Raw genomic sequence first — 230,686 nt, 5'->3', positions numbered from 1 at the left:
TCATTTTCGCTGTCATCTACGAAAGTCCGAACAAAATTACGTTTGCCGAAGCACTGGAGCGTGAGTTGGATGAGGTGCGCCGCAATCTACCTGGAGAGTTCTATTGGTCGATGGATCATATGGATCCACAGGGTACATTTCATAAGGATATGAATTCTGAGGATTATGACAAGATTATCACCAAGCTGAAAACAGTTAAAAAAGCTGAAGTCATGTGTGGTCTTCGTATTGAGCGAGATGACCCACTTGCTGCAGATGGGGAACAATTACTCAAAACGATTCGCTCCACGTTCAATACGTTACTACCGTTATACAAAATGTCTTTCTAATAAAAATAACAAAGGGAATGTCACAACCGATCTGGTTGACGACACTCCCTTTTTTTGAATTGAACCCTTTACTCATTAAAATCCGCTATTTTGCAGGTGCTGTACGATATGGATTGCGTGACAATATAAAATGCACGATCGCAAGTCCAGCCATCACAATCGCGCTACCGATAAATGGTGCTGGGTGGCTGATATGATCCCACAACAAGCCTGAGACGATCGGCCCGACCACCATGCCTGACCCCTGTAAAGTAAGGAAAAAGCCCCAGATGGCGCCTCGTTCTCCTTTGGGAATAAGTGTGGCTACAAATGCGTTCCACGCCGGCAAAATCATAGCGTAACTAACTCCAACAAGCATTACAATTCCAAAGACCACCGGTATGGCGGTAATGGAAGCGAACGCGAACAAACTTGCGGATGCCATCAAAAAACCGATGTGCAAAAACACGGATGTTCCGAATCGATCCACCATTTTCCCTACGGGCAGCAATGCAATCACGGTAATGCCTCCACCCGCAATCAGTAACAAGCTGTAGAGATTGGGTGAGATATGCAGATCGGTACGCGTATAAAGTGTAATGACTGGACTGAGTAGCCCAATAACGAACGATTGCATGAACAATGCAGGATATACGAGCGGGTTTACATTCAGTGTACTTCGTACACGCTGTAAGGTGGCTTGGATGCTTCTTTTGAGCTTAATAAATGGTGTAAGCAGGGTAGGCTTAGGTGGATAAGGTACAGGCGTGCTCGTTGCCTCTCCATGTGCATGCTCCCCTTCCACAACGACACGTCCTGGCAAAATTAAGGCAACCAGAATGACGAGAATGGCACAACCCATTAACACTAGAAACACCATACGATAATCATGATGAGTACGCTCCAGCATCCAGTTCATACCCACAGGCCCAAGCCCTGTTCCTCCAAGAGCGGCCATTTCCAGTGCACCCATCGCTGTTCCATTTTTGTTCTGAGGGCCTGACAACGCCGTCACACCTGTCATGGCACAAGGCCAGAGTGGTGAAGTACCTATGCCCAGAACGAGACAAGCCATAGCTAGACCGAAGGCGCTTTTGAGAAATATAATCATAATGACCGCAATCAACGTACAGATTAAAGCAGTCACCATCGTTGCACGAAACCCAATTCGTTCAGCTGCCCAACCCGAGGGCGCTCGGAATAGGTTGTCACCTAAATATTGAAGGGCAAATGCTACACCAATCACACCTGCTGACAATCCCAAAATGTTGTCCATATACACAGGTAAAACAGCGACCAGCAAGGCTCCTTTGATAATTTCAACTAAGAAAAGCGTCAGCCACATTGCGATAAAAAAAGGTGACCGCAAAATTTTGCCAGGTTTCGTGTTGGTTTGCATTCTTTTTTCTCCTTTCGACGCTTCATTGCCTTTCCCCTAACCTTAGTGTAACCGTGGGGAATATGACCAAATCTCGGCAATTCAAAAATTTGTCGCTCATACCGCTTGCATTCGGTTCTTAATTTGCTATACTCATCTTTGTTTACCAATTTTATTAGGAAGGGTTGTGACAGCACTGATGAATCACCACCGTACGCCGCTGTTTACCGCTTTAAAAAATCATGCGGCACTCAATCCGGTACAGTTTCATATTCCGGGACATAAAAAAGGATTGGGAGCGGATACCGAATTCCGTGAATTTATTGGCGATAATGCCTTCTCCATAGATTTAATTAACATCGCACCACTGGATGACCTGCATCAGCCGACAGGTGTGATCCAGGAAGCTCAGATGCTGGCTGCCGATGCCTTCGGAGCAGATTATACCTATTTTAGTGTTCAAGGTACAAGCAGTGCGATTATGACGATGATTCTATCGGTCTGCGGACCTGGCGACAAAATTATTGTGCCCCGCAATGTGCACAAATCGGTACTGTCTGCCATCATTTTCTCAGGTGCGAAACCTGTCTTCGTTTCTCCTGCACAAGATGTGAATCTTGGCATCGATCACGGAGTAACGATTCAATCCATACGTCGCGCTCTTGAGCGCCATCCGGATGCTAAGGCGTTACTCGTCATTAATCCAACCTACTACGGCGTATGTACGGATCTAAAATCAATCGTTGAGCTGGCACACAGCTATCAGGTTCCTGTCCTTGTGGACGAGGCACATGGCGTGCTTATTCATTTCCATGAGGATCTTCCTCTGTCTGCTATGGCAGCAGGAGCCGATATGGCTGCAACAAGTGTTCACAAGCTCGGTGGCTCCATGACACAGAGTTCCGTGCTCAATCTGAATACGAAGAATGGATTCGTGAATCCACAGCGTGTACAGACGATCCTGAGCCTGCTCACATCGACATCAACTTCATACATTTTGCTTGCTTCACTCGATACATCGAGACGCAATCTGGCTCTGCATGGTCATGAGATTGCACAGAAAGCAATTGACTTGGCTGAATTCGCAAGACGAACCATTAATGATATCGATGGATTGTATTGCTTCGGTAAAGAACTGCTTGGGACGGAGGCCACGTTTAATTATGACCCAACCAAAGTCACGATTCATGTTCGCCACTTAGGTATCACAGGTTATGAAACGGAAAACTGGCTACGTGAACATTACAACATTGAGGTCGAGCTTAGTGATATGTATAATATTCTGTGCCTTGTGACGCCAGGTGATACGGATGATTCTGTAGGAATCTTACTGAATGCCTTGCAGGATCTGTCCAGAACCTATTATCAGGTTAACCCGGCTCACGAATTGGTCGTTAAGGTTCCGGATATTCCGCAATTAATGCTCACGCCGCGTGATGCTTTCTACGGAGATACGGAAGTCATTCCTTTCAGAGAATCCGCAGGACGTATTATCTCGGAGTTTATCTATGTATACCCGCCAGGCATTCCAATTCTACTTCCAGGTGAGGTCATTACTCAAGAGAATATTGACTACATTATCGACCATGTTGAAGTTGGATTGCCCGTTAAAGGCCCTGAAGACCGAAGCGTGACGAATGTAAAAGTAATCGTGGAAGCAGATGCGATCTTCTAGAAGATCTTGCTGCAGTCATATATAAATGCATTAGACCAAGAGCCAGGCATTCCCGCCTGGTTCTTTTTTTGTGCAAAAGAACAAACAAAACAAAAGACCCCTTGATATCAAGGGGTCTTGTTGTTATTCCGAAAGAATGACTATTCTTGGCTAGCAACGAGTTCGTTGTACGCCGCTTCAACACGGCCCCACTCGGCTTCGTCTTCAATATTGTAGAGCACCATTTCTTCGTCTTCTTCTTCCATACGCAGAATGATGCCGTCAGCTTCAGGATTATTACGTTCCAGCAGGAGCGCATAAACATGGTTCTCCACGTCAAACGTCTCCACCAAAACCATCTCCACGTCGTTTCCGTTCTCGTCTGTTAGTGTCAGAAGAACTTCTTCATGCTCGTGGTCGTGGTCATGGTCGTGACCGCATCCGCAGCCATCGCCGTGTTCATGTGTGTGATCGCTCATTGAAATACCTCGCTTTGTAAATAGTAATAGTGTAACCCTGCATATCGTAACATGTTCATGAATCCAGGTCAATTTACCCAGTTAGGTTATTTTGGGTTCAATTGTTCAGAGCGGTAATGATTTTCTCCGCTACCAGAACGTAGTTACTGTTTGCATTTTCTTTAATATGAAATCCAACTTGGTATTTACCAGCACGGTTGAAATCATACGTAAAATCATAGGTACGGAACCAGAAGTTATCTTTCTGCGTTGTAAGCTCCTGTGATTGAATATCTTTCACTTGACCATTTGGATTCGTAATGGTTACTTTAACGGCAGCCACATCTGCTGTTAGACTGTCCACTTGAGAGAACACGTTGAATTTCAGTTTGCCTACGTTGACGTTACCAAACACAGTGTCCCCTTTGAACAGAAAAATATGTACATTCGGCTTGATCACCGTGACTCGCTTGTTGTTGCTATCCCATCTGGCGATACCGCCAGCTTCTCTAACAGGTACATATGTCGTTCCATCAATTAAATAACCGCCATCAGCTGCTTCCTTGCCATTTATTAGAACTCGAATTTTCTCGTTCACGGAATCCGCAAATAATAAGGATCCGCCGAGCAAGGAAAAAACCGTGACACACAGCAAAACTCTCTTCCATTTCATCCCGTCATATTCCCTCCCCGCTGCTAGGTGTTGTACATTTATACTCTAGATTCAGCCACAAAGTTGCGCTGTTTTTCATCATTTTTCATTTTTTATCCAGAATTTTTTCCACGCCTTGGAACGTCCAAAAAGAAGCACTTCCTAAAAGGAAATGCTTCTATAATAGGTTTCTTATAAATGCGCTATTATATGCATCTGTTACATATCGCTTGTTATTTCCATCTATTGGGATCAAGATGACGTATGACGGGTCAAAATGCAAGGTACACCTTTACCGATTGCTCCATCCGCCCGCATTCTGGCTGCATAATTCATGCCCCGGCTACAGGGCGTTTTACAGCGCTCACATACATCCGATGTAACCAATTTCATGGATACACGCACTTTGTCACTCTTTAATGCAGCCGTCTTTTTGCCTTTTGCTTTTGCCATCCTGGATTCCCCATTTCCCCAAGTGCTTACTGATGTAGTGCATCATATGGGGGTTCGCCCAGTTTGGTGCCAATTTAAGGTCATTAATCAAAATTTCAGGATTATTCCTCAGAGAAGTAGTGCGCAATTGGATTTTTCACTTTTTTGACAGCCATCTCTTTACCTTTCTCATCCATCACATAGTACTGATAATAGTCGTTAGTAAATCCAATGGTGTTCTGCATTTGTAACAGGTAAGCTTGGGCGGCCTCTTCACTCAGATGATCCTCATTCCAGAAATAATGCAGCATCAACCGATTCTGGTTATACGGATGTTTAATGATATATGCTCCTGAGGCATGAGGCTGTTCCATCGTATTTTTCCAAGCAAAACCAATCTGCTTCGCTCGATCCATAATGCTGGGTTTCAATGCTTGCACGAATCCATTGTTCTTCGCGTTACCAAAGACAATCAAGTTGCTTGTTGATATCTCACTCTTCATCTTTTGCTTCAAATCCCCGCGGTCTTTCACTACATCATATTTCACACCACTTGTATTGAAAAAAGCCGTTAATTGACCCATTATCGCCTCTTGCTGCTTATCCGCTTGTTTACTTAGCTGATCACTGAGGACAATAGTTAATAGCTCATCCTGAAGAACCTTGGCCATCAGACGATTCATCACTTCAACAGGAAGATCGGAAACCAGATCTAAGGATTGTTGATATTGCAATTGAAAAATATCATGAAAATAGGCGGTTCTCTCTTCAAGCGATAACTGGTATTCAGGCTTTAACACAAAATTAGGCTGTAATAAGGCAGTTTCCATCTCCTTGCGCTGTTCATGTCCTAACACATCTTCGATGGTCTGAAGTAGACCAGTAATCGTCGCATTCTGGTGGACATACCGCTTGAAATAGGCTTGCATAAAAGCATCGAATTTCTCTTCGCCAACAGAGCGATATAGCTGGTAGATGGCTTGTCGTCCTTTCTGATAGTACAGCAGTCCTGCCATGTCTCCCGCCTCTTCATTCGTTGAAGCGATCGCTAAGTCTACAGGTTCACTATCGAAACGTAAAGCGTTAAAGCCATTGAGGTTATCTCCCTGCTTCTCTTGAAAATATACCATTGAAAAGTCAGCAAATGCCTCATCTAAGAACGACTCGTTCTCTGAATCATTACCAATTAAGGCATGAAACCACTGATGCGCGATTTCGTGTATGAATGTGGTGTCTTTCTCTGGCAAAGAGTCCGTTGACATCTGTCCCATCTGAATCAGTCTTGAATACTCCACAGCTACATTCTCCACATACGATTCAACAATTCGGAATTCTGGATAAGGATACTGCCCATACTTCTTACCAAAGAAATCCATGGCTTGGAACGCCTGATCAATATATTGTTCAGCAATTTCTTTCTTACCGGGCTCGTTGTCCAAATAATAATATTCAACCGTCAGATCATTGCGGGTAACGCTGGCCACTGTGTAATTCGGGCTGGCAAACAAAACGAATTCCCGCGTATTGTTCGCCTGAGCGGATATGATTTTTCGGCCTTGCTCTGCATCCTCCCTTGTTGTCATGACACCAGGCATTGCTACCTCATAATCCTCTGGCACGCTCAGTTGCACGTCAAAATCGGATGAGGTGTAATAATCGCTTTCGAAAGTGCGGCTATATGGTGCTGTATTCCATACTTGTTTACCTTCATCATAGACTGACATGACAGGGAACCAATGTGCTCCATTGATGATATCCTTGTAATAGGATATTCGTTGCAATCCATACGGTATGTTCAAGTGAAAATCAATTTGTAGGGATACGGATGCCCCTGGTTGGATCGGATCTGGCAATTGCACTGTTAACGCCTGATTTTCATTTTTATAATCCAGAGCTTGACCTCCCGCCAGTGCCACTTGCTTGATGTCGATTCCCCCGAGAAAATCCTGCGGTGTTTTATCCTTACTATTCTGACTGATCTGCTCATTAGACTGTTCAAACGTATCTGCCTGTGTGGATGCTGAGCGATTCGCATCCGCATATGTATGAAGAACTAATTGCCCCAATGTATCCTTACTTGTGTTGAGATACGTAATTCGCTCAGTACCCTCCAAGGTCATGTCCTTCTCATTCAGTTTAGCTTGAATGTGGTATTGAATGGATGCCTGCTGCTTATCATTGTCTTGGATCGTTTGCGTTAACCCTGTGGTTGGATTCGTTGCAGTTACCGATTGTGCAATAGCATAATCCGTGTTCACAAGTGAATAAGCTGCAAACATGAGGGCAAGTGCACCTGTGATCCCGGTTTTGACAAACTTGGACTTGAATGATCTAGAATGTTTCATATGTTCTCTCCTCTACGTTATGTTGAATGTTGATTTAAGTTTAGAAGAAGAACCTTATGTTGCATTTGTGTTTTCTTTAATTTTGGTTTAAAAAAAGACTGTGTTTCGTTTAAAAGAGAAGTATATTGATCAAAGTTAGGAAGCCCCATTTGTTGGTAACAGATTTGACAGCATTTATAGGACTACATAATATGGAATAAATACGCCATTTTACAAGTGATCGATGTTTGGGGGAGAAGTAGGTGAAGCAGGTTTACTTGTTATTTTTTCTGTTGATCGTGCTTAGTGCATGTACGAATGTTAATGAGGATAACGAAGAGTTAATCCGCTCTGTTACAGATGTTCAGCAAGATGTTATACATTCAGAGAATCTAACGACTACGATCCCCGAGAACACCTCGAATACACCATCCGCGTTCATAGCATTGGATCAAAGTATTCTGTCTGTGCGGGATTTCGAATCAGCTTATGCCATGTGTGTATCTGCTCTGACAGCGTATTACAAAGCCGTTTGGAATGGCTCGGATTTTGATGTGAACACTTATTTTGACAATGACAACTTAAAACAATATATGCAAACGAAAATTGCTTCCCAGCATGAATTATTTCTCAAGAATAACCTTATGGATAATACAGTAACAGGTCTTAAAACGAGTGTTGAGAAAACAGAATTTCATGTCGAAGATGACTTTCTATATCTGAAAATAGACGCTGAGGTCATGAAGGATGTGGGCAGTTTTGCTGAGCCTACTGAATTTCTCATCCAGAACTCACGCGGAAATTTAGTTATTGTGGATTGGTATACTAGCGGGAAGGATAGCTATGATTCCGTAGTACGTGGAGAAGACCTGGTTATTGATAATCCTGAGATTTGGAATGAGGGCGAGTGGGTTGAAGACTTGGAGCTGACTAAAAAATAAAATACGAGGTGTCCCCAATTCGTCCCCAAAACTATTTTTCACCTTCGTGTAAGAGGTTAAAAATAAAAAAAGCCCTCTAAGGGGCTGTATTTGAGAAGTCAGGTACTGGTACTATGTTGCTTAAGCTATTAGACAATGATTCGAGAAAACAGCCTATCCCATTTCCTATTGTTTGATGCGATGGAATATTTAGTATTCCATAAATCAGAATACCCAACAAAATTGTTAAACCAATAATCTCTGGAAGTTTCTTTTTATTGAAAGTGAAAGAGCGTATTGTGTTCATCTTCTTATATATGTATAGGGATATTTTAACGTATAATAATGCAAAAAAATCAATGAACAGCCATAGTTGACTGTTCATTGATCTCATGTATATAGGACGAGTGGGGATCGAACCCACGACCCTTACCCTGTCAAGATAATGCTCTCCCGCTGAGCTATCGCCCTTCAATAATTGTATTATATCCACTGATAAAAAATATTTCAATATGGCTATTAACTCATTAGTCCCAGCTGAGCTAACAGATCATGTACATATAAATGTAAATCAAGTAACAGTATCATACCAAGTAACCGCGTACATTGTCAATTTTTTTGTGGTTAGATTACTAGCATATTGGAGAACAATAAAGGAATGATTCCCAATTGAATAATGAGGTGATTCTCTATGAAACACATACAATTGCGCAACGTACAGTATGTTACTGCCAAACTAGTGGCTCTGCTCGGTGCCTCCCTAGTCATGATTGTCGCTTCTGGCTGCAGTTTGGCACGGGATGAGCATACTGTACAATTTCAACAGTTACAGAGCCCCAGTGGGGCTGAAGCCCTCCCTGTCTGGCTTGATGTATACTCTAAATCGATCATTAAAGATGTATATTCTCCACAGGGAAACAGTGAGGTTCTACCATAAGTTCTATCACATAATTGTAGCGCACATCTACTCATCTTCATCCCACTTCTTAGAATACGCCTTCTTGGTGACGTAATATAATAAAGCAAACATGCCGGCAGATAACAAGAGTGTTATGGTCATAACCCCTGCCATACCCATCAGTAACACCCCTTTCCATTATGTTCCACTTTAACTATACAGGAATTGCATTTTTTTGTATAATGCATTCTTACACGTCGCGCAAGAGCAGAAAGAAGGAATGGAATTGGCAGCGGAAATTAGTTATATAACAACAGAGTCACAGCTCCAAGAAGCTCTGGAGATACGCAATCAGGTTTTTGTAATCGAACAACAGGTGCCCGCCGATCTGGAGATTGATCAATATGATGTGATTAGTCCCGATGCACACCATGTATTATTGTATGCGGATGGACAAGCGGTAGCTACAGGACGTCTTCTCTATTACAGTAAGGATACCGCCAAAATGCAGCGTATCGCTGTACTTCAATCCCACCGTTCATTTGGTTATGGACGCGTGCTTTTGTTAGCGATGGAAGAGCGGGCACGTGAACTAGGCTTAACGTATTCTGTACTGGATGCACAATGTCAGGCTCAGAAGTTCTATGAGAAATTAGGATACGAAGTGATTTCGGATGAACCCTTTTACGATGCAGGTATTCTGCATGTTCGCATGAGAAAAGCATTATAATCAATACTTACGGCTTATACTTCTCATCTCCAATGCATACTTTCTACTGTTCCGGACAGGATAAGGTTGAAACCAGAATCCTACTTGTTCAGATAAGGAGAGTGTGACAACATGGATCAGACAACTCGTGAAAGCTTCACCGCCGTACAGAAGAATGGAGATGGGGATCTAACTGCCTTTCGAACTTCAACAGGTCGGGTGTTAGATTATCAACAGGCACTGACAGAAGTACAGGCTGGCGCAATTGCTGGTGTCAATGTATTCAAGGGCAAGGATGGGGAGATGTATATCCGTGGTGATGCCGATGGCGATCCTTCCAATAATCTCGACCAATTGCCAAGCTTCTAAGTTGAGATCATCGATCTGATATATAAAACGCTAATCCGTGTTAACGGGTTGGCGTTTTTGATATTACTCTTATTTGCCGGTTTAATATTCCGTAAAATATTTCAAGGCATCCGCTTTAGGTTTGGGCGTATGAATCGGTGTAGGCACCTGCTCCCATGCCTGCAATATTTGAATACCTTCAAGTGTTGACTTGTTCTCCCAGTAAATATATTGTCTGCGCTCAAGCTCCTGCAAGGACTCTTGGATGAGCGCTTTACTTCTGCCTGTCTTGGTCTCCAGCTCATCCATACGAGGCATACGACGGCGCTGTCCCGCGTAATTTACAATAATTCGTAAGACTTTACGATCAAAATCATTTAGCATAGTCCAGCTTCCCTTCCTTCTGAAGTATTGGCCGCCAAGCTAGGATTCCCTGTTCAAGAAATGTTCGGGGTGCCCCATCTTTTCCTGCGGATGCTTTAATCAATCCACCTCGTACACTGTTAATTCGAATCTGCCGCTGTGTAATGTGCCCTGCACGATCCATGTATACAAGCTCAACCATCTGCCCGATGTATTTACCTAACATTAACGACCCCTCCTATATAAGAACGTATGTTTGTTATTTATTATATGCGAACATAAGTTCTTTATTCAACAACTAAAAAAAGGATTTGGTAAAAATAAAACCAGACATTCCTCTGCTCAGAGGCTGCCTGGTTTCTATGGAGCGCTATCCGCTATAACAAGCTTTGCACTCAGTGTCGATCTGACTCTGTAAATTGTACGTTTTTTAGTTGCTGAGTTGAAGGATTAAAATCAACATTGACATACACTGCAAATTCTTTACCGTCTTTGGCTCGTACCCATAACTTGAATTGCTCCCTAGACTGATTAGCTGTAAGAGAGGTACGACCAATATGTTTATAATCGACAATATCGACATTATACTTGGTCTGGGTTTCCTTAACCGCAATGATTCCCCACTTCGCATAATCTGGCATCGTCGCTCCATTACCTGTTGCAAAAACTCCCGTAAAACTGAGAATCACGGACATGATCGTTACGATGAGCATTTTCATTTTACTCACTCCTTGGGATTGTTTCCCGTTAGCCTGCCCCGCCAGGGCTCCAATTACACCAAGAGCTTACAGTTAGGATGATTGGATGCCTCACCCACATAATCATACTTACGATAATCTCATACCTAGTTGTTGAAGGATCGAAGCTCATCCCCCAATCACCTGACCACAAATTTGCTTGTGGCAACTCTTCCTCCGGCTGTTCAAGACCATACTTTTCAGCTATGGCATCCCTCGTTTGCTGATCGAGCTTAACCTCACTGGTAAAACTTGCGTCAGCGTTTCCTAATCCTACATTTGCGAATAAAAGAATGATCCACCCTACAACTATCCAAAGTTTACGCACACCAGCTTCTCCTTCACACACTAAATTGATAACCAATATAACCAATGACACTAATTCTGATTGTACTTAAATCTCACTTCATTGAAAATAAAAAACTAGAACTGCTGGCTGATGGATACACCCCACAAAAGAACCATTTATGTATAAAACTGTTTGAGCATCTCCAATCCAGTGTAATAGGCAAGTGACAGAACGACTTCACTGATCTAGCACTTATTCTAGAGGAGGTTACATTTGAATGTTCAAACGCATGGATGAAATTGCAATTGAAATTCCTGATGTCGAGAAGCCGGATCCGAATGCAGCTGCAGCAATACAAGAATTGTTGGGTGGCAAATTCGGAGAAATGTCAACATTGAACAACTACCTCTATCAGTCCTTTAATTTCCGCTCCAAAGAGAAGTTAAAGCCGTTCTATGACCTTGTGATGAGTATTACTGCGGAAGAATTAGGCCATGTTGAGCTTGTGTCACACGGCATTAACAAATGTCTTAGAGGCTCAACGGAGTACAAAGAGCCTGACGACACCCCGCTAGGTTCCGTGAAGGATGCTCGCCTCTCGTATCACTACTTGGCAGGCGCACAAGGAGCTATGCCTTTTGATTCAATGGGGAATCCATGGACAGGTGCTAACGTCTTCAATAGCGGTAATCTCGTCGAGGATTTGCTACACAATTTCTTCCTTGAATGTGGCGCACGTACCCATAAAATGAAAGTGTATGAAATGACAGATCATCCTGCAGCACGAGAAGTTGTTGGTTTCCTGCTCGTTCGCGGCGGCGTTCATGTTGTGGCTTATGCCAAAGCATTGGAGATTGCAACCGGCGTCAACGTAACAAAGCTGGTTCCGATTCCTTCCTTGAACAATAAAGCCTTTAATGAAACTCGCAAATATGAAGACAAAGGCGTACACACCAAGCTATATACGTGGAGTGATAACGATTTCAATGCGATCAATCAGATCTGGAAAGGAACTCATCCTGAAGATGGGCTGCCTTTAGAGGTCATTCAAGGTGCACCAGAAGGTGTTCCTATACCTGAAGCTCCTCCGGTCGAGGAAGAGTTTGCTCCAGGCATTTCACAAGAGGACTTCAAAGAAATTGCACGTCGCCTTAAAATGGCTGGCAATATTACAGATTAAACTGACTTCTTGTGTGATAAAGTTTGATCACCAATAACGAATATAGATAAGGTAACGCCCTCAGTTCCTGCTCTTTGCATGGAATTGAGGGCTTTTTCCATTTGTAAATATTAAGAGATTGATTCTATCGGATTACTTACTGTTTGCCTTTTTATACATGTATCTTCCCCAGATCACCAAGGTCACACACAACAAAATAACACAGTATGCCCACACAAATAACATGGCAAGTCCCAATCCGATATTAGCATCCAGACGTTGATCAAACATCTCCGTATACAGTGCAAATCCAAGTGGTACCGCTCCCACGATAAACAGTCCAATCAGTCCAGCACCCCAGCGTTTTGACTCCCAGCTGGTTCCACCACCGGAGAGCTTGCGAATGCCTTGGATTAGAAGCAATAGAATTAAAATAAATCCAATGCAGGTCATCACAATTTTCAGCATTTACATTACCTCCTTCTTCAAGATCAGGACGTAAAATCGCAATCCATCTCTTTATATTTTGGATATATTCATAAACGATGGTAATCACATATTACATAAGGCCGATACTTAAAATTACCCATTCGGCATGGAGATACCACAAACCCTCTTCATCCTATCCATGTGCCCTCTTCCCCTCCACTTCCCACTCCTTTGTATACGTTCATTTCATTTAAAGCGATTCAGAGCAATTCATTAAATTAGCATTACTGCTGGTATCGTATCATCTACAATACGCTAGTCTTTTTACATTCATAACAAAAAAGCCATCACCCGACTCCTTCCAAGTCAAGGCGATGGCACAGATATAGAATTGCCTCTGAACAATTCTTAAAGCTACGTCACAAGTTATGCCCCAAACTGAGCGTAATGCAGACGACTATACACGCCTCCTGCGGCAAGCAATTCATCATGACGTCCCTCTTCAGTAATACCCTGCTCAGCCACGACGATGATGCGATCAGCATTCTTAATCGTAGCCAATCGGTGAGCAATAACAAGTGTTGTCCGACCCTCAGATAATTCAGCAAGTGATTGCTGAATCGCTGCTTCTGTTTCGGTATCGAGTGCAGATGTCGCTTCGTCAAGAATCAGGATTGGCGGGTTTTTCAGAAACATTCGTGCAATAGACAAACGCTGCTTCTGTCCTCCAGACAACTTCACTCCGCGCTCCCCAATTAACGTATCCAGACCTTCTGGCATGGACAAAATCAAGCTCTCCATCTGGGCGCGACGAGCTGCCATCCAGATTTCTTCTTCACTCGCATCCAATTTTCCATACGCGATATTCTCACGAATCGTGCCATCAAACAGAAATACATCCTGTTGAACGATACCGATCTGGCTACGCAATGAATCCAGCGTCATATTCCGGATCTCCTGTCCATCGATCAAGATGCGTCCTTCCAACACATCATAGAATCGAGGAAGCAGACTGCACAGTGTTGTTTTGCCCGCCCCTGAAGGCCCCACAAGTGCAACCGTTTCACCTGCGCGAATACTTAAATTAACGTTTTTCAGCACAGGCTTCTGATCCGGCTCATCCGAATATCCAAAAGTCACCTGCTCATAACGGATATCCCCGCGTAGCTGCGACACGTTCACTGCACCAGGACGATCTTCTACATCAGGCTCCATATCAAGCAGATCTGTATACCGTTTGAAGCCTGCCATTCCTTTTGGATAAGTCTCAATGACAGAATTAATCTTCTGGATTGGCGTTAGGAATACGTTAGATAACATAATAAATGCAATAAATTGACCGTAACTCATGCTTCCCTGAATGACAAACCACGTTCCACATACAAGTACAAAGAGAGAAACAAGCTTCATTAACATATAGCTGATGGATGAATTCCACGCCATGATCTTGTAAGCAATCAACTTGGTTTGACGGAAACGACTGTTGTTAACTGCAAATTGTGCTTTCTCATGCTCTTCATTAGCAAAAGCTTGAACAACACGAATTCCTGTTACATTGTTTTCAACGCGAGCATTGAAATCGGCGATATCTCCGAACATTCGGCTAAACGCTTTGGACATCTTACTGCCGAAGTATAAGGATATATAAATAATTAATGGCACAATGATAAACGTTAATATAGCGAGATTACCATTAATGCTCATCATGATACTGAATGCACCCACCAATGTCATCACGGCGATAAATACATCCTCTGGTCCATGATGAGCAATCTCCCCAATATCCATCAGGTCATTCGTCATACGGGAGACCAGATGACCGGTTTTTGTATTATCGAAGAAACGGAATGATAACTTCTGCACATGATCGAACAATTTTTTGCGCATATCCGTCTCAATGTTAATCCCCAGTTTGTGTCCCCAATAGGTTACCACATAGTTCATGAAGGAACTCAGAAGATACACACCAAGCAGTCCAAGACATGCCCATAAAATCCAGTCCCAGCGCCCTCCTGGTAGCAGTTCATCCACGACTTTATTTACAGCTAGCGGGAATGCAAGCTCTAAAGCTGCTACGAAAATCGCGCAGGTAAAGTCGAGAATAAATAGTTTTTTGTAAGGTCTATAGTAGGCCATAAAACGGCGAAGCATATACAGATTTCCCCCTTATTGCAACCACTCCGTTATGATCACTTTCTATTTCGTCCTGCTCAAGAGATACAGGAAGTATGGTGCACCAATAATTGAAACTAGAATGCCGGCTGCCATCTCAGAAGGCTGTAGAATGACGCGTCCTACTGTGTCTGCCACCAGAACTAGCAACGAACCGATTAAAGCAGATGCAGGTAGCAAAAATTGATGTTTCGGTCCAACCAGACGACGAGCCAGATGTGGGCCAATGAGTCCGACAAACCCAATACCACCACTAACGGACACACATGACCCAGCAAGCCCTACCGCAGCAGCCAGCAAAATCAATCGCTCCCGATCTACCGGAGCACCAAGACCGGTTGCTGTCTGATCCCCGAGATTAAGTACATTAAGTACACGAGCCTTATACAATACCAACGGAACCAAAATGACGATAAACGGCAGCAGTGCCCATACGAACTTCCAGTTGGAACCCCAGATACTACCCGCCATCCAAGTGGCTACGAACTGATATTTCTCTGGGCTTAGTCTAAGGGTCAGTACGATCATTGCGGAACTAATTCCTGCCGCTACCCCAATACCTGTAAGTAGCATACGCGTAGGCATAATACCCTCTCCCTTTTTATAAGAGAGCACATAAATAAGGAATGCAGCAAAGCTCGAACCGATCAAAGCTAGAATAGGCAGCAAAAATATAGGAGCAGATGTGGTTGTGGGAAAAAATGAAACAAACAACATCACGACAAGTCCAGCTCCTGCATTAATCCCCAAGATACCTGGGTCTGCCAATGCATTGCGAGACACCCCCTGCAAAATCGCGCCCGATAGAGCAAGACCCGCTCCAACTAATATGGCAATTACAATCCGTGGTAAACGAAATTCAAAGAGGATTAGCTCTTGCTTAGGCGTGCCGGCTCCAAACAGTGTTTTTAATACCTCAATTGCTGACAGCTTGGTAAACCCCGTGTTCATGCTTATGATAAATGCAGATATAATTAGCGCACCAAGTACAAATAGCACAATCGTGCTTTTCAGTCTCTTCTTACGCTCTGTTCCAACCATACTTGAGGATGCCATCTTTACAGAGCTCTCCTTTCTTTCCGCGCCAAATACAGGAAGAAGGGTACCCCGATCAGGGCAACCAGAGCGCCTATTGGCATCTCGTATGGCGGGTTAATCATGCGTGCAGCCAGATCTGCAAATACAATAAGCAGACTTCCCAACACGGCCGAACAAGGAATAATCCAACGATAATCGACTCCAACCAGCTTACGTGTAAGATGGGGAATGATAAGTCCAACAAAACCAACAGCGCCAACGATGGATACTGCTGTTCCTGCCAGAATAAGTACGACAATAAGACCAACGAGCTTAATGAGACCTGTACGTTGACCTAATCCCATAGCGATTTCTTCCCCGAGACTTAGCAGGGTAATCGATCGAGAGATGATCAAACCTCCAATGAGTGCAATCACAACCCAAGGAAACATAATCTCCAGTTGAGACCACTTGGTTCCTGCAACGCCGCCAGCTGTCCAGAAGGCAATATCTTGTCCAACCCGGTAATACAGTGCAATCCCTTCGCTAAAAGCAGACAACATTGCAGTTACGGCAGCACCAGCCAGAACCAGTCGCAGCGGTGTGAGTCCCGATTTGGACGCCGCACCGAAGCCGTAGACGAGCAGAACCCCAAGCCCTGCACCGAGGAAGCAGTACATAATGATGTACATATACGACAGACCCGGGAAAAATGCAAAACAGATTGCGAGTGCGAACCCTGCACCTGCGTTCAATCCGAGCAATCCCGAATCCGCAAGCGGATTTCGAGTCATTCCTTGCATAATCGCGCCAGCTACGGCGAAGCACGCACCCACCATTGCCCCACCTAGAATCCGAGGCAAGCGAATTTCCCAAATAATCTGATGTTGATTAATATCTGGGTTAAAGTTGAAGATGGCTTGCCATACCACACTCAGCTCAATACTTGCAGCTCCGAAGGATACGGATAATGCCATGCTCAAAAGAAGTAATATCGTTCCGCCGATCAAGATTAGCGTTGCTGCCCAGGGACGAGTATGTATTTTGGCTGTCGGCGATTCTGTGTTCTGACTTGCTGATGAATCTTGAGGAATCATATGCTGCCACCCGCGTTATGAGTGCAAACTGATTCTATGTACATAACTATCACCCCTCTGTAAATGCCGAACTTTAATGATATTGATTCTCATTCCCATACAACATTGTATGTCAATGAACGATTTCTCGCAATGGACAAAATGGACAAGTTTGTTGCACTTATTTTATTGAATAGCCCAATTAGAGCAAAAAAACCTGAAAATCAGTAGTTCTACAGCCGTTTTCTATAATACGAAAAAAAGCCACACTGGCAAAAACCCAGTATGGCCTTGTGTAAGTCATGCGTCTACATGATGAATGATGTGTTGTGTGTTATCCCCTACCTAATCTTAACATACATGTATGAAATATTAGATCATCAACGCGTATGTGCAGCAGTCAATGCTGCCAATACATCAGGTACATCCGTGATGATGCCCTGAACCCCCATCTCGATCATCGCTTTCATCTCTTCAGGATCATTCACGGTAAATGGATGAGTCGCCACCCCTTGCGCGATTGAAGCAGCAACCTCTTCTCGAGTCACAGCGAATTTATAAGGATGCAATGCGGACGCCTCCAACTTAACCGCGTAATCATAAGGACGATACAACTTTTCCATGTATAGAAGCGCTGTTTGAATCTCGGGCGCTAGACGTTTACATCTCACTAAGGAAGCATGATTGAAGCTAGAGAGAATGACCTGTTGTTCGAGGTCCCAATCTCGAATGACCTGTACGATCTTCTCTTCCATTCCTTTGTAACTAACAATCCCATTTTTCAGTTCAAGATTCAGTAGGATGTTTTTCCCTCGAATTAGTCCAAATAATTGTTCTAATGCAGGGATACACTCTGCTGCAAACTCCGTGTTAAACCATGAACCTGCATCAAGTTCTCGTAATTCCTCATAGGTCTTATCTTTGACCCAGCCTTCTGCACCCGTTGTTCGCGTTAATGTCTCATCATGGATAAGCACGAGTCGACCATCGCTGGTCATCTGCACATCCGTCTCGATACCAGTAGCGCCCTGTTCCAAACATCGTTCAAATGCAGCCATTGTATTTTCTGGGCATACTGCAGATGCTCCACGATGAGCTATAATCTCTATTTTTTTCAACAACATTGCCTCCTCACTTCACGATCCTTCAACCTCCTCACTATACATATCGTTTGTCATTCCTGTATTAACTAGAACGTTTAATTATGTACTTACTCATCATCTAAGATCGGTATAGGATAACAACCAGAGGCTGGGGATTCACTCATTTTTGCGAACTCAATCTGTGAATTTGACATAACATAGTATGAACGATAGATGTTTCTCACTGCGCCATAAGGAGGTTGACTATTGAAGCCTTCAACGAAAATTCCATCTAGCCAGCGCCACCGCACATCGCAATCACAGTCGGCTTCCAGGCTTTCCAGACCTACTGCGCACATTAAAAACAAATCCACTCATTCAGCCAATCAGCGCAACTCTACTCCCATCACAAGCAGTACGTTGGATCAGCTTGCTGTTATCGCGGCAATACTTTCCTTGATCGCGGCTGCCATCGGGCTGTATATCGCCTGGAAATCCTTAAGTATCCCAGACCAGACTGCTGTTGTGGTATAAGCTGTGCCCACTCAAATGTTTTACACTTGCGACGATTGGTCCTGCTTCTAAACAATCCATTGGAGGCAGGATTTATCGTTTTCTAATCGACTTGTTTCTCGGTGATAAAGCAAAAAAACCTTTCCCCTGAAACGCCGGAACATCCCCGGCGTTCCTTGGAAGGGCCATTTACCTGCCGGGTTCGGTCACACGTCTGTGCCCCGCCCAATCCTAGAATGGCTGACGAAATTACAGAATGAACGTACGAGAGATAATAACCAGCAAAATGAACAATACCAGAATCGCGCCTGTAGATGTCCATGCTCCGCCGCCGAAACCTCCGCAATAACCATAACCTGCACCTTTAAGTCCGCTCATGAGTGACACTCCCTTCTGTAAGAAAGTACACTATAGACTATGTCTAAGGCTGTAAATTGCTTGGGCAGAACGGAAAGTTTTCCGTAGCGGCTACAGCACCCCGGTTGTCACTTCTTATCTAGCTGGGACCACTTTTGAGATAATTCAACTGGAACATAGGCAGACATGTGTTCTAACAATGTTTCCGGATCGGATTCCAAACTCCATAGACTAAGATGTGAAGTATTCGAAAATCCTTCATGCACGCTATGCTCCACCATCTTCATAAGCGGTTCGTAGTACCCTTTCACATTTAATAGACCCACAGGTTTACGGTGAATACCAATTTGAGCCCAGCATAATACTTCGAACAATTCCTCAAACGTGCCCATACCCCCGGGTAGAGCGATAAAACCATCCGATAGCTCAGCCATCGTAGCTTTCCGCTCATGCATCGTGCCTACCTCGATCAGCTGTGTGAGACCTCCATGTACAATTTCTCCCCGAAACAGCCCTGTAGGCATAACACCAATCACTTCACCACCATGCTGTAGCGCTGCGTCGGCCACCGCACCCATAAGTCCCATACATGATCCACCATAGACGAGAGTATACCCGCCTGTAGCAATTCGTTTGCCTAATTCAATAGCTTGCTGTGTATATTCCGGCTGATGACCTGGATTAGAACCTGCAAAAACACATATACGTTTCATCCGTCTTCACTCCTTGTCTCTTGTTGTTTATCTCACTAGTATATATCACAAATGTCATTGCTATGTTACTCCATTTTACATTCCGACAAGACCAGAAAAGCCCGACCGTTTGCAGCCGGTCGGGCTCCCATGTTATTACACATCATTTAGAAGGGGTTGTTATACTTAATATAACGGCTAAAGATTAAATCCAGATGATCTATACATGAAATGAATATTAAATATATTGATATGTTTAACGAATTCCTCGTCGTGAACGCACGACAAACATATATTTGTCCTTGCGAAGAAATCGTCCATCTGCAATCTCAACCTGATCTTCGTCATGGCGGAGGATCGTAGTGGATAATGCTACAATTTTGGCTCTTCTCCATATCATCACTTCTGATTTAAAGTAAATCGCATTATCAAACTGTATGGCCTTCTTCATGACATATCCAACCTTATGCACCTCAGAACGCGCCTTCTTCAAAGGCAGGCTCTCCTCGGGCAAGGGTCTGATCATTGCGATATTATCGAACGATACTTTGATACGTTTAGGCCCAATCCGTACACAACCCGATTCTTCGTCCCAATCGACCAGCGTTCCTTTTAACGGCTCTCGAATACCAGTCGCTCGGTATACAGCTACTTTTCGTCCCACCCAATGTCGCAATGTCCTCACCCTCATTTGTCTAGTTTTGCGGTATATTCCAGTCGATCGGTTCAATACCTTTGGAGGTCAAGAAATCATTGGCCTTCGAGAAGGGACGACTGCCAAAGAATCCACGATGGGCTGCAAGCGGACTTGGATGTGTGGACTCCAACACCAGATGCTTGTCTCGATGGATAAAGGCACCCTTCTTCTGGGCATGACTGCCCCACAGCATAAATACCATAGGCTCCGAACGCTCGTTCAATTCCCGTATCACGGCATCCGTAAATGTTTGCCAGCCTAGACCTTGATGTGAGTTAGGTTGACCTTCACGTACAGTTAACACATTGTTAAGCAGCAATACCCCCTGTTTGGCCCAATGAACCAAATAACCATGTGCAGGAATAGGAAGACCCAGATCAGCATGCATTTCCTTATAGATGTTTCTCAAGGATGGTGGAATGCGTACACCTGGCATAACTGAAAAACTCAACCCATGAGCTTGGCCCTCACCATGATAAGGGTCTTGTCCAATAATGACTGCTTTGACCTGATGATACGGGGTGAGCTTTAGCGCTGAGAACAAATTCTCCTTAGACGGATATACAGTTTGCGTTTTGTACTCTGCCGCCAGCGCATAACGAATTTTATTGAAGTACTCGGCATTCACTTCTTCATGCAACACCGAATCCCAATCATTTCCAAACATAGATGTAGGCTCCTTCCCCTGGATGAATACGTACCTTTGCAGCCATCTAGCTGGCTGCTAGCTGTGTGAGCCGCTACCGTCGGCTCATAGACTATCCATCATTTTAACATAACCGAAGACCACAGGCTAGAAATCTGCACACCACCTGCAATTTGAGCCTCTCTCTGCTAGTCTACTATGTGCCGCACTTAGTTGTTAAACCTATCTGATATTGAGCCATAGCGTATCAAAATACAAACACATAAGCAAAAACGCCTTCTCCAAGGCGTTATCCACCGGAGAAGGCGCTAATTTATAGCATTTAAATCAAGTGAATCACAAGTTAAGTCAAACGCTTCTGGTTGTTTATGATTAATACTTGATCAAATCAAGTGTTTCGTCGAACAATTCACGTTGTTCCTCAATTTTGCTCTCATTACCAATAACGCACCGATGTTTCTCTTCAAGGATTGCAGAGATCAGCGAAGCAAAGTTAACGATGTGTGCTTCTGTGGTGCTCAGCACTTCATCTCTTTCTTTCTGGAGGTCTGCCTCCGTCACATTAGACAAGTAACACTCCAATGAGAAGCTTCCCTCTGCGTATGGAGTTCTAGGCGCATCAAGGTCTTGAATGGCACCAATGATATAACGGGTCATTTCGCGTGAATCCGCTTTGAAATTTTGCAAATACTGCGGCATCTCTTCGTACACGTTATAGGTTTTCTCTAGGTTAGGATCCCTGTAGGATGCCATATAGCTGTCGCCATTCCGTCTGAAACCTGTCATACAGCCATATGCGCCACCTTTAGCGCGAATATTTGTCCATAAATAGTCCAGTGACAGAATTCCTTGCAATACGCGAAGTGAACCTGTATACTCGAATCCTTTATGGATGAAGTTTCCTGTCTGCACGACGTATTGAACCTCTGATGGAGACTTGAAGCCCTCGTTATGATGGACTGCTTGGAACTCAGTATGTTCTTTAACAACCTCTTGCGTATACAGCTTCGCTTTTAGTTTCGATACGTGCTGCTCTAGACTAGCATATCCCTGATCATCAGCCGTATAACTTACTAGTAGATTCTCAGGTCTAAAGATCATTCCCGTCAGTTCTTTCAGACGGTTCGTTAGTTCTTCTTTGCGATCTTCATAATTTGCCTGAAGCTCCTCAAGCCACTGATAGAATGCCACTCCACTTACCGCTTCCCGGAAAGCGGCTACGGCTGAATGTTTGGCAGAGGATCTGCCCATTGCTGCCGAATGCCCACTATTGATCAAGCTACGCTGCAGTCTGCCCTTCAATTGGGAAATGATCTCGTACAACCGCTTCGTATCGTGGAACTGCGAAGTCAGTACAATTTCCTCAATCATATCAAAAGCAAAATCCAGCTTATCATATAGAATTTTAGCTTCAATCTCAAAATGAGCTTTATACGTATTATATTGACGAGCATCCGCGCTCGCACATACGTTGGCACTGATTCCACCGGAATGGATGTGAATTTCATTGGACAGACCATTGAATTTGAAGTTTGCGGTGTCCACATAACCTAACACACTTTTCAAAAGTCCTAAGTACGGCTGTAAATGCTCAGGAACTTCCTTCACATTAAACAGCAATTTCAGATATCCAATTCCGTTCGTGTACAGATTGTGATGTACAATCGTTGTCCCATCGACGGACTTTAATGTATTCGATAATTTGGACGCTTGCGGATCGATATCTTCAATCGATAAGGTTGGAATGACCTGCTGTTGTTCTTTGGTTGAAGGTGCATTCTGATAATCCGCGAGTTCCTTGGTACGTTGAACCAGTTGCTCAATCTCTTCTGTACTCAGACTGGCTTGGAGTGATTTCAAACGAGATTTCAATGCCTCTTCCTTACGCAAACTGAGCCCTTTATCCGGAGTCACGGCCACAAACGACGTGTGCGTATTTTGCAATAAATATTGCTGAATCAGTTGCTCAAAGTAGCCTTCATTCATCTTCGTTCTGAGCGAAGCAAATACAGCATTGGCCTCCAAATGGGTAAACGGTGCCTTGTCGTCATATAACCAGCTCTGCAGCGTGTAGAAGCCGTAGATCAGCCCTTTAGGCATTCTTCCAAAGTCTGCCTCCCGATGATTAAATTCATATGAATTAATTCCGGCTAACAGTGCCTTCGGATCGATCCCTTCGCGCACAACGCGCTCAAGCACTTCGTGAACCGTATCGAGGAACACCTGTTTACTCTCTAAATTACTCTTCTTCAGCCCAATCGTCATGACCGGCTGGTACAAGCTATCATCATATGAGCCATATACGTCTTTGGCAATTCCTTTGTCGAGCAACGCCTGCTTCAATACCGCACCTGGAGCATTCAGAAGCGCATATTGTAATATTTGAAAGGCAATATTCAGCTCTTGATCCAAGCTTGTTCCAATAACTGCATTATAGGTTAAGAAGCTGTTGTCCACTTCCGATTCTGTCGTTCCGGCCGAATACGTTTGTACCACATCGACACGTTCACCAAATGAAGGCTGCAGCTCAATCTCCGAATCTGTCTCCATCCGATCGTATTGACTCAGGTACGTTTCATCCAACCACTTAAGCTTCTCTTCCATATCCATGTCTCCATACAAATAAATGAAGCTATTAGAAGGATGATAATACTTTGTATGGAAATCCAAGAGTCCTTGATAGGTTAGATCTGTAATCTCGTCTGGGATACCTCCCGATTCCTTGGAGTACGTTGTGTCTGGGAATAGAGAGTTGAGCACAGCTCTGCGAACAATCCGTTCAGGTGAAGAAAAAGCACCCTTCATTTCGTTGTAAACAACGCCGTTATATGTTAATTCATCCTCTGCAGAAGGTAATTTGTAATTCCAACCTTCCTGCAAAAATATTTTTTCGTTCTCATAAATATTCGTATTTAACACCGCATCCAGATAAATGTCCATCAAATTATGAAAATCATGCTCATTACGGCTTGCAATAGGATAGATCGTTTTGTCTGGGTACGTCATTGCATTCAGAAATGTATTGAGTGACCCCTTCAACAATTCAACAAATGAATCCTTCGCCGGAAACTTCTTAGAGCCGCATAATACGGAATGCTCCAGAATATGAGGTACGCCCGTATTATCGCTAGGTGGTGTTCTAAAACCGATACTAAATACTTTATTGTCATCTTCATTGGACATAAGGACAATTTTGGCGCCTGACTTTTTGTGTTCCAGCAAGTAGCCGTCAGATTTCAGTTCCTCCATCCTGCGTTCTTGGATTACTTGATAAGACTGAAGCTGTTTCAACATATGTCGAGTCCTCCATTAAAAATGTATTTGGTTAACTTTGAGCTCCGCAAGATAAAGGTAATATATGCCTATAGCCAGTATACACCAACATCCCTTGTCTTCATAACGACCACCACGGGATTGCATCATTACCCATCCCACAATGCCCCATTAAAAAAGATCGGATACTGATCTGAACGCAAAAAATGCAACACAAATATGAATATTCAGCTATACTGTACCTAAATATTCATAGCCAACATTGCCAGAGGTTTTAAATTTGTCTAAGTACACTAAATTCTATGTATTATCTTTTGTCTGGATGACATGAGAGGTCTTGCATCCAACAGGTTATGCCTGCCCTCAATCCGTCTCCAACAGAAGATAAGGGGGTAACGCCTATGATTCAAGACCCTCATTTGAAAGTATAAAAAAAAGGAAACCCCCTGATATATCAAGGAATTTCCTTTTCTCTTAATGGATGCCGAGGACCGGGATCGAACCGGTACGGTAGTCACCTACCGCAGGATTTTAAGTCGAAAACGCAGTGTTTCCGCATAGCAACCCGCTTTCCTCCGCTAATATATCGTTAAATTTGCGTCCAACACACGAGGACCCACCGTTCATTTATACGTTGTGTTATCGTAGTTCCCCTTCCGCTTCTGTGCGTTCAGGTCTCGTTCATTATACGAAATAATAAACGTAATATCAAGCGGGGATGCTACGTTGTATATTCCGTCCCTCCTGCACTATAATAAGAACAAACGTTCTGTAACGGAGTTGAAACGAAAATGATCGACATTACCGACGAAGATCGCGCGCTAATCAAAGCGCACATCATTCTCCCGCGCGTATTAACCGCATTCGAACGTGACGCCGCGCTGATCAATACAACGCTGAAAACTCCGGCACCATATGCGGATATGATCGCCGAGGCTCAACGTAAACTCACCGCAGACATTTACGAGATCCGCAAGCAGTTTCGGACGCGCGGAATCAAAGTATACGAAGAGTTGACGGATAGCGACGGAGTGGTGGCGCGCTATAAATGTCGCGGCTATCAATCGGAGATGAAACTGCGCTGGATGATACTTGCGCCGCAAGCTACGGATGTGATGCGGAGTTATCTCGGAGTACCTACGAAGGATTTCATTGATCCGTCGATTCCGGAGTGGCTGCAACGCAAATGAAACGTAGGGGCTACCGCGATCGTAATGTACGTTGTATAATTTAGGTAATATTTACTATGCGGAGGTACTTACATATAATGAAGAAACTTGTAGCCGCCATCTTTGCGGTATTGTTGCTGTCAGGATGCGCGGAGTCTACTACGGTCACACAGCAAGCTACGGAACCCACGCCAGCTCCCGTCGAAGTCGCGCAGGAAAAGCCGAAGACCGCTGCGGACATATTTGCGGATGCGCAGGCGGAACTTGACGGAGGATATCCGCAGCTTGCGAAAAAGAAACTCGACGCACTAATCGTTGACTTTCCGGACTCGGCCGAAGTTGCGGAAGCCAAAAAGATAATCGCGTCCATCGATAAGGAAGCGGCGAAAGATTACGTAGATCAGGAGAAACAGGCGCGTGATCTCGAAAAGGCAATCCGCGCAAACTACGGTACCGAAACGGATATCAATGCCGGCAAAATGACCGCTGCTATATTCGCTGACTTAACCGAAGGCATGACGATTAACGAAGTAACGAAGCTGGTCGGAGGATCTGGCGAGTTAATGTCGGAAGGATACGGAACTGCGATATACTCGTATGAAGGCGTAGGTTCAATCGGAGCTAACGCACTCATCACGTATCAAGACGGCAAGCTCGTATCGAAAGCGCAGGCCGGCCTCCAATAAACGCAGAAAAGGCGCAGCCCTCAACGGATATCCCGCGAGAACTGCGCCTCATTTATTACTCGTTACTTTTCGCCTTACTTAACGTTTTTGCCCCGATATCATACAGTTTACACGCGGCCAATCCCGTCATGATCCCCGTCATAATTCCGTCAGCCACCGAATCCGCCGGAATATAAAAGAGACCCGCAATTAAGCCGAGTCCCATCGATAACAGCGGTATAAAGCGCGCCGGCACGTACAACTTCGCGAACTCACCGATCGCAATAATTACCGCAACCACTACGCCGATTTCGTACATATTATACGCCCTCCTTCGTAATCGTCACCGTTTTAGTCTTCGCGTCCCACGACACCTTTGCGCCTAATGCTTCGGCAATTACGCGGACAGGAACGTAAGTAACGCCGCCCTCAACGTAGCCCTCTCCGACTTTCTTTCCGCCGACATTTACGGTTGCTTTTACGTCTTTCTTCACTTCCGCCTCTCCCTTCGTCTCATTCGCGTAATAATTACGCAGGTATTCGGTAGGCTCAACAACTCCGGACTCTGTTGCGGTATATCCGTATTGAGGCGTACACACTTTCCGCACTTCGTAGTGTAGATGAGGCCCCGTTGATACTCCCGTGCTACCCTGCTTACCGACTTCCTGCCCGCGCTTAACACGTTGACCTACCGAAACCGCAGCGGAAGATAGGTGCGCATATACGTGGAGGAAGCCCTTATCGTCTTTAATCGCGACTGTGATACCGTAACCTCCGAATCCCGAACCAGTTGCGCCCATCTTCGCATGCAATACTTCCCCCGCAACGAACGCGTAAATCGGCCCTGTCGATGGACTTACTACGAGGTCTACTCCTCTGTGAAACTTCTTCGTCTTATGAACCGGATGAATACGATATCCGAACGGACTCGTCAAACGGTAACTTTCGAATGGATTCATATTATCGCTCCCCTTTCATTACGCTCTTAATCTCCGTTACATCCAGCGCAAGCCCATCGTATTGCGACGCAAGCTTCTCGAATCGCGCGGTTAGATCCTCCGCCAGTCGCATGAGCCGCTCCTCTCTACGTAATGCGTCCGAATACATCTGATCCTCGCGCTCTTTAGCGGCGGCAAGCATCCGTTCTTCACGCGCGCGGCCGTCGTCTTGTATCCGCGCCATCTGACGCCATAACAAAAAGCCCGCCACGACGAATAGGACTGCGAATAGTCCCTCTTTAATCGCGCTATTAAATATCGCTTGCTCCATCGCCGGCCGCCTCCTTATCGAGCGTAGCCAATGCCGTTCCAATTTCGTAATCTAATGCGCGGAGAATGTCCGCTTGGCTTTCCGGATGGTACGCAAGGACTGCGGTTATTACTGCGGCAAGCTCCGGCGCCGGTTGCGATAGGTCTACGGTGCATTCGAGTAGTGTGCGTGATTTCATGCGCGTTTCCTCCGTTTCTATGCAACGCAAAAAGACCGCCCATATTCGGACGGCCTAGCGGTTGCTTATTCGTTTATTTTAGCGCGGCGAGTGCGGCTTCGGCTTGCGCGATGTCTGCGTTGGCTTGTGCGATGTCCGCATCGTAGGTAGCGAGCTCTTTCGTTCTAGCCGCGTAATCCTCTGGCTTCATTCCTGCTGCCTTATAGCCTTCAATCTCTTTTGCTATCTTGTCGCGTCCTTCTTGAGTAGGGGCTAGGATGCGCGTTTTGAGTACGTTAAGAGATTCCTCGATACTCTCCTTGGTCATTCCTGTGTATTGACTAGGTGCCTCAACCGCAGGTGCTTCCGCAGTCGGCTCCTCTGTAGTAACTGTAATAGTTTTGCCGCTCACTTTGATATCCGCCCCCAGTGCCTCAGATATTCCACGAACAGGTACGTTAGCCTTCCCGTCAATAACCGCGCCTTTATCAGCGAGCTTTTCTCCGTTAACTATAACGGTATACTCGCCGCTAACTTTCTTACCGACGAGTGACTGAACTTTGTCCGCAAATGCGCCGGTAGATGTCGAAAGAACGAATCCGATCAAAATACCGCCGACAATGTATGCTGCTTTTTTCATAGTTATTCAACCTCCGCGATGTGGTATTTGGTTCTTATTTCCTATAATACCATTACGCGGACGAGGTTGTGAAGGTTCCACCGTTAGCCGGCCAGCTTTGGTTCGCACTGTTTCCGTGATTATGCGTTCCGATATTTACGGTATGCGTGTGACCGCTCGGTGATTTCGCGTTGACAGCATTCCACAATGCGTTAATCTGCGCCTGCAGTCCCGTTACTTGACCGATGTCGATTCCGTTGGCAAAGTTAACGGAGCCCTGCAACGTAGTCACGCCGTTCAACGCACCTAAACGCAAGCTCTGCGTTCCCATTACGTGCAACTCGTTAGATACCGCGTACACTAGACCCTGCGATTGGCTCGATCCGTTATAGTACGTATGTCCGCTAATATTCGCGGCGGCATTCGTACCCAGCGTTACGCGCCGTGCGCCTGCCGAATCGTAGAATACGAAGCCGTTCGGATCTAGCTCGATGCGCTCTCCGCTAATCGCCGTACGAATAGTTGAGCCCGTTATCGTCCCGCCGCTAATCGTTGACGCGGAGATATTACCGCGAAACTCTCCGCTCTGCGCGACCATGTGTCCGCTTGAGTTGACGGTGAAGACTCCGTTACCTACGTTAATCGACGAACCGACGATCGCGCCATTCGTAAAGTTTGACGAAAATATATTCGCAGAGTTAGCGGTCAACCTGTTCGCCGTAACGTTACCCTGCATATCTACGCGGAACGGAGCGGAGTTAAAAAGCGCATGGCCTGCCGCAATGCCGTTCGTATTGATCTGCGTTACGTTGTTTCCCGCGCCAATTAGCAACGAAACGAAGGAACCGAGTTGTCCTACGATGGCCGGCGCAGCTATTCCGTTTGCATTAATCGCAGTCATCGCGGTAACCCCGCCGTCCTTGCTGAAAATAATTCCGTTAGACGTCATGATGACTTGATTGCGCGCGTCCGTCTTATCCTGCAGGACGATTCCGCGTGTATCGTATTTGACTTCGGTCTTCGAGTTGTGGACGTCGTTGACCGCAGCCTTTGCGAAAGCCTCGAAAACGTCCGTACGGATTGTCCCGTTGCTTATCAGATTGCTAACGATATTCTTCGATTTCTCAAGATCCGCGATAATATCCGTCATGTCTCGCAGCATTACGTTAGTAATCGTAACTTGCGATTGCTGTTCGTTACTATACGGATACTCGACGAGCTCCGTAATCCTCGCACTAATCCCGTCCATGCCAAGCGCAGGATCGACGCATTTAACCGTATCGCCGAGGCCGGGCGCAGGCTCCGCGCTATCCAACTTGTGGATGTCCGCGGCCGACACGGATATTTCCAACGCCGGAACTTCCTGCTCGCGGAGAGCCTTGCGCTGAGCTTCGAGTAATTCCGTATATGACGTGATGTTCTGCTCGATAATCTCTCCATCATAAAACGCGTTAACGTCGGTCGCCCAATACGCAGCGTACGGCGATATCAAGTAATTGACCGCAAGATTACCGTTAACAATCGCGCCAGGCACGGAATTTAACAGCGATCTTTCCTCCGCAGTCAACATCGACGCAGGCTGGCCGATAAGTGTCCGCCCGTCCTTCATCTGCGCAAACATCCGCGTCACAAGCGTATTCGCATCATCGTTAAACGTGGATGATACGATATTCTTACGTATACGGTACTGTAATCCGCGATCCTGGCCGATCTTCTTGCGCAAATGGATCACGTAATTGTCCGGCTCGATCTCCGCGCCATACATGGATACGACGGAGTTTAGCGCTTCGAGCGCATTTCCACGACCGAAGTCCTTAACGTCGAATAGCGGGAACGTATCGTCGATCGAGAACGTGTACTTGCCGCCAGTCGCCGCGCTGATTGCCGATGTGAGCTGCGAAATGTGGACGCCGTAGGCTTCCGAAATGTACGATGTGTATGGGTATTTGTAATCCGCGAGCTTAAAGAGTACGTGGGAGCAATCGATCCGCGCGGTTAGCTTGCGGCCTTCACGGACACGGCTGCGGTTGTTAATCACGTAATATTGTCCGCGGTCATCCCGTACGTGACCTTTGAGCACGATTTTATCGAGGTAGTCGGCGGATGTCATCGGTACCGTAAAGGACAGCGAATAGTCCGAGTTGATACGCCGTGTCCGCTGGATGTCGCCCGCGTCTACGAGGATACCGATCCGCTTCCGGTTTTTATCGTAGGATTCGAGGTATTTCTTCGCCAAGTGTGCGCCTCCTTTCCGCGTTAGTAGAGGAATTTATCGCGATGCGTTACGCGTGTCCGAACGTTGCGCGCTGTTTCCGAATCGCTATACGTCAGTTTATTCGCGCCGTAAACGAGGTCGAAAAAGTCGCCGGTCATTAAGTGTAGCGCATTCTCCCCGTTGATCGTAATCGTCTGCCGCTTCGTATCAATGACGATGACGTCGCCCGGCCGGAAGGTTCCCGTTAGTCCGATCTCGTTAATATGCGCGTGAGTTACGGTAACGACGAAATCGGTCGCCGTATTTATCTTCGCGCCAAAAAGACGCTCGCGGACTAATTGCGCAAGCATCTCGGTAGCGGTCGTAATATGTGCGGTCATCGCCAGTTCGCGGAGCCAAGCGGAAGTCAGATCCGTCGCGCTCCCGAACGTCACCGTAACGGGAAAGTCCACGCTGATTCGCGTAGACAAGTCCGTCGCCGATTCGATTGCTACGGTGAATAGCGCCTCGAACGAGAGTGTTCGGTTAAACGGCGAGCGGTTAAATGGCGCTCGATTAAACATCGGAATCGCCGCCGACCGTTTCCGCGTATTCACCCTCCGTGATCCATCCATTGGCGAGAGCGCGGTCGATGTCCGCCTTATTGTACGTAGCCGACGCGTACTCCTTTACCGGCGCGACATATGCGGTCATGATATCCGGAAAAGTCTTCGTGCCGTGGCGGTAGATTGCGGTTGAGTATGCGACTTTTAGCGAGTTGATAATCGTAGCTGACGTTGTTCCCATATTACGCAGCACCTCCGTTAGCTATCGTTTCCCACAAGTCGATGACGGCGAGATTAAGCGCGGCTGTTTCCGTTTCGAGAGCGGACACTTGCGTACTTAACGCCGGACGCGGTTCATGTGGTAATTCCGGATTACTTGGATCTGGATAGGTGAATAAAGGTTCTCCTGTTTCCAGATCAATTCGAGTGATAACCCCGCCAGCCTCATAATCCGACTTAAATTGATCATATTCAAACTGCACCATACCTACAGTGTCTGGCATACGTTCAGCGAGATTAATAAATGTGGCAAAGTCTTCTTCCTGTGTTGTCTCAATGACATCACCAGATCGTTGACCAACCATTTGAATCACAGTTCCTGTTGCTGTGTCATAATAAACTCTTCCGCCTATCTCCACTTCGTATCCCTCCTTAAACTTGGAATGCTTCCCATGTGTAGCTCAAACCCCCACTTCCATTTCCAGATACAGGCATAAAGAACTGACTGCCATTCACGCACGCTAAAGAAGAATTACTCCCGAGCCGTTCGTAAACTCTTATGTTGTACCCGCTGCCTTGATCCGCCGTAATTACTGTAGCAATATTGTATCCTGCTGCGGGTTCCGTAGGAGCTGCATTTCTTGTCTCGTAATTATATACAGTCATACCAAGATTAGTTGTTGTACCTGATACGCGAATAATGATCCTATTCGGTCTAAATCCAAGTCCTGTTACAGCAACCCACGGAAGGTTTATAGTCCCGCCTTGCTGTGTAGTAAAAGCGCTGGGAGATGAGTTTGCTGTTACTGTTCCTGTTGCATACTTTGGTCCCGTACTTATCTGCTCGATCTTTGTAGCCAAATGTGGAAATGTATCGCTGCCTGATGCTGCTACTCCCTTGCCAGTAATAGCGGCAGCGACAGCCGTTTTTCCATCACTGACAGATTGAAAAAGCAAACGGTCATTAGAATCTTGATTCCACAACTCTCCATCCGTTCCAGTTGAAAGCATAATCCTCCGAACTCTACGATTAGAACCAGTCAAGCCTAGAGGGATAGAAAGTTCAACATAGTAGGTGCCTACGCCTGTAGGGAAGGTAATTGCCTTACGATGCCACGCAGTCCCTGCATCACAAGTAATCGACCCTGCCACTACACCCGCAGCAGTTTTGAGACTTACATTTATTTGTCCAGCGACCCCTGCCGGATTCATGAAATCCGCGCTTAGTGTGTAGGTGACACCGTTCCTGATCGTCATATTATCTGATCTAAAAATACTACTGGCACTAGTGGTCGATCCGTTACTTACAAATGATGTAGACACTTCATCATCGATGTCATTCGAGGGCACAAAAGGTATGGACGTGTTTACATTAGTCCAACCTAGCGTTCCCAACTCTGCTGAGCTATTTGGTAGAAGGTTAGATGGCCGGTTCTTCCGAATGTAAGTCTTATCAACTTCTATGCCTGCATCTCGTATTGCAGCCTCTCGTGCATCTTTGACCGCCTTCTCCGTAGCTGCAACGTTACTCCGCGCCCCATCCGTAGCGTCCGATAACTGTACGATACCCTTCTCCGTAAGTGACGCGTCAGGAATCACGATATTGTCTACGCGCTCATCCAAGTCCGCAATATTAGCGCGTCCCGCCTCGTAATCGTACGCAGTGTGATTCCGCGCCGCCAGAGATCCAGCCGCCCACCCTTTCGCAGTCCCTTCGAATCCGCGCGTACATCCGGTGAGTGTATTGCCCGTTTTCCCCGTATATAGAATCGTCTCCGCCGTCTCATCGCCGCCCACCGTTACGAGGTTCGGAGCGGTCGGCAACTTAGACGCGTCGAGTAGAGTAATTTCCGTATCTGTTGCGGTAATGTCCGCGGCGAGCTCCGTTCCCGGACTGTTCACCGCGGCGGCGTACATAGGTAATTGCGCCATCTAATCGCCTCCTTTAGTTCGTAAATTTGACGGATGTGCCGCCCGCCAGAAACTTCGGCTTGTCGCCCGTTTGGATTGTGCGCGGATTATCTACCGCAGTTGACCACAGTAGGTTGCCGCCAGTTAACGCGCTCCGTAAACCGACGTGTGTGACGAGTCCCCAATCCGCAGTAGCAACGGGAAACTCGATGTCCGCCGCGTTCTTAACCGTCTGATTGCCGGATTCAAGCGCCGGCGCCGTGAAGGTAATCGGAACCCTTACGTAAGCTCCGCCTGTTACTTCCGTACCCGTGTCCGCTTGAGTCGGATCGGACTTATACAGAGCGAGGTAGATCGTAGTGGGCGCGGTAAACGTAATATTCCGTAGAACGTAATTGAAGATCGCAGCCGAGAGATAATTCGATATATTCAAAATAACGCCTCCTAAAGTGTGTATTCGTTTGTAATCCGGAAGCTCCGGATCGTTGTCGTACCGGTATTCGTCAGCGTAATGACCGGTTGCGCGCTAACATCTGCCGCAGACTCAACCGTTATCGTTTCGGGCGACCGCGTAATCTCTACCTCCGTCACCTTTTCCGCACCGGTCGGCCATGGATCGTTCATCTTAAGCTCAACGTTAATCTCGCGGCTGCCCGTCGCACCTAGCGCAAGCGTCCCGTTATAGACAGCGCGATAATACTTTCCGGGCATATCCGCGAACTCTAACGTGATCTCGCCACGTTTAGCGTTGAACATGCGCGCTAGTTGCGCGAGCGTGGCGTGGAATTGAGCGCCAGGCGACGTAATAAACAGCGTCAAGCCAATCGTCCGCGCCCCGTATGTGCTGCCGAAATCGAGTTCGCCGTCGGTGTCCGCAAGCTTAACGGTGTATTCGTCCGACTCCGGTAAAACAGGAAGACGCCGATCGAGGAGATCAGCGCCTATAGACGAGAGCCATACGTTATTCACTTTTACATCCGGTTTCATCGCGTTTTCACCCCCTGCGTTTGGAGACGCTGAGCTACGCGGGCGCGCTCGTTATAAAGCGTCTCAGTGTCGGCGCGATCCGTAAGCGTCACGTCATTAACGGACATGTCGTAATGGTTGACGACTTGCGTAGGCTGTGCGGAGGTCTCCGATGGCCCCGTCGCAATCATCCGGAAGAGGTTGCCGATTTGATCCGCGTTAAGAATCATTTCGCCAGCGTGCGCAATAACCGGAACAGCCGAGCCGGGAGCGCCTTGGACGACGCCGCCCACTTTGAATTGCTGTAGCTTGCCGGTGTCCTTATCGATACCGTAGAGCTTGCGCAGCTCCTCGTTACGAGCCGTCAACCGTGCCATTGCCGCCGTATCTCCGGAAGCCTTAGCCGCCGCCCATGCGTCTTTATTCGCGTTGTATTCCGCAAGATCCGTATTCTCTCCGCCAGAAATAGCCCCGCCGGTATTGAGCGTAGCCATTTTCGCGTTATATTCGGATACAAACGTATCAAGTGACGAGAGGATCGTTGCGTTAGCTTCCGCGTTAGCATTCGTACGGAACTCGCTGATCGCCGCTTCGATAAACTTGATATCGTCCGCGTGATTATCAAACGCATCCTTGAGCGCATCATACTGGCGCTGAGTCTCCGATTTCTCCGTCTCAAAGCCGGTCAGCCGCGTATCCTTCTCGTCCTGTAGCGCCTGCTTCTGCGATTCAAGATCACGTTTACGGAGTTCACGGTTGTGTTCGAGTTCCATGCGTTCAACCTCTTTGATGAGGTCTTCGCGCTCTTGGATACCGTCAGGGCCGACCGCCGACGCCAACAAGTCAATGCGCGCCAGCTTCTCCGCGCGTTGCGTCTCGTAATCGGCATCCGAATTAAACTCCGCCTCGGCCGCAATTAAACGGTTAATCGCTTCAATCCGCTCGTCAATTCCGTCGACATACGCCTTCTTCCGTTCCTCAATCGCAGCGAGGTCGGCTTTAAGCGCGGCGTCAACGTTGGATTTCTCCGTCTTCAACAACTTATCCGCAAGCTTCTCCGTTTCCGTTACGAGCTTCTTGCGCAGGTTATAAAGCTGATCCTCCGCGCGCTCGTAATATTCCGAGTCCTTTTCGTGGCGATCTCGTACACGCGTCCAAGCTGCGATTTTCATCTGCGTGATTTCGAGTTCGGATGAGCCCGCTTCTTCCATGCGCCGCTCTTCCTTGCCGATCCACTTTTCGGAGTTCTTAAACGCGTCGGCAACCGCCTTTTCTTGCGCACGTACGAGTTCCTTGCGCGCTTGATACAGCTTCTCGTCCGCGTCCTTAAATTGGTCGGAGTCCTTCGCATAACGGTCACGCACGCGTGTGAGAGCGGCGATTTTCATTTCGGCGACGGCGACTTCGGACTTGCCGGAATCCTCCATACGGCGCTCCTCTTTATCGATCCATGTCATCGAAAAGTCATAGCGCGATTTAACGCTGTCCTCCTGCAGGCGTTTAAGCTGCAAGTTGAGCGTCCGCGCATCCTCGACCGTTTCCTTAAGGTGCTGCGCATGAGCCTTCCGCAACTTCTCGTACGCCTTAATCTGCTGTTCCGCAGACCAATCGTTCATCTCCGCTTGATAACGGATGGTTGCGAGGTCTGCGTTGTACGCTTTATCGCGGAGGTCTTTTGCGACTTCGGCTGCGGACTTCTCTTTCTTCGGCGTCTTGCCGGCGGCTTTTTTGCCTGCGGATTTCGTTTTCGTTTTGTCTTCCTTAAGGCTGATACCTGATCCGCCCGTAGCCGGAGCGAATGCCGCGCCGCTCGTCAATGAGTCTTTAGCACGCGCAATCTCCAGCGCGGCTTGTTGTGCCTTGGTCTGTTTTTCGTAAGCGGCGTTTAACTGCTCATCTACGCCCCCACTCGCGAAGTTCTCAAACGATTTATTAACGCTAATTCCTCCGACAGCCGTAACGCTCGTTTTAGCGAAGGGTGCGGAAGGGATGCCGGCAACAGCGCTCATAGCTTTCGCCAGGCTTTCGAGGTTACTAATCTGCGCGTTAACTGACGTCAGGTTCGCTTTTGCCATCGCCTCTAAGTTGCTGATATACGCGTTAGCCGCAGCCGCGGACTGATCGATAAACGAACGTTCAGCCGCGATATGATCACCGATGATGTCGACGTTCTGGATGCGGATTCGTCCGGATTCATCCATAGATCGGTTGAGATCAGGGTACTGCTTTCGGAGTTGCTCCGTCGTGTTGTAGAGTTCCTGTTTCTGTGCGTCGTCCAACTGCTGCGCTGACGAAAGCTCGTTGTAACGCGCGAGCAACGCCTCCATCGCCTCGACCTTACGGTACTTAGCCGCGAGGTCTGCGATCTCCGCTTCCTTCATCCGCAATAGTGCCGGTGTGGATTCGTTAACCGCGTCATTCATCATCTCTAACTTACGCGTCGCATCGTCTAGGCCGTCGTAGCCCATCGTCCGCAATTTATCGTCCATTTCCGCGAGTTGATCGTTAATCTCCAACATCTCGGTAAGAAGCGCAGGCGTCCCGAGTCCATCGCTCTGTAACATCTCGATCTCGTTAAGCCGTTCCTGCAATTGCGCGCGCTCTTCCAGTACCGTATTGAGTTCCGCGGTCTGAGTCTGTAACGCCTCCAACTCCGCAACGGAACGGTCAAGTGGTGACTGGGACAACGTATTGTTGAGTGATTGCTGCGCTTCGTCATGCTTACGCACTGCGTCCGCCGCTTCTCCGCTACTTGATACCAACGCGGAAACTCCCGCGACTACAAGTCCGATAGCTACGGAAATCGCGAGTAGAATCGGATTGCTGACGGTCAATCCTTTAAGCGCAAGTGATACGGCACCGATCGCAACTGAAAGAGCTAACGCACCTGTTGACGCTGTAGCAAACGCGATAATAGCGTTTTGCATAACCGGGTCCATTCCGTTAAATCCGAGCAACAAAGCGGAGATACTTTCCGCAGCACCGCGAATAACTGGCGCAAACTTATCGCCGACCGTGATACCGACGGCTTCTAGCGCGGATTGCATTTCGAGAATTGCGCCGTTTAACGTATCCATTTGCGTTTCTGCGATGTTGGCTGCGGTGCCTCCCGCGTTATTAAGCGACTCTGTAAACGCGTTTAGTTCGCCTTCGCCTGCGTTGATCAGCGTTAGGAATCCGGATGCCGCTTCCTGTCCTGCGACGATACTTGCGGCTTGTGCGCGCTGGGCTTCCGATAAGTTATCGAACCCTCGCGCAAATTGACCGATGATGTTCGCAAACGGGAGGAAGTTGCCGGCAGCATCCGTTACTTTGACGCCGAGCTGCTCCATCAGGTACGTAATGTCGTCCGTTGGACTTGCGAGTCGGAGTAGGATTGCGCGGAGTTGCGTACCGGCCATTTCGCCCTGGATACCCGCGTCTGATAGTTTAGCTACGGCTGCGGAAGCTTCTTCGATGGAAACTCCGAGGTTTGCCGCGATAGGTGCAACGTACTTCATCCCGTACCCGAGCTGCTCAATATTTGTATTGGAGCTCGTCATCGTTTTCGCCATGACATCGACAACCTGACCTGTCTGGTCGGCGCTCATCTGAAATCCCGTAAGGATGTTCGATGCGATATCCGCTGTTCGCGCTAATTCCATCTGTCCTGCAGCCGCGAGGTTTAGTACGCCAGGCATTGCCGCCATGATCTCGTTTGTCTTAAAACCGGCCATCGCTAAGAATCCCTGGGCCTCTGCCGCTTGCGAAGACGTAAACACCGTAGTCGCACCGAGTTCGATCGACTGTTGACGGAGCTTTTCGAACTCTTCGCCAGTTGCGCCGGAAATCGCCTTAACTTTCGCCATCGATTGCTCAAATTCCGCGGCAGTCTGTACGGATTTGGTAATAACGACAGCCATCGCAGCCGACAACGCCGCATACGCAAGTCCGAGCTGTTTAATCTCGCCGCGCACTCCGCCAGCCGCTTTCGTATTGCGTTCCAATTCCGCCGTCACTTGCGCGATATCTTTGTCGCTCGCACCCATCCGCTTAAGCTCGGCTGTCACCGTTTCTAGTTCGCGGCGGAGTACGTCAGGATTCGCTCGCTTAAGCGCCTGTTCAATCGATGCCGCGCCTGACGAACTCATACCCATTGCGCGGAGATTTTCACCCATCTCCTTAAAACTCGCGGATGATATTGCGGCAACTTTACCGGAGTTCGCAATAACGTCCTCCATCGCCCATATCTTCTTCGCGGTTGCGTCCGAAGCTTGCGTAAGCTTTAGTAACGCGCCTTCCGTACTGACGATCTGCCCTTCGAGTTTACTTTTCCGCGAACTATCGAATGTCGTCGCATATGACGCCTTCAACTCCGCCAGCTTCTTGCGCTGTACCTCGATCCGCGCATTTACGTTATCGAGTACCGGAGTCAGTTGCGCTATCTTCGTTCGGGCGTCACTGATCCGTTCAACTTCCGTCGCGGCTTGACGACCTGCTGCGCCTAGTTCCGCTGTCTTAACCTTGGCGGCCGCAATGCCCGCGCTATACCTCGATACGTCTAGTTCTAGTTTCGCGCGGATACCTCCGACGTCTACCGTACTTATCGTAATCACCCTCCCGTTAACTGTCTCCGCATGGCTTCGAAGCCCGATTCGTCAAACTCCGCTTTGGCCGCCGTATTCATCCCCGCTCGATCGCGTAAGCTGCCTACGAGCTTTTTCATGTCGTCGCCGGTTGAGTGCTGGACGGACAATGACGTAAGCCAATCCTCCGCGTCTACCTTGCGTTTAGCTTCTAGCGCGGTAAAAATGTCCATGACGAAATAGCCCGTTTCGAACTCGATCTGTGATTTGCCGAGACGAACCGCGCACTCTATGAAAAACTCGTCAATTGTTACGTTTCTTGCTGCGTTTGATTCGCGCCCAGACCCGCTAGAGCCAGGACGCCCCGCCCGTTTTTTAACAAGTCACCGAAGTTATTCACCTTCGCGACCGCAGAGTAGAACGCAACCAACTCGTCAAGGCTCGCGTTCTGCTCGATGTACTCTTCGTCAATGCCCGTTAACACGGCCGTCACGCGTACGATATCCTCGAATGAGTCCCGGACAGCAGCAACGAAATATGGCGCTCTGTCTTCGGGAGCTGCCGTCATTACGCTCACGATGAGTTGCGGTACTGCGTGAATGGAATCGAATAGCTCGCGCCATTGAGCAATCGTTATCTTGCGCGGCGTTACCGTCTTGCCGCCGATCTTGTACTTGCTTCTTGCGCCGATTAATCGCAATATCATCGCCTCCGTAAATTAAAAGGACGACTCCGAAGAGCCGCCCGTATTTGTCGCGCTATTAAGGTGTAGCCGTGATCGTCTCGTCGCCCAGCACCGCAACCACACCGTCATCGTCCGGAGTCGAACGCAGCGTAACGTTCGTGATCCGCTCGTTATCGTTGTCGTACGCGTAGGACAGATCCGTCTCAGAGTACGCTTTAGGCATCGTAATCCAGAAATTCGGATCATTACGTTTAGCCAGCGGCTTAATAACGGCTTTCTTCGCGGTATCGATCAGGTTAAGGCCGACGCCTGTTTTGATCTCAATTTTCGAGTCAGAGCCGGAGGTCACTACGCTCGCGCCCGTCATGATCTTCGGAATAACGGACAACTCGTACTCCGCGAACGGAATAGTTACGCTGACGTTACGGCCGGTGATCCGTTTGCCTACGACGGTCTCGCCGGTCTGATCCGTAAGCTGGTCGCGATATGACGTCTCCGTCGTGAAGGATACGCCGCCGATCGTAGTTTCAAACGTGATCATGTCCGGGCCTTCGCCGTACTCAACGATTGCCGGGCCGAGCTCGATTTTGGAAAAGTCTTGTGCCATTAATTGTTTCCCCCTTGTTTTTGGACAACGCAAAAAGGCCGCCCGTAATGGACAGCCCTTAAATCGTTGTCAATGTGAAATTGAGTGAGTACATGGTGCGTTCATTCGCGTCTTTGCCGAGATAAATAGGCGCCGACTGATTCGCAATGCACTTGATTACGCGAGTCGTACCGAAGTTAAATTCGGTCTTGCCTGCCAGGTCTACGTACACAGCACGCGCAATCTCATCCGCTTTACTTGCGGACTTGGCGCGGACTAACACCTGCACCGCCGGTCTCCGTTTACTCGTCCACTCACTCGGCGCATATCCGGCTCCTAACCGCACATAAGCGCAATCGTCCGGATTGTTAGCGGCGAACTCGTTGGCGACGTAATTGTACGGGACAGCCACGCGCAGATAAGCGGTAATTTCAGGCACCGTAACAAAAGCGGCCATACTACGTCAGCCCCTTCCGGATAGCGTCCGCAATCAGCCGTTTGTACTCGTTGGCGTGCTGCGTGAGAGGATCTTCGAGATACTTCGGCTTTGTACCGGGCGTCGTCGGATTCTTAAACGCGGCCATTTCATGGACGATTAACGCGTAGTTGACGCGGTCGCCCGCTTTGCCCGTTTCAGTTGCGGAAAAGTAAACTTCGCCGGTAATCTTCGTCGGCGTTACCTCTACGTTCTTGCCGGAAGTTTCACGCAACGTACCTTTGTCGAGCGGAGCCTCTTCGCGTGATCGGAAAAGCAAATCGTCCGTTGCATCGTGCATCCCTTCGACCGCCGCGTTAGTTGCGCTCACCGTTGACGCGCCTAAACCGGCAAACAACGTTTTTGTATCGAACTCGAACGCCATTACACGAACACCTCCGTTAATGCAGGCTTACCGCCGAACCACCGTTTTACGCTATACGAAATGGGTGTGTACGTTATCGTCCGATTATTTTCGTCTGTGTACGTTAATTTGTCCGAGATGTCAATACGCGGCAACTTGTCGAATAGAAACGTGCCCACACTTGCGACTTCCTCTCCGCGTCCGTTACGTACGAGTTTAACGCCCTCAGAAAAGCGGCATTTAGCTTCGTAATCGTCTCCGTAGATAGGCTCGTTGTAATCCGGATCATTGCCGAGAAAAGGCGAGATGACGACGGTCTGACGTAAAGGGATGATCGCCATTATAACGTCACCCACTTCGAGGTCTTGCGTCCAATCTTAACGCCATTTTCCGCGCCAATAAGATCGAGCGCAGAGTCCGGAATCCACGCTTCCTCTCCGTTCTTTGCCCAGTCCTTAAACGTAAAGTTAGCGACGCCGGTCACGCCGAATGACGCGATTCCGTGTTGCTGTAAGCGGTTCGTATCGTTAAACGCCGTTGCCAATGCGTTAGCAAACTCGTAGACCGCCGCGTCAGGTATCGTATACTTCGGGTACTTGTTCGTCAGCACGAATGATGCGCGCGTAACAATTCGTTGTTTTTTCGCGTCTTCTGCTTCCGCCCAGTCCTCGATATCAATACAATTCGCGTTGATGTACGTATTTGCGTCAGCTACCGTAATTGCCATCCGTTACACCTCCGTTTATTTTGCGGAGGACGTAGCGTTAGCTTTGCGCGGTTTAGACGGAGCTTTAGCGGGTTTATCTTCCGCCTGTTCCCCGTCCACTTGCGCAGGTTCCTCCGAATCTGGTTCCGCGTCAGATAAACGGTTAAGCACCGCTACCTCATTCGCAGTCTTTGCTTCGTATACGCCGCCTGAAAACTTGCGCTCTACGCCGTCAACGTAAAACGAGAGTTCAAGATAGCGCGACTTGTACTTTGCCATCGTAAAACCTCCGTATTTAACGGGAGCCTCCGAAAAGACTCCCGGTTATTTGCGGTCGGCTTACGCCAAACCTTTGATGCGTGCGTGCGCTTGTTCTTGATGCAGCTCAAACGTGTACTCGCCGACGATCATGCCTTGGTAGTAGTCGCCTTTTTTGCCGAGATACTCGTGTTGGAAGTCGCGTCCGGTAAGGTTACGGATGCTCGCGCGGTTTTTATCCACGATGAACACTTCGTTAGCCGCAAGGTTATCGTTGATGGATACCGGGAACTCACCGAAGTCAGTTGTCAATTGTGATACAACCGTACCGCGACGTCTGTCCGCTTGGTCGATGCGGATCTTGTCGTCTCCAAACGAGGAAACTACGCGTTTTTGTTTCGCAGGAACGACGATTTCGTACATACCGCCTGTCGCGAATCCCCCTTTCGTGTAGATCGCTTGCAGACTATCGTTGACCATGTCGAGGCTCAGCGCCGCACCTGCTGCATCCTTAACGTTGGTATTGATCAAGCTACGCAGACCGGCCATTTGACGGACGTTTCCGTTCTCGTACTTGATACCGTTGATCAGCGCTTTCTCCAATTGCAACGCGAGCTCAAGCTGTTTCTTCGATTGCTCGTACGTATACATATCGGAGATGCCGTAGTTAGCTACTGCCGCGGCTGTACCAGTGATCTCTACAGTGTCCGTAAAGATTTGCGTCAGGTTAGACTTACGCTCTCTACGTTTGAATCGCGCGTCAATCGCATCACGACCTTCTACGGATTCCGTGAACTGGAACTCAACAACCGCGCCAGTTACTCCGGCCGCTGCGGTAGTGCCAGCGTATCCCCGCGTTACGGTCAACGTCTTAGTTCCGTCATTAATTGCGGTAACTTTCAGCAGCTCGTCGCCGAGTTTGATTACGTCGTTAACGCGGAACGGCTCTACGGAAGCAACTACGACTGCAGTAGCGCTATTCGTAACGTCCGCAGTAATTGTGGATTCGGTTGCGAACATCGCGTCTTCATACCAGTTGTGCTCAACCTGGTTAACTGCACCCGCAAACCCTAGCATTGCAAGCATTGGCGTTTGGTGAGGATTAAGAAGTAAAATCTCTTCTGTTACGGATTCCGGTTTACCGATCAGGTCTACGTTAAAAATCTTAGTCATTGTTTATTTCCTCCGTTTATAAGGGTTTTGGGTAAACAAAAAGGCCGCCCAATTTAGGACAGCCTTTAGCTCAATTCTCTTTTCAGTTGAGTATACTTAGCGATGGCTTCTGGCGTCGGGTTCTCGCTGGCCTTCGCCTTGGCTTCTGCAAGAATCTGTTCCTTCGTTTTGGCCGGCTTCGCTTCGCCTCCGGACGGCGCTCCGATTGTTCTCGGCTCCACCGGTGCTTGTTCGATCATGTACGGATTATCTTCAATCAGCGCCTTAACTGCGTCTTCAAGCCCTTTAACGTTGCCTTCGTCGTCGACTTCTACCGCGGATAGGTCAACGAGTTTAAGCGCGGATTTAAGGGCGTCTGGTCGCAGTTTAAGCTCGCGGGCTACATCCCGGAACTCCGCTTTAATAAGGCGTTGGTTAGCGGCTGTCAATGCGTCTTCCCTTGACTTCTCTGCGGCCTCTGCGCGTTCTAACGCTTTAGTTCGTTCAGCCTCAGCTCTCTCTGTTGCGGTCATTTCCGCTTTCTGGCGTTCCTCTTCCGCACTCTTTAGCTTAGCGAGCTCGGCTTTAATATCGTCATAGTCTCCGTGTTTCTTGCGCTCTCTTCCGAGTCGATCCGCGATCATGCGGTCAACGTCCTCCTGCGTAAATGTCTTCGATGGCTGCGGATCAGCCTGCGGTTCTTGCGGAGTAATTTCCGGATTAGGATCGTCTTCTGCGAAAAGCTGCAAATTCATCGGATACTTAACGTTTGTCATATCGTTTCCTCCCGTTTAAAGCCCGTCGGCTATCGTATCCGTCAGTTTAGCGACGTATCGTAGGTCGTGTTACGTTAACTGCTGCGTACGCCTATCGGAGCTTCAATAAATGGCTGAGATATAAAGCGGAATGAGAACTCAATTTCATCACCTGGGCGGAAAGTATTAACGCCTTCCATACGCCAGTAGTAAAATGCGTGGTGTCTCGGCTGAAATCTCTGCGCGTCTGACTGTTTCTTGATATGTTCCGGTGGTAAGGCGCGTACAAATGTCTGTACTCCCGTTGTTAAGTTTATAGGCTCGCGATATACGTCCCATTGCAGACCTTGATTGTTGCCGTACAACGCGCCGCCTGCGGGCTTATCATCCGCTTGGATTAAGAAGCCGCTAATCAATTCAAGTCCGCTAATATCGCGGCTAGATTTAAGGTCACAAATTACGTGCGTCACGCCGTCCTTGTACGCGCTAATAGGTGAGTATTTGAGGTAAATTTTCAGTTGCGACATCTTACTAACATCCTGATCGCTTATCTCCGCAGGAAAAATCGTCTTGCCGACGAGTGTATCGCCAACCTCCGCCGGCCGATGCCACTTGAACTCGGTTCCCGCGCTGTTTTGATATCTGAACTCGATCTGATTCGGATTAGTCGTCACTGACGTTGTATTATCTGATGTCGACGCATGGGGTGTAATTAAATCGGCCGTATTTCGGTATTGCCATCGCGTTATACTCAATATAAAAACCCCCATACATCGACTGTTTGTGTACTCGCGCTCTTGTTAAAAAGTCCGATCTTAATAATCGGCGCTCCGATAACTTCCGGTGAGCTTATTACGCTAGACACTCCGTCTCCCATCGGAAATGTCTTAGCCGCAAAATAGTTAAAACCGCCGTCGATAGATATCCGCAATACGACGTCAATGTTGCCAATTCCGGAAGCTTTCGCAAACAAACGGATATTAGCGAAGTCAGATACGTCGTAATTCTCCGGAGACGTCACGATTGTCGAGTTACCGGCCGGAACAGATACCGCTTTAAAAAATTGCGGATTCCATGTTCTACGCGCGAAAGGCAGCGTTCTGATAGCTCCCGACCCTGCATCGTATCCATGCGTTGTTGACGGACCAAATACCGCAACGTCCTCGCCGTGAGCTCCGGTATCCGCGGATAAAGGGATGCCGTTAACTGCGTTTAATGCACGCCGTGAGTTATTTCGAGCTATTGTATCCCGTGCCATCAACCGACACCTCCCGTAATAACGCGAACGTATCCGCGATAGGCTGAGCTGCCGCTAATGGAGAGGGTGGTAAACGGATCGACACGTTCATCAAGCGCGTCCCCGCCCTTTACTACTGTTACGAACTTCCCGGCTGTCACGGTAATGTCAGTTGTCCCATCGTTAAAGACTACGATGTAGTTTGCGGTGTTCCTGATCGGTACGTTCGCTGTTCCCGTTCCTGAAAACGGATCTCTTGCGATTGGGTCCGCCATCTAATTTCCTCCTCCGATTGTTTCCGGATTTCTTATCGGAGTCAGTACGTGACGACAACGTGGGTGAAATATTTCGCGACGAGGTAGATCGCCTACATACGGATAATCTCCGGAAGCATCCGGTGTTAATTTGACGATGCGGCCTTCCCAGTTACGGCACGCATCTTTAGCGCCATGGCTCGATATCCTGGCGTAATAAACTCCGCGTCCGATCGCCTCATTCATCGTTGCGTCTCGGTGCGCGGCGTTAAGTTTCGTACGTGTAACCGTGTCGACGTATACTTCCGGCTTCCAACGCCGTCCGGCCGCGTCAATAATGCCGGTATTAGTTGCGTTGCCTAGCGTTTGTTTGATCCGCGCAAGTATATCGGCATTGATCGTACGGCGGCCGTTTATTCCAGCGGCCATGTTAGCTCGAAATGACTCCGCAGTAGCTTGTCGAACGGCTTGGCGAACTCTACGGTCGATGTTCTGGGTCACCGCAAGTAAATCCGCCTGCGTGTCCGCGATAGCTGACGCAACAAGCTCGCGATTAATCCGGTTGAATTTAACGATCTTCTCCGCTTCGGCTATCGTGGAGGCTACGCCTAACTCAACGATTGCACGCGCTACTCCATCCGTCGCTGCCTTCGGAATATACTCCGCAACCCAAGCCGCAGACTCCGAGTTGAGATCACGCAAAATAGCCGCAACCTCAGCGAGGGCGGCCTTTGCATGTGCGCGTGATATGTCGGATGCATCTAAGCGCGATAATTCCGCTGCGATGGCTAGGACAGCGCGTTTGTAAGCGTCGACTAGGACATTGATATCCCGGTCATAGTTCGGATCAGGTAATCGTGCCATTACGTCACAACCTCGTTAAATATCGTACTGTCGACGGTGCCGGCGGTACGTTGTTCGTCTTCGTCAATGCGGCGGATTGTCTCTTCGGCTTCTGCGTCGGTAACTCCGTCGAGGTCTTTAATCGCGTCAGTTACAGACCACGTCGGCTTAGCGCCCGTCCGGATACTTGCAACCTCTGCGGCTTCTTTCTCGTTACGCGGAATGCCATCGCGCCATCCAATCGTCGGATAAACTTCGTCGTAAGGTTCGAACGTAGGAACGCCTTTATTTGCGATATTCTCAAGAAGCATCGCTTTCCACAACGCATTTCTAACTGCGCGGTCAACGTGCGTCCTAATACGTTCGACCTTTTTAAGGATCGGCATGAAGCGAGCTTTAATCGCCGCGCCGTCGGTGTGAGACGTACCTGTTCCGCCGCTATCGGAAGTGATCGTCGTCCCGAATAGCCACTGTGGGGTCTCTGCCATTTGGTAGATAAGCCCAAGTAGAAGTTCAAGCTCCTTGAACGCGCCATCTAGTTGCGAGTTCCAAGTCATGTAACCGGGCGTGACGTCATCTTTCTCAAGTGGGATGTACTTACCACCAAACCTTACTGATCGGTCGTCCTCTTCGTCGATGTCTGGGCCATAAGCGGTCGGGTCAGAGTGCTTCCAGAGAATATAGTCGATCTGTACGAGACGGTCGTTAATTGCAGCTAATTTGCTTTCCATCTTCTCGACGGTAGAAATGCCAGCCCAATGGTCATCGGTTGTCTTGTGCGGTATGTGATCGATATTCAAGTGCGGTGTTCCTGTAGCCATTACGTTTTCTTCGCGCCCAGTCTCGACTTTATCACCAACGATATAAAGCGGAATCGGTACGCCTTCTGACGTATCCACGCCGTTAGGAATCAACTTATAACGTTCAAAAACGATATAGCCCGGAATATGACGCTCAACGTTAAGGAAAGGCGTTTCATTCATCGTTACCTTTCCGCGAATGTACGACATGATGTTGCGCGTCTGTTCGATTTCCCATTCTACCCACGCAACATTAACGGCTTTGAATCGCTTTTTTGATCCGCGAGCCAACTCCGGAAAGACTATCGATGGATCGACCGTTTCGATGATCGGTTCCTTCTTGGTCGGCGGTCGCTCCAATTCGAGTTGATCCGTTTCCGTAAAATCGTCACGGTAGTCATATCGGACTTTGACGAAAGAGTCTCCGCGATATCCGCCACCGACTGTAGTTTCGTGAATCATTTGGTTCAGGTCGTTTTCCTCTACGATAGAGTTAAGTCGTGACTGCTCGGTGGAATCGGGTCCCTTTCCGCTGTTATACGTAGGCTTCTCGCCGACCAATAAATCCGCCGGCTTTGTGACGAGAACATCCACGATATTAACCGCGATAAATAACGTTTTTAGCTGCGGTGCATGCGGCGTATCCTTTAGTAGCGCGGAAGCTCTATCGTAAATCTCAGCATGTCTTCCTTCGAAAATCTTTCGTCCCCGTTCGTACTTAGCCAGACGTCGTATCTCCGTTTGTGGCGGATATTGAGCGCCGGGATAGAACAGCTTCGTTTCCTTCATCGTAAAAAATTCCGTCAAATTACGTCCTCCTCCCCGTTACATTCCGCGTGGCTTGTTCCGCACTTTTTTGCGCCCTGATTTCGCAATACTCACGGCCATCTCTGCCGCGTCAATTACGTCATCATGCGAGCCGGTTCCGTAATATTCGAATTGTTCAAGCAACAACGCATGTCTCTTCGAAAACTGTATCGCGCCACTCTCGATATCCGGGAGTAGCGCTTCAATCCGCAGCTCTTTCCGCGAACGTTGATGTATCTCTTTAACGCGAGTTCCCGCCGGATATCCCGCAGCTCTCAGCGCTTCTTTTAGCTTCTGCACGAAGAACTCTTGCGCCGCCTGCGCTTCCGCTGCGATCGCATTCGGTTGGTACCGGAGTACCTTTTCGACAATGACGCGGATAAACTCGTCAGGCTTAACACGCTCCCCATACGCATCGATTACGTATTTCGTTCCGGTCTTCTTGTGGCGCGCGATCGTAACGACTGCGGAATAATCGCCGCGCTGTTTACCCATCGCAAAGTCAACGCCAGTGTATACGTCAAATAAGTTTGCCGGCGGCGGGTACTGCGATAGCAACTCTTTGATCTCCGCGCTATCCCAATACGTAAACGACTCCGGATTAAACACCATCGATTCCTCGTCGACCGGATTGTTCTGATACTCCGTGTTAAACGCCTTCGATCCGTTGTCCCATTTGAACTTCATCAAGCGCCAAATCGGCTGGGCTTCCGGCCACAATACGGTAGCGCCGCGATCCATTTCCTCGCGATTCATCTCGTAGAGTTCAAGCGCGTCCTTTATGCGTGCTTCCTTCGGTCTGTCTGGATCTTTATAAACGAGCCGGCACGCTTCCCACAAGTCCATGCGTGCCGGCCATTCGATAACGGCGCGGTATATTTTCGACTTAAAGTCTGCGCGATTATAAAGCACATCAACGAGGAGCGCTTCGTGGTGGACTGTCGTTCCCATGTATACGAAGGCTGTCCGCTTACCTTTCGGATCACCCAGCGGTACGACCGTTTGAGCGAACCAATCGCGCAACTTCTTACGCAAATCCGGCGTTGATGCGTTACCGCCTGGTCGCGCATCCTCTAAGTCGTCACATACGATCAAGTCCGGCCTCACGCCGTTCCAGTTACGTCCACGGAGCGCTTGACCCGTTGATGCCGCTTCAACCTTCGTAAGTAACTTCTTCGTTCCGTCTTCGCGTGGCTCCCATGCGATAAACTCCGACGAGTTGTCCTTCGGATTCTCTTGTTGCTTCGGGCTTAGCAGAGGGCCGAAATCTGCGCGCAATTTAACGTTGCTTTTAAGCTGCATCGCAATCCAATCGAGGTTGCCGGAGCTGACCGTTGGCGTATCCGAAATGATAATCTCGTAGCGGCGTTTTCTGTACGCAATCTCTCGCAGAGGGAAGCCCTTGGATAAATACGTTGATTTCGCGTGAGAACGGGGCGCCGCCACCGCGACCTTATCGTTTGTAGTAACGTTGGAGACATCGTCCATTATCACGGCGATTTCACGGTGAAATATAGGCGCTAAGTCCGCGTCCGTAATATCGAAGCCGTCCCAGTTTCCGTCGTTGCCGGGATTCCGCGCTTCCGAAAAGTATTCAAGCGCAAATTCGATCAGATCCGTTTCGCAGCGGTGAATCCGCTCCAGGCGCTCATACTCCGCAAGCTGTGCGTCAATCTCCGCCGCGTCATCCGCTGAAAGAGAGGCGATATCTACGCCGTCGAGCACGTCTAATAGCGCGGACAGCTCGTTAAGCTTTGCGCCGCGCTCTTCTCTTCCGATCCATTTTCCGTTAGTCCATGCGATAGATACCGCCTCCCTTCGTAGTTACGTTGAATTTGCGTGTAATTAGCGTTCTTAGGCGCTTACCCTACCGAATACACTCCGAACGGGTGAAACGCGCTATTTGGACGGTGATTCTTACGTGTTCCTTGCGATAGATGCGTTCGCCCACATTACCGCTTCCTCTAGCTTCGTACTTGCGAGTGACTTTTCGCGTGAGTTCGGAGCCAATTCGTCGATCAAGTACGCCAACTCCTTCGCTTTCGACCGGATGGCTTCGTACTTTTCCGGCTGTCCTGGTTGCGGTGAGTGATAGCGGTAGTTATTTTCGATAGTTGCGTTCATATTTCGTTCTCCCTCCGTAAAGTCCAAAGTTAAATTTTGATACGTGGATTTTTCGGGTACCAGATGCGCCGCCCAGCGAAGGCCCCTTGGGGGGTCACGCAAGCACCGCCGCCCCTCTCCGCTTTCCCTGCGCCTGTCCCACGTTTATACATCCGCGTTGCATAATCGTAATGATCCCGTTTAATCACGGATATGCACGGACATGTGCACAAAAGCCGGATTATGTACACGAGTACTATACGCAAACCCGCGCCCCGCCTACGTTTGAAGCCGATGCATAAACGCGCCTTATACATCGCATATACATTTCCAGTTATTAACGCGTACAACCCGCATTCCTACGCGGATTATGCCCGTTAGTAACTGGAAGGTTATACGCTTATTTCCCGGAGCCTGCCGCGCCTATTATACGGGCAATATACAGCGGAAAATAAGCGCTATGCATAAACCGTCGCACTGTAACGTGTTGAAGCGATGAGGTGAGCGGAAAGTTTCGGGGAGGGTGCGCGGAAAGGGCGCGGTGTAGGCTACAGAGCCGCATGTGAACCGCTGTGTACTCGTAGCCTACCGCATCCCTACTATATACGCGCGCACGTAAGACGCATACTTTACACGCCTCTTCCCTTCGCCTGCTTAATCCGTTCCCTCAACGCATCGATATCGACATCTCCGCTAACCTTCGTCTCTACCTCGACCTTATCCGTAAGCATACCGTTAACCTGCAGTAGTAGCTTCGCGGCTGCTGCGTTATGATCCGTTAACACTGCGTCAGTCAGCGATTCCATTACTTCCGGTAATCTTGCGGTTGTCTGGCGAACGATCTCCTTCTTCAACTCACGGTCAAATAGCGGATCTTTCAACCAATCGTAGACAGCGCGCCTACTAACGCCGGCTTCCGTTGCTATCTGTTCCATCGTTAGTCCACCACGTTTAGGTAACGCGAGATATCGGATTGCGATCGCATGGTGCGTCTCTATTCGCTTAAGCATTATTGCGTCCTCCTTCCGTTGATTTAACGTAATAAACGCGCCTTCCTACGCTCAGGCAAGGCGTAAGATAGACGCGCTAATATTAAGGTGATTTTACGTACTTGGCGAGTGGATAACGCATGAGAGTTACACTCACGTCGCCTATACCGCCTCTAACGCAGAGGTAATAAGTACCGCCGTCATACTCAATGTTATCTACGTTAATATTACGTTCCTTTGCGATATTCCTACGTATATCATCCGTAGTCAACGCCATTACGTGACGTCCATCTTCGAGTTTTACTCCGCGCATTACTTACGTCTCCAATCGTTAATATCATCGATCCACATTACGATAATAAGCAGCGCCGGTACATACGGTATTAACGCAATGTATCCGAGGCTCTTCGTTACTTCTGCGATCCCAGTACGCGATTGAATAGCTACCGGAATAAACACGATTAGATTAACGAGTAATAACGCAGTATGAACGCCTAATATAACGAATAGTACGTTTACCATACGCTCACTCTCCGTTCGCTTAACGTAATTGAATCCGCGCTATTTAATCTTTGGGATTGCCTACATGAGTGTCTTCTTCGAGTTACCTTCTTGGTTATAGACAAACAAAAAGACAGGCTCTTAGTTCCACCTGTCATCATGTATTCTTATTCAATTGATAGCGCGTCAAAAGGTATTATCTCCTAACTGCCCCGCGAAGTTTAGTTTGCGATAGCAAAATCAACTGAGCGGTAATGTTTTGTTTGTTCTTATTGAGTTCGTTATTATTACGTTTGTTCTTATTACCGTCACTCTCCGGTGATTTAGGTAATTCACTCTACAGTGCATTAGGTAAATCACTCAGGAGTGAATGACCATACAACTCCGCCAATCTCGCACGCATTTCCTCGTCAGTCAGCTCGCTGTAATATTGCGGATAGTAAAGCTTATCCCGCTTATTCCCCGCATAGTCATACGCTGACTTAACGAGTCCAACCGCCTCCAACACGCTACATAACGGCTTAATCCGGTTCCGTCCGATCCCCGTCTCGTCAGCTATACGTTGAACTGACGGAAATGCGCTCATATAGCGGTCATTGTCCGGCTGCCCGTTCACCATCGATAGTAAATATACGTATAGCGCGGCGATATGTACGTTACTTTTATCGTACTCACGCGCGATCGGAACGATCCTACGGAAAAGGTCATGCGGAACAGGAGCGTAATGCCCCCGTTCTAAACAGCGTGTCTTTTTATATTCGGCTTCTTGCGCTAATTTGCGAAATTGTTCGCTCATACTCCACGGCACCTCACTCCACGTATTTAATTACTTACTACTCACGGAATACTCGTCTAAAGCTGTACGTACAGTGTCCGATTTCTCAAACAGCCAAAAGCGGCCGCCTGTCTTTTCGTTAACACCTACGCAAATATATCGGATGCCTTTCGCGCGGAGGAAGTGGTACATGGCCGGCGAGTAGCAATAAAGGTATGCGTTAATCATAAGTAAGCCCTCCCTTAGTTAAACTCTACAACAGCGCTGGACAGACCATCCTCTAACGTTTGTTCAAACTCGTAATTGAAGTCGTCCGCATCCTCAAACGTGTCAAAACGTTGAAAGTCCGCATTGTCCTCGTTCAATAGTACGAAGTTATCACCTTTTGCGTTAGTCACTTGAATAGCGTATGTCATACTTACACTCTCCTCTTCAATTTTCGTTTCCCTAACGGGATTTGACCGCACATCGGCGGCCTTATAACTCCGTAGCAAACTGAGCAAGCAAAAAACAACCTTCCTGGCAGGAATTTACGTACATTTAAGCGAATTATTTTCATAAAGGAGGCGAGTATCATACGCAATTTACGCACAAATACGGAGCTGCTGGCGGCCGCGTTATTCCAGGTACGCGTAACTATCCGTGAGCAGAACGGTCAGATTGCGGATTACGGCGGCCCGATCGAGCGATACAGCGATAACAGCGTTAAGATTGACGGTACATATTACATGCGCGGAGTTTACGAATTTGAAGCGGAGGAATTAACGTGATAGAAAAATACGAAGTAGGCGCGCCATTTCCGATAGATAACGAAGCTCCCGGAGTTGAACGGTGCACATCGCGATTAGCTGGCGCAAGTTTTGACGTGTTGTACTACATAAATAACGCGACCAGCCGGGAGATTAAGGCGTTCAGGAACACGCTGCTACGGTTACATGTGTGGATTTACGAGGATATTCCGTTTATTGCCGTGTCTTATCTCGGCGAAAACTGGACTTATGACGTAACACTGACGGTAGCTACGCGAGACATGAAAGACGTCGCATCAGCGTTTGTAAACGGAGAGAGCAACGTAGTCACGCTATGCTTGATCGACGCGCAGACGAATGCTATCCGCGCGATAAGGACGTTAGGATTGCCAGAAGACGCGATGAAGACGGTGAGAGATGCAGGCCGCGCGCAACTAGATCGCTACGAAGACGAATCGGAGGTGCTTGCAGTTGTTAACTCCGTCTACGAGCGGATGAGTACCGCCGATATCATTGCGCGCGGGACAGTTTACGAGTTTAGACGGAAATAGGGACGCAAAAAGGGCCGGATTATCTCCGGCTCACTCTTTATCTTATGATATCCCATTTTGTGCGTACCACTTCGTCGATGGGTTCTGGCTTTTCTGACAGGTAGTGATAGTAGGAAGATATTACGGAAATAGCTTCCTCTATTGAACCGTAATACTCTCTTTTGCAGCTTTCCGATACTTCCTGCTCGTATGTTTGGTAGATATAGCCTTGATTTTCAACTTTGACTTCTTCAATGTAGTAATTGTAAAGCCAAAAACCTCTTCTGAGACTCGGATTAAAAGAAGTAACAATGCACTCCACGTCTACACCCATATGTCTTAGTTCTTCTTTGATTTCATCACCAGATTTAAGTGATCTTAGAAGCTGACCGCGATGCTCTTCCTCATAATCATCTGCCCACATTCCAAAGTCACACTCGTTCGCCTCTAACTTCTTTCCGCTGAGTATCCGTTTTCTCTCTTCTATCTCAAACCCGCGTATATTCTCCCAAATTCGCATTTTACCGTAAACCTCGGCGTTAATATTCATACTCGCTTCCTCCTTGGTCGGCGCCAATGTACGCCAGTATCTACTTATTTCGACGATCTTCCGCTTGATTCCCGTCTGTCTAACAATCTTCCGCACATCAACGCGCTTTTTCATCGGTCTCTTCCGCTTTTACCTCGACCCACACTCCGCCAGCAACCCGTATATAGCTCCGTCCGCCTACCCGCTTACCTGCCGCAAACATCCGCTTATTCATCCGCTAATACCTCCTTACGTGCTGCGTTTAGATTACGTAACTTCGCTATCTTACGCGCGGCCGTATAATCCGCGTCATTAACGATCGCTTCGACCATGCCGACGAATGTAGCGTGGATTAGCGCACGGCGATTAGCTGGCGCGTCCTCCTCCGTATAACTACTGCGTAATAGTGCAACGTATGTCTCTCGGCTCATCCTCCGTTTACCTCCCGAAAGTATTCATTAACCTGGCGATCGAGTAACGTATGGCCGCGGATAATCCAGCGTGTTTCTCCGGTATAGGCGGCTGGTGTTGTCATGTGGGCAATCGCTAACTCTCGGCGGTTGAACCCGAACTTTGCGAAAGACTTGACGCAGATTACGCGCTTGGTCGGCGTATTAGCGTTGCCTGTGCCGGCGCATCCATAGCATACGTAGGTTTCGTTATAGCGACCGGAACCGTCGCAGCGTTCGCATCTACAATAGGTGAGCAACGGTCATTCTCCCTCCTGAATCATCTTGATCATGTGATCTAAATTTTCTGATTGTTTTTCGTTCACCTTAACCTCGTTTTTCCATATGTCAATTGTACAATGTTGCGTATGGATGGAGCATGAGGGAGCTATGGCGAAAGTACGGCTATCTCCCAGTACTTCGTGTTCAATGCCGTGAGACTCTAACATTTGCACAACCTTCTTAACTGTTTTAGTAATAGCGTTATAAGATTTGTTTGATATCATTTGGCTACCTCCGTTACGACTCGTTTATCGTGTCCTTTGATGAAACGAATATACCACAGACTCTTTTAACGAGTCAACAACTATTTGACACTTTTTTCGAGTCGCGTTAAAATCGCAGTATAACTGGAGGTGCCTGGATGACAATAAGGTCTAACTTGCGCTCGATTATCGACCAGCGCGAAATACCTATAAAAAAACTAGCGCGTGATATCGACTACCGCTTCGAATCGGTACGAATGATGTACCACGACGAAATGGAGCGTTATCCGCGCGAACTTTTAACGAAGCTATGCGTTTATTTAAACGTTGGCATAAACGAACTTCTTACGCTGCGAGAAGCGGAATAGTCTCCGTTTCCTCGCGTACAATCTCCGTCTCATTCATCGCACCCATCTCGTTAGCCCAACGCTTGCCGATGTCGCGGCAGCTAACGAAAGGCTCCGTAAGCTCTCCGCCATTTTCGTAGAGATTGTACGTGGTGACCGCGCCAGGCGACGTGTCGCGTTTGTATTTGGCGTCTCGTGCGCGATTAGCCTCGCGGGCACTTGCGTCTACATTGCGCCATTCTTTCGCCGTCCTACGCCGCCTCACCGGCTTCGCTTTATTCTCCCCAGTACTGTCATATGTGTCCGAGAGACTAAAAGAGTATTCCTTATCTCTACGCGTCGACTCTTGCCTAGCACTAAGGATTGGGTACTCATTCCGTGTCATTTTATCAGGATGAGGGTCTAGTATCTCTTCTCGTAAGATGTACTCGCTCAGGTCATTCAAACAGTCTGCCGGCGGCGATTCTCCCGTGTCTCGGACATAGGAATCAATCATTTTTCCCACAAACTCAATCCGCTCCGCACGGTCTTCTATAACATTGAATATGGCTTTTTCAACTTCATCCCTAAACTGCTGTTTGAAATTCATAATAAAAGTCTCCCATCCATTCAGTTAGTTGAGAACGTGTGTTGTTGCCTTTACCGTAGATATAGTGAAAGTCAGAGTGACACGAGATACACAGCGTTACCCCATTACTGACATCGTAGCGTAGCTCAAACGCACTGTTAAATGACTCAATATGGTGTGCTTGCATCCCTCTACGTGAACACTGTCCACATTTCTGGCACGTAAATTCATCTCTCCTGCGCACATCAAGTGACCATTCCGCGTGTCTATCGTCTCTAAATAAAACCCTCGGCTTCTCACTCGGCGGGTACATCGCCTCAAAAGCAGCATCTCCAAGGTCATTTCTCAGATTGTATGTCTTGACTGGCTGCTTAGCATTGAGCGCCCGATAGTGTTTCGTCTCCTTTGAGACACTCTCCCTAATAGCCTCTTCCTGCGTAACTGGAGCGTGAAAAGTTACATCTAATGTGGAGGCGGCTGAGATACACTCTAGGCTAACCTCCCGTTGCTTCCTCATGTCCCATTGTGACTGACTAAGGATCGGATACGCGGACAACTGGATCTTGTAAGGACTCGTATCCTTAAATTCGTCACTTAGAAGATAGTCGGTTAATTTGTCCGTCAAGTAAGGCGGAGGAGCACTACCTGTGACCTCCGCATACCTTTCAGTAAGTTCTTTAACATCCGAAAGTCTGCTTTGTAGCGAATCTCCTTCTTTTTTGATGAGGCGATTAATTAAAAGCCGGTATTCATGCTCCGTCATTAAGTCGCCTCCATTTCGATATCTTCCGTATATTCAACGCTAACCTCTCCGTATTCCCATCGCTTATAAACCGCCGCCATCTTATCCGCCGCATCATCGATCAACTTCGCGACGCCTTGCTGCGTGATTCCCATCTGACGCGCCGCCTCCGCTTGTGTCACGTCGAATCCGTACACGAACGCAATGGCCTCCGTCTGCCGATCCGTTAAGCCGGCGCTGTTAATTGCGCTATGCAGATCGACTAGAATGTCGCAGGCTGCGTAATCGCCCCGAAAGCGCGCCGAGCTGATCCGATGGCGATCGCGCAATAGCGCCTTAACTCCGGCCGCGTCGTTTAGCGAGTATTTAACGTTGTAGCTGCGCGAACCCTTTTCGATATCAACTTTAACGTGTCCCACGTCACATCGCTCCTCTATCGTGAATTTTTCGAATACTTACGTTTTCATACGCTTGATCGCACGATGCCCAACTCGTTCTCTACGTACTGATCCTCGCAAAATCCGTCGTGCGTCTTCGCACCGCTTGCGTAAGTTGTTACGAATGATCCGCGTTCAATTGGCTCGCCGCAATATGCGCAATATGATACGATCTCCACGCGCTCATCTGGCGGTTGGAAACGGTCGAAGAAGTCCGCGCCGCTCATTACGCAGCCTCCGGTAAGGACTGCGCTAGAGCTGCGTTAAGTTGTTCGGCAAGCGCGATTCCGAGTAAGTACGCGACTCGGCTCGCTACGCCGTTACCGACGATCCGGTATTGCGCGGATAGCGATAGGGATTCCGGAAGCACGTACGAGTCAGGTACGGATTGAATGCGGAGACACTCACGGACGGTAAATCGGCGCGGCTGTTCCGGAGAAAAGTACATACCGTCCGGAGAACCTTTCGCAAGATGTGCGGTCAGAGTCCTACTAGGTAATTCCGGATTACCCGCAGGATGCTTGCGTAAATAAGTTTCGTATCCTCCGTTTTCTAGGCGCTCCCTAACGTGAGAAGTCAGCGGTTTCGGATCGTGGTTCGCAATAGGCTCCGGTAAGTCTCCGATCACATCACGCAAGGTCTGCGTCTGATAATCCCAAACCCACGGAGAAGGGAAATCGAACGTAAATCCGATATCCTTACGTACGCCTACGATAAATACTCGCTCCCTCTTTTGGGCGACTCCGTAATCCCAAGAGTTGATTACACGCCAGGATACGTTATATCCTATTTCCGCGAATTTCACGAGCAGAGCGTCGAGAGTATGGCGGTGTTTCTTTTGCGTCAAACCCTTTACGTTTTCGAATACGAAGGCTTTCGGTTGCTTACGTTCGATAATGTCCAGATACGTCCAGACAAGCTTGCCGCGATCGTCCTCGTCGCCTTTACCTTTACCTGCGATAGACCAGCTTTGACAAGGGGGCCCGCCTGCGAATATATCCGCGTCCGGAATCTGCGCTTGAATTTCGTCGCTCGTAATGTCGCCGCAGACTACGTAATCGCCGAGGTTGTACGCGTAAGCTTCCACCGCGCGTTTATCGAAGTCATTTGCGAATGTGATATCGTAGCCTGCCGCCTTTAATCCGACGGCCATCAGACCGCCGCCACAAAATAACTCGGCGACCGTAAGGCCATTCGGAGGTAGCTGCGGAGTAACGTTATAATTGCGGATGGTAGTTTCCTCCTCTACGTCTAATTTTCCGGGATGGAGCTGACACGATAGCTTTTGGAGCGGGGTCGTTGTAATCGTTCCTGCCGCGTCAGTCCATGCGCGCTTTCTGAGTCCGTTTGTACTTCCGCCCTCTGTCGGAATCTTACCGTTCCAATATACGAGCTTTTCTTCATGCGTTAAGTTCCGCCAATTGCCGCCGGGCGGTATCTTATGCGCAAACGGACGCTCGTCATTACGTAAGCCGTAACCGTTATGATTCGGGATCATCGGTAACATCGCGCTCCTCCTTCCGTTTCTGCAGCGGAGTCCGATCGTCATACTCGCGCTTATCTAACGCGTCGATCCGTCCTGCGAAATAGCCCGCTTCGTAACCTTTACGCCACTCTTCCGCGATGTTACTCATTCCGGCCAATCACCGCCTATGAACGCGACGATCTCGTCAATCTGGCGATAGAGATGCGCGAGGTCGCCGTCATTCGTAACGGTAAAGTCTGCCGAAAACCCATCGAGCGCCGTCTCCGTGCCGTGCGTAAGGTCGCGGAGATTAAAGCGGTCGCCTGACTTAATGGCGCGTTGAATGCGGAGGGCTTCCGGTGCTTCAACGCGGATGAGGACGTAGCCGGCGGATTTCAACCGTACAGCCTCGTTTAACTGACGCGTGTCGGTGATAACTGCGGGAACATTATCGGGATCGCTAAACGATAACTTATGCGCGTCTACATTCTCGAAACAAGCGTCAACCCATACGCCTTCTCCGTAATATTCCCGCATGAGCTGTCCGTGCATTTGATAACCGACGCGCGGTTTAGGATTGCGCGGAATCTCGCGGTAACGGCGGTGGAAGTCGCGCTTAAGCTCGTCGCCGAAAGCGAACGCTGTGTATCCGTATTTTGACGCGAGATAGTCGGCCGCGGTGTCCTTGCCCGAACGAAGGCGTCCGATTAATCCGATGTTAGGTAGCGCGGTCATTACGCCACCTCCTTCCGCGGCTCTGCGCTGTCTGATTCAGCTTCGCTTACACGGGAGTCATCAATTACGGATAAGTCGTGCTCAAACGCCCAAACGCATCCGTCATCACGTGTTGCTCTATCGCTTCGGTAAAGTACGCCATCCACGAGGTTAACAACGGGTCCGATCGATCCGTAAGCGTACGCAGAATCTCCGGTTGCTTTAACGATATCCCCAACGCGAACCTCCGTAGGCTGAGGCGCGCTAACGTACTCTTCCGGAATCTCCAAGCCAAGCGCACGTCTCAGCGCAATCGCTTTTCCGATCCACACGTTAAATACGTCGCCTGGCGCACATTTAGCGATGCCGCGCGTAATATGACCGTCGGCAGTACAACGGATAACTGCGACTACCGTACGCTTATCGCGATTAACAACGTACTCAACCGTGTGCATCGGAAGATAATCCGTCGACTTGCCTACGTGAGGCCAGAAATTAACGAAATCATTCGGAATTTTCGTTCCTTCAAACTTACGCAAGTCCGCCACGTCCTCCTTCGCGCGCTTAACGATGTCATCACGCTTTTTCTGGCGCGCTTCCTTCGCACGTTGTTTCAAAACTGCGGACACTTCCGCAACTGTTACCGAAGTTGCTTTCGTGGCCTTAGCGAACGTATCTGCAGCTTCCTGCGCCTTTACTCCTAAATCGGATAAGCGCGGAGCAGTAGGCGCAATCTCCAACGCCGCCACACGTTTCTCAAGCGTAGTTACTCGCGTCGTCAATTTTGCGATAATCTCGACCGCTTGGTCAGGCGCGGGCTTGGCGGAGAGAGGTTCGGTTTCTGCGGTTTCGAGCGGTTCGAGTACGCGGTAATGTCCGTCGATTGCATTGTTACCGTTACGGAGACCCGCCGCAGGGAAAGCCCAGTCAACGTCCTCGACAACGAACACTTTACCGATGCTGAACGTCGCCTTCTCTCCCGTAACAATCACGCGCTCGCCCACCTCGGCTTTCCGATCGATCATGCGGAAGCGGGCGCCATCGATGCGGAGGATGTCGGTAGGTTCGAGCGTGAGATAGACGTACCCACCGTTTCCGCGTCCGGAGATGTAATGAGGACTTCCGTGTCCATCTCTTTTCCCTTCGAATTGCTCGGCTCCGCCCTTACTAGCGCGAACCTTGAGGATTTCACCGTTCAGGCCGTGCACATAATCGTACATTTTAACGAGCTCACCAACGTCAGCCTTCCGTTTAACCTCGCGATAATCACGCTCAACTCCGCCCAGGCTTTCGTCTTTCAATACGGTAACTCCGGTAATCTCTTCGTCCAAGATACGCAGCCCCTTTTCTCCGAATGTGTGGCGCTCTCCGTTCGCAAACTCTACGATAAATACGCGCTGACCGTCGTGAATGACCATTTCCCCGCGTTCATCAACGGATGACAGAATCGTTACTACATCGTCTTTTCGCGGGAAGCTACGTTTGTCTTGTTTCATAGGAACAGCCGCGTCAGGGTATCCGAGTCGATTAGCTAATTCCTGGAACGACGTCCAACGATGTCCGCTTTCTGTGATTACCGCTTTTCTTCCGTCAATTTTACGCATATACAAATCCGCTCCCTTATCGTTTAGTTTTCGATTTTAACGCGTACTTCCTGGCGGCCGAATTGGCGCGCTTCTTTCTCCGTTGCGAATAATACGTCGAGCTTGTGTCCTTTAATCGCGCCGCCCGTATCTTCCGCAATCGCTGCGATCTCCGTTCCGTCTGCCAAACGGATCGTAAGCGGAGTATGCAGCGGGATCACGCGCTTATCAACGGCCACGACGCGGCGTCCTTCGTGAGTGATCGTGTTACGTACGTCGAGCTCCGTATAAGTGAAACCGGTGCAACCTTCGGAACACATCGCAATATAAGCGGTAGCTTCATACGTTTGCCATACGTCCTTTTTCGCAGATTTGCCTGTTACCTGCGAAGATGAAGCGGTAGGTTGGGGTGGAGAATCCGGTTCCTTATTCGGTGGGATACCGTTGATTGCGGCCATTCCGATTGACATTGCGATGATGATTTGCGCGATTATACTTAGCGAGATTAATCCGCCTCCTGTCCACCGAAATGTGCGTCAATCTTAGCGATGAGAGATGCGCGGGCTTCGGCTGGCGTGATTTTAGTGAGTGCGGCTGGCGAGAACCATTCGTATCCTTCCGACGTAACGCTCTCACCGCGAAGTACGTAGGTGTGACGCTGATCATCAATACGCGTAATGATTACGATGTCACCTTCGTTAAAATTATCGACTGACGAGATATCCGTAACCCGCGCATAATCTCCGACTTTAAGGCGCGATTCCTCGGCGAGCTGCGCTTCGAGTTGCGCGATTTCGGCCGTGAGAGTTGCGAGTTGATCGCGCTTGGTTGCGAGACTTTCGGAAAGAGGCGGAACTTTGCGGAATAGCGTATCGTTATCACTATCGTACGACCAGTAGTCACCGTCCTCATCCGCAAATTCCAAGTCGTGATCTAAGATATCGTAAGTGCCTGCTGGAAGGAACGAATACCCTGTGTCATGACGTACGATATCCCCAGCGGCTGCTTGAACGCTCTCGTGCTGCGCTTCGTAGTACTCTCCGTTGAACTCTATAAAGCCTTCTCCGCGTTCTTTAACTCCGGTAAGTTGTGCCATTTAATCCGCTCCTTTACGTTGTTATACGTCGTATTCGTAAAAACTAAGCTCGCGTAACTCTTCGATCAATAGCGTCCGTTCACGCGTATTTACGTTGACATATTCCGCCACGATCTCGCCGGTGATTTCGCCTGAGCGCGCCATTTCCGTATAGCGTTCGAGGAGGGAAACGAGTTCCATCTGCGCGATTGATTCCGGAGTTGGACGCGGTACGAACGGGAGGACTTCGGCTAGGCGGCGTGGTTCTTGCTTCCGCTTCGCGTATATTTCGTCAAGCATCCCGCGCATCTTGGCGATTACCTCCTCCGCCTCGCCTACGCTAAGCTCAATAGAATCAATCGTTGTTAATCCCGTTTGAATATAGAAGACCGGTGCCTCCGCACTTGTTTCCATCGCGTTAATTGACGATTCAATATCCGCGTAGTTCCATTCCACCGTAGCATTGGTCATTTACGCATTCTCCTTTCGTATTAGACCGCGACCGGCGCTCTAATTCCCGGATGCGGATCGTAACCTTCAAGCGTGATATCTTCGAATGTGAACGCGTCGATATCGGTAATCTCCGGATTCAGGCGAAGTGTCGGCAGCGGCTTGTAATCGCGTCCTAATTGCGTCTCGACTTGCGTAAGATGATTCGTGTAAATGTGCGCGTCACCAATCGTATGAACGAACTCACCGACTTTTAATCCGGTAACTTGCGCAATCATATGTGTCAGAAGCGCGTAGCTTGCGATATTGAACGGAACGCCGAGGAATACGTCAGCCGACCGTTGATACAATTGACACGAAAGCTTTCCGTTAGCTACGTAGAATTGAAATGCGAAGTGACACGGTGGGAGCGCCATATGCGGAAGCTCTCCGACATTCCACGCGGACACTAGCAAGCGACGGCTGTCCGGATTCGTACGTATTTGTTCGATGACGTCTGCGATCTGATCTATCGTATGATAACCGTTGCGATCGTCCGCCGTCTCAATCCAGCTACGCCATTGCTCTCCGTATACGGGACCGAGATTACCGCGCTCATCCGCCCACTCATCCCAAATACTTACGCCGTTCTCACGCAAGTAACGAACGTTGGTATCTCCGCTCAGGAACCAGAGGAGTTCGTACGCGACGGATCGCCAGTGTACGCGTTTAGTCGTTATTAACGGAAATACTTCCGCGAGGTTAAAGCGCATCTGGTAGCCGAAAGTCGATAACGTTCCTGTTCCGGTGCGATCCGATTTCTCAACGCCGTTAGCAAGAATATGTCGGAGTAGATCGTGGTATTGTTTCAATTCGCGTCATCCTTTCGGTGATAATGTTTGTGAATCGTTACAACGTTAAATCCGTGAACACATAGCGATAGTGAGATACCTCCCGCAAGTATCATCGCGGCGAATCCGAGAAAGTCTCCGTTAATACTCAACTAGCGTCAACTCCTATCGTATAATCGTCCGGACTAGTAGCCCGACCCAAAAAGTTGTACAGTATACGGTGATGATTGCGTAGGTATAACGTTTAGTCATTCGCTCACTCCTGTATGTCCGAATCCGCCATCTCCACGCTCCGTAACGTCAAGATCCGCTACCTCTTCGAAGGATGCACGTAATACTGGCGAGAGTACGCCCTGAGTAATGCGGTCACCTTTACGTATCCAGTACGTATCTTTAATGATAGCGTCAGAAGTATCGCAACCTTCCGGTTCATCTAGTGTCATATTTCCGTCAACTAGACTGAAACAAAACGTTGCTTCTGCGTACACTTCATCGGTTATAATGTCGTATGACTTTTGCGCAACGTTATCGACGAGCACAGCAACCTCTCCGCGATAGTCGGCGTCAACCGTACCTGGCGAGTTAGCTACGCGAAGCTTCGTCTTAAACGTAACTCCCGAACGCGGCCGGATTTGGATTTCGTAGCCCGGCGGAATCTGTACCGCGAATCCGAGCGGAACTTTTGCCGTTTCTCCTGGCGCGATAATTACGTCCTCCACCGCGACTAAATCGAAGCCGGCGGCCATTTCCGTCGCATACTGCGGAATCATAGCGTCCGGATGCAGGCGCTTGAATTTTACGATGATTGCGTTCAAATACGATCACCCCTTCGTTATAGTAACGTCCACACCGCGACCAATCCCGCAACCACTATCGCAATCGCCGCCCAATCACGCGCAGCCTGTTCGCGTTCAATGCGTTCGGCTGGCGCTGTCTTAACGCTGTAGCCGGTCGGCGTGCGTTCAAATTTATACGCCATAATTGCGCCTCCTTAGTAGTCGTATTCGTAGCTGATCGTTACTCTGTCTCCAGACATTACCGCATACACGTTTCGGTGTGAGTCGCCGTCTACGTCCCTTACGCAAACCTACGCGTCATCCGGGAAGCGGTCGATTAATTCAATTAACTCCGCTTTAGTCATTCGCTCACCTCCCGTTCCTTAATTACGTAGATTGCGCCGCGCTGTTCGATAACTTCGTACTTAACCGCGTCGATAACGTGTCCGGGGCGGAGGGTGACTTCGTGACGTATGGGTTCATTTGCGTTAAAGAGCGCGATCATTCCGACTAATATCATGAGTAACCCGAAGATAGCCGCAGGTGCTTCGGTTACAACGACTCCTGCAATTAGAAGGATGAATCCAAGTGCACAAGCCAAAATTCCGAGAAGGATAAGTGCTACGTCAGTTCCGCCGCCGTACGTGTTCAATACGTCCATTACACGTTCACCTCCGTTGTTAGATTACGCGGCATCTTCGTAGACAGCGTCGGTGTCGTCGATGATTGCGTATTGCTTGCTTCCAACCCAACCGCCCTCGAACGTTGCGAACGCGTTATCTCCGTAACCTATTCCGTCGCATTCTCGGCGTCTTTTTGTGAGCGTCAATGTACAGCCGATATTGTATCCGGTAAGCTTAAGTACTTTCATACCAGTGCGGGCTTCGGCGGGCTTTGGCGCATTCACAAACGCATCCGTCAACGTCAGGCCGAGCGCACGTTCAGCCGCGATTGCCTTGCCAATGTCTGCGTTGAATACGTCGTCAGGCGCACACTTTGCGATGCCAACTGCGGCCGGTTTTCCTCCGCGTATATCTCCGTAACGTGCGAGTGCTGTCACCGTTCGTTTATCGCGGTTTACGTGAAACTCTACGTTATAGTACACGTAGGCGAAGATACCTTGCGTCAAACTTGCGCTAGTACTCTCGCCAATCCGCTCCAACTCCGCGACCCTTTCGCGAGCCATCTCGATAACCTTGGCGCGGGTTAACGGAACTGATTGCGGCTCCTCTACGACTTCCTCCGCGCTATCAACCGGTTCGAGCTCCGCCAAGTAGCTGCGTACGGCCGGCGCATTGTCACGGATGAATTGCGCGAAGAGATCCGGGAGGTTAGCGGTTGTTGGCGCAGGAGCTGCGATCGGTTCGAGGACTACGTATTCCTTATCGTTAACAAAAGCGACACCTCCGCTATTCCAATTACGATTGACTCTAACCGCGCGACCGTAGACACTCTCTCCCGCGATTAATACGTCACCGTTTGCGTAAACTGGCGGCTCGCCTGCGTAACCTGCGTTAACGATCTTAATACGCTCACCTGCGTTGGCTTTGCGTTGAACCTCTCTTACGAGCGGTTTTGGCTCTTCGCGGTACGTTTGAGTTGCGTTGGACATCGTATCATCTCCGTTTCGTTTTGTTGTCTTGCGGCCTTACATAATATATAAGGACACGAATTGCGCAGATTGGGACATCGCAGATAAAAAAATAACGGAGCAGCCCGAAGGCCCTCCGTTAATGACCGCTTATAGATCGTCGAATCCGTTATCTTCCGATACCTTCCCGTAGTTACGCGATTTCCCCTCGAAGAAATCCGTCTTCGTTGCGTTAAGCGCATCGTCAGAGAACGGTTTAATCCACGGCATGCAATTTACGTCAACGCCTTCGTACGCGTTGCCAAATCCGAGCATACGGAGGCGGCGATTCGCAATGTGGCGAATATATTCGGATAACTCCGCTAAGTCGATGCCGCGCACGTTAGCCAGCGTATAATGCGCCCAGTTGGTTTCGAGTTCGACGGCGCGGTCGATCGTTGCGTATACGTAGTCGCGGTTAGCCTGCGTATCGAGCTCCGGGAAATCTGCGAGAAGCTGCTTGAACACTTCCGCGAAGAAATAGCAGTGTTGGTTCTCGTCGCGCTGAATATATGACACCATCTGTGAGGTTGCTATCATCTTTTGGTCGCGCGCCAGGTTATAGAAGAACGCGAATGTACTGTAGAAGAAGATACCTTCGAGGATGAGGTCGGCAACCATCGCTTTAAAGAACGTTTGCGGCGACGGATTATCACGGAACTCCTGGTAAATGTCCGCAATAAACGTGTTCCGTTCGAGTAGCACCGGATCATGCTTCCAGTATTCGAATATCTCGCGCTGTTCCTGATCGGAGACTAACGATGACAATACGTACGAGTACGATTGGTTATGGACGACTTCTTGTTGCGCGATGATTGCGGAAATGGCTTCGAGTGAGCTATCCGTAAAGTAGCGTTTTACGTCGCCTACGAACGCGGTCTGCATCGAATCGAGAACGGCGAGCAGCGAAATGTTTATCTTAAACGTGCGCCGTTCTTCCGGATCAAGTTGCGCGAATTGCTGTGCGTCCTTACTCATCGGAATTTCATCCGCGATCCAATGGTTGAGTAGCAGCACTTTGTACAATTTATACATATGCGGCATCCGGATATCGTTCCAGTTAAGAATGCCGGAGTTTTCGCCTTCGATAATGCGCGTAGACTTGTTCGGTGCTTCCGTGTCAAAGATACGTTGAATTTTCAAATGATCACGCTCCCCATTCGTATATGTTAAACGTAAAGCTAGCGCCTCAATTAAGAAGCGCAGGATTCACACTCAGCGATAGTCAACGCGCGGCTCCGGACGTAATAAGTCGATTTTAGCCCGCTTCTCCACGCGTCCATATGTAGCTCAAGGAACGCGGTCGCCTTAATATCCGGAGTTACGTAAAGGTTGAACGATTGGCCTTGGTCGACGTGACGCTGACGTGCGGACGCCATCCGTATAGACGCGTGCTGATCTACGAGAAATGCGGTCTTATAGTACCAGATCGTTTTGTCGGACAGATCCGGAGCCGGATTCGCAATTTTATACGTCGTCTTCTCTTCGTACGATAACAACTCGTATAACGGATCGATGCTCGCGGTAGAGCCTGCGATGATGGACGTTGAGCCATTCGGAGCGATCGCGAATAAGTAACCGTTGCGGATTCCGTGCTGTACGACCTGCAGCGTTAATTCCGCCCACTCTTCGTCTACATATCCGCGCTTGGCGAAGTACTCTCCGCTGTGCCAATCGGAGCCCTCGAACGCAGGATATGCGCCTTTCTCTTTCGCGAGGTCTGCGCTGGCTTTGACCGCGAGATAGTTGATACGTTCATATAACGCGTCATTATAAGCGACAGCTTCGTCCGATTCCCAACGGATACCTTTTAGCGCGAGTAAGTGGTGGAGTCCGAATGTACCGAGGCCGACCGCGCGATACGTCTGATTCGTATGTTGTGCCTGCAGAATCTCGATGTTGTTGATATCGATTACGTTATCTAACATGCGGACTTGAATCGGGACTAGGCGGTCAAGTATGTCGTCCATTACGGCGCGCGCCAAGTGAATCGAGTTCAAGTTGCATACGACGAAGTCGCCCGGAATCTTCGTAATCACAATACGTGTCTGCCCGTCCTTCGTAACGAGTGTTTCCGACTCAACTACGGTCGGCGACTGGTTCTGCATTATCTCCGTACACAAGTTCGAGCTGTAAACCATGCCGAGGTGACTATTCGGATTCGCGCGGTTAACTGTATCGCGGTAGAACATATACGGAGTTCCCGTCTCTAACTGCGATTTCATTACGCGTTTCATGATGTCGATCGCGGGCACGGTAATCCGCGGCAATAACGGATGTGCAACGGCTTCGGCGTATTTATCGCGGAATGAACCGGCACCGCGCTCCTCATCGTAGAAATCTTCGAGGCTCCATCCGAATGTCTTGCGGACTTCGTGCGGACAGAACAACGACCAGTCTCCGCGCGCCTCAACGGTTTCCATAAATAAATCCGGAATACAAACGCCGTGGAAGATATCGTGCGCACGCATTCGCTCATCACCGTTATTCAGCTTAAGGTCAAGGAACGCGAGAATATCCTTGTGGAACACGTCGAGATAGACGGCAATCGCGCCTTTACGCGTTCCGAGTTGGTCTACGCTGACCGCCGTATTATTAAGCTGACGAATCCACGGAACGACGCCGCTTGACGTATTCTTATGACCGCGAATATCCGATCCTCTTGCGCGAACCTTTCCGAGGTATACGCCGATTCCGCCGCCCATTTTCGATAAGCGCGCCACGTCCGTATTAGAATCGAAGATTCCTTCGAGCGAATCGTCAACGGTATCAATGAAGCATGACGATAACTGTCCGCCTGTCGCCTTGCCCGCGTTTGATAGCGTAGGAGTCGCCGCCGTCATATACAGATTAGACATCGCCCAGTACGCCTCTTTCGCTAGTTCAACGCGCTTGTCGGCGGGCTCTTGATGCATTAGGAACATCGCGATAATCATATAGCGCTCTTGCGGAAGCTCCATTACGCGTCCATCGAAATCGTGCGTAAGATAACGTTCCTGCAGCGTAAGCAACCCGATGTAATCGAATAGTAAATCGCGCGTCGGATCGATCTCTGCGCCGAGCTCTTCGATTTGCTCACGCGTATATGCTTCCGTTAGCTCCGCTCGGTAAAGTCCACGCGCCACCATATCGGTAACTAACGGATAAAATGCGCCATACGGGCGATCGACGTACGCTTTATACCGGCGATTATACGCGGCCTTCTTGTACAATGACGTAAGCAATCCGCGAGCCGCTGCGTATTTCCATTCCGGCTCCTCTTTCGTTACGAGTTCCAGCGCACTCATAATGAACGCCTGGCTCACGTCCTCACCGGAAACCGTTGACTGGCGGAGCTTGCCTGTTACTCCGCGTAAGAGAACCGTTTTGTCTACGCCGTTAAGTCCGGCAAGGATACGGTCGGCATACGTAGATAGGCGCGCTGGATCAAACGTCAAGGTACGGTTATTAGGCTTCGTTACTGTTTGCGGTGTCATTATGCGCATTCATCTCCGTTTCGTATATTCGTTGTTTAGCGTCGTATAATCTCCGTTCATATTTATCCGCAAGCCCTCGGTAGACCATGACGGACCGTTCGAGGGCCGCGATTTCCTGGCGTTGGTGAGCGGCGAGGCGTGCGGAAAGTTCGCTGCTCATTCGAAGTCTTCGTCCGTATACGCATCAAGACGCGGCGGGTGTAGGTAATTTCGGTCTTCGCAATAAGTTTCGTACGCTGCGTCCGTTAATCGTTTACGTTCAACTTTCGCGAAGTTGTATTCCGTCATTAATTCGTAGAGCCTATCCGGAATTTCGTGTTCATCGTTGCAATGAACGTCTTGCTCCAACCTTCCGTTAACGTAGAATCCGGTACTTGCGTCATAACCCGTATCAACAACCGTAAGAATGTCCGTTTTCATGTTTGCAGCCTCCTCGGTTAATGTTGGTCACATCTAACACCTCATCATTTGCGAGAGACCGCGTCAGATACAATGGCGACTAGTGCTATGACTGCGACAATTGAAAGGAGGAGCGCAATCCCGCCCCAGAAAGGCAACGTCACCCACCACCAGGACCACGTGATTACTCCCGTCAGTTTTAGCGTTACGAATACTAATCCAAGAAGTCCGAATATTCCGATCCCACCGTTGTTATTTACGCTGCCGTTGTTTTGTTTACTCATGCCGCATCTGCCTCCGTATCGATTAGATTTTCACGTATCAAGTACGCCAGAATTACCGCACACGCATCGCTGTCATCGTAACCGGCCGCGAACTTGTAATCGGATGGAAGGCGTAGGTATTTCCGCACGCCCTCCGCGACATCTTTCTTCTCCGCTTTACCGTTGCCCGCTACGAGCTTCTTAACGGTAGTTGGCGCAAGGACCGGCTTGACTTCGTGGACTACATAACCAAACGAATGAAGGGCGCGATCAGCCGCCGCCCATGCGTTAAATATCGTTTGAGTAGCGCGTTTATTTCGGCCAGCCGTAAAGTCCTCGCGCAGTATAACGTCGAACGGTCGATGTGCGTAAACTTGGTGCGCGATGAACGATTCGACTACGACTGAGCGCGTTGCGTCGTTGATATCCGTATCCGTTGCGACTGACCCTGCGTATACAAGCGTTGGTATGCGTTCTTTAACGTCAATGACCGCGAGGCCGGGTGATAACGACAAGTCGAGACCGAGATACCGTTTAGGCTGCGCTTTTGATTTCGCTATTTCCGTCACCTCCTATCGCGTCAAGCACCGCGGTGAGTTCGTCAACGAAACGTCCTTCTCCGTCATATCCTTGGCCGAGGCGTCCCTTTTCGATGCGGTGACGTAAAACCTCTACGTTAGTTTCCTCCGGACTCCACTGTCCCTCAAGTCCGTAACATGAACAATGTCCACCGTTAACTTCGTAGAGCTTTCCGTCCTTATTATCGCGGTAGAGGACAAACGCACTTCCTTCATACCAAACGTACGTATAACATGCGAGGAGGATTTCAATACCTTCCGGTTCCTGTACGTCAAAGTCCCGATATACTTTGTCCGCGCTATCCCAATCTTCTAGGTAAATTCCGCTCATAATTACGCAGCCTCCTTCGCGTCTTCTTCCGCCCTAATCCGTTCAATATCCGCTAACGCCTCCGCAGGTCCACGCTTCTTCCAGTCCGGCAGACTTGACCGCATCAATGCGCTAACCTTGCGTTGCAACAGTTCCAACTCACCCTCCGTCAGAGATAGCGCGATTGTCCGTTTGAAGTCGTTGAATGTCCACTTATCGAGATCCGGAAGAGGTGCGTTCCCTTCCGCTGCATTTTCGATAATCTCCGCGAAGTCGTCCAGGATCTCACCGCGCATCGCATCCGTAATATGCAGGCCGAACGCCGCAATGTCCGGATACTTCTCGATATCCGCGTCAGGCATCGCCCACGCCTTCTTACTCGCGTTAACGTAGAGGATTACGTAATAGTCGACGTCATACATGATCGAATAGCAGACGCATTGTTTAACGTGATCCTCCTTAGCGCCGTTCCGCGTAGAGTAACCGGATGTTGCGGAATACGTACCTTGCTTCGATTTGATTTCGAGGCCGACGCGAATTTCACGGCCAAGCTCCGGTACATAAACGCGCATGATTCCGTCACAGGTACCATAAAGCGCGAATGTTTGACCGTTATGATTAACGATGTGGCCGCGTTTAGCGAAGTCCTCGAATACCGGCTCGCCGCGTTCGTTACGGTCGAAGGAGAAGCGCGGATTCTCTCCGTATTGTCGTGCGTAATGTTTCTCCGCGAATAGAATATCGCGCTGAATGACATCGCCAATCGCCGTTCCTATCCGTACCCAGCGACCTTGATGCGCAGGCCGATCGGAGGACTCACGCTTAGCGCCGCGCATCTTTTCGTAAAGGCCGCGTGCGTCGGAGTTTGCGGAGCTTGGCGAGAAGTACGGAATGCCTCGCGGTGGCCATACTTTGCGTGATTTGTCCGTGAGGATATCCGCGTAAAGCTTGTGAATCTGCGCGTCGAGAGCGTCGTCGTACACTTCTGGCGCGGAATGCCATGCGTTAAGCTCTTTCGTAAATTGCTCCGCGATCCTATTTGCGATTAGTTGGTTATCCGTAATTTAAACCGCCTCCTTAGTTTTTGTAATCGTCCGCACAATCGCGCCAGGCGGCGTATAAGTCAGCGGCCGTTCCGCGCTATCAACGACGACGTTGCGGTATGTGATTCCGTTAACTTCCGCCTTCTCTCGGAGCACGGCGTAAAGCTGCAGCGTAGCCTCCACGTCATTCATTGCGCGGTGATGTCCGTTAAGCGTGATTCCGTAACGCTCACATGTCGGCGCGAGGCTTGCGTTCTCATTCGGATCGATTAAGCGGGACATGGCGCGAGTGCAGGCGAAACTTTCCGCCTCAAAGTCGATCTCAGGCCGGTCCAAGAACGAAAGGTCAAACGGAGCATTCTGCGCAACAACCGTACTAGACCCAACGAACCAATCAAACGAGATCAACGCGCTTACGGGATGCGGCGCACCGCGTAAATCCTCCGTCTTAATTCCGGTAAGTTTCGTGATAAACTTCGGAACCTCAACGCCGTCCGGCAACGCAACGTACGTCTGGAAGCGCCCAATCTCACGGATATAACCGCCCGGCCCAACTTCCGCACGGATGGCGGCGATTTCCGTAATGTGATCGGTGAGCGGATTGAGTCCGGTTGTTTCGATGTCAATAACGGTTACGATTTCGTTCATACTCACGCGCTCCTTCCGTAGACGTATTCGATTCTAACGACTTCCTTCGGCGCAACTTCGTCAATGGTTACGGAGAAGTCCATACCGTCCTGCATCTCAGTTGCGGGAACCTCGCGGCCGATTTGGAAATACGCGACCTTGCCGTCATCTTGCATAACCTTATATACGTCCGTCTTGTAATTCGTCCAGCGGCCGCCATCTTCAAACGTAGAGTCCACGTTTTCGACCGCGTAGCCTTCTGGTTTGTAATCATCAAGGACGTTATCTACGCTTTCATGCGTCTCATCCCACGCTTCCCCTTCATATCCTTCTCCGATTAATTTGCGTAGCATCTCAATAACGTTCTCCATTTACGCAGCCTCCTTTTGTTTGAACCAGTCTTCCGGCGTCATCCCTTTGCCCCAACGTTTCATAATCGCAATATCCGTTCCGTTAGCTACCGTTCCCCACGCGTAAGACTGCGTCATGATTCGTTCGATTACCGCGATGTCTTCACGCGTAAAGTCTTCTGGAATCTCGAATACGAGCTCGTCATGGATCGTTCCCCAAAGCGCCCAACCTTCGCGCTTCTTACACTCCTCATGCGCTCGAATCATCGTGACCTTCGTTTGGATCGCGGAGCTTCCTTGTACGCGTGCATTCGTTCCCTGTCGCATCGCGCGGTTAATCTTAGCGTTGTGCTTGCGGTTCTCTTCGTAGCGCGGATCGTTCCATTTGCCGAACGGGATTTCCTTGCGTTTGAGCTTTCCGTCAGGTAAGCGCCGTTTACGTTGCTGCTTATCCGCCCACACAAATCCGTACTTGGCGACGTGTTCTTCGTTCTCCTTGAGCCACGCGCTAAGCTTCGGCATACCGGCGAACAACTCTTCTTTAAACGCAGTCGCTTCCGGTTTCTTTAGGCCGAGCATATCCGCGAGTGAAAAGTCGCTCATTCCGTATAACGTCGCGAGCCATACGACCTTCATCGCCTTACGTTCAGGCGTATCCTCTCCGCTCGGCAACTTATTGACTTCGTGGTACGGGCGCTTGTAATACATGCTCGCCATGTTTGCATACGGATCGATTCCCTTTTCGAATGCTTCGATTAAAACGGGCTCGCCGGATAAATACGCCGTACACCGAATCTCTTGCGCCTTAAAGTCCGCGGAGACGAGTACCTTACCCGGAGGAGCTACGAACATTTTACGCGCATCCTCCGGCTGGTTTTGAACATTGAATTGATTGGAATCCGCAGCCTCTTCGTCCTTACCGGAACTGAAACGTCCTGTAACGGTGCCGATCGGATTGAAGCGTGAGTGCCAGCGTTTAGTCGTCGGATTCTGTTTCGTTGGAAGCGCGTCAATGTACGTTCCGCTGAGCTTCGTTATCTTCCGGTACTCCAGGAGATCCGCGATAACTTCGAAATCACGCGCCATCGGCTTAAGCGTCTTCTTCGCGTCCATGTTCGGAAGTTCCTTACCGATCTCTTTAGACAGCGCGGCCTTCATTTGCGGACCAGAGTTAAGGTTAAGTTCCGCGTCTCCTTCGTGATGTTTCGATAGGACTCCGATGAGCTTGGCGTGAAGCTCTTTTGCACGCGTGGCTAATTGCTCACCGTACTCTTTCGCGAAGTCCAAATCGAGAATATAACCATTCGCTTCCATCTCAACGATTACGTACAGCAACGGAACTTCGACCGTGCGGAAGTATTCGAGAACCGTCGGCATCTGCGTAAAGTGGACGTACTGGAACTGGTATAACTGCCAGGTTAAATCAGTATCCTTGCCCGCATATACCAACGCAATGTCGAGCGTGATCTCGTTGAACGGTGTCTTTCCGAATAATTCCGCGAATGTATCCGATTCAACTCCGAGATATTTTGGCGCGAGGTCTTTCAATCGGAATGACGGTTCGTTTTCGTTGAGTAAGTGCATCGCGACCATCGTATCCCAAGTAACTCCGCGCAGATCGTAGTCGTGACGTCGGAACATCGCAATATCGAATATTGCGTTATGGAGAACCTTGCCGATACCTTCGTCGTACAGGAATCCGCGCAATTCGGACAATACGTAATCACGCGAAAGTTGCTCGCCCTCATCGTGCTGCACCGGAATATATACGTGAATTCCTTTTTCGGCTAGTGGCGGAATACTTACGGACGGCAACGTTAGCGATATGCCGACGATCACATCCGTATAAACATCTACGCCTGTTGTCTCCGTATCGACAGCTACTTCTGTCTGCTCACCTAACCTTTCGATTAGCCGCGCCAACAGCTTCTCGTTAGTGATGAGGAAATAATTGCGCGGAGTCTTCTCGACCATTTCGCGTAACGTCTTTTCCCGTAACATTACACGCAGATCGTTGTAGATGCGGAGAGCTTCCGCTTTGCTGAACCGCTTGCCGACGCCGGACGGATGTCTGCCTGTTACACCCGTCTCCATGGCGTCCTTAACCGCAAGCAACTTTTCGGTATCCGAATCGCTATTCTTCATCGCAAGTATGCGTACCCACGCGTCCTCTATCGTTTCCTGCACCGCCTTCTTCCGTTTAGTCGCGTCGGCCACCCGTTCGGCGGCTCCGTCATCTACAGGCGGCCGTAAGTTTAACGTTAATTTTGGCGCGATAATGCGTCACTCCTTTCGTTTGAGTCTACGCGGCTGGCGCTTATGCGGCGTTCACCTCCTCCGTAGCGCGGTCGAAGCGTTGTTCTACTGGGAGGTCAAGCGCGTGATGATCTTCTTCGACAACTCGCGCATACTCTCCGACTTTCAGACGCTCAGGTTGCGCAGGCTCCACGTCCTTCGTTACCGGTTCGAGTACGACGTATTCGGAATAAAATACGCAGGTACTCGGCTCTTCTATCGTATCAATACGAACGTCACCATCCCCCGCATCCCCTGTTACAACGAAGGTATCCCCGTTTACGTAGCGTCTTTCCCAATTGAGCTTCTCGACGATCTTAATTCGCTCGCCCACCGCTGCTTCCCGTTTAACTTCGCGATACTCAACCGCCGCGCTATCCATTACCTTTTCGTAGACTTCGTAATCGCGGCCGCCAGCGTCATACTCATCGCCGTCATCGTCCGTAATACGAGGGTCACCGACTCTGTCAACGTAATTAACGACGTACAACTCTGATTCCGTCAGGTAGCTCGGTAAACTCTCATCCGTAAACTTAATCGCATCACCTCCGCGGACATCACGGTCAACTTTGCGCCATGTTGCGCTCTGGAACGTTACGGTGTCCGTAGCTGGTTCGGAGATTGGCGCGTAGACTTCGAAACTATATCCGTTAGTGTCGAAATCATCGTCGCCCTCGTCATCCGTAATCCGAGCATCACCGAAAGAGTCAATCCGATTCACCGCGTAGAAGCCTCCGTTTGTGATTTCTTCCGTCCCCTCCTCGTCGATAAACCGAATAATATCGCCCACCTGCGCCTTACGGTCAACCTTACGATATGCCGCGCCATCCACCGTTACTTCTACTGCCGGAATTACCACGTTAAGTTTCGCCATATTATAGATCGTTCTCCTTCGCGTGGGCTGCCCGTTAGAGCCTCCGCCCGGTCTTACTCGCTTCGGTCGTTTGACTCACGTTAGGCCGCCGCCAACAACTCCCGGTTAATCGCGATGGATAGCTCGATCCACCGTTCACTAGCGCGTGCCTCTGCGCACCAGTATTCGCCGCATAATCGATTCTCGAACATGAATACACGTGGCACTTCGCCGTCGACCGCCCAGACTCCAACGATATAGTCAGCGTCGGCCAGGTCGTAGTTGGTTCCGTTACCTTTCTTCGCGTAGACTACGAGGTCGCCGCCGCGATCCATACGTTGCCTCACCGTCTTAACCTGAATCTTCGCGTAATCACCCGTTAATGGATCACGCGCCAGGATATCGTAAGCTTCGTCCGTCTCCGCCTTGTGTACCGTCCATCCGTTAGCGAGCAGCGCAAGACGCGCCACCAGCTCCGAATACTTGCCCGTTGTTTCCGTTACATGAGCCAATTAATCGTCCTCCTTCGGAATAATTTCGTATGGTTACGCGATTAGAACGGGAGATCATCGTCACTGATATCGAGAGGCTTGCCGCTATCGGACGGAGCTGGCGCTGAGTTTGCGTTGGCACCGATCGAGAGTCCGAGTCGTCCGATATCAAAGCCCGCGATTACGAGGTTCTTCGTTTGCTCCTCTTCGTCAGCTACGTACAAGCACGTTTCAAATGCCGCGAAGTCAAATTCAGCATCCGCGAGTTTAGCGAAGTTCTTACGCTCCGGTTCCGCGAGGTCTTCGTCCATATCGATAATCGGAGAAAGCGCGACGACTGCGTTAGTGCCTTCGCCAGTCTTCGTAAGTTCGAACGCGATAGTGCCGAGTTTCTTCGCGTACTTCTCGATGACCGCCTTGAGCGTCTTCTCTTGTTTCGGTGACAAGTCGACTACGATATCCTTGCCGGTCGTCAGATCGAAGAATGAGCGGAGGAAACGTTGCTTACCGCGATACAGATACGCCTCGTCCGTGATCTTCTTGACCTCGGCTTCACTTGCGGCGGCCTTCTTCGCCTTGTCGGCTTCCGCGTAAAGGAGCGTTGCGGCTTCGTCCCATACCGTAGGGTTCGCGTCGATATAGCCGCGAGCATTACGTGTTGGCGGATTCTTTGGAACGAACGTGTTAACTTTTTTGTAGATGCTGTAGCCGTAGTACTCCGCGACATTGAATACGGACTTGACTCCGACTTTGAACGTACTACCGGATTTGAACGATACAATCGGGCTTTCTTGCGCGCCTCCGTCGTTGTTTGTTGCTGCCGCTGCTGCTTCGCCAACTTTTGTGAATAAACTCATTCGATCACGTTCCTTTTCGGTTTATTTCGAGCGGGGATTGCGCTATTAGATACGTGTGCACGCCGTATCGTTCGCGGCTTACTCTTCGCTTGTGCTAAACGGATCATTGTCCGCTCCTGTTCCACAAGTCCCACGCCCGCTGCACGGTACCGACCGGATACGTACGCTATCCCTGCGCTCTGCTAACGAAGCGGAGCGCATAGTTAATACCGCGCAGCCGACGTAGGTGTCGACTTGTAACGCTATTTTAATAGGAAATGACACGGTTTAAATCGCCGCCGCAAAGCTCTCGGATACCTTCAAAACATCCCGTCTCACGCGGTTAATGTCGCGTTCAATCTCTGTTATCCGCATAGTTAACGCGTTAACTCTTGCGTGGCATGCATTTCGCTTTGCGTCCGATCGCGCTCCGAGAGCCGCCGACCGTAGCTCGCAGACCTCCGTTTCCATCTGCGTTCGCAATTCGAGTAGTCGCCGTTCTTCCTGCAGGGCGCGCCGCTTATGTTTGCGAAGCTCTTTATCCGCGAGCTTTTCGATTACGCCGCGCCATTCACGTTGGACGGTCGCTTCACGAACGGTGATTACCGCGTTATCCGCAATTGCGACGAAGATTACGATTTTGCCGGAAGTATAGGCGCGGCGCATCTTGCCGGAGTCGTCCGGAATACATCCGATAAAGGACGCGGCATCAAGTTTCTGCGCAAGCCATGAGGAAACCTGCGTATCGCTTCCGCGGACATTAAATCGTTCACGGGCGCGCTTAATTGCGTGGGAAGTTGCCTACCATTTTAACGGAGTTTTCACGCGATCACCCGACCTCTCCGTAAATGGCGTGCGTCAATGTAGTCGGCGGCGTCTTCGTATTCGCGCACGCCTCCGTTGTAGCAAACGTCGGGATAGCGGCGGGACTGCGGAAAGATTTCGTTAAGAAAACGTGAAACTTCGTTGTTAGATGAACGTATATTTTTAGCAAGGGCGCGTTTCAAAGCGGCCACCTCCGGGTATAATAATGAATAGATAGCGTTGACAAGCGTTATCAACCGTGGTAACATGCTAATTGTGAGTTAAGCGCGTTACCAAGTATTTACAACATACATATCAAATACATATTGTTAAATTGTTAAGAAAGTATGATATACTCATTAGCGAACGAGGTCGGTCGGGCTTCGTGCCTGAAACTCCGACCGCCGTTCATTGCTAGATCGCGCACGCCAGCGCTTTCTGACAATCAGATCTGAATCTTGTGATGGACTTACGGTGCGATTCTGCTTTACCACCGAATAGGAGCGCCAACTCCTGAGCGGTCGCAGTAACGCTATGACCTGGTTCAGACCAAGCTTTCAAGATCGCCAACTTCTTCGAGTCGCCGGCCGCCAAGCCGGTGATTCTTTCGTTATACATTAAATCTTTATCGACGATCGCCAAATCGTCTTGTATTTCGAACTCCATGTATCCGTCGGTGTTTTCGTTATGTACCATCGACACCGTAACGTATTCATCCGCTTTTGTCTTCGTACTGTAACGTTTGGTAGTTCGACCCAGCCTGCGCTTAATGAAGTTAACTACGAGTTGTGGTAAGTCGCCTTTTTCAGCCTCGAACCTCATTACCGTTTCTTCGATGATCTTGAAGCATTCGTCTTCAAAATCCGCCTGGTTGAGTCGGTTACGGTTGTATTCCGACATTTGGTGAATCATCTTCTGAAAGTGGTATTTCACTTCCCACATTGCATCCGAGTCACCATTCTTAGCCTTAGTAGCTAAGTTATTCAGTTGTTGTTTATTCAACATTTATCAGCTCCTTGTTTTGGTTACATAATATATAAGGACACGAAACTTGGATATTGGGACATTGCTCTGAAATCTTTTTTTTATTCTTGTTGTTGGAGGGTTTTATGTATGAAGTCGGTAAGTGCCGACTTCGGGAGATACTTAAGTCCAAAAGGATGTCACAGGTAAGGTTGGCTGAACTTACTGGGTATAGTAAGCAACAGATAAACAACTGGATAAACCGTCAGCATAAAGTAGGTGTAATGGGATTAGAGGCCCTACGCACTATTGCCGAAGCTCTTAACCTAGACTCCCCTTATGAACTTTACGAAATGAAGAAAGTTCCGCCTAAAGTTCCGCGTTCTCCCGAAGAGGCTGCAAGCGATTAGTTCGCTTGTACCGACTAATAGTACACAGGTTTGTGTACTGCCTAATATTACATGATCTGACGATACGTGTCGATAGGATGTTGCATCCTTGCAAAAATATTTCTCCTAACCGCGCCGTCTACCGTACTCCTTACCGTTTCCTCATCGCCTACCTCATTCGCATCCTTCGCGTCGTCCGGCCACCTTACGTCATACAACTCGCAGTATCCGCGCAGTTTAGCCGCAACCTCTTCGCGTAGCTTTTCTCCCGCGCTGTCATTATCCGTACCGATCACGATTTCCTCAACGGGCGACATGCGCAGCATCTCCGCCTGAGCATCCGTAAACGTAGATCCGCCGACCGCAATCGCCGGTATTCCGCAGCTCCACAGATACAACGCGTCTGTTTCGCTCTCCACGATTACAACGCGGCTTACTTTTCGCGCATAAACGAGATGGATGCCATATATCATGTTACGGACAGGCGCGCCGCCCTTAGCGTACCAGAACGCTTTTGACCACGTAGCTCGCCACTTTGCGTTAATAGGTGCGCCGGTCGGATCGTGCCACGGCATGACTGCCGCATTCTTTTGCGCGTCGAATCCGCAATCAAACATGCGCTGAATCTCCGGATCAATTCCGCGTCCTGTAAGATACGGAACGGCAACGGTTGTATACGCGGAGATATCGATCGGCTTCGGACGTTTTGCGATTGTCGGCGGCTTTAACTTAACGCGCAGTTTAGGAGCGCCATCTTCCGTAGTTTCACCGCTGATTAATTCTTCGCGCGCCTCTTCGTATGTGAGGTTACGGAGGAACGCGTAAAGCTTGACGGGGCCTCCTCGCGCAAAGTCCGGATTGTTAGCGCCTGAGTCACGCCAGCAACCGAAGTCCGCCGAGTCTGGATTGGTGATTACGCTGAATGACGGCGTCTTATCATCGCGTAGACCGAACGGTGAGGATGCGTTAAGTCGGCCGCGACTATTCGGTTGTACGTTGCGCCAGTCGTACGTGTCTAATGCGGCTAAGAACGTGTCAACGTTTATGACATTAGTCAAGGTTTTGTCCTCCTTTCCTATTGCGACTGATACTCGTTTCGTGTATTATTGAGTTAGAAATACGCGAAATAAGATTTCGTGTCATCATCATAACGAAATAAAATTTCGCTGTCAATAACTTTCAGGAGGAAACATTATGGCTGAACTTAAAAATAAAATTAGAGAATTGCGGGAGGCTCGCGGCATGTCAACACAACAACTTGCCGATATCTTAGGCGTGAGTCAACGGCAGGTTCAGCTCTATGAAAAAGGTGAATCCGTTCCTAAAATTGAGGGACTTATTATATTAGCTGACTTATTTGGAGTATCCACTGATTACCTCCTTGGTCGCGAAGCGTAGGCGGCTAAAAACCGCTCACGCTCGCAAATTGCTCCGCCTGTCCTTTCGCATCCAACTCACGTACGACTCCGTAATTAGGCAGGTATACGATTTCAACGCGTGTATCCTCGCCGCCGTTACGTCCCTTTCCGAGTTCAATTACTCCGCGTCCTTCTTGCGCAAGTGTATCTATCCCGAATACGTTCGCTGCGTCCTCCAATATCGCTTTCGACTTCTTGATTCCTGCGCGCGGTGGTGGACTTAATTCTCGCGTACCGTCTTCGTTCTTTTCCTTCGCATCTTCCTCAGCCTGCGTAACTAAATGGATCACCGTTTTAGTCTGACCCGCAAGTCGTTTGAGCTTAACGGAAGTAGCCGCAACATCGCCGCCAGCTACGTGTGACGTGTTACGCTCGAAGTCCATCAAGTAAATCGGATCGACAACGACTACATCAGCGTCAATCTCCGCGATATCAACTTCAAGCTGCGCTATCGAACGTTGTGCAAAACTTTCGCTATCCGCCGCTCGTATAACGATTCGACCCGGCACCACTTCCGAAAGCATATCGACGAATGTCTCTAGTCCGCGCTCATAGCCGTCGTCCATAGTTCCCATCAGCATAGCGCGGTTATCGAAACCTACCGTATAATCCACGCCATCAATGCGCCTGATCGTATCGCTAATCCGTGCGCTAATCGACGAGTACGCACGCGCCATCCACTCGTACTCCGACATTTCTAGCGCCCATATTAGAACGTTCGCGCCTTGAAACGCGGCCTCAATCGCGTCCTCCATGACCATAACGGATTTACCGCGTCCGGATCTCGCGTACCATGCGTAAGTATTCCCGGAAAAGTAGCCGCCAATCTTCTCGTTTATCGTGCCGAACTTGCTGAGCCAAATAAGGAATGATGTGCCTGCTTTACGTGCGCGGAACTCCGTAAGAAATCGTTCGCCCGACGTGGAAATATCAGTCATCTTCGGAACACCCGTTCGTGTTTCCATTTTAATCCGCGCCAGCTTATCGGTCAAGCTATTAATGAAGGTTTCGGTGGGCAACGACTCGTAAGCCTGCTCAAACTCTGGGCTGTTAATATATTCCGCTAGCTCCCGCTTGCCTACCGCGTCCTTAAGTTGGCTCGCCAGATACTCGTATGCGTCCGTTACTTCCGGAATATACTTAATTTGCGGATTATTAGCGACAAATGTCGCAACTGACGGCGCCGCGCCTCCGTTATCTGCTGCGTAGTCGACTATAAAGTCATAGGCGGACTGTTCGTGGCGCGATGGAAAGTCCGATCGCTTAACGTTATATTTTGCGAGAGCCTGCGTAGACCCTTCGTCAATCAACTTAGATAGCAACTGCTGACCTGTAACTGCCATGATTTCCTTACACCTCCTGTTTTACACTGTGTCGGTACTTTCCGTCAAACCTCATATTAGGACAAAATTCCCTCTTGACAACAAAATATGGGTTCGACACTGATTCCAATTTACGTAATTAATTGGACGAATTTAGGTAAAATCGGGGTCAAAATATGATTGTCAATCATAATGTCAAGTCGTATTTTGTCGAACTGAATGCCAACCCTGTGAGCTCACTACATTGGCACCTCCCGAATACTCCCGAATGCTCCGTTTTTCGATTTCACGCGCTTCTTATCCCGCGGTGACTAATTCCGACAAACTCGCGCTCGATACATTGCGCACGCATCCGGTCAACGAGCCGCGGTGTGATTTCGCGAAACACCGTATTTAAGTCTTTCAGCGCAACGTTAGACGTAAATATCGTCACCAATTCGTTAGTCACGCGGTGGTTAATTATCGCGTGCAAATCTCCGCGAAATCCTTCCGTCACGTCACGTACGCCGATGTCGTCGAGCACCGCAAAAGGCGCAGATTTAGCGTGCTGCATTTGCGAGTAAAATTGGCGTGCTGCTGGCTCCGCAATGTCATCCGGTACTCTTGACCGGTTGAACTCGTTATAGAGCGTCTGCCACGCGTTTACATCGAGGAAATACGCCGGCCGATCGAGCGCTTGCCTGTTGCGCTGGATTGATCCGATATAATGACGTACGATGTATTCGCCGATAATTGCGGCCGCCGTCGTAGTCTTTCCGGTGCCTGGCGCGTCACTATAAAAATACAGCGATTTGATCGGCTCATCCGGCTCCACTTCGAATTGGCGCGCGAACGTCTTTACGTAAGCGTCCATCGCACGATAGAGGCCGGCCTGCCCTTCGCGTGCTGGTGAGTTGGCTAACGTTAAGCCGCGATATCCTGACGGTAGGTTTGCCGCGCCTACACGTCCGCCTGCGCCGTTTAAGCCGTGGTTAGCGATATAGCTCGGACATAACTTCGTACATTGCGCGCCGCCCGCTAACGAACAGTGCTGCGCGAGTATGCAGTTTTTAGCGTTGGACAATTGCGTCCCTCCTAACTGTAGCGTAATCTCGGTTTGCTTGCGGATGTTTAGCGGCTGATTTTCGGATGATTATCGTCGCCTTTTATTACTGTCCACATTCTGGATAAATCACCCGTTAAAATAAATCGATAATCTCATCGTCAGTCAACGGGTTGTTATCCGCACTATTACCGCAATACTCCGCCTGTTTAGATGCCCTCGCCTGTTCCGCGAGTACCTGCGGCATTATCCTCGGCAAGAGATACGCGATCAAAAATCCGGCCGTCAATTGCGGATACTGTGGCGATACTCGATGTTCCCGGAATGCTCGCGTTATTGTTTCGCGTAAGGCTTCCGCACCATATTGCGTTAGTGCGCGTTTGATTACGCCTTGTTCGAATGACCAGCCGCGCAGTGGAATGTACGTGTTCACTTCGTATTGCTCGCGGTTGAGATCGGCGACCATAGCGTGGACGGTCGGCGTTTTCCAGTGTTCAAGCGGAAGGTTGCGCCAGTCCTTGCGTTGGTCTGCGGTGATCTTCGGCTTCGGCGGCTTTTTAGCGCGTGGCATCTTCGCGACCTCCTTTAACGTCGAACACTTCGCAAAACTTATGGTACTCGTATTTATCGAGCGATTTACGCGTCTCGCACGATTTACATACGATTTCATAACGGACTTCTGGCGAGTCGTTAAAGATATAACTGTCGACTATCCGCATGTCTACGAGGAACCACTCGTGAAAGCAGATCGGTTTTGGCGGCTTTTGTGTACGTTTAAACATCCAGCGTAGCATCGGCAGACACCTCCCTCTCGATCATCGCTAATACCCGCTCATACACGTAAGCCTCCGCGTGCATCCGGCTGACCGTTTCGGATTCGTCAAAATAACACGGCCCATTTCTTCGGTCAATTCGCGTATCTAACATAGAAATCTTAGATTCAAGCGCGGTCACAAGTTGCGTTAGTTTTTCCTCAGCCGCGATCGCTCTACGTATCGATTCCGGCCATCCTTCGCGTGATTCTGCGATGAACTCTTCGTCTTCACACGCGATGCCTACGTAAGCTAACTCGCTTCCTCTGGCGTAGAAAATATCGTAATTATTAGAGGTTACGGGCCGCTCATCATTGCCGGATACAAACCACGGCCCCGGTGAAGCTGCGTTACATAATGCAAGATCCGCCTGCAGATCCCGTTTAGTTTCCGTTGTCATCTCGTTGACACCTTCGTAGTATAAGTGGACTAGCGCGTTTCTTTCAAAGCGCAAATTCGGCGATTTTGGAAAAATAATCTGCGTGACATCTGCGCATTTCAGATCAGATTCCGCCAAACTGGCGAGTGAGCTGACGCTGATCTGCGTTATGTTGCAGTTTTTACTGCAATGCTCCGTTTTTCTCCGTATTCCTAGTTTTTACGTAGAATTACGAAATCACTCCGCCAATCCCTACGTAAATATATCCCGCAGCGAAAACCGGCCAGAATATTGCGCACAACACGAACTCTCCGAGCTTCATCGAAAACCAGCCCCACGTAATAAGCGCGGTCAGAAGTCCGAGAGCGAAGTATACTATGGCTATTCGCGTTACCACTCGCTCAACCTTCGCCATCATCACGCGTTCACTCCTTCGATCTTGACACCGACCGCATCTAGTGCACGCTCAATCCCGTCAGCGTACGCTTTATCTTCATATGCGTTATCGTATCGTCCCATTCCGGTTCTGTGTGTGATGTAATCGCTTGTGAGCTCGCGCTTTATCCGCGCCATTCTCTGCTCCTCCGTCAACTCCCGTTCATACCCGTTAACCAGCGCGGCCAGCAACGTGTCGAACGGGATAGACGTTAGAACGTCGGTGTGTACCGGAAGCAGCGTGTGACCTTGCGCTACACGCGTCATTTCCTGATTTGTTACGCCAGCTTTGCGCATGTTCTCGATCAATTCCGCAATCTCTGCGGGAATTACCGGTTTATTTACGTTACTCATCTGCGTCACCTTCTCCGTTTTGTTTACGATAATATTCGATGATATCGTCGATTGTTTCGAATGTTGGTACGTTGTTCATTTCCGTTAATCCTCCGTTTAATATCGTTTCTCACGTTGTCTATCGTAATTATTCCGTTAGTAAGCAAGCTCCATCGGCTCGAATACGATTGGAACCGGCTTAGCTGCGATGTTTCTTCCGATTCGATTGCGCGGATAATTTCGATGTCCGTATCGTTAAATCCGTGGCTACGGAAATAATCGGATTCCTCGCGTTCGATTCGCGCCAGGAACGCTTCCGCGCGCCTCCGCTCTTCCAGCGTTGGGTGGAACGTTCGGCGGAAATTCGTGAACATAGCGTCACTACTCACGCGACCACTCCCGCTTCCTCCAAGTATTTTTCGTAAGCTTCCCGCGCTCTCTTCGCATGGGAAATCGAAGCACCTACCCGGATTGCCTCCGCTACAAACTCGCGTTCTTCGTCTCCAGCGGGAAGACCTTGCGACCACAGGCGCCAATGTACGAGTTCGTGGAGGAGATTAGCTTCGATTTCCTCCGGAGTTAAATCTGCATTTGTTGGCGCTGACATACGGATTTCCTGTAGTGAGGTGTCCGATCTACTGAACATGAATAGCGCCTGTGTTTGTTTCCATCGATACCTTAATAAGCGCAAAGTTCCCGTATAATCCACGCCCCAATGGAGCTGCGCAAGTTCATTTGCGCGTTTGAGTAAGCGTTCCTGTTCCGCAAGTAACTCCACTTTCTTCATATCACGGCCACCTCCGTTTTAATATCGTCCTGCCGTACCCACACGCGCCACCATCCTATCAAACGCGTCAGATATTTCGCTTGTTAACTTCGCTCTCTCATCCGATTTGGCGCGCTCCTTAACTAATTCCAATGCGATTGCTTTTCCGATATCTGCAAGCCTAATCGCGGTACGAATCGGAACCGTTGTCACTCCGTTTTCCGAGGCATCGATTAATTCCGCGTAATTCTCCTGCATACCCTCGTAAATCATACGTGCTTCATTTCCATTACTCATACGTTAGCCCTCCCGTAATTTAACCGTGATATTAGCGTCTTAGCTTCGCACCCTACCGAATACCCTCCGCCTACCTCTACGCGCCTAATTTGACGCTAAATTCAGGCGCTAAGCCAGCGTTAACAGCCGCGATAATCTCCGCCGTCGCATATCGGATCGCTGCGCCGAGTTCCGTCAAGTTCTCCGCGTTATACTCGGTTGCCGTCCGCATCCTCACGCTATCGATAAGCGCGGTCAGACCTGCGGTCGTTAGCGGATAATATGCGATTTCGTCCCAACGTTCGCGGATCACGGGAGCCGGTTGATCGGGCTCCCTTTTATATCCGGGCGCTTTCGTAGGGTCAACGAGTTTGCGCTGTAGAACGACGAAGTTATTAGCGTCCGATTTGAGCGCGTAATTTGCCGTGATTTTAACGTGGTTTAACATGCGGAAACACCTCCGGTATATTTGTGACTAGCGACGCGTAATCGACGTAAATCCACGCGATTATTGCGGTAATTGCAAGGAGATAAACGATGAGGATTGCGACGAGTAAGCGGTTAGGGCGAATCATAAGCGACCGTCCTTTAGCGGATCAATTCGGATGATGCGCGGCTTGTGTTCCGCTTTCCTCGCGTAATCTACGCAATTTCCGGTTCCGCCTTTTGTTCCGTCCCATACCGCGATTACAAGCGATGAGTTATCGACCATCCACGCGTTGAGCTTCTGCATCTTCCACGCGGCATAACCCGGTTCACATACGTACTCAACCGCGTCAGCTTGCGCCAGTATATCGTGCCAACGATCTTGCGAGGTGTCCGGCCACATGCGTTCCTGTCCTTCGAATGGGACTGCGGCGATTAGGCGGATACCGTAACGCGGAAACTGTTCGCGCTTCTTTAGAACGAGTTCCGCCGCAATCATATCTACGCCGAGTGCCGTTCCGGAAATGAACGTTGTGATGTCGAGCGAATCTAATGCGTAGTCGATGGCGCTTTCTAAGCGGGTTTTTACGTCGGCCATAATCGCGTTGCTTTCGTTGTAGCCGCCGAGTTTGTTCGGGCGGTGGCCGGTGAAGCATGCGGTAAGGCTGCGGTTAGACATAACGTGATTCCTCCGTTTCTTTTATAAGTGCGTATATGCTCGCGATTCACTTCGTTCATACTCGCCGTCGCCTTTGGCTCCGTATCATGTTTACCGCGCGGGTAAAAGTGTTCTTATCTACTTCGTCCCGCGCAGTTTAGTTTGCGGTAGCAAAATCAACTAAGCGGTAATGTTTTGTTTCTCTTTTACATCTTTCTCTTTTAAAACCTTTCTATCTTTACAGTCTGCCCTAGGCATACTTCCGGTGGTATGTCTTAGGCATACTTACCTTAGTCGGTCTCAGGCATACTTACTATCCCGTACGCTTCCTCCGCGCCGCATAGACGCTGATATCCGGAATCACCTCCGCCCCGTCCTCGTCGACCACGTATCCATTATCGGAGACACGCGGGCAGTATGACGGGAAATACCACTTGAACTTACGCGTACTCTCCCACCTCGTAGCCGTCCGTATAATCCCGTTAGCTTCGAGTATGTCCGCGAGATACTTGATGCGATTACGCTCGATCCGCAGTGTTCCCGTCAACGTATCGTACGAGATGAAGCACGCGCCGAATCGATCGTTTACCGTTCCATCTGCGCGGAGATAGTTGCCGTCGATGTATGACTGCAGCGTAAAATAGAACGAATAGATATCGCGGATCTCCGGTTTGCGTTGGCGAGAGCCTGCGTATGCCACGTCGTAAACCTCACGTATGATGCGCGGAAATACCTTGCGGACTAGCTCGCGGTTATACACTTCGAATCCGCTAGGCGCATCGAGTAGCGTCTGCTTATCGTTAGGTAATGGCGTGCTCATGCTGCGACCTCCTTTCGCGTAATATCGTTGTTAAGCGTTGTATTTCCGAAGTCTACAGCTATCGGAAACGGTAATCCCGTCTGTTCGCGCCATATTTCTAGCGATGACTTTTTGTATCCGTAGCGTTCGTTATCCACCGCAATCTGTTCGACTGTGCGCGGATTATCGAAGCACCAATACGTGAATCTGCGGAACTCTTCCGGAGTCAAACCGTTCTGAGACGCGAGTTTGCCGACTAGCGCGTCGAAACGAGATTGATCGAGTTCGAAGCGTTGCCTGTTCGCTTCGAACCATTCGAAAGGGTTAGAAGTACCCATTGACGTGTTGAGCGCGTTAATTAGCGGATATACGTTCCCAGGAACATTACCGCCATGACCCGCGTTAAACGGAATCCAATGCTCCATAGTGACTCCATACAACACCGAGGTAAGCGCGCACCGTTTATCGAACATGAATAGTACGTCAAACCACCCACGTGAAGTCAGTGTGTCTGGAAGTTCCTTAACGCGAGACTTTCTTTTGTGGGCGTGAGCCTGAACGCGTTCTTTGTTCTCTCGCTTCCAGTGACCGTCGACTGCTTTCTTACGGTCCTGATTTTCTTCTCTCCACCTAGCAGCCCTAATTGATCCGCAGACCTTGCAATAGGACATTACGCCTCCCTTACCAGAGTCACTTGGAGTGTAGTTTGAGAGTTGCTTTAACTCACCACAGTCACTGCACCGTTTGGCCATTGTGGTAACTCCGTTAACTGCAATCTCTTCGAGTTGATATCTACGAATAAAGTGGTAATCACGTCCTTCGCGTTTAGCCCGAATTACCCTACGAGTCAAGTCGTCTATAGAACGGCACAGTGCACAAGAAGCGTCCCGTCCGCCAATTCCATTTGCTTTAACGCGAAAAGCTGATAGTGCTTTAGTTTCGTGGCATTTCGTACACACTTTCGCATCAACCCCAACGCCGTCTACCATAATCTTAACGATCTCAGCGCGTTTCCCTTTCGCCATGTCTCCGTCTCCTTTCCGATTTGCTTCATGTATTATATAAGGACACGAATTACGCAGATTGGGACATCGCAACAAAAAAATAACGCACGCCTCAAAAGAGACATGCGTTAATGTTTATCGTTTTAATTTCGTATTACGTTTCGCCTTAGGCTTCGAAAGTAATCGGTCGATTGGACTGGCTTTGGCGTGCTCGGCTTTCAGATCGTTGTTTACTAAGGACACGTATCTGCGCGTCATCTCCATGGAGGAATGTCCTAAGGACTTCTGTACTGCGAAAGAACTGGCCCCGTTACGCAAGAACTCTAAGGCGAACACGTGCCGAAGGTCATACGGACGAACATGCACGCCTATCTTCTTACAATATATCTCCATGCGGTCACCCCAGGTATGCCTATTCAACGGACGTCCCTCGTACGAACAAAATATCGGAGTATCTTCATCCCACTCGTCGTCCCTGACGGAGATTAGTTTCCGCATGGACTTCGTAGTCATATCAGATAGCGGCAATGTACGCGCACTACGATTCTTTGCGACGTCCGCCGGAATATGAACTTCCTTTAGAGATAACTTAAAATCCTGCGGTATTAAGCTCAACGCCTCCGACGGACGTATGCCGGTGTCTAGCGTAAGTACGATTAACGTGAAGTCGCGAAGTCCTACAAACGTCCGCTGATCCGGCGCCGCGAGCAACGCCTTTAACACGTCGGTTTCGACCGCCACCGCTCGATTACCGGTCTTCCTTTTCTTCGTATGTTCCAGCGGATTTACCGATAGATACCCTTCGCTTATGCAGTATTTAAAGAATGCGCGGATATACACAAGGCGGTTATTAAACGTAGCCGGCGCCATCTCTCCGGAGAAATGTCCGAAGCACGCGTCTTTAAGCGAAGCCTCCGTATCCCATGCGTTAGGATACCGTTTAAATAGCAGCTCTACCGCGTTCGTATAGTCCGTTAAAGTTTGCTCGCCCACCCCGTCGTCTAATCGCTTATGCGCCAGAAAATCCGCCAATACCTCACGCCATCCCGGACGCGCACTTCCGTAACTCTTTTTAATTTCGCGTAATCGCGCCAAAACAAAAAGCACCCCTCTCCGTCTTGTGAACGGTGGGATGCTTCGTTGTGTTTGCGTGGCTCCTGTGTACCTGCGGATTACTCCGAGACAAGTACGCAGGACCCAACGCTTTTTGACGCTCATTTAACGCTGTGTTTGCGGGCTAAACCGCATGGATGCCGAGGACCGGGATCGAACCGGTACGGTAGTCACCTACCGCAGGATTTTAAGTCCTGTGCGTCTGCCAATTCCGCCACCCCGGCATGATTATGTATTTCTCAATCAAATGTGGCGACAAGAAATATCTTATCATGTATTTTATTATTATGCAACACTTTTTTAAAAAAATATTTTAGAAATGAAACAGGCACCACCAGCGTAAGCCGGCAGTGCCTAGAAAGGTCGAGTTGCGGTCTCGAACTTTCTTATAAACCATCTATATTAAGGGAGGTGTAAGGTAAGAATACCTCCCCAACATTAAAGAAACCTAAAATCAGGATTAAATTAAGCTAAAAAAGAAAATAAGCTCACATTTATTAGTCACGCTTCATGATAATAGGCGTGATTCGAGCAATCTCGTCTTCACTGGTTTCCACAATCACAAGCAAATGTTGTTGCATAAGCCATTGCTCATAATAGTTTGCGTCATCCTCAGAGATACCGGCTTCCGTCAGGGTAAGTACAAAATCATCGGTCTCTTCACCGATTTCATTACCAGCAAGCCGGCGAACAGCCTTCCCAGCAGACATCGTGTGATCTTTACGTTTACCTAGCGCAGCCAGCACCCCCTTAAAGGCTCCTAATGCTCCATCCGTACCTGCGCCCTTAAGTGGTTTAGGTAAACCTGCCTTCTCACTAATCAACTCCAAATTAAGCTGTTCTTTAGCGACTACGCCCAGTGAATCGGAATCCACTCCTGCCTGTTGAAGCTGATTCAGCATTAAAATGGCTTCGTTCTCAGTACGTACCATTCCAATCAATAACTTTGTCATACGGAATCCTCCTTAACATACATGCTTTAGCTTCAGTACCCTTTATAACCCTCTAACTGAAAAAAACAAACGCTAATCATGCGATAAGACGAATCACCTAACCCAAAAAGCCACTTCTCTTCTGGAAATTCATACCTAGTTCTGATAGACTATATAAAGAAGACAAATTAACCATTGAAATTATTGACATATTGAATCTAATCTCATAATCAGGAGAAATGACATATGAACAAAGAGGTAGAAATTGCCATCCGTCGTAATCAACAAATTGTAGTTCGTAATACAAGCGGTCAATCTGTAACCGGATTTCCAGAACGCTCTGCCGATTCCTCCATCCTCCTTCTACGCACAGTACAAGGGAACCTCTGGATTCCGTTTGAGGAAGTTGAGCAGGTCACACGCCTGTTAAGCATTCGTTCGCATCATCTAAGCAGTATGGCACTGTAAGTAGCTGTTTGTAGCCAGTAGTGAATCAATTAAATCATTAGACGTTGAAGAACGCCAGACTTAGAGAAGTCTGGCGTTCTTCATTCCTATATAACTAGGGTCTGTCTTAGATCTTGCTATTCAACAACAAACTTCACTCGTGTTCCATTGGGATATGTACTAAGTTGATTGCCGACCCATGAACCTGCTCCCCGATTGTCCTTTGGCGTAATGTATTGGATATCTGCATTAGCACCACCCTCTGCACACATAGCCATCGGCCACTCGTCTCGATCCTTCCCTTTCTTCACTGGCACTCCCTTCAGCGAAAGATCCCGATTCGCCTCGGCACCATCACGATCAATCGTACACACATCAGAATGCCCTGCCTTAACGGCCGACCGAATATGATTAGCTGTCTCTGGGTAGCGTTCAGAAGGGAAGATCAGCGTATGATCTACACCTTGGCTACTACTCCCATTAAATATAGAAGTCCAATCCCCTAGCTTATAATCCCCATTAAACCACGCTAGACAGGCGACTAGAGCAAGCGTGACCAATGTGACCCATTGCTTCTTCAACCTAGCTGTTCCTTTATTTCTTCTCTTCCTTGTGCGTTTACGCGTCATGCTGTCTCTCCCCCATTCACCATTACATTATATAGAACATTCGTTCGCGAAACAACGGAAATGTGCAGAGAAAAAACAGCTCGGATCTCTCCAAACTGCCCAATTCTAATCATATAATAAACCTTTAACCTACATGACCCATGCTTGGCATCACCTGTTGTCGCTTTAAGGGCACAGTGACCTGGAATTGTGTACCCTGACCTTTTTGACTCTCTACCGTGATTTCACCATGCATCAATTCCAGCAGCTCTTTGCAGATCGTTAATCCAAGACCGCTGCCCCCAAACCTCCGTGCATGAGACACATCTGTCTGAGTGAAGGCTTCAAATAATTGATTCATCTGATCTTGTGGAATCCCGATCCCTGTATCTTGAATGCTAAAGACCAGCGTCGTTACATCCTCCAATGTCTCTTTTACATCCAATTGAATATGCACTTCGCCTTGCTCCGTAAACTTAATCGCGTTGTTTATTAAGTTATCCAGCACCTGTCGTAAGCGCAATGGATCTCCAACGAGCACTTCTGGCACTTCAAGATCAACATGGCAGACTAGGCTGATCTGCTTCTGTATAGCAGACAGTTCATGCGTCTTGATGATCTGCTGAATTAGTTTGGAAGGCTGAAACTCAATCTGCTCTACCTTCATTTTCCCACGACCTAACTTCGCCATATCCAAGCTCTTGTTTACAATGTCCAGCATGGCCTCTCCCGATTGACGGGCAAGCTCTAGGTACTCCTTTTGCTCGCTATTCGTTTCTTCCATTCCCACCAGCTCAATCATTCCCATAATTCCATTGAGCGGCGTTCGCAACTCATGATTCAGTTTGCCGATAAATTCTAGTTGTCCTCGGCTGTTCAATTCAGCCATGTTCGCTGCCATACGAAGCTGTTCTTCGGCATATTTCCGCTCTGAGATGTCATATTGTATCCCAACAAAAAAGAGGCAATCTCCCTCGTCATTAAAGATCGGATCTATATTCAACTCATTCCAAAACTTGTGTCCACTTTTGGTGTAATTCAGAATATCTATCTTAATTGATTTTTGCTCTCTGAGCGCTTCACGAATCTTAGCTACTGTCTCCGGAAGGGTATCCCTCCCTTGAAGAAACCTACAATTTTGCCCAACAGACTCTTCGAATGAATATCCTGTCAATGTTGTAAAGTGCTCGTTTACATAGATCAGGGGCAGTTCTGGTGAGGTTGCGTCGACCACAGTTACGGAAGATTTAAGCTTAGAAATTAAAAACTCCCAGTGAATGGGCATGGAATACTTATTTTGAATGGTCATGCTTCCCTCCTGTTTCTATCTGCCTTCAACTACTATGAATAAACATATATGCATATCATCTATTTGGTATGTGATCATACTAATTCAATATCATTAATTGTATCACAGTTGTTCAAACGGTGCCGAAAAGGTTAATGATTTCATAAACTTAGGAGGAACACACATGAAGTTTCTGCTCATTCTCATCATCGTTATTCTGATCTTATTCATTTTCAATAGACGTCGTCGATAAATCGATTGAGGCCATGCCTGAACGAGGAAGGAAGATTGCGCATGAGAACCCTCTTTTTTATTTTCATGATACTGTGCATTATTAATCTTTGTTTCCCCAAGTTCGGATGGTTCCTACGTTATGGTTGGATTGTGAAGGGGGAATCCGAGCCTAGCAAACCGTATATGGTCTTTGTTCGTATGACTAGTTTAGTGATGTTATTGATTGCATTTTCACTAGTGGCTGCATAATACCACAGTTGCAATCGATCATGTATATGTCGGAGAAACAGGCATTTATGCATGCAAGAATGACTTTTATTCTACCTGTCCTACCTTATAATCAGATCTCACTATAAATAAAAAAGACGAGCAGCATTCGCCCGTCTGTGTCTGATCCAAGCACAATTGGATCAGATTTTTTTTTATTTGATCAACTTATATACTGGGTCACTCATTCAATTCAGAGGATAATCCGTTAACGGTTTCCCCTGCTTGTAATATAGAGTAGGCTCCAAAATACTAAAAAATATGTGTACGTCTGGCAAACCTGCTTTGACCAAAATGACGTATATGGAAGAGGCCATTCGATTATGGATTTCCTGATCACGCTGAAACATAACAATTTCTATAGAAGCTGGAGAAGGAGTGAGTGCTTGTACATCATAACGCTCAGCCTTAATTCTTTCTTGTGGAATATTAGAAGTGAGCGACATCTGCTCTGTGATTTTAGGTACAACTTCTTCTAATTGATGACCTGTAAATCCTCTGAAGCGAATAAACGGCATTGCAATCCCTTCAATCTTTAAATTTAGTTACTTATGTGATTTTAAGTACATTGTTTTCTATTGTCAAATGACAGTCTTTCTATAGTTTACTGTATATCATAAGGAAAAGCCCCACTGAGATCTCAGCAGAGCTTGGTGTAACCATCCACTTAGCTTAGTTATAAACTAACACCAGAAAGACTTCGTGATGATGACGAGCAGGATGAAAAGCACCAGAATTGCAGCAGTAGAAGTACACATTCCCTGTCCGATTCCTCCGACATTTCCACAACCGTATCCAACATGACTCATTTGATTGGCCTCCTTTGATTTAAAAGGTATGGGATAACATATGCCAATGCTGAGTAAATGACCGGGCTTCTCCCTAGATACAATGCCCAATCCTCAAGGGATCACTCTAGCCCCTCCACTTTTATCAAAAAACGTCCTTGCTTCGTTGTAGTGATCTCGTCAGCTCCTGCACGCTCAACTATAACGACTCGGGTTCGAATATCATTATGTGATACAAATACAACCTCACCATTGGAGGATATACAGTACGCAATTGGAATAGAGGTATCGCTGTCACGATACGAGCCATCCGCATGACTGGTACCCATCACCATACATTGATTGCGAATAGCGATTGTGCGAGCCTCCTCCAGCCATTCATTATACTGCTCCTCACTGAACATCCCTACCCCGATGGAATGTAAGAGTAGATCAATCCTCTCATCATCGTGCTGAAACCCTTGTAAAACGATCTCATCACACAATAGAGTACTGATTGCCACATCCTGTTGCGTGACAACTACGGCAGGTGTGTACTTCGCTTTCTCCATCACGACCTGTCCGTGCTGGTTGATCATAATGGATCGATCCTTGGGACGCTCATCTAATCTGCGGTCAATCATCGTTCCCTATGTAGCCGCAAGCCTTCAAGCCTCTTCTACATTCTGGTTTAAATACCCTTCAGGATACAACAACATATCCGCATTCGCGTGTTCCCTAAGCTCTTTTTCTAATTGTATTAATCCGGACTCAAGGTTGGGTTGTCCAATAATAATCCTCATTCTCCATCGACAGAACGTAATCATCAGCCTTCTAAACTTTCAAGCAACGAACCAGCCTCTTCATGTTGTGGCTCCAATGCCAGCACTTTACGTGCATACGCTAGAGCTTCTTCTTCCATCTCAAGCTCATAACAGCAAACCGCCAGATCATACAATACATCCGTATTGAACTTGTCCTTGTCTGCCTTCATTGATCGTTCTAGAAAATACTTTGCATCCTCGTACATATACATCGCATTGAACAATTGCCCTGTTATAAAAGCCAATTCCCCTTGCTTATCCATCACATAGTATGAAGACCACATGGAATGCATTCCGTGCTGCATATCCATCATTTCTTCATCGCTTGCATCTGGCAGCAGATCAGAAATACGTTCCGCACATAGAATTAGAAACTCTGCATCATAACCACCTAGACGCCAGAAAGGCAGAATTTGTTTGAGCTCCATTCGAGTTACCTGTCGATCGAACCATTCTTTCAAACTAAAGAAGTCATCCGGTCCAAAACGTTCAACCTCTCGCAGGTAAGCCAGACGGGTATTCACATAACTCATAGGTTCTGCGACCATCAGGATACAGCCGACATTGATATCCTTATAATGATGTGCTGTAAAACAAGCCAGGCCTCCTTGCTGCTCCAACGTATACCGAATCGCATGATAGTTCGCCGTCAAGGAGAAACTGCCGTGAAGAACGAATTCAGGCGGCTCAGCGAATTTCCAGTAATCTAGTCGGTGATCACCTTTATCTGCTGTAATAAGCATATACCCAGCCGTAGATAAAGTCCCCAGTCGTTCAAGACAGGACAGTCCAGCTTCTGGAAACAGAATATGTGAATCCTCTAGCTCGTCCTCGTACAATGAAATAACATCGCGATAAGGGGACGATTCCGCACTATACTGAGGTGCAAGCCGGTAAGCATAACTGATTTCCATCGCCTTTAATTTCTCTGACGGTGCAAGATCGACATGTTCCTCGGCACTAGAGAGTATGAGATCACATTCATAAATCTGTCCTTCACCTACATATAACAATTCCTGCGGAATGCTATCAAAAAAATAATTTGCGATAATAAGCAAGGGCTGCTGCAGATCTCCCGGCTGAATTGTTTCGCCTGCAACTACTAGATCCAGCGCAGTATCCTTCATTGCATCAAACTGAGCAAAATCCAACACGCCCTGCTGGATATAAGGCTCCATGGACGAATGATTTCTCCACCCCACTACATTCTCCATCACTAAATCTGTCATCACGTAACGAAAAGCAGGCAGCTCCGTTGCTGCATAATTCCGCAATTCAATCAATTTCGTAAGTATCTGAAACGCTAGACGACCTACTCCAGCGCCTAGTTCCAGAATCGTAACCGTCTCCGATGTCTTACCCTTCGCTGCCAAGTCTTGCAGAAAGCCAAATATCATTTCGGCATACGCCGCTGCAATCATCGGGTTACTCGTGATATATTGTGGAACTTGATTTTCCGCCCACGCATCAAGCCCACGCTGTTCATAGTAAGCACGTTGCCATTCCCACACTGGTGCTTCACTGAAACGGAACCGTTGTCCTTCGTTATGCATCATTAATTATAAACCGCCTTTTATCCATAATTCTTAACGTTCCAAGACTTCACACAGTCTAAGACAATCAAGCAATCCAATCATGTAAACGTTACACACTGTTATGCATTATATCATAACCAGAAATGCCCCATGTTAAGGTCTCTCTTAAATAAACCGAATAGGACTCTTATGCAGAAGCATCAGCTACCTAATAAAAAAACCTGCCTCTATCAAGGCAGGATCAATCATTAACACACCGTATTCATACCCGTAAACGTATGTCGGTTGGTTCTACATTAGTCTGTTTAGTCTGAATACAATACCCCGTCAAAGTTCTCAGGGCCTACACGAATCGTACCTAACAAGTTGGAGCTTACAAATGCAGTATACGTCAACTGTGGGGTGATCGGTGGGTTATAATCGTCCGCAGAGAAGGTGATAACTTGAGGAGCTAATACACTTAAGCTAAATGTCGATGTCGCGGAGTAAATAACTGGATCTGTAGGTTGAGTTCCTCTAACGATTGTAATTGTTATACCCACAAGTGCCAGCGGAAGCTGTACAGACACCGTACCCTTCATTTGTACCCGTGGATTAGCACCGATACCTGCAGTAGTTACCAGTCCAATCTGACCAAATAGCTGAGGTGTATTCACAACCAAAATCGGAACGGCAATGGAGTTCGCTAAACTTGCATTCTGCGAAGTTCTCGCATCAATAAATTGACTCATTAAAATCTACCTCCTATTACTGGAATACGATAATATATGCAAGATTTATAATATGGCATGGACACTGTTACTAGTTTGCATAAATAAAAAAGATCATCGGGCTTTTTACCCAACGACCTTCAATATTGTGTCTTATCCTTTTGAAGTAGCCACACCGAAGCAGATTAAGCTATTCATCCCAACCCCGGCAGCAAACTCGCTTCTTTTACAGGCGCTCCTGTCGTGATGTATCTTTGTTACTTGGGTGTATAAATCTTCTCTTGTTCTTCGTTTCTATCACCTGTATGACGGTCATTCCGATCCAGTTTATCCTGCAGAACTTGGATATCTTTACGAAGATTAGAGATTTCTTTTTGTACACTACCCGAGCTCTTCCTAACTCTTGAAATAATTAGATAGACTATAAATACAATAACTGCGACAAACAATACTAAAAGTAATAATCCTGGCAAACCTACTGCACTTGCACCACCGCTGTTCAAGTATTTAACCCCACCTTATGCTAAATTATAACAATTATATCATATATCACAATAATTATAGTTATTAGTCTCTACCATCCAGGCCCTTTCAAAAGGTAATGACTTTATAATTGGAACTATTTCAAATAATTCCCGTATATAAAATATACATCACTACCGAGGGGGTGACCGTAATATTAATGATTATATTGGGTGTGATCGTCATTGTACTCTCCCTATACGACTATAAAAACCCTAACTCCAAAATATCACAGTTTTTCAGTCGTATTTCACGTACAGAAAGCAACGTACATAACTCCCAAACAAGTGGAATCATAGGCATAAGCTCAGGTGTTATCTTCATCATGATCGGTGTGATCGCCATTTTATTGCCTTTACTATAAGAAGAGTCCATTTCACTTGTTCCACGCTGGACACTGGTCAGATATGCCAGTGTTCTTTTGGTGTGTAGCCTCTATACATGAACAAGTTTAGTTAAAAAAATGATTAATCCTTGATTGACCCGCATCGCCAGAGAGTTCCTCTAAAAGTTGAATCCACATTTTATCGTGAATCATATCGCTCCAATCAACATCACTGACACCAATTGCTGTGGCTTCAGGCACATATTCTTTGACTATTCCCGACCACTGGTTGTTCAGTTCTCGTATTTCGGCTATCTTCTGACTTTGCACCGCATCTAGTGAAATGGTCGTTTCGCTTAGGTTGCAGTCTCCCAGGAGATCATTGCCAATAACAGATCGTGCCAGAAAAAAGGTTATATCCTGAGCAACATTTCCTAGCACAGGATTGATATCCGCATTGTTCACTTTATTTAGATGTAATGCTGCGTCCAGTAGATGATTATATTTTGTACTCACAGTTGTGAAATTGGCACATAGGTTGGTTGCATGTTCTGGTAAGAGGTTCTCCCCTTCACTTAAATTATATTGCTGGAGTATCTCATCATTAGCCAAAATCACTGTAACCATTGCCGATAAAGATTCACTTAGCTGTGTAGATATAAATTGTTCATATCTTTGATTCTCCTGAACAGTTTTATACAAAAGAAGCATACAGATTAGTAAGAACATCGAAGCAACCGCTATCAATATAGTACAGCGCTTATTGCTCATTCTCCAACCTCACCTCTCACATCAATTATTATAAGCAACTTCAGCATATTTGGGAGGGATATTATCCCACCTTACACTCACCCTAATTGAATCACAACTGAAAAAGAAAAAAACCTTGCTATACAAGCAAGGTTTCAAAAGTATGGGCCCTACAGGACTCGAACCTGTGACCAATCGGTTATGAGCCGACCGCTCTAACCAACTGAGCTAAGGGCCCTCGACAAAATGTATAACGTTCAGATGATGGCTGTAAATCATCTAGTAAAAATTAAATTGCGGGGGCAGGATTTGAACCTGCGGCCTTCGGGTTATGAGCCCGACGAGCTACCGGGCTGCTCCACCCCGCGTCAGTTAAAATGTAAAACAGCGACTTAATTAATATACATCATATCTATCCAATAAGTCAAGGGGTAATGTTAGGGAATAAATCGTACACCATATCGACCTTTACGGGAACGGTATACCTCCACTTCAGCGGGTTCATTGTGACCATAGATCCATCCATCCTGCTCTAAACGTTTGGCAAGGCAGCCTGCCTGAAATTTGGTTGCGTATAACTTACTGAAGTATATCCAATGCATGCTGCTCGTCCTTTCTTCGCTGTAATGTATCCTGCACCTCTTCTTGTAGGATACCCCAATTCAAGTAAAAATAGCCGCCGAAGAAATTATTCTTCAGCGGCTTATTAAGGAAGGCATGCTCATGAAGATAGCTTACACATTCTTCAGAACAAGTGACGAGCTTTAGAATGTTGCTTTTGGATCTTTCTTCAGCTTCTCAAGCATTTCATTACCCTTAGCTGCCCACTCACCAAGCGCTTCTTTTGGTGTTTTCTTGTTATCAAGAACCTGATTGAAGTACTCCATTCCTTTGTCACTTACCTGCCAGAGATTAGGCATCTTTTGATACAGTTTATCCAAGTTGGTATTCGTTGGTGGAACAGGCTTCAACGTATAGAACGCTTGAATGTTATAGTCTAAGCCGTCTTTTGGTTTAATGAAGCTTTTCCGGGATACCATCTCGTAGCTGCTACGTGCTTTGATTTTGGCCCAGTCCTCACTGTTCATGTACTTGATTAACTCCCAAGCATCATCTGGATTTTGAGCCGAACTATTGATGGACATCAAACTACTCAAATAGATATTGCCTCCAATTTCAGGAGCCTCCGGATGAACTGGTGGTGTTACTACGTCCCAATCTACCTTGGTGAAGCCTTCCATTTTATCTGCATTTTTATTCGCATCAATGAGTTGATTAATATAGCTATAGTCCCCAATAACCATCGCTGCTTTGCTGCTGAGGAACAGATCGCCCTGAAGCGGATTATATCTTCCGTTTGGATCCTGATCCTGCGGTTCATCGCCTTTAGGAATGATTTTGTCGATAGCCAGCTTGCTAACAGTACTCCATACTTTTTCCCATTGTGGTGAGTCAACAGTCATTTTTTCTGCTTTATCATCAAATATTTTTAACTGAAGGGAGTTATAGTACTGCTGCATGGAATAGTATGGTGATCCCCCTTGATACGTACTAAAGGAGAAGCCAAACACATGGTCTTTGCCCTCACCTTTGGTCATACGAGTCGCTAAGTTGAGGATATCATCCCAAGTCATGTTGTCTGTTGGCGGCTCTACGCCTGCCTTCTGGAACATTCCTTTGTTAAAGAATAGAGCAGAAGAAGAGAATGTTGGCGTCAATGCGTAGATACTTTGGTCTCCCAGGTCCTTAATACCTTCTAGTACACTTGGTACAATATCCGTGGTATCGAATTTGTCTTCTTGCATCAACGGATCCAACTGCTTCAGCATGTTTTCCTGAATCAAGGACTTAACGGTAGCTGTATCCGCAACAATAACATCAACTGGATTATCACCAGTCATAATTTTCTTCAGGCTCTCAACCGTATCAGGAATCTCTTGATTTTCCCCCTGCGTTCCAAAACCATAACTGCTCTGTTCGACAGCAGGAACGACTTCAACCGTGATATTCGGATGTGTCAATTCAAACGCATCTGTAAACTGTTGACGGAAGTAACTGTCATCTTGACCGCCCCATAGTGTTGCTACGCGTAAAACACGCTGTTCCGTGTCCTTAGCCTCACTTGCCGTACAGCCTGCTAACAATGGCAAAGCTAAACTCGCAGTCGCCAAGACAGCGAGCACCCGTTTTCCCCACAACCTGTTCTTCATCTCCCAATTCCCCCTATTCATTATCTTGGCGGTGTAATCACAATACGTTCACCGTCAAATTCCAGTGTAGCCCGATTATCGATGGATAAGGCCTCCAGATACTCCTTAGGTACCTGCAGACGTCCTGCCCGGTCAATAATGACAAATGCTTCATGTATATCCTGAGCACCCATCTGTGATAAGCCTTGATCATCATCCAAGTTCGGGTTACGTTTCACAAACTCCGTACTCGTTAGTCCATCACGGATCGCAACGATACGATCCACCTTACCCGCAAGGGTTAAGTCATGCGTTACAATGACAATCGTGACGCCTAGTTCTTTGTTCATTTTGCGGAAAATCCCCATAATGGTGTCACAAGTCTCGGAATCCACTGATCCCGTAGGTTCATCGGCAAGCAGCAGCTTTGGCCGGTTTGATAGAGATATCGCGATAGCAACCCGCTGCTGCTCTCCACCTGACAACTGATGAAGCTTGTTGTGCATCCGATCCTTGAGTCCTACCCACTCTAATAATTGCATGGCATAGGCACGATCACGCTTACCACCAAGAATCATAGGTGTTTCCACGTTTTCGAGTGCCGTGAGATAAGGCAGTAGGTTTCGACCATTGTTTTGCCAGATGAAACCTACCGTATGACGTTTGTACTCAACGAGTTGCGCATCTGTCATCTTGAGCAGATCCCAATCGCCTACAACGGCTGTGCCTGCTGTTGGACGATCCAGTCCACCCAGAATATTGAGCAACGTTGATTTCCCGCTACCACTATTACCGATGATCGCCATCATCTCACCTTGGTTGACCGTCAAATTGAGACCTTGAAGGGCAACGACTTCCACATCGCTGGATTTAAAAATTTTTACAAGTCCTTCGCACTGGATCACGGTTACCTCTCCTCTCCCATTTTGACCGCCTGGTGTACCCGTAGTCTACGAATCTGCCACAGCAGCATCGTAGCCCCAATAATGAGCATAACGACGGTCACGCCATACAGTTGCAACATATCCTTCTCTTCAAACACAATTCGGAATGGTGGCACCTGTGCAGATACATTATCTGTCGTTTGTAGAAATGGTAAGAATAGACGACTCGATACTTGACCAATTCCAATGCCGAGAAGGATCGACAAGCCCGCAGTAAACACCTGCTCCAGTAACAACATCCCACTTAATTGAGCACGAGATAAACCCATGGCGCGCAGAACGCCGAACTGTACGACACGTCCTGAGAGATTGAAGAACCAGTACAGAATATAACCAATCAAAGATATAATGACCGATACAAGGAAGCCCAGACTCAATATACCGAATACGCCGCCCCGTGATGGATGTTTCCCCTGCGTTACTAGTTCGGTACGCACGTCACGGACAGATGATAGCTCGATACCTTCTGCCGTAAGTTTTTCCATCAGTGGTGCAACTTTGGCATCCGGCTTCATCTTCAGCCAGACTTCATAAGGAATAAGTGGTACTTGATCATAGATATAATCCAGATTCGCAATAAAGAACGGTGTCTGATCTGGATACTGTGCAGGCCAGTATGGAAGGATGCCGAATATAACAAATTCAATCGCTTGACCTTGCACACCAATGGAGACTAAATCCCCGGTTTTGAGCTTATACTTATCAGCAAATTTGGAGGAAACCAGTACAGCTCCTTCATATTTACCGAGCAAATCAAGATACTTATAAGGATGTGCTGGGAAAAGATCGTTACGGAACCAGCCTACTTGGGCAAAATCCACATTATCAATCCCTACGAGCATCCCCTGTCCACCTGATTTTCCAGACACGATGATGTTCCCCTTGGTCTGCATCACCCTTGCTGCATGCTCTACTCCGTCTAAACTGCGGAACACTTCAAAGGGTGGCTCAGAATAGATCACTTTGGTCGGTTGTGAACCTCCCCCAGGAGCACCTCCACCCCCACCAGCGCCACCGCCTCCACCTGGCGCACCTCCACCAGCAGAGCCTCCGCCACTGTTGCCGCCTCCTTGCTGCCCTCCACCTGAACCGCCACTTTGGCCGGAACCTTGTGGAGTCACTTCAGGAGAACCTTCCCATACCGTCTGCATGATGACATCTGTTCCGTATCGGTATAGTGTACGTTCAGTAGAGTTCAGGTCAATGGTTCTGGCTGCGGCAGAATTATATACGCCAAGTCCCAAGGTCAGAACGAGCAATATCATCAACGGATAATAGGAAGACGATGAGCGCGAGAGTTGCGTCAGCGTCAGATATAGTGGAACCGGTAAAAATTTCTTACCCATCCACTGAATCAGCTTCAAGATCCACGGGAATATCCGTAGGAAGAACAGACCCAGCGCAAAAATGGCAAGTGCAGGCACAAAGAACAAAAACGGTTGCACTTGCAGTTGATCTGTGGTCATGCCCGTCTGGAAGGTCAACATCTGTCGTTCATAAAACAGATAATATCCATATCCGGCAAGCCCAAGCAGAACAACATCAAGGAACCAGCGCTGCCAGACTGGGGCACGATCCGTCCGCGCCTGCCTTCTCTTCGCTGACACAATCGTAGCGCGCGCATACGTAATCGCAGGAATTAGAGACGCAATGATTGCCACAAGGACGGCCACAAGTCCTAAGAGAATCGCTTCCTTCGAAACACCAATCGGGATTGACTTCCGATCTACGAAGGAGAGGAAACCACTTGCCGAACCAATACTCTTCGCCATAAACCAGCCCAGCAATGGACCTACAATTAAGGCAATAGCACCAAGGAATATTCCCTCTAACAGATATAAAGAGAAAATCTGTTTGGCTGAAGCACCACGACTGCGAAGAACAGCAATGTCACTTTCCTGCTTCTGGAGCGATTGTCTTGCATTCATTGCAATAAAGTAAAAGACCATTGCAATCATGGGTGCAGCAAGAGTGAACAGCATCGTCTGCAACTGTAGGCTCTGACTGCGGAACTGCTTCAGCAAATCACCAAAGGTGATATCTACCTTTGTATCCTTTAACCGTTGATACAGATCAATATCAAGTCTCTCCAGCACAGAAGAAAGCCCCGAGATCTGGCTGGTCTGAATGTCTTTCAGATCAAATGCATAATACCATCGTGAGTTCTGAAGCGGAATTCCTTTTTCCTTGAGTAGCACCTCATTAAATACGGATTCATCGATGTAAAGTCCATTCATCATGCTATCGAATCCCTGCACCCAATATGGGCTGCTTGTATCATCCGCTGTGAAGGCACCCGTAATCTTCACGCGGAGCGTGATGTCCAAGCCACTGTACACGGGATATTCAAGAATATCCCCAATGTGCAGATCGTTTCGATACATGCCTTCTTCCAGCATTACCGCTTCAATGATTCCATCCTTCACCTGGTTACCAGGCTTAAGTCCTGTCGAATAGCTGACCTGTGAATCCAAGCCAGACATCGTTCCCAGACTCATGCTACGGACCCGGCTTGCATCTACCTTCGTTGGATCCTCTGGATTAACCTCCGTACTGCGGATAAAACGAGAGTTCACATAGGTATGGAAGGGAAAACCAATATCACGCGGCACATCCTCACGGATATACCGATCCACTTCTTCCAAACCCAGTGTATCTGTCTTCACTCCACCAGGAGCCTGGTAACTCATCAGCAATGAACCTGCTGGCAAACCTTCGCTATTGTCCTGTAAGGTTTGGGCTACAACTCGCTTCAGCGCACCGTCGGCATACATCGGAATACTGACGGTGAACGCAACCGCCACGATTAATCCAATCAATGTGCTGAAAGTCATCCAGCGAGTGTTCCACATTTTGCGGAACAGCAGCCGAAGCAATGGCAGCCCCATTAGCGACCCACTACTTTCTGTCCAACGGTAAGGCCTTTCAGAATCTCTACATCTGTAGACGTCTGCTGGCCAACCTCAACATCCACTTCTCGTTTGCTGCCATCGTTCTCTACAACCTGGACATAGGTTCTTGATCCAATGGAACGAAGAGCCGACACTGGAATAACAACTGCGTCCTTGGTACGCTGCGTTACAATGGATACCGTAAGCGGTGTACCGCGTTCAACGCCCTTAGGCATTTTCGCCAAGGAAACGATCACATATTGATCAAGTGATTCTTTTGCCGGAGGTGTATTGGCGTCTCCTGAACTTCCCCCACTACCACTTCCGCTGTCTGAAGATTGCGCAGTTGGCATAACTTTAATAACTCCAGAGACCTTGCCTGCGCCATTAATATCAACGTCTGCTTTCATGCCTACAGAGAATTTCTCAAGATCTTCTTTGGCAAACGTAGCTGCAACGACGAGATTCGAAGTATCAGCAATCGTGGCAATCGGATCATACGCCTTGACAGCAGCACCCTTTTCCACCTGAACGGCAATGACTGTTCCCCCGAATGGAGCTGTTAGAGTCGCTTTCCCCAACTGCTCCTCCAGATCAGCCAATTCCTGACGTAGCTCTTCAAAAGCAATGGTCGCTTCTTCGAATTCCACAGGATCCATCTCATCCCGCTTACGCAGCGTTTCCTTCATCTGCACCTCAGCTTTGCGAATCTGAAGGTTCTTCGCCCGAATTTCCTTCTCCACGCTCTCCACATCAAGCACAGCAAGGAGCTGACCCTTTTTGACTTTATCCCCTAGTTTCACATTCAGCTCTTTCACGTGCATACCGTCCAGCGTAAAATACACCTTTTCTTCCCTCTGACTCATCATTTTACCGCTACCGCTTACTTTCTTCTCCAGTGTCTCGGTCCGGACTTCATATTCCGGCTTTTTGGAGATCGTTGGCGGCGTAATTGGCGGAAGTACTTCCTCCTCTGTCTCTGCCGGTAACAAAGAACATCCCGACATCGTTGCAACAACTATCGCACTCAGCACGATAAGCGCTGCACGTTTCCCCTTCTTCGTAGCGGCAGCTTTACTTGATAAATCTGCCGTCCGCCATTTCATAAACATGGTCCGCAACCTCCAGAATTGTAGGATCGTGTGTAGTCATACATATCGTTACTTGTTCTACTTCAATAATATTGCGAAATACAGCCATAACCTGTGCACCCATCTTGGAATCCAGTTCGGCTGTCGGCTCATCCGCAAGCAACAATCTCGGCCGATGTGCAATCGCTTTAGCAATCGCGACCCGCTGCTGCTCCCCCCCGGACATCTCAAATGGTCTGTGCTTCACCCGTTTGGTCAGACCAACTAGATCCAAACAATGACCTACTCGTTCTTTCCATTCCGAGCGAGGCACATCTGCCATTCTTAGCGACAGCTCTACATTTTCCCAAGCAGATAATAACGGCATAAGAGCATACGCCTGAAAAATAAATCCGATTTCCTTACGCCGTAACGCTGTACGCCGCCTGTCACCCCAATCCTGCAGAGGCTGGCCAGAGAATAGGATATCACCGCTAGAAGGCTGATCTAGCCCACCAAGCATATTAAGAAGTGTTGTTTTACCAGAGCCTGAGCGACCCTTCAACATGACAAGCTGCTGTGGGTTAACTTCCATGTCAATGCCTTTGAGCACATGTATAATTCGGCTGCCTGTCTGAAAACTACGATGCACATTACGCACTTCCAGCACAGGCCCATCATATGGAGGCAATAGATCCCGCTTCTTCACAGGTTTGGCCTTCTTGTCTTGAGCAGCAACTGCCAGTTCGTCGGAGCTAGATTCGTTCGGTTCAGTGAGCGTCTCATCTGAGAGGTTCTCGTCCACCGGAATCTTTGCTTCGCTTATGTACGTTTGATCCTGCTGCTGGGCAGACTCCGGCTGCTCTGCTCCCTCAATATCATGCTTATCCCCTGGCTGACTTTTGGCAGATTTAATTTTGGAAAATAACTTCTTCATGCAGCAATCACACTCATCCTCTCTTTACATTCCGCTCATTTCATGAAGACTCTAAAACTAGAAATCTATTCCATACTACACTGCATTATAAACGACGAATCACAACTAAAAGTTACAAGCTTTTTACAACGTTCCGGAGAAAAAGTTAATATTCTGTAGAGAACAACAAAAAAGCACCCCAAAGTGCGGGATGCTTTATACTAAACGATGGAATTTGCCTGTATATCAACAATCATTACAATTTTGATACCGTTTATGCAAGGTCTGCATATTTGTGCCTATATGATATTATTTACCAAATGAAGAAGGATCTTCACGCCATGATTTAAGCAGGGCGAAGTCGCTTTCCTGAATCGTTCCTTGATCCAAAGCCACATCCATCAATGCTGTATAATTGGACAGAGTTTGCAGTTTAATTCCTGCTTCCTCAAAGGCTTTGAACCCTTTGTCCAACTGGTAGCTGAAAATAGCGAGCACGGCGAGCGGTGTTGCGCCAGCGGATTGTACAGCTTGTGCAGCTTTAATGGAGCTTCCGCCCGTTGAGATCAGATCTTCAATGACCACGACCTTCTGTCCTTCCTGGATCAAACCTTCAATCAGGTTTTCTTTACCGTGCCCTTTGGCCTTATCACGAATGTAGGCCATTGGCAGGTTCAGCTTCTGGGCTACCCATGCCGCATGAGGAATACCTGCTGTAGCTGTTCCGGCAATCACTTCTGCTTCCGGATATTGTTCACGAATGATCGTTGCAAAAGCTTCAGCGATATCCTCCCGGATCTCAGGATAGGACATGGTCAGACGGTTATCACAATAAATCGGTGATTTGATGCCAGACGTCCAAGTAAAAGGTTGCTGCGGACGCAGTGCTACCGCTTTGATTTTCAACAATTGGGAAGCAATATGATTCGGAATCTCGTTAAGTGTAATCATATGTTTAACATCTCCTTCAAAATAGTCTCTGCCGCTTCACGCGGATTCGGAGCACCTGTAATTGGTCTGCCTACGACGATATAATGACTACCTCTAGCAATCGCTTCTCCAGGAGTCAACACACGTGTCTGATCCCCGAGACCGCTTCCTGCTGGGCGAATACCCGGAGTGACGGTGTGAAACTCACTTCCACACGCCGCTCGAATGGCTGGTACTTCCAAAGGAGAAGCTACAACACCATCCAACCCTGATTCATGAGCGAGACTGGCATAACGGACAACTGTCGCTTCTACTGAACCGTCAATGCCGATTTCCGTGTTCATCGTTTCTTGGCTTGTACTGGTAAGCTGCGTAACCGCAATGATCTCTGGTCTAGTTAGTGAAGCATCAGCCAACAATGCAGCTTCTGCACCTTCACGAGCTGCTCGCATCATAGCCGTTCCCCCGGCAGCGTGAACATTGAACATATCCACTCCTAGACGAGTGATGCTCTCCGCACCTCCACGCACAGTATTTGGAATGTCGTGCATTTTGACATCAAGGAATACGGAGTATCCTTTGGACTTCAACTCTCGAATGAAGTCTGGTCCTGCTGCGTAGAACAACTGCATACCAACTTTGAGGTAACAGGGTATTCCCTCAAGCGCCTGTACAAGTTCCTTAGCTTGCTCTGCTTCAGGATAGTCCAAAGCAACCATTAAACGTCCTGCCATTTGGTTGAAATCAGGATGGTTCATTTCGCAGCAACTCCTCTGCCTGTAAGGCTTATTTTTATTGTTTTTGCCCGATATAAAGGACATCCCGCCAACCCGGAGGTTGACTGATGTCCTTCATTAATTGTTGTCTTTTTAGAGGTTGTTCAAAAAGTCCGCTTCTTCTCGGTACTGAAAACCATCCTTTTTGAACACGCACTTTTTAGTTTACAAAGGCTGGCATAGCCTCAGAGGAGAAGTTGATTGTTTCCAGCATTTTCAGCAGGGCACTAATCGTATCCAATGAAGTCATACACACGACACCGTTCTCTACCGCTTCACGGCGGATTCTGAATCCGTCACGCTGCGGTGTTTTACCTTTGGTCAATGTGTTGAACACAAAGTTCGCTTCACCACTGCGGATCATATCCAAAATGTTCGGTGAACCTTCGCTTAATTTGTTTACTTTCGTTACCGGAATGTTGGCTGCTTCGAGAGCTGCTGCTGTTCCGCCTGTAGCCATAATTTTGTAACCCAATCTGTAGAAGCCTTCGAGCAAAGGTACTGCTTCATCTTTGTCTTTGTCTGCTACAGTAACTACAATAGCTCCAGTAGCCGGAATTTTCATGCCTGCTCCGATGAGACCTTTGAACAGTGCTTTGGCATAATTCGGGTCACGACCCATTACTTCACCTGTAGATTTCATCTCAGGACCAAGCGTTGGTTCCACACGACGCAGCTTCGCGAAGGAGAACACAGGAACTTTAACCGATACATGATCCGTTTCAGGCCAGAGACCATCCACATAACCCAGGTCTTTCAGTTTCACACCGAGAATAGCTTGTGTTGCCAGGTTAGCCATCGGAATGTTCGTTACTTTGCTCAAGAACGGTACGGTACGGGATGAACGTGGATTCACCTCAATGACATACACTTGGCCATCATGGATGACAAACTGGATGTTAACCAGACCAATCGTTTTCAATTCTTTTGCAATTTTGATAGTAATTTCTACAATCTTCTCTTTCAGATCCTGGGACAGGTGTTGTGGCGGATACACCGCGATGGAGTCACCAGAGTGTACCCCTGCGCGTTCGATATGCTCCATGATTCCTGGAACGAGTACCGTTTCACCATCACAGATCGCGTCTACCTCTACCTCTTTACCCAGCATATAACGGTCAATTAGTACCGGATGCTCTGGGTTAATCTTAACCGCTTGCTCCATATATGTCAGCAATTCAGCATCGGAGTATACAATCTCCATTGCTCGACCACCAAGTACGTACGAAGGACGAACGAGGACTGGATATCCCAGACCTTGAGCTGTTTCTACTGCATCATCTACTGAAGTGACTGTTTTACCTTTCGGCTGTGCAATCTCTAAACGGGAGAGCAGGTGCTCGAATTTCTTACGGTCTTCCGCTTCGTCGATGCTTTCAAGATCCGTACCAAGGATAGTTACACCTGCATTACGCAGTGGTGCTGCGAGATTGATTGCCGTTTGGCCACCAAACTGTACGATAACGCCCACCGGCTGTTCTTGTTCGATTACGTTCATGACATCCTCGAAGAACAGTGGCTCGAAGTACAGACGATCTGATGTATTAAAGTCCGTAGATACCGTCTCCGGGTTGTTGTTGATAATAACTGCTTCGTAGCCTGCTTTTTGAAGAGCCCACACCGCATGTACGGTGGAATAGTCAAACTCAATCCCTTGACCAATCCGGATTGGACCGGAACCAAGTACAACTACTTTTTTCTTGTCCGAAGGAAGGACTTCATTCTCTGTTTCGTAAGTCGAGTAATAGTAAGGCGTTGTTGCTTCGAACTCGGCCGCACATGTATCTACCATTTTGTATACAGGACGAAGGTTTTCTTCTTCACGGCGCGCTCTAACCTCTGCTTCTGTTGTCAAAGTGCCACCAGGTTGACCTTGAGCACGCAATTCAGCAATCGCACGATCCGTAAATCCAAGGCGTTTCGCTTGGTATAACGTTTCGGGTGATAGTTCGGACTCTTCACGAATAGTATCCTCGAATTTAATTAGACCTTCAATTTTGTCCAAGAACCACCAGTCAATCTTCGTCAGATCTTGAAGTTGTTGCAGAGTATATCCTCTGCGGAACGCCTCAGCAATCAAGAACATACGCTCATCGTCCGCTTTGATCAGACGCTCGTTTAGCGTTGCTTCATCAAGCGTTTCTGCCTCTTTCAGATAGAGACGGTGTACGCCGATTTCCAGGGAGCGAACAGCTTTATGAATGGATTCTTCAAACGTCCGTCCAATCGCCATAACTTCGCCCGTTGCTTTCATCTGCGTACCAAGCTTCCGGTTAGCTGATGTAAACTTATCGAACGGCCAACGAGGAATCTTGCTCACGATGTAATCGAGTGTAGGCTCAAAACAAGCGTAAGTTTGACCTGTTACCGGGTTTACGATTTCATCCAATGTGTATCCCATAGCAATTTTGGCAGCCATTTTGGCAATTGGATAACCTGTTGCTTTGGAAGCAAGCGCGGATGAACGGCTTACCCGTGGGTTAACTTCGATAACATAGTATTGGAAGCTGTGTGGATCCAGTGCGAATTGTACGTTACATCCACCTTCGATGTTAAGGGCACGGATGATTTTCAAGGAAGCCGAACGCAGCATTTGGTATTCACGATCAGATAGCGTTTGACTTGGTGCCACTACGATACTGTCGCCTGTATGAACGCCAACGGGGTCAAAGTTTTCCATGTTGCAGACTACGATACAGTTATCGTTTTTGTCTCGCATAACTTCATACTCGACTTCTTTCATGCCAGCAATACTTTTCTCAACCAAACATTGCCCAATTGGACTGTAACGAAGACCTGCTGCTACTGTTTCGCGCAATTCTTCTTCGTTCGCACAGATTCCGCCGCCTGTTCCACCCAGTGTATAGGCAGGACGAACGATGATCGGATAGCCAATCTCATTTGCAAAATCCAGTGATTCTTCCAGTGTTGTTACGATTACACTCTCAGGTACAGGCTGCTCCAGTTCACGCATTAGGTCACGGAACAAGTCCCGGTCTTCTGCTTTTTCGATCGAGGTTAGCTGTGTACCCAGCAATTTCACATTCTCACGTTCCAGTACACCTGCACGCGCAAGTTCTACCGCCATGTTCAAACCAGTTTGGCCACCCAGTGTTGGCAACAATCCATCTGGACGCTCTTGACGGATGATTTGAGTTACGAAATCCAATGTGATTGGTTCGATATATACTTTGTCAGCCATATTTGTATCGGTCATGATCGTTGCAGGGTTGCTGTTGATGAGGACAACTTCCACGCCTTCTTCTTTTAACGCCTGGCAAGCTTGCGTACCGGCATAGTCGAACTCGGCCGCTTGACCGATGACGATTGGTCCGGAACCAATCACCAGGATTTTTTTGAGGTCTTTGTTAATCGGCATGTTATTGTGCTCCTTTCACTGCAGCTGCCAATACGGCTTGACGTGGCTGTGGTGGGTTAGTGATTTTGTGCTCACGAATCATCTCGATGAAACGATCAAACAGATAACTGTTATCGTAAGGTCCTGGCGCTGCTTCCGGGTGATACTGTACGGAAAACGCTGGGAATGTTTTATGTTTCAGACCTTCAATGGTCTTATCGTTATTATTGATATGTGTTACTTCCAGATCTGTGTTCTTCACAGAATCCTCATTCACCGTGTAACCATGGTTCTGAGAAGTGATGAAGCAACGTCCACTTTCAAGTTCTTTCACCGGATGGTTTCCGCCGCGGTGTCCGAATTTCAGTTTCTCTGTATCTGCTCCTGCTGCAAGCGCGAAGAGTTGGTGACCAAGGCAGATGCCGAAGATCGGATATTCGCCGAGTAACTCACTGATCATTTTAACCGCGTGAGGCACATCTTTTGGATCCCCAGGGCCGTTGGACAACTGGATACCGTCTGGGTTCAGGCGACGAATCTCGTCTGCAGTTACATCATGAGGCACAACAACTACGTCACAGTTACGTTTGCTAAGTTCACGCAAAATCCCTGTTTTTGCACCGTAATCTACCAACACAATGCGTTCAGCCGTTCCTGGGCTACTGTACACATGAGGAGTCGACGTCAGTGGAACTTGGTTACGCAGCTCAGCGATTGTTGTATCGCCCATCATCTCCAGCAGTTCTTCCACAGGCTTCGATCCTGTTGTGAGAATTCCCTTCATTGTGCCGTGGTGGCGAATCCGGCGAGTCAACATGCGTGTATCAATCTCACTGATACCTACAATGCCGTATTCTTTGAGTAGATTGTCTACGCTGTACTCTGCACGCCAGTTACTTGGCGTTGGCTCATGACGACGTACCACAAAGCCGTGTACAAATGGACGAATCGACTCAAAGTCATCACGTGTAATTCCGTAGTTACCGATTAACGGATACGTCATGGTTACGATTTGACCGCAATAAGAAGGATCCGAAAGCACCTCTTGGTAGCCTGTAATTCCCGTATTAAAAACGACCTCACCCGTTGTTTCACCTTCAGCTCCGAACGCCTTACCAGTGAACAGTGTGCCGTCTTCCAACAATAATCTCGCCTGTGCCATCCCATCTCACTCCTCTGTGTTTATCAACGTTGAATGTCATTTAGGTTGAACTTAGCTTAAGTTTGAGCGGCTCCACGGACAGAAAGCCCTGCGATCGCTGTTATCCCCGGATTACTTTTTGTCCATTTTCAAATGATGTAATCCGGAGATAAAGGCGAACGCTTTGCTTCTTCGGGTCTTTCTGTCCACTTCGTCAGCTAATGTACAGCTCAAAGTTCAAAAGACTGCATTCAACGTGCTTGTTTCTTATATTGGACTCTCGGCATAAGCTGCCTCGAGTTAGTTAGTTGTAAAGATGTTACTCGTTAACATTTGTAGAATAAGTATTAATCTGTATCAGTTCAGTCATTTACTAATTTACTGTTGTACCGTGTTATCCCATACGCTTTTGCCATCTACCCACGTTTGCACAGGCCAGCCTTTTAGCTTCCATCCTGTAAATGGTGTATTTCTACCTTTAGTGGCAAATGTAGATGGATCAACTGCTTTTTCTTGATTCAGATCAATCATCGTGATATCGGCTGGAGCGCCCTCTTCAAGCTTACCTGTATCCAGTCGGAATACTCGTGCTGGATCAGCAGTCATTCGTTTAACCAGGAAGTCGAGTGTCCAGATTCCTGTCTCTACAAACTTCGTGTAGAGAAGTGGGAAGGCTGTTTCGAAACCGACAATTCCGAATGGTGCAAGTTCCATTCCTTTTGCTTTCTCTTCTTCGCTATGCGGTGCATGATCCGTTACGATCATATCCAGCGTTCCGTCCTGCAAGCCTTCAATGCAAGCCTGCACATCGCGTGGTGAGCGTAACGGCGGGTTCATTTTCCAGTTAGAATCCATACCCGGAATATCTTCATCAGATAAGAGCAGATGGTGCGGACATACCTCAGCAGTTACCTTGATTCCAATGGACTTCGCCAAGCGGATCAAGCGAACCGATTGTTCTGTGCTGACATGGCATACATGGTAGTGAACTCCCGTTGCTTCGGCTAGCAGGATGTCCCGCCCAACATGAATCGCTTCAGATTCATTCGGGATACCTTTGATACCGTGACGTTTGGAGAATTCCCCTTCGGTCACATAGCGACCCACAACCAGTGAATCGTCTTCACAGTGGGCAATAACCGGCATATCCATACTTGCTGCAAGAGTCATCGCGTCCTTCATCATTTGAGCATTTTGTACGCCTACTCCGTCATCCGTGAATCCAATTGCACCCGCTTCTTTCAGTGCGGCAAAGTCGGTAAGTTCACGACCAAGTTCATTTTTAGTGATCGCGGCATACGGGAGTACTTTAACCAGATCAGCTTCCTTCGCTTTATCCAGTACCAGCTTCACGATATCCGGATTGTCAGTTACAGGTCTAGTATTTGGCATACATGCAATCGTAGTAAAACCGCCTTGTGCCGCTGACCGTGCGCCTGTTTCGATCGTCTCTTTGTGTTCGAATCCCGGTTCGCGCAGATGCACATGCATGTCAATCAGCCCTGGGATAACCAGTTTGCCTGAAGCATCCGTTATACTCTCAGCTGACTTTTCCGCAAGTTGTACGGCCTCGTCTTCCACTCCAGCGATGGCTTGAATCTTTCCTTCATCTATAATGATGCTTTTCCGTTCAAGTTCCCCTTTTTGATTCAAGACTTTTGCATTTTTAATAATCTGTACCATGATTGCCCTCCGCTTCGGTTCTGTCCGACTTCCTAGAAGCCGGATGATTTGGTTTATCGTTTACTCTCTTATTGTCTATAAGTGAGGTTCAAAAAGTACGCTTATCAGTACCGAGAAGATGGGATGAAGCTAGAAATGGAGTAGCGGAGCGTAGATCAAGCTACGTGAGCAACGGACATTTCGGCTGAATTCCATATTCGATGCTGCGATGCCGGTAGGCATCCTTCGTAATCAAAAGCGGACTTTTTGAACTACCTTTATAAGAACTCTCATCCGTAAGCCTATGCCCTTGAGCCCAACGTTGCTACAGCTTCATCGCACGTTCCATAACCGCCATGCGGATCGGAACTCCGTTCGCCATTTGCGGGAAAATCCGCGATGCCGTACTTTCGACAACCGTGTCGTCAATTTCGACGTTACGGTTTACAGGTGCTGGATGCATAATGATGGTACTTGGTTTAAGGCTTGCCGCCCGTTCTTCCGTCAATCCGTAGTGTTCGCGATAATCCTCTGCTGAGGTAATAATTCCTTGCTTGTGACGTTCGAGTTGAACCCGAAGCATCATGACTACATCCGCATCCAAAGCATCTGACAGCTCTACATAAGGAGCGTGCTCTGCAAGTTCAGGTGCCTGCATCGTTTCTGGAGCACAGAAACGTACATCTGCACCAAACTTCTGCAACGCCCACAGGTTGGATCGAGCGACCCGGCTATGCTTAATGTCTCCGATGATGGAAACACGCAGACCTTTTAGCTCACCGAACGCTTTGCGCATCGTGTACAGATCCAACAAAGCCTGTGTTGGGTGCTCGTTATTGCCGTCTCCCGCGTTCACCAGCGGCACATTCACTTTTTGCGCCAACTGCTGCAGAACTCCTGAAGGCTTCAAGCGAATAACCCCTGCATCAATGCCCATAGATTCAAGGGTACGCACCGTATCGTAGATGGACTCACCTTTCTCTACACTGGACGCCGCCGCAGTAAAGTTCAGCACTTGAGCACCTAATCGTTTCTCTGCCATTTCGAAGGAGAACCGAGTGCGTGTGCTGTTCTCGAAGAACATGTTAGCGACAAATCGTGATTCTAGAACAGGGACAAGTTTCTCTTGCTGCGCTTCCCAGTGAGCCGCTCTGTTTAGGATTGATTCAATCTCTCCACGACTTAGTTCTTTAAGTCCTAGCAGGCTGCGATCTTTCAATGCTGGTTGTGTAATCATCATGCTTGCTCCCCCCGGTTCTGAATGATTTTGACTTCGTCCTGTCCATCCGTCTCCATAAGTGCAACCTCGATCTCCTCTGATTTGGAAGTCGGCACATTTTTGCCAATAAAATCAGGGCGAATCGGAAGCTCGCGGTGACCGCGATCCGCAAGAACGGCCAGTTGAATGTTTTGCGGTCTTCCGCAATCCATCAGAGCATCCATTGCTGCGCGAATCGTTCTGCCGGTATACAGCACATCATCGAACAAAATCACTTTTTTGTTATGAATGGAAAGTGATTCAGGTGTCATAATCAAAAGTTCCTTCCGTGTCTCGCCAGCTACATCAAGGCGATCATCACGATAAGGGGTTACATCCAGTTCTCCCCAGGGGATTGGCGTACCTTCGATCTCTTCGATCTTGGCTGCAATTCGTTCGGCAAGATACACACCCCGCGTTCGAATACCAATAAGTACGCATCCGTCAATACCTTTGTTTTTCTCCAATATCTCATGGGCAATCCTTGTTAAAGCGCGGCGGATCGCCGTTTCATCCATAATGACATGTGTTTCTGTGCTCATGCGCTCAGCCTCCTCAGGATTCCTTTCAGATCATGGCCCCGTGACGAGGAGAACAAAAAAGACTCCTTGCCGTGTTTAATGGCAAGGAGTCTCCAAACTTCAGTCTACGCTGAAGAAGTTTACTCTCGGGGATGCATCGTTTCATTTGCCGCAGCAAATAAACGATGTATCGTTCACGTTACCTTGCCAGTCTCACGGGACTGATTTAAAGGTGCTATTCATGACGTCCATCTGGCAGTACCTCACAGGGTGCTGTTATCCATCAAGTCGTTTTATCTTCATGAATTATGACAGAAAGACAACCCCCTGTCAACACCTCACCATAACAGGCGAAATTCCTCTGCTGTGATTCTCTTAGAATCAGCATTAGGGCTGAAAAACATCCATGCACACTACATTTCATTCGTTATTCATAATTATACAATAAATCTGTATATTTATCCATAGGTAATTATTCAAGGCTGTATACCAAAATAACCCTTTTCCCACATTGATAATGCGGAAAAGGGTTATAAAAGGTTTCGTGAATATATTTAATGGAATAGTACGATAAGATATTTTTTCATGAATAGGCACATCATTATTTGTTATCACGATAGAATAGCCGACGGATTAATTCCAACTCTGCGACTCAACAACAGCCTTCTTCCCTAATTGCTCGTAGGACTGTTTAATGGTCGTGAGTGTCTCCATATGACGATATATATTATTGCCTGCTGTTATGAGTATACTTACGATCAATAAACCAACCAGAACTTGTTTTCCCATTCCCTGACGTAAACCAATAACGAATCCTCCGCCTAATAAGAAGAAAGCAAACAAATAATGCCCAGCATACAGGTACATGTCGTATTGGAATACGGCGAGTCCAAAGCCAACGACAATATGAAGCAAAAACGCAAATATAATATAAGGAAGCAGTGTCCAGACTTCACGTTCCCGAATACCTTTGATTGCTCCGGTTAGAGCAAGAAGCAAGATGAACACTCCTGTAATTTGCACATATATTGGATTGGATCGTGTGAGATCTGTGACAAACGCAACCATGCTCGGGTCAAGCAAAATAACTTTTGGCGTTAAGATCGGATTAACGGTTAATAAATTCAGTGCTTTCCAGTGAACGGCGAACTGAAAAGGTGTTGCATAACTCGTTCCTCCGTTTTGAATACCCATCAGCCAATTGGTTACCCAGCTTCGTCCACCGAGGGAAACATATTGAATAACGGTAAATATTACAATTAAGGCACCTGCCAATAACATAATCCCGATAAATTTTGTCCATCCAGCCTTACTTCTCCACGTCCGCATATTACCAAACAATGCAGCAGCAAATGGAACAATATTGGTTGATGTTAACCCAAAATTCACAGTGGCCAGAACAGCATGAGGTACAACACGAACTTCATTCTGTTCGCGAGCATATTGCAGATATATCACGGATAACAAGATTACAAATTGCACATACGGGTAGGAATCAGGAATCAGAGCCGTGAACATCAGATACGAGCTGAAGCCAAATAAAAGCGCAAAAAGTAACGGTATCGTGATCGTTCTGTCCTTCTTACTTAGAAAAACAAATACCAATACAACAGAAGCAGCGTTTATAAAGGATTGCAGGACGAGAAAAAATCCATTGCCACCTAACAACTGTGCTCCAGCGCCCAGAGCAAGAGCCATGAACGAAATTAGCGGATGAATAATGGATGAGCTATTGGTTCCGTAATACATCGATGGATCGAAATTGAATAAGTTAAGCGGAAAAAGATGTGTACTGAATGGCGAGTAGACTGCCAAGCGATCTGCATTTTCCGAAATATAACTTACGTATGCCAGATTCATGACACCATAAAAAAGGGCAAAACCAACGAACAAGTAAAGTGCTGCCCAATTTGTTTTGCGATTATAAAATATGTATTCTGAAAATTTCATGCACTCACATCCAATTTCTTTGATTACAAACCTGTTATGAACTTTAGACCAAGCTGTAGGTAGAATAGCCTCGCCCAGACTACAGTACGAGAAAACATAACCCGCCCATGATGCAAATGACACCTAACCAGCGCAGTGTGCCGACATTTTCCTTAAATGCAAATCGAGCGATAAACAGCGTCCACACATAGGTGAGAGCATTGGCAGGTAATACCACCGTCAGTGGTAGAAACTTCAATAAAAAAATATTCAGCAGTGCTCCTGTACCATAAAAGCCGAGTCCCATCAATACATGTATTCGTCTGCGGCTGGTTGCGTAGGCTTTCAATCCTGCTCCCCCCATCGCCCCGCATAACGTCATCACAATGAGTACAACAATCATCCAGCTATCGATCAACACTAGTCAATGTCACCCCAATTCCGAGCAATACAACGGCTGCGAGCTTTTGGACTGTAATATCCTCACCGAGTAGGAAATATCCATAGATCAGAGCAAAAATGTAACTGGCACACATCAAGGGATAAGCAACTGACAACTTTTCCAACGCGAAGGCTTTGATCATCAAAATGGCTCCCAATCCGTAACATACGAAGCCGGCACCCAAGAAAAACCAGTCCGTCAGCCCCCATTTCCAGAACAGTTGACCTGTCGCTGTAAGAAAAGCAGAGATAAGCATTAGCAGCTTTCCCGTATGGCGACTTCTTATTTCCCCCACGATAGCGCCTCCGTCTCCGGCACATGTCTGTTGATGAAATACCGCTGTGCCACAAGCTGCATCACCGGCATATCAGACAAGGAATCTGAGTAAGCGCAGGACTGATCGTAGTCAATGACCATGCCCTTCTGATCGAGATATGCTTGTATACGTCGCACCTTCTCCTCACCTTTGCAATTTAAGCCTTCAACGGTACAGGTATATCCTTGATCATGGCGTACAAGTTCTGTTCCAATGACGTGGTCGACCCAAGGGAAGTTCTCAAAATATTTCATGTACGCATGTGGAGATGCTGTAACGAGCAAAACATGATATCCCGCCTCCTTGCGATGTTGCATCTCCACACTGGCTTCAGCAAAGATGGCTTTCCGCAATCTGGAGTCAAAAAAATGACTTAGATCTTCTTCCGTCATGCGTTCAATCCCTTTAAAATACGAGCGTTTGACTCGTTCAACACTCATAAGTCCTGCCTTAAACATCAGTGTGTGTAGAGCAATCACAGGTAATCTCCACGATTGTCCTGGATAACGTCGAACACCATAATGCACGAATTGAAACATGGAATCGGTACGTATAATCGTTTTATCAATATCAAATATCGCAATTTTTGTACTTCTCACTTTGATCCCCCTTACGCTCTAGAAATCACAAACACCTTATTCAAAAATAGCAAAAATGCAGATTACACTAATCACATACAGTATCACGGTAATGAGTATAGGCTTGTCCTCAAATAATACCCGATCTGGTGAACCACCCTGGTTCTTCATATGAATCAAATACAGGTAACGGAACATTCCATAAATAACTAAAGGAATCGTCCACATGAGGTGTATTGTTCGATCCGACGTAAATGTAAATAACGAGTAACTAATAATGGTTGCTGTTGTAACAATAGTATTAAACTGATCCAATAAGGTAATCGAATAGTTATCAAGAACCTTACGATGGGAACCTGTATTGCCTTCAAGCAAAGTAAGTTCGTTTCTCCGTTTCCCAATGGCCAGAAAAAGCGAAAGTAACAGCGTACAGATTAGAAACCATGGTGTAAAAGGAACATGAATTAACACTCCACCTGCAATTGCCCGTAACACAAAGCCAGCAGCAATGGTCATCATATCCAATATCACAAGATGTTTCAGCACAAATGAATAAGATACATTCAATATAAAGTACACGATACACAATACGCCGAATATCGGGTTGACCACAAATGCTGTTCCTACTGATCCAATCAACAGCAAGGCACCAAATAGAAGTGCATGCGCCCCATTCACCTGTCCTGAGGCAAGCGGGCGAAATTTCTTCACCGGATGTTGCTGATCCCTTTCTCTGTCCACATAATCATTCAGAATATATACGCAGCCTGCAACCAGACTAAATAAAATAAAACCAAGTATCGTCGTTAGAACCGTTTCGGTGCGAATTTCTTCAAAAGAAAACAGTAATGCTGCAAATAATAATCCATTTTTGGTCCATTGTTTAGGTCTTAACAATCGCAATAATCCTGATAGCGTGTTGCCAGTTCCTAATGAACTAGTTGACACTGAGTTCGTACGTGAAGATAACAATTTAGATAACTCCCTTCAATAACAACTTCTATAAAAATAACGTAAAGACTTTATAATATGTTGCTTGTATATTTTTGTAAAGGGAAATTTATCCTAAAACACAAAAAAGAGACCGTTACCGGTCTCTTCTGTGATCTATCTTATTCATACAAATGTTTGTGTTGAATTAAAAGTTACAATTAGAATTCAAACTGCACATCGCTTAGGCGGCGTTTGATTTCAGCAATGACACGTTTCTCTTCCTCTTCCCCTTGCGCTACAAAGGTAACGGAGAAACGAACGAAATTACCTGCATCATCCCAAGGTACAGATGAAATCAATTTTTCGCGAATCAAGAATTGGGAGAAGTCTTCCCCAGACTCGAAGCGACGTCCACCAACTACACCTTTTGGTGCTTCAACATAAAGGAAGAATGAACCTTTAGGTTTTTCAGCTTGGAAGCCTAGTTCGTTCAATGCAGCAACAAGCATGTCATGACGACGGGAATACTTCTCTGCAATTTTTTCTGTGATTTCCGGGTGATTCAATCCATAAGCAGCAGCTTTCTGGATCGCGATGAATTGACCGGAATCGTTGTTGTCTTTAATATCACTGAATGCTTTGACAACAAGTGGATTACCCGCTACGAAACCAATTCTCCAACCTGTCATGTTGTAGGACTTAGACAAGGAATGTAGCTCAACCCCAACGTCTTTTGCACCAGGTACAGATAAGAAGCTGAATGGTTTTTTGCCATCATACGTAAGGGCTGCATAAGGAGCATCATGGACAACCACTACGTTGTATTTCTTCGCCCATTCCACAACCTCGGTGAAGAACTCTACCGTTGCACTTGCACCCGTTGGGTTATTTGGGTAGTTCAGATAAAGCAATTTTGCACGTTTGGCGATGTCTTCAGGAATCGCTGTCAGATCAGGCAAGAAGTTATTTTCTTTCGTCAACTGAATGTTGAACACTTCTCCACCAAGATATTTCGTGTGCGTACCCATTACTGGATATCCTGGCACCGTCATAATCGTTACATCGCCTGGGTTAATGAAGCAAGAAGGCATCATTGCCAGTGCTGGCTTCGAACCGATGGAATGCACAATTTCCGTATCTGCATCAATGCCATCCACGTTGAATACGTTCTTCAGGTAAGCTGCAGCAGCTTCCTTGAATTCAGGAATACCATTGTCAGCATAACCACGGTTCTCCGGTTTGGAAGCTTCCTGTGCCAGTGCAGCCACGATACCTGCATCTGCCATTTCATCAGGCTCGCCTACACCAAGGTCAATCAGCTCTACATCAGGGAAATCCTTTTTGGCTGACGCTTTAGCGCGCTTAATTTTCTCGAATTTATAAATGTTTGTGTCTTTACCATAGTTGGAGCCGCCAATGCGGTCGGCAAAATTAGTTTGAATGTACGTTTCTTGATATTTATCGATACTCATTACGTGTTCATCTCCTCGTTTGACGCAAATTTCTACACTTTAATATGAAGCATTTGCGGAGGCTTAGCCATGGACAAAGTATCTGAACATTTGTACTTTCACGAGAAGTCAGCGGCTACGTAGTGAGGAGAGAACATCTTCCATATCCTGCGGAATCGGAGCAGAGAACTCCAGATACTCTCCTGTTGTCGGATGAACAAAACCTAAGATCGCAGCATGTAAGGCCTGTCCTTGCATTTTGATGCCTTTGTTTCGCCCATACACCGGATCCCCTACAAGCGGATGTCCGATAAATTTCAGATGCACACGAATCTGATGGGTTCGTCCAGTCTCCAGCTTCAGTTCCAACAAAGTATAGTCGTTGATCCGCTCCGTCACGTTGAAATGAGTAACAGCATGTTTACTGTTCCGCTCCGTTACTGTAAACATTTTACGGTCATTGGTGTCTCGTCCAATGGGTGCATCAATTGTGCCCTGATCATGGCTTAAGTGGCCATGAACAAGCGCGATATACCGTCTATTGACGCTATGGTCCTTAAGCTGTGCAGCTAATGAGGCATGCGCCTTATCATTTTTGGCAGCCATGAGTAGACCCGATGTATCCTTATCAATACGATGCACAATGCCTGGACGCAGTTCTCCGTTAATCCCGGACAAGTCTTTGCAATGATGCATCAGCGCGTTCACGAGCGTACCCGATGTATGGCCAGGTGCCGGATGCACAACAAGCCCCCGAGGTTTGTTAATGACGATAACGTCACTATCCTCGTATACAACTTCAAGTGGAATATCTTCAGGAATGATCTCTACTGCTTTCGGCTCTGGGATCTGCAGCACAACAAGATCACCTTCTGCTAATTTCGTATTTGCTTTGACCACAGCACCATTCACAGTAACATTTCCCTCTGATATCCATAGCTGTACTTGAGAACGCGATACATTATCTATAGATTCAGTAATATATTTGTCGATTCGTTCCTTCTTGTGCTCAAGAGAAATGGTCCATTCCATACGTTCATCGTTCGTGATTTCATCATCGACATTCATGTGCAGTTCCTCAGTTGATGTGTTCTCGTTATTATGTTCTTCCTTGTGTAAATTACTCATGGTGTTCATTCCTTTCAGTCTGTGCAGCAGCTTTCTCTCGACGTCCTTCAAGCAAGGTTTCGATGATGATCAGTGCTACACCAATACAGATTGCCGAGTCAGCGATATTAAAGATAGGGAACGTATAGGTTCCAAAATTAAGCTGGATAAAATCGACAACCTCTCCGGTTAATGCGCGATCAAGGAAGTTTCCAATCGCTCCACCAAGCACTAAACTAAGCGCTATAGGCAGCAATTTGTGCGGAGTATCCTTTACCTTTTGCAAATACCAGACCAATGCAACAACGACAACCAAAGTAACGACAATAAAGAACCAACGTTGATCCTGTAATATGCCAAAGGCTGCACCCGAGTTGCGATGTGATGTGATGACAAAGAAATTGCCGATCACTGGGATTTCTTCTCTTAGTTCCATCCGAGTTGCAATTAAGAATTTTGTTCCCTGATCCACCAAAAATACGATAAAAGCGAGGATATAATACACCACGTTTGTTTGTCACTCCGATCTTGTCTTTTCCAAACGATACCAGGCTTTACGCCAGACTTGTTCATTGTAGCACAGCTGTTTAGAAATCGTCCACGGGCGCGCTGTGCTGCAGATCGGTTGGTAAAAACGATAACATTTCCCTTCTGTAATCCCGCACGCAATGGTACATCCTACAGTAGAGTCCACATCCGGCTTATGCACGGAGCAGAAAGGGGGAACATGATGTCACATTTTACAGGCAAACAACTACAATCCCTTCAATCTCAGCTTATTACTGAGAAGCAGGATATTGAGCATAGGCTCAAGCAGAACGAACATTATGGTCTTGGTGATTCAATGCGATTTCAGACAGGTGAATTATCGCCAATCGATAATCATCCCGGTGACCTAGCTACCGAGATGTATGACCGTGAGAAAGATATTTCTTTGCTGGAGCATGATGAGTTCCAATTGGAGCGAATTGATTCTGCTCTTCATGCCATTCAAGAGGGTCATTACGGCATATGTGCTGTCTGTCAGCAACCCATTGATTATGAGCGCATGGAGGCAGTTCCTTACACCAAATACTGCAAAAAACATCAACCCGAAACCGTTGTTTCTGAGAATCGACCTGTCGAGGAGGAATTTCTTGCTCCTGCATTTGGCCGAACCAGCTTGGATGAACGAGATGATCAAAATGGCTTCGATGGCGAAGATGCATGGCAGATCGTTGAAAGCTGGGGAAGCTCTAATTCACCGGCGATGGCTGAAGGACGAGACATTGATAGTTATGACGTCATGGCAATCGAGGCCACGGATGAGATTGAAGGTTGTGTTGAAGCCTACGAAAGCTTTGTTGCAACCGACATCTATGGTCATGACGTGTCCATCGTCCGTAATCGGCAATATCGACAGTATCTAGAAAACCGAGAAGGTGATAATCTTCTAGAGCCTGATTCATCTTCGGACGATCTGTACTGACCCTCTACCGTCTTTTTGAAGGGTGCTCAGTTCAGTTCAAGCTGGCGTTGTACGATTCTGACGATATCCGCAATGTAATCACCTACAATAGGTAGATTAAGTGCTCCCAGTACCTGTAACACATAAATGATGGTTGCTGCAAAAAAGGTAAAGCCAATGGCAATTCCTACACCTCGGGCAGTTCCAGATAACAGGTTAAGTCCGATTAATTTCCACGGTCGGTTCAACAGCTCTGTATATTGAGCAATACGTGACCGTTCGAGCTCATTGGCAATTCGATTGGTTAACGTATGAAGCTCTTCGATTTTATCATCTGCATCGTTCGTTGCTGACAAAGGTGAGGCACCTTGTTTCTCGTTTTCGTTCATGTTTCGCTCAGTCCTTTGGAATAGAGTGACTGCACAATAGCAATCATTGCCCATTTGCCGAAAAACCAAACGAGCCAAGATACAGGGATTTTTATCCTTGCATCTAAGGCTCGTTTTGTCTTTAAAGTATATTCTATCCCATTTAAAATGGGGCTACTCCATAAGAACTTAGATCATGGCTCATTCAACCTGTACTCAAGCTTCAGATCAGGACATTACGCCTCGATATAAACACCGAACGTTTTGCCACCAGCTTCGATCTGTACCATGTTATCCACTTTAGCAAATGTAACTTCCGTTACGAGGACATTCTCACGCAGTACATCATCAAACGCCTGGATGGCTGCTTGAAGCTCTGCATCTACGTCCAGTGTCAAACGTACTCTTTTCTCAATCGGTAGATCCAGCTTCTTCCGAGTATCCTGAACAGCACGTACGACTTCACGAACCCAGCCCTCTTGTTCCAGCTCTGTTGTGATTTCCGTATTGAGTGCTACCGTCAAACCATAACCTGATGCAGAAGCAAAACCTGATTTGGCATGCTTATCTACCAGCAGTTCCTCTTGGGTCACTTGCAGTTCTTCTCCGTCTGGAGAAACCACATTCAGTACACCTTCTGTAACAACTTTGCGAGTTTCGTCAGCGGACATACCTTTGAAGAAATTCTGCAGGAATCCAACATTTTTACCATACTTCTTCCCTGCGACTTTCAAGTTCAGTTTCAATGAGAAGTCAACGAATTCCGCATCATCATTCTCTGTACGGATTCCCTTCACATTGATCTCTTCCTTGATAATCTCTTCATAACTATCCAGGTCAAAGCCTTTGTCTAGTGATACGATCAACTCAGACAATGGCTGACGTGTCTTGATGCCCGTTTCGTTCCGTACGTTACGAGCTAATTCAACGACCCGGCGTGCTGTCTCCATATCCTGCTCCAGCTTCAGATCAATCCAAGCCTGTTGAGCTACCGGGTAATCTTCCATATGCACACTCTCACCCGTAGTCAGGTTCAGATAGATATCCTCTGCCAGCATCGGTGTAAATGGAGCTACCAGCTTCGCTGTAGTCACGAGCACTTCAGTAAGTGTACGATAGGCATCCAGTTTATCTTCTGTTAATCCAGCTCCCCAGAAACGGTCACGGGAACGACGGATGTACCAGTTGCTCAGCTCATCCACAAACGCTTCGATCGCTTTGGAAGAATTCAAGTAATCATTTACAGCGAGCGCTTTTTCTACAACCAGGATCAGACTGTTCAGTCTGGACAAAATCCAACGATCCAGCTTGTGTGTAGAGAGCTTGAACGGATGCTCCTGTGGATCAAATCCATCAATCGTGGCATACAACGTTAGGAAAGCGTGTGTGTTAACAAGTGTATCCACCATTTTGGATTTAGCTTCACCGACAATCCCTTTGGAGAAACGTTTGCTGTTCCATGGTGCACTGTCAGACAATAAAGCCCAGCGGAATGCATCTGTACCATATTCTTCGATAACTTCCCATGGGTCGATGACATTACCTTTGGATTTGGACATTTTCTGTCCACTCTCATCCAATACGTGACCTGTTGCCATTACCGCTTTGTAAGGCGCTTTGCCTGTCAGAAGTGTAGAAACTGCAAGCAAACTGTAGAACCAGCCACGAGTTTGGTCGATACCTTCACAGATCATATCTGCGGGGTATTGCTGTTCAAATGTTTCTTTATTTTCAAACGGATAATGTTGTTGAGCAAACGGCATTGATCCACTGTCAAACCAAACGTCGATGACTTCTGGTGTACGCGTCATCTCGTATTTACCACAAGAGCTCAACACCTTCACATCGTCTACATACGGCTTGTGCAGTTCCAAATTCTCAGGCACATCCCCTACCGCACGTGCACGCAATTCAGCAATGCTATGTGGAGCGAATTGTTCTCCCGTCTCTTCACATACCCAGATGTTGAGCGGAGTTCCCCAATAACGGTCACGACTGATGTTCCAGTCCACCAGATCTTCCAGGAACTTTCCGAAACGGCCTTCACGAACGTGACCTGGATACCATTCTACATCACTGTTGTTTGCGATGAGTTGATCCTTGATCGCTGTCGTTTGGATAAACCAACTGTCCATTGCATAGTACAGAAGTGGTGTATCACAACGCCAGCAGAATGGATAGCTGTGCTCATATTTTTCTTTGCTAAACAAACGCCCATTCTCTGACAGATAACGTACGATATCAATATCGCAGTCCTTCACGAAGCGTCCGGCAAAGTCTGTAACCTCAGCTACAAATTTACCTTCAAGATCCACCATGTTCACAAAGCTGATTCCATTCTCACGACATACACGGTAGTCATCCTCACCATGTGCAGGAGCCATGTGTACGATACCCGTACCGCTCGCATCTGTTACAAAACTTGCTCCAAGGACAATGTTTGCTTTCTCAGCCTGTACGTAGTTGAACGGAGGGCTATAGGTTTGACCAACCAGGTCAGAACCCTTCAATGCTCCGATCACTTCATACTCCCCTTTGGCGTCCTTCATTACTTTTTCTACAAGGTTGGTCGCCATGATATATACTTCGTTATCCTGACGCACACGGGAATAGTCCATATCCGGATTCACCGCAAGTGCAACGTGGGAAGGAAGTGTCCAAGGCGTTGTTGTCCAAGCAAGGACAAATTCACCACTGTCATCTAGCTTAAATTTCGCTGTAGCACTTAGATCTTTAACATCCTTGTATCCCTGTGCAACTTCGTGTGAACTAAGCGTTGTTTGACAAGATGGGCAATACGGACTAACGCGGTGCCCGCGGTAGAGCAGCCCCTTCTCATGGATTGTCGCCAAGATGTTCCATACACTCTCGATGTAGTTGTTATCCAGCGTGATATATGGATGATCCATATCTGTCCAATAACCGATTCCTTCTGTCAGGTCACGCCATTGCTGTTCATATTCAAAAACGCTGGCTTTACATTCATTGATGAATTTCTCTACACCGTAATCCTCGATCTCCCATTTGTGAGAGATACCCAGTTTCTTCTGTACACCCAATTCAACTGGAAGTCCGTGTGTATCCCAACCTGCTTTACGAACAACACGGTACCCTTTCATCGTGTTGTAACGTCCTACAAAGTCCTTGATGACCCGACCCAATACGTGCCCGATATGCGGCTTACCATTGGCTGTTGGTGGTCCTTCGTAAAATACAAAGTTTGGCTTGCCTTCACGATTCTCAATCGATTTCTGGAAGGTGTTCTCTGTTTTCCATTTGTTTAACATGCGTAGCTCTCTAGCCCGCGCTTTTTCTTTGACATCAACTCGTTGCATGATGATCATCTTCCTTTCAGCTGTTAAATTGTGGATCGTCCACAAAAGCGTTTCAATCCCCCTAAATCCCCCTTACCAAGGGGGACCCCATAGGCGCTCCGCCCTCTGGACACCCGGGATGGGTTTGTCTTGGGAGAGTCTACGGCGCTGTGGGATGCGGTGTCCGTGCGCTGTGGCGGCTCTTATGCGGCTCGTTCCCTGCGTGAACGCCGCAGAGCCTCACTGCGTGGGATCGGTTGCCGTCCGCTTCGCCCGGACGGCGAGTGGCTCTCTCCTTGAGCTCCCTGCGGGGCTCATGGACGTTCGCCTTAGCGAACCCCTGTGCCGTCCGCTTCGCTCAGACGGCGAGTGGCTCTCTCCTTGAGCTCCCTACGGGGCTCATGGACGTTCGCCTTAGCGAACCCCTGTGCCGTCCGCTTCGCTCAGACGGCGAGTGGCTCTCTCCTTGAGCTCCCTACGGGGCTCATGGACGTTCGCCTTAGCGAACCCCTGTGCCGTCCGCTTCGCTCAGACGGCAAGTGGCTCTCTCCTTGAGCTCCCTGCGGGGCTCATGAACGTTCGCCTTAGCGAACCCCTGTGCCGTCCGCTTCGCTCAGACGGCGATCGGCTCTCTTCTTGAGCTCCCTGCGGGGCTCATGGACGTTCGCCCTTTTTTAGACACAAAAAAACCTCATCCCTGGAAAGGGACGAGGTTGTGCTCGCGTTACCACCCTAATTCTGTTCATCACAAACCACATCCAATACAATTGGGTATGCTCTGTCATCAACAGCGCTTATGCCCCGCTACCTTCAGCAGGGTGCCGATATAACGTTCGGCTCACGGTTTCGCTTACGCACGGCATAGGATCACCGCTTCAGCGTCACTTCTCCGGGGAGATATTCGGCTATAACTCATCCATTGGCTTGCACCGATATGCCAACTCTCTGAGGGATGAGATCATAACGTACTGAACCCGTCATGGAATCACTATTCATTATGAATATAGTTATAGCCTCTTTGCAGACAAAAGTCAACCAGGCACGTGGACTAATAAATTTCCTTCATTTCCCGCTCCCGATCACGGACTTCCTGCTCCCGGCTCTCCAGCGCTTCCCAACCATCTTGAGACAACAATTCAAGCTGTGCTTCAACAAGTGTACGGAAACGAGCACGATAGATGGAAGCTTGCTTCTTGAGCTCTTCAACTTCTAAAGCAATTTTACGCGATTTAGCCAAAGATTCGTTGACGATGCGATCCGCATTTTTCTCTGCTTCCTTCACGATCAACTGAGCTTCTTTCTTCGCGTTATTCTTCACATCATCGGCAGCTTCCTGCGCGATAATAATCGTTTTGCTGAGCGTTTCCTCAATTGTTGCAAAATGATCCAGTTTCTCCTGAACGGACAGCAACTGATTGCTCAGTTCTTTGTTTTCGCGAATGACGCCTTCATAATCTTTGATGACTTGATCCAGGAACTCATTGACTTCATCCTCGTCATACCCACGCAAGCGTCGGGAAAATTCCTTGTTATGTATGTCCAGCGGCGTTAATGGCATGCTGTCCACCTCCTGTAAAAGTTCCTTCCCTTGAGAAGGTTTGCAGCATATGGGTTCAACCCAAAAATCCGTATGCAGAATCGTGGAAATCTATACGAGTATACGGCTAGATCACCTTGTGATCTGTATCGGTTAGGATAACCCTTTGCACTCCAATGTATATCGGAAACATCGAATGTTTTTTACACCTTTATTTTAAACATTTCGACAAGAAAGCTTGTTTTCCTGCAACACATCTAGGCAAATTTGCCGATTTTTACGCGACAGCGTCCTTTTTTGGTCATACCATCCTGCTCTAGCACCTTGAAACGGCCAAAGCCTTGGATCGAGACCACATCGCCAGCCTTCAATGATTTGGAAGGATCCTCTTCCACCTTCCAGTTCACACGGCAACGCCCTGCCTTAATAGGCACCAGGACTTTACTGCGACTTAGACGGTAAACATCTGCACAGATTCCATCCAGACGGAGTGACGCGACCGTGATGTCCATCGTGTCCAGCTTGCTCTCTGACCATTTCATCTGATCGATCGGCAACAATTCTGTGAAGACATGTACACGGTGCACCTGATTCAATTGAAGCGATAAAAAAGCGCCGGTCTCCGCAGCCACAACAGTGTGGCATCCGTCATCCAGCACTTGGATATCTCCAATCTTACCCCGCTTCATCCCAAGCCCGAGCAGGGCACCCATATAGTCCCCATGCTCCAGCTCACTAATCTTCTGGTCATCCGACGTGATACTCATCACCTGCATACCCATGTCTTCATCATCCAGATAACGATAGTCAGGTGCGATCAACGCGCGTTTACGTTCAGCCGCTTCATAACCACCGTCTAGACGAATCTGTACATCATCACGGCGATTCACAAGCGTTTGCAAAATAAAAACCTGTCTTGGATCAAGAAAATCAGTAAGCTTCATATCATGATACTTACCTGCACGTTCTACCCAATCGGAGGCTTTATCCACAAAGTCTCGCTCGTCATGACTAAAATGCTCGTAAATTTCACCACTCATCTGTGCTCACCCTGCCTACAATAAATAGCCCAAAATTGTGAATAGCCCCATACGAACTAACGTCAGCGTAAAGAGCGCTACGATTGGAGAGATATCCAATGTCCCGAATAGAGGAGGTATAAACCTTCTAAATGGACTTAAGTATGGCTCTACAAATTTACCCAACATCTCACCGATGAAACTTTCTCTGGCGTTAGGTAGCCACGACATCAAGATATACGCAATAATCATCCAATAATAAATGTTAAACAGTGTATCCAACAACTCGAAGATCAAAAACGGCTCACCTCATTCTGTTATAATCTTGCTCGCTTTCAGCCAGTATTTCCGAAATTGCTCCTTGAATTTCAACTGTATCTGGCGTACAGAGAAAAATGTTGCCGCCAATTTTAGAAATTCCGCCGCCCAGAGCATATACTGTACCACTCAAAAAATCGATCACGCGTAATGCCTGATCCTGACGCACTCGCTGTAAGTTAACAACAACCGTGCGATGGGAACGAAGATGATCGGCGATCTCTTGAGCTTCGTCATATGAACGCGGTTCATAAAGGACAACTTTAACATTTTTCTGGGAATGAATGCTCACGACATTATTACCCCTTTGGTTTCTACGTTTATCCAGACTGGAGGTTTCATTTTCTTGATGTTCTGCCTCAGTTTCCTCTTGCGCTGCCAAACGTTCACGCTCCACAATCTCTTCTTCTTCCTGGAGCCCTAGGAAATTCATGAATTTATTCATTACGCCCATCGTGAACCCTCCTCTTTTCCTACAAGAATTGAACCCAGCCGAACCCATGTTGCCCCTTCTTCAATGGCTACTTCAAAATCATTAGACATGCCCATAGAGAGCTGGGTTATTGGTTCTGAGGTCAAGGCTTGTCCATTTAAGTCGTCTCTAAGCTCACGAAGTCCACGGAATACAGGACGGGTAAGCTCAGGGTTTTCCTCATGAGGCGCCATCGTCATTAGCCCGACAACTTTTAGGTTGCTAAATGAACTGATCTCACGCAAAAATGGTTTAGCCTGTTCGGGCTGTAATCCATACTTGCTCTCTTCACCCGAAATGTTAACTTGTAGAAACGTCTCCACCTGGATACCCAGGGCAGCCGCCTTTTTATCTAGCTCTTTCGCTAGGGATAAACGATCCAGGGAGTGTATGTAGCGGAATTTACCAATAACGTCCTTCACTTTGTTCGTCTGCAGGTGACCAATAAAATGCCATGTGCCTTGTTGGCCAAAGGCCTCCCATTTTGCCTGCGCATCCTGCCAGCGGTTTTCTCCAATATGCTCAAGACCATGCTGCAACACAGCTCCCGTTGTTTCTAGTGAGACGTATTTGGTAACTGCAATTACGTTCACTTCCTCACGTGCACGGTTACTGCGCTGACACGCGTCTTCAATCTTCTGATTTACCTGTTGTATACGATCCTCCAATGACACAGAGGTCACCTCTCTTCCAGCCCAATCCAACTCGCCATTCTCCCTGTTGTTCCATTTTCTTTGCGATAAGAAAAAAACAGTTCCGTATGGCAGCTTGTACACCAAGTTGTACATTCGATATGATCCGGCAATATTCCTGCTTTCATCATAATGTGTCGATTACATTCTTTCAAGTTTAACATCGTTTTGCCATGACCAGCAGGTCGATAGATGCGATTAGAAGCAGAATCCTTGTATTCATCATTACCCGTAGCATCATCCAGCCAAACCCGTACATGCTGCATAACGTTCTCGTCCACTTCGTAACAGCAGTCTCCAATTGAAGGCCCAATGGCGCAGCGAATGTCTTGGCTGTGACTTCCATAAGTCTTTTCCATCGTTTCAACCATGGACTGAGCGATCCCAGCAACTGTACCTTTCCAACCCGCATGGGCAAGCCCAACCGCTTGTTGAACAGGATCATAGAAGTACAGAGGTACGCAGTCTGCATAGAATGACGTTAATAACACACCTGGTACATTCGTAACCAATCCATCCGTATCCTGAATGGCAGACTGCCGATCTTGCAAACCTCTGCCTCGATCCTCTGCGGTAATTACCGCTACGTGTTTGCCATGCACCTGTTCTCCGCAAGTCCAAGCATCTACCGAGAAGCCGAGTTGCTCTGCAACAAGCTTGCGGTTATGAAGAACATCTTCTGCATGATCTCCCACATGATAGGCACAATTCAGACTGGCATAAGGAGCAATCCCCACACCTCCCTGCCTCGTAGTAAATCCTGCGGTCATCTGACTGAATTGCCGTCTCCACGGCTCCAGATGTAATAACCTCGGTTCAGTATCTGTTTGTCCTGCCTGCTTTATATCTTGTTCTGTATCATTTTGATCTAAAATAAAAGGTTCCATCTTCTCACCTCACAACTTCCAGTTTACCAAATGTAGCGCATTCTGTCTTGACTATATCGTTCGCCGCTGGCTGCGCTCTAACCGCTCAATTCGTTCTTCACGTTGTGTACGCCCCTGCTGTTCATCGTACATCCGCGCTTCCCGGTCACGATCATCTAGAACCGTTTCCTTTACCTCATCCATTTTGACCAGAATAACGTCCGAGCCGATCTTTACGATATTTCTCCATGGAATGACCAGATCTGTTCCACCCCCAAATAACCCCATAAAACGGCTATACCCTGGCACCACAATGGCTTCAATACGCCCCTGCTTCAGATCCAACTCCAAGTCGCTTATCTGACCTAACCGCTTGCCATCGGTAATATTAATAACTTCCTTTGTTTGAAAATCAGAAATCTTCACACCTCTTGAAACGGATTCTCCTGTATTTCCCTTCATTCGGCTTCCTCCCGCCTTTGCCCACCATCACTTATAGGGGTTGTTCAAAAAGTCCGCTTTTGATTACAAAGGATGCCCTGTGGCATCTTAACGTCGAATATGGAATTCAGCCGAAATGTCCGTTGCTCACGTAGTTTTTTCTATGCTCCGCTACTCCATTTCTACCTTCATCCCATCTTCTCGGTACTGAAAACCACCCTTTTTGAACACGCACTTATATATAATTATATGTGCCTGTTGCGAAAAATGTCCTATTTCTCGGCTCACAGCAAAAAGGCGATCCTAGGTTTTTTCCTCTGATCGCCTTTTTGCTTTAACCTATATTACGATTTAACATGCTTTTGCATTTGTTGTATGGCCGACTTTTCTAGACGCGATACCTGTGCTTGAGAAATACCGATCTCATCCGCCACTTCCATTTGCGTTTTCCCTTCAAAAAACCGCATGGACAAAATCATTTTTTCACGTTGTCCAAGACGATGCATCGCTTCTCGAAGTGCAATCTCTTCAATCCATGATACATCCTTGTTTTTATCGTCACTGATCTGATCCATCACATAGATCGGATCTCCACCATCATGATAAATGGGTTCAAAGAGTGAAACCGGATCTTGAATGGCATCTAGTGCAAACACCACATCTTCCTTAGGCACATTGAGTGCTTCGGAGATTTCGAATATCGTCGGTTCACGGGAATTTTTATTCGTCAGGCTGTCACGAACCTGAAGTGCTTTATAAGCAATGTCCCGCAAGGAGCGAGATACCCGAATCGGGTTATTGTCGCGCAAGTATCTACGGATTTCCCCAATAATCATCGGAACCGCATACGTTGAAAATTTAACATTTTGGGATAAGTCAAAATTATCAATGGCTTTCATCAGGCCAATACATCCAACCTGGAACAGATCATCGACAAACTCCCCTCGATTGTTAAAGCGCTGAATGACGCTAAGTACTAGACGCAGGTTGCCATTCACTAATTTTTCTCTTGCTGAGCGATCGTGATGTTGCTGAAGAGAGTGAAATAACTCCCTCATTTCAGTGTTGGTGAGAACAGGCAATTTTGCGGTGTCCACGCCACAAATCTCGACTTTGTTTCGGGTCATCGTGATTTACCTCCCAAGGAGAAACATTAATGTACATTATCTCCGGGGCAGGCTTTTTTATTCGTCCTTGGCAACCTTGCCATTAATACCCAACTTTGCATTTCACTCCATTTAGACCATTTTATTAAACTCTTTGCGGAGTCTTTTAATGATCCTTTTTTCGAGACGAGAAATATAGGATTGCGAGATTCCGAGTAAATCTGCAACATCTTTTTGCGTCTTTTCTTCCCCATCGGTCAACCCAAAACGAAGCTCCATAATCATTCGTTCACGATCCGTTAATTTTTCCAATGCTTTGTGCAGTAGCTTACGATCTACTTGTTCTTCAATATTTCGATAGATTGTATCATTCTCTGTACCGAGTACATCGGATAATAATAGTTCATTCCCATCCCAATCAATGTTAAGCGGTTCGTCAAAAGAAACTTCTGTGCGGATCTTACTATTACGCCGTAAGTACATTAAAATTTCATTTTCAATACAACGTGACGCATAAGTTGCCAGTTTAATTTTCTTTTCCGGATCAAATGTGTTCACCGCTTTAATAAGTCCAATGGCTCCGATGGATACCAAGTCTTCAATGTTAATGCCTGTATTCTCAAATTTGCGGGCAATGTAAACGACCAATCGCAGATTGCGTTCAATCAGCATCGCTCGAATTGCAGCGTCTCCTGAGGATAACTTTTGAAGTAAGAATTCCTCTTCTTCACGGGTTAATGGAGGTGGTAGCGCTTCACTCCCACCGATATAATAAATCTCTTCACTCTTCAGACCGAACAAAAACAACACACGATAGTATTGCAACTGAGCTACCAATTTCCATTTTACAAGCATGTTCGTCCCTCCTATACCACATTCAGCGGCTTTTCTGTTGCTCCCACAGTGAGAGCCGTAGACTGTGTGTTAACAGCTTCTGACACGAGTTCAGGATGAATCACAGCACGATATTTGCCCTCTGAAGACAATACGCCGCCATCCAGACCTACTAATACCTTCGTTGTTTCATAGCATATTTCACCCAGACTCACTCGAACGAGATCAGGTCTTATCGCGAGCATAAAGGCAGTTCCTTTATTAATCCCGCGAAATGGGACAAGCCTTAAACGATCTTGCCAACGAAACTGCTCTTGATCCAGTTCCATAATAAGGTTGTCCGGTGTTTCATCCTTCAACCTACCTTTCCAAGCCTCAGGCAACAGGTCTTGCCACAACGAGACTTCCATTACCATGACCGGTAAGCGGGAAAGAGGATCAGTCAGCTGATTACCGGTATCCACAAGGCCTGTACAAGTAATGCTCACCTCGTCAATCACAACCTCGACTCTGCCTAAATAGGTGGTCATACGATCTGTTTTACGTTTGGAGTTCTGAACAACTTTGAATAGAAATAAAACTGTAAAGAATACGATAAACGTAAACCAAAATGCGATTTTCAGATCAAAGGACATTCCGCCAGAGGTGGTAAACCAGATCCCGTTAAATATCTCACCTGAATTCTGTAACATATAGTGCATACCTAGAATGCCTCCAGCAGCCACAAAATTAATGACGTAGAAGGTACCCAAGGTTCGTACAAAAGTCTGAAGACCTTTAAAGCCAAATGCGATGCTGAGCATCACCAGTGATAAGCCGAACTTGATCAGAAAGGTAAACATGAACTCAAGCTCTGGCACAAACATCATAACCACATATAGCGCACCCACCACCGCTGACAGTAGCCATCTCCACCACACTAACTTGATGCTGCGCATCCATGCCGTAAGACCAATGAGTGCACCGTCAATACACAAGTTCGTCAAAAAGATAAGATCCACATAAACAACCAACGCTTCACCTGCCTACATCCATATCAGAATTCGATATAATGCACCGCTATACACCTATCAGGATATTCACAAGTATACGCAGCCCCCTCTTCAAAGTCTGTCTAATCATGGAGGGGTGAGCTCAACTATTTTTGTCGGATTACGCTTGGGATTGTTCAGAATTTGTTCATTACCGTATGATACAGTTAATTTGATTGCTTTATGGTCTAGCTCAAGCTATGTATACAGGGTGCAAAAAAATATAAAAAACCCGGAACTCCATGAAGGAGAACCGGGTCTTGATTACAAACTATATGTTGCTTAGTCGTTATTCGTATTACGTGAACGATTGCGCAAAAATGTCGGAATGTCCAACTGATCACTGCTTGGCTGATTGCCGAACGGACGCAGATTAGGCGCACGGTTATCCGTAGGCTCACTAGCAGGAGCAGTTTTGCGAGCAGGTGGCGGCGATACAGGCTTATCTTCAAAGCCAGTAGCAATCACCGTAACCTTGATCTCTTCCTTCAGGTTCTCATCAATGATGGCACCGAAGATCATGTTTACTTCCGGATCGGAAGCAGACGTGACGATTTCTGCTGCTTCGTTAACTTCATATAGCGACAGGTTAATGCCACCTGTGATATTCATGATTACACCACGAGCACCTTCAATAGACGTTTCGAGCAAAGGACTCATGATCGCTTTACGAGCTGCTTCAGCCGCACGATTTTCACCAGTAGATTCACCGATACCCATCAGCGCAGATCCACGTTCATGCATAATCGTTTTGACGTCAGCAAAGTCAAGGTTGATTAGACCCGGAACAGCGATCAGGTCAGAAATACCTTGTACCGCTTGACGCAATACGTTATCTGCTTGACGGAATGCTTCCAACATTGGTGTCTTTTTGTCTACAATCTCAAGCAAACGATCATTAGGAATAACGATCAGCGTATCTACTTTTTCCTTCAGAGCTTCAATGCCCTGCTCTGCATGGCTAGAACGTTTACGTCCTTCAAAAGTAAACGGGCGTGTTACTACGCCGACTGTAAGTGCACCACATTCTTTAGCGATTTCAGCGATAACTGGAGCCGCTCCTGTACCTGTACCACCGCCCATACCGGCTGTAACAAATACCATGTCTGCACCTTTGAGCGTATTCATGATCAGGTCGCGGGACTCTTCCGCTGCCTTTTTACCAACATCGGGGTTAGCACCTGCGCCAAGACCACGTGTAAGTTTGTCACCAATTTGCAATTTATGTTCGGATTTAGCCAGATGCAGTGCTTGAGCATCTGTATTTACCGTTATAAATTCCACACCTTGTACACCATTTTCGATCATTCGGTTCACAGCATTGCTTCCGCCGCCGCCTACCCCGATGACCTTTATTTGAGCCAAGCTCTCCATCTCGAAATCAAATTCCAACATATTATTCCATCTCCCCCTCAATGTGCATGGATGGCTCGTCCAATTTTTGATTGAACCGAATCAATTTCATATATCGACGAACGAAAGCGTTTATGTTAATTTCAGCGCATTCAGACGGCTTCAAGAAGTATGAAAAAGATTCAACCTGTTATATAAATTCGCTGAACATATTTTTCAGCCGTTCGAACAAACCCGGTTTTTGCTCCGATTCCGGAGACGTATTCGGCTTAACACGGTTGGTCGGTTTCTTGTTGTTATTGTTATTATTGTTGCTGCCACCGCCGTTGCTGCTCGATGGACGAAGACGCAAACTACGGATTACATTGTGCAGGATACCAACCCCGCTAGTAAAGCCTGGGTCGCGTACACCGATATAATCCGGAACAGCTACTCGCACCGATGCAGCAAGCTCATGCTGAGCTACCTGCAGAACACCTGGCATGGAGACGGTTCCTCCCGTTAGTATATAACCTCCAGGAAGCTCCGTGTAACCAAGTCGCTTCACTTCTTGAGAGATCATCTGGAATATTTCCTGAACTCTTGGTTCGATAATGGCCGCCAAATCCTCTTGCGAGAATTCTTTATCCACATTGCTACCGATTCGTGTCACTTTGAACATGACATCCGCAGCAGCATCATCCAGCCAAGCACAGCCATATTTCAGCTTCACCTTTTCAGCTTGATCCGTTAGCGTACGTAAACCATAAGCGATATCATTCGTTACGAACTCTCCACCGATGGGTAACGTTGAAGTTGCCACAAGGCTGTCCTCTTCAAAGACAGCAATCGTTGTAGCACCTGCTCCAACATCAACAAGCACAGATCCCATTGCTTTTTCATCTTTAGATAAAGCCAATTGTCCTGCACCAAGTGACATGAGTACCAAATCACTTACTTTCAGACCCGCTTTCTCTACGCAGCGCAAAAGATTATGTATCGCGGTTTTTGCACCCGTAATGATGGTCGCCTCCACTTCCAGACGAACACCAATCATACCACGGGGATCTTGTATGCCTTCCAAGCCATCAACAACGTACTGCTTGGCGACAACATCAATAATTTCCCGTTCCGGTGGAACCGCAATAACTTCGGCTGCTTTCAACACCCGCTCCATGTCTTCTTCTCCGATTTCACGATCCTCATTAGATACTGCCACGACGCCGTGACTGCTCATCAGCCCGATATGATTTCCCGAGATTCCAACATATACTTCGGATATTTGAATACCTACCATACGCTCAGCATGATCCACTGCATTGCGAATCGACTGCACCGTCTGATCGATATCTACGATTACACCTTTGCGAATTCCTTCCGAGTCGGCAGATCCAACTCCAATAATATTAAAGGTTCCATTATTAATTTCCCCAATAATAGCGCGAATTTTGGATGTACCGATGTCCAAACTAACAATGATGTCATTGTTACTCAAGTCTGTGGCACCTCCTGACTCCAATAGTAAAATACGTTCGGGTTTAAACACTCTTAAAACATATTCAACACACTTTAGGCTTTCCCTCTTTTTTCTACAATTTTTTTGGGTGCCAAGATCTGGTTGCGAGACATAAAACCTTGAAGAAAAAAGAAGGAGGCAACTCTAGTGCCATAAGTTCAAGTGTATCATTTTTTCTTCATCTCAGAAAGAACAACTTTCACAGGTTAGACGTGGGCAAACCCTGACTCCGTAGGGATTTTAAATTCTTTTCAAACCCAACGATCCGGAATCAGGGACTTGCTCCTGGTTCAACATCATCCTCAGGGTTGTCGGCGATAAAAGGTACATAGGTATCGGCCTCCAACATCGTTATCTTTCCTGGTCGCTCTGTCTCAATAACCTGATTAAGGTATTCCACCTTATCCGGCAACATAGACACCGTTGTAATCACTTCAAACTGCGATTTTGTATAGATCCTAATCTGATCCGGAAATGAGGGCGTCGGATTCGGAATGATCTCCGAGATGTCCGTCGTAAGTTCATTGGGAATGGTAGCTAAGACTTCACTCAATTTGGCCTTGAGCGGATCGTCTGTCTTCCACTGGGTCAGAATAGGTTTCTCTACAGCAACTCCAATGTTAGGTGGAACAATCAAGCTTGTCCCACTGGCAAGTATCGCTTTAAGCGCTCCGTCCGCGGCAAGTTCATATGCAACCGTAGGATATTCTTCGACCTTGATATGAATTGTGCCAGGAAATTGCTTGTCCACTGTCACATTGGAAATCGCCTTATCTGTCTTCAGCTGTTCAATGATCTCTGACGAGCTTGTCCCAAAAAATTGTTCGCCCACCTTCAGACCACTCTTCTCCAATAACTCCGAAGTTGATGTGTACACATTACCCGTAATCTCAATCTCCGAAATCCGGCTCATTGAAGAGCGAAAGAACAATACTGCAAGTAATGCTACAAAAAGAAATAACAAAATGAATACAATTTTACGGCTTGTGTTTCGTTTAGGGCGATTCTTTTTGAGAACCGGAATTTGACTTTTTGGCATAGATCGCGCTCCACAAAGCCTTCGGCCCCCTTCCCTTGAAGAAGGGGACTCAAAGGACGTTAATTGGCAAAATCGAGCTGTTTCGAAACGGCAGATTGTCTTTCAACGGAAGCTCCGAGACTCTGGAACAACTTTTCGATACAATCATACCCTCTGTCAATGTGATGAACTTGCTCTACAACCGTCTTGCCTTGTGCTGCTAAACCAGCAATAACCAAAGCTGCACCTGCGCGCAAATCGGTTGCTTCCACTGTGGCTCCATATAAACGCGGAACACCACGTATAAAGGCTGCATTTAGATCCACCGATATGTCGGCTCCCATTACATTCAGCTCATCCACATGTTTAAATCGACCTTCAAACACGGTCTCCTTCATTACACTAAAACCATCCGCTAGACTAAGCAGAACCATAATTTGCGACTGCAGGTCTGTGGGGAACGAAGGATAAGGTGAAGTTACAATTCGATCTACTGATTTTGGACGGCTCATACAGCTCACCGTCATTATATCATTGCATACTGTAATTTGAACACCAGTGCGCTTCAACACATGTATAAGAGAAGTAAGATGTGCCGGATTGCAGTGTGTAAGCGTTACATTCCCTCTCGTAGCTGCGGCTGCGATCATCACCGTTCCAGCCACGATGCGATCAGGAATAATTTCGTATGAGCATGGTTCCAGCTTTTCCACACCATTAATCGTAATGGTATCTGTTCCGGCACCTATGATACTTGCACCCATAGCATTCAGAAAGTGCTGCAAATCCTGAATTTCAGGTTCACGTGCTGCATTAAAAATGGTTGTTGTGCCCTTAGCTACCACAGCTGCCATCATAATATTCTCCGTGGCTCCCACACTCGGGAAATCCAGATGAATATCCGTTCCAACCAACGAACGACCACGACAGATGATCTGTTGATCCTGTTCCTCGATTGTGGCTCCGAGCGCTTCCAGGCCCCGGAGGTGAAGATCAATCTTACGTTCTCCAATCGCACAGCCACCAGGCTGATACACGGATACTTGCCCGAATTTAGCGAGCAGTGGTCCCATTAAGAAAATGGAAGAGCGCATCTGTTTCATAAGCTCCTCAGGCACATCATAAGACTGAATGGACGACGTATTAATCGTCACTGTTCCCTGTTCATGCCGACACGTGCATCCAAGCCGTTCCAGGATATACAGCATTACTTCAATGTCCAGCAAGTGTGGTACGTTATGCAGGGTGACTTCCCCATCTGCCAACAAACTTGCGGCCATAATCGGTAAAGCGGCATTTTTTGCTCCATGGATGCGTATGGATCCTGAGAGGGGTTTCCCGCCTTCAATCACCAATTTGTCCAATGTATCACCTCCGGGGTTTACCGCTCACCCACTACGAAGACTTCCGGTACCAGGTCAATACCGTTATGAGATGATATAGTGCTCTGAATATGCTGCATAAGGGTGATGACGTCCTCTGCTGTTGCTTGGCCGGTATTAACAATGAAATTGGCATGCATGGTGGATACCTGTGCGCCTCCCTGTGTCTTACCCTTTAGCCCTGCTGCTTCAATCAAGCGAGCTGCATAATCACCAGGTGGGTTCCGGAAAACACTGCCTGCACAAGCCATCTGCAGTGGCTGTGTACGCCGTCTGCGATCCTTATAGGCCGCCATCGCTTCCGAAATCACTTTGCGCTCCCCTTGCTGAAGAGCAAACGTAGCCTCAAGTACAATGCCTCTCTGATCATGCAGTACAGAGTGGCGGTAGGCAAAATTCATGTCCTCCTTGCTATAACGTACCAATTCCCCTGTCTCCAGCACAATCTCAGCGGATTGAAATATCCGTGACACATCCGATCCATGGGCTCCCGCGTTCATATACACAGCTCCACCGACAGTTCCAGGAATGCCGCTACCAAATTCCAAACCGGTAAATTCTTTTTTGGCAGCCATCACACTCAGCTTAACAAAAGAAAATGCAGCTCCGGCTGTTACGCCATCTTCGTGAAATTCCGCAAAGTCAAAGCCCTCTCCTGGTTTCACGACAACACCGCGTATTCCTTTGTCAGATACTAGCATGTTTGATCCACGTCCAAGTTGCATCCACGGGATCTGATGCTTTTGTAACAACTGAATTAGATTGACCATCTGCCCTTTATTTTCCGGTATGACTAGCGCATCCGCAGGACCACCGATTTTCCATGTCGTATATTTTGCGAGCGGCTCGTTTTCAAGAACTTTGCCGACATTATTCTGGGATAGTACCGATATCCACTGCTGCATGTTGAAAACCTCCTTTACTTCGAACCGATGAGCAAGCCTGCTGCTGTTTCAACAGGCTGGGCTACGACGCTGTAGAACGATTGTCACGATTTATACGGTATCTTATGTCAGTCCCGGCAGGTATGTGACAATCGCCCAGAACACTCTTTAGCGGTGCACAGCAAGTCGCCGAATTTCATTCACAAGCACCTCGGCTGCATCGGGTTTGCCAAGCTGTTTGGATGCTGCAGCCATCTTCCTGCGAGCTCCTTCATCATTCATGATGCCAGCAATCGTTTCATAGAGTTTTTGACCCGTTAGATCCTTTTCCAACATCGTTATAGATGCTCCTCCACCTTCAAGCGTGCGAGCATTGGCTTCCTGATGATTGTTCGTTACATTCGGTGAAGGGATAAGAATAGATGGAATGCCCAGTGACGTAATTTCCGCAAGGAATGACGCTCCTGCACGATTCACAATAAGGGAAGTACAAGCAAGCACTTCAGGCATATTGTGTACATAAGGCAGTACGTGCAGATGATTAGGCATCGTGCCGAGCGAACTTCGGATCGCTTCTCTTGTTTCATCGAAATAGGTATCGCCGGTGACGTATACGACATGAACATCATCCAGCTCAGCTAACCTAGGCGCCATGTCTACCATGGCTTTATTGATTGCCTTTGCTCCGCGACTGCCCCCTACAACAAGGACAACGCGACTATCCATCGGAACCCCCAACGTTGCAAAACCGCGATCACGGCTGGCCTTAGCAACTGTAGTTGCACGCGGATTCCCTGTATAGATGACTCGTTTAGCGCCAGAGAATGCTTTTTCAGCCCCTTCAAAGCTAACCGCTACGGTATCCACATAACGTGTGAGGAACTTGTTAGTCAGACCTGGAATGGCATTCTGTTCGTGAATAATACTTGGAATACCTAGCTTGGCCGCAGCGTAAACGACTGGACCGCATACATATCCACCCGTACCAATAACGACATCAGGCTTAAATTCCTTCAGCATTTTTTTGGATTTGCTTACACCTTGAATAAATCGCATGACGGTCTTCAAATTGTCGATCGACAGTTTCCTACGGAAACCTGTAATGTCGATGGATTGAAACGGAATATTTTCTTGAGGCACCAGTTTGCTTTCCAAACCTCGGGTTCCCCCAATATATAAAAATGTCGAGTCGGGATTCTCCGCCTCCAATTGTCTTGCTATGGCAACAGCCGGATAGATATGCCCACCCGTGCCGCCACCGCTTAGAACGACTCGCATCGTATTCACCTCGCATAACGGGATAAGTTTAATAAAATACCTAGAGCAGTAAGCATGAGCGTTAGAGACGACCCACCATAACTGATTAACGGTAGTGTAATCCCTGTAACAGGCATGAGCCCAATAACAACCCCGATGTTAATGATCACCTGAACAGCAACCATACCTACAATCCCTACACCGAGCAAGCTGCCAAAAGCATCAGGAACAGTCATTGCTACACGCATACCTCTCCAGACTAATACTAGAAATAAAAGCAAAACAATTAATCCACCGATAAAGCCTAACTCCTCGGCCAAAATAGAAAAAATAAAGTCCGTTTGTGGCTCAGGCACATAGCTGTATTTCTGACGGCTCATGCCTAATCCAAGACCCGCGAGTCCTCCTGGCCCAATCGCATATAACGATTGAATAATCTGATAACCTGCGCCCAGTGGGTCAGACCATGGATCTAGAAAGGCTGTAATCCGTTTCAAACGGTAAGGTGCCGCCGCGATCAATGCCGCAAATCCAGCCACACCACCTAGAGCGAGGAACATTAAATGTTTCATGCGTGCACCTGCCGTAAACACAATCAACATGGATGCACCCATCATAACTGTGCCTGTCCCCAAATCGGGCTGCAGCATAATAATGCCAAATGCCAACCCCATCAATCCAAGGGGTGGTAACAAACCGGTGGTGAAGGTCTTAATCTTCCCAGGGTCTTTACTAAGCCAGTGTGCCAAAAACAATATCATGCCTAGCTTCATAAATTCGGAAGGCTGAATACCAAACGAACCAATGCCAAGCCAGCTCCGCGCTCCACCACGGACAACACCAATGCCCGGAATCAGTACAGCAATCAGCATAATAAAACAGGCAATCAAAATCGGCTTCGCATACTTCCTCCAAACACGGTAATCCACATTTGCCGTTACAAACATAGCAGCAAGTCCAAGTCCTGCGAACAGAAGTTGTCTTTTGGCAAAGTAAAACGAATCCCCGTAGTCGTGGAAAGCAAGCACCGAACCTGCACTGTATACCATAATAATGCCGATGGCAAGCAATGCCATAATACAAATCAGGAGCCAGAGATCTGGCGCCGGTCGCGACTGTTTCATCAGGAGGCCACCCCTTGCATGGAAGTAGGGGCTTTTCCACCCCCCTACTTACAAGTTATGCGCCGCCTCTTTAAAAATGCGTCCCCGCTCTTCATAGGATGCAAACATGTCCCAACTTGCGCATGCTGGTGATAAAAGAACGACATCACCTGGAGCCGCAAGCTTAGATGCTTCCTGGACTGCAGCGGTTAACGTCTTGGCAGCGTCCTCCTCATTATCGACGACCTTAATTTGCTTTAACCCAGCTAGCTCAGCTACATGAGCAATTTTCGCACGATTTTCACCGAGTGCAACAACTGCCTTAACTCGTTCCTGGAACAATGGTAAGAGCTCCATCATATCTGAACCCCGATCCAGTCCACCTGCTATAAGAACAACGGGCTCTTTGAAAGAATTCAGCGCCATAACCGTAGCTTTGGAATTGGTCGCTTTGGAGTTATTGAAGTATGTAGCACCGTCATGCTGCAATACATATTCCAGTCGATGCTCAACTCCCTTGAACTCCGTAAGAGGAGCTGCAAGCACAGTAGGATCGGCTCCAGCGGATACCGCTATAGCTACAGCTGCCAGTGCATTCTCTACATTGAATCTGCCGGGAATACCGATGTTCTCCACATCAACAATCACATGACGATTACCTTGCTCATCCGCATAGATCACTTGACGCTTCACATCATCCTCTTCGCCATCCACATAAGGAGGATCAGCATATACGCCTACTTCTAGCGTCTCGGTCATGGAGAACGGAAGCAGCTTGCTCTTGATGTACGGTACAAGTCCACGACATACCGGATCATCCCAGTTCAGAATGGCGATATCATCCGATTGCTGATTGGAGAACAATTTGGCTTTGGAAGCCACATAATCATCCATATCCCCATGGTAGTCCAGATGAGTCTCGGCTACGTTGAGCAAACTAGCAATCCGTGGACGGAAATCGGTGGTACCTTTGAGCTGGAAGCTACTGAGCTCCACGACCATCCAATTATCGGTAGTGGCTTGTTGCGCTGCTTCGGAAAGCGGAGTTCCGATATTGCCAGCAACGATAGGCTGTAAGCCTGCATGCTGAAGCATTTTACCTACCCATGTTGTCGTGGTGGTTTTCCCATTGGAGCCTGTAATTCCAATCATCGGAGCAGCACACAAGTGATAGGCAACCTCAACTTCTGTCACGACCTCAATGCTTAAATTCAGTGCTTGCTGAACTGGTGGGGCTTGATAAGGAATCCCAGGATTCTTGACCACTAGCTTCACCTCGCTGTGAATCAGATCATCCGGATGTCCTCCGCATACAACAGAAATTCCCAAAGCCTCCAATTCGGATGCTTCGGGACACTGTTGTCTTTCTTTTTTATCATTCACTGTGACAATAGCTCCAACGTGATGCAGTACTTTGGCTACTTGCACACCACTCTTGGCAAGTCCCAGCACTACAACTTGTTGTCCGCGATACGATTCAGGATGGTTCATGATCTACAACCCCTTGTTGAGATAAAGTCCAAGAGCGGCCAGAATTGCGCCTACCGCCCAAAAGGTAATAACAACTCTCCATTCAGACCATCCACTTAATTCAAAGTGGTGATGAATGGGACTCATTTTGAACACACGTTTGCCTCGTGTCTTGAAAGATATCACCTGAATAACTACAGATAGAATCTCAATCACAAACACACCGCCGATAATGACAAAGAGTAGTTCTGTCTTGGTTACAATAGCTACTGCACCAATGGCACCACCGATTCCAAGAGAACCGGTATCTCCCATAAATACTTTAGCAGGATGTGCGTTGTATACAAGAAAACCAAGTACAGCACCAATCATCGCAGCCGCACATACCGCAGCAGGCATTGAAGTGGCTTGCATCGCAACAATGGCGAATGCTCCGAAAGCTATGGCGCTAATTCCGGATAATAATCCGTCTAGTCCATCGGTAAAGTTAACCGCATTAGTGATCGCAAGCATCATGAAGACCACAAACGGATAATAGAACCATCCGGTCCAGTCGAAGGAAACCGATGTGCCTGGGATGGAGATCGCTGTGCTGTGTCCATTTTGAATTAACAAGTAACACATCACTGCACTGAAGAACAACTGACCGAGCATTTTTTGTCTAGCTGTCAGTCCAAGCGAACGTTTAAATACGATTTTGATGTAATCATCTAAGAATCCAATCAGACCAAAGCCCAGTGTAGCTACAAGCAGGACATAAAAGTCTGTATTCTTAACTGCCGAAAATTTCAAAAATGCCAATGTGAACGCGAGCAAAATCACGACTCCGCCCATTGTAGGTGTTCCGCTTTTTTTGAGATGGCTCTGTGGGCCATCTTCCCTTACCTGCTGCCCGAATTTCATACGACGCAGCAATGGAATCAGGAGCGGTGCGGCAATCACTGCCAGAATAAATGAAACGCCGATTGTTAACAGTAATACCTGGAAATCCATGGGTTCACCCCTCTAGTCTACTTCATTTCTGTAATGGTGCTATTTTCAGTGCTTCGACCACGTCCTCAAGTTTCATCCCCCGGGAAGCTTTGAACAAGACAACATCTCTTGGCTGGAGTTTCTCCAAAAGGTAACGGGTCAGTTCCTCTTTATTATCAAAGGCTAGAACGGCTTCCGCCGGCATATGCTGCTTCGCCCCTTCAGCGATACTTGCAGCAAGCGAGCCATATGTCAGTACCATATCCATCTTATCTGGAGTCACATATGCACCAATGCCATAGTGGAGTTCTTTCTCTTGAGGTCCTAGTTCAAGCATATCTCCTAGTACAGCGACTTTGAAACGATATCCTCGTAAACCTTCAAGAACGTCCACCGCTGCTTTCATCGAGGTTGGACTAGCGTTATAGGCATCGTTAAGTATCGTGAGTCCACTGGAGGACTGGAGGACTTCAATACGCATACCTGTGAGCTTTAATCGAGATAACCCCTCAGCAATCTGCTCCGATTTCACTTCGAAGTGACGCGCGACAGCAAGAGCTGCCAGACAATTCACCACATTATGAGTACCTAACAGTGGAAGCGTATAGGCTGCTTCTCCCGATTGTTTACTCGTAAACACAACGCCACTCGGAGCATTCATGATGCCTGTTGGATAATCATCGTTATCGGTCTGAAGTCCAAACGTAACTCGCTGCATGTTATTTGGCTGTATCGTTGATCGTTCAGCCAGCACTTGAGCGATTAACGGCTCGTCTCCGTTGTAGATCAACACACCGCTAGGCTTCATACCTGCCGCAATTTCAACTTTGGCTCTAGCAATCTCCAAACGAGACCCCAACTGAAGAAGATGAGATTCTCCGATATTCGTAATGATTGCCACATCAGGCTGGGCGATCTTGGATAACAACTCAATTTCTCCCCGTCCACTCATGCCCATTTCCAAAATAATAATTTCGGTGTCCTCGTTCATGGATAGAACGGTTAGTGGCAAACCGATATGATTATTAAAGTTACCTTGCGTTTTGTGTACTTTGTACGTCGTAGACAGAACAGCATCCACAATATCTTTTGTTGTGGTTTTACCATTACTGCCGGTAATGCCTACAACAGATGCACGACTCTCGTTCAGGTAAGCTGAAGCAAGCGCCTGTAATGCGAGCAGCGTGTCTTCAACAAGGATGATCGCTCCTTGAGGAGCAGTCCCATGATCCTTTTGCCATAGCGCAGCTGCAGCTCCTGTCTCTAAACAGGTTGGCACAAATTCGTGCCCGTCAAACCTCTCACCCACAAGCGGAATAAACAAGCTACCGACCGCTCGCTTACGTGAGTCTGTATATACGCCTTCTACAAGCGTCTCACCATATGCGGCAGCGTCACACAACGTTCCTCCGCACATCTCCGCCAATTGTGCCAATGTTCGTTTTATCAATTGGATTTGCCCCTTATCGCTTCTTTGGCTACGATTCGATCATCAAAATCGGTTTTGGTTGTGCCGATAATCTGATAGGTTTCATGTCCCTTGCCCGCAATCAATACTACATCGGCTGGGCTTGCCATTTCAATAGCTTCATGAATAGCCTGACGTCGATCAACAATCATAACATAGCGATCCGCAGGAACGGATTCCTCAATCAGCCCTTGCTCAATGTCTTTAAGAATCAGGTCAGGATCTTCTGTCCGTGGATTATCAGAAGTGACAAAAACAATGTCGCTATATTTAGCAGCAATTTTACCCATCAAAGGCCGTTTCGTACGATCCCGGTCGCCCCCACAGCCAAATACGCAGATTACACGTCCTTCAGCAAATTCTTTGACGGTTCTTAACACATTCTCCAGTCCATCCGGTGTATGTGCGTAGTCGACAATGACTGCAAACGATTGCCCCTCATCAACTGCCTCTACACGTCCATCCACCCCTGGCACAGTCTCCAGGCTACGTTTGATTTCTTCAAGAGGAATGCCCTCAATGAGTGCTGCAGCAATTGCAGCCATGGCATTATACACATTGAATTTACCAACCATACGTAGCGAAATGTCCGTGCTGCCTGCAAATGTATCCACGTGGAATGCTGTACCCTGAGAAGTAATCGAAATTTGGGATGCACGAACGTCTGCATTGTCACCCATACCATATGTAATCACTTCAGCCGCCGTAACAGAGATGAAATAAGCCGCTGCCGGATCATCCGCGTTAATGACCGCGAATTTCCGTTTGGAAGCTTCTTCGGCATAACCATTGCCTAGGCGGGCAAAGAACAACCCTTTCGCTGCGCGATATTCTTCCATGGAATGATGGTAATCTAGATGATCCTGTGTCAAATTGGTAAACACCGCTGTGCGGAATTCCGTTCCTTTTACGCGACCCTGTTCAAGAGCATGAGAAGAAACCTCCATGACGCAGCACTGCGTACCCGATTGTACCATATCATTCAAACTCCGCTGCAAATCAAGTGCTTCAGGTGTTGTGCCTGACATTGGATAAGTACGACCGTCATAACGCATTTGGATCGTACCGATCAAACCTGTATTTTGCCCATAGTCGCTCATGATTTTTTCGATCAAGTACGTGGTCGTTGTTTTACCATTCGTTCCTGTTACTCCAATCATATTCATCTTTTGACTTGGCGAGTCAAAAAAGAAATCAGCAAGCACAGCCATCGCTACTCGGCTATCTCTCACAAGAAGCTGTGGCACAGGTAGATCGAGTAGACGCTCCACAACTAGAGCTACAGCTCCTGCCTGTACAGCTTTCTCTGCATATTCATGCCCATCCACGGTATGTCCCGGAAGACAGATAAACAGATCTCCCGGTTGCACCTGACGAGAATCTGTCTGCAAGTTTAAGCACTCTGTATTGGGTTCACCATTCAGACGAGCAGTTATAAGTTTTGATGCAAGTTGTTTTAAGAGCACATGGATAACCTCACTTCTCAAAGTTTACTACTTCTGTATATGTCTTTATTATACTATCGTCATTATAACCAATTAATGAAACGCATCTCGATCCATTTTGTTGCGGTCAGGCCTTGATTAAGACTCAAGGCTCCTGACCTTCTTCTGCTGAATGATTATGGGCATCGTTGAGGACATCGCCCATATAAATTCGTATTGTTGACCCTTGATCAACACGTGCTCCAGGCTTGGGTGCTTGATTAATTACATATTTCCCGCTGCCGGACTTCGCGAGCATGAAGTTCATGTTCAGATCCTCGTACAAGTCTTCAACCGTCGCGCCTGTTAAATCAGGTACGGTTACGATTTTAGTTTCACCATATTTATATTCTTTGGCAACTTGATCCTTACGCACAGGAACCTTCATATAGTGAAGTGCATCCTCCAAAATATTTTGTACAATCGGAGCTGCTACCACACCACCAAATTGAATTCCCTTAGGATTATCCACAGCGGTATACACGACAATCTGAGGATCATCTGCTGGGGCGAAGCCAATGAATGATACAATATGTTCACTGGAAGAATAACGCCCATTAATAACCTTTTGCGCTGTTCCTGTTTTACCACCTACACGATAGCCATCAATAAAAGCTGGTCGGCCGGTACCTTTTGCCACAACACTCTCTAACGCTTCACGCACTTGTTTGGACGTATCCTCCGAAATGACTTGCCTTACTAGCTCTGGCTTAGCTTCCTCCATCACTTCACCTGTCTCGGGATGAACCCAGGCCTTGGTAACATAAGGCTTGTAGAGCTTACCGCCATTAATTGCAGCAGAGACTGCTGCAACTTGCTGGATCGGGGTCACCGATACACCTTGACCAAATGCAGTGGTTGCCAGTTCTACAGGGCCTACTCGTGAGAGCTTGAATAGAATACCACTCGCTTCACCACTAAGATCGATGCCCGTTTTGGTGCCAAATCCAAAGTTTTTAATATACGAGAAGAGTGATTCCTTCCCTAACTTTTGACCCAAAGCTACGAACCCAGGGTTACAAGAGTTCTCGACAACCTGTAAGAAAGTCTGGCTCCCATGCCCGCCCTTCTTCCAACAGCGTAACCTTGCACCGCCAACCTCTACATAGCCGGGATCAAAAAACTGATCCTGCTGCAGATTCACTTTCTTTTCTTCCAGTGCTGCTGCTAATGTGATGATCTTAAACGTTGAACCTGGCTCATATGTCATCCAGATTGGCAGATTGCGGTTATAAATCTCCGCAGGATACTGTTGATAGTCAGCAGGCTCATATCCCGGTCTACTTGCCATTCCCAGCACTTCACCCGTTTTGGGATTCATGGCAATGGCAAGCGCAGAGTTTGCTTGAAACTTGACCATCGCCTGATCTAACTCGCGCTCCATGATTGACTGAATGGATTTATCAATCGTCAGCTCCAGATTCAGCCCGTCCCTCGGTTCCACATACTTCTCAGATGAGCCCGGCATTAGCCTTCCGGCCGCATCGGACAAGTAGGACACGCTGCCGTTCAAGCCATTGAGCTTATCATCATACTTTTTCTCTACCCCAGTTAAACCTTGATTGTCGATCCCAGTAAACCCAAGAATATGAGCAGCCAAGTCACCATAAGGATAGAAGCGTTTATTGTCTTCTGCAACAACGATACCCGGAAGCTTCAAATCACGGATGCGTTGAGCTTTATCCATCGTAATTTTGCGGCCGCCGGGCTGTAGTCTGACAATAAGTTCTCTTTTCTTGATGGTTGCCAGCACTTTCTCTTCCGTCATGCCAAGCAGTGGAGCGAGTGCTTTTGCGGTGACCTCTGCTTCCTTCACCTGGGCAGGAATAGCCATGATGGTTGGACTCGTCACATTATAAGCAAGCGAGGTTCCATTCCGGTCCAGAATCTCTCCCCGTTTTGCCGAATACGGAATGTTCCGACGCCACGATTCCTCTGCCTTAGCCGACAGTTCCGGCCCCTTTCCCAGTTGCACATAAGCCAGTCGTATCACCAGAGCCGAGAACAATAAGATTAGAACAACTAAACTCCATAACAGCCTGCGCCGTAAATTTACACTTGATCCCTTCACGAAAAAGATCCCCCCACTCGTCCCAAAATCATGAGCTTCCTTACATTCATGAATATTCGGGACAACCAGGGGTTAGAACAAGCTGTATTTTATAATGCCATTTCGAGTTATGGAAGTGAACTGTCCGTCTGATTACCTTCAGATGATTCGTTCCCACTTGAAGATGCAGCATTCTGATCGGCCTGATCCGCCTCTTCTCCCTGCCCAGTAGCATCTGAATTTGAACCTTCGGCATTCTTATCGACTGCCGCATCCGAAGAATCGGGAGCATCATCTCCAACACCCGTGACTGCCGCTTTGGCCGTTTGAAGTACCAACTGAACTGTACGCTGTTCACCTGACACTTGCTCCGTCTGTTTCACCACAAAGCCTTCTCCCTTAACGGTTACACCTACTTTAATTAAAGAGAGAACTTCAAGGGCATCTCGGAGAGAGGAACCCTTCAGATCTGGGATCTTCATCTTACTGCTTTCTTCCGTCAGCAGGTAGATGCGTTGTCCAGGGTTCATTAAAGATCCAGCCGTTGGATACTGTCGAATTACATTCTCGCCTTGGCCTAATGTTTCATAGGCAATACCAGCATTCAACAATTGGCTTCTAGCTTGCTTCGCTGTTTTGCCAATCAGATCAGGAGCCTTGGATTGGATGACAGGAGCAGCTTTAGTTTTACTGTTCCCCGTTGAAACTGTTTCTTTGGCAATTCCCCAATATTGAAGGGTTTGGCTAACAATTTTCTTGAATACCGGAGCGGCAGCAGTTCCGCCTCCAATGTTAGCACCGCTTGGTTGGTCAATAAGAACCAACATCGCGATTTTGGGATTGTTCACAGGAGCAAATCCAATGAAGGAAACGACATCCTTGGATTTGCTATATTCCTTGCCATCCCATTTTCTCGCTGTACCTGTTTTACCAGCTACTCGATATCCTTCAATATAGGCATTTTTCCCTGTACCAATTGTTTGGTCAGCCACAACCTGTTCTAAATAACCACTCACAAGTTTGGAAGACTCTTTAGAAATAACCTGACGAACTTCCTTCGGCTTAATAACCTCTGTCGTTCCATCATTCGGATTAATGATCTCTTTAACCAGATGAGGTGTCAGTAGTTTTCCGCCGTTGGCAATCGCTGAAATAGCCGCCACCTGTTGAATCGGTGTAACTTGTACGAGACCATGACCATAAGCAGCCGTTGCAATCTCTGACTTATACACCAGTGGTTTAATTGGTGAAGCCGACTCACTTGGAAGATCAATCCCGGTCTTCTTACCGAAGCCAAACTGGTCAATGTAGTGACGTAACCGATCACCGCCCAGCATGTTATAACCGAGGTTAACAAACGCAATGTTACTTGAGCGTTTTACACCCTCCAAATATGAAATCCAGCCATAAGCATGACCATTATCACTGATCGGATAACCGCCAATATACACCCGTTTCGATTCAAAGGTCGCATTCGGATCGAATAACTTTTCTTCAACTGCGCCTGCTAAAGTAACAATCTTGAACGTGGAACCTGGCTCATAGATGGATTGGGTCGCATGGTTGATAAAGTTCTTCTGATCCGGTGTTTCACCATACGTATTCGGGTTAAAGGTTGGCCAGTTCGCCATACCTAGGATTTCCATCGTATTAGGATCTGCTGCAATGACAGTCATACTCAGCGGATTGTATTTAGCCACAGCTTCTTTCATGGCATCTTCAATATAATATTGAATCGTATCATCAATCGTAAGTTTCAACGTTTTACCATTCTTCGGTGGCAGATACGTGTCCTCAGAGCCCGGAAGTTTAATGCCTTTGGCATCCTTTTGGTAATTCAAATGCCCGTCAGTCCCTGTCAATACATCATCATAAGACACTTCGAGCCCATTGACCGCTTTTCCGTCACGATTCATATAACCTAGTACATGTGAAGCAAGTGTTTCCTCTGGATAATAGCGCTTCGATTCCTGTGTCATTACAATAGCATTTCGCGCCTTATACTTTTCTTGCAATTCTTCCCGAAACTCATTCACTTTCGCTTGGAGGTCAGGTCCAATCTTGTACCCCTCACTGCGCACTTCACGTTGGGCATAGAATCCGCCATTATCTGGTTTTTTCGCTGTGACGATCGCACGCATTTCACTTTCATTTTTACCTAGTATAGAAGAGAGTCTAGTTGTAACTTCATCCTCAATACCTAGCTCATTGATTAGCAGAGGGTTTACAGATACGGTGTATGCAGGAGCATCCGTGGCAAGTATATTTCCGTTTCGATCTGTTATTGAACCTCGACTAGCTTTAATCGTCTGTTGACGTTCAATCAATCCGGAAGCTTCTTCTGTCCAGAAGTCTTTGTTCACAATTTGAATGAAGAAGATTCGAATCACCAGTACAAGAAAAAAGAGGGTAATACATCCCCCTATAAGTAGCGTGCGCATTTTTATTCTTTTTACCATCGGTACACCTCTTTACTTACTTTGCTGTATCCGAAGAAGATCCTGCGTTGGTTGAACGTGGTACATAAATAACGTTTTTGTCCGTCGCTTCAACGTAACCCAGTTCACGTGCATGTTCGATGACCAAATTGTTTAATTTCTCACGTTCCACTTGTAAATCAGCAATCGTTTTTTCAGCTGCTCTAACTTCGGATAACGTTGATTGTGCTTGTTTGTTCAGATCATAGATCTGAGCATAACGTGACATCATTACGCCGCCTACTACGATTACTGCCACCAAAGTGAGTAAGTATAGAAATTTTTCACGTGCGGGAAGTCCGGTACGACGCGTGACTACTTTCGTAGTTTCCTTGTACCGTTGCTGGGTCACACGCTGTTGAGACGCTTTTTCTTTTACAGCCAGATTACCACGTGTATATGCCATGCATAGGCTCCTCCTTCACTCTTTAAGTTTACAATTTCTCTGCTACGCGCAGTTTGGCTGAGCGTGCACGGGAATTTTCAGCTAATTCTGATTCCGTCGGAATCATAGGCTTCCTGTTGACTAAACGCAACGTTCCCTTACCGCCACACACGCATAAAGGGAAATCGGGAGGGCATGTACACTTCTCCAGATAACTGCTGAAAATCTGTTTGCATATCCGATCTTCAAGCGAGTGAAAGGTTATGACAGATACACGTCCACCTGGTGCCAGGCATCGAACGGCCTGATGCAAGCCTTCCTCGAATGCACCTAACTCATCGTTAACTGCAATTCGTAGAGCCTGAAAACTTCTCTTAGCAGGGTGTCCACCGGTACGACGAGCCGCCGCAGGGATCCCTTCCTTGATTAACTCGACAAGCTCACCTGTCGTTTCAATAGGTGACTGACTTCGCTTATCTACAATGACACGTGCGATTCTTCTTGAGAACTTCTCTTCACCATAACGATATAGGATCTGAGCAATTTCATTCTCTGGCCACTCATTTACGATCTCTTTGGCAGTCAAAAATGCATCCTGATCCATTCTCATATCGAGTGGAGCATCATGATTGTAACTGAATCCACGTTCTCCTTCATCAAACTGCGGTGAGGATACACCTAAATCGTACAAAATACCATCGACCTGTGGTACACCATCCTTCTGTGGAATGTCCAGTTCCTTAAGAACTTGTTCCAAATCACGGAAGTTGGTTTTGACCAATGTTATACGGTCTCCATAAGCAGCTAACTTCTCACGTGCATTATCCAAAGCCCAATCATCCTGATCCAATGCGATCAGACGTCCCCCTGGACCAAGCTTGGAAGCAATTACGGAACTATGTCCGCCACCGCCTAAAGTGCAGTCCACGTATATACCGTCCTGCTTGATGTTTAATCCCTCTGTTGCCTCTTCTTTGAGTACGGTTATGTGGTGAAACAACCTGCACCCCTCCTGACTTTATAAATCAAAATTAAAATCGACTAGCTTTTCGGCAATGTCGTTGAATACTTCTTCTGATTGATTAAAATAATTCTCCCAGATGTCTTTGCTCCAGACCTCTACCCGGTTCGATACACCAAGTACAACACAATCTTTGTCTAGTTTGGCATATTCCCTTAGATTGCCCGGCAAATTTACCCTACCCTGTTTGTCCAAATCACATTCAGTCGCACCAGAGAAAAAAAATCGAGTAAATGCACGCGCATCTGACTTCATTAAAGGTAGTGCTTTGAGTTTCTGTTCCATGATCCCCCACTCTTCCATAGGGTACACGAAAAGACATTGATCCAACCCCCGTGTGACAACGAAAGAAGGCCCTAGAGATTCGCGGAATTTGGCAGGGATAATAACCCGCCCTTTATCATCAATGCTATGTTGGAACTCCCCCATAAACATTGGCCCACTCACTCCTCACCCGTTTCTCCCACTTTGCCCCACTTTCCACCACCTAAGCATAATAGATTCGCACTAAAAAATCAAAACCCTTCTTACTTGCTTGATTTTTTTTCATTTCAGCAAGCAAAAAACGCCTCTGACCCCGTAACTCAGGATCAAAGACGTTTCCTTCTACGGGCAAATGAATATACCCGATTATGAGCCATATCATCAATACACTATTGTAGACCGTTTGAATCAGTTATTCAGCTTGTAATTACTGGGAATCGTTTAGAATTTCCAGCTGTCCAGGTATTTTTCTTGCTCCGTGGAGAGTGAATCAATCGTAATATCAAGGCTTTCAAGCTTATAGCTAGCCACTTGTTGATCGATTTCATACGGGACATTAACTACGTTTTTGCCAAGACTTACATAGTTTTCACTCACATAGCGCAAACCGAGTGCTTGAAGTGCAAATGTTGTATCCATGATCTCAGCCGGATGGCCATCAGCCGCTCCCAAGTTCACAAGACGACCTTCAGCTAACAAGTACATCTTACGTCCATCTTTGAAGCGATATTCTTCAATGTTACGACGAACTGTGCGAATAGACTCGGAACGTTTAGCAAGCTCAGGCTTATTCACTTCGACATCAAAGTGACCTGCATTACTTAGGATTGCACCATCTTTCATTACATCATAATGCTCACCAGTAATTACATCTTTGTTTCCTGTAACTGCGATGAAGAAATCACCAATCTTAGCTGCTTCCACCATCGTCATCACGCGGAATCCATCCATGTGTGCTTCTACTGCTTTGATCGGGTCGATCTCGGTTACGATAACATTCGCTCCGAGCCCTTTGGCACGCATAGCTACACCTTTTCCACACCAGCCATAACCTGCAACAACGACGTTCTTCCCTGCAACGACCAGGTTGGTCGTACGGATAATTCCATCAAATGCAGACTGACCCGTGCCATAGCGGTTATCGAACAAGTATTTGCAATAAGCGTCATTAACTGCAACCATCGGGAATTGCAATTGGCCTTCTTTCGCCAATGCTTTCAAACGGATAATTCCTGTTGTCGTTTCCTCTGCACCACCACGAATCGTTGCAGCAAGGTCAGGACGTTCTGAGGCAATAATCGTAGCAAAGTCGCCACCATCATCAATGATGAGATCAGGCTTCACTTCAAGAGCGCGAAGTTGAAGCTGTTTGAACTCGGCAGGTTCTGGATTGTATTTTGCATATACTGTTACGCCATCTTCAACAAGCGCGGCACACACATCATCCTGCGTGGACAACGGGTTACTGTGGGTAATCGTCACTTCTGCCCCACCAGCCTGAATCACTTTAGCAAGATAAGCCGTTTTGGCTTCAAGGTGAAGGCAGATCGCAACTTTTAGTCCTTTGAATGGAAGATCCTGCTCAAATTGACGGCGAATCCGGTTTAAGACAGGCATGTGCGCCTCGACCCAATCAATTTTCAAATGTCCTTCTGGAGCAAGCCCCATATCTTTCACAATACTATTTTGCAGAGCGGGTGTTGTCATTACAGATCCTCCTTAGATTGTATTCCTTCTATTAAGAAGAACATTACAGTCTGATCACTTGATGTTGCCCACGGAATTCACGCTGATCTTGAATCAACTCTTCAATCCATTCGGTTCCGAAGCGATTCAGATAATAGAGCGCATTGTGTACGCGTTCTTGTGGTTTATTCATTGGGAACAGAGCATTTTGTATGCCATTCCAATGACTAAGCCCAACCTGATGTTTAAGTGAAATCGCTTTGTTCGTCTGGTTTTGTAGATACTGAATTTGTTCGTTGATTTTTCTTAAATTCGTATCACAGATTCGATCTAGACCGGGATGAATTGCCGTAATTTGGTCAAGCAAAGGACGATAGATATCAGCTATCGCCTGACTAGCCTGGCTGAATTGTTCTTCTACCTGAAATGTCTCTTGGCCAGCAAGCCACTGATCACGTTTTTCTTCGAGATGGTACTGCACATCTTGGAAAGAAAGCCCGTACTGATTCATATGTTTCTGATGAACATCCTCAAGGATGGTAAATGACAAACGTGGCAACAGAATGGGCATCTGAAGACCAAACTGTGTAAATGCAGTGCGTGTCAAACCCCAATAGGAGATCTCACCTTGCCCCAAAATAACAGCGACAACAGGCAGGATCGAATCCTGCATTAACGGACGGGTTAGTACGTTATTACTGAATCTCTCCGGGTGTTCTGCCAGCTCTTGTAATAATCGTTCTTCTGAGAAGGAAACCAGACCTTTCCGATCCGTGTATAGACCGTCCTTCAAAAGCAACAACAAACGTGCTCCTCCATGAATGTAAAACAAGTTGGCTCCGTCGTCTGCCACTTCTGCTGGCATGTCGTAGCCTGCTTCTTTGACTAATGAAGCTCCGTGAAGATAAGCCTCACGCAATATATCATTTTCACGAATGATCCGTTCAAAAACGGGTTGCTCTAATTGGCGAAGATCCGGCGAAGCAGCATCCATCAGGATAAGTCCACTTTTGCCAAACAACGCAGCAATCAATCGAGCAAAAGCATCACTAAGATTGTAACTTGAGTTATGGATATCAACCAGCAGTTTCATTAAGCTCGGTTTATGTACCGTGTCAGGTAACAGATGCTCTACCTGCTCAATTGAAGCCATCCACTGTTCTGTGTCAACCTTCACGTTACTGACCGAATCACGCCCCTCAAACCGACCATGCAGCTTCAGCTTCACGATATCGCCTTGGGTATCCGGTAAATAGGTGTGGTTAACCTCATCCCAGTCATGATCTTCTCCCGCAATCCAGAAGACGGGTACAACCGGGCGCTGTAATCTAGTCTCAGCTTCACGCGCAGCTGCTACTACACTGGCTGCTTTGTAAATAACGAACAAGGGTCCTGTCAACAAGCCACTTTGCTGACCCCCTGTGACTACCAGCGCATTCTCGTCAGCCAAACGATCGAGTGATCGTTGCACAGCATCATCAGGGTTTAATCGCTTATTATATATACGTAGATATTCTACCAAGTCCTGACGGTTAATACGTGTGTCTTCCGATTGGTCGAGCCATTCGGCACGTCTATCCAGTTCAGATTCCCAGTGAATGTCATACTCATAAAGGCCACGCGCAGCATCACGTGAACAGATGTAGTCTTCTGCAAGCCGTGATCCGCTGCGGAGCGCCTCTGTAACACCTTTCATGAGGTCTGCCTCCTATTCTGCTTCAAAGCCTTTCTTGATTGTACCGAATCCAATGCCTCTTCGTCAAAAGAAAGTCACAAAAACTACAAAAAAACCGCCGAACAAGTCGACGGTTTAAGATACATAAATAAGTCCAGTTACAATTGGTTTATGCGTAAGGCTCTGAAACCCAATGACCTTTGGAAACTTCAATTAATTGAGCATTTTCCAGGTTATAAGGGTCGTTTACAGGGCCACTACCTGCATTCTGGATTGGGCCAGCTTGCTCATCCGGCAACAAAATACGACGTTTGTTTGCTTCAACTTCCGGATCAGGTACCGGGATTGCTGACAGCAACGTTTTCGTATATGGATGGATCGGATTAGCGTAGAGCTCTTCACTTTCAGCAAGCTCAACCACTTTACCCATATACATAACCGCTACGCGGTCACTGATATGTTTAACCATGGACAAGTCATGCGCAATAAAGAGATACGTCAAGCCAAGACGTTGTTGGAGCTCTTCCAACAGTTTAACGACTTGTGCTTGGATTGATACATCCAATGCAGACAACGGCTCGTCACAGATGATGAATTTAGGGTCTACAGCCAAGGCACGGGCAATCCCGATCCGTTGTCTTTGACCACCAGAGAATTCATGTGGGTAACGAAGTGCATGGCTAGGATTCAAGCCTACCAGATCAAGCAGCTCTTCAACCCGTTTTTTACGCTCAGCTCGGCTGGAAGCCAAACCGTGGATATCTAGGGATTCACCGATAATATCCATAACGTTAAAACGCGGGTTCAAGGATGCATAAGGATCTTGGAAGATCATCTGCATATCTTTACGCATTTCTTTCATCTTACGCGGAGAAAGCTTGTAGATATCTGTTCCGTTAAAGTTAACACTTCCGCCAGTTGGTTCATAAAGGCGCAGAATAGTACGACCTGTTGTAGATTTACCACAACCAGATTCGCCTACAACACCAAGTGTTTCGCCTTCAAAAATATCAAAGCTAACATCATTAACCGCCTTAAGAATGTTACCTTTACCCAAATTGAAGTATTGTTTCAAGTTCTTCACTTGAACTAGCGGCTTGTTGGCACCTTTGATAATACCAGCCGGTGCAGGTTTTTCTTTCTTAGGCTCATCCAAGCGTGGTAGAGCGTTCAACAACTTGATCGTGTATGGATGTTGAGGATTGCTAAAGATTTCGGCAGTTGTTCCTGTCTCAACCACTTCGCCTTCCTTCATAACTACGACACGGTCACACATACCAGCAACTACACCAAGGTCATGGGTAATCAGCATGATCGATGTTCCGAGTTTTTGTTGCATATCCTTCATAACGTCCAGAATTTGCGCCTGAATCGTTACGTCGAGTGCTGTTGTTGGCTCATCCGCGATGAGAAGAGATGGACGGCACGCCAGCGCAATCGCGATCATCGCACGTTGACGCATACCACCAGAGAATTGGTGTGGATAATGATTCATGCGAATAGCCGCATTTTTGATTCCCACGAGCTCCAACATTTCCAGTGCACGTTTTTCTGCTTCTTTCTTGGACATATTCTGGTGCTTACGCAGAACTTCAGTGATCTGTTTACCTATTTTAATTGTAGGATTCAATGAAGTCATAGGATCTTGGAAGATCATACCGATATCTTTACCACGAATGGCTTCCATTTGTTTATCTGTTTTATTTAATAGGCTTTGCCCGTGAAAAGTAATTTCTCCACTTTTGACCTTCGAAGGCGGGGAGGGAATCAACTTCATGATCGTTTGGGCGGTAACACTCTTACCACTACCTGATTCACCAACGATTCCCAACGTCTCTCCTTTGCCAAGTTCAAAACTCACATTTTTAACGGCATCAAATTCTCCAGAACGTGTCGTAAAGGACACGCTCAAATCTTTGACAGTTAAAATCGGCTCCATTATTCCCACCTCCTATTTCTATTTACGTAATTTCGGATCAAGTGCATCACGTAGACCATCACCGAGCAAGTTAAATGCTAGCATTGTGATAACCATCAAACCTGCTGGGAACCACATCCGCCATGGGAATAGTGTCCAACCTGTCAATGCATCATTGATCATTGAACCTAGTGAAGATCTCGGTGCAGAAACACCTAGTCCGAGGAAGCTCAAGAAAGCTTCAGCAAAGATTGCATTTGGAATAGACAACGTCAATGTTACCAGAATTGGACCGATTGCATTAGGCAACAAATGACGGAACAATTGACGAGTCGTGCTTGCCCCCATGGAACGTGCTGCGAGAATAAAGTCTCTGTTTTTGAGTTGCATAATCTCTCCACGGACAATCCATGACATACTGATCCAGCCCGTAATGGTGAGTGCAATGATAATGGTAGTCAAACTTGGCTCCAATACAACCAACAACAGGATTACTACCAGCATGTACGGCAAGGAATAAAGAATTTCGGAAAACTTGTTCATAATTCCATCTACACGTCCACCGTAGAAGCCCATGATTGCCCCATAAATAACACCGATAATAAGGTCAATCAAGGCTGCTGCCAAACCTACAGTAAGGGATACACGTGCGCCGACCCAAGTTCTTACCCAAACGTCACGACCAAGCTCGTCCGTTCCGAACCAGTGCTCCGCACTCGGTGCTGAGTTGGAATTCATCAGATCATTGGAATAATAGTTATACTGAGTAAACAACGAAGTTGGACCAATTATAGAGAAAATCACGACAAGAATTAAGATACCTAGACTAATCATTGCGGCTTTATTGGCTGCAAGTCTATACATAGCATCTTTAAAAAGAGATATGCTTTCTTGCGGCTTAACCGCTGCCTGACTGTTCAGGTCAGTGTTAGCCGTTTCATTTTTTTTATTGTTCGTGCCAGACAACGTTATGCCCCCTTCCGGCTTTCCAGCTTAATTCTAGGATCAATTAGCACGTAAGCAATATCTGTGAAGAAACGTGCTAACATCAGGAGAATACCGTAGAAGATCGTAATCCCCATGATCATTGTGTAATCACGGTTTGTGATACTTTCTACGAATACTTTACCAATACCACCAATGTTAAAGATTTGCTCAATTACGACAGAACCTGTAATGATATTCGCTGTCATTGGACCTACATAAGTTACGACCGGAAGAATACCGTTACGTACAACGTGTCTGAACATAATTGCAGGCCATTTCAGACCTTTAGCTTTTGCTGTTTTGATGTAATCAGCATGAAGAACTTCCAGCATGCTTGAGCGTGTCAAACGTGCGATAAAGGCAATCGGAGATGCAGATAGAGCTGCAACCGGGAGCACATAGTCGAGTGGTCCGTCGAAGCCCATTACGTTAAACCATCCGAGTTTGGATGCAAAAATGTATTGCAATAGGGACGCTAACAAGAAGCTTGGTACCGCGATCCCGATAACAGCAAGCACCATCGTGACATCATCAATGAGTTTACGGTGATATACTGCTGCGATCAGACCAAGCAGTACACCCACTATAACGGAGATAACAATTGCAAAGACACCCAGTTTAAGTGACGCTGTAAACGTTTGAGTAATCATGTCGGTTACTTCTTGGTTCAGGTATTTCATAGAAACCCCGAAATCCCCTTGAATAATTCCACCCATGTACTTCAAGTATTGAACAAACATAGGCTTGTCTAATCCATACTTCACTTCTAGTAGTGCCCGAATTTCAGGCGTTACTTTTTTCTCGGATGTAAAAGGGTCACCCGGAATGGCCTTCATTAGGAAGAAGGTTGCTGATGCGAGTATGAAAAGCGATAGCAGCATAAATAGCAGTTTTTTCAGCACGTACTTAACCAACCCTTGCACACCTCCAAAAACAATATTTTGTATACAAATCGATTGTAGAATTAGACAACAATAAAGTCCAATCCATTTATCGGAAATTTCAAGAATTATAAGGAAAATCAGTACACATACAAAAAAATCGGGATATATATGGAATTCCACATATATATCCCGAAGTAATCATATAGACTTCAGAACAACTTATTTCTCTTCCAGATATGCACGAGTGAAGTCAATTGCTCCACTGAAATCAAGTTGTACGCCTTTCAGGTAAGGCTTAGTCAAAGATACGTTAGTGTAGTAGTAGATTGGCATTACAGCCATTTCATCTTGAATCAAGATTTTTTCAGCGTCAGCGAAAGCAGCCATACGAGCAGCTGGTTCAGCAGATTTTACAGTGTCTTTTACATCTTTGTCATACTGAGCATTGCTGAACTTGGAGTCGTTGTTTGTGTTTCCAGTAGTCCACATTTCCAAGAAGTTGTACGGGTCATTATAGTCTGCAGACCAACCAGCACGAGCGACTTGGAAGTTTTGGTTTTGACGATTCTCAAGGAATACGCCCCACTCTTGGTTTTCAGTTTTCACATCAACACCAAGGTTTTTCTTCCACATATCAGCGATAGCCAAAGCGATTTTCGCATGGTTGTCACTTGTGTTGTAGATCAAAGTAACTGCAGGCAAAGTAGTGTAACCTTCTTCTTTCATACCTTCTTCAAGCAATTTTTTAGCTTCTTCTACATTTTCAGTGAAGTAGTCATCTTTATGCTCATCACGGAATTCGCCGTTTTCACCGCGGATACCTGGAGGTACGAAACCGAATGCTGGAATCTGTCCACCTTGTGTTACTTTGTCAACGATCGGTTGACGATCGATAGACATTGCAAAAGCTTTACGGATTTTAACGTTGTTAAATGGAGCTTCATTTACGTTAAATTGATAGTAGTACGTACTTGCAATACCAGTAGCTTTGAACTCATCTGGCAATTCTGCTTTCACAGAAGGAATTTGGTCAGTTGGAATTTCACCGTTAGGTGCACCTGTGTAATCCAATTGTCCGGATTTGTAAGCTTGCAGTTCAGAAGCACTGCTGCTTGTCAGGGACATATCAATTTGAGTCAATTTAATATCAGATGCTGCATGGTAGCCATCGTTTTTCTTAACTACGATTTTTTGACCTTTAGCGTACGTATCCATAGTGAATGGTCCGTTAACGATCATGTTTTTGTAATCTGTGAAGAATTTGTCATTTGTATCAGCAGACTGGTGTACTGGGTAGTACGTATAGAATGCTGTCAGACCCAAGAAGTAAGGTGTAGGATTTTCCAAAGTAACTTCAAGCGTATGCTCGTCTGTTGCTTTAACACCTACTTGTGCGAAGTCTGTAACTTTAGTACCTTCGAATGTTTCATCAGAGCTGCGGTTGTAACCTTCAGCGCCTTTGATGTAGTACAATTGGTAAGCGTAAGGAGAAGCAGTTTCTGGTTTCAATGCACGCTCCCAAGAACGAACAAAGTCTTCAGCAGTGATTGCATCACCGTTGCTCCATTTTGCTTCCGGGTTCAGGTTGAAGACATATTTCAAACCATCTTCAGAAACTTCCCATTTTGTAGCGACACCTGGTGCTTCTTTACCATCAGCATCGATGCGTACAAGACCTTCATACAAGAATTTCAGAACTGTGTTGGTTTGGCTGTCTTTTGCTTGAGCCGGGTCCAACGTAGGAGGTTCAGCTGTCAGGTTGATTTTCAGCACTTGATCTTTTGCAAGACCATTACTTTCGCTTGCAGAACCAGTATCGGTGTTGTTACTTGTGCCTTCATTTTTCGATCCGCACGCTGCAAGTACGGTACCGAACGCCAAGATCAGCGTCAAAAGGACTAATAGACTTTTCCTTTTCATCTAACACTTTCCCCCTAAATTGATGTGGTTTATGTTTATAGATTATACAACCACCGGTCAAAAAAATCTACATTACTTTTTCAGAAAGTAATGTTTTTTTCATTTTTCGACAAAATCGACACATTTTTTAAGCCTTTTGCGTTATGTAACCTCACATCTGTTTCATAAAATATCTAAATAGTCCAAATATAGTAAACAAAACATACCCAAAACTCATCATTACAAATGCCATACGCCAAACTGCCCGGAACATTCGTCCCCCATTCACTTTACCTTTTAGTCGATTTTGCGCCCCTCCTACCAATCCAAGTGCTATTAGTATGAAAATAAGCGTCAAAGAAAAACCGAAATTCGTCTCAAATGTTAAGTTGAATAACGCAGATACAGAGAAAATTAGAAATAGCGTTGTAACATCCATCGCTTTTCGAACCGCAACCCGTTTATCCTTTTTCCAAGCATACATAACCCAATATACAATAATGAAAGGAAAGAAGGGCAGTATACTCATCGTGATAAAAAAGCTCATCAATTCACTCCTTCCGGATGCATACCTTTGATTAAATGCAGCAACGTTTCATGCAACGGAGCAGTCAGTCCACACTGATGCGCCAAATGTACGACTTGCCCATTGATGGAATCAATCTCAGTACGACGTCCTTCCAGAACATCCGCAAGCATAGAAGAGGTATTTGAGGCTGTCGTCTGGCATACGTTCAACAGTTGTTCCCAAAGATCTGCATCCACCGTAATTCCGCTTGCTCTGTATACCGTGATTGCCTCATCATAAAGCTGGCGCATAATCGTGATGCGTTCTTTATTTAGAAGTAATTCGCCATTCGATATTCGCCAGACGGCCGTGAGTGGGTTAATGACTGCATTGATAATCAACTTCCTGTATATCAGCTTATCGATTTGATTCGACACTGTACAGTCAAATCCTGCCTGTTGTATAGTGTGCACCAAACTTATTAGTCCATTCTCTCCCGCTTGTCCTACATAACGCGGTGAAGCCTCCTCACTTTGACCAATCCAAGTCTGTCCTTCACCTGCACGGATTACCTCGGTACCTACTCTTTTGGCTCCTTCTGTAGTGATGGCATTGTATATAGTAGCTCTTCGCATAACTTCTTGTAATTTTGCCACATGGCCAATTCCATTTTGGAAACATATGAGATTGAGCGGTTCCTTACCTATAGACTTAATGTCATGGATAATATCATCCATTACCGTCTGCTTCACCATCAGAAGTAGCCAACTCCCAGGTGAATGTGCCCATGTCTCGGCCAACTCCTTAATGCAATGGGCCTGAATATCAGCTCCGCTTATGGTCAGCGCTTCTGCTTCATTAGGCTCTATCATTTGCAAACCAAGCTTCTTCATGTTGGATGCTTGGTCAGAAGTTCGAGTCCAATAACGTACCTGGTGGCCAGCAGCCTGTAGTTTGCTTCCGTACAATAATCCAAGTGATCCTGCGCCTATAATGTCAATAATCATATAACACTCTCCTCTCGCCATTCTCCATACCTTAGATTAGATCTATATATCATAGAACAAAACGATTAAACAAAAAACCCGTGCACGCTACCGTATCTAACGGAAATGTGACGGGTTCATTCCTATATCGAAGATTAAGCACGGATCTGTACTACTCAATTCGCTCCAAATTTCCGTTAGCATCCATTTTAAACCGTGTTTTGAGCTCTTCTTCTTCCTCTGACAAAAATGCAAGTCTTCTTGCACGATCCATAATCTGAATCAATGCCTTGTAATCGTCGTTCACTACACGGTAATCGGTTTGAACTTCATTCACTTGTTTCGATAAACGATCATTCTCACAACGAAGCTCATGAAGTTCGTCTTCCTTTTCTCGTAATTCTTTTTCAAGCATTTTAAGCTGACGTCCATTTTCTTGCACTGTCCCTCTCCATTGACGTAAGAAACGGATCACAGCATCGATGGAGAGAGTCTCTTCCAAGATTCCATCTGACTTATACAAGCTTTCTTCCGTTTCTAATGTAGAGAGTGCAGCCACTTGTGGCCCGAGCAATGCAGGTTGTTTTCTAAGATAACTACGTTTTTGGCGTTGTGCTTTGGCATTGCTGATCGCAGATTCATACTTTTTCCGCACAAAGCTGTTCCAGCGAAATCCGCAAGCGGCAGACGTTCTGCCAATTTTATCGCCTACTTCCTCAAATGCAGCGAGCTGCGTGCTTCCATCCCGAATATGACGTAATGTAACCTCAGCCAAAATCAAATCGTCCTCTGTACTCCAAGCATCCTGTCTCACTGCAGTCATGCTATAATACCCTCCTAACAACATCCTAAAATAACCGTTCACCTTACCGATCTCCCGGCTTGTGAATGAGGTATAAAAGCTGCTTCATTCATTCTTATGCCTCTCATAGAGTTCATAGAATTGATTTCATACTAAAATGTATTTCCACATTTAAGTGCACTCATACGTCACATGTGTAAAAGAAAGCATAATTGAGCCTTTCAGACCAAAAAAAAGAATTCGCTTTCATATCCAATTCTGTTTACACCTTTTTCCTTTCCCGGTATAATGTTGTGTAGACAATCTATGATCGTACATAGAGAGGAGGACTTACCGTGGCACGCATGTTTCGAGTACTCGGGTTCTTCACACTCACGATTGGCCTGATGGCTTTTGCAGGGAATTTGGTCGAGATGGCCTTGCTTTTTTTCTTGCAGACTGCGTTTTTCGTCATTTTGGGATACCTGAAATTCACCGAAAGAACGTACCTATTGCTCTTCTGGGGTTATATGATCGTTACCTTCACGGGGTTCAGTTACTGGACCGTATTCCAAATGGATTTGCCGCTCTAATCCGCCAACAGCAAAAAAGCGATCCAGTTTACTCCGGATTGCTTTTTTTGTCGTTTCAAAATTGATGATAACTCAGGTGATTGAAGTATGGTTTAACGCGTTATGTAACCACTAAGGATATTTCACAGGTTTGTTTCATATATTGTTTGAAAGAGAGAAGCCTGTACTATAGATATGACTAAGGAAAGGAGAATGATATTAGTGAAACGTCGGTATAACATCATTGCTCTACTCGTATCCATCCTACTTTTTGTCCAACTTACATCGACTTCCGTTTATGCCGAGCCCTCTCCTGAGGAAACCCGTGAGATATTGCAAAAAAGCTTGTCCATCGTTGAGATCGACCATGAGATTGAACGGATCACACAAAAACAGAATGAATTGGATCAGCAGCAAATTACGCTTACGAGTCAGCTTCAAGAGCAAAAGGAACAAATACATATTCAACAGGAACGGGCAGGTTCAGTTGTACGATCCTATTATACAGGCGAACGTGACAGCCTCCTCATGACCGTCCTTGGTGCCAGATCATTCAAAGATCTATTTATTCTTTATGATTACTATCAGATTATTATTGGCAGAGACCAGGCGGTATTGGATAAGTTTCAGGAGAGATATAGAAGCATACAGCAAACGTCAACTCGCATTGCTCAAACGAGCCAAGAGCTTGATGAACTAAAATCTAATTTGCAGAATCAACGGGAGCGTGTAATCACATTACAAAAAGAAGTGGATGGGCAGGTAGCAGCTAGCGGAAATGCAGATGCCATTCAGAAGCTAATGAACGAACTCACGATCTATTGGGAGAATATCGGCATATACGAGGTTAAACGGTATTTCAAAGCTTTGGCAGCAGCCATGCAAAATCTACCTGACTTTATTCAAAATCAGAATGGTGGAATTTCTACAACAGGAGCAACATACACGATTCGGATTGGACAGAATGAGCTTAATCAATTTTTGCGAGAGCAGAATCCTATTTTTAATGATTTTGCATTTCAATTTGAAAAAGATCGAATCACAGCATCAGGCAAACGTGATCAATTGGAGTTAAGCATTGAAGGTCATTACACGGTGGAGAACGAGCCTCAGAATTCCATTCGATTCCATGTTGATAAGCTGGTATTTAACCAATTGGAGCTGCCCGATACTACACGTCGGATGCTGGAAAAGGAATTCGATCTCGGGTTTTATCCACAGAAAATTCTTTCTTTTGTAAAAGCGACAGAGGTATCTACAAGTGAAGGAGTGCTCGAAGTGAAATTAGCTATTTCATTTTGATAAACCTCGTATTTCAACAATACTATTCATGTACTGGATCGCTGAGATCTGACCTTGGATAAATTGCTTTATCTTCTGCTGAACCTTTCCCGTTGGCACATACGTTATCTCAGTTTCGGAAGGTACAGCTTTTGTAGCCAATAAAGCTTTAATGTCCATTTTTCCAAAAAGAGAAGCCAATTTGCCAGACTGGACATTCATCTGATCTTGTTTAGCTGGCAAATAATGCGCTTGTTGGAACCATTCCAATTGCACAGCGGCGGAAGTCATGCCTTCAATCCATCGACTGGCTCCATCGGTCTCAGAAGAGCCGGTTGTAATGACAAAGCTTCGCGATTTTACTGGCAGCAGAGCTGTAAGCGCTATCTGGTTAGATAAATTTGTGGTGTCCTCCACTAATGTCTTATTCTCTTGTAGAAGTCTGGATAGTGACATGACCGTCATCGGGACTACATTTTGTTGAAAAGCCTCTGAAAACTCAGCATTCTCCGCGTCCAGTTGCAGGTATGGCTGAATCTGCTCTATTAACTGTAACTCCTGTTGGTATTCTCCCTCTAAAAGACTACCTTGTTTTCCATTCATCATATGGTCCATAGCAAGACCTGGCTCAAAATAATTCAACCACGCACTTGTTGCGTAGATATCATCGCTGTCCATCGATAACAGCTTCGTCCCCGCGTTATTCGCCTGCTGTATGAGCTTAATCCACTGCTCTTCCCGTTGTGGTAATGTATCTAAACCAGCTTTAGTAAGAAATGCAGAACGAGTTGCAAGCACGTAAGTATCAAAATCAAACGGCATTGCCCATTGGTAGCCATTCCATTCAGTCATTTCCCGCAAAGGAATGACAGTTTCTCCAAGTGACTTGGACAACGTAGTCCCATTTAAAGGATACAAGTATCCTCTTTTGGCATAATTCTGAATCTCAATACCATCTAGCAGAATAACATCTCCACTATCTCCAACCGCAAACTCAGATTCAAGCACACTCTCGAATGTGTCCTGCTCCATATTACGTAACTGAATTTCTACATTAGAGGAATCCGCAACTTGATTAGCAATCGTTTGAAAGATAAGAAACTCCTCAGGTGTCATGGAAACAACAATTTCCACAGGCGCATGTTGATCTTCTCCACGGGATGTTTGGTTTGGAAATGTATTACGATCCGGGTTACCCTCTTCACTTGATTGTGAGCCACCGAAGTCAAAGCTTGGAGAAAGTATAGTTAACGAAAGCAGCAACACTGCAAACAATACGATCTGATGTCTCCGCTTCATTACCTCTCCTCCTTGCTTCCTAATTATTTCCTGCGATGTCCATTGTAACAAATTCATAGGGCTCTTGTCCTACTCTGCCTAAAAACTGTTTTTCTAACTTTTGCATAAATTGAGCATATCGAATTCTGAACATTATGTGCTGCTCGGTTTTTTCGCAATAAAAAACCGGCTCTATTGAGCCGGTTATGCTAGAAACATTTTCCGGGAAATAAACCTACTGTATTCCTATGAATCACAACAAGTCTGCAGCTAATTGAGCAAGCTTGGATCGTTCTCCTTTTTCGAGCATAATGTGTCCACTGATTCCTTCTTGTTTGAATCTCTCTACAATGTATGTTAGACCATTACTCGCAGAATCCAGATAAGGGTGGTCAATCTGCTCAGGGTCGCCCATTAGAATGATTTTACTGCCTTCACCAACCCTTGATACAATCGTCTTCACTTCATGACGGGAAAGGTTCTGCGCTTCATCAATGATAATGAATTGTCCTGGGATGGAGCGTCCGCGGATATACGTGAGAGCTTCGACTTGAATACTGCCTAGACCCATTAGGATTTTATCAATATCCCCTGCTTTTTTGGTATCAAACAGAAACTCCAAGTTATCATAGATCGGTTGCATCCACGGGCGTAGCTTTTCTTCTTTTTCACCAGGTAGATAACCGATATCTTTTCCCATTGGAACTACAGGACGAGCAATCAATAGCTTTTTATATTTATGATCATCTTCTACTTTTAACAAACCTGCCGCAAGTGCCAGTAACGTTTTGCCTGTTCCTGCTTTTCCCGTTATCGTCACAAGAGGGATATCATCATTCAGCAGCAGTTCAAGAGCCATACGTTGTTGTGCGTTACGCGCACTAATTCCCCACACATTATCATTACTAAGGAAAAGTGGCTCAAGCTTGGTTCCTTCTGTATTTACCTTGAGCAACGCTGATTTATTCGTACCCATCTCATCTTTGAGAATGACAAATTCATTAGGATAGAGTGAATAGGATAGTTGCAATGGTTTGATCGGGAGAAAGCGGTAGGTGTAGAACTCATCAATAACGGATGGGTGCACCTTCAAGGCGGTATAACCCGGATACAGTTCACTCAGCCCTGCTGTCCGATCTGATAAGTAATCTTGTGTAACTAAACCAAGTACATCGGCTTTGATCCGAACAAGGACATCTTTACTGACCAGAACGACCTGTCGTTCTACGACCTCTTTTTCATTTTCTTCAATCTGATAATTCACAGCGACAGCCAAAATACGATTATCATTGGATACTTCACCAAACATCTCCTGTACCTTTACGAAACTGCGATGATTCAACTCAACCTTTAGGTTCCCTCCATTGGCAAGAGGCACACCACTATGCAGATGCCCTAATTCACGTAGTCCATCAAGCAGCCTTGATACGTTACGGGCATTGCGGCCTATTTCATCGGCATTTCTTTTCTTGGAGTCGATCTCCTCCAGTACAACCGCGGGAATGATTACCTCATGTTCCTCAAAGGCAAATATGGCATTGGGGTCATGCAGAAGCACGTTGGTATCCAATACAAAAATCTTTTTCATTCAATCCCCTCCAAAGCGGCGTCGTTAAAGGCATGGATAAGTGCGATCTTTCAGCAGCGGCATGGACAATCATGCTCCCATACATAAATGTATTCGACTAGGACAAAATAATTGTCAACCATTCTGAAAAACTCCAGGAAAGGATGAACATTTATGAAATTTGGGATATGCACGCTGCTTGTGATCTTTATACTTACAGGCTGTAACAGTACTTCGCATAACGCTTTGCAGAATGCCTCACAAGATCAGTACAAGATGCATCCAAGAAGTTATGGAGGTAATATTACAACTCAGCAAGATCAGCAGAGAGGATCTCATATGCTGGACGCACAAGATGATCCTAATAACCCTTCAGGACTGGAACAAATTCCTGAAAATACAGGTGAAGTCCATGATACAAACATCGTAGATGATGCACAAACAGGCCGGATGCCTAATGATCAACGAATTCATCACCTCAAAGCACTCGCTAAGCAAGTGGAAGGTGTGGAGGATGCCAATTGTGTCATTCTAGGTAATACTGCCGTAGTTGGTATCGATGTGGATGGCGAGCTTGAGCGTGCACGCGTTGGAACCATTAAATACGCTGTTGCCGAGGCTCTTCGTAAAGACCCCGAAGGTGTAGATTCTATTGTAACGGCAGATGCCGATGTCACTGAACGAATCAAAGAAATTGGTGAGCATATCCGTCAAGGACATCCGATCTCCGGCTTTGCCTCAGAGCTTGCTGATATGGTGGGACGAATCATACCGCAGCTGCCAAAAGATGTCCAGGTTCGACAAAATCCCGATGAACAAAATGAGCAGGAGCATCAAATGCAACAGCAGCAGCATTCTACAGACAAAAGACAACAAAAAGCCCAGTGATTTCTCACTAGGCTTTTTTCATCGCAGCAAACACCTGCTCATCTAATTTTTCAGCAGCACGCTGATCATATATTTTGACATATTGAGGCACAGAGGATAACTGAGCTCCATAAAACAACGCATTTCGCACAGCTTCGATTGAAATGTCGAAACAGCACATATTAAATGGAACATCCTGTAATGGATCTTGGCGTACCGAGGCACGACCGTTAATGGCATACACCATCTCTTCTCCAAATACAGTGACAGTTATTAATGGATTATGCATCATATTCTTCACGAGACGCGAACGATGATCCAGTGCAACACGAAGAGTCGAAGCATTCTCGGCATAAATCCAAGAAATCGCAGTAGATGTAGGGCCTCCGAATTCCAAATCAACGGTGTTCAGGAGGACAAATGTCTCATGTTTGAACTGTTGCAAAAGAGATTCAGTTAATTGTGTGACGGCTTCGGACATTCAACCAGCCCCCTAATCTTCTTTAGGCAAGACTTGCTTCACTGCTTAAGTCATTATAGCATACCGCTAAGCTCGCTTCCAATCCCCAAAGAATGAGAGTTATTCTGCTGCTGGAGACGCAATCACTTTACCGGATAACGTATCCTGCAGAGCTTGCTTCGCATTCGCTAGCTCCGTCTCGTTGATATATACATATGGACTTCTCCACTCACCTGTCACTGGAGTATAGTGTACATCCGATTTAGAGATATCCCAATACGTGGAAATGAAATTTTTCATTTGTTCTGATTCCACATCTGTGGTCATATTGTCATCCACTGCCCCAATAACCTTACCGATTTTGGTAACACCACCTAGTGACTTCATCTGATCTAACATGGAATTCAACACTTGATTTTGGCGTTTATTTCGGTCAAAATCGTTGGATTCTTGTGTTTTGGGATCACAGTTGGATTTACGGTAACGGACAAAATCAAGTGCTTCTTTCCCGTCCAAATGCTGAGGACCTGCTTTGAGATTAATATCCGTACCATCTGCTGTATCTCGGTAACACATATTTTTATCTACAGTCACATCTACCCCACCAACCGCATTAACCGCATCACGGAAAGCTTGGAAATTCAGTACGGTTGTGTAATTGATGTCCACACCAAGATACTTGCCCATCATTTCTTTCATCTGATCTTCCGCTTTTTTACCGGAGGTTTTCTCCTGTGCCTTAAATCTTGGATAATATGAGTTCAATTTATTTGATTTATATCCATCCAATACAATGCGTGTATCCCGTGGTAGTGACACAATCGTTGCTGTTTTGGTCTCCGGATTCATGGAAGCCACCATCACTACATCGGATAGGTAGGTTCCTGTCTCAGGACGATTATCCGTACCTAAAAGTAGCATCGTAATCGGTTTGGTTTTAGCCGACATCCCTGCAGGTACCGGTTTATCAATACCTGTATCAGCTACTTGATTGTACACCCAGTAGATGTATCCAGCCCCCACCAATATGCCGATGACGAACAAACTGAGTACAATCTTCGCAAATGCTCGCAACCCTTTTTTCTTTTTTTTAGGTTGACCCTTGCTATTCTTCGATCCAGAAGTACTGGATTTCGTCGGTGCCTGTCTCCGTGGAGGTAAGCCGTTCGAATTCATATCTTCAACACCTTTATCACATCTGTTTTTTTGTCTAAATAAAAGACAACCGCTTTCCCGAGGGAAAACGGATGGTTTGTACAAGACAACATTTATGAGTTTCGTGCGGAAGCTTCCGCTTTTTTCTTTTGTCTACCTTCAATAAAATAACGCACTCGTACTAACAGCATCAAACCAACCGCTACCAGCAAACATTGAATGATGGGAAGCTTATCGATCTGAAAAATAAGAAGCATGAATGTGCCCATCGCCATCAACAGATAGAGGAAAATTTCCTTAACGAGTGGTAACTTCTGACGTACCCGAAACACCTTGTTGTATACGTAAGTTATTAGCACAAAGATGACGATATAGGCTACGATCGGGTTTGACGCAAACCATGCTTGCATGCACAGCCAGCTCCTTTCGTGATCATGCTTGTATACATAAACTGGTTGATGAAACAACACTTCCAAGTTGATTACAAAACCGTCGTATGAGACCGTTCCGGATTCGGATCGTTCTTTCGATCGCTGTTGTCTCCGGATTTCCTGAATAATTCTTCAAAGGTTAAAACCCGGAGACAAAGGCGAACGCTTCGCTTCTACAGAATCGATTCCGATCCTACACTACTTTGAGCGGTTTGAACTCAAACGTATGACAGTGCGGTTTACATCATCAAACGTTAACTTATACATACTATTTTTTGTTAGTTAAGATTAAGCGTTATTTTGAGCCATTTTGCGTTGTTTTTCTGCACGCTCACGCTCGGATTTGTTCAAGAGTTTCTTACGAAGACGAATAGATTTTGGTGTGATCTCACAATATTCATCTTCATTCAGATATTCAAGCGCCTGTTCCAACGAGAAGATAATTGGTGTTTTAATTTTAACCGTATCATCTTTACCAGAAGAACGAACGTTAGTCAGTTGTTTTTCTTTGCAAATGTTAACAACGATATCATTGTCTCGTGTATGCTCTCCAACGATCATACCTTCGTAAATTTCTGTTCCTGGCTCAAGGAAGAGCGTACCACGATCCTCAACACCCATCATTCCGTAGAACGTAGATGTACCCGTTTCAGTTGAGATCAGTACACCTTGGTGACGTCCACCCACTTGACCGGATACTACTGGAGCGTAGCTGTCAAATGCATGATTCATTACGCCATAACCACGAGTCAATGTCAGGAAGTTGGTGCTGTATCCAATCAAACCACGTGCAGGGATCAGGAACTCCAGACGAACTTGACCGCTACCATTGTTGACCATGTTAACCATCTCTGCTTTACGTGCGCCCAGGCTCTCCATGACGGAACCCATGCTTTCTTCAGGGATATCAATCAACAAGCGCTCAAGAGGTTCCATTTTCTTACCGTCAATTTCTTTGATGATAACTTCTGGTTTGGATACTTGAAGCTCATAACCTTCACGACGCATATTTTCAATCAGGATACCCAAGTGAAGCTCACCACGTCCGGAAACGATAAATGCATCTGGGCTCTCTGTTTCTTCAACACGAAGGGATACGTCAGTTTCCAATTCTTTTAACAAACGCTCGCGAAGTTTACGGGAAGTTACCCATTTACCTTCACGGCCTGCGAATGGACTGTTGTTTACGAGGAATGTCATTTGCAGTGTTGGCTCATCAATTTTCAGAACCGGCAAAGCTTCAGGGTTGTTCGGGTCAGCAATCGTTTCACCGATGTTGATATCCTTAATACCCGCGATCGCTACGATATCACCTGCGCCAGCTTCCTCTGTCTCAACACGTTTCAGACCTTGGAAACCAAACAGTTTCTCGATACGAGCTGTTTTGCTTTTGCCATCACGCATAATAACAGTAACGGATTGGCCTTGACGAATCACACCGCGGTTTACACGACCGATAGCGATACGTCCGAGGTATTCATTGTAGTCCATCAGCGTAACGAGGAATTGCAGTGGCTCTTCAACGTTCTCTGTTGGATGAGGGATATGACTTACGATGGTATCGTAGATCGCCATCATGTTGTCATCTTGTTTGGCAGGATCGTCTTCCATGCTGGATGTTCCGTTCAATGCGGAAGCATATACAACAGGGAATTCAAGTTGTTGATCGTTGGCACCCAGTTCGATGAACAGGTCAAGCACTTCATCAATAACCTCAGCCGGACGAGCCGCTGGACGGTCAATTTTGTTTACAATAACGATTGGAGTCAGGTTGTGCTCCAATGCTTTACGAAGTACAAACTTCGTTTGTGGCATACAGCCCTCGTAAGCATCAACAACGAGCAATACGCCGTCAACCATTTTCATGATACGTTCTACTTCACCACCAAAGTCGGCGTGTCCAGGTGTATCTACAATGTTGATCAGGTAATCTTTATAAGTTATAGCCGTATTTTTGGCCAAAATCGTAATACCGCGTTCACGCTCCAAATCGTTGGAGTCCATTGCGCGCTCCTGTACCGTCTCGTGATCACGGAATGTACCGGATTGCTGGAGCAACTTGTCGACGAGTGTCGTTTTCCCGTGGTCGACGTGGGCAATAATCGCAATATTGCGAATGTGTTCTCTTGAATGCATGGTTTGTATCCATATCCTTTCCAATTTCAATTCTTATCTACTAAACTTCCCGCAAAATCGCAGGTTACTCACAAAATAAGCGTCGGTGATAACCCGACGCATGTCTATATCCCTTATATTATAGTTTATCATAGGTAAAAATCAAGATATTTCGCTTGAAAACAGCACTGAGATTATTACCAGCCCTTCCCGCGGCGTCCCCGTCCTAGTAATAACCAGACTCCACCTAAGATCAACAGGACAGCAAGTACATAGATGATTCCCGTCTGCAGCAAAGTAAATCCGAGCAATATGACCGATACAGCACCGATTATCATTCCAGCAGGTAACACATACTCGGGTCTTCGACGTTCAGCAAGTCCATATTCCAATAAACCTACGGCAACACCTAACAAAAGAACAGGCCACAACCTTGTCATCATTCCCGCTCCCCATGTGTTGGTTATACCGAATAGCACACCGTATACCGTAAGAATTCCCGCAGGAACAAGTGACCATGAAGGCGAGAGTCGTGCGTAATACAGCGCATGAAGTGCGATACCCGGTAGAAGAATCAACAATGGCCAGAAATGGCGCCCAATGAATCCAAACACGCCTAGCTTACCAAGCAAAATAACCACACCTGCAACAACTATAAAAATCCCGATAGCTTTTTCATTTCTCATTCTCACTTCTGCAAGTCACCTCTTATCCCATTTGGCTATGTATCTCGCCTGGCTAACATACAGTCTTTTTCGCGATGCCAGACATGCATCTATGGTATCTAGTTTAGCTGAATTTTCGCCAAAAAACTATCCTTTATGTCATACGCTGCGGCTACTCCATATTCTTGGATTTCAATGTATCCGATGATAGGGTTATACTTCCTATTCTTCTCAGTAACCTTCTTTAGCAAACCAAACTCAACAAAAAAACCGCTCTAACCGAGCGGCTTGGACTTCTTTTGGAGATGAGATGTTTTATCTTCAGAAGGTATATTAAAGGTATATTAAATGTTTCGCCTTACAAACTTGCTTGCTCCTCCAACTGCAAGAACCAGACAAGCCATGGCTGCTGGGAGCAGCATATGTGCTTCAGCTGTCAATCCGGTTAACCATTCACCAAGCTTCGGATCATTCATAACCATCTCACCAGCGGTAAAAGCTAAAATTCCAGAACCCACAAACACTAAAATCGGGTATCGCCTCAACAGTCCAACGATCAGACCACTTCCCCATACGACGATCGGAATACTAATGGCAATACCAATAACAATAAGCGCTAGATCACCTTTAGCTAATGCAGCGATGGCTAGAACGTTATCTAAACTCATGACAAAGTCGGCGATCAGAATCGTTTGAATCGCTTTCCACGTCGTCTTTGCTTCACGAATATGTACAGCATCCTCATTTTGAACCAAGAGCTTCATGGCAATCCAGAATAACATCAGTCCACCTGCAGCTTGAATAAACGGAATCCCCAGTAATAAAACGGCGGCAAAGGTCAATACACAGCGTAATACTACCGCTCCAAATGCCCCCCACCATACGGCTTGCTTACGCTGCCTCACAGGTAGATCCTTACTAGCAAGCGCAATAACAACCGCATTATCTCCACTCAAAACCAGATTGATCATTAATATCTCCGTCAACAGCCATAAAGTATCCATAATCATCCCCCCACTCTAACTTGTATGTCAAAGTTGTCCATGCTATTCTTATCGATTGAACAAGCTTATTTTAGACAGGCATGTAGATGAAGGAGTGACAGCAAATGGACATATTTAGCGCTGTTTTTTGGATTGCTTTAGTTAAAATTGTTTTTATTGATCTCATGTTAGCTGGGGACAATGCCATCGTCATTGGTTTAGCTGCACGTAATCTTCACCCCTCAGTGCAAAAAAAAGCGATTCTATACGGAACAGCAGGTGCACTCCTCATACGGATTGTAGCAACCGTTGTTGTGCTATGGCTCCTTAAAGTACCTTGGTTGCTCCTAGCTGGAGGCGTGCTTCTCGTCTGGATTGCCTATAAATTGTTAGCAGATCAAGGAGAAGAGCACAGCGATATCAAAGCAGGCAACTCCCTGTGGGTCGCCGTTCGCACCATCGTAATCGCAGATGCAGCCATGGGACTCGATAATGTCATTGCTGTCGCGGGCGCAGCCGAGCAGCATCTTGTACTCGTTATCCTTGGACTTCTCATCAGCGTACCTATTATCGTGTGGGGCAGTACGCTGTTCATTAAGCTGATTAATCGTTTTCCATGGATTATTTATCTTGGAGCTATCGTGTTAGGCTACACGGCTACCAATATGATTACGGAAGAGCATCAGCTTGTGCCTTTCTTCACCGAGCATCCAGCACTACGAATATTGTTCATCGTTCTTGTCGTTGCCGGCATCGTATTGGCAGGTTATCGAAAACGAGTAAGTCACAACAAAGCAATCAAAAAGCATGAGCGCTCTTATTCATAACAAGAGTATATAACTATAAATATTAAACACAAAAAGGACTGGCCGATTATTGTCGACTAGTCCTTTCTGTGTTTAACTTTGTCATATTTTAAGATGCGGGTAAACATATTCCTTGTTATGTCTTTCCATTCATTTGAGGTCACTATGAGGATGAAATAACGAATTGATTAAAACCAGTCTTCTTTGATCTCAGAGTCGTCACTAGAACTTGCTCCAGTGACAGATTCACCCGCATGTAACACAATCGTTTCGGTCTTTGCTACAGCTTCGTCGACCCATGCAGCCAGATGACTCATCGTTGCCTCAATTTTATCCACAATGCGGAGATTAGGATTCGTTGTTGGCGATTTGGGCACAAACAGGGTACAGCAGTCCTCATAAGGCAGAATGGAAATGTCGTACGTTCCAATTTGCTTGGACAGCGTAATAATTTCTTGTTTGTCCATCATAACTAGCGGTCGCAGCAACGGCAGATCCGTTGCACGTCCAATTACGTTCATGCTGGGAAGTGTCTGACTGGCTACTTGACCTAGGCTATCGCCTGTAATCAATGCAAGCGCCCGTTCACGTTCAGCCAGTTTGGTTGCAATCCGCAACATAGAGCGCCGCATCAGCGTAATGATTAAGTTGTCCTGTCCGAGCTGCGTGAATGCCGTTTGTATCTCGGTAAACGGAACAAGATGCAGCTTAATCGTTCCCGCATGATCTGCGAGTGCACGGGCAAGGTCGATCACTTTCTCCTTGGCACGCTGACTTGTGAACGGATAGCTGTAGAAGTGTACACATTCTACTTCGAGTCCACGACGCATCGAAGACCAAGCGGCTACAGGACTATCGATACCACCGGACAACAGAAGCATAGCCTTTCCGTTTGTACCTAATGGGAATCCTCCTACAGCAGGTATTACCTCATTAAAAATATAAGTGCCCTGCTCACGAATCTCTACGCGCAGCTCAATATCCGGCTCACGCACATCCACGCTAAGATCCTGAAAGGTTCGGAGAATGGGAGATCCCACCATATGGTTCATCTCATGTGAAGAATGAGGGAACTCTTTCCATACACGGCGAGCATTTACTTTGAAAGTCATACCGCCTTCGAACTCGTGCTTTCTCTCCTCCATAAAAGCAACTGAAGTCTCCACAATGGCATCCCGCTCAGAGGGAGTCACTTTAACCGGACTGATCGACATCACGCCGAAAACCCTTTTTAACACCCGAATCAGATCTGTAGAGGATTCATTACCGAGATCTACATACAGGCGACCAAACTCCTTTCGCAAACTCGCACTAGGGTAAGGCTTGAGCAAGGAACGCACTTGAGTAATGATCGTTTTCTCGAAACGTGCACGATTTTTTCCTTTTAACATAAACTCTCCAAAACGGAGTAGTAACATATCGTATTTCATCTGACTTACATCCGCCTTTCCAACGGGCGCAATTGCGCCATCATCTGATGTATGGCCTGCTTCAGCAGGTTTACATCTTCTTCAGTATGTTCATCACCAAGACTAATGCGTAATCCTCCAGCTGCACAAGCCGCATCTCTGCCCATCGCAAGCAGTACACGACTTGGTTCAGCAGAACGAGAAGAACATGCTGACTGGGTCGATACCGTAACCCCGAGCTGCTCCAATGTATGAAGCACTACTTCGGCTTTCATGCCAGGATATGAGAAATGAATGATATGAGGTGCTCCCTGTTGATCGCTATTTAGCACTAGACCCGGAATTTCCTTAATACACGCCATGATCTGGTCACGATACACCGTCACGCGTTCCGCAAATTGAGGTTGACGCTCTACAGCAAGACGTATCGCCTTCGCCATACCAACGAGCAATGCCACATTTTCCGTCCCTGCTCTCATCCCGTTCTCCTGTGAACCCCCGGATAATAGTGGAGTCAGTTCAATCCCACTACGCACGTACAAGAGTCCCGCTCCTTTAGGGCCGCGAAATTTATGAGCAGACAAGCTATACAGGTCGGCATACCAGGAAGCAGGCTTAGCCTCCAGCTTTCCAACGCCTTGCACACCGTCTACATGAAACAACACACGGCGAGCTTCTTTCTTGAGACGTTTACCGATCTCAGCAATCGGGTGAATAGCCCCTGTCTCATTGTTGACATGCATTAAGCTTACAAGAACAGTATCCGGTCTTAACGCTTCAATAACTTGCTGCGCAGTAACCCTCCCAAGGGAGTCTACAGGAATCCATGTGACGTCCCATCCCCACTGTTGCAATTGGAGGAAGCTCTCATACACTGATGCATGTTCGGTAGCCGTGGTAATGATGTGTTTGCCTCGTGATTGATAGCGTAATGCCGCCCCCTTAATCGCGAGATTGTTACTTTCCGTTGCACCCGAGGTGAAAATGATCTCTTCAGGCTTAACCCCGATTGCTGTAGCACAACCAACTCTCGCTCGCCGCAATAGTTGGTGCGCTCGCTCACCATAGCCATGGATGGACGAAGGATTACCATAATGAGCCTCCATCACTTCGGCTATAGTACGTACGACATCTGGATCGGGAGGCGTCGTCGCTGCATAATCAAAATATTTCAAAACGAGGTTATACCTCCTTATCGTGTGCTCTCAAACTTCATGATTCTACAGTGAGCATTGTAACACGATACCGCCCCAACACAAAAAGACCAAACAGAAACAGGTAAAAACGCCCCTACATGTTCCTGAATTGATCTTATGGCTGGACTCACTGTACATGCATCTTATTCAAAGTTACAGCGTATATTTCGCTTTCGCCTTCTCTACCTTCGCGATATAAGCTTGCGTCTCGGTAGGCAGAAGCTTCAGTGCATTCATCAGTTCAGTGTCATTGGATACGCCTAAGCGTGATACACGTCCAGGTCCTGCATTATACGCGGCGAGAGCCATCTTCACTTCTCCACCAAAACGTTGAAGCTGAAGAGAAAGATACTTCGTTCCCCCATCAATATTCTGCGCAGGGTCGAATGAATTGCTTACTCCGAGGCCAGCAGCCGTTCCGTCCATCAATTGCATTAAGCCTTTAGCTCCTGCTGAGGAAACAACGTTTGGATTGAAATTGGATTCTGTATCGATAACGGCCTTGATTAACGACTCAGGCACGCCATACTTGGCACTCGCTGCCGCAATTAAGGAATCATAATCGGTAGGTACAGTCTCTTCCCCATTCGTTGACACTGCATCCAACAAAGACGTAAGAGATACAGATGGACTGCTGCTGCTTGTGGAGGCAGTTAAAGGTGTACCCGAATCTGAACTGTATTGGCTGCCCAATTGCAACCATAATAACCCGTCATTGGATCGTTTGGACAAACCAAGAGATGCTGAAGAAGCCTCGCTACTGCTAGTCCCCCGGTTTCCAGTGCCTAATAGCCCGTCCATCATATTAGCAAAATCTACAGATGAATTGGCCGCTCCGGCTGACCCGCTTGATGAATTGGCAACATTGGACAATTGCAGTTCAAGCAACTGCCGTGACCCACTGGGATCAATCTGCATGTGTATATCCACTCCCGTAATTTAAAACTATATTCTGCCTTTATTCTACATCGTTTTACATGAATCTGCCATCATTTTCAAAAAATAAGCGCATATATCTTTTCTTTTGCACATAGACGAAAAAAACCTTCTCCATTCCCCGAATCGGGAACGGAAAAGGTCATCATATTAAAGTACTGTGTTCTTTAAAAAAGCTGCAAGAAGCATGCCCCTCCACCCTTATCGCGCGAAAGGAATCATGAAGAAATAGCTGAGTGTAGCTACAATGCCTAGACCCATAGACCAAGCACCTGCCGTTTTACGGCCATTTACAAAAGCATAATAACCAAGTACAGCCGCGACAGGTCCAAGCACGATAGACCACATGAATAATGATGCGATCCCTGAGGCCAATCCAACATAGCCCGCAACCCTGCCTGTAGACTCCATCACTGCATCTGCCTCATGATTTTCCTGCGTATTTACCGGACGTTCAGAACGCTCGGTACGCACAGCCGTTGGGGGAGCAACCTCAGCACCGTATTCTTCCCGATGTTCACGTCTTGGATAATCAACGCGTTCACGAGACTTCTTGTCCTCAGATTCAGAGCGCTTAAGCAGAAGATCTTTATAATCATTTTTCATTACTAAGCACCTCCATTAAGAATGGGAATGACTGCTCATTTGGGTTTGAACGTGTGACAGCATGTGGCAGAGGATGTTCGTGCATGATCGTGATGATCGGAATCAAACGTCTCTCCAGCGAATTCCTCATGTAGGCGGCGGGTAGCATGCTGATCAATATCAATCATGATGGCATCCGCCTGACAGAAGTTATTCTCGCCCCAGTAGTTACAGTTCGAGACACTGCATTTAACGATTGGCTTTTCTTGACTCATTATTTATCACCTCGCACCTATTGTCTCCACGGTAATAATGAGCTATTCCCGTTCAAAATGTCAGATGATGACATGAATTCCTCTCTCTTAGCTATTTAGTAAGAACGCAAAAAAACCGCCAAAATCGGCGGTTTCATTCATTGATTTAGTTAGTCTACATGTAGTCTACAATTAGGCGTGGTTACGTTGATTCTGCATCCGACGCTGAGTCAAGTAATCACTCTCATAGAAAGCCAAGTCGTCGCGCAATTCTTCATACGTTTTGGAAATCTCAAGAATGACGTCACGCACTGCACGGATAGGCTTGTCACGGAAGCGAATTGCATCTTGCCCTGTGTAAGCATATCTGCCGTCTTCAGAGTAACATTCATTTTTGGGATAGAAAAAGCTATTTACACTTTGGTGGTACGTATTATAAAGCGCCTTTTCCGCAAAATCGACATCGAAATTAGCACGACGCAGCACAACGCCAAGTTTTTCGTAAGAAACTTCAGAAAAAACAAGCAAATGACGGAGATCCGAAAGAAATCCTTTGTAGAACGTTGTTGATTCTTCCGTCTGATTCTGATCCAGTTCAGGCAAAGCATTTTCGTTCAAAAATTGTTCAATCCGATCGATAGCAGGTTTTAACTTTTCCCTAGTTGACTCACAAATTTTCTGTACATTGGCTGCTGACATAAAGGTAGCTCCCCCTTAAATAAGTCCTTACATATAGGTAGGTCGGGCGGTGAATTTCACCTGACCTTCAATTCTCAGGTACTATCCTACCATAAAAAGCTGACGAGCGGTATCCCATAATCCAACCGGTCTCTACATGTGTTCGACGATCTTAATTGCAAAATGCTACGCATAGTCTAGATCTGCATAAAAATATCTGCTTTTCCTAACGATAGAACTATGCACGGACAACGATGAGGCCTGAGCACGGTTCAGATTATTGTCCTAATTACAGAGGAGGTTATCATCTCGATGTCTAAACCAAAATGGATTAACTGGGTTATTGCTGCAGGTGTAGGAACGCTTGCTTTAACCCTTCTACTACCAACATCCAATCGCACGCTGCCAGAGCATAGTGCATTACCTGATGCTCCTCACGTGGAGCAAGGGAATAAACAGCGCCTGAAAGTTCAAGACGTGAAAGCTACGGATCTCCTCACTCGATTGGATGCAAAGCAGCATCTAAGCACCATGTTAGAGAAAACCTCCAGCATGTCAGATTCAGAATTGCGTAAGTATGTGCAAGACCTTCAGCAATCTCACAAACACATCCATTCTCTCATGTTCATGGACAATAAATCTGGTTCACAGCGTCATCAGTTCGGCAAAGATATGCCAAAAGGTAGTAAATTGGAGCAACAACGCCTCGATCATTCTCTTAGCCTAGCCAAAAAAGCCGTTATGAAACGTCAAAGCTTCGAGTCTTCTTCATTTTCCATGGGTAAAGAAAAGTATTTTGTGTTAGGTCAGCCTTCCAAGGATGGCAAGCAAGCCATCATCGCCTTATTCAGCCAAAACGTGCTTAACGCGGTGGAACAGCATCAACGTAAAAATCTACGTATGATTCCTTACCCTCGGGAAGGCAAATTCAAAATTGAATCGGTGCATCCGGATACCTTAAACGAAATTACGGTCAAAACAGGGCATGATAACGCAAATGCCAGCCACTTTTATGAAAATGAAATCGTAATTCGTTTCCGACAGGAGCCGGGCGAACGTGACATGCGCATCATGAAATCTGACTTGCGAACACAGTCTGCCCGCAAATTGGGATACACGTATGTTTTCCGGTCAGAACATATGAATTATGAACAGCTGCATTCCTATTTTGAGCGTAAATGGAATCCACTTTATATGGAACCCCACTACATGTATTTAACCAATGAGACACTGACTGAAAAGGACAATTCGGCTGAGGTCACCGTTCCTAATGATATTTTGTTTACCGATTACCAATGGAACCTGCCTGCAATTGAAACCAACCGAGGGTGGAATATTTCAAAAGGGAACAAGGATGTTATTGTTGCCGTGGTGGATACTGGGGTAGACATCAATCACCCTGATCTCAAAGGAAAGCTGCTTAAGGGATACAATGTGATCGACCCTACTCGCGAACCTCTTGATGATGTCGGTCATGGTACGCACGTTGCTGGCATTATCGGGGCAATTGTTAACAACAATGAGGGTGTAGCAGGAATGAGCTGGTACAATAATGTACTTCCAGTAAAAGTTCTGGATAGCTCGGGTTCAGGCACGACTTATGCTGTTGCTGAAGGGATTATCTGGGCAGCAGACCATGGAGCCAAGGTCATTAACATGAGCTTAGGAAACTATGCAGATGCTCAGTTTCTTCATGATGCAATCAAATATGCGTTTGACCGCGATATAGTACTGATTGCCGCTACAGGCAACGATAATACAGAACGTCCTGGTTATCCGGCTGCCTATCCTGAAGTATTCGCCGTATCTGCTACTGATCCTGATATGAATAAAGCTTCCTACTCCAACTATGGCGACTACGTTGATGTTATGGCACCAGGTACCAGCATTGCAAGCACCTATCCTGACAACCAGTATGCTGCATTGTCGGGAACATCCATGGCTAGTCCCCACGTGGCCGCACTTGCAGGATTAATTCGTTCGATCAACCCTGACTTAACGAATACCGAAGTGATGGATCTCATGCGTCAGAGCGTGATTGACCTAGGCGATCCTGGGCACGATAAATATTATGGATACGGTCAAGTGGATGTCTACAAAGCGCTTCAAGCCGCAACGAGCAACAGTGCTCCCCTGCAATTCTGGCCACAACATGTGAGACAGCAAATGGACAATACGATGAAGAAATATACGAAGTAAGTGTTTATTTGTGTTCGACAACAACAAAAGCAGCTGCGCCCCCGGGCGTATGCTGCTTTTTGATATGATATCAAATTATCATTCCCGGGGGCTTAGGCTGCGCTTAACGTTTACGTGAAGCTGTACGGGATTTGCTTGATTTTTTGGCGGATTTTTTCTTGCCATTGTGGCTGGATACATAACCTGTTTCTTCTTCTCTTATAACGACTGGGTACATATGGTGAGGGATCGGCACACAGTGGTGCTTCTTGATAACCTCAATTGGATGAATTACAGGTACGATTTGTGGAATGTAGTAGTCTTGCACAACCTGGATCGGATCACAGACAATCGGGCAAACCGGTGGACAGAAATGGTTCATTTCAAAACCAACTCCCTTTCAAGTGATACTATAACGTATTGCATTAGGACGAAAGTGGATTGGATGTATGTCCATTTTTGAGAAATTAAATAAGCGGGAGCCTGTCCGCAGCCGCCGCTCCCTTAAGTGGGGCTTCGTTTGCGATCACATTACATAAGACACGCAGACCTTCACACAATCGTTCCATGTCCGTCACCGTAAAACAAATTCGCAAATTCGAAATGTCCGGTTCCCCCACATAACAAGCTGAGCCAGGCAAAAAGGAAACGCCTGCGGCCAGCGCGTGCCGATGCAGTTCCCGCATATCTATACCATCGGGCAGTTGCAGCCACAGGTTCAACCCTCCATCTGGTAGAACCCAGAACATCCCTGGTGGTGCATGCGCTTCTAAGACAGCCGATGCTGCGCTCAATCTAGCGTACAACTCATCTCGAAGCTGGTGGATATATGCGCTATATTGATGCTGAATAAAGGATTGCAACGCTTTTTGAGTTAACAGAGGACTGCCTAGATCTGCAGTCGATTTGGCAGCCACCAGCCGCGTAAGAACACTTCCATCTGCGATAGCACAAGCCACACGGCAGCCTGGTGATAATACTTTACTGAACGTTTTGAGGTATACGACATGCCCGGTTGAATCCATTGACTTTATGGAGGCTGGAGGCGGGTCGCGGAAATAAAGATCAGAGAACGGATCATCCTCCAGAATGAGGCAATGGTAGCTCTGAGCCAAATTCAGCAACTGCGCTCGCCTTTGCGCACTCATCGTGATCCCTGTGGGATTATGAAACGTTGGAATGGTATAGATTAACTTCGGCGGATGGGTATCGCATAACCGGGTCAACAGATCGATGCGCATCCCCTCGTCATCCATCGGTACGGTAATGATTTTGGCACCTCTACTCGTAAATACATCGATGGCTCCCGTATACGTCGGGGCTTCCATGTATACCACATCACCAGGCCCAACGAACGTCCGAGCCACCAAATCAATTCCCTGTTGCGTGCCGCTAGTAATTAACATGCGCTCAGGCATCACCTGCGAACCTCTCTCTGCAAAATGATCTGCAAACGTCTGGCGAAGCTCACGGTCTCCTTGGAACGAACCATACGCAGCCATCCGTTCCGGATGATCTGAGGAGAGACGATAAGCACTCTCAATAATCTCTCGTGTAGGCAACAATTCAGGCTGAATAGCAGACATATGGAGCTCATACCGCACTTGCGGAGAAGTATCGAAGTGTCGCCAGAGCTGAGCCCGAGGCAAATAATCAACCAATGCCATCTGCCAGTTCCACGGTGTATTCTTCTCCCCGTTTCCTTGCACTGGATACATCTTATCTATATTTTCGCTTCTCTCGGACTCCTGTACTCCCCGCACATAACAACCTTTACCTTGAGAACACGTAATTAATTGAATCGCTTCAAGCTCCGCGTACGCTTTGGACACCGTCACTAAACTTACACCAAGGTCTGAGGTAAGCTTTCGGACGGATGGCAGACGGGTTCCTGGTTCAATAAGCCCAGATCGGATACGATCTGCAAGAGTAAGTGCAATCTGTATGTACAATTTGGTACGACTTCCCCGCTTCAGTTCGATATGCATTGTTCCCGTCCTCCCAACTGTTATGATCTACATTTTACTGTTATACAGTTTCGGTCTATTATAGAATATAACATTACTATAAGTTCGTGTTCAAAGGTTCGTTTTTAGTACGAAGACGATGGAAAATGCTGCAAAACGAACTTTATGAAGCACCTCTATAACAGTGAATAACAGGAGATGAAAACACAATGAATATCCCTTGGTCTAAAATGGCACTAAACACACCGTCCTCTGTCGTTCGCGACATGTTGCAGGCAGCGCAAGCTCCGGGCATGATTTCATTAGCTGGAGGTTTACCCGCACAATCATCATTCCCTCTGGAAGCGATTCGTGTCGCTTATGAAAAAGTATTTGCATCCGGAGCATCCGCTCTTCAATATGCAGAAACGGAAGGATATCGTCCACTTCGCGCCAAAATTGCGGAGCGCCTCGAATCCAAAGGCATACCGGCTTCTCCAGATCATATGCTGCTGACTACAGGATCTCAGCAATCCATTGACCTTGTATGTCGCATCCTGCTTGATCCAGGTGACCGCGTACTGGTTGAATCACCAACCTATCTGGCTGCGCTTCAAGTGATTCATTCCTACCAAGCGATATCGCACGGTGTAAGCTGTGATGACGAAGGAATGCTACCTGAATCATTAGAAGAACTGCTTCAATTGCATCGTCCAAAATTGGTTTACATCAACCCAACCTTCTCCAATCCTTCGGGTAAAGTGTGGAGCCGTGAAAGACGTCAGAAAGCGGTGGATCTTTGCCGGAAATACGGCGTCCTGATTCTAGAAGATGACCCGTATGGCGAAATTCGTTTTAACCCGGAAGAGCTGGACGCGCCTGCACTTGCAGAATTGGATGCCGTCTATGAAGGACCTTCCAACGTGATCTATACCAGTACCTTCTCCAAAACGGTTGCTCCTGGACTTCGCACAGGATGGATCCTGGCTGCACCAGATATCGTTAAAATCGCGGCAAGAGCTAAACAGGGTGCTGATCTGCACTCTAGCAGCATCGACCAAAGAGCGCTTCATGCCCTGATGGAGACGTTTGATCTCGATGAGCATATTCGTGGAATTTCCGCTGATTATAAACAGCGCATGGAGAAAATGACTGAACTGATGTCGAAAAAGGCATGGGAAGGCATCTCGTGGAATTCACCGCAAGGGGGAATGTTCCTCTGGCTCGAATTACCTGAATCAATGTCTGCCAGCAATCTGTTCACCTACGGCATTCAAGAAAAGGTATGTATCGTTCCTGGTGATTCTTTCTACGCTGGCACGCCTGAGTTGAACCGGATGCGGATTAACTTTACCCACACCGATCCAGATCTACTCCCTGAGGCTGTAGAACGTATGGATCGCGCCATTAAACGCTGGCATGCTTCAGTACAATCCGATGCTACAGTGACCATGTAAAATTCTGATACTGGCATTAATATTGTTATATTGCAATATTAATGCCAGTATTGCTTCCTTATCAATTACAATGAATAAATGCAAAAAAATGGCGTCAGATTCCGTATAGATCGGATTCTGACGCCATCTCTGTTTATAACACTAAAATTACGCTATGTTCATCATGAGAATTACTATTCACATGAATGAATTCCAAATAACTAGCTGTTGTTGCAGTTAGGAAAGCTTACCGTAAGCCGGGTTCTGTGCTCTTCGTGGTTCATACGGGAACTACCCTCCCACCACAAGCGACAATCATCTATCTAGGCCATACATTGCTGCACAGCTCAAGCGACCAACCTAGACACACCTCGGGCTAAGGCTGCCTCCTCCAAAGAGTCGACTGTGTCCCATTAGGTCTTGCTCCAGATGGGGTTTACCAGGAACGAAGTCACCAGCGTTCCTCGGGGTCTCTTACACCTCGGTTCCATCCTTGCCTGTGCCGGAGAATCCGGCCATCGGCGGTCCATTTCTGTGGCACTATCCTTCAACTCGCGCTGACTGGACGTTATCCAGCATCCTGCCCTGTGGAGCCCGGACTTTCCTCTCGTGGCAACAAGGCCACCAGCGATTGTCTGTCAAGCTTTCCGAAACAACATTACATAGTATACAAGGATTTCAGTTTACAAACAAGCTTAATATTAATGGAAGCATTGGAACAGGTACATATTTAGAGGAAACGGAATACTTCTGTATTTACCTCTGATGCTGTTACCTGTGTTTCATAACGTTTAAGGTCTAAGCGCTCCCGCAGCCAATCGGCTGTTTTGGGCTTCATAATTTTCTCGGCATTATGTCCAACATCAATGATACACATGCCTGCCATTAATGCATCGTGAGCTGTATGATAATCAATATCCCCAGTTACGATGACATCTGCTCCTTTGGAACGTGCCGTAAGTGTGTAACGGCTACCTGAGCCACCAAGAACAGCCGCTTTTTTCACTTTACGGTTCAAGTCTCCTACCACTCGGACGTGAGACACGTTCAGTTGGCTCTTCACGACGTCGACCAGCTCACCTAGTGTCATCGATTGTTTGAGTGGTCCCAAGCGCCCCAGACCAAGCGTACGCCCTTTTAAATCCATAGGGTATAGATCGTATGCCACTTCTTCATATGGATGTGCCTTCAACATCGCTTGTATAACTTGACTGCGCAGACTTTGTGGCACAATCGTCTCGATACGCATTTCCTCTACACGTTCCATCTGCCCCTGTGTACCAATAAAAGGCTGCGTGCCTTCTCCAGGTACAAATGTACCTGTGCCTTCCGTATTGAAGCTACACTTATTATACTGCCCAATGCTGCCAGCACCAGCTTCTAGAATAGCGTTTAACACTTGTTCATGATGTGTACGAGGAACGAATACAGCCAGCTTGAAAAGATGATCCGTATGTACATCTTCCAGTGACTCTCTGCTATCGATTCCGATCGCTTCTGCCATCCAATCGTTCATACCACCCTCTGCTACGTCTAGGTTCGTATGACTGATGTACACAGCAATATCATGCTTAATCAGCTTTTCGTACAGTTTTCCCATAGGTGTATCGGTTGTTAGTGTTTTAACTGGACGGAATATAATAGCATGATGCGCAATAATGAGATTGGCACCGATACGAATTGCTTCCTCGACCACTTCATCCGTGACATCCAATGCAACAAGAACGTGTTTAATTTCCTTTTGCAGACTCCCCAGCTGCAAACCGATCCGGTCATCAGGTACAGCTAAATGTTTGGGAGCGAGCTGCTCCATCAATTGAATTACCGTTTGACCTTTGGCAAACATGCCAATACCTCCTTCAAATTCGCAATCAGTCGTTCAACATCCGCAGCCTTCTCTCGAGCAGATTCTTGATCGGATTTCATGATCGACTGTACTACGCCCTGCAGCTTAACAATTTCACTTTCCCATTTGGCGAAAAATACGTCTGTTGGTTGATCTACCAGATATGGCCCCATGCGAAGCAAAATTTCCTCTGTCAACTCTACACCATTTGTGAGGGGACGAGGCTTGTATACTTCTTCATTCGCAATAGGACTACTCGCTTGTGGCATCGCTGTAATAATTTCGTAGATCTTCCCATCTTCCTCGAGCAGTTTCTCCGCCACGACCACCCAGTTGTGAGCTAGAAGCCACCGTCTCAAGATATCCTCGCCTACGTTGGGTTGCAGTACAAGCAGGCTAACCCCTTCTAACTTGGACAGACCACGATCCAGAATGGATGCAATTAATGCTCCGCCCATACCAGCAATTGTAATCACGTCCACTTCACCGGGCTCGATTACATCAAGACCATCCCCGCGACGAACCGTAATTTTCTCTTGCAGACCTGCATCACTCACTTGTTTCCGCGCTGCTTCATAAGGTCCGGGATTTACTTCACCAGCGATTGCGCTGACAACATTACCGCTGCGAACAGCTGCTACAGGTAACAACGCATGGTCTGAACCAATATCCGCTAAACGGCTTCCCTCCGGAATTTGTACATGTATTTGCTCTAAACGATTCGAAAGTTTCATGACACACCTGCACCATTCATTTAATTTATTGATTTGCATTGAACAACGAAAAGCGATAAAATAAAATCCAATCAAACATTTCAAGGATGAATTACCAAAACCAAGAAATTAAGACGTTCAATTTAAAAATAAAGGAGACCCCGCAGCCGCGTTAGCGTCTTGCGGAAAGTCTCCCAAAGTGTTGTTATTCGAGGAAATCCTTGAGTCGTTTACTGCGACTCGGGTGACGCAACTTACGAAGAGCTTTGGCTTCGATCTGACGAATTCGCTCACGGGTAACGCCAAATACTTTGCCGACTTCTTCGAGTGTTCTCGTCCGTCCATCATCGAGACCGAAGCGTAGACGTAGTACATTTTCTTCCCGTTCAGTCAATGTATCCAGAACATCCTCAAGTTGCTCTTTCAACAGTTCATACGCGGCAGCATCAGCAGGAGCCAACGCCTCCTGATCCTCGATGAAATCACCCAGATGGGAATCATCTTCCTCACCAATTGGTGTTTCAAGGGAAACCGGTTCTTGTGCAATCTTCGTAATTTCACGCACTTTCTCAACACTCAGATCCATTTCAGCTGCGATTTCTTCTGGTGTTGGTTCACGCCCAAGCTCTTGTAATAGCTGACGGGATACCCGGATCAGCTTATTAATCGTTTCTACCATGTGTACAGGGATACGAATTGTCCGTGCCTGGTCAGCAATGGCACGAGTAATTGCTTGGCGAATCCACCATGTCGCGTACGTACTGAACTTGTAACCTTTTTTGTGGTCGAACTTCTCAACTGCTTTGATCAGACCCATGTTACCTTCTTGAATCAGATCGAGGAACAACATGCCGCGTCCAACATAACGCTTAGCTATGCTGACAACGAGTCTCAAGTTGGCTTCAGCCAAACGGCGCTTCGCTTCCTCGTCCCCATTCTCAATCCGTTTAGCCAGTTCTACCTCATCGTCTGCGGACAATAGCGGGACACGACCAATTTCTTTGAGATACATACGAACAGGGTCATTGATTTTGATGCCTGGAGGCAAGCTCAGATCATCATCAAAGTGGAACTCATCGCCCTCTTCTCTGTTGTTGTTTTCCGAATCCTCGCTCGGACGAAGTGTTACCTCTTCATCATTCTCGTTAACAACATCAATACCGAGATCGCTCAATTGCTCATAGAACTCATCCATTTGCTCTGCATCCTGCTCAAACGGGGAGAGTTTTTCAATAATTTCCTTGTAATTTAGCGAAGCTCTTTTCTTACCTGATTCAATCAATTGATCTTTAACCTGATCCAGCGTCAATTCTGTCTCTAGTTCAGTATGCTGATCATTCGCCATAATTCGACTCCCTCCTCCCTAGAAACATCCAACCTCAGACGTTCACTGTCTCTCTAGGGCAATCATTTCAATTGCAATTTGTGCCGCACGTACTGAATCACCTGCACGCTCTGCAGCAATCATTTCTTCTTTCTTCAAGTCGTACTCTTTCTTACGCGGATACTTCAGCACTTCTCTGATGCAATCGTCGAGTACTTGAACACTCCATTCACCCGGACCATCCATCATCGAGATTGAACTGACTGTCTTCTCAAGGCGGTCATCATGCAGCGAAGACATGAAGCGGCTCGTATCCGGCGGTTTGCCTTGCGCATAGTAGGCATATAGATAAGCAGCAATAGCTGCATGATCATCCAAGTTAAAAGCTTCACCAAGATGCTCGTTAACGTACTGTGCAGCCTCGTCGTCCTGAAGCATCCAGGCGAGCAGCTTACGCTCAGCAGCGTGATAAGCTGGCAACAGATTAGGTGTAGGCACCTGCCTATTTTGTTGCCTACCATTATTCCACCTTTTCGAATTATTATCCCCAAACTGCTTGTTATTTTTCATGGCTTCTCGCTCTTCGTTGCACTCCTGCTTCAATGTTTCAAATGAAACGTCGACTTCTGCAGCAAGCTCACGAAGGTAAACTTCCCGTTCTGTTGGGGAAGGCAAAGGCGCAATAAGTTTCACAGCTTCCTTTGAATAAGCGATTTGTCCGCCACCTTCTAGCAGTATATGGTTTTTCTTAAGGTTTATAAGCTTAAATTTTGTTGTCGTTACGGCACCATCTATAATCTGATTCCGGAATCGTTCGCCACCATGCTTGCGAATAAAATCATCCGGATCAAGCCCTTCGGGAATGAGTGCTACCTTAACTTGCAGCCCCGCTTCCTCAAGAATAGGGAAGTTTTTGAGCGCCGCAGCCTGTCCCGCTCGATCGCCGTCATAACAGATAATGACCTCATCGCACATGCCTTTCAGCATTAAAGCCTGATTCTCGGTAAGTGCGGTACCCATAGCTGCTATACCGTTCTGGATGTCTTGATCCCAAGCGGAGATAACGTCACCGTATCCTTCAAATAGTATAGCTTGTCTTTGTTTACGAATTGCATTCTTGGCATGATGCAGATTGTAGAGCACTCGGCTTTTGTTGAACAACCGGGTTTCTGGAGAGTTAAGATATTTAGGCTGTCCGTCTCCCAAAATGCGACCCGCAAATGCAATTGGCTTACCGCTCCTGCCATTAATCGGGAACATGACTCTGTCACGGAATCGATCGACATAACCTTGACCTTCGTTTCTCTGTGACAGAAGGCCACCCTTCTCCATCTCTTCAAGCGGAAAATTGCGTTTCTCCAAAAATTGAACCACGGTATCCCAGCGATTAGGCGCATAACCGATCTGGAAATGGTCAATCAGCTTGTCATTGAAGCCCCGTGAGCGTAAATAATCCATAGCCGCTTTGCCATGCTCTGTATTCTTCAATAAGAAATGATACAGCTTCGCGGTAAGCTCGTATGCCTTCAGCAGACGCTCAGTCTCCGGATTCACATGAGCAGATTCACGCCCTTGCCAGTCACCCATAGAAATATGGCTTTCTTCTGCCATCGTCTTAACAGCCTCGGGAAAGGATAACCCTTCGATTTCCATCCTAAATTTGATGGCATTTCCACCCGTGCCACAGCCGTAGCAATAGAAAATTTGTTTCTCTGGTGTTACTGTAAACGAAGGCGTCTTCTCAGAATGAAAAGGGCAGAGGCCTTTCATATATTTCCCCTGCTTGGTCAGATGCACAAATCGGCTCACCGTATCGACAATATCATTCTGCTGTAACACCGATTCAATAATACTTTCGGGTATACCGCCTTGTCCGGTACTCATCTCTGGCCACCTTCATCTCTTTAGCACGTAAATATAATTCGATAAACTTACACATTCTCCTGCAAATCTTTTAAAAGTTTTGTCAGTTTATGTTGAAATATTTCACGATCCTGCTCTGTGAAAGGCTTTGGCCCTTTCCCATAGTGACCTCTTTTTCGTGCTTTAGCCGCAGTGTGGCGGGAATCAAGCATGAAATCAATGTCACGATCGTTAAACTCACGACCACGAAATGATAAAACATAACAACGCTTGCCTAACGCGAGCGCAGCCAAACCATAATCCTGTGTAATGACCACATCGCAAGGCTTAATATGATTAGCAATATATAGGTCAGCGCTTTGGTCACTACGATCTACCTGCACCGTTTGTACCCCTTCTCCACCTTGAAGCAAATGGTCAAAAGAAGAAACCAGCAGCACAGGAATTTTGAAACGGCGAGCCGTTTCCGCAATCTCAGCCTTAACCGGGCAAGCATCGCCATCCACAACAATGTGGCGTACATTCAACTCACTCAATCCCAGACCACCCAGCTTCATAAAGTTCGCACGTTGTCATCATGTCTAGATGCAAAATGCACAAAATAAACTGCATATTGTTATATACGACCTTCGTTAGGCGAAATCCTTCTGACGAGTCAACGTAAATCAAAGGCTAAAATACGGAACAGGTGTTTAAAATAAATTTCACAACCCGTTCCGTATATTTATACCCTGTTATATCCCGCTTTAATACTGAAATTGTGCTTTGTCTCTGAACCACTTGGTCTAAGCGCTCAGAAGAAGAATTACCACACTAATTTAGAGAAATCAGCGAATTGTTTCAGGTCACGATCAATTGTAGCAAGGAGCGCCAAACGGTTAGCACGAATCGCTTCATCTTCGGACATTACCATAACGGAATCGAAGAAAATAGTAATTGCCTCTTTCCATGCAGAAGCAATTGCAAGTGCCTCGGCAGTCGCATTTTTAGATAAAGCTTGGTTGTACTCTTCGGTCGTTTTACTCCAAGCTTCATGCAACTGGCGTTCTCCTTCTTCTACGAACAATTCAGGATGCACGGAAGCATTAGATGCTTTGGCAGCCAAATTCCCCACACGGTTGAACGATTCAACCGTTGTTTTGAATGCATCTCCGGTTTGAACAGCCGCCATCAACGCTTCACCTTTAGGAACAATAGCACTAATATCATCGAAGCCAGAAGAGATCACTGCATCGACCACATCGTATCTGACCGTCTCGGACAGCAATTTTTTCACGCGAAGCCCGAAGAAGTCCTGCAGGTCTTTACGTACTTCCTCGTCTGCACGTTTCAACAGATTCATCTGAGCGTGTACTTCAAGTGCAACTCCGAATACGTCTGACAATGTCAACGGAAGCTGATGATCAAGCATAATCTGCACGATTCCTGCGGCCTGACGACGAAGCGCGTACGGATCTTGTGAACCTGTAGGAATGATGTTGATGGAGAAACAGCCTACAATTGTGTCCATTTTGTCCGCAGCGCTCACAATCGCACCGATCAGTGAAGCCGGGGATTGATCTCCAGCAAAACGTGGCTGATAGTGTTCAAATACAGCTTTGGCCACATCTTCTTTTTCCTTAGCTTTGCGTGCGTAATCCTCACCCATAACACCTTGCAATTCTGGGAACTCACCAACCATTAGGGTAACGAGATCGAATTTGCAGATATCCGCAGCACGGCTAACCGATTCTGCTACTGCATTCGACACCTGCAGCTTAGCTGCCAGAGCATCTGCAATTTTACGGATACGGCGAACTTTATCACCAACAGTACCTAGCTCTTCCTGGAAGACGATCGTTTCCAGCTTAGATAGCGCGTCTTTGATCTCTAACTTTTGATCTTCTTCATAGAAGAATTTCGCATCCGAAAGTCTTGCACGCAATACTTTTTCGTTCCCTTTGGCAATGACCTCCAGTGAATCGGCACCACCATTACGAACGGTAACGAAATACGGCAGCAATTGTCCCTCACTGTCAAGCACAGGGAAGTAACGTTGGTGCTCTCTCATAGATGTAATCAGAACATCCTGAGGAATATTTAAGAATGAAGAGTCGAATGTGCCAAACAGCACGGTTGGCGTCTCAACCAAGAACAGCACTTCTTCAAGAAGATCTTCTTTGATGCCAATACTCCAGTTCTTTTCAGCAGCGAGCGCTTCGATTTGGGAGACAATCATCTGTTCACGTTCAGCGATGTCTACAATGACATGCTCAGAACGAAGAGTCTCTACGTAAGAAGAAGCACTGCTAATTACGGTATCCTTACCCAAGAAGCGATGTCCACGAGTAACATTTCCAGACTGCACACCTGCTACTTCAAGCTCAATGACTTCACTACCGAACAAAGCAACAATCCAACGAATTGGACGGACAAATTTGAAATCGTAGGAAGCCCAGCGCATGAATTTAGGGAACGTCATCGCATGCAGGACAGACAACAGGCCTTCACCGATTACAGAGGAGGTTTCCACCCCTTTACTGCTCTTCGTTGCATAGATGTACTCCACGCCACCAAGTTCTTTAAATGTGAATTGTTCTGGGTCTACACCTTGGCTACGAGCAAATCCTAAAGCCGCTTTGCTCCAGTTACCGCTCTCGTCCAGTGCAATTTTACGCGAAGGTCCTTTGACTTCTTCCTCCACGTCCTCTTGCTTCTCAGCTACGCCTTGAATCAATACAGCCAGTCTGCGTGGCGTTGCATAGGCATTCACTTCACCATAAGAGATACGAGATGCGTCCAACCATTTCACAACGCGCTCCTGTAACTGCTCTATCGCACCGCGCATGAAACGAGCTGGAACTTCTTCAAGACCGATTTCAAATAATAGATCCTTAGACATGCTCAGCTCCCCCTTTCTTAATCAGCGGGAAGCCAAGCTTCTCACGCTCTTCCATGTATGTGGCAGCCACTTGCCGAGCTAGATTACGAACACGTGTGATGTAACCTGTACGTTCTGTAACACTGATTGCGCCTCGTGCATCCAGCAGATTGAACGTATGTGAACATTTCAGCACATAGTCATATGCAGGGAATACCAGGTTTTGTGCCATTGCTTTATTTGCTTCTTCTTCATGCATGTTGAAAAGCGTAAATAACATTTTCACGTCTGATACTTCAAATGTATATTTAGAATGCTCGAACTCTGGTTGACGGAATACATCACCATAGGTAATGCCTTCAACCCATTCCAGATCAAACACATTTTCTTTATCTTGAATGTAAGAAGCAAGTCGCTCCATACCATACGTAATCTCAACAGCAACCGGATTCGTCTCAATTCCGCCTACCTGTTGGAAATACGTAAATTGGGTAATTTCCATACCATCCAGCCATACTTCCCAACCCAAACCTGCGCAACCAAGAGACGGATTCTCCCAGTTGTCTTCAACAAACCGAATATCATGTTTGAGCGGATCAATACCTAGACGCTTCAAGCTCTCCAAATAGATCTCTTGAATATTGTCTGGAGAAGGTTTGATAATGACTTGGAATTGATGATGCTGATACAGACGGTTTGGATTTTCACCGTAACGTCCATCCGATGGGCGACGGGACGGCTCCACATAAGCTACTTTCCACGGCTCAGGTCCAAGTGAACGCAAAAAGGTCATTGGATTCATCGTACCTGCCCCTTTTTCCGTATCATACGGCTGGACAATAATACAATTGTGCTCAGCCCAGAATTGTTGCAGCGTTAAAATCATCTGCTGAAAATTCATAATCATGCTCCTTTTCAATGGTTTGTTGGCAAGCTAGAACGGTTTAGACAATAAAAAGCCCCCGTCCTACGCCTGTTGTCCAGACGTAGGGACGAGAGCTATTCCCGCGGTTCCACCCTACTTGGCTCAAGGAATACAGGATATCCTGCTAATCCTAAGCCCACTTTTCCGTGTCCATTCATGCTCCCGAGTGCCCTTTCATAGACCAATCCATCCAGGCTTCCACCATCCCCGGCTCGCTCTATTATGATAAAAGCTAATGCCCTCAATCATAAATTATAGAATCCTGTCTACTACTCTCTCGTTCAATGCATGTCTCCAAAAGAGAAATTATAGTCCATCATATATAAAAATAAGAATAAAGTCAAGTAGTATTTCATCATTTCTACAAACAACTCAAATCCCGTACTTCTCCATTTGATCGAGAAAAGAACGGGACTTCAAATTCAAACCTAGTTGGTGATCCATAAACGCGCGCATAATTTTTTTGAGCTCAGCTCGTGTTCCTTCGCTGACAGATATGTTACCCAGCCGTTGCAGATCAAACTGTGCAAACAATCTCAGCAATTTCAGCGCCTTAGGGCTTACTGACATAGCAGGCGGATCAAAATGCTTACATGCACGGCATAATACGCCTCCAAGTCTAGGACTCACGAACAATTGCTCATCTGGTCGTTCCTGACCACAAGAGATACATTCATCCAGTGCAGGCCCGTAACCAGCCGATTGCAAAATCTTCATCTCGTATAAACTAGTCATGACGACTGGATCCTTATCTTCCTTTAATGCTTGGAGACAGGCTTTTAGTTGTTTAAACCAGAAGGTGCCTGTCTCCTCATCCTGTAGCACGCGATCAAGCAACTCACACGCATAAGATGCATATGCAGCTTTGACTAGATCCTCACGCAGCTCATGGTATGACTCAATAATTTCGCCTGCATTCAAGTTTCCCAAGCCCGTGTTCCGAAAGTAAACGTACTGACCGAACGTAAACGGCTGCACAAGTGCAGCATGTCGACTCTTGGGCTTTTTGGCACCACGGACAAGTACACCTACTTTTCCGCCGCTTTCGGTGCAAAGCGTAATAATTTTGTTTCCCTCGCCATAGTCCATGCTGCGGATGACAATCCCTTCCACCCTATATAGCATGCCTCGTCACCTAACCATTCTCGAATCCGCCAATCAATGCTCGGCTTCTTCATCTTCAATCACTTCCCCTGCAATATCCGACTCTTGCTCCAATGAGCTGCATGCCTCGGCGTACAGTAAGTAGGATTCTACATCCCCCGTCATCGCAAAAACCTTCCACGAAAAATCTCGCATCGGAATTTCATCCTCTCTTCGGAAATGACGTGTGCATCTAGAAGATAGGATGGAGTCTTGCAAGGTAAACTATGCGTTGCAATTACTGGATAAAGTCAAATGATTATTCACGACCAAAACCAAGGTCACGCAGCACACGATCCTGATTTCTCCAGTCCTTCTTCACCTTTACCCACAGATCCATGAAAATTTTGGAGCCTAACAGGTTCTGAATGTCCTGTCTAGCACGTTTACCGACTTCTTTGAGCAAGGCGCCTTGCTTGCCGATAATAATCCCTTTTTGTGAATCACGCTCAACAAAAATAACTGCCGAAATGTAGACAACGCCATTATCCTGCACCTTCATGTCCTCAATCGTTACCGCAATGGAATGCGGTACTTCTTCGCGAGTCATTTGCAGAATTTTCTCCCGAATCAACTCAGCGCAAACGAATTGCTCCGGGTGATCTGTGACCTGATCCTCAGGATAGTATTGCGGACCTTCTGGCAGGTAATTACTGATCTGCTCCAGCAATGTATTCACATTACTGCCGAGCTTAGCGGATACAGGAACAATCTCAGCAAAATCGTGAAGTTTACGATATTCCTCAATCAAAGGAAGTAGCGCTTCAGGTTCAACTTTATCAATCTTGTTCATTACCAAAATGATTGGAGTGCGCACATTTTTTAATTGTTCTGCAATGTAACGATCTCCTCCACCCATACCTTCAGAAGCATCAATCAGGAATAGCGCAGCTTCAACCTCATGAAGTGTGTTCAGTGCAGTCTGATTCATGTAATCACCTAGTTTGGACTGACGCTTATGGATACCAGGCGTGTCTAGAAATACGATCTGCTGCTGTTCCGAGGTATATACACCATGAATTTTATTTCGTGTCGTTTGAGGCTTGTCCGACATAATGGCAATCTTTTGACCAATAACTTGATTCATTAACGTCGATTTACCTACATTGGGGCGTCCAACGATGGCTACAAATCCGGATTTAAATGCTTGTTTTTTCATATGTTCCTCCTCAGGCGCCTAGGCCTGGAATGTAATGGTTTATTTTTGAGACGAATTCAGATCGGATGGTCCAAAAGCATATGGAATCAATTCTGCAACCGTAGTTTCGCGCAGGTCACCTTTCATGTTTCCAAGAATAACCTTCATATCTGGTTCGCACAATTCGAACATTACCTGACGGCATACTCCACATGGTGCAATCGGATCATCCGTGTCACCTACAATTGCAATGGCTTTGAAGCTCCGTGGCTGCTGGCCACCTGCAATCGCACTAAACAATGCTGTTCGTTCAGCACAGTTTCCAGGCGTAAACGCAGCATTTTCAATATTACATCCATGGTGCACATCACCTTCTTGATCAAGTAATGCCGCTCCTACACCGAAATGCGAATAAGGGATGTACGCTTTGGTACGCGCCTTAATCGCTTCCTGCATCAGCAGTCCGTTATCCATACTTATTTCTCTCCCTTAGGTCATATAAAGCTACGCTCTATAAATTAAATTCAACTACATCCAAAAAATGAATACAATCCTAACCAGCTTAGTACTGGCTTATAGAAAACAACACATCCAATAATGACAGCGAATACCGCAGCCAGAAGTACAGCTCCAGCCGCGGTATCCTTCGCCGCTTTGGCAAGCGGGTGAATATCCGGATGTGCGAGATCAACCGCAGCTTCCACAGCAGTGTTCATTAATTCGGTCACCAGTACCAAAAAAATGGCTGTCAAAACAAACATCCAATCTGTTCTGGAAATTCCGAAAAAAAATCCAGCTGCACACATGATGAGAGCTACTCCTGTATGGACTCTTACATTCCTCTGAGTTCGGAAGCCGTATGCAATCCCTTCCGCTGCATTGCGGAACACCAGACCCCAGGAGCGCCGCTTCATTATCGTGTCAACCCGGCCTGAGCCAATACAGCTTCCTGCTTACCCATCATCTCAGCCTCACTGGCCTCATCCTGATGGTCATAGCCAAGCAGGTGCAAGAATCCGTGGACAAACAGAAAGCCTAGTTCGCGCTCAAAGGAATGCCCGTACTCTTCACTTTGCAGAATCGTACGTGGAACAGAGATGATAATGTCGCCGAGTACATCTGGCATTTCTTCCATTTCCTCATCTTCGTCCAGTTCATAAATGATATCCAGTTCTTCATCCACAGTCTCGTTCATCGCGAATGACAATACATCGGTTGGACGGTCGATCCCGCGATAATCCCGGTTCAACTCATGGATCTGCTCATCATCCACAAATGTCAGAGCTACTTCTCCTTCAGCAACACCTTCAGCTTCCCCTGCAAGGTTGAGCAATTGCTCCAGCATCGCGATCATAGGCTCTGTAATTTCTTTATCCTGTTGTTCATTATTCCATGCCAGGTTAAGACTCATTCTTTCATAACTCCTGTCTACTGATTATTAGAGGTTTTATTCGATTAACCTGCTTCGGGTGAAGTAGGTTTTGGTTTCTTCATTTCCTCTGGATATTCGATTCGGGAGTGGAAAATGCCCATTACCGTTTCTTTCAGAGTTTTGGCAACAATATCAAGTTCCCGCATCGTTAGATCACAATCATTAAACTGATGATCGTCCAATCTACCTTTGATAATCTTCTCAATCATGGACTCCACTTGCTCTACCGTCGGTTTACGCAACGAACGAACAGCCGCTTCCACACTATCTGCTATACCAACAATGGCAGACTCTTTGGATTGAGCTTTCGGACCTGGATAACGGAAATCCTCTTCCGTAAAATCAGGTTCGATCCCCGCTTCTTCAGCCTGCCGTAATGCCTTATGGTAGAAGAAGTGCAGGAATGTTGTCCCATGATGCTGTTCCGCTATATCGCGAATCGGTCTGGGTAGCTTGTAATCCTTCTGCATTTCCACTCCATCTCTAGCATGAGCAACGATGATCGACTTACTCAACTTCGGATCAATGGAATCATGAGGATTCTCCATATTATTTTGATTTTCAATAAAATAAATAGGTCGCTTCGTCTTCCCGATATCATGATAATACGATCCGACTCGACAGAGCAGTCCGTTAGCTCCAATCGCTTCAGCCGCAGCCTCTGACAGATTGCCCACCATGACGCTGTGATGATACGTACCTGGCGTCTCTGTCAACAGTTTGCGTAACAACGGATGGTTGGGATTGGATAGCTCCACAAGTTTGAGAGCAGACAAGATGCCAAACGATGTTTCGAAGAATGGCATAAGTCCAATGACAAGTATAGCGGTTAACACACCACCAGCAAAGGCGAAACCTACACCATACAATGTCGTTGTGCGATTCCAGTCACCTGTGTCGATTAAAGCGAGTGTGAAAACAGCAATGGAGCCAAAGAGACATACCATTATAGCACCCTTTAAGATCGTTGAGCGCTGACTGGCCTTATGGGTTGCAAAAATAGCAACAAAGGAAACCAATACAGCGAAGAAGCCAAATTCGAAGTCAAAAATCTGACCCTGATGTGTATTAAGAATGATACTTGAGAGCATGCCAATGATGATGGAGCATACAAAAGCAAGCGAAGTATCCAGTAGTAAAGCAATCAACATCGCACCTACAGCAACGGGTGCAAGGAACCCTACATACGACTGTTCGTTTGTCTGGATGAATGCGGTCACATGCATAACTACAATCGTAATGATGAATATAAGGACAAGCATTAGCAGTTGTGCATTGTTGTATTTAAAATGTGTGCCGCTACATTGCTGAATATACATGAGAATTGCCGCTGATAACAGACAGGATAGCATGAGCAATCCAAGTTGCGGCCAATAATTCACTTCATTTTTCAACAAATCATTCTCATCCAGCAGTGCATACATCTCAGGGGTGATGATTTCCCCTTTGGCTACTAGGGTGTCTCCTTGCTTGATAAACACAGTTTGCGTGTTCTCACGAGCCTGTACCTTCGCTTCTTTGGTGCCTTCTTCATCGTAGAAACGATTGGACGTTAGAACAAGTCGTCCTAGCTCCTGCACAACCTCACGCTGTGTACGTTTGCTAAGCGAGCTGACACTAACCATCTCGGCGACTTTCGCACGAGCCGTTGTTGCATCACTGATCTGATCCGTCATCAGTCTAGAGACAATGTCCCTGGCAACAGGTTTCATCTCCTGAATATCATCCGACGTGAGACGAGATATTTTGATATATGTCTCTTCCGGGATCCGGTAGCTTTGCTCCTGTACTACATTTCTGATTTCTTCCAGTAACGTTTCGGAGTATGTACCTGACTTCCGGTTATTGTTGATAAAATTGGACACAAAATCCTTCTGACGCTGCGGAATTTCTTCCCTGTAAATGTCAATCTTATCTTGACTTGATATCTGATCATCCTGATTCAATCGGTCAATACGATCAAGTAATGTCGTCATTAGATTCTCATTGCGCATCTGCACAATTTGATAAATAGGCTGCACACGTTCGGCGGCTTCTTCTTGCGCTTTTAGCGTAGCTTTATTGTTTGGAATCTGCATAGGTGCAGCAATATCCACTTCACTGCGTGTCCCCTCCTGAATATCATACCGCTCAGGAAGCAGCTTGGGAGCTAGGCTCACGAAGAAGAGAATCACCAGAAACAAAAACAGAAGATAGCGTGCCCACACGCTATACTTCCATCCTGTAGCTCTATTCTGAAAAGATTTGCCTTTTGACAGTTCCTTAGAGGTCACCTTAGACAATCCCTTTCTATTCTTGATTTTCTGCGGCGTGGTTGTATGCAACGATAATCTTCTGAACGAGAGAGTGTCTTACAACATCTTGCTCTGCAAAGAACACAAATCCGATTTCTTCCACTTCATTCAGTATCGCTTTTGCTTCCACTAATCCAGATTTCTTGCCGCGGGGTAAATCAATTTGTGTAACATCGCCGGTAATGACCATTTTGGACCCAAAACCAAGACGGGTCAAAAACATTTTCATTTGTTCAGGCGTCGTGTTCTGGGCTTCATCCAAAATAATGAATGAATCATCAAGCGTACGTCCACGCATGTATGCCAAAGGTGCAATTTCTATCAACCCTCGCTCTAGCGCTTTTGCTGTCTGCTCTTGTCCCATCACATCATATAATGCATCATACAGCGGACGTAAGTAAGGATCTACCTTCTCTTGCAAATCGCCTGGGAGGAAGCCTAAGCTTTCACCAGCCTCAACCGCAGGTCTTGTAAGCACAATCCGCTTTACACTACCTTCTTTGAGCGCTGCCACAGCAAGCACGACCGCCAGATAGGTTTTACCTGTACCTGCAGGACCAATACCAAACACAACGTCCCGTTTCTTAATCGTAGTTACATAGTGCTTCTGTCCAATCGTTTTTACCCGGATCGGCTTCCCTCGGTAGGTCGTTGTAATCTCACCCTTGAACAGGTCAAGAAGCTGGTCTGCACGCAGTTCCTTCGCTAGCTCAATCGCGTATTTAACGTCCCTCTCAGTTAACACATATCCATTACGTACCAGTTGCAATAATACATCAAATAACTGTTCTAGCGATTCTACGTTCTGTGCATTCCCGAAGATCACGATCTCCGCTTCACGGGATGAGATCTGAGCAGGAATTTCAGCTTCAATTAATTTCAGAAAAATATCTTGGGGTCCAAACAGAGATTGACCCTCTCCCGCGCTTTGGAGGGAGATTCGTATGCTGCGTGTTTGTTCTGACAAATAGCCTCATTCTCCTTGACTATGGACTAGCGGAAGTTCTTCCGCAATACTTTCTTCTACTTCAAATAATACTTTCATATAAACTTTACCATTCTCTTTCTTCTCATGCAAAATTTTTTCACTTATAATTTTAGTTTCTTTCCCATTTTTAGCGATAATATCGTTTCTAGCCCCTTCCAATCCTTTGCTTTTCGCCCATTCCACACTCTGCTGTACTTCATGTGCACGGGTTTCCCTATCTGTCTCCGTTAACCACCCCATAGGAAGAGTAAAGGAGCGCCAAGTGAGCGGATCATGGTTGCTGGATGTTTCATATGAGGTAAAAGGAACCTTACCATACCCCCATAGCTGTACTGCCCATTTTCCTAGCACGATATAAAATCGTTCTTTGCTCTCACCAGTCATCGTATTGAGCTTTTGCACAAGAGGGACTTCAACTTGATATTCCCGCCACACTAAACCGCGAATGTCACCTTTGGCTACTACATTTTCCGTATTTTCTTCATCTCCAAGGATACCTGAGATCAACACTTGTCCTTTTTTCACACGCGTGTTTTCCTGTACAACCGGCCGCCCCTGCTCCGCGTATATCTGAGTGACCACCGCGTCGGATTTACTTATTAAATGTCTTGGGTTCATTAAAGGCTCTCGGTTCGGTTGGGCTGACTCTACAACCTGAATGGTGACATTTGTACCCTCCTTGGTCACACCAACCCAAGTTACATCCGGCAAGGTTAACGCAAGCTGTCTGGAGAGCTTGTCCTGGCTAGGAAGACGAAATGACCATTGAAATGGATATAACCCCTCTTTTTTGGCAGCCGTAAGAATCTCATCTGTTGGAATCTTTACATTGCCCTTCACTTCTACATTCCAGACCATAGACGATAACGCAAACAAAGCTACAACAAAAAACAACATTCCGCCAAGGAAAAACTTCCTTTTCAATAGTCGGGCAACAAAAAACGGGAATCCTCTGCGATGAGTCACCTTCACTTTGCAGCCTGTCCGTTTCAGTAACGGACGCAACTTGAAGAAATCAGGCAGCAAAATATTCATATCTGCCCGTCGTCCATCCCTGGCACGCAGGTTCCAAACTTCCAGTCCCTGCACTGCCAGTAAGTTAATTAACCCCTCAATGTCTCCCCCAGTAACCGTGATTCGGACTGCTCCACGCAGTTTGTACAGACTGGGCTGCTTCATCCGTTCCCCTCCGCTCCATTCATATGAATATCTAGAATCGTGCCCTCCACGGCTACCTCATCTGGTAAAATATTTCGGATCATCAGCTCAGCTCCTCTAATCTCTAGTTCACCTTGGGATAGAGCAAGAACGATTCGATCCGGTGTAAAATGGATGACACCTCGATGATTCTCTATATACAATTGCTTATTGCCAATCAGGGTTAACCGTGGCATATCGTAAAGCACATCCTGCGGCAGATCCAGCACCTCACTAGTCCATCTGCGCAGCTTGCGGCTAATTCGAGTCATTCGAAGGTCTTCCCCCTTCCTCTACAATTCAACTTATGCGGTTAAGCCTGAATATATGAGAACTATGGTAAAGGTTGAGTTGGAAACGGATAAAAGAATTACTAAAACAAAAAAAGAGCCGTCATCTGGCTCAAATACTCACCAGAGACGACCCTTTTCCTCATTCATTTAGAAATTATTACAGCTTGCCCCGAGTCCCAAATGGTTGTTTGGAACGTGGGGAGCCCAACACTTCAGCCCATAAAACACCCATACGAATATCTTCCCTGCGAAGCATAGACTGCCCAGACTCAGTTGTGGTTTCATCCCAGCTAGAATCAGAGACAACCGGAGTATTCGCTGATGAAATACGATTTAAACGTTCTTGAATTAAACGTTGTTGCTGTTCCATCTGCTTCATCTGCTCTTCAAGAGAACTGCTCATCGCACTTACTGTACTCTGGCCGTCATATTCATCGGATTGCCTAGAATTTGGCGCAGGCTCAGAATACATGGGTTCATAACGATCATCATACGTTTCCTCATCATACCTTCTATCATCATAACGATCATCGTATTGCTCATCGTAACGTGTGTCTCCATGATTAGAAGACCCTGTGGATTGCGTTCTCGTATCCTCAGAAGAGCGTTCATTTCGATCAGAGTCACCATTACCACCAAAGGTAGGCATCCCATTGTTCGGACGCTTTTTGTTTGGATCAGCCGATTTGGCGGCTTTTCCCAGGAATGAAAATAACATAAATCCAACAACCGCTACAATGTACAGATTGTCAAATACCCAATCTAATAGGCTCATGTGCATTCACCGCCTATCTTCCGTTTTTGGAATCACCCTGATCATTGGAATTGGAGCCTTCACCAGGTTTTCCTAATGTGTTACGCATTTGAGTATCTGCTTCAATATTTTTCAGGTTCATGTAGTCCATAACACCGATTTTACCGCTACGAAGCGCTTCGGACATGGCCAAAGGTACTTGGGATTCGGATTCAACTACACGCGCTCTCATCTCTACTACGCGCGCTTTCATCTCTTGCTCTTGGGCTACAGCCATTGCACGACGCTCTTCAGCTTTTGCTTGGGCAATACGCTTATCTGCTTCTGCCTGTTCCGTTTGCAAGAATGCACCAATGTTTTTACCTACATCTACGTCCGCGATATCAATGGACAAGATTTCAAAAGCCGTACCTGCATCCAAACCTTTAGACAATACCGTACGAGAGATCAGATCTGGATTTTCCAATACGTCTTTGTGAGAATTGGAGGAACCGTTCGTACTTACGATACCTTCACCGACACGGGCAATAATTGTCTCTTCACCGGCACCACCGACGAGGCGATCAATGTTTGCACGAACCGTAACACGCGCTCTAACTTTAACTTCGATACCATCTTTTGCTACAGCGGATACAATTGGTGTCTCAATGACACGAGGGTTAACGCTCATTTGCACGGCTTGCAATACGTCACGACCCGCAAGATCGATTGCAGCAGCACGTTCAAACTCCAATGGAATGTTTGCACGTTGTGCAGCAATCAAAGCGTTAACAACGCGGTCTACGTTACCACCAGCAAGGAAGTGACTTTCCAATTGGTTGATATTTAATCCAAGTCCCGCTTTCGTTGCTTTGATCAGCGGGTTTACGATCCGACTAGGTGTTACACGTCTCAATCTCATAGCTACCAGTGTAATAATTCCGACACGCACACCGGATGCAATGGCTGATATCCAGAGCATAACCGGGAAAAAGCTGAAGAATACGCTCAGTACGATAATCGCAACTACCGCAACAAGCAAAACCGTGATCAAGGTTGGTTCCATAGTCAAAATTCCTCCATTTGCATTTTAAATTTTGTACCAATATACAGCATAACAAACCTGGGTTAACTCTGCTGTTTATTTTGATCCCCCACTCTGGCAACAGCCTCACAGAATGGATATGTACGTTGCCGAAGACCTCATCGGCTCCGGCAATGGAGAAGGTTACACAGGTAGAGCTTGTTGCACTACAATACGAGTACCTTCTGCCTTAATGACGATAATCGGTGTATCAATGGGAATAAAATCACCGTCTGATACAACATCGACCCGTTCCCCATTCAGCATGGCGGTTCCAGACGGACGCAGCGGAGTAAGGCTGATTCCTTGCATTCCAATCAGTTCCTTGCGTTCTGTTGCTGATGAGAACCCACGATCAGCAGACAGCTTCTCACTCAATATGAATCGATTCCATATGCCTTTATCTTTAAACAGAATGACGACGATCGCAATAACAACGAGCGCTGCTCCAAAGGCAATACCGAGTGATACAAACGCATCGCTTGTGTCATACGCTGCTCGCACAACACCGGCAACGAGTGCGATAGATCCGAGAATACCCAGTATACCGAAACTCGGTATAAACATCTCGAGTATCATCATGATGAGACCAACAGTAAATAATACCCACGTCTCTGCTCCGGCAAAACCAGCAATATAGTTTCCGGAGAAATACAGTACAAAACATACGATACCAACAATACCCGGCACCCCAAAACCAGGAACGATTAACTCAATGATCACCCCTGCAATACCGAGGAACAAGAGCACAGTCATAACCACAGGATTCGTAAGGAATGTAGAGATGTTCTCAGCTGTGGTTCTTTCCACCTTAAACACATCATCCTGACTGTATCCTAACCAGGTAGCTGCCTCTTCTGGAGTGTTACTAATATGGTCTGCGTATCCAACTTTTAACGCTTCTTCTGCCGAGAGTGCGATAATTTCACCTTTTTGTTTGGTTTTATTAATCTCTGGCATTTCGACCACCATATTAACATCCGTCATTCCAGCAGCAATTTTGCCATCACGACCACTTTTTTCGGCCGCTCCTTGCATTTTGCTCTTCCAGAACGCAACGAGTTTTGGATCATCGACATGTTTACCTGTACTGTCCACCATCGCTGCCGCACCAATCATGCTACCTGGCGACATTACGATCTTATCCGCATTCAAGGCCAAAAAACTACCTGCAGAAGCAGCATCACCACGCACAAAAGCTAAGGTCTCAATAGGGCTATCTTTAATCATGATGCCCAATGCTTCCGCAGTATCAACACGGCCTCCCGGCGTATTAATATCCAGTACGATCAGGCCAGCGTTCATGTTCTCAGCTTCTTTGAAGCCACGCTCCATAAATTTGCCAAGCCCCTGCTCGATTGGTTTATCAACCGGAATAATGTATACGGCGCCGCTCTTCTCAGCCGCATGGGCTGAAGGCGATCCAATCCAAACAGGAAGCAACAGCGTCAGCAGCATCAAGAGCATGAATGGCCCTGTAAGCATCTTCCGGTGCTTTCCCTTCACCAATAATCCCCCCTTTTCCAATATTGTTATACTGTCCAGCTTATGGTTGTTATTACGTACAAATCAGCATTTCGTTTCAAAATCTTAAAATTATATTTGAATCTTGCAACAATTGCAACATTTATATTCCATTTTAATGCCAAAAATCCAATTTAAAGAAAAAATGAGATGAGTTCATTCACGTTTTGTCCACCTGTTATGTCAAAACACAAATCCATTCCTGCTTCGAAAAACTTCTATGCTCGCTCATAGCGATTCACTAAGAAATCCTAACAAAGGAAAAAACACTCCCTGACAAGTCAGGAAGTGTTTATTGATTGCTTTATTGCAGAAATTGTTGAACTGCTTGGTTAACCAGCTTGCCGTCCGCTTTGCCTTTGACTTTCGGCATAAGGGCCGCCATAACTTTCCCCATCTCGGCTTTCGAAGAAGCACCGGTTTCCTGGATGGTCTGCTGTACAATAACTTTAATTTCTTCTTCGGTAAGCTGTTCGGGAAGGTATTGACCGATTATATCAATTTCCGCTTTTGCATTTGCCGCGAGGTCTTCACGGCTCAATTTTTCAAATTCTTGGAGGGCATCTTTGCGCTGTTTGATTTCACGACTTAGGATATCAAGCACTTCGTTGTCATCCAAATCTCTTTTCAAATCTATTTCAAGATTCTTGATCGTCGAACGAATCAACCGAATGGTGGAGAGCTTAAACTTGTCCTTGCTCCTCATCGCTTGCTTCATATCTTCGTTCAATCGTTCGCTAAGATTCATGTAGTTAAAATCCTCCTAAAACTTTCTCTTACGAGCAGCCTCGGACTTTTTCTTGCGCTTCACGCTTGGCTTCTCATAATGCTTACGTTTCTTCACCTCAGCCAAGACGCCATCTTTAGCGATGGAACGTTTAAAGCGACGAAGTGCAGCATCAATAGTCTCGTTTTTGCGAACTTTAGTTTCAGACACCAGTTTTCCCTCCCTCCGACCAGACCGTCCAAGAGCAATAACACGGTTCATCACCTTTCATTATAGGCGAAAGGTAATAAACGTGTCAACCTCAACGTAAAATGATCATTTAATTTAAACAAGCAAGATGCCTTACATTGTTCAATAGTGCAAAAAATAACGTTGATTTTCAGCATTTCAACTGTTTATTTGTGCGAATCAGATAGGCTCGTCAAAGCTCCGAGTCTTGTACCTCCAAGCAGATGATAATGCAAGTGATGCACCGTTTGCTCGCCATCCTTGCCACAGTTATTGATTAATCTGTAACCAGACTCGTCAATGCCTAAGCGTTTTGCTGCTTCCTGTGCAGCCAAATGAACCTGTCCAATCAAGGGCAGATCCTCTGCCGTTACTTCATTCATGGAAGCAATATGTTTCTTAGGAATCACTAAGACATGGGTTGGCGCAGCGGGCTGTATGTCATGGAAGACGACAACATGGTCATTCTCCAGCACTTTGTTGGAGGGAATGCTGCCCTCTACAATTTTGCAAAACAAGCAATCCATTGTTCATACCCTCCTTTAAACAGTAATTATGTATGCCCTCTTATCATACCGGATGTGCTATGCAACGTCCAATTTCAAGTACAACTATGAGGGATTGAATAACAACTTAAAGTAATGACCTAATCGTCTCAGGACACAACGAGCAGTATCAAGACGTATTTGAGTGTTTGAACATGATGAGAAAATTTCGGCATGCTGTGTCGCCCATCATGCCGCGCCTGGAGGTAACATTGTAGTGGTATTCATGGATAGCAGTGAACGTTACTTAAGCCAAAATATCTATAATAGAGGATAATAATATGAGACCTAAAACAAAGTTAATCCATGCTGGTATTGTTGGTGACCCTCATACGGAGCCGTGAGTGTGCCGATCTATCAAATGAACAAGAAGCTGTTGGTGTGCATAAAGGCTATGAGTATTCACGCACAGGCAATCCGACTCGTTATGCATTGGAAGAAGTGATTAAAGAACTGGAAGATGGCGTTCGGAGCTTCGCTTTCAGTTCAGGCATGGCCGCCCCGCCATCCATGCCGTAATGTCTCTATTGAAAAGTGGCGATCACGTTATTCTAACAGATGACGTATACGGCGGGACATATCGTATTTTCACCAAAGTGCTCCATCGTCTAGGAATTGCTCTACCTTCGTGAATACAGCCTCACTGCAAGCACTGGAACAAGCTCTTCAATCGAATACAAAGGCTATTTATGTTGAGACACCAACGAACCCTCTACTTAAGGTGACTGATATTGCTGCCGTTGCAAAATGCTCTAGAGTCGGATGACACATGCTTCCATCCCATATGAACGTAGGCAAGAATTGGGGGTTACAGATGGGTTGATACGTATTTCGACTGGCATTGAGGATGCCCAAGATTTAATCGAAGATCTGACTTCTGCCTTAGGTGAATCCAATTGATGATAATAAAGAAATCATGCCTTTCAGAAGCAAACCTTCTGTGAGGCATGATTTTGTGGGTATTTGGCTATTCAATATGTTGGATTCCGCAACTGCCGGATGTAGTACTAATAGTAAGGACGTAAGTACTGATCATTCGAGGCGTCCATTAGCGCAATGTACACACGATATCATCTATGTGCTTAATTAGAGCGCACCCATCAAATATATGAAAGGTCTTTGCGGCAGATTTATACTAACTCCTGATCTTAGTAATACGGTAACAAGGTCAATGCCGTAAGGGCAAACAGCGGGAGCACGAGTCGATTAAAACGTCTGCGCCCGTAGCCATAATAAGGATATGGGGTAGGATAACCGTAACCTGGGTAAAATCCACGCGCATGTGCTAATGAATAGTTCGCTCCAGGCATTGCATTAGGTGCCCAGTTCGCATGGTGCATCGCTGCTTCTGGTCCAACAGGAACAGCCAAATAGATCATGTCATCATCCACATTTTCCATAATCCCGTCATAGTGACTGCCATCCTGCATCTGCACGCATACGTACCGATGCATGTGCTCTTTACAAATTTTCTTCGCTTCCACCTTTTCCACTTCTTAACGCCTCCCTGATCATTGCTCATCATCACCCTTTCATCGTATTCAGCTCTGGGCGAATTGACACTGCAAGAACAGGTAAAAAAAAGAAGCACCCCGTGTGTAGCCTCCTAAAGGAAGTCACTGCTTGCGGACGTCTATTCAGGATCATTCCTGATCAAACGTCCGCCGGGGTACTTACATCAAGTTTGTCGGCTTAACTGTAGTATAACAATGCGGTGAACCTGTATCTGTGATGTAACTCACTTTGTGATTGAATGAATTTAGACGTAGATTTATATCTACAATGTTTCCAGAACAACTCGAGAGCCGCCACCAGCCTCACTTGCCGGAATGACAACCAGTTTACGTGCTAGACGTGCCCGCAGTTCAGGTACGTGGCTAATGACACCAACGGCTAGACGATCGTCATGCAATTTCTCCAGTGAGGTTATGACCGTGTCTAACAGTTCAGGATCAAGCGTACCGAACCCTTCATCCAGGAAAAAGAATTGCAGTGGGTACTGTCCTCGAAGCTGAATCTGTGCAGACAACGCCAATGCTAGCGACAGAGAGGTTAGGAAGGTCTCGCCGCCCGACAAGGTGGACACTGGGCGTTTCACCCCTCCATTGGCATCATCACATATGACAAACCCACCACCTGAATCGACTTCAAGCGAATATCTCTGTTTGGTCAAGAAGCGTAATCGCTGGGATGCTGCCTGGCTAACCTGCATCAATTGCTCTTCAGCAATGTATTCGACGAATGCATTCCCGCGGAAAGCAGCTTGTAGCTTACTCAGCAGCTCGCCTTCTCGACTAACGTCCACTCGTTGGTTCTCCAGTTCAGTCCAGCGTACGTGACGCTGTTGAACATCTTCCAAGTCCCGCTCAGTCCGAGCTTTGGCACTCAGTGCCGCTTCATCCTCAGCCCGTCTCAGCCGTAACTGTTCCGTGCAAGCCATCCACTGTTCCTCGGTCACCTCAGCTCCCGCAAGTTTCTGCTCCAGTTCTCGTAACTGCGATGCCAACTCACGTTCCTGTTCGCGGTGCTGTTGGATGGCCGCAGCCAGTCGTTCTGCCTCCTCGGAAGCAATGGCTGCCTGTATAACAACTTCCTCCGAAGTAAATGGTGATTGATCCAGCAGTTGCTTCCAGCGCCCTTGCGCTTGCTGCAGATGCTCGCCAGCAGAGACAGCGGCTTGATGAGCGATAACATCTTTCTTCGCAGAATCTTGCTTCAGGGCATCGGCTTCCTTGAAACGCTGTGCTGCCTCGGTTGCAGATGTTCTTAAACGATTCAGCTGAGCCTGCGCAGCAGCAATTAGGTCTTCTACTCGTTGTTCACCAACCCATTGCCGTAACCGGTCTTCCTTCTCAGCAAGTTGTTTACTGTTACCCTGCCACTCCGTCTGCCACTGAATTAATTGTTTATCCAATTCAACCAGCTTGCGCTGAAGTGATTGAACGAGCTCTTGCTTCTCTTCAAGGAACGTCACACTTTTGTTCAGACGTTCCTTGATGTCCTCGGCGCGTGCATCGCGCTCCTGCATCGCCTGATATAAGGCCTTGGCCTGTTCTGGGGCGATGTCAGGCAGTTCCGCGGCCCAGCGATCGCGCAGAGCTGTCGCTGCAGCCTCGCTCTCGGCCAGCTTGCGCTCCGCCTGGGCGAGCCCGGCACGGCCGGCTTCCTGCGCAGCCGCCGCCTCCATGCGGCGCTGCTGTGCACTTACGGCCGCCTGCTGCAACGCAGCGGCCTCCGCTTGCAGCGGCGCTGAGGCGTCAGCCAGCGCCCGCGCGGTTTCGCGCAGCGCGGCGGCACGCGCCGCCCAGTCCGCCGAGGAGCGCCCGTTCACGGGCGATGCGGCGGGCTCGGGCTCCGCTGCCGCAGGCGCGGCCTCGGCTGCGGACGGAGCTTCGCCGGCAGCAGCACCAAGCTGCGTCAGCAGGCTGCGACGTTCGTGCAGCTGCTGGCGCAGCCCAAAGCGCAGCTCCTGCAGCTCCGCGTGCAGGCTGCGCAGCAGGTCCAGGTCCGCATCGTCTGCGTGCGGACCTTCTCCCGCCGGCGTAGCCGGGAGCGGGTGGTGTGCGGAGCCGCACACCGGGCAAGGCTCGCCGTCCTTCAGCTCGGCGCGCAAGGCGGAGGAGAGCTGGTGCAGCTCCTGCTCACGCATCGTGCCCCGAAGCTGTTTTTCCGCCTCAGCCAGCATGCTCTGCTCGCGTCCGATGTCCTGCTCGCATGCAAGCAAGGCTTCAAGACCTGCAGCCGCCTGTTGGATCAATTGCTCACGCTGTATGCTCAGGCGGCCCTCCTCTTCCGTGATCTCCTGCAGCTTGTTGGCTCCCTGTGTAGCTGATTGCTGGCTTGCCTCCAGTTCCACCTTGTTCTGACGTAATTGCTCTGCTACCGTGTCCATCCGGTGCTGAAGCTCTAATGCAGACTGTAGCTGTCTCCGCTCATCGGCTTTGACTTCGTTGGGCTTCAGGCTCTCCTGTAATTCTTCCCGCCGTTTACGTCCACGCTGCTGCAACTCTTGCTCTTTCTCCAATTGTTGACCCACAACCGTCTGCTCCGCTTGAGCTTGCTCAAGTAAATGCTTCAGACGTGAAGCATCCTCTCTAAGCCCGTCACGTTCCTTTTGCAGTTCTTTTGCCTGTTCTAGTTGCTCTAGGCGCAGCATTAATTTGGGCTCTTCCTCAGACAGTTGCACTCGAGTAGCCTCGGCCTTTTCCGCTTCAAGAACAGACTGCTTCTCATGTTCTATCGCTTGCTGATGCGCAGTCTCAGCTAACTGCTGACGCAACTGCTGTTCCGCCATAGCTTCACGCATCGTTTGTAATGCAGGCAAAATCACTTCTGCTGCACTAGCCTGTTTCAAACGTTCTTCATCTGCAACAATGTGTGCATCCTGTGCTTTTAACTTACGCTGTTCCTCTAAGCGAGATTGACGCTCATGACTCCATTCACGAATTTTGCCCAGCTGTTCGGCTTCCTTCGTGGCCTCTTCTAACGCTTTACGGGACAGAGCCGCAGCACGGACTGACTCTTCAAGAAGCCGAGCCGTCTCTTTAAGCGTCTCCTTACTTGCATTGCCTAACCCTTGCTGCTCCGCAACTAGGGACTGATGAACCATATCATTATTCTTCACTCGCCTGCTCAACTTGATGGCAAGCTGGTCTCCGTATTTCTCCAAATGGAAAAGCCGCTGCAGCATCTGACGTCGCTCACTGCCCTTCAGGGAAAGGAATTCGGCAAATTTCCCTTGCGGAAGAACAACCGCACGCGTAAAATCATCCATCTTGAGCCCGATTACATCCTCGACAGAACGGTTAACCTCGGCTAACTTATCCGCAAGTACGTGATCTTCCCCGTCAATGGTCTCAATAAATTTACTAACCGTATTGCTTACAGATACTTCATTATTTCGTTTGAACCGCCGCTCCACGCGGAATCTACGCGTACCTTCCGCAGATGACAATTCAAACGTAAATGCAACCGATAATGCATCCTCGGCATGGTTCATAATTCCCTGCGTACCATTCACCGCACGTTCTACTTTTCCGTACATCGCTAGTGTAATGGCATCAAGCAACGAGGATTTCCCACTTCCCGTAGGTCCAAAAATACCAAACAACCCTGTCTCTATCAGCACGGTAAAATCAATCTCCTGCGTGTCACGATAGCTTTGTAGACCAGCCACTTTTAACGAAATCGGCTTCATTTTGCCTCAGCCTCCTCACGAACACCTGGCTCGTCCTCATCGACAAGCTCCAGGAATAGCTGTACAAGCTTCTCTTCAGGCTCTGCCCCACCGGTCTGCCGCTGATAGAACTTTCGGAACAATTCATGCACAGGCAGCTCAGAGCGTTGCTCTAACAGACCCGCAGCAGCCATCTCGGGATACACCGGACGTATGTGAATAATACCGTCATGGGCTCTTCGAAGCTGCTGGATTTCTTTTAAAGACATGGCATCCTCTAGCCATACTTCCATATCCACAAAGGCCTGGGCATCTCGGCCTTCCTCTAACCAACGATGAACCTCAGCAAGCCCTCCTCGCGCCTTCCAGCGAACAAGGGGACGACCACAGGTTAACAGCACTTCTTCCACATGTGGAACACCACCAGGTGCTAGATCCACCATCGTCACCGATTTACTCTGTCCAGCTTCTGAGAAGCTGTAGGCGAGTGGCGAACCGCTATAACGAATAATTCCGTCTCCCTTTACCGCCTGTGCACGATGCAGATGTCCGAGTGCTGTGTATTGCGCACCTATAGACAGCGCTGAAGGATCTACCGTGTAGGCACCACCAACCTGAATCGGACGTTCGGAATCACTTTCTACACCGCCAAGCACATAAATATGACTCATGGCTAGATTCACTGTATCTGGTCGGAATGATGCAGACAAATGCTGCATCAACATCCCTACACGCCGGCTGTACGCTTGACGAAGTACATTCTCATCCCCATCCGTTGTCAGCAGTTCGTTCAATCTAGCTTCAGATGGATAAGGTAATGCCGCAATGTTTGCCGTCTCACCTGTACGCTTGGCATGAATGGTCACCGCTTCCGCGGTAGGCATCCCTACAAGAGTGATACCCTGTCTATTCACAAGTGGAGTTACCGATGCAACCCGTTCGGGCTGATCATGGTTTCCCGCAATGACCACAAGTGGTCTGCCCCGCTCGGTAAGCCTTGCGGCTGCTTCATAGAATAATTGCTCCGCAGAAGCTGGAGGGTTTACTGAATCATACACATCGCCAGCCATGAGAATAGCATCTGCCTGCTGATCATCTGCTAGTTTGACAAGCTCATCAATAAAGTCTTCTTGTTCCCGCAGACGGCTCCGACCTTCGAGTGTTTTCCCCAAATGCCAGTCTCCTGTATGCAAAATACGCATTGTCCGTTCATCCCCTCTCCCAAGAACATTTCAAAGTACTGCCCATGAATCCATCTCATAACTCACTAAACATGTTGTATGTAACGAGATATAGACTAATAAAGCCTTTTGATCTATATCTCGTCCTAATTAAGGTAGCTCAAGCTATTTTAAATGAATCCCTATACTAACATTTCACTGCATGTCCGCCATCAAAGAAGTAGAGCCACCGGTGGTCAACCTTACGTCCCAATATATCCTCAATTGCCCGGCTATATAATTCTAGCTGGAAACGATAGTTTGCAGTTAAATCATTTAACCCTTGTGCATCATTCCAGACACGATCCGTTTTATAATCTAGCAGCACAAGTTTGCCCTCCACCTCATAGAGGCAGTCTATAATCCCTTGAACCAATACCGTCTCATCTACCAGTGATGCCTGGAGTCCTTCGTCTACATCTACTGTCTGCATCCCCTCATGTGGCGTTATATCACGCAACCACTCAGCAGGAGAATGAAGTGCAGGCAATCCATAAATAAATGGAATTTCCCGTTTTACCCAATCTGCGCGCACAAGTTCCAATCCAGGCTCAGTATCAAAAAAAGCAACGAGTTGCGTAGCATCAATAACCTCTCCCTGATGTGGTAACAGAATCTGTAGTTGTAGCAACCGCGCAAGCGTGCTTTCCACAACCTCGACATTGACCGCTGTTCCATCCATAGGAAGATGCTGCATCAATGTATGGTACACGGTTCCTCTTTCTGCACCTGTTAGCTTTTTCTCTTCCATGAACTTAGGACGACGCAGATGCAATTTGAAGGACGAATCTGGATCATGGCTTCTATGATTATCAAGCTGTACTACTGGATTCAACTTCTCATCGGGCGCATCATCTGTAGGCAAAGTGCTGTTTTCCAACCGTCTTGCCATCTCTTCCATCACCTGTAGCGGCTGGTATTCCTGCTTGGCGAGCAATGTCTTGAGCTCAGACACGGATGTGCTTGCCGCAACCTGCGTTGCCGCTGTGTGTGGATATGCCCAGGATAATCGTTGATTGACTTGCTCCATAAGCGAGACATCTGCTTGCCCGTTTTCAGTAACTTCATCACTATTACCGTTTTCTTGCTGAGCTAATTCTAACAAGTCAGCAGCTTCATCGCTTCTCTCTTCAGAAATACGTAACTGAACAGGCTGTACGGCTTGCAACGCAGCAATTCGTTCCTTCCGAACTTCTGACATCGCTTCTTCCTCGTCCTTGAGATGCCCAAGAACCATGTCCCGTGAAACCTGGTCTGCAGAAACCACGGTGATATTCCAGCGCGACTCGTCGTCCATTAAGCAAGATGAATAGGAATCACTTCCTCCCGCCAATTCACGAAGGGAGGCGGCTGCTGGGTGACGAATAAGGGACGGGCCGATCCAGTCCAAATAATTTCGTCCCGCTGCAAGTAAGTAGTCTGGCAATAACAACTCCGCACTGTCCTTCACCTGTGACCAAGCGGCTGCCTTTTTGGCAACATCCTTCACTGTTCCAATGAGGATCATTTTCTCCTTTGGACGTGTAAGTGCCACATACAGCACCCTCATCTCCTCGGCTAACAGCTCAAATTGAGCCCGGCGGCGAATTGCTAGATTTGCAAGTGTCGGGTACGCAACACGGTTCTCTTGATCCACGAACCTTGGGCCGAATCCAAGCTCCTTATGCATGAGAAAAGGTGCGTTCAGATCCTGCTGATTGAACATTTTGGATATCCCCGCCACAAAGACTACTGGGAATTCCAGTCCTTTACTTCGATGAATGGTCATAATCCTTACTTCGTTGTCTTGCTCAGCAGCACCGCCGACTGTTCCTAAATCTCCACCATTCTCACGCAGTCTAGAGACATACGTCAAAAAGCGGAACAAACCTCGATTGGCAGTTGCTTCCTCATATTGACGCGCCCGATCATATAACGCCTTAAGATTACTCTGACGCTGCATGCCACCGGGGAGACCACCTACCCAGTCCAAGTACCCCGTCTCTCTGTAAATCCGCCAGATTAATTCGCTCAGACTGCCTTGACGAGCCTCCAAACGCCATTGCTTCAATTGACGTGCAAACTGAATCAATTTTTGCTGTAATGTCACACCCTCATCAGGCTGAACGGCATTGTCCTCATCACTTACAAGATTGACCAGTCCCGCCCAGTGAGCTGCATCAACATCACTGCTGGATTGTTGCATATCATCTACACGATCTAACTCGGCAGTAACCGCCGTCTCTCGTCGTGCCTGCTCCAGCTCTGTCCACGCTTCGGGCCAATTCATCTGAACGGCTTGATCGTCACGATTTTCTTGCATGCGCTGCTGGTCTAAGCTGTGGTCATGCCCTGAATGATCTAGTTCTCCTGTAGCCAAAACTACAGCATCATAGAAGGATTGAGTTTTATCTCTAAGACGAATCTGTGCCAGTTCCTCTTCGTCTAGACCAACAATCGGTGACCGAAGTACCGCAGCAAGAGGAATATCCTGTCTTGGGTTATCGACAATCTGAAGCAGGGACAACATCACTTCCACTTCTATGGCCTGAAAATACCCTTTGCTCTGCTCACCACCAGCAGGAATGCCTTGTTGTCTAAACTCTTCAATCATCAGCGGGGCCCACATTTGAGCAGAACGCAACAAAATGACAATGTCACCGTACCTTGCCGGTCGCATCGTTTTCAGCGCTTTATCATACACCTGCAATGCAGGCTGATCTGCGTCGCCCACAATCTCTCGAATACGTCTAGCCATTGCACGTGCTTCCAGTTGAGCAGTCTCTAACTCAGCACTCTCCAGTTCAGCAGTAGCCAGTGTATCTCCCTGCTCATCAGTGCTTTCAGACAGATCAGGCCCACCGCCTTGACGATCAATTAATATGACCTCAGGTGTATACGCCTCATCTCGTTCCGTTTCTGACGGGAATGATGCTCCATAAGCAAGCTGTGCTCGATCATCATACGTAATCTCCGCCACACCTTCGTTCATAATCTGTCGGAAGAGCATATTGACCGAATGAACGACTTCTTCACGACTTCGAAAGTTACGTGCAAGATCAATACGTCTGCCCGTGCGCTCGTTGGAGTCTTCATCCTGATCCAGTTCAGCACTTGAAGCATATTGACGGTATTTGTTAAGAAACAGCCCCGGCTCGGCCAGACGAAAACGATATATACTCTGTTTTACATCACCAACCATAAATCGGTTACCAGGATTTTCTCTAGAAATTAGTCTTACGATATCTTCCTGTACTGTATTGGTATCCTGATACTCATCCAGTAACACTTCATCAAAACGTGCACGAAATTCCATTGCTGCATCTGAAGGCATGGACACAGTTGGCGTAGAATCCTCATGACGCAAAATTTGAAGACAGTAATGTTCCAAATCGCTAAAATCAACCTGTCCCCGTTCCTGCTTCGCCTGCTGGTATCGTGCTCCAAACTCACTGACGAGTCTAGATAACTCGTGCATAAGTGGTGCGGCTTGCTCTAATTCCTGCCAGAATGAAAAAGCAGTTCTCCCGAACAATGATCCTTTCAGATCCGTTACTGCTTTTTTGGCTGCTTCGCGCAGCTCTTTAACTTGCTCTTGAAGTCCCGGGTCTGTCTGATCTTTCTTACAAGGCTTGAGCTTGCCAAATGCGGCTGATTGAAAGACATCTGGCAACTTGTCCCATGGCATGATCTGAACGGCAGAACGAAGCTCCTCTACCATCACCAGATCTTCTTTGAGCGTATCCGCATAAGGTGCCGGCCCTTCTGGCTGCATAGCAATTTCAATCCCTTGGCGCAACACCCCAGCGGCACCGCTTAACGTAAGTGAGGCATCGCGTAAAATACTCTGTACCCAGACCGTGCTTCCAAGTGCTTCTACACTCTCCACCTGAAAAGCAGACGCCATTTCTGCCAGCCAGTGATCTGGCCAAGAATGACTGCGAGAGAAGTCATACAGCCGTTGTACGAGCCGATGCATGGCATCATCGTTCCGCTCGCCACTGAACCAATCTACTAATTTACGAAATGTACTGCCCTCATCCTGCTCACCATACTTTTCTTCGAAAAGCTGTTCCAGCAGTTCTTGCCGCATCATTTCAGCTTCATTTTCATTCAATATCCGAAAGGCGGGATTCAGCGGAATCTGCTGATAATAACGCCGTATGACTTCCATACAAAATGAATGCAGTGTCGTGATGGACGCACGTCCAAGAAGCGAAAGCTGCTTACGCAGATGCTCTTCTCCAGGCTGATCTTCCAGCGCACGCTCCAATGCTTCCCGTATACGTTGCTTCATCTCGGCCGCGGCTGCTTTCGTAAATGTTGCTACAAGCAAACGATCTACGCTGAATCCCTGAGAAGGGTCGGCAATTTTGCGAATAATCCGTTCGACCAATACAGCCGTTTTACCCGATCCCGCAGCGGCGGCAACTAGAATGTCTTCTCCACTCTGCGAGATCGCACTCCACTGGTCATCACTCCAGAAGCTACCTTCTGGTTTTGGCATATTCGTCATAACGTTTCCCCTCCCTTGTTGTGAGATAACAACTCCCATATTTGCTGTTTGCCTGGTTTGGATAACAGATTATATTCATTACCTTCTATATTCTCATCAAACTGACAGACTGGCTTATACGGACAGAAAGTACATGCGACTTCCTGTTGGATACGATAAGGCTCGATGCCCACGTCCCCGTCCGTAATCCGTGTACCAATCTCTCGAATGTTGTTTCGTACTGTTGCAAGTAATGTGTCCCATTGATCGGGTGTAGCTACAGCTGCACTGCTGTAAAAACTACCATCTGCTTTCAGTGCAACAGGAATAATCGCAGAATACCCTTTTTCCAGGGTATGATCCATTTGAGCAATGTTATCTCGGTCTGCGAGCAATAGTCCTTTCATTTTGAAGCGTTTCAGCAGCTCTTGTCCTGCTTGCTCCGAGGTCATGCCATTGGAAGATTGCAGTAGCGGATTATGCACATGGAAATACAGCGTGCCGCCCGGCATGGCAGATTCACCAAGCCATTCTTCAGCCGCACTAAGCAACACTTCCAGATACGTAAGCATCTGTAGTGATAGACCATAATACACTTCGTGTAGCTTGAGATCCGTCTGACTTGACTTATAGTCTATGACTCGTAGTAGAAGTCCATTTTCCCCTTCAGCAACATCTACGCGGTCAATTCGACCGACAATCTCCATCACACAGCCATTTTCCAGTTCAAAACGTAACGGCGGCAAAGGCTTGCCTGGTCCAAAATCAAGCTCCAGCCCGATCGGTTCATAACTTCCTCGTCTAGACTGTTCTCCCAAAATAACGGAAGCTCTGCTGACAATCTCCTTCAACTTGCGGAAAATGTAACCATACCGTTTGGTGCTAAGCAAAATTTCTCCTTGAAGCTGTGGAGCAATCTGCTCCACCGTCTGCTCTGCCTCTTGTCGGCATTGCTCTGGTGATAAACTCCCCCAGCTACGATTTTCTTCACGCAAGCGCATCGCCAACTGACTGAGTGCAGCATGAAATAATTGACCGATATCTGGGGCTTGAAGACGGTAAAGCTGGCGATCCTTCAAGCGTAATCCATGAGAAGCAAAGTGAGAGAATGGGCATGCTACAAACCGTTCCATCCGGGAGACACTTGTGCGAACTTCCGTACCATACAATCTCCGACTAGTGGATGTGCGAAGTGGTAACGTCCGATTACGATAAAAGACGGATCCCAACAATCGATCCAATAGCGGTTTGCTGCTTTCTTGCGAAACATGCCAGTTATACACTGCCCACCATAATTCTGGAATGTCCTCACCGCGGCGCCATCTGCGCAATTGTCCAATTAACGTAGATAAGCTTTGTTCCGGATGACGAACATAGGCCCAATGATTCTGTAAAGCTACTGATCCCTGAGGTTCAGATAGAAGAGGCTGCTCCTGTTCGCCAAACATGTTCCGCACATGTCTTACAATTTCTGAAGGAAGCAGCGACTTCCCTTCATCATCCGCGACAGGGTAACTTAGCCACAGTTGGTCACTAGCTGATGTTAAGGCTGTATAGATCAGAAAACGCTCGTCCAGCATTTGTCTGGTCGCTCCAGGCCCCAGAGGCAAACCTCTTTCTGTTAACAAAAGTCGTTCCTGCTCAGTCAATACACCATCCTCTTGAGGTACAGCCGGGAGTTCTCCATCCACTGCCCCAAGAATAAATACATATTTGATATCCTGCAGACGCGTCCGATCCATCGAACCAACCAACACCTGATCCAATGCAGGTGGAACCAGACCCAATTTAAGCTCCGTTAGTCCTGTCTCAATTAATCCAGCAAACAAATCCAAGTCCAGCCGCTCGGCTCCCATCATATCGACCATCTGATCAAGCAGATCCAGAACGGCTCCCCACATTTGTCGATGCTCGCGTGAACGTTCCGGATCACCTTGAGCGGTGGCCTCGGTGGACATCGCCTCAAGCTTCCATGGAATCTCCGCATCTTCAAGTAAATGGTATAATGCAGCACACTGTTCCTTGGCTGTCTTCGCCTTGCTCATTCGCTTCTCAAAAGCACCCATTGAATCTGTAATAACCGCGCGGCACTTTTCCATCAACGATAACATTTGTTCACGTCCGCGGCTCCGATTGTCCTGACCGTTGTCCTCCAGCGACAAACTAGGCACATACTTCCAAGGTTTTCCGTCTGTCCAGCGGTATCCGTGAATACCACAGGCTAGGATGTAATTCTCGAGTTGATCCATGTCCTCACGGCTCACTGAACCATCACGAGGCAGGAGGAGATCTGTTTTGACACAACGAAATACATCTTCATAACGCCAGCGACGACGAACAACATCCAGTGCAGAACGAATAAACTCTGCGAGCGGATGATGCAGCTCACTTCGTCTGCGATCCAAGAAAACAGGGATGTTATAATCTCGGAACAACGGCTCGGCAATATCTGCATAAGCATCTAACTGACGAACCAACACAGCCATCTCACGGTAACGCGCACCCTCATCTTGAGCCAAACGTCTCATTTCACGTAGCGCACCTTCCAGTTCTGCACGACGGTTCTCGGCTGCGTACAACTTAATGCCAGAATCGCGCCCTTCACTTCTCCAGCGAACTCTGCGATCGAACCCCGCTTCCAAATGCGCTAATCCCAGGCTTCCTTCATATCTTGGGGCAACCTCTGGCTTAAGAATCATCGTTTCACTAGGCACACCTAAGTCATCAGCCATGCCTTTGAGACGTGCATAAGCACTCGCTGTGGGATAGAACAGATCCAAGTCGTTAGGAAGTGCACCATGCTCGTATGGGCGATCTAACGTCAATGCAATCGTAACATTAGAAGACTGCAACATCAGTCTTCCAATCACACTCAGTTCCTGCGGAGTAAATCCCTGAAACCCATCTATCCAAATCTGAGAATCTCGCAGCATCGTGTCTTCAGATAACCGTTCAGTCAATTCGCTAAGCGTATCTTCATCATCAATGTAGAGATCCGTTAATTCCTGTTCATAATCACGATATATTAAAAGCAGATCATGAAGCTTATCTCCCAATATCGGTGCTGACGAAGAGGCATTCCACATGGAAACTCCGTCTCCCAGCGATGCAGGATCAAGCTCATAACGTTTAAATTCACCATATAGGTTGTTCAGATGACTAATAAAGCCTAATTGGCTGCTTGAAGCACCAAATAATTTCAACTCTTCCTTACGCCGTTGCAGTACTTTATAGAGCAGCATCTTCTTACCTTCAGCACCGATTGGAATACGGGCCGAACCACCAGCCTCCTGCATGACGCGGTAAGCTAGTCTTCGGAAACCAAGCACTTCAGCGCGCATAGATCCTTTGATCATGCCAGAAGAGACGAGTGCTTGCTCTGTACGGAATGAACTCTGTTCAGGTACTAGTAAAATAAGGGGATTCCCCTGTGGCTCCTGTTGAAGCAGGGTAGTAATTTCCCGGGTAACCAGGGCACTCTTGCCACTGCCTGCCCGGCCAATAACGAAGCGTACGGACATGTCTAATCCTCCAAATCATCACGAACAAGATTTTAATTCTCAGTATACCATACCTGACTCGATTCGGAACATACGTTTGCCACTATTCGGCAGCATCGGAAACATCTCCATAAGCATTACAAAAAGGCCTACAGCTATATAACTGCAGACCTCTCACTTGATGTTGATAGGATTGTTAATATCATAATCGGTCGTTTAAATGCTCGTGTGACTCATTACTTTATTTTGTTTTACTTCGAACCTCGAAGATCGCAAATTTCAGGTAATGTCCTTCATCTACACCCAAAATCTGTGGGTGATCCTTGCCTGCTGCCTTCCACTCAATGAGACGAAGCACTTTGCCAGCATCTTCAGCCGCATCTGCGATGGTTTCGAGGAAAAGGTCTGGGCGCATGTGATATGAACAGCTCGCCGTTACAAGATATCCACCCTCATTAACGAGTTTCATACCATGAAGATTGATGTCCTTGTATCCACGGCATGCACCTTTGACTGCTGATTTCGTTTTGGCAAACGCCGGTGGGTCAAGGATAACCACGTCAAACGATTTACCTCCGCCAGCAGCGAGTGCTTTGGAAGTGTCTACTTTTTGCTCGCCTGCACGCGCACGGACATTCCGATCTTCGAGTCCTTTAACCTGTTCACGTAGGTATTGAAAAGCATCTGCTACAACAAATTCAACTCGATCAGTGAATCCGTTCAACTCCACATTCGTTCTAGCACTTTCGATCGCATGCTCTGAAATGTCCAGACAAGTTACTTTCTTCGCTCCATACTTACAAGCATTCAACGTGAAGCTGCCTGTATGAGAGAAACACTCCAGTACCGTCGCACCATCCCAATAAGGAAATGTTACAACTTTACCACTTTTGTTAACAGGCAACCGTTGCTCACTACCATCCTGCTCCACTTGCTCAAGGCGGATACCGCTTTTGTAGCCCCAGCCCTTCATTAAGGGTTCGATCGCTGCACGGTTCTCGCGCTGATCGAAGAAATAGCCTGTTTTCTGACCTTCCACGATATCTACTTTAATGAGCAAACCATTTTCTGTTACGGTCACATGACGTGGGCACTCACCGTAAAGAGGACCTTTAGTCTGCTCCAAGCCTTCCAGCTCACGAATAGACACATCGCTCCGCTCATAAATGCCCTCAGGCTGCATCACTTCAATCAGAGCTTGGACAATCGCCTCACGACAACGATCCATCCCCAGTGTCAATAGCTGTACCACAAGTATGCTGCCAAAGCGGTCAACGATCAACCCAGGTAAAAAGTCCGCTTCACCATAAACCAAGCGATACGCTTCTCCGTCTTGGATAAAACGTTCACGATGGCGTAAGCAATCCTGGAAACGTGCTGTAAAGAACGCCGTATCCATCTGAGCAAAATCTAACGGTTGGTAGGATACAACTCGTACAGTAATTTGTGATGCAGGATTGTAATACCCTGTCGCTAGGTAGCGACCTTGATGATTTAATACATTAACTAGATCTCCAGGCTCTGGATTTCCGTCAACTGAGGCAATTTCATTGTTAAAGATCCATGGATGTGCATGTTCCAGCCGCTTTTTGCGACTGCGTTCTAGGGTAACCGATGGCAAGGTAAATCCACTTCCTTATTAGTTAGTTGAAAAGATAGGTTTAGTGCAAAGGGAGACGCTCCGGGGACGGATCGGTCTTTCGATCGCTGTTATCCCCAGATTTTTTGGATTCCCTTTCTCAAAAGGGAAAATCCGGGGATAAGCTTATGCTTCCGATGTAGCTTTCTTATAGAAAGCTTTTAGGCGAGCGCTTCGCTTCTTCAAATCCGATTCCGTCCCCTCCGCTCCGTTTGCACGAATCTCCGTATCTTTTGAATATGGCGGTACATAGGGTAGACCCTTGAATGATGGCTGTTATCCCCATTTTTTTTAATTCCTTTTCAAAAAGGGAATCCCGGGGATAAGGCGCGCGCTTCGCTTCTTCAGATCCGATTCCGTCCCCTCCGCTCCGTTTGCACGAATCTCCGTATCTTTTGAATATGGCGGTACGTAGGGTGGACCCTTGAATGATGGCTGTTATCCCCATTTTTTTTAATTCCCTTTCAAAAAGGGAATCCCGGGGATAAGGCGCGCGCTTCGCTTCTTCAGATCCGATTCCGTCCCCTCCGCTCCGTTTGCACGAATCTCCGTATCTT

Annotated in this window: 243 protein-coding genes, 4 tRNA genes, 1 other RNA gene, 2 pseudogenes and 1 other annotated feature (1 of these 251 cut by a window edge); of the genes and pseudogenes, 29 read left to right on the top strand and 221 right to left on the bottom strand. The window is 46.9% G+C overall.

The window, feature by feature from the left end:
• A pseudogene (locus tag J2T19_RS01235) lies at positions 1-329 on the top strand (YktB family protein) (it extends 295 nt beyond the left edge of the window).
• 85 nt (positions 330-414) lie between these two features.
• Here J2T19_RS01235 and J2T19_RS01230 read toward each other — a convergent pair.
• Positions 415-1,707, bottom strand: coding sequence for an MFS transporter (locus tag J2T19_RS01230; protein ID WP_307212202.1), 1,293 nt, complete (start codon positions 1,705-1,707; stop codon positions 415-417).
• Positions 1,708-1,885: 178 nt separating this feature from the next.
• Between J2T19_RS01230 and J2T19_RS01225 the strand changes: the two genes are divergently transcribed.
• Positions 1,886-3,361 carry an aminotransferase class I/II-fold pyridoxal phosphate-dependent enzyme gene (locus J2T19_RS01225; protein ID WP_056696922.1) on the top strand — a complete coding sequence of 492 codons (1,476 nt, stop codon included), beginning with the start codon at positions 1,886-1,888 and terminating at the stop codon, positions 3,359-3,361.
• A 140-nt stretch (positions 3,362-3,501) separates the two neighbouring features.
• Here the strand turns inward: J2T19_RS01225 and J2T19_RS01220 are convergent, their stop codons facing one another.
• The 4 genes from J2T19_RS01220 to J2T19_RS01205 all read right to left on the bottom strand — a co-directional run bounded on the left by J2T19_RS01220 (position 3,502) and on the right by J2T19_RS01205 (position 7,227).
• Entirely contained in the window at positions 3,502-3,819 is a 318-nt protein-coding gene (locus J2T19_RS01220; RefSeq protein WP_307212199.1) for a DUF1292 domain-containing protein, read from the bottom strand.
• Positions 3,820-3,916: 97 nt separating this feature from the next.
• A complete protein-coding gene (locus tag J2T19_RS01215) occupies positions 3,917-4,471 on the bottom strand; it encodes a stalk domain-containing protein (RefSeq protein WP_307212196.1) in 555 nt (184 codons plus the stop codon).
• Between the two features lie 231 nt (positions 4,472-4,702).
• Positions 4,703-4,903 (bottom strand): hypothetical protein, encoded by a 201-nt coding sequence (locus J2T19_RS01210; RefSeq protein ID WP_307212194.1) that lies wholly within the window; start codon positions 4,901-4,903, stop codon positions 4,703-4,705.
• Positions 4,904-5,004: 101 nt separating this feature from the next.
• Positions 5,005-7,227 (bottom strand): M1 family metallopeptidase, encoded by a 2,223-nt coding sequence (locus J2T19_RS01205; protein WP_307212190.1) that lies wholly within the window; start codon positions 7,225-7,227, stop codon positions 5,005-5,007.
• A 242-nt stretch (positions 7,228-7,469) separates the two neighbouring features.
• Between J2T19_RS01205 and J2T19_RS01200 the strand changes: the two genes are divergently transcribed.
• Positions 7,470-8,147, top strand: a complete 678-nt coding sequence (locus J2T19_RS01200) for a hypothetical protein (RefSeq protein WP_307212187.1) — start codon at positions 7,470-7,472, stop codon at positions 8,145-8,147.
• Between the two features lie 378 nt (positions 8,148-8,525).
• On the opposite strand, the gene J2T19_RS01195 is transcribed toward J2T19_RS01200, so the two are convergent.
• Positions 8,526-8,597: transfer RNA gene (locus J2T19_RS01195), tRNA-Val, on the bottom strand.
• Between the two features lie 220 nt (positions 8,598-8,817).
• Here J2T19_RS01195 and J2T19_RS01190 point away from each other — a divergent pair.
• The 3 genes from J2T19_RS01190 (at position 8,818) to J2T19_RS01180 (ending at position 10,102) form a co-directional block, all read left to right on the top strand.
• Positions 8,818-9,063: a hypothetical protein gene (locus J2T19_RS01190; RefSeq protein WP_307212183.1), complete on the top strand. Its 246-nt coding sequence runs from the start codon at positions 8,818-8,820 to the stop codon at positions 9,061-9,063.
• Between the two features lie 247 nt (positions 9,064-9,310).
• Positions 9,311-9,754, top strand: a complete 444-nt coding sequence (locus J2T19_RS01185) for a GNAT family N-acetyltransferase (RefSeq protein WP_307213115.1) — start codon at positions 9,311-9,313, stop codon at positions 9,752-9,754.
• A 111-nt stretch (positions 9,755-9,865) separates the two neighbouring features.
• Positions 9,866-10,102, top strand: a complete 237-nt coding sequence (locus J2T19_RS01180) for a DUF3892 domain-containing protein (RefSeq protein WP_307212180.1) — start codon at positions 9,866-9,868, stop codon at positions 10,100-10,102.
• An 81-nt stretch (positions 10,103-10,183) separates the two neighbouring features.
• Here J2T19_RS01180 and J2T19_RS01175 read toward each other — a convergent pair whose 3' ends face one another.
• The 4 genes from J2T19_RS01175 to J2T19_RS01160 form a co-directional block, all read right to left on the bottom strand.
• The gene (locus J2T19_RS01175) at positions 10,184-10,465 is read right to left on the bottom strand and encodes a hypothetical protein (protein ID WP_307212176.1); all 282 of its coding nucleotides are present in this window, start codon (positions 10,463-10,465) and stop codon (positions 10,184-10,186) included.
• Positions 10,455-10,670, bottom strand: a complete 216-nt coding sequence (locus J2T19_RS01170) for a hypothetical protein (RefSeq protein WP_307212171.1) — start codon at positions 10,668-10,670, stop codon at positions 10,455-10,457. Before J2T19_RS01170 ends, J2T19_RS01175 begins: the two co-directional genes overlap by 11 nt.
• Positions 10,671-10,839: 169 nt before the next feature.
• Positions 10,840-11,163, bottom strand: coding sequence for a DUF3889 domain-containing protein (locus J2T19_RS01165; protein ID WP_307213114.1), 324 nt, complete (start codon positions 11,161-11,163; stop codon positions 10,840-10,842).
• A 28-nt stretch (positions 11,164-11,191) separates the two neighbouring features.
• Positions 11,192-11,509 (bottom strand): hypothetical protein, encoded by a 318-nt coding sequence (locus J2T19_RS01160; protein WP_307212168.1) that lies wholly within the window; start codon positions 11,507-11,509, stop codon positions 11,192-11,194.
• A 238-nt stretch (positions 11,510-11,747) separates the two neighbouring features.
• Between J2T19_RS01160 and J2T19_RS01155 the strand changes: the two genes are divergently transcribed.
• A complete protein-coding gene (locus J2T19_RS01155) occupies positions 11,748-12,650 on the top strand; it encodes a manganese catalase family protein (protein ID WP_056696252.1) in 903 nt (300 codons plus the stop codon).
• Positions 12,651-12,782: 132 nt separating this feature from the next.
• On the opposite strand, the gene J2T19_RS01150 is transcribed toward J2T19_RS01155, so the two are convergent.
• The 5 genes from J2T19_RS01150 to J2T19_RS01130 form a co-directional block, all read right to left on the bottom strand.
• A complete protein-coding gene (locus J2T19_RS01150; protein WP_307212163.1) occupies positions 12,783-13,097 on the bottom strand; it encodes a hypothetical protein in 315 nt (104 codons plus the stop codon).
• 387 nt (positions 13,098-13,484) lie between these two features.
• Positions 13,485-15,209, bottom strand: coding sequence for an ABC transporter ATP-binding protein (locus J2T19_RS01145; protein WP_307212160.1), 1,725 nt, complete (start codon positions 15,207-15,209; stop codon positions 13,485-13,487).
• 45 nt (positions 15,210-15,254) lie between these two features.
• A complete protein-coding gene (locus tag J2T19_RS01140; RefSeq protein ID WP_307212158.1) occupies positions 15,255-16,286 on the bottom strand; it encodes a FecCD family ABC transporter permease in 1,032 nt (343 codons plus the stop codon).
• A gap of 2 nt (positions 16,287-16,288) precedes the next feature.
• Entirely contained in the window at positions 16,289-17,344 is a 1,056-nt protein-coding gene (locus J2T19_RS01135) for a FecCD family ABC transporter permease (RefSeq protein ID WP_307212155.1), read from the bottom strand.
• 359 nt (positions 17,345-17,703) lie between these two features.
• Complete coding sequence (locus tag J2T19_RS01130; protein ID WP_307212153.1) at positions 17,704-18,441, bottom strand: glycerophosphodiester phosphodiesterase; 738 nt, start codon at positions 18,439-18,441, stop codon at positions 17,704-17,706.
• A 231-nt stretch (positions 18,442-18,672) separates the two neighbouring features.
• Between J2T19_RS01130 and J2T19_RS01125 the strand changes: the two genes are divergently transcribed.
• Positions 18,673-18,939 carry a hypothetical protein gene (locus tag J2T19_RS01125; RefSeq protein ID WP_307212150.1) on the top strand — a complete coding sequence of 89 codons (267 nt, stop codon included), beginning with the start codon at positions 18,673-18,675 and terminating at the stop codon, positions 18,937-18,939.
• A gap of 228 nt (positions 18,940-19,167) precedes the next feature.
• On the opposite strand, the gene J2T19_RS01120 is transcribed toward J2T19_RS01125, so the two are convergent.
• The 5 genes from J2T19_RS01120 to J2T19_RS01100 all read right to left on the bottom strand — a co-directional run bounded on the left by J2T19_RS01120 (position 19,168) and on the right by J2T19_RS01100 (position 24,604).
• On the bottom strand, positions 19,168-19,296 hold the full coding sequence (locus J2T19_RS01120; protein ID WP_260865799.1) for a hypothetical protein: 129 nt from the start codon (positions 19,294-19,296) through the stop codon (positions 19,168-19,170).
• Positions 19,297-19,403: 107 nt separating this feature from the next.
• Positions 19,404-19,988 carry an LOG family protein gene (locus J2T19_RS01115; protein WP_307212145.1) on the bottom strand — a complete coding sequence of 195 codons (585 nt, stop codon included), beginning with the start codon at positions 19,986-19,988 and terminating at the stop codon, positions 19,404-19,406.
• A gap of 235 nt (positions 19,989-20,223) precedes the next feature.
• On the bottom strand, positions 20,224-20,631 hold the full coding sequence (locus tag J2T19_RS01110) for a hypothetical protein (protein ID WP_156395440.1): 408 nt from the start codon (positions 20,629-20,631) through the stop codon (positions 20,224-20,226).
• 31 nt (positions 20,632-20,662) lie between these two features.
• Complete coding sequence (locus tag J2T19_RS01105; RefSeq protein WP_307212141.1) at positions 20,663-21,331, bottom strand: uracil-DNA glycosylase; 669 nt, start codon at positions 21,329-21,331, stop codon at positions 20,663-20,665.
• A gap of 351 nt (positions 21,332-21,682) precedes the next feature.
• Positions 21,683-24,604, bottom strand: coding sequence for an insulinase family protein (locus tag J2T19_RS01100; RefSeq protein ID WP_307212139.1), 2,922 nt, complete (start codon positions 24,602-24,604; stop codon positions 21,683-21,685).
• Between the two features lie 770 nt (positions 24,605-25,374).
• On the opposite strand from J2T19_RS01100, the gene J2T19_RS01095 reads away from it, so the two are divergent.
• Entirely contained in the window at positions 25,375-25,773 is a 399-nt protein-coding gene (locus tag J2T19_RS01095) for a YhjD family protein (RefSeq protein ID WP_307212137.1), read from the top strand.
• A 56-nt stretch (positions 25,774-25,829) separates the two neighbouring features.
• Positions 25,830-26,438: an outer membrane protein assembly factor BamD gene (locus J2T19_RS01090; RefSeq protein WP_307212134.1), complete on the top strand. Its 609-nt coding sequence runs from the start codon at positions 25,830-25,832 to the stop codon at positions 26,436-26,438.
• Between the two features lie 55 nt (positions 26,439-26,493).
• Here the strand turns inward: J2T19_RS01090 and J2T19_RS01085 are convergent, their stop codons facing one another.
• From J2T19_RS01085 to J2T19_RS00910, 36 genes are all read right to left on the bottom strand, one after another.
• A complete protein-coding gene (locus tag J2T19_RS01085) occupies positions 26,494-26,736 on the bottom strand; it encodes a hypothetical protein (protein WP_307212130.1) in 243 nt (80 codons plus the stop codon).
• 1 nt (position 26,737) lies between these two features.
• A complete protein-coding gene (locus J2T19_RS01080) occupies positions 26,738-27,376 on the bottom strand; it encodes a peptidoglycan DD-metalloendopeptidase family protein (protein ID WP_307212127.1) in 639 nt (212 codons plus the stop codon).
• Position 27,377: 1 nt separating this feature from the next.
• Complete coding sequence (locus J2T19_RS01075) at positions 27,378-27,686, bottom strand: BhlA/UviB family holin-like peptide (RefSeq protein ID WP_307212124.1); 309 nt, start codon at positions 27,684-27,686, stop codon at positions 27,378-27,380.
• The gene (locus J2T19_RS01070) at positions 27,667-27,894 is read right to left on the bottom strand and encodes a hypothetical protein (protein ID WP_307212121.1); all 228 of its coding nucleotides are present in this window, start codon (positions 27,892-27,894) and stop codon (positions 27,667-27,669) included. Before J2T19_RS01070 ends, J2T19_RS01075 begins: the two co-directional genes overlap by 20 nt.
• Positions 27,895-27,937: 43 nt before the next feature.
• Positions 27,938-28,483, bottom strand: coding sequence for a stalk domain-containing protein (locus tag J2T19_RS01065; RefSeq protein ID WP_307212119.1), 546 nt, complete (start codon positions 28,481-28,483; stop codon positions 27,938-27,940).
• A gap of 52 nt (positions 28,484-28,535) precedes the next feature.
• Positions 28,536-30,698 carry a phage tail protein gene (locus J2T19_RS01060; protein ID WP_307212117.1) on the bottom strand — a complete coding sequence of 721 codons (2,163 nt, stop codon included), beginning with the start codon at positions 30,696-30,698 and terminating at the stop codon, positions 28,536-28,538.
• A gap of 20 nt (positions 30,699-30,718) precedes the next feature.
• Positions 30,719-31,240, bottom strand: a complete 522-nt coding sequence (locus tag J2T19_RS01055; RefSeq protein ID WP_307212113.1) for a phage distal tail protein — start codon at positions 31,238-31,240, stop codon at positions 30,719-30,721.
• Positions 31,233-31,463, bottom strand: coding sequence for a hypothetical protein (locus J2T19_RS01050; RefSeq protein WP_307212111.1), 231 nt, complete (start codon positions 31,461-31,463; stop codon positions 31,233-31,235). The genes J2T19_RS01055 and J2T19_RS01050 overlap by 8 nt, the downstream gene beginning before the upstream one ends.
• Position 31,464: 1 nt before the next feature.
• Complete coding sequence (locus tag J2T19_RS01045; protein WP_307212109.1) at positions 31,465-31,860, bottom strand: hypothetical protein; 396 nt, start codon at positions 31,858-31,860, stop codon at positions 31,465-31,467.
• Between the two features lie 13 nt (positions 31,861-31,873).
• Positions 31,874-33,373: a phage tail protein gene (locus J2T19_RS01040; RefSeq protein ID WP_307212106.1), complete on the bottom strand. Its 1,500-nt coding sequence runs from the start codon at positions 33,371-33,373 to the stop codon at positions 31,874-31,876.
• Between the two features lie 13 nt (positions 33,374-33,386).
• Entirely contained in the window at positions 33,387-33,785 is a 399-nt protein-coding gene (locus J2T19_RS01035; RefSeq protein ID WP_307212102.1) for a phage tail fiber protein, read from the bottom strand.
• Between the two features lie 11 nt (positions 33,786-33,796).
• On the bottom strand, positions 33,797-34,339 hold the full coding sequence (locus J2T19_RS01030) for a phage tail domain-containing protein (RefSeq protein WP_307212099.1): 543 nt from the start codon (positions 34,337-34,339) through the stop codon (positions 33,797-33,799).
• Complete coding sequence (locus J2T19_RS01025; protein WP_307212097.1) at positions 34,336-38,913, bottom strand: phage tail tape measure protein; 4,578 nt, start codon at positions 38,911-38,913, stop codon at positions 34,336-34,338. Before J2T19_RS01025 ends, J2T19_RS01030 begins: the two co-directional genes overlap by 4 nt.
• On the bottom strand, positions 38,910-39,116 hold the full coding sequence (locus J2T19_RS01020) for a hypothetical protein (protein WP_307212094.1): 207 nt from the start codon (positions 39,114-39,116) through the stop codon (positions 38,910-38,912). Before J2T19_RS01020 ends, J2T19_RS01025 begins: the two co-directional genes overlap by 4 nt.
• A 77-nt stretch (positions 39,117-39,193) precedes the next feature.
• Positions 39,194-39,583: a hypothetical protein gene (locus J2T19_RS01015; RefSeq protein WP_307212091.1), complete on the bottom strand. Its 390-nt coding sequence runs from the start codon at positions 39,581-39,583 to the stop codon at positions 39,194-39,196.
• A gap of 61 nt (positions 39,584-39,644) precedes the next feature.
• A complete protein-coding gene (locus J2T19_RS01010) occupies positions 39,645-40,175 on the bottom strand; it encodes a hypothetical protein (protein WP_307212088.1) in 531 nt (176 codons plus the stop codon).
• A 58-nt stretch (positions 40,176-40,233) separates the two neighbouring features.
• Positions 40,234-40,566, bottom strand: a complete 333-nt coding sequence (locus J2T19_RS01005; protein ID WP_307212085.1) for a minor capsid protein — start codon at positions 40,564-40,566, stop codon at positions 40,234-40,236.
• A gap of 46 nt (positions 40,567-40,612) precedes the next feature.
• Complete coding sequence (locus J2T19_RS01000) at positions 40,613-41,014, bottom strand: HK97 gp10 family phage protein (RefSeq protein ID WP_307212083.1); 402 nt, start codon at positions 41,012-41,014, stop codon at positions 40,613-40,615.
• Positions 41,014-41,334, bottom strand: a complete 321-nt coding sequence (locus J2T19_RS00995) for a hypothetical protein (protein WP_307212080.1) — start codon at positions 41,332-41,334, stop codon at positions 41,014-41,016. The genes J2T19_RS01000 and J2T19_RS00995 overlap by 1 nt, the downstream gene beginning before the upstream one ends.
• Complete coding sequence (locus J2T19_RS00990) at positions 41,334-41,720, bottom strand: hypothetical protein (RefSeq protein ID WP_307212077.1); 387 nt, start codon at positions 41,718-41,720, stop codon at positions 41,334-41,336. Before J2T19_RS00990 ends, J2T19_RS00995 begins: the two co-directional genes overlap by 1 nt.
• Positions 41,721-41,735: 15 nt before the next feature.
• A complete protein-coding gene (locus J2T19_RS00985) occupies positions 41,736-41,978 on the bottom strand; it encodes a hypothetical protein (RefSeq protein ID WP_307212074.1) in 243 nt (80 codons plus the stop codon).
• A gap of 60 nt (positions 41,979-42,038) precedes the next feature.
• Positions 42,039-43,130, bottom strand: a complete 1,092-nt coding sequence (locus J2T19_RS00980) for an SU10 major capsid protein (RefSeq protein WP_307212071.1) — start codon at positions 43,128-43,130, stop codon at positions 42,039-42,041.
• 65 nt (positions 43,131-43,195) lie between these two features.
• Entirely contained in the window at positions 43,196-43,885 is a 690-nt protein-coding gene (locus tag J2T19_RS00975) for a phage scaffolding protein (RefSeq protein WP_307212068.1), read from the bottom strand.
• A 74-nt stretch (positions 43,886-43,959) separates the two neighbouring features.
• A complete protein-coding gene (locus J2T19_RS00970) occupies positions 43,960-44,334 on the bottom strand; it encodes a hypothetical protein (RefSeq protein WP_307212065.1) in 375 nt (124 codons plus the stop codon).
• A 281-nt stretch (positions 44,335-44,615) separates the two neighbouring features.
• Positions 44,616-45,122 carry a hypothetical protein gene (locus J2T19_RS00965; RefSeq protein WP_307212062.1) on the bottom strand — a complete coding sequence of 169 codons (507 nt, stop codon included), beginning with the start codon at positions 45,120-45,122 and terminating at the stop codon, positions 44,616-44,618.
• Entirely contained in the window at positions 45,122-45,376 is a 255-nt protein-coding gene (locus tag J2T19_RS00960) for a hypothetical protein (RefSeq protein ID WP_307212060.1), read from the bottom strand. The genes J2T19_RS00965 and J2T19_RS00960 overlap by 1 nt, the downstream gene beginning before the upstream one ends.
• On the bottom strand, positions 45,377-46,219 hold the full coding sequence (locus J2T19_RS00955; protein ID WP_307212057.1) for a phage minor capsid protein: 843 nt from the start codon (positions 46,217-46,219) through the stop codon (positions 45,377-45,379). It abuts the gene before it with no gap.
• The gene (locus tag J2T19_RS00950; protein WP_307212053.1) at positions 46,219-47,805 is read right to left on the bottom strand and encodes a phage portal protein; all 1,587 of its coding nucleotides are present in this window, start codon (positions 47,803-47,805) and stop codon (positions 46,219-46,221) included. The genes J2T19_RS00955 and J2T19_RS00950 overlap by 1 nt, the downstream gene beginning before the upstream one ends.
• Positions 47,806-47,823: 18 nt before the next feature.
• Positions 47,824-49,293 (bottom strand): phage terminase large subunit, encoded by a 1,470-nt coding sequence (gene terL, locus J2T19_RS00945; protein ID WP_307212050.1) that lies wholly within the window; start codon positions 49,291-49,293, stop codon positions 47,824-47,826.
• A gap of 429 nt (positions 49,294-49,722) precedes the next feature.
• On the bottom strand, positions 49,723-49,929 hold the full coding sequence (locus J2T19_RS00940; protein ID WP_307212048.1) for an Acb2/Tad1 domain-containing protein: 207 nt from the start codon (positions 49,927-49,929) through the stop codon (positions 49,723-49,725).
• 29 nt (positions 49,930-49,958) lie between these two features.
• Entirely contained in the window at positions 49,959-50,117 is a 159-nt protein-coding gene (locus J2T19_RS00935) for a hypothetical protein (RefSeq protein WP_307212046.1), read from the bottom strand.
• A gap of 420 nt (positions 50,118-50,537) precedes the next feature.
• Positions 50,538-50,918: a phBC6A51 family helix-turn-helix protein gene (locus J2T19_RS00930; RefSeq protein ID WP_307212044.1), complete on the bottom strand. Its 381-nt coding sequence runs from the start codon at positions 50,916-50,918 to the stop codon at positions 50,538-50,540.
• Positions 50,919-51,000: 82 nt separating this feature from the next.
• Positions 51,001-51,210, bottom strand: a complete 210-nt coding sequence (locus J2T19_RS00925; protein WP_307212041.1) for a hypothetical protein — start codon at positions 51,208-51,210, stop codon at positions 51,001-51,003.
• A complete protein-coding gene (locus J2T19_RS00920) occupies positions 51,210-51,419 on the bottom strand; it encodes a hypothetical protein (protein ID WP_307212038.1) in 210 nt (69 codons plus the stop codon). The genes J2T19_RS00925 and J2T19_RS00920 overlap by 1 nt, the downstream gene beginning before the upstream one ends.
• Positions 51,420-51,735: 316 nt before the next feature.
• Complete coding sequence (locus J2T19_RS00915) at positions 51,736-52,194, bottom strand: hypothetical protein (protein ID WP_307212036.1); 459 nt, start codon at positions 52,192-52,194, stop codon at positions 51,736-51,738.
• A 221-nt stretch (positions 52,195-52,415) separates the two neighbouring features.
• A complete protein-coding gene (locus J2T19_RS00910) occupies positions 52,416-52,589 on the bottom strand; it encodes a hypothetical protein (RefSeq protein WP_307212032.1) in 174 nt (57 codons plus the stop codon).
• A 521-nt stretch (positions 52,590-53,110) separates the two neighbouring features.
• Between J2T19_RS00910 and J2T19_RS00905 the strand changes: the two genes are divergently transcribed.
• Positions 53,111-53,473: a hypothetical protein gene (locus J2T19_RS00905; RefSeq protein WP_307212029.1), complete on the top strand. Its 363-nt coding sequence runs from the start codon at positions 53,111-53,113 to the stop codon at positions 53,471-53,473.
• A 37-nt stretch (positions 53,474-53,510) separates the two neighbouring features.
• Here J2T19_RS00905 and J2T19_RS00900 read toward each other — a convergent pair whose 3' ends face one another.
• The 3 genes from J2T19_RS00900 to J2T19_RS00890 form a co-directional block, all read right to left on the bottom strand.
• Positions 53,511-54,002 (bottom strand): hypothetical protein, encoded by a 492-nt coding sequence (locus tag J2T19_RS00900; RefSeq protein ID WP_307212027.1) that lies wholly within the window; start codon positions 54,000-54,002, stop codon positions 53,511-53,513.
• 206 nt (positions 54,003-54,208) lie between these two features.
• Positions 54,209-54,412: a hypothetical protein gene (locus J2T19_RS00895; protein ID WP_307212023.1), complete on the bottom strand. Its 204-nt coding sequence runs from the start codon at positions 54,410-54,412 to the stop codon at positions 54,209-54,211.
• Between the two features lie 281 nt (positions 54,413-54,693).
• Complete coding sequence (locus J2T19_RS00890) at positions 54,694-54,936, bottom strand: hypothetical protein (protein ID WP_307212020.1); 243 nt, start codon at positions 54,934-54,936, stop codon at positions 54,694-54,696.
• Positions 54,937-55,073: 137 nt separating this feature from the next.
• On the opposite strand from J2T19_RS00890, the gene J2T19_RS00885 reads away from it, so the two are divergent.
• Entirely contained in the window at positions 55,074-55,283 is a 210-nt protein-coding gene (locus tag J2T19_RS00885; protein ID WP_307212017.1) for a helix-turn-helix domain-containing protein, read from the top strand.
• Here the strand turns inward: J2T19_RS00885 and J2T19_RS00880 are convergent.
• The 30 genes from J2T19_RS00880 to J2T19_RS00735 form a co-directional block, all read right to left on the bottom strand.
• Positions 55,261-55,851: a hypothetical protein gene (locus J2T19_RS00880; protein ID WP_307212014.1), complete on the bottom strand. Its 591-nt coding sequence runs from the start codon at positions 55,849-55,851 to the stop codon at positions 55,261-55,263. The genes J2T19_RS00885 and J2T19_RS00880 overlap by 23 nt on opposite strands.
• The gene (locus J2T19_RS00875) at positions 55,829-56,593 is read right to left on the bottom strand and encodes an HNH endonuclease (RefSeq protein WP_307212011.1); all 765 of its coding nucleotides are present in this window, start codon (positions 56,591-56,593) and stop codon (positions 55,829-55,831) included. The genes J2T19_RS00880 and J2T19_RS00875 overlap by 23 nt, the downstream gene beginning before the upstream one ends.
• Positions 56,593-56,991, bottom strand: a complete 399-nt coding sequence (locus J2T19_RS00870; protein ID WP_307212009.1) for a MarR family transcriptional regulator — start codon at positions 56,989-56,991, stop codon at positions 56,593-56,595. The genes J2T19_RS00875 and J2T19_RS00870 overlap by 1 nt, the downstream gene beginning before the upstream one ends.
• A 44-nt stretch (positions 56,992-57,035) precedes the next feature.
• Positions 57,036-57,236 (bottom strand): hypothetical protein, encoded by a 201-nt coding sequence (locus J2T19_RS00865; RefSeq protein ID WP_307212006.1) that lies wholly within the window; start codon positions 57,234-57,236, stop codon positions 57,036-57,038.
• Entirely contained in the window at positions 57,236-58,516 is a 1,281-nt protein-coding gene (locus J2T19_RS00860; protein ID WP_307212003.1) for a DNA cytosine methyltransferase, read from the bottom strand. The genes J2T19_RS00865 and J2T19_RS00860 overlap by 1 nt, the downstream gene beginning before the upstream one ends.
• The gene (locus J2T19_RS00855; RefSeq protein WP_307212000.1) at positions 58,491-58,643 is read right to left on the bottom strand and encodes a hypothetical protein; all 153 of its coding nucleotides are present in this window, start codon (positions 58,641-58,643) and stop codon (positions 58,491-58,493) included. The genes J2T19_RS00860 and J2T19_RS00855 overlap by 26 nt, the downstream gene beginning before the upstream one ends.
• Positions 58,640-59,209: a nucleoside/nucleotide kinase family protein gene (locus J2T19_RS00850; protein ID WP_307211997.1), complete on the bottom strand. Its 570-nt coding sequence runs from the start codon at positions 59,207-59,209 to the stop codon at positions 58,640-58,642. Before J2T19_RS00850 ends, J2T19_RS00855 begins: the two co-directional genes overlap by 4 nt.
• On the bottom strand, positions 59,209-60,792 hold the full coding sequence (locus J2T19_RS00845) for a hypothetical protein (protein WP_307211994.1): 1,584 nt from the start codon (positions 60,790-60,792) through the stop codon (positions 59,209-59,211). Before J2T19_RS00845 ends, J2T19_RS00850 begins: the two co-directional genes overlap by 1 nt.
• Before the next feature lie 23 nt (positions 60,793-60,815).
• Positions 60,816-61,229 (bottom strand): 3D domain-containing protein, encoded by a 414-nt coding sequence (locus J2T19_RS00840; RefSeq protein ID WP_307211991.1) that lies wholly within the window; start codon positions 61,227-61,229, stop codon positions 60,816-60,818.
• Between the two features lie 47 nt (positions 61,230-61,276).
• Complete coding sequence (locus J2T19_RS00835) at positions 61,277-61,867, bottom strand: hypothetical protein (protein ID WP_307211988.1); 591 nt, start codon at positions 61,865-61,867, stop codon at positions 61,277-61,279.
• 21 nt (positions 61,868-61,888) lie between these two features.
• On the bottom strand, positions 61,889-62,317 hold the full coding sequence (locus tag J2T19_RS00830) for a hypothetical protein (RefSeq protein WP_307211985.1): 429 nt from the start codon (positions 62,315-62,317) through the stop codon (positions 61,889-61,891).
• Between the two features lie 20 nt (positions 62,318-62,337).
• Positions 62,338-63,147 (bottom strand): thymidylate synthase, encoded by an 810-nt coding sequence (locus J2T19_RS00825; protein WP_307211982.1) that lies wholly within the window; start codon positions 63,145-63,147, stop codon positions 62,338-62,340.
• Positions 63,144-63,278, bottom strand: a complete 135-nt coding sequence (locus J2T19_RS00820; protein ID WP_307211979.1) for a hypothetical protein — start codon at positions 63,276-63,278, stop codon at positions 63,144-63,146. The genes J2T19_RS00825 and J2T19_RS00820 overlap by 4 nt, the downstream gene beginning before the upstream one ends.
• A gap of 96 nt (positions 63,279-63,374) precedes the next feature.
• Positions 63,375-63,932 (bottom strand): dUTP diphosphatase, encoded by a 558-nt coding sequence (gene dut, locus J2T19_RS00815; RefSeq protein ID WP_307213112.1) that lies wholly within the window; start codon positions 63,930-63,932, stop codon positions 63,375-63,377.
• Positions 63,933-63,958: 26 nt separating this feature from the next.
• Positions 63,959-64,105 carry a hypothetical protein gene (locus J2T19_RS00810; protein ID WP_307211976.1) on the bottom strand — a complete coding sequence of 49 codons (147 nt, stop codon included), beginning with the start codon at positions 64,103-64,105 and terminating at the stop codon, positions 63,959-63,961.
• Between the two features lie 158 nt (positions 64,106-64,263).
• Positions 64,264-64,563 (bottom strand): hypothetical protein, encoded by a 300-nt coding sequence (locus J2T19_RS00805; protein WP_307211974.1) that lies wholly within the window; start codon positions 64,561-64,563, stop codon positions 64,264-64,266.
• Positions 64,564-64,587: 24 nt separating this feature from the next.
• Positions 64,588-65,514 (bottom strand): hypothetical protein, encoded by a 927-nt coding sequence (locus tag J2T19_RS00800; protein ID WP_307211971.1) that lies wholly within the window; start codon positions 65,512-65,514, stop codon positions 64,588-64,590.
• A gap of 129 nt (positions 65,515-65,643) precedes the next feature.
• A complete protein-coding gene (locus J2T19_RS00795) occupies positions 65,644-66,675 on the bottom strand; it encodes a ribonucleotide-diphosphate reductase subunit beta (protein ID WP_307211968.1) in 1,032 nt (343 codons plus the stop codon).
• Between the two features lie 50 nt (positions 66,676-66,725).
• The gene (locus tag J2T19_RS00790; RefSeq protein ID WP_307211966.1) at positions 66,726-69,008 is read right to left on the bottom strand and encodes a ribonucleoside-diphosphate reductase subunit alpha; all 2,283 of its coding nucleotides are present in this window, start codon (positions 69,006-69,008) and stop codon (positions 66,726-66,728) included.
• Positions 69,009-69,164: 156 nt separating this feature from the next.
• Entirely contained in the window at positions 69,165-69,428 is a 264-nt protein-coding gene (locus J2T19_RS00785; RefSeq protein ID WP_307211963.1) for a hypothetical protein, read from the bottom strand.
• 44 nt (positions 69,429-69,472) lie between these two features.
• Positions 69,473-69,691, bottom strand: a complete 219-nt coding sequence (locus J2T19_RS00780; RefSeq protein ID WP_307211961.1) for a hypothetical protein — start codon at positions 69,689-69,691, stop codon at positions 69,473-69,475.
• Positions 69,688-70,239: a crossover junction endodeoxyribonuclease RuvC gene (locus tag J2T19_RS00775; RefSeq protein WP_307211957.1), complete on the bottom strand. Its 552-nt coding sequence runs from the start codon at positions 70,237-70,239 to the stop codon at positions 69,688-69,690. The genes J2T19_RS00780 and J2T19_RS00775 overlap by 4 nt, the downstream gene beginning before the upstream one ends.
• Positions 70,205-70,579 carry a hypothetical protein gene (locus J2T19_RS00770; protein WP_307211954.1) on the bottom strand — a complete coding sequence of 125 codons (375 nt, stop codon included), beginning with the start codon at positions 70,577-70,579 and terminating at the stop codon, positions 70,205-70,207. Before J2T19_RS00770 ends, J2T19_RS00775 begins: the two co-directional genes overlap by 35 nt.
• Positions 70,580-70,581: 2 nt before the next feature.
• Positions 70,582-71,541 carry a hypothetical protein gene (locus J2T19_RS00765; RefSeq protein WP_307211951.1) on the bottom strand — a complete coding sequence of 320 codons (960 nt, stop codon included), beginning with the start codon at positions 71,539-71,541 and terminating at the stop codon, positions 70,582-70,584.
• Between the two features lie 81 nt (positions 71,542-71,622).
• Positions 71,623-72,249, bottom strand: coding sequence for a 3'-5' exonuclease (locus J2T19_RS00760; RefSeq protein WP_307211948.1), 627 nt, complete (start codon positions 72,247-72,249; stop codon positions 71,623-71,625).
• Between the two features lie 2 nt (positions 72,250-72,251).
• Positions 72,252-72,599: a hypothetical protein gene (locus J2T19_RS00755; protein ID WP_307211945.1), complete on the bottom strand. Its 348-nt coding sequence runs from the start codon at positions 72,597-72,599 to the stop codon at positions 72,252-72,254.
• Positions 72,600-74,795 carry a DNA polymerase gene (locus tag J2T19_RS00750; RefSeq protein WP_307211942.1) on the bottom strand — a complete coding sequence of 732 codons (2,196 nt, stop codon included), beginning with the start codon at positions 74,793-74,795 and terminating at the stop codon, positions 72,600-72,602.
• Between the two features lie 100 nt (positions 74,796-74,895).
• The gene (locus J2T19_RS00745; RefSeq protein WP_307211939.1) at positions 74,896-75,747 is read right to left on the bottom strand and encodes a hypothetical protein; all 852 of its coding nucleotides are present in this window, start codon (positions 75,745-75,747) and stop codon (positions 74,896-74,898) included.
• Positions 75,748-75,827: 80 nt separating this feature from the next.
• Complete coding sequence (locus tag J2T19_RS00740; protein ID WP_307211936.1) at positions 75,828-76,238, bottom strand: PDDEXK-like family protein; 411 nt, start codon at positions 76,236-76,238, stop codon at positions 75,828-75,830.
• Between the two features lie 41 nt (positions 76,239-76,279).
• Positions 76,280-77,074: a hypothetical protein gene (locus J2T19_RS00735; RefSeq protein WP_307211933.1), complete on the bottom strand. Its 795-nt coding sequence runs from the start codon at positions 77,072-77,074 to the stop codon at positions 76,280-76,282.
• Between the two features lie 501 nt (positions 77,075-77,575).
• Between J2T19_RS00735 and J2T19_RS00730 the strand changes: the two genes are divergently transcribed.
• A complete protein-coding gene (locus tag J2T19_RS00730) occupies positions 77,576-77,785 on the top strand; it encodes a hypothetical protein (RefSeq protein WP_307211930.1) in 210 nt (69 codons plus the stop codon).
• A 486-nt stretch (positions 77,786-78,271) separates the two neighbouring features.
• On the opposite strand, the gene J2T19_RS00725 is transcribed toward J2T19_RS00730, so the two are convergent.
• Positions 78,272-78,859: a hypothetical protein gene (locus J2T19_RS00725; protein ID WP_307211928.1), complete on the bottom strand. Its 588-nt coding sequence runs from the start codon at positions 78,857-78,859 to the stop codon at positions 78,272-78,274.
• A 107-nt stretch (positions 78,860-78,966) separates the two neighbouring features.
• On the opposite strand from J2T19_RS00725, the gene J2T19_RS28125 reads away from it, so the two are divergent.
• Complete coding sequence (locus J2T19_RS28125; RefSeq protein ID WP_370874766.1) at positions 78,967-79,230, top strand: helix-turn-helix domain-containing protein; 264 nt, start codon at positions 78,967-78,969, stop codon at positions 79,228-79,230.
• 47 nt (positions 79,231-79,277) lie between these two features.
• On the opposite strand, the gene J2T19_RS00720 is transcribed toward J2T19_RS28125, so the two are convergent.
• Complete coding sequence (locus J2T19_RS00720) at positions 79,278-79,784, bottom strand: toprim domain-containing protein (RefSeq protein ID WP_307211926.1); 507 nt, start codon at positions 79,782-79,784, stop codon at positions 79,278-79,280.
• A 253-nt stretch (positions 79,785-80,037) separates the two neighbouring features.
• Here J2T19_RS00720 and J2T19_RS00715 point away from each other — a divergent pair, with 253 nt between their 5' ends.
• Together J2T19_RS00715 and J2T19_RS00710 are read left to right on the top strand one after the other, a co-directional pair.
• On the top strand, positions 80,038-80,319 hold the full coding sequence (locus J2T19_RS00715) for a hypothetical protein (protein WP_307211924.1): 282 nt from the start codon (positions 80,038-80,040) through the stop codon (positions 80,317-80,319).
• Positions 80,320-80,403: 84 nt separating this feature from the next.
• A complete protein-coding gene (locus J2T19_RS00710; protein ID WP_307211922.1) occupies positions 80,404-80,607 on the top strand; it encodes a helix-turn-helix transcriptional regulator in 204 nt (67 codons plus the stop codon).
• A 4-nt stretch (positions 80,608-80,611) separates the two neighbouring features.
• Here the strand turns inward: J2T19_RS00710 and J2T19_RS00705 are convergent, their stop codons facing one another.
• The 15 genes from J2T19_RS00705 to J2T19_RS00635 all read right to left on the bottom strand — a co-directional run bounded on the left by J2T19_RS00705 (position 80,612) and on the right by J2T19_RS00635 (position 90,945).
• The gene (locus tag J2T19_RS00705) at positions 80,612-81,970 is read right to left on the bottom strand and encodes a DnaB-like helicase C-terminal domain-containing protein (RefSeq protein ID WP_307211919.1); all 1,359 of its coding nucleotides are present in this window, start codon (positions 81,968-81,970) and stop codon (positions 80,612-80,614) included.
• A gap of 265 nt (positions 81,971-82,235) precedes the next feature.
• Complete coding sequence (locus J2T19_RS00700; protein ID WP_307211917.1) at positions 82,236-83,012, bottom strand: P-loop NTPase family protein; 777 nt, start codon at positions 83,010-83,012, stop codon at positions 82,236-82,238.
• Positions 83,013-83,127: 115 nt separating this feature from the next.
• Positions 83,128-83,562, bottom strand: coding sequence for a hypothetical protein (locus tag J2T19_RS00695; RefSeq protein WP_307211914.1), 435 nt, complete (start codon positions 83,560-83,562; stop codon positions 83,128-83,130).
• Positions 83,563-83,765: 203 nt separating this feature from the next.
• Positions 83,766-84,203 carry a hypothetical protein gene (locus J2T19_RS00690; RefSeq protein WP_307211911.1) on the bottom strand — a complete coding sequence of 146 codons (438 nt, stop codon included), beginning with the start codon at positions 84,201-84,203 and terminating at the stop codon, positions 83,766-83,768.
• Positions 84,204-84,599: 396 nt separating this feature from the next.
• Entirely contained in the window at positions 84,600-84,971 is a 372-nt protein-coding gene (locus J2T19_RS00685; protein WP_307211907.1) for a hypothetical protein, read from the bottom strand.
• 23 nt (positions 84,972-84,994) lie between these two features.
• Entirely contained in the window at positions 84,995-85,339 is a 345-nt protein-coding gene (locus tag J2T19_RS00680) for a hypothetical protein (protein WP_307211905.1), read from the bottom strand.
• A complete protein-coding gene (locus tag J2T19_RS00675; RefSeq protein ID WP_307211902.1) occupies positions 85,336-85,737 on the bottom strand; it encodes a hypothetical protein in 402 nt (133 codons plus the stop codon). Before J2T19_RS00675 ends, J2T19_RS00680 begins: the two co-directional genes overlap by 4 nt.
• Positions 85,738-85,755: 18 nt before the next feature.
• On the bottom strand, positions 85,756-86,013 hold the full coding sequence (locus tag J2T19_RS00670; RefSeq protein ID WP_307211899.1) for a hypothetical protein: 258 nt from the start codon (positions 86,011-86,013) through the stop codon (positions 85,756-85,758).
• 76 nt (positions 86,014-86,089) lie between these two features.
• On the bottom strand, positions 86,090-86,440 hold the full coding sequence (locus J2T19_RS00665) for a hypothetical protein (protein ID WP_307211897.1): 351 nt from the start codon (positions 86,438-86,440) through the stop codon (positions 86,090-86,092).
• 123 nt (positions 86,441-86,563) lie between these two features.
• Positions 86,564-87,097: an SLOG family protein gene (locus tag J2T19_RS00660; RefSeq protein WP_307211894.1), complete on the bottom strand. Its 534-nt coding sequence runs from the start codon at positions 87,095-87,097 to the stop codon at positions 86,564-86,566.
• Positions 87,098-87,389: 292 nt separating this feature from the next.
• Positions 87,390-87,896, bottom strand: a complete 507-nt coding sequence (locus tag J2T19_RS00655; RefSeq protein WP_307211891.1) for a hypothetical protein — start codon at positions 87,894-87,896, stop codon at positions 87,390-87,392.
• Complete coding sequence (locus J2T19_RS00650) at positions 87,893-88,900, bottom strand: hypothetical protein (RefSeq protein ID WP_307211889.1); 1,008 nt, start codon at positions 88,898-88,900, stop codon at positions 87,893-87,895. The genes J2T19_RS00655 and J2T19_RS00650 overlap by 4 nt, the downstream gene beginning before the upstream one ends.
• A 114-nt stretch (positions 88,901-89,014) precedes the next feature.
• Entirely contained in the window at positions 89,015-89,974 is a 960-nt protein-coding gene (locus J2T19_RS00645) for a tyrosine-type recombinase/integrase (protein WP_307211888.1), read from the bottom strand.
• 156 nt (positions 89,975-90,130) lie between these two features.
• Positions 90,131-90,216 (bottom strand) — tRNA-Leu (locus tag J2T19_RS00640).
• 273 nt (positions 90,217-90,489) lie between these two features.
• Positions 90,490-90,945, bottom strand: a complete 456-nt coding sequence (locus J2T19_RS00635; protein WP_307211886.1) for a general stress protein — start codon at positions 90,943-90,945, stop codon at positions 90,490-90,492.
• 225 nt (positions 90,946-91,170) lie between these two features.
• Between J2T19_RS00635 and J2T19_RS00630 the strand changes: the two genes are divergently transcribed.
• Complete coding sequence (locus tag J2T19_RS00630) at positions 91,171-91,392, top strand: hypothetical protein (protein WP_307211884.1); 222 nt, start codon at positions 91,171-91,173, stop codon at positions 91,390-91,392.
• Positions 91,393-91,508: 116 nt separating this feature from the next.
• Here the strand turns inward: J2T19_RS00630 and J2T19_RS00625 are convergent, their stop codons facing one another.
• A complete protein-coding gene (locus tag J2T19_RS00625) occupies positions 91,509-92,000 on the bottom strand; it encodes a NucA/NucB deoxyribonuclease domain-containing protein (protein ID WP_056696227.1) in 492 nt (163 codons plus the stop codon).
• 124 nt (positions 92,001-92,124) lie between these two features.
• Positions 92,125-93,288 (bottom strand): sensor histidine kinase, encoded by a 1,164-nt coding sequence (locus tag J2T19_RS00620; RefSeq protein ID WP_307211879.1) that lies wholly within the window; start codon positions 93,286-93,288, stop codon positions 92,125-92,127.
• A gap of 273 nt (positions 93,289-93,561) precedes the next feature.
• On the opposite strand from J2T19_RS00620, the gene J2T19_RS28235 reads away from it, so the two are divergent.
• Positions 93,562-93,750 (top strand): DUF6199 family natural product biosynthesis protein, encoded by a 189-nt coding sequence (locus tag J2T19_RS28235; protein ID WP_145045538.1) that lies wholly within the window; start codon positions 93,562-93,564, stop codon positions 93,748-93,750.
• A gap of 206 nt (positions 93,751-93,956) precedes the next feature.
• On the opposite strand, the gene J2T19_RS00615 is transcribed toward J2T19_RS28235, so the two are convergent.
• From J2T19_RS00615 to J2T19_RS00590, 6 genes are all read right to left on the bottom strand, one after another.
• Positions 93,957-94,286: a DUF1904 family protein gene (locus tag J2T19_RS00615; protein ID WP_307211876.1), complete on the bottom strand. Its 330-nt coding sequence runs from the start codon at positions 94,284-94,286 to the stop codon at positions 93,957-93,959.
• Positions 94,287-94,451: 165 nt separating this feature from the next.
• Positions 94,452-94,577, bottom strand: coding sequence for a YjcZ family sporulation protein (locus J2T19_RS00610; RefSeq protein WP_082560390.1), 126 nt, complete (start codon positions 94,575-94,577; stop codon positions 94,452-94,454).
• A 101-nt stretch (positions 94,578-94,678) separates the two neighbouring features.
• A complete protein-coding gene (locus tag J2T19_RS00605; protein WP_307211873.1) occupies positions 94,679-95,179 on the bottom strand; it encodes a hypothetical protein in 501 nt (166 codons plus the stop codon).
• A gap of 182 nt (positions 95,180-95,361) precedes the next feature.
• Positions 95,362-96,915 carry a tetratricopeptide repeat protein gene (locus J2T19_RS00600; protein ID WP_307211869.1) on the bottom strand — a complete coding sequence of 518 codons (1,554 nt, stop codon included), beginning with the start codon at positions 96,913-96,915 and terminating at the stop codon, positions 95,362-95,364.
• A 284-nt stretch (positions 96,916-97,199) separates the two neighbouring features.
• Positions 97,200-97,625 (bottom strand): hypothetical protein, encoded by a 426-nt coding sequence (locus J2T19_RS00595; RefSeq protein ID WP_307211867.1) that lies wholly within the window; start codon positions 97,623-97,625, stop codon positions 97,200-97,202.
• A gap of 236 nt (positions 97,626-97,861) precedes the next feature.
• Positions 97,862-98,107, bottom strand: a complete 246-nt coding sequence (locus J2T19_RS00590) for a hypothetical protein (RefSeq protein WP_307211864.1) — start codon at positions 98,105-98,107, stop codon at positions 97,862-97,864.
• A 179-nt stretch (positions 98,108-98,286) separates the two neighbouring features.
• Here J2T19_RS00590 and J2T19_RS00585 point away from each other — a divergent pair, with 179 nt between their 5' ends.
• A complete protein-coding gene (locus J2T19_RS00585) occupies positions 98,287-98,490 on the top strand; it encodes a hypothetical protein (protein WP_307211861.1) in 204 nt (67 codons plus the stop codon).
• Positions 98,491-98,577: 87 nt separating this feature from the next.
• Here the strand turns inward: J2T19_RS00585 and J2T19_RS00580 are convergent, their stop codons facing one another.
• The 24 genes from J2T19_RS00580 to lspA form a co-directional block, all read right to left on the bottom strand.
• Positions 98,578-99,222, bottom strand: a complete 645-nt coding sequence (locus tag J2T19_RS00580) for a hypothetical protein (protein ID WP_307211858.1) — start codon at positions 99,220-99,222, stop codon at positions 98,578-98,580.
• Between the two features lie 143 nt (positions 99,223-99,365).
• Positions 99,366-99,439 (bottom strand) — tRNA-Ile (locus J2T19_RS00575).
• Positions 99,440-99,495: 56 nt separating this feature from the next.
• A tRNA-Met gene (locus tag J2T19_RS00570) sits at positions 99,496-99,569 on the bottom strand.
• A gap of 69 nt (positions 99,570-99,638) precedes the next feature.
• The gene (locus tag J2T19_RS00565) at positions 99,639-99,803 is read right to left on the bottom strand and encodes a hypothetical protein (RefSeq protein ID WP_186380839.1); all 165 of its coding nucleotides are present in this window, start codon (positions 99,801-99,803) and stop codon (positions 99,639-99,641) included.
• Positions 99,804-99,965: 162 nt separating this feature from the next.
• Positions 99,966-101,411 (bottom strand): ABC transporter substrate-binding protein, encoded by a 1,446-nt coding sequence (locus tag J2T19_RS00560; protein ID WP_307211848.1) that lies wholly within the window; start codon positions 101,409-101,411, stop codon positions 99,966-99,968.
• A gap of 20 nt (positions 101,412-101,431) precedes the next feature.
• Complete coding sequence (locus tag J2T19_RS00555; protein WP_056696203.1) at positions 101,432-102,295, bottom strand: ABC transporter ATP-binding protein; 864 nt, start codon at positions 102,293-102,295, stop codon at positions 101,432-101,434.
• 2 nt (positions 102,296-102,297) lie between these two features.
• Positions 102,298-105,222, bottom strand: coding sequence for an ABC transporter permease (locus J2T19_RS00550; protein WP_307211842.1), 2,925 nt, complete (start codon positions 105,220-105,222; stop codon positions 102,298-102,300).
• Positions 105,222-106,337: an efflux RND transporter periplasmic adaptor subunit gene (locus J2T19_RS00545; RefSeq protein WP_307211838.1), complete on the bottom strand. Its 1,116-nt coding sequence runs from the start codon at positions 106,335-106,337 to the stop codon at positions 105,222-105,224. Before J2T19_RS00545 ends, J2T19_RS00550 begins: the two co-directional genes overlap by 1 nt.
• On the bottom strand, positions 106,300-107,232 hold the full coding sequence (locus J2T19_RS00540; protein ID WP_307211835.1) for an ABC transporter ATP-binding protein: 933 nt from the start codon (positions 107,230-107,232) through the stop codon (positions 106,300-106,302). Before J2T19_RS00540 ends, J2T19_RS00545 begins: the two co-directional genes overlap by 38 nt.
• Before the next feature lie 288 nt (positions 107,233-107,520).
• A complete protein-coding gene (pyrE, locus tag J2T19_RS00535; protein ID WP_307211832.1) occupies positions 107,521-108,162 on the bottom strand; it encodes an orotate phosphoribosyltransferase in 642 nt (213 codons plus the stop codon).
• On the bottom strand, positions 108,159-108,899 hold the full coding sequence (pyrF, locus tag J2T19_RS00530; protein WP_307211829.1) for an orotidine-5'-phosphate decarboxylase: 741 nt from the start codon (positions 108,897-108,899) through the stop codon (positions 108,159-108,161). The genes pyrE and pyrF overlap by 4 nt, the downstream gene beginning before the upstream one ends.
• A 178-nt stretch (positions 108,900-109,077) precedes the next feature.
• A complete protein-coding gene (carB, locus tag J2T19_RS00525) occupies positions 109,078-112,296 on the bottom strand; it encodes a carbamoyl-phosphate synthase large subunit (RefSeq protein WP_307211826.1) in 3,219 nt (1,072 codons plus the stop codon).
• Between the two features lies 1 nt (position 112,297).
• The gene (gene carA / locus J2T19_RS00520) at positions 112,298-113,437 is read right to left on the bottom strand and encodes a glutamine-hydrolyzing carbamoyl-phosphate synthase small subunit (RefSeq protein WP_307211823.1); all 1,140 of its coding nucleotides are present in this window, start codon (positions 113,435-113,437) and stop codon (positions 112,298-112,300) included.
• A gap of 357 nt (positions 113,438-113,794) precedes the next feature.
• On the bottom strand, positions 113,795-115,099 hold the full coding sequence (gene pyrC / locus J2T19_RS00515) for a dihydroorotase (RefSeq protein WP_307211821.1): 1,305 nt from the start codon (positions 115,097-115,099) through the stop codon (positions 113,795-113,797).
• Between the two features lie 304 nt (positions 115,100-115,403).
• Complete coding sequence (locus tag J2T19_RS00510; RefSeq protein WP_307213111.1) at positions 115,404-116,315, bottom strand: aspartate carbamoyltransferase catalytic subunit; 912 nt, start codon at positions 116,313-116,315, stop codon at positions 115,404-115,406.
• Entirely contained in the window at positions 116,315-116,878 is a 564-nt protein-coding gene (gene pyrR, locus J2T19_RS00505) for a bifunctional pyr operon transcriptional regulator/uracil phosphoribosyltransferase PyrR (RefSeq protein WP_145045564.1), read from the bottom strand. The genes J2T19_RS00510 and pyrR overlap by 1 nt, the downstream gene beginning before the upstream one ends.
• A 612-nt stretch (positions 116,879-117,490) precedes the next feature.
• The gene (locus J2T19_RS00500; RefSeq protein WP_307211818.1) at positions 117,491-118,807 is read right to left on the bottom strand and encodes a DUF6080 domain-containing protein; all 1,317 of its coding nucleotides are present in this window, start codon (positions 118,805-118,807) and stop codon (positions 117,491-117,493) included.
• Positions 118,808-118,886: 79 nt separating this feature from the next.
• Positions 118,887-119,207 (bottom strand): DMT family transporter, encoded by a 321-nt coding sequence (locus tag J2T19_RS00495; RefSeq protein WP_307211815.1) that lies wholly within the window; start codon positions 119,205-119,207, stop codon positions 118,887-118,889.
• Complete coding sequence (locus tag J2T19_RS00490) at positions 119,194-119,484, bottom strand: EamA family transporter (RefSeq protein WP_370874786.1); 291 nt, start codon at positions 119,482-119,484, stop codon at positions 119,194-119,196. Before J2T19_RS00490 ends, J2T19_RS00495 begins: the two co-directional genes overlap by 14 nt.
• A gap of 26 nt (positions 119,485-119,510) precedes the next feature.
• Positions 119,511-120,143 carry an HAD family hydrolase gene (locus J2T19_RS00485; RefSeq protein WP_145045571.1) on the bottom strand — a complete coding sequence of 211 codons (633 nt, stop codon included), beginning with the start codon at positions 120,141-120,143 and terminating at the stop codon, positions 119,511-119,513.
• A 36-nt stretch (positions 120,144-120,179) separates the two neighbouring features.
• A complete protein-coding gene (locus J2T19_RS00480) occupies positions 120,180-121,070 on the bottom strand; it encodes a decaprenyl-phosphate phosphoribosyltransferase (RefSeq protein ID WP_307211807.1) in 891 nt (296 codons plus the stop codon).
• 203 nt (positions 121,071-121,273) lie between these two features.
• Positions 121,274-122,527, bottom strand: a complete 1,254-nt coding sequence (locus J2T19_RS00475; RefSeq protein WP_056696180.1) for an LL-diaminopimelate aminotransferase — start codon at positions 122,525-122,527, stop codon at positions 121,274-121,276.
• A 108-nt stretch (positions 122,528-122,635) separates the two neighbouring features.
• Positions 122,636-123,538: an RluA family pseudouridine synthase gene (locus J2T19_RS00470; protein WP_370874785.1), complete on the bottom strand. Its 903-nt coding sequence runs from the start codon at positions 123,536-123,538 to the stop codon at positions 122,636-122,638.
• Between the two features lie 88 nt (positions 123,539-123,626).
• Positions 123,627-124,121, bottom strand: a complete 495-nt coding sequence (gene lspA, locus J2T19_RS00465; RefSeq protein WP_056696177.1) for a signal peptidase II — start codon at positions 124,119-124,121, stop codon at positions 123,627-123,629.
• A gap of 222 nt (positions 124,122-124,343) precedes the next feature.
• On the opposite strand from lspA, the gene J2T19_RS00460 reads away from it, so the two are divergent.
• On the top strand, positions 124,344-125,081 hold the full coding sequence (locus tag J2T19_RS00460; RefSeq protein ID WP_307211800.1) for a TraR/DksA C4-type zinc finger protein: 738 nt from the start codon (positions 124,344-124,346) through the stop codon (positions 125,079-125,081).
• A 26-nt stretch (positions 125,082-125,107) separates the two neighbouring features.
• On the opposite strand, the gene J2T19_RS00455 is transcribed toward J2T19_RS00460, so the two are convergent.
• Together J2T19_RS00455 and ileS are read right to left on the bottom strand one after the other, a co-directional pair.
• On the bottom strand, positions 125,108-125,449 hold the full coding sequence (locus J2T19_RS00455; RefSeq protein WP_307211797.1) for a DUF5665 domain-containing protein: 342 nt from the start codon (positions 125,447-125,449) through the stop codon (positions 125,108-125,110).
• Positions 125,450-125,664: 215 nt separating this feature from the next.
• On the bottom strand, positions 125,665-128,763 hold the full coding sequence (gene ileS, locus J2T19_RS00450) for an isoleucine--tRNA ligase (protein WP_307211794.1): 3,099 nt from the start codon (positions 128,761-128,763) through the stop codon (positions 125,665-125,667).
• Between the two features lie 129 nt (positions 128,764-128,892).
• Between ileS and J2T19_RS00445 the strand changes: the two genes are divergently transcribed.
• A complete protein-coding gene (locus J2T19_RS00445; protein ID WP_307211791.1) occupies positions 128,893-129,042 on the top strand; it encodes a hypothetical protein in 150 nt (49 codons plus the stop codon).
• Between the two features lie 400 nt (positions 129,043-129,442).
• Positions 129,443-129,732 (bottom strand) — a binding site (T-box leader).
• Between the two features lie 58 nt (positions 129,733-129,790).
• Here J2T19_RS00445 and J2T19_RS00440 read toward each other — a convergent pair.
• The 35 genes from J2T19_RS00440 to J2T19_RS00270 all read right to left on the bottom strand — a co-directional run bounded on the left by J2T19_RS00440 (position 129,791) and on the right by J2T19_RS00270 (position 168,507).
• On the bottom strand, positions 129,791-130,300 hold the full coding sequence (locus tag J2T19_RS00440) for a DivIVA domain-containing protein (RefSeq protein ID WP_056696170.1): 510 nt from the start codon (positions 130,298-130,300) through the stop codon (positions 129,791-129,793).
• 236 nt (positions 130,301-130,536) lie between these two features.
• On the bottom strand, positions 130,537-131,319 hold the full coding sequence (locus J2T19_RS00435; RefSeq protein WP_307211785.1) for a YlmH family RNA-binding protein: 783 nt from the start codon (positions 131,317-131,319) through the stop codon (positions 130,537-130,539).
• Positions 131,320-131,334: 15 nt separating this feature from the next.
• Positions 131,335-131,592, bottom strand: a complete 258-nt coding sequence (locus J2T19_RS00430; RefSeq protein ID WP_307213107.1) for a YggT family protein — start codon at positions 131,590-131,592, stop codon at positions 131,335-131,337.
• Between the two features lie 10 nt (positions 131,593-131,602).
• A complete protein-coding gene (locus J2T19_RS00425; RefSeq protein WP_145045583.1) occupies positions 131,603-132,070 on the bottom strand; it encodes a cell division protein SepF in 468 nt (155 codons plus the stop codon).
• Positions 132,061-132,762 (bottom strand): YggS family pyridoxal phosphate-dependent enzyme, encoded by a 702-nt coding sequence (locus tag J2T19_RS00420; RefSeq protein WP_307213106.1) that lies wholly within the window; start codon positions 132,760-132,762, stop codon positions 132,061-132,063. The genes J2T19_RS00425 and J2T19_RS00420 overlap by 10 nt, the downstream gene beginning before the upstream one ends.
• Positions 132,763-132,767: 5 nt before the next feature.
• Positions 132,768-133,667, bottom strand: a complete 900-nt coding sequence (pgeF, locus tag J2T19_RS00415; RefSeq protein WP_307211777.1) for a peptidoglycan editing factor PgeF — start codon at positions 133,665-133,667, stop codon at positions 132,768-132,770.
• Positions 133,668-133,718: 51 nt separating this feature from the next.
• Complete coding sequence (locus J2T19_RS00410) at positions 133,719-134,108, bottom strand: YlmC/YmxH family sporulation protein (RefSeq protein ID WP_056696162.1); 390 nt, start codon at positions 134,106-134,108, stop codon at positions 133,719-133,721.
• Between the two features lie 323 nt (positions 134,109-134,431).
• Entirely contained in the window at positions 134,432-135,214 is a 783-nt protein-coding gene (gene sigG, locus J2T19_RS00405) for an RNA polymerase sporulation sigma factor SigG (RefSeq protein WP_056696161.1), read from the bottom strand.
• A gap of 111 nt (positions 135,215-135,325) precedes the next feature.
• Positions 135,326-136,048, bottom strand: a complete 723-nt coding sequence (gene sigE / locus J2T19_RS00400; RefSeq protein WP_056696160.1) for an RNA polymerase sporulation sigma factor SigE — start codon at positions 136,046-136,048, stop codon at positions 135,326-135,328.
• An 11-nt stretch (positions 136,049-136,059) separates the two neighbouring features.
• Entirely contained in the window at positions 136,060-137,040 is a 981-nt protein-coding gene (gene spoIIGA / locus J2T19_RS00395) for a sigma-E processing peptidase SpoIIGA (protein WP_307211769.1), read from the bottom strand.
• 300 nt (positions 137,041-137,340) lie between these two features.
• Positions 137,341-138,453 (bottom strand): cell division protein FtsZ, encoded by a 1,113-nt coding sequence (gene ftsZ, locus J2T19_RS00390; protein WP_056696158.1) that lies wholly within the window; start codon positions 138,451-138,453, stop codon positions 137,341-137,343.
• Positions 138,454-138,601: 148 nt separating this feature from the next.
• Positions 138,602-139,885: a cell division protein FtsA gene (ftsA, locus tag J2T19_RS00385; RefSeq protein ID WP_145045593.1), complete on the bottom strand. Its 1,284-nt coding sequence runs from the start codon at positions 139,883-139,885 to the stop codon at positions 138,602-138,604.
• 292 nt (positions 139,886-140,177) lie between these two features.
• Positions 140,178-140,945: a cell division protein FtsQ/DivIB gene (locus tag J2T19_RS00380; RefSeq protein WP_145045594.1), complete on the bottom strand. Its 768-nt coding sequence runs from the start codon at positions 140,943-140,945 to the stop codon at positions 140,178-140,180.
• A 59-nt stretch (positions 140,946-141,004) separates the two neighbouring features.
• Positions 141,005-142,288, bottom strand: coding sequence for a UDP-N-acetylglucosamine 1-carboxyvinyltransferase (murA, locus tag J2T19_RS00375; RefSeq protein WP_307211759.1), 1,284 nt, complete (start codon positions 142,286-142,288; stop codon positions 141,005-141,007).
• A 17-nt stretch (positions 142,289-142,305) separates the two neighbouring features.
• Entirely contained in the window at positions 142,306-143,211 is a 906-nt protein-coding gene (murB, locus tag J2T19_RS00370) for a UDP-N-acetylmuramate dehydrogenase (RefSeq protein ID WP_307211755.1), read from the bottom strand.
• A 147-nt stretch (positions 143,212-143,358) separates the two neighbouring features.
• Positions 143,359-144,468 (bottom strand): undecaprenyldiphospho-muramoylpentapeptide beta-N-acetylglucosaminyltransferase, encoded by a 1,110-nt coding sequence (gene murG / locus J2T19_RS00365; RefSeq protein ID WP_307213104.1) that lies wholly within the window; start codon positions 144,466-144,468, stop codon positions 143,359-143,361.
• A gap of 5 nt (positions 144,469-144,473) precedes the next feature.
• Positions 144,474-145,571, bottom strand: coding sequence for a stage V sporulation protein E (spoVE, locus tag J2T19_RS00360; RefSeq protein WP_145045601.1), 1,098 nt, complete (start codon positions 145,569-145,571; stop codon positions 144,474-144,476).
• A 48-nt stretch (positions 145,572-145,619) separates the two neighbouring features.
• Positions 145,620-147,041, bottom strand: a complete 1,422-nt coding sequence (murD, locus tag J2T19_RS00355; protein WP_307211752.1) for a UDP-N-acetylmuramoyl-L-alanine--D-glutamate ligase — start codon at positions 147,039-147,041, stop codon at positions 145,620-145,622.
• 3 nt (positions 147,042-147,044) lie between these two features.
• Entirely contained in the window at positions 147,045-148,013 is a 969-nt protein-coding gene (gene mraY / locus J2T19_RS00350) for a phospho-N-acetylmuramoyl-pentapeptide-transferase (RefSeq protein ID WP_056696140.1), read from the bottom strand.
• A 22-nt stretch (positions 148,014-148,035) separates the two neighbouring features.
• Positions 148,036-149,439, bottom strand: a complete 1,404-nt coding sequence (locus J2T19_RS00345; protein WP_307213102.1) for a UDP-N-acetylmuramoyl-tripeptide--D-alanyl-D-alanine ligase — start codon at positions 149,437-149,439, stop codon at positions 148,036-148,038.
• Complete coding sequence (locus J2T19_RS00340) at positions 149,439-150,926, bottom strand: UDP-N-acetylmuramoyl-L-alanyl-D-glutamate--2,6-diaminopimelate ligase (RefSeq protein WP_307211746.1); 1,488 nt, start codon at positions 150,924-150,926, stop codon at positions 149,439-149,441. The genes J2T19_RS00345 and J2T19_RS00340 overlap by 1 nt, the downstream gene beginning before the upstream one ends.
• A gap of 124 nt (positions 150,927-151,050) precedes the next feature.
• Positions 151,051-153,015 carry a stage V sporulation protein D gene (locus tag J2T19_RS00335; protein WP_128102857.1) on the bottom strand — a complete coding sequence of 655 codons (1,965 nt, stop codon included), beginning with the start codon at positions 153,013-153,015 and terminating at the stop codon, positions 151,051-151,053.
• 107 nt (positions 153,016-153,122) lie between these two features.
• Positions 153,123-155,453: a penicillin-binding transpeptidase domain-containing protein gene (locus tag J2T19_RS00330; RefSeq protein WP_307211737.1), complete on the bottom strand. Its 2,331-nt coding sequence runs from the start codon at positions 155,451-155,453 to the stop codon at positions 153,123-153,125.
• Between the two features lie 16 nt (positions 155,454-155,469).
• Entirely contained in the window at positions 155,470-155,877 is a 408-nt protein-coding gene (locus J2T19_RS00325; RefSeq protein ID WP_307211734.1) for a hypothetical protein, read from the bottom strand.
• Positions 155,878-155,905: 28 nt separating this feature from the next.
• Positions 155,906-156,856, bottom strand: coding sequence for a 16S rRNA (cytosine(1402)-N(4))-methyltransferase RsmH (gene rsmH / locus J2T19_RS00320; protein ID WP_145045623.1), 951 nt, complete (start codon positions 156,854-156,856; stop codon positions 155,906-155,908).
• Positions 156,857-156,874: 18 nt separating this feature from the next.
• Positions 156,875-157,312 carry a division/cell wall cluster transcriptional repressor MraZ gene (gene mraZ, locus J2T19_RS00315; RefSeq protein WP_307213100.1) on the bottom strand — a complete coding sequence of 146 codons (438 nt, stop codon included), beginning with the start codon at positions 157,310-157,312 and terminating at the stop codon, positions 156,875-156,877.
• A 270-nt stretch (positions 157,313-157,582) separates the two neighbouring features.
• On the bottom strand, positions 157,583-158,848 hold the full coding sequence (locus tag J2T19_RS00310) for an adenosylhomocysteinase (RefSeq protein ID WP_307211726.1): 1,266 nt from the start codon (positions 158,846-158,848) through the stop codon (positions 157,583-157,585).
• A 43-nt stretch (positions 158,849-158,891) separates the two neighbouring features.
• The gene (bshC, locus tag J2T19_RS00305; RefSeq protein ID WP_307211723.1) at positions 158,892-160,523 is read right to left on the bottom strand and encodes a bacillithiol biosynthesis cysteine-adding enzyme BshC; all 1,632 of its coding nucleotides are present in this window, start codon (positions 160,521-160,523) and stop codon (positions 158,892-158,894) included.
• Between the two features lie 148 nt (positions 160,524-160,671).
• On the bottom strand, positions 160,672-162,441 hold the full coding sequence (locus tag J2T19_RS00300; protein ID WP_307211720.1) for an ABC transporter ATP-binding protein: 1,770 nt from the start codon (positions 162,439-162,441) through the stop codon (positions 160,672-160,674).
• A gap of 18 nt (positions 162,442-162,459) precedes the next feature.
• Positions 162,460-163,341 (bottom strand): ABC transporter permease, encoded by an 882-nt coding sequence (locus tag J2T19_RS00295; RefSeq protein WP_370874784.1) that lies wholly within the window; start codon positions 163,339-163,341, stop codon positions 162,460-162,462.
• A gap of 47 nt (positions 163,342-163,388) precedes the next feature.
• A complete protein-coding gene (locus tag J2T19_RS00290; protein WP_145045630.1) occupies positions 163,389-164,321 on the bottom strand; it encodes an ABC transporter permease in 933 nt (310 codons plus the stop codon).
• A 189-nt stretch (positions 164,322-164,510) separates the two neighbouring features.
• Positions 164,511-166,211, bottom strand: coding sequence for a peptide ABC transporter substrate-binding protein (locus J2T19_RS00285; protein WP_307211713.1), 1,701 nt, complete (start codon positions 166,209-166,211; stop codon positions 164,511-164,513).
• 151 nt (positions 166,212-166,362) lie between these two features.
• Positions 166,363-166,719, bottom strand: a complete 357-nt coding sequence (locus J2T19_RS00280) for a DUF3397 domain-containing protein (RefSeq protein ID WP_307211710.1) — start codon at positions 166,717-166,719, stop codon at positions 166,363-166,365.
• Between the two features lie 17 nt (positions 166,720-166,736).
• The gene (locus tag J2T19_RS00275) at positions 166,737-167,705 is read right to left on the bottom strand and encodes a ketopantoate reductase family protein (RefSeq protein WP_307211707.1); all 969 of its coding nucleotides are present in this window, start codon (positions 167,703-167,705) and stop codon (positions 166,737-166,739) included.
• Positions 167,706-167,856: 151 nt separating this feature from the next.
• On the bottom strand, positions 167,857-168,507 hold the full coding sequence (locus J2T19_RS00270; RefSeq protein WP_056696111.1) for an RsfA family transcriptional regulator: 651 nt from the start codon (positions 168,505-168,507) through the stop codon (positions 167,857-167,859).
• A 314-nt stretch (positions 168,508-168,821) separates the two neighbouring features.
• Between J2T19_RS00270 and J2T19_RS00265 the strand changes: the two genes are divergently transcribed.
• The gene (locus J2T19_RS00265) at positions 168,822-169,058 is read left to right on the top strand and encodes a DUF2626 family protein (protein WP_307211704.1); all 237 of its coding nucleotides are present in this window, start codon (positions 168,822-168,824) and stop codon (positions 169,056-169,058) included.
• Between the two features lie 201 nt (positions 169,059-169,259).
• Entirely contained in the window at positions 169,260-170,339 is a 1,080-nt protein-coding gene (locus J2T19_RS00260) for a coiled-coil domain-containing protein (protein ID WP_307211701.1), read from the top strand.
• On the opposite strand, the gene J2T19_RS00255 is transcribed toward J2T19_RS00260, so the two are convergent.
• Together J2T19_RS00255 and J2T19_RS00250 are read right to left on the bottom strand one after the other, a co-directional pair.
• Positions 170,331-171,617 carry an ABC transporter substrate-binding protein gene (locus J2T19_RS00255; protein WP_307211698.1) on the bottom strand — a complete coding sequence of 429 codons (1,287 nt, stop codon included), beginning with the start codon at positions 171,615-171,617 and terminating at the stop codon, positions 170,331-170,333. The genes J2T19_RS00260 and J2T19_RS00255 overlap by 9 nt on opposite strands.
• 232 nt (positions 171,618-171,849) lie before the next feature.
• On the bottom strand, positions 171,850-173,184 hold the full coding sequence (locus J2T19_RS00250) for a PhoH family protein (protein WP_056696100.1): 1,335 nt from the start codon (positions 173,182-173,184) through the stop codon (positions 171,850-171,852).
• A gap of 153 nt (positions 173,185-173,337) precedes the next feature.
• Between J2T19_RS00250 and J2T19_RS00245 the strand changes: the two genes are divergently transcribed.
• Positions 173,338-174,051 (top strand): YhcN/YlaJ family sporulation lipoprotein, encoded by a 714-nt coding sequence (locus J2T19_RS00245; protein WP_307211695.1) that lies wholly within the window; start codon positions 173,338-173,340, stop codon positions 174,049-174,051.
• A gap of 7 nt (positions 174,052-174,058) precedes the next feature.
• Here the strand turns inward: J2T19_RS00245 and J2T19_RS00240 are convergent, their stop codons facing one another.
• From J2T19_RS00240 to J2T19_RS00215, 6 genes are all read right to left on the bottom strand, one after another.
• Positions 174,059-174,511: a PNPOx family protein gene (locus tag J2T19_RS00240; RefSeq protein ID WP_056696096.1), complete on the bottom strand. Its 453-nt coding sequence runs from the start codon at positions 174,509-174,511 to the stop codon at positions 174,059-174,061.
• A gap of 99 nt (positions 174,512-174,610) precedes the next feature.
• Positions 174,611-175,666, bottom strand: coding sequence for an LCP family protein (locus tag J2T19_RS00235; protein ID WP_307211689.1), 1,056 nt, complete (start codon positions 175,664-175,666; stop codon positions 174,611-174,613).
• Between the two features lie 92 nt (positions 175,667-175,758).
• Positions 175,759-176,055 (bottom strand): YlaH-like family protein, encoded by a 297-nt coding sequence (locus J2T19_RS00230; protein ID WP_056696092.1) that lies wholly within the window; start codon positions 176,053-176,055, stop codon positions 175,759-175,761.
• Positions 176,056-176,364: 309 nt separating this feature from the next.
• The gene (gene typA, locus J2T19_RS00225; protein ID WP_307211686.1) at positions 176,365-178,212 is read right to left on the bottom strand and encodes a translational GTPase TypA; all 1,848 of its coding nucleotides are present in this window, start codon (positions 178,210-178,212) and stop codon (positions 176,365-176,367) included.
• Between the two features lie 176 nt (positions 178,213-178,388).
• The gene (locus J2T19_RS00220; protein WP_370874783.1) at positions 178,389-178,877 is read right to left on the bottom strand and encodes a hypothetical protein; all 489 of its coding nucleotides are present in this window, start codon (positions 178,875-178,877) and stop codon (positions 178,389-178,391) included.
• A gap of 323 nt (positions 178,878-179,200) precedes the next feature.
• Positions 179,201-179,860 (bottom strand): TerC family protein, encoded by a 660-nt coding sequence (locus tag J2T19_RS00215; protein WP_307211681.1) that lies wholly within the window; start codon positions 179,858-179,860, stop codon positions 179,201-179,203.
• A gap of 104 nt (positions 179,861-179,964) precedes the next feature.
• Here J2T19_RS00215 and J2T19_RS00210 point away from each other — a divergent pair, with 104 nt between their 5' ends.
• Complete coding sequence (locus J2T19_RS00210) at positions 179,965-180,666, top strand: TerC family protein (protein WP_307211678.1); 702 nt, start codon at positions 179,965-179,967, stop codon at positions 180,664-180,666.
• A gap of 167 nt (positions 180,667-180,833) precedes the next feature.
• Here J2T19_RS00210 and thiI read toward each other — a convergent pair whose 3' ends face one another.
• The 6 genes from thiI to J2T19_RS00180 form a co-directional block, all read right to left on the bottom strand.
• A complete protein-coding gene (gene thiI, locus J2T19_RS00205; RefSeq protein ID WP_307211676.1) occupies positions 180,834-182,075 on the bottom strand; it encodes a tRNA uracil 4-sulfurtransferase ThiI in 1,242 nt (413 codons plus the stop codon).
• A 5-nt stretch (positions 182,076-182,080) separates the two neighbouring features.
• On the bottom strand, positions 182,081-183,229 hold the full coding sequence (locus tag J2T19_RS00200) for a cysteine desulfurase family protein (protein ID WP_307211672.1): 1,149 nt from the start codon (positions 183,227-183,229) through the stop codon (positions 182,081-182,083).
• Between the two features lie 174 nt (positions 183,230-183,403).
• Positions 183,404-184,168 carry a lytic transglycosylase domain-containing protein gene (locus J2T19_RS00195; RefSeq protein WP_307211669.1) on the bottom strand — a complete coding sequence of 255 codons (765 nt, stop codon included), beginning with the start codon at positions 184,166-184,168 and terminating at the stop codon, positions 183,404-183,406.
• 219 nt (positions 184,169-184,387) lie between these two features.
• A complete protein-coding gene (locus J2T19_RS00190; protein ID WP_307211666.1) occupies positions 184,388-184,792 on the bottom strand; it encodes a hypothetical protein in 405 nt (134 codons plus the stop codon).
• A 35-nt stretch (positions 184,793-184,827) separates the two neighbouring features.
• A complete protein-coding gene (locus J2T19_RS00185) occupies positions 184,828-185,046 on the bottom strand; it encodes a DUF1540 domain-containing protein (RefSeq protein ID WP_082560385.1) in 219 nt (72 codons plus the stop codon).
• Positions 185,047-185,217: 171 nt separating this feature from the next.
• A complete protein-coding gene (locus J2T19_RS00180; RefSeq protein ID WP_056696072.1) occupies positions 185,218-185,724 on the bottom strand; it encodes a YpuI family protein in 507 nt (168 codons plus the stop codon).
• A 291-nt stretch (positions 185,725-186,015) separates the two neighbouring features.
• Here J2T19_RS00180 and J2T19_RS00175 point away from each other — a divergent pair, with 291 nt between their 5' ends.
• Positions 186,016-187,902, top strand: coding sequence for a S8 family peptidase (locus tag J2T19_RS00175; RefSeq protein ID WP_307211657.1), 1,887 nt, complete (start codon positions 186,016-186,018; stop codon positions 187,900-187,902).
• Between the two features lie 103 nt (positions 187,903-188,005).
• Here J2T19_RS00175 and J2T19_RS00170 read toward each other — a convergent pair whose 3' ends face one another.
• Complete coding sequence (locus tag J2T19_RS00170; protein WP_307211654.1) at positions 188,006-188,263, bottom strand: hypothetical protein; 258 nt, start codon at positions 188,261-188,263, stop codon at positions 188,006-188,008.
• An 85-nt stretch (positions 188,264-188,348) separates the two neighbouring features.
• Positions 188,349-189,869 carry a MocR-like pyridoxine biosynthesis transcription factor PdxR gene (gene pdxR / locus J2T19_RS00165; protein ID WP_307211652.1) on the bottom strand — a complete coding sequence of 507 codons (1,521 nt, stop codon included), beginning with the start codon at positions 189,867-189,869 and terminating at the stop codon, positions 188,349-188,351.
• Between the two features lie 188 nt (positions 189,870-190,057).
• On the opposite strand from pdxR, the gene J2T19_RS00160 reads away from it, so the two are divergent.
• Positions 190,058-191,284, top strand: a complete 1,227-nt coding sequence (locus J2T19_RS00160; RefSeq protein ID WP_307211649.1) for an aminotransferase-like domain-containing protein — start codon at positions 190,058-190,060, stop codon at positions 191,282-191,284.
• A 217-nt stretch (positions 191,285-191,501) separates the two neighbouring features.
• Here J2T19_RS00160 and rnpB read toward each other — a convergent pair.
• From rnpB to J2T19_RS00040, 24 genes are all read right to left on the bottom strand, one after another.
• An RNA gene (rnpB, locus tag J2T19_RS00155) (RNase P RNA component class A) lies at positions 191,502-191,910 on the bottom strand.
• A gap of 83 nt (positions 191,911-191,993) precedes the next feature.
• Positions 191,994-193,109, bottom strand: coding sequence for a Nif3-like dinuclear metal center hexameric protein (locus J2T19_RS00150; protein WP_307211646.1), 1,116 nt, complete (start codon positions 193,107-193,109; stop codon positions 191,994-191,996).
• Positions 193,085-193,843 carry a tRNA (adenine(22)-N(1))-methyltransferase gene (locus J2T19_RS00145; RefSeq protein ID WP_307211642.1) on the bottom strand — a complete coding sequence of 253 codons (759 nt, stop codon included), beginning with the start codon at positions 193,841-193,843 and terminating at the stop codon, positions 193,085-193,087. Before J2T19_RS00145 ends, J2T19_RS00150 begins: the two co-directional genes overlap by 25 nt.
• A 184-nt stretch (positions 193,844-194,027) precedes the next feature.
• Positions 194,028-195,167 (bottom strand): RNA polymerase sigma factor RpoD, encoded by a 1,140-nt coding sequence (rpoD, locus tag J2T19_RS00140; protein WP_128102888.1) that lies wholly within the window; start codon positions 195,165-195,167, stop codon positions 194,028-194,030.
• A gap of 42 nt (positions 195,168-195,209) precedes the next feature.
• Positions 195,210-197,030: a DNA primase gene (gene dnaG / locus J2T19_RS00135; protein ID WP_307211638.1), complete on the bottom strand. Its 1,821-nt coding sequence runs from the start codon at positions 197,028-197,030 to the stop codon at positions 195,210-195,212.
• Positions 197,031-197,077: 47 nt separating this feature from the next.
• Positions 197,078-197,566: a YaiI/YqxD family protein gene (locus J2T19_RS00130; RefSeq protein ID WP_307211635.1), complete on the bottom strand. Its 489-nt coding sequence runs from the start codon at positions 197,564-197,566 to the stop codon at positions 197,078-197,080.
• A 248-nt stretch (positions 197,567-197,814) separates the two neighbouring features.
• Entirely contained in the window at positions 197,815-199,890 is a 2,076-nt protein-coding gene (gene glyS, locus J2T19_RS00125; protein WP_307211631.1) for a glycine--tRNA ligase subunit beta, read from the bottom strand.
• Entirely contained in the window at positions 199,883-200,770 is an 888-nt protein-coding gene (glyQ, locus tag J2T19_RS00120) for a glycine--tRNA ligase subunit alpha (protein ID WP_056696050.1), read from the bottom strand. Before glyQ ends, glyS begins: the two co-directional genes overlap by 8 nt.
• A 396-nt stretch (positions 200,771-201,166) precedes the next feature.
• Positions 201,167-201,919 (bottom strand): DNA repair protein RecO, encoded by a 753-nt coding sequence (gene recO / locus J2T19_RS00115; protein WP_145045678.1) that lies wholly within the window; start codon positions 201,917-201,919, stop codon positions 201,167-201,169.
• Between the two features lie 33 nt (positions 201,920-201,952).
• Positions 201,953-202,093, bottom strand: a complete 141-nt coding sequence (locus tag J2T19_RS00110) for a YqzL family protein (protein ID WP_145045680.1) — start codon at positions 202,091-202,093, stop codon at positions 201,953-201,955.
• A 103-nt stretch (positions 202,094-202,196) separates the two neighbouring features.
• Entirely contained in the window at positions 202,197-203,096 is a 900-nt protein-coding gene (gene era, locus J2T19_RS00105) for a GTPase Era (protein ID WP_145045682.1), read from the bottom strand.
• A gap of 39 nt (positions 203,097-203,135) precedes the next feature.
• Positions 203,136-203,549 (bottom strand): cytidine deaminase, encoded by a 414-nt coding sequence (locus tag J2T19_RS00100; protein ID WP_307211623.1) that lies wholly within the window; start codon positions 203,547-203,549, stop codon positions 203,136-203,138.
• A 50-nt stretch (positions 203,550-203,599) separates the two neighbouring features.
• The gene (locus J2T19_RS00095; RefSeq protein WP_307211620.1) at positions 203,600-203,989 is read right to left on the bottom strand and encodes a diacylglycerol kinase family protein; all 390 of its coding nucleotides are present in this window, start codon (positions 203,987-203,989) and stop codon (positions 203,600-203,602) included.
• On the bottom strand, positions 203,989-204,486 hold the full coding sequence (gene ybeY / locus J2T19_RS00090) for an rRNA maturation RNase YbeY (protein ID WP_128102898.1): 498 nt from the start codon (positions 204,484-204,486) through the stop codon (positions 203,989-203,991). The genes J2T19_RS00095 and ybeY overlap by 1 nt, the downstream gene beginning before the upstream one ends.
• Before the next feature lie 44 nt (positions 204,487-204,530).
• Positions 204,531-206,780 carry an HD family phosphohydrolase gene (locus J2T19_RS00085; RefSeq protein WP_307213098.1) on the bottom strand — a complete coding sequence of 750 codons (2,250 nt, stop codon included), beginning with the start codon at positions 206,778-206,780 and terminating at the stop codon, positions 204,531-204,533.
• Between the two features lie 16 nt (positions 206,781-206,796).
• Positions 206,797-207,768 (bottom strand): PhoH family protein, encoded by a 972-nt coding sequence (locus tag J2T19_RS00080; RefSeq protein WP_145045688.1) that lies wholly within the window; start codon positions 207,766-207,768, stop codon positions 206,797-206,799.
• 6 nt (positions 207,769-207,774) lie between these two features.
• Positions 207,775-208,968 carry a sporulation protein YqfD gene (gene yqfD, locus J2T19_RS00075; protein ID WP_307211611.1) on the bottom strand — a complete coding sequence of 398 codons (1,194 nt, stop codon included), beginning with the start codon at positions 208,966-208,968 and terminating at the stop codon, positions 207,775-207,777.
• Positions 208,965-209,258, bottom strand: a complete 294-nt coding sequence (gene yqfC, locus J2T19_RS00070; protein ID WP_056696021.1) for a sporulation protein YqfC — start codon at positions 209,256-209,258, stop codon at positions 208,965-208,967. The genes yqfD and yqfC overlap by 4 nt, the downstream gene beginning before the upstream one ends.
• A gap of 178 nt (positions 209,259-209,436) precedes the next feature.
• Positions 209,437-210,054, bottom strand: a complete 618-nt coding sequence (locus J2T19_RS00065; protein WP_307211603.1) for a YqfB family membrane protein — start codon at positions 210,052-210,054, stop codon at positions 209,437-209,439.
• Positions 210,055-210,067: 13 nt separating this feature from the next.
• Positions 210,068-211,078, bottom strand: a complete 1,011-nt coding sequence (floA, locus tag J2T19_RS00060; RefSeq protein WP_162248950.1) for a flotillin-like protein FloA — start codon at positions 211,076-211,078, stop codon at positions 210,068-210,070.
• 162 nt (positions 211,079-211,240) lie between these two features.
• The gene (locus J2T19_RS00055; RefSeq protein ID WP_370874781.1) at positions 211,241-212,581 is read right to left on the bottom strand and encodes an NfeD family protein; all 1,341 of its coding nucleotides are present in this window, start codon (positions 212,579-212,581) and stop codon (positions 211,241-211,243) included.
• Positions 212,582-212,924: 343 nt separating this feature from the next.
• A complete protein-coding gene (locus J2T19_RS00050; protein ID WP_307211599.1) occupies positions 212,925-213,368 on the bottom strand; it encodes a GatB/YqeY domain-containing protein in 444 nt (147 codons plus the stop codon).
• Positions 213,369-213,383: 15 nt separating this feature from the next.
• Positions 213,384-213,557, bottom strand: coding sequence for a 30S ribosomal protein S21 (gene rpsU / locus J2T19_RS00045; RefSeq protein WP_005547957.1), 174 nt, complete (start codon positions 213,555-213,557; stop codon positions 213,384-213,386).
• Between the two features lie 185 nt (positions 213,558-213,742).
• A complete protein-coding gene (locus J2T19_RS00040) occupies positions 213,743-214,102 on the bottom strand; it encodes a histidine triad nucleotide-binding protein (RefSeq protein WP_128102906.1) in 360 nt (119 codons plus the stop codon).
• 299 nt (positions 214,103-214,401) lie between these two features.
• Between J2T19_RS00040 and J2T19_RS00035 the strand changes: the two are divergent.
• Positions 214,402-214,868 (top strand): annotated as a pseudogene (locus J2T19_RS00035) (aminotransferase class I/II-fold pyridoxal phosphate-dependent enzyme); the annotation flags it as partial.
• A gap of 14 nt (positions 214,869-214,882) precedes the next feature.
• Positions 214,883-215,020 carry a PLP-dependent transferase gene (locus tag J2T19_RS28120; protein ID WP_370874762.1) on the top strand — a complete coding sequence of 46 codons (138 nt, stop codon included), beginning with the start codon at positions 214,883-214,885 and terminating at the stop codon, positions 215,018-215,020.
• 248 nt (positions 215,021-215,268) lie between these two features.
• Here J2T19_RS28120 and J2T19_RS00030 read toward each other — a convergent pair whose 3' ends face one another.
• From J2T19_RS00030 to J2T19_RS00005, 6 genes are all read right to left on the bottom strand, one after another.
• Entirely contained in the window at positions 215,269-215,613 is a 345-nt protein-coding gene (locus J2T19_RS00030; RefSeq protein ID WP_307211594.1) for a hypothetical protein, read from the bottom strand.
• Positions 215,614-215,897: 284 nt separating this feature from the next.
• A complete protein-coding gene (locus J2T19_RS00025) occupies positions 215,898-219,317 on the bottom strand; it encodes an SbcC/MukB-like Walker B domain-containing protein (protein WP_307211591.1) in 3,420 nt (1,139 codons plus the stop codon).
• Positions 219,314-220,498, bottom strand: coding sequence for an exonuclease SbcCD subunit D (locus J2T19_RS00020; protein ID WP_307211586.1), 1,185 nt, complete (start codon positions 220,496-220,498; stop codon positions 219,314-219,316). Before J2T19_RS00020 ends, J2T19_RS00025 begins: the two co-directional genes overlap by 4 nt.
• Before the next feature lie 166 nt (positions 220,499-220,664).
• The gene (addA, locus tag J2T19_RS00015) at positions 220,665-225,011 is read right to left on the bottom strand and encodes a helicase-exonuclease AddAB subunit AddA (protein ID WP_307211583.1); all 4,347 of its coding nucleotides are present in this window, start codon (positions 225,009-225,011) and stop codon (positions 220,665-220,667) included.
• Positions 225,008-228,511, bottom strand: coding sequence for a helicase-exonuclease AddAB subunit AddB (gene addB / locus J2T19_RS00010; protein WP_307211579.1), 3,504 nt, complete (start codon positions 228,509-228,511; stop codon positions 225,008-225,010). Before addB ends, addA begins: the two co-directional genes overlap by 4 nt.
• 220 nt (positions 228,512-228,731) lie before the next feature.
• Entirely contained in the window at positions 228,732-230,111 is a 1,380-nt protein-coding gene (locus J2T19_RS00005; protein ID WP_307211576.1) for a class I SAM-dependent rRNA methyltransferase, read from the bottom strand.
• Positions 230,112-230,686: the final 575 nt, after the last annotated feature.

This window comes from Paenibacillus tundrae (genome assembly GCF_030812775.1).
GTDB classification, from domain to species: Bacteria; Bacillota; Bacilli; order Paenibacillales; family Paenibacillaceae; genus Paenibacillus; species Paenibacillus tundrae_A.
Note: the sequence above shows the minus strand (reverse complement) of the source record. Positions and strands in the feature narration are given on the sequence as shown.

What these genes read in the sequence shown, in the direction of transcription:
- J2T19_RS00130 (WP_307211635.1), bottom strand. Translation starts at nt 197,566, where the DNA reads ATGAAGCTGGGTGGTCTGGGATTGAGTGAGTTGAATGTACGCCACATT.
- J2T19_RS00425 (WP_145045583.1), bottom strand. Translation starts at nt 132,070, where the DNA reads ATGGGCGTAATGAATAAATTCATGAATTTCCTAGGGCTCCAGGAAGAA.
- J2T19_RS00690 (WP_307211911.1), bottom strand. Translation starts at nt 84,203, where the DNA reads ATGACAACGGAAACTAAACGGGATCTGCAGGCGGATCTTGCATTATGT.
- J2T19_RS00150 (WP_307211646.1), bottom strand. Translation starts at nt 193,109, where the DNA reads ATGTTTGCCAAAGGTCAAACGGTAATTCAATTGATGGAGCAGCTCGCT.
- J2T19_RS00050 (WP_307211599.1), bottom strand. Translation starts at nt 213,368, where the DNA reads ATGAATCTTAGCGAACGATTGAACGAAGATATGAAGCAAGCGATGAGG.
- J2T19_RS00675 (WP_307211902.1), bottom strand. Translation starts at nt 85,737, where the DNA reads ATGAAGAAAGTGGAGTTACTTGCGGAACAGGAACGCTTACTCAAACGC.
- J2T19_RS00470 (WP_370874785.1), bottom strand. Translation starts at nt 123,538, where the DNA reads ATGGAATGGACCATTTCTCTTGAGCACAAGAAGGAACGAATCGACAAA.
- J2T19_RS00285 (WP_307211713.1), bottom strand. Translation starts at nt 166,211, where the DNA reads ATGAAAAGGAAAAGTCTATTAGTCCTTTTGACGCTGATCTTGGCGTTC.
- J2T19_RS00790 (WP_307211966.1), bottom strand. Translation starts at nt 69,008, where the DNA reads ATGACACCGCAAACAGTAACGAAGCCTAATAACCGTACCTTGACGTTT.
- J2T19_RS01095 (WP_307212137.1), top strand. Translation starts at nt 25,375, where the DNA reads ATGATCGACATTACCGACGAAGATCGCGCGCTAATCAAAGCGCACATC.
- J2T19_RS00745 (WP_307211939.1), bottom strand. Translation starts at nt 75,747, where the DNA reads ATGGCGAAACTTAACGTGGTAATTCCGGCAGTAGAAGTAACGGTGGAT.
- mraZ (WP_307213100.1), bottom strand. Translation starts at nt 157,312, where the DNA reads ATGTTTATGGGGGAGTTCCAACATAGCATTGATGATAAAGGGCGGGTT.
- pyrF (WP_307211829.1), bottom strand. Translation starts at nt 108,899, where the DNA reads ATGAACCATCCTGATTTCAACCAAATGGCAGGACGTTTAATGGTTGCT.
- J2T19_RS01000 (WP_307212083.1), bottom strand. Translation starts at nt 41,014, where the DNA reads ATGGCGTTCGAGTTCGATACAAAAACGTTGTTTGCCGGTTTAGGCGCG.
- J2T19_RS00040 (WP_128102906.1), bottom strand. Translation starts at nt 214,102, where the DNA reads ATGGATTGCTTGTTTTGCAAAATTGTAGAGGGCAGCATTCCCTCCAAC.
- J2T19_RS00910 (WP_307212032.1), bottom strand. Translation starts at nt 52,589, where the DNA reads ATGACATACGCTATTCAAGTGACTAACGCAAAAGGTGATAACTTCGTA.
- J2T19_RS00250 (WP_056696100.1), bottom strand. Translation starts at nt 173,184, where the DNA reads ATGAAAAAGATTTTTGTATTGGATACCAACGTGCTTCTGCATGACCCC.
- J2T19_RS00025 (WP_307211591.1), bottom strand. Translation starts at nt 219,317, where the DNA reads ATGAAGCCGATTTCGTTAAAAGTGGCTGGTCTACAAAGCTATCGTGAC.
- J2T19_RS00685 (WP_307211907.1), bottom strand. Translation starts at nt 84,971, where the DNA reads ATGAGTAACGTAAATAAACCGGTAATTCCCGCAGAGATTGCGGAATTG.
- J2T19_RS00600 (WP_307211869.1), bottom strand. Translation starts at nt 96,915, where the DNA reads ATGATGCATAACGAAGGACAACGGTTCCGTTTCAGTGAAGCACCAGTG.
- J2T19_RS01150 (WP_307212163.1), bottom strand. Translation starts at nt 13,097, where the DNA reads ATGCTGAAAATTGTGATGACCTGCATTGGATTTATTTTAATTCTATTG.
- J2T19_RS00580 (WP_307211858.1), bottom strand. Translation starts at nt 99,222, where the DNA reads ATGAGCAATAAGCGCTGTACTATATTGATAGCGGTTGCTTCGATGTTC.
- J2T19_RS01120 (WP_260865799.1), bottom strand. Translation starts at nt 19,296, where the DNA reads ATGAGCGGACTTAAAGGTGCAGGTTATGGTTATTGCGGAGGTTTCGGC.
- J2T19_RS01085 (WP_307212130.1), bottom strand. Translation starts at nt 26,736, where the DNA reads ATGTACGAAATCGGCGTAGTGGTTGCGGTAATTATTGCGATCGGTGAG.
- J2T19_RS00955 (WP_307212057.1), bottom strand. Translation starts at nt 46,219, where the DNA reads ATGGCACGATTACCTGATCCGAACTATGACCGGGATATCAATGTCCTA.
- J2T19_RS01050 (WP_307212111.1), bottom strand. Translation starts at nt 31,463, where the DNA reads ATGGGAACAACGTCAGCTACGATTATCAACTCGCTAAAAGTCGCATAC.
- J2T19_RS00325 (WP_307211734.1), bottom strand. Translation starts at nt 155,877, where the DNA reads ATGGCATATACACGTGGTAATCTGGCTGTAAAAGAAAAAGCGTCTCAA.
- J2T19_RS00735 (WP_307211933.1), bottom strand. Translation starts at nt 77,074, where the DNA reads ATGAGTTTATTCACAAAAGTTGGCGAAGCAGCAGCGGCAGCAACAAAC.
- J2T19_RS00220 (WP_370874783.1), bottom strand. Translation starts at nt 178,877, where the DNA reads ATGAGAAATGAAAAAGCTATCGGGATTTTTATAGTTGTTGCAGGTGTG.
- J2T19_RS00610 (WP_082560390.1), bottom strand. Translation starts at nt 94,577, where the DNA reads ATGAGTCATGTTGGATACGGTTGTGGAAATGTCGGAGGAATCGGACAG.
- J2T19_RS00780 (WP_307211961.1), bottom strand. Translation starts at nt 69,691, where the DNA reads ATGAGTAAACAAAACAACGGCAGCGTAAATAACAACGGTGGGATCGGA.
- J2T19_RS00630 (WP_307211884.1), top strand. Translation starts at nt 91,171, where the DNA reads ATGAACAAAGAGGTAGAAATTGCCATCCGTCGTAATCAACAAATTGTA.
- bshC (WP_307211723.1), bottom strand. Translation starts at nt 160,523, where the DNA reads ATGAAAGGTGTTACAGAGGCGCTCCGCAGCGGATCACGGCTTGCAGAA.
- yqfC (WP_056696021.1), bottom strand. Translation starts at nt 209,258, where the DNA reads ATGACTCGAATTAGCCGCAAGCTGCGCAGATGGACTAGTGAGGTGCTG.
- J2T19_RS01135 (WP_307212155.1), bottom strand. Translation starts at nt 17,344, where the DNA reads ATGATTCCTCAAGATTCATCAGCAAGTCAGAACACAGAATCGCCGACA.
- J2T19_RS00240 (WP_056696096.1), bottom strand. Translation starts at nt 174,511, where the DNA reads ATGTCCGAAGCCGTCACACAATTAACTGAATCTCTTTTGCAACAGTTC.
- J2T19_RS00635 (WP_307211886.1), bottom strand. Translation starts at nt 90,945, where the DNA reads ATGACAAAGTTATTGATTGGAATGGTACGTACTGAGAACGAAGCCATT.
- J2T19_RS00095 (WP_307211620.1), bottom strand. Translation starts at nt 203,989, where the DNA reads ATGAAGCGGCGCTCCTGGGGTCTGGTGTTCCGCAATGCAGCGGAAGGG.
- J2T19_RS00020 (WP_307211586.1), bottom strand. Translation starts at nt 220,498, where the DNA reads ATGCGTATTTTGCATACAGGAGACTGGCATTTGGGGAAAACACTCGAA.
- J2T19_RS00885 (WP_307212017.1), top strand. Translation starts at nt 55,074, where the DNA reads ATGACAATAAGGTCTAACTTGCGCTCGATTATCGACCAGCGCGAAATA.
- J2T19_RS00810 (WP_307211976.1), bottom strand. Translation starts at nt 64,105, where the DNA reads ATGGCGTATAAATTTGAACGCACGCCGACCGGCTACAGCGTTAAGACA.
- J2T19_RS00475 (WP_056696180.1), bottom strand. Translation starts at nt 122,527, where the DNA reads ATGAGTATCGATAAATATCAAGAAACGTACATTCAAACTAATTTTGCC.
- J2T19_RS00670 (WP_307211899.1), bottom strand. Translation starts at nt 86,013, where the DNA reads ATGAGTAATGGAAATGAAGCACGTATGATTTACGAGGGTATGCAGGAG.
- J2T19_RS00720 (WP_307211926.1), bottom strand. Translation starts at nt 79,784, where the DNA reads ATGCCGTGGCACGATCCGACCGGCGCACCTATTAACGCAAAGTGGCGA.
- J2T19_RS00845 (WP_307211994.1), bottom strand. Translation starts at nt 60,792, where the DNA reads ATGCGTAAAATTGACGGAAGAAAAGCGGTAATCACAGAAAGCGGACAT.
- J2T19_RS00110 (WP_145045680.1), bottom strand. Translation starts at nt 202,093, where the DNA reads ATGCGAGATTTTTCGTGGAAGGTTTTTGCGATGACGGGGGATGTAGAA.
- J2T19_RS00930 (WP_307212044.1), bottom strand. Translation starts at nt 50,918, where the DNA reads ATGCTTAAGCGAATAGAGACGCACCATGCGATCGCAATCCGATATCTC.
- J2T19_RS01175 (WP_307212176.1), bottom strand. Translation starts at nt 10,465, where the DNA reads ATGCTAAATGATTTTGATCGTAAAGTCTTACGAATTATTGTAAATTAC.
- J2T19_RS01030 (WP_307212099.1), bottom strand. Translation starts at nt 34,339, where the DNA reads ATGAAACCGGATGTAAAAGTGAATAACGTATGGCTCTCGTCTATAGGC.
- J2T19_RS00985 (WP_307212074.1), bottom strand. Translation starts at nt 41,978, where the DNA reads ATGGCAAAGTACAAGTCGCGCTATCTTGAACTCTCGTTTTACGTTGAC.
- J2T19_RS00270 (WP_056696111.1), bottom strand. Translation starts at nt 168,507, where the DNA reads ATGACTGCAGTGAGACAGGATGCTTGGAGTACAGAGGACGATTTGATT.
- era (WP_145045682.1), bottom strand. Translation starts at nt 203,096, where the DNA reads ATGAAAAAACAAGCATTTAAATCCGGATTTGTAGCCATCGTTGGACGC.
- J2T19_RS00510 (WP_307213111.1), bottom strand. Translation starts at nt 116,315, where the DNA reads ATGATTACACAACCAGCATTGAAAGATCGCAGCCTGCTAGGACTTAAA.
- J2T19_RS00940 (WP_307212048.1), bottom strand. Translation starts at nt 49,929, where the DNA reads ATGAACGCAACTATCGAAAATAACTACCGCTATCACTCACCGCAACCA.
- J2T19_RS00915 (WP_307212036.1), bottom strand. Translation starts at nt 52,194, where the DNA reads ATGAGCGAACAATTTCGCAAATTAGCGCAAGAAGCCGAATATAAAAAG.
- J2T19_RS00170 (WP_307211654.1), bottom strand. Translation starts at nt 188,263, where the DNA reads ATGAACCATTTCTGTCCACCGGTTTGCCCGATTGTCTGTGATCCGATC.
- J2T19_RS00730 (WP_307211930.1), top strand. Translation starts at nt 77,576, where the DNA reads ATGTTTGCGAAGCTCTTTATCCGCGAGCTTTTCGATTACGCCGCGCCA.
- pdxR (WP_307211652.1), bottom strand. Translation starts at nt 189,869, where the DNA reads ATGCATATCGAACTGAAGCGGGGAAGTCGTACCAAATTGTACATACAG.
- J2T19_RS01140 (WP_307212158.1), bottom strand. Translation starts at nt 16,286, where the DNA reads ATGGCATCCTCAAGTATGGTTGGAACAGAGCGTAAGAAGAGACTGAAA.
- J2T19_RS01100 (WP_307212139.1), bottom strand. Translation starts at nt 24,604, where the DNA reads ATGTTGAAACAGCTTCAGTCTTATCAAGTAATCCAAGAACGCAGGATG.
- J2T19_RS00055 (WP_370874781.1), bottom strand. Translation starts at nt 212,581, where the DNA reads ATGCTTACAGGGCCATTCATGCTCTTGATGCTGCTGACGCTGTTGCTT.
- J2T19_RS01145 (WP_307212160.1), bottom strand. Translation starts at nt 15,209, where the DNA reads ATGCTTCGCCGTTTTATGGCCTACTATAGACCTTACAAAAAACTATTT.
- spoVE (WP_145045601.1), bottom strand. Translation starts at nt 145,571, where the DNA reads ATGAAACAGTCGCGACCGGCGCCAGATCTCTGGCTCCTGATTTGTATT.
- J2T19_RS28235 (WP_145045538.1), top strand. Translation starts at nt 93,562, where the DNA reads ATGAGAACCCTCTTTTTTATTTTCATGATACTGTGCATTATTAATCTT.
- J2T19_RS01205 (WP_307212190.1), bottom strand. Translation starts at nt 7,227, where the DNA reads ATGAAACATTCTAGATCATTCAAGTCCAAGTTTGTCAAAACCGGGATC.
- J2T19_RS00620 (WP_307211879.1), bottom strand. Translation starts at nt 93,288, where the DNA reads ATGACCATTCAAAATAAGTATTCCATGCCCATTCACTGGGAGTTTTTA.
- J2T19_RS00705 (WP_307211919.1), bottom strand. Translation starts at nt 81,970, where the DNA reads ATGGCAGTTACAGGTCAGCAGTTGCTATCTAAGTTGATTGACGAAGGG.
- J2T19_RS00755 (WP_307211945.1), bottom strand. Translation starts at nt 72,599, where the DNA reads ATGGAGAACGTTATTGAGATGCTACGCAAATTAATCGGAGAAGGATAT.
- J2T19_RS00875 (WP_307212011.1), bottom strand. Translation starts at nt 56,593, where the DNA reads ATGACGGAGCATGAATACCGGCTTTTAATTAATCGCCTCATCAAAAAA.
- J2T19_RS00550 (WP_307211842.1), bottom strand. Translation starts at nt 105,222, where the DNA reads ATGGGGCTGCCATTGCTTCGGCTGCTGTTCCGCAAAATGTGGAACACT.
- J2T19_RS00235 (WP_307211689.1), bottom strand. Translation starts at nt 175,666, where the DNA reads ATGAATTCGAACGGCTTACCTCCACGGAGACAGGCACCGACGAAATCC.
- J2T19_RS00805 (WP_307211974.1), bottom strand. Translation starts at nt 64,563, where the DNA reads ATGGACGTATTGAACACGTACGGCGGCGGAACTGACGTAGCACTTATC.
- murG (WP_307213104.1), bottom strand. Translation starts at nt 144,468, where the DNA reads ATGCGAGTCGTTCTAAGCGGTGGCGGCACGGGTGGGCATATCTATCCG.
- J2T19_RS00880 (WP_307212014.1), bottom strand. Translation starts at nt 55,851, where the DNA reads ATGAATTTCAAACAGCAGTTTAGGGATGAAGTTGAAAAAGCCATATTC.
- J2T19_RS00855 (WP_307212000.1), bottom strand. Translation starts at nt 58,643, where the DNA reads ATGAGTAACATCGCGGAAGAGTGGCGTAAAGGTTACGAAGCGGGCTAT.
- rpoD (WP_128102888.1), bottom strand. Translation starts at nt 195,167, where the DNA reads ATGGCGAATGATCAGCATACTGAACTAGAGACAGAATTGACGCTGGAT.
- addB (WP_307211579.1), bottom strand. Translation starts at nt 228,511, where the DNA reads ATGTCCGTACGCTTCGTTATTGGCCGGGCAGGCAGTGGCAAGAGTGCC.
- J2T19_RS00895 (WP_307212023.1), bottom strand. Translation starts at nt 54,412, where the DNA reads ATGAGCCGAGAGACATACGTTGCACTATTACGCAGTAGTTATACGGAG.
- J2T19_RS00440 (WP_056696170.1), bottom strand. Translation starts at nt 130,300, where the DNA reads ATGCCATTAACGCCGCTGGACATACATAACAAGGAATTTTCCCGACGC.
- J2T19_RS00410 (WP_056696162.1), bottom strand. Translation starts at nt 134,108, where the DNA reads ATGAAGGGAAATACAGGAGAATCCGTTTCAAGAGGTGTGAAGATTTCT.
- pyrC (WP_307211821.1), bottom strand. Translation starts at nt 115,099, where the DNA reads ATGGTACAGATTATTAAAAATGCAAAAGTCTTGAATCAAAAAGGGGAA.
- J2T19_RS00275 (WP_307211707.1), bottom strand. Translation starts at nt 167,705, where the DNA reads ATGATTATTGACATTATAGGCGCAGGATCACTTGGATTATTGTACGGA.
- J2T19_RS00710 (WP_307211922.1), top strand. Translation starts at nt 80,404, where the DNA reads ATGGCTGAACTTAAAAATAAAATTAGAGAATTGCGGGAGGCTCGCGGC.
- carB (WP_307211826.1), bottom strand. Translation starts at nt 112,296, where the DNA reads ATGCCGATTAACAAAGACCTCAAAAAAATCCTGGTGATTGGTTCCGGA.
- J2T19_RS28120 (WP_370874762.1), top strand. Translation starts at nt 214,883, where the DNA reads ATGACACATGCTTCCATCCCATATGAACGTAGGCAAGAATTGGGGGTT.
- J2T19_RS00215 (WP_307211681.1), bottom strand. Translation starts at nt 179,860, where the DNA reads ATGGATACTTTATGGCTGTTGACGGAGATATTAATGATCAATCTGGTT.
- J2T19_RS00230 (WP_056696092.1), bottom strand. Translation starts at nt 176,055, where the DNA reads ATGCAAGCATGGTTTGCGTCAAACCCGATCGTAGCCTATATCGTCATC.
- J2T19_RS00145 (WP_307211642.1), bottom strand. Translation starts at nt 193,843, where the DNA reads ATGAAACTTTCGAATCGTTTAGAGCAAATACATGTACAAATTCCGGAG.
- J2T19_RS00330 (WP_307211737.1), bottom strand. Translation starts at nt 155,453, where the DNA reads ATGGTAAAAAGAATAAAAATGCGCACGCTACTTATAGGGGGATGTATT.
- J2T19_RS00255 (WP_307211698.1), bottom strand. Translation starts at nt 171,617, where the DNA reads ATGAAGCGGAGACATCAGATCGTATTGTTTGCAGTGTTGCTGCTTTCG.
- J2T19_RS01225 (WP_056696922.1), top strand. Translation starts at nt 1,886, where the DNA reads ATGAATCACCACCGTACGCCGCTGTTTACCGCTTTAAAAAATCATGCG.
- J2T19_RS00435 (WP_307211785.1), bottom strand. Translation starts at nt 131,319, where the DNA reads ATGAGTGGTGAAATTTACGAGCATTTTAGTCATGACGAGCGAGACTTT.
- J2T19_RS00975 (WP_307212068.1), bottom strand. Translation starts at nt 43,885, where the DNA reads ATGACAAACGTTAAGTATCCGATGAATTTGCAGCTTTTCGCAGAAGAC.
- J2T19_RS00995 (WP_307212080.1), bottom strand. Translation starts at nt 41,334, where the DNA reads ATGGCGATCATCCCTTTACGTCAGACCGTCGTCATCTCGCCTTTTCTC.
- J2T19_RS01115 (WP_307212145.1), bottom strand. Translation starts at nt 19,988, where the DNA reads ATGAAACGTATATGTGTTTTTGCAGGTTCTAATCCAGGTCATCAGCCG.
- recO (WP_145045678.1), bottom strand. Translation starts at nt 201,919, where the DNA reads ATGCTATATAGGGTGGAAGGGATTGTCATCCGCAGCATGGACTATGGC.
- J2T19_RS01065 (WP_307212119.1), bottom strand. Translation starts at nt 28,483, where the DNA reads ATGAAAAAAGCAGCATACATTGTCGGCGGTATTTTGATCGGATTCGTT.
- J2T19_RS00565 (WP_186380839.1), bottom strand. Translation starts at nt 99,803, where the DNA reads ATGCATTGGATATACTTCAGTAAGTTATACGCAACCAAATTTCAGGCA.
- mraY (WP_056696140.1), bottom strand. Translation starts at nt 148,013, where the DNA reads ATGGATTTCCAGGTATTACTGTTAACAATCGGCGTTTCATTTATTCTG.
- dnaG (WP_307211638.1), bottom strand. Translation starts at nt 197,030, where the DNA reads ATGAGTACCGGACAAGGCGGTATACCCGAAAGTATTATTGAATCGGTG.
- J2T19_RS00540 (WP_307211835.1), bottom strand. Translation starts at nt 107,232, where the DNA reads ATGAAGAAGTTATTTTCCAAAATTAAATCTGCCAAAAGTCAGCCAGGG.
- J2T19_RS00300 (WP_307211720.1), bottom strand. Translation starts at nt 162,441, where the DNA reads ATGGAGCCGATTTTAACTGTCAAAGATTTGAGCGTGTCCTTTACGACA.
- J2T19_RS28125 (WP_370874766.1), top strand. Translation starts at nt 78,967, where the DNA reads ATGTATGAAGTCGGTAAGTGCCGACTTCGGGAGATACTTAAGTCCAAA.
- J2T19_RS00800 (WP_307211971.1), bottom strand. Translation starts at nt 65,514, where the DNA reads ATGTCCAACGCAACTCAAACGTACCGCGAAGAGCCAAAACCGCTCGTA.
- J2T19_RS00650 (WP_307211889.1), bottom strand. Translation starts at nt 88,900, where the DNA reads ATGGCGAAAGGGAAACGCGCTGAGATCGTTAAGATTATGGTAGACGGC.
- J2T19_RS01155 (WP_056696252.1), top strand. Translation starts at nt 11,748, where the DNA reads ATGTTCAAACGCATGGATGAAATTGCAATTGAAATTCCTGATGTCGAG.
- J2T19_RS00195 (WP_307211669.1), bottom strand. Translation starts at nt 184,168, where the DNA reads ATGCAGATTGATCCCAGTGGGTCACGGCAGTTGCTTGAACTGCAATTG.
- J2T19_RS01190 (WP_307212183.1), top strand. Translation starts at nt 8,818, where the DNA reads ATGAAACACATACAATTGCGCAACGTACAGTATGTTACTGCCAAACTA.
- J2T19_RS00865 (WP_307212006.1), bottom strand. Translation starts at nt 57,236, where the DNA reads ATGAGCGGCGCGGACTTCTTCGACCGTTTCCAACCGCCAGATGAGCGC.
- J2T19_RS00585 (WP_307211861.1), top strand. Translation starts at nt 98,287, where the DNA reads ATGATTATATTGGGTGTGATCGTCATTGTACTCTCCCTATACGACTAT.
- J2T19_RS00695 (WP_307211914.1), bottom strand. Translation starts at nt 83,562, where the DNA reads ATGCCACGCGCTAAAAAGCCGCCGAAGCCGAAGATCACCGCAGACCAA.
- J2T19_RS01090 (WP_307212134.1), top strand. Translation starts at nt 25,830, where the DNA reads ATGCGGAGGTACTTACATATAATGAAGAAACTTGTAGCCGCCATCTTT.
- pyrR (WP_145045564.1), bottom strand. Translation starts at nt 116,878, where the DNA reads ATGAGCACAGAAACACATGTCATTATGGATGAAACGGCGATCCGCCGC.
- J2T19_RS00185 (WP_082560385.1), bottom strand. Translation starts at nt 185,046, where the DNA reads ATGAGTCAAGAAAAGCCAATCGTTAAATGCAGTGTCTCGAACTGTAAC.
- J2T19_RS00655 (WP_307211891.1), bottom strand. Translation starts at nt 87,896, where the DNA reads ATGAGCACGCCATTACCTAACGATAAGCAGACGCTACTCGATGCGCCT.
- J2T19_RS00830 (WP_307211985.1), bottom strand. Translation starts at nt 62,317, where the DNA reads ATGACCAATGCTACGGTGGAATGGAACTACGCGGATATTGAATCGTCA.
- J2T19_RS00380 (WP_145045594.1), bottom strand. Translation starts at nt 140,945, where the DNA reads ATGCCAAAAAGTCAAATTCCGGTTCTCAAAAAGAATCGCCCTAAACGA.
- J2T19_RS01180 (WP_307212180.1), top strand. Translation starts at nt 9,866, where the DNA reads ATGGATCAGACAACTCGTGAAAGCTTCACCGCCGTACAGAAGAATGGA.
- J2T19_RS00310 (WP_307211726.1), bottom strand. Translation starts at nt 158,848, where the DNA reads ATGACAACACCCGCTCTGCAAAATAGTATTGTGAAAGATATGGGGCTT.
- J2T19_RS01165 (WP_307213114.1), bottom strand. Translation starts at nt 11,163, where the DNA reads ATGAAAATGCTCATCGTAACGATCATGTCCGTGATTCTCAGTTTTACG.
- J2T19_RS00925 (WP_307212041.1), bottom strand. Translation starts at nt 51,210, where the DNA reads ATGCGCGGAGTAAAACTCGAAGATGGACGTCACGTAATGGCGTTGACT.
- J2T19_RS01105 (WP_307212141.1), bottom strand. Translation starts at nt 21,331, where the DNA reads ATGTTTGGAAATGATTGGGATTCGGTGTTGCATGAAGAAGTGAATGCC.
- J2T19_RS01170 (WP_307212171.1), bottom strand. Translation starts at nt 10,670, where the DNA reads ATGTTAGGTAAATACATCGGGCAGATGGTTGAGCTTGTATACATGGAT.
- J2T19_RS01210 (WP_307212194.1), bottom strand. Translation starts at nt 4,903, where the DNA reads ATGGCAAAAGCAAAAGGCAAAAAGACGGCTGCATTAAAGAGTGACAAA.
- yqfD (WP_307211611.1), bottom strand. Translation starts at nt 208,968, where the DNA reads ATGAAGCAGCCCAGTCTGTACAAACTGCGTGGAGCAGTCCGAATCACG.
- J2T19_RS00190 (WP_307211666.1), bottom strand. Translation starts at nt 184,792, where the DNA reads ATGAAAAATGATTATAAAGATCTTCTGCTTAAGCGCTCTGAATCTGAG.
- glyS (WP_307211631.1), bottom strand. Translation starts at nt 199,890, where the DNA reads ATGTCTAAGGATCTATTATTTGAAATCGGTCTTGAAGAAGTTCCAGCT.
- ileS (WP_307211794.1), bottom strand. Translation starts at nt 128,763, where the DNA reads ATGCAACGAGTTGATGTCAAAGAAAAAGCGCGGGCTAGAGAGCTACGC.
- ftsZ (WP_056696158.1), bottom strand. Translation starts at nt 138,453, where the DNA reads ATGTTGGAATTTGATTTCGAGATGGAGAGCTTGGCTCAAATAAAGGTC.
- J2T19_RS01215 (WP_307212196.1), bottom strand. Translation starts at nt 4,471, where the DNA reads ATGAAATGGAAGAGAGTTTTGCTGTGTGTCACGGTTTTTTCCTTGCTC.
- J2T19_RS00065 (WP_307211603.1), bottom strand. Translation starts at nt 210,054, where the DNA reads ATGAGCCTATTAGATTGGGTATTTGACAATCTGTACATTGTAGCGGTT.
- sigE (WP_056696160.1), bottom strand. Translation starts at nt 136,048, where the DNA reads ATGCTTGTAAAATGGAAATTGGTAGCTCAGTTGCAATACTATCGTGTG.
- J2T19_RS00625 (WP_056696227.1), bottom strand. Translation starts at nt 92,000, where the DNA reads ATGACGCGTAAACGCACAAGGAAGAGAAGAAATAAAGGAACAGCTAGG.
- glyQ (WP_056696050.1), bottom strand. Translation starts at nt 200,770, where the DNA reads ATGAATTTTCAGCAGATGATTTTAACGCTGCAACAATTCTGGGCTGAG.
- J2T19_RS00980 (WP_307212071.1), bottom strand. Translation starts at nt 43,130, where the DNA reads ATGACTAAGATTTTTAACGTAGACCTGATCGGTAAACCGGAATCCGTA.
- J2T19_RS00965 (WP_307212062.1), bottom strand. Translation starts at nt 45,122, where the DNA reads ATGGCACGGGATACAATAGCTCGAAATAACTCACGGCGTGCATTAAAC.
- J2T19_RS00835 (WP_307211988.1), bottom strand. Translation starts at nt 61,867, where the DNA reads ATGGCACAACTTACCGGAGTTAAAGAACGCGGAGAAGGCTTTATAGAG.
- J2T19_RS00615 (WP_307211876.1), bottom strand. Translation starts at nt 94,286, where the DNA reads ATGCCGTTTATTCGCTTCAGAGGATTTACAGGTCATCAATTAGAAGAA.
- carA (WP_307211823.1), bottom strand. Translation starts at nt 113,437, where the DNA reads ATGGCACAGGCGAGATTATTGTTGGAAGACGGCACACTGTTCACTGGT.
- J2T19_RS00920 (WP_307212038.1), bottom strand. Translation starts at nt 51,419, where the DNA reads ATGGTAAACGTACTATTCGTTATATTAGGCGTTCATACTGCGTTATTA.
- J2T19_RS00860 (WP_307212003.1), bottom strand. Translation starts at nt 58,516, where the DNA reads ATGTTACCGATGATCCCGAATCATAACGGTTACGGCTTACGTAATGAC.
- J2T19_RS00990 (WP_307212077.1), bottom strand. Translation starts at nt 41,720, where the DNA reads ATGGCAATTACGGTAGCTGACGCAAATACGTACATCAACGCGAATTGT.
- J2T19_RS00180 (WP_056696072.1), bottom strand. Translation starts at nt 185,724, where the DNA reads ATGTCAGCAGCCAATGTACAGAAAATTTGTGAGTCAACTAGGGAAAAG.
- J2T19_RS00960 (WP_307212060.1), bottom strand. Translation starts at nt 45,376, where the DNA reads ATGGCGGACCCAATCGCAAGAGATCCGTTTTCAGGAACGGGAACAGCG.
- J2T19_RS00560 (WP_307211848.1), bottom strand. Translation starts at nt 101,411, where the DNA reads ATGAAGAACAGGTTGTGGGGAAAACGGGTGCTCGCTGTCTTGGCGACT.
- J2T19_RS00280 (WP_307211710.1), bottom strand. Translation starts at nt 166,719, where the DNA reads ATGAGTATACTGCCCTTCTTTCCTTTCATTATTGTATATTGGGTTATG.
- J2T19_RS00490 (WP_370874786.1), bottom strand. Translation starts at nt 119,484, where the DNA reads ATGCTTATCTCTGCTTTTCTTACAGCGACAGGTCAACTGTTCTGGAAA.
- addA (WP_307211583.1), bottom strand. Translation starts at nt 225,011, where the DNA reads ATGACGAATATGCCAAAACCAGAAGGTAGCTTCTGGAGTGATGACCAG.
- J2T19_RS00785 (WP_307211963.1), bottom strand. Translation starts at nt 69,428, where the DNA reads ATGAAAACGGACATTCTTACGGTTGTTGATACGGGTTATGACGCAAGT.
- typA (WP_307211686.1), bottom strand. Translation starts at nt 178,212, where the DNA reads ATGCATTCAAGAGAACACATTCGCAATATTGCGATTATTGCCCACGTC.
- floA (WP_162248950.1), bottom strand. Translation starts at nt 211,078, where the DNA reads ATGGAACCAACCTTGATCACGGTTTTGCTTGTTGCGGTAGTTGCGATT.
- J2T19_RS00770 (WP_307211954.1), bottom strand. Translation starts at nt 70,579, where the DNA reads ATGAGCGGAATTTACCTAGAAGATTGGGATAGCGCGGACAAAGTATAT.
- J2T19_RS00890 (WP_307212020.1), bottom strand. Translation starts at nt 54,936, where the DNA reads ATGATATCAAACAAATCTTATAACGCTATTACTAAAACAGTTAAGAAG.
- J2T19_RS01075 (WP_307212124.1), bottom strand. Translation starts at nt 27,686, where the DNA reads ATGGAGCAAGCGATATTTAATAGCGCGATTAAAGAGGGACTATTCGCA.
- J2T19_RS01040 (WP_307212106.1), bottom strand. Translation starts at nt 33,373, where the DNA reads ATGGCGCAATTACCTATGTACGCCGCCGCGGTGAACAGTCCGGGAACG.
- J2T19_RS01230 (WP_307212202.1), bottom strand. Translation starts at nt 1,707, where the DNA reads ATGCAAACCAACACGAAACCTGGCAAAATTTTGCGGTCACCTTTTTTT.
- pgeF (WP_307211777.1), bottom strand. Translation starts at nt 133,667, where the DNA reads ATGGAACCTTTTATTTTAGATCAAAATGATACAGAACAAGATATAAAG.
- J2T19_RS00850 (WP_307211997.1), bottom strand. Translation starts at nt 59,209, where the DNA reads ATGACCGCGCTACCTAACATCGGATTAATCGGACGCCTTCGTTCGGGC.
- J2T19_RS01010 (WP_307212088.1), bottom strand. Translation starts at nt 40,175, where the DNA reads ATGGCACAAGACTTTTCCAAAATCGAGCTCGGCCCGGCAATCGTTGAG.
- J2T19_RS00245 (WP_307211695.1), top strand. Translation starts at nt 173,338, where the DNA reads ATGAAATTTGGGATATGCACGCTGCTTGTGATCTTTATACTTACAGGC.
- J2T19_RS00665 (WP_307211897.1), bottom strand. Translation starts at nt 86,440, where the DNA reads ATGTTAAACCACGTTAAAATCACGGCAAATTACGCGCTCAAATCGGAC.
- J2T19_RS00900 (WP_307212027.1), bottom strand. Translation starts at nt 54,002, where the DNA reads ATGAATATTAACGCCGAGGTTTACGGTAAAATGCGAATTTGGGAGAAT.
- J2T19_RS01055 (WP_307212113.1), bottom strand. Translation starts at nt 31,240, where the DNA reads ATGTTTAATCGAGCGCCATTTAACCGCTCGCCGTTTAACCGAACACTC.
- J2T19_RS01080 (WP_307212127.1), bottom strand. Translation starts at nt 27,376, where the DNA reads ATGAATCCATTCGAAAGTTACCGTTTGACGAGTCCGTTCGGATATCGT.
- J2T19_RS01020 (WP_307212094.1), bottom strand. Translation starts at nt 39,116, where the DNA reads ATGGACATTTTTACCGCGCTAGAAGCTAAACGCAAGGTAGACGCGGAG.
- murD (WP_307211752.1), bottom strand. Translation starts at nt 147,041, where the DNA reads ATGAACCATCCTGAATCGTATCGCGGACAACAAGTTGTAGTGCTGGGA.
- J2T19_RS00455 (WP_307211797.1), bottom strand. Translation starts at nt 125,449, where the DNA reads ATGAACGAAAACGAGAAACAAGGTGCCTCACCTTTGTCAGCAACGAAC.
- J2T19_RS01220 (WP_307212199.1), bottom strand. Translation starts at nt 3,819, where the DNA reads ATGAGCGATCACACACATGAACACGGCGATGGCTGCGGATGCGGTCAC.
- J2T19_RS00605 (WP_307211873.1), bottom strand. Translation starts at nt 95,179, where the DNA reads ATGATTGACCGCAGATTAGATGAGCGTCCCAAGGATCGATCCATTATG.
- J2T19_RS00160 (WP_307211649.1), top strand. Translation starts at nt 190,058, where the DNA reads ATGAATATCCCTTGGTCTAAAATGGCACTAAACACACCGTCCTCTGTC.
- pyrE (WP_307211832.1), bottom strand. Translation starts at nt 108,162, where the DNA reads ATGATTACACTTAACGAGATTCCGAATCATATTGCTTCCCAATTGTTG.
- J2T19_RS00460 (WP_307211800.1), top strand. Translation starts at nt 124,344, where the DNA reads ATGTCACATTTTACAGGCAAACAACTACAATCCCTTCAATCTCAGCTT.
- terL (WP_307212050.1), bottom strand. Translation starts at nt 49,293, where the DNA reads ATGGACGATGTCTCCAACGTTACTACAAACGATAAGGTCGCGGTGGCG.
- J2T19_RS00545 (WP_307211838.1), bottom strand. Translation starts at nt 106,337, where the DNA reads ATGTTTATGAAATGGCGGACGGCAGATTTATCAAGTAAAGCTGCCGCT.
- J2T19_RS00210 (WP_307211678.1), top strand. Translation starts at nt 179,965, where the DNA reads ATGGACATATTTAGCGCTGTTTTTTGGATTGCTTTAGTTAAAATTGTT.
- J2T19_RS00100 (WP_307211623.1), bottom strand. Translation starts at nt 203,549, where the DNA reads ATGGATAACGGACTGCTGATGCAGGAAGCGATTAAGGCGCGTACCAAA.
- sigG (WP_056696161.1), bottom strand. Translation starts at nt 135,214, where the DNA reads ATGACCCGAAACAAAGTCGAGATTTGTGGCGTGGACACCGCAAAATTG.
- J2T19_RS00840 (WP_307211991.1), bottom strand. Translation starts at nt 61,229, where the DNA reads ATGGCCGCAATCAACGGTATCCCACCGAATAAGGAACCGGATTCTCCA.
- J2T19_RS00660 (WP_307211894.1), bottom strand. Translation starts at nt 87,097, where the DNA reads ATGTCTAACCGCAGCCTTACCGCATGCTTCACCGGCCACCGCCCGAAC.
- murB (WP_307211755.1), bottom strand. Translation starts at nt 143,211, where the DNA reads ATGCAGCAGTGGATATCGGTACTATCCCAGAATAATGTCGGCAAAGTT.
- J2T19_RS00595 (WP_307211867.1), bottom strand. Translation starts at nt 97,625, where the DNA reads ATGAGTCAATTTATTGATGCGAGAACTTCGCAGAATGCAAGTTTAGCG.
- J2T19_RS00760 (WP_307211948.1), bottom strand. Translation starts at nt 72,249, where the DNA reads ATGAACGAAATCGTAACCGTTATTGACATCGAAACAACCGGACTCAAT.
- J2T19_RS00175 (WP_307211657.1), top strand. Translation starts at nt 186,016, where the DNA reads ATGTCTAAACCAAAATGGATTAACTGGGTTATTGCTGCAGGTGTAGGA.
- J2T19_RS00500 (WP_307211818.1), bottom strand. Translation starts at nt 118,807, where the DNA reads ATGAAATTTTCAGAATACATATTTTATAATCGCAAAACAAATTGGGCA.
- thiI (WP_307211676.1), bottom strand. Translation starts at nt 182,075, where the DNA reads ATGAAATACGATATGTTACTACTCCGTTTTGGAGAGTTTATGTTAAAA.
- ybeY (WP_128102898.1), bottom strand. Translation starts at nt 204,486, where the DNA reads ATGAGTCTTAACCTGGCATGGAATAATGAACAACAGGATAAAGAAATT.